162 protein-coding genes, 1 tRNA gene and 1 CRISPR repeat array are annotated in these 180,142 nt (G+C 56.1%); of the genes, 82 read left to right on the top strand and 81 right to left on the bottom strand.

The window, feature by feature from the left end; genetic code table 11:
- Positions 1–332 precede the first annotated feature (332 nt).
- Positions 333–1,736, top strand: a complete 1,404-nt coding sequence (locus HKD32_RS11515) for a diguanylate cyclase (RefSeq protein WP_194258011.1) — start codon at positions 333–335, stop codon at positions 1,734–1,736.
- A gap of 37 nt (positions 1,737–1,773) precedes the next feature.
- Here the strand turns inward: HKD32_RS11515 and HKD32_RS11510 are convergent, their stop codons facing one another.
- Positions 1,774–2,676 (bottom strand): S1/P1 nuclease, encoded by a 903-nt coding sequence (locus tag HKD32_RS11510; RefSeq protein ID WP_061929418.1) that lies wholly within the window; start codon positions 2,674–2,676, stop codon positions 1,774–1,776.
- A gap of 210 nt (positions 2,677–2,886) precedes the next feature.
- On the opposite strand from HKD32_RS11510, the gene HKD32_RS11505 reads away from it, so the two are divergent.
- From HKD32_RS11505 to HKD32_RS11490, 4 genes are read left to right on the top strand one after another with little or no spacing between them, the layout of a single operon-like run.
- Positions 2,887–4,038, top strand: a complete 1,152-nt coding sequence (locus HKD32_RS11505) for an MlaE family ABC transporter permease (protein WP_061929413.1) — start codon at positions 2,887–2,889, stop codon at positions 4,036–4,038.
- A 3-nt stretch (positions 4,039–4,041) separates the two neighbouring features.
- Positions 4,042–4,815: an ABC transporter ATP-binding protein gene (locus HKD32_RS11500; RefSeq protein ID WP_061929410.1), complete on the top strand. Its 774-nt coding sequence runs from the start codon at positions 4,042–4,044 to the stop codon at positions 4,813–4,815.
- Entirely contained in the window at positions 4,815–5,777 is a 963-nt protein-coding gene (locus HKD32_RS11495; protein WP_061929407.1) for an MlaD family protein, read from the top strand. Before HKD32_RS11500 ends, HKD32_RS11495 begins: the two co-directional genes overlap by 1 nt.
- The gene (locus HKD32_RS11490) at positions 5,774–6,346 is read left to right on the top strand and encodes a PqiC family protein (protein WP_194258010.1); all 573 of its coding nucleotides are present in this window, start codon (positions 5,774–5,776) and stop codon (positions 6,344–6,346) included. The genes HKD32_RS11495 and HKD32_RS11490 overlap by 4 nt, the downstream gene beginning before the upstream one ends.
- Positions 6,347–6,391: 45 nt before the next feature.
- Here HKD32_RS11490 and HKD32_RS11485 read toward each other — a convergent pair whose 3' ends face one another.
- Positions 6,392–7,348: a ribokinase gene (locus HKD32_RS11485; RefSeq protein ID WP_061929401.1), complete on the bottom strand. Its 957-nt coding sequence runs from the start codon at positions 7,346–7,348 to the stop codon at positions 6,392–6,394.
- 388 nt (positions 7,349–7,736) lie between these two features.
- Between HKD32_RS11485 and HKD32_RS11480 the strand changes: the two genes are divergently transcribed.
- From HKD32_RS11480 to HKD32_RS11460, 5 genes are all read left to right on the top strand, one after another.
- Positions 7,737–8,150 carry a hypothetical protein gene (locus tag HKD32_RS11480; RefSeq protein ID WP_010502614.1) on the top strand — a complete coding sequence of 138 codons (414 nt, stop codon included), beginning with the start codon at positions 7,737–7,739 and terminating at the stop codon, positions 8,148–8,150.
- A gap of 120 nt (positions 8,151–8,270) precedes the next feature.
- Positions 8,271–8,831, top strand: coding sequence for a 5' nucleotidase, NT5C type (locus HKD32_RS11475; protein ID WP_061929398.1), 561 nt, complete (start codon positions 8,271–8,273; stop codon positions 8,829–8,831).
- Between the two features lie 149 nt (positions 8,832–8,980).
- Positions 8,981–10,879, top strand: a complete 1,899-nt coding sequence (gene acs, locus HKD32_RS11470; RefSeq protein ID WP_061929395.1) for an acetate--CoA ligase — start codon at positions 8,981–8,983, stop codon at positions 10,877–10,879.
- 62 nt (positions 10,880–10,941) lie between these two features.
- Complete coding sequence (locus HKD32_RS11465) at positions 10,942–12,621, top strand: SulP family inorganic anion transporter (RefSeq protein ID WP_194258009.1); 1,680 nt, start codon at positions 10,942–10,944, stop codon at positions 12,619–12,621.
- On the top strand, positions 12,618–13,256 hold the full coding sequence (locus HKD32_RS11460) for a TetR family transcriptional regulator (protein ID WP_061929389.1): 639 nt from the start codon (positions 12,618–12,620) through the stop codon (positions 13,254–13,256). The genes HKD32_RS11465 and HKD32_RS11460 overlap by 4 nt, the downstream gene beginning before the upstream one ends.
- A gap of 15 nt (positions 13,257–13,271) precedes the next feature.
- On the opposite strand, the gene HKD32_RS11455 is transcribed toward HKD32_RS11460, so the two are convergent.
- The gene (locus tag HKD32_RS11455) at positions 13,272–15,464 is read right to left on the bottom strand and encodes a TonB-dependent receptor (RefSeq protein WP_194258008.1); all 2,193 of its coding nucleotides are present in this window, start codon (positions 15,462–15,464) and stop codon (positions 13,272–13,274) included.
- Positions 15,465–15,742: 278 nt separating this feature from the next.
- Between HKD32_RS11455 and HKD32_RS11450 the strand changes: the two genes are divergently transcribed.
- The gene (locus HKD32_RS11450; RefSeq protein WP_082905293.1) at positions 15,743–16,156 is read left to right on the top strand and encodes an RcnB family protein; all 414 of its coding nucleotides are present in this window, start codon (positions 15,743–15,745) and stop codon (positions 16,154–16,156) included.
- A gap of 134 nt (positions 16,157–16,290) precedes the next feature.
- Positions 16,291–16,620 (top strand): hypothetical protein, encoded by a 330-nt coding sequence (locus HKD32_RS11445; RefSeq protein ID WP_061929382.1) that lies wholly within the window; start codon positions 16,291–16,293, stop codon positions 16,618–16,620.
- Between the two features lie 75 nt (positions 16,621–16,695).
- Here HKD32_RS11445 and HKD32_RS11440 read toward each other — a convergent pair whose 3' ends face one another.
- From HKD32_RS11440 to HKD32_RS11430, 3 genes are all read right to left on the bottom strand, one after another.
- Positions 16,696–17,301, bottom strand: coding sequence for a glutathione binding-like protein (locus HKD32_RS11440; protein ID WP_061929377.1), 606 nt, complete (start codon positions 17,299–17,301; stop codon positions 16,696–16,698).
- Positions 17,302–17,399: 98 nt separating this feature from the next.
- Positions 17,400–18,002, bottom strand: coding sequence for a YceI family protein (locus tag HKD32_RS11435; protein WP_061929375.1), 603 nt, complete (start codon positions 18,000–18,002; stop codon positions 17,400–17,402).
- 37 nt (positions 18,003–18,039) lie between these two features.
- On the bottom strand, positions 18,040–18,864 hold the full coding sequence (locus HKD32_RS11430; protein ID WP_061929372.1) for a DODA-type extradiol aromatic ring-opening family dioxygenase: 825 nt from the start codon (positions 18,862–18,864) through the stop codon (positions 18,040–18,042).
- 101 nt (positions 18,865–18,965) lie between these two features.
- Between HKD32_RS11430 and HKD32_RS11425 the strand changes: the two genes are divergently transcribed.
- Positions 18,966–19,892 (top strand): LysR family transcriptional regulator, encoded by a 927-nt coding sequence (locus HKD32_RS11425; protein ID WP_061929369.1) that lies wholly within the window; start codon positions 18,966–18,968, stop codon positions 19,890–19,892.
- On the opposite strand, the gene HKD32_RS11420 is transcribed toward HKD32_RS11425, so the two are convergent.
- Both HKD32_RS11420 and HKD32_RS11415 read right to left on the bottom strand, forming a co-directional pair.
- Positions 19,883–20,224 carry a hypothetical protein gene (locus HKD32_RS11420; protein WP_061929367.1) on the bottom strand — a complete coding sequence of 114 codons (342 nt, stop codon included), beginning with the start codon at positions 20,222–20,224 and terminating at the stop codon, positions 19,883–19,885. The genes HKD32_RS11425 and HKD32_RS11420 overlap by 10 nt on opposite strands.
- 3 nt (positions 20,225–20,227) lie before the next feature.
- Positions 20,228–21,133: a DMT family transporter gene (locus HKD32_RS11415; protein WP_061929364.1), complete on the bottom strand. Its 906-nt coding sequence runs from the start codon at positions 21,131–21,133 to the stop codon at positions 20,228–20,230.
- Between the two features lie 190 nt (positions 21,134–21,323).
- Here HKD32_RS11415 and metH point away from each other — a divergent pair, with 190 nt between their 5' ends.
- The 4 genes from metH (at position 21,324) to mqo (ending at position 28,193) form a co-directional block, all read left to right on the top strand.
- Positions 21,324–24,830 carry a methionine synthase gene (gene metH, locus HKD32_RS11410; protein WP_061929361.1) on the top strand — a complete coding sequence of 1,169 codons (3,507 nt, stop codon included), beginning with the start codon at positions 21,324–21,326 and terminating at the stop codon, positions 24,828–24,830.
- Positions 24,831–24,850: 20 nt separating this feature from the next.
- A complete protein-coding gene (locus HKD32_RS11405) occupies positions 24,851–25,099 on the top strand; it encodes a hypothetical protein (protein WP_010502590.1) in 249 nt (82 codons plus the stop codon).
- 139 nt (positions 25,100–25,238) lie between these two features.
- On the top strand, positions 25,239–26,657 hold the full coding sequence (locus HKD32_RS11400) for an FAD-binding oxidoreductase (protein WP_194258007.1): 1,419 nt from the start codon (positions 25,239–25,241) through the stop codon (positions 26,655–26,657).
- Between the two features lie 39 nt (positions 26,658–26,696).
- Positions 26,697–28,193, top strand: coding sequence for a malate dehydrogenase (quinone) (mqo, locus tag HKD32_RS11395; protein WP_061929355.1), 1,497 nt, complete (start codon positions 26,697–26,699; stop codon positions 28,191–28,193).
- Between the two features lie 86 nt (positions 28,194–28,279).
- Here the strand turns inward: mqo and glpK are convergent, their stop codons facing one another.
- The 11 genes from glpK to HKD32_RS11340 all read right to left on the bottom strand — a co-directional run bounded on the left by glpK (position 28,280) and on the right by HKD32_RS11340 (position 40,867).
- A complete protein-coding gene (glpK, locus tag HKD32_RS11390) occupies positions 28,280–29,830 on the bottom strand; it encodes a glycerol kinase GlpK (protein WP_061929353.1) in 1,551 nt (516 codons plus the stop codon).
- A 25-nt stretch (positions 29,831–29,855) separates the two neighbouring features.
- On the bottom strand, positions 29,856–30,758 hold the full coding sequence (locus HKD32_RS11385) for an MIP/aquaporin family protein (RefSeq protein ID WP_194258006.1): 903 nt from the start codon (positions 30,756–30,758) through the stop codon (positions 29,856–29,858).
- A gap of 37 nt (positions 30,759–30,795) precedes the next feature.
- Complete coding sequence (gene glpD / locus HKD32_RS11380) at positions 30,796–32,376, bottom strand: glycerol-3-phosphate dehydrogenase (RefSeq protein ID WP_061929350.1); 1,581 nt, start codon at positions 32,374–32,376, stop codon at positions 30,796–30,798.
- 120 nt (positions 32,377–32,496) lie between these two features.
- Positions 32,497–33,282 (bottom strand): DeoR/GlpR family DNA-binding transcription regulator, encoded by a 786-nt coding sequence (locus HKD32_RS11375; RefSeq protein WP_061929347.1) that lies wholly within the window; start codon positions 33,280–33,282, stop codon positions 32,497–32,499.
- 87 nt (positions 33,283–33,369) lie between these two features.
- Complete coding sequence (locus HKD32_RS11370; RefSeq protein WP_061929344.1) at positions 33,370–33,684, bottom strand: antibiotic biosynthesis monooxygenase family protein; 315 nt, start codon at positions 33,682–33,684, stop codon at positions 33,370–33,372.
- Between the two features lie 58 nt (positions 33,685–33,742).
- Positions 33,743–34,684 (bottom strand): beta-propeller fold lactonase family protein, encoded by a 942-nt coding sequence (locus HKD32_RS11365; RefSeq protein WP_061929341.1) that lies wholly within the window; start codon positions 34,682–34,684, stop codon positions 33,743–33,745.
- 111 nt (positions 34,685–34,795) lie between these two features.
- Positions 34,796–35,620: a DeoR/GlpR family DNA-binding transcription regulator gene (locus HKD32_RS11360; protein WP_061929339.1), complete on the bottom strand. Its 825-nt coding sequence runs from the start codon at positions 35,618–35,620 to the stop codon at positions 34,796–34,798.
- Entirely contained in the window at positions 35,617–36,399 is a 783-nt protein-coding gene (locus tag HKD32_RS11355) for a triose-phosphate isomerase (RefSeq protein ID WP_061929336.1), read from the bottom strand. The genes HKD32_RS11360 and HKD32_RS11355 overlap by 4 nt, the downstream gene beginning before the upstream one ends.
- A gap of 182 nt (positions 36,400–36,581) precedes the next feature.
- Positions 36,582–37,565 (bottom strand): beta/alpha barrel domain-containing protein, encoded by a 984-nt coding sequence (locus tag HKD32_RS11350; RefSeq protein ID WP_061929331.1) that lies wholly within the window; start codon positions 37,563–37,565, stop codon positions 36,582–36,584.
- A 3-nt stretch (positions 37,566–37,568) separates the two neighbouring features.
- Positions 37,569–39,278, bottom strand: coding sequence for a glycerol-3-phosphate dehydrogenase/oxidase (locus HKD32_RS11345; protein WP_061929328.1), 1,710 nt, complete (start codon positions 39,276–39,278; stop codon positions 37,569–37,571).
- Positions 39,275–40,867, bottom strand: a complete 1,593-nt coding sequence (locus tag HKD32_RS11340; RefSeq protein WP_061929325.1) for an FGGY-family carbohydrate kinase — start codon at positions 40,865–40,867, stop codon at positions 39,275–39,277. Before HKD32_RS11340 ends, HKD32_RS11345 begins: the two co-directional genes overlap by 4 nt.
- A gap of 273 nt (positions 40,868–41,140) precedes the next feature.
- On the opposite strand from HKD32_RS11340, the gene HKD32_RS11335 reads away from it, so the two are divergent.
- Both HKD32_RS11335 and HKD32_RS11330 read left to right on the top strand, forming a co-directional pair.
- A complete protein-coding gene (locus HKD32_RS11335) occupies positions 41,141–41,959 on the top strand; it encodes a DeoR/GlpR family DNA-binding transcription regulator (protein ID WP_010502567.1) in 819 nt (272 codons plus the stop codon).
- 469 nt (positions 41,960–42,428) lie between these two features.
- The gene (locus HKD32_RS11330) at positions 42,429–42,737 is read left to right on the top strand and encodes a hypothetical protein (protein WP_010502566.1); all 309 of its coding nucleotides are present in this window, start codon (positions 42,429–42,431) and stop codon (positions 42,735–42,737) included.
- Positions 42,738–42,749: 12 nt separating this feature from the next.
- Here HKD32_RS11330 and mntR read toward each other — a convergent pair whose 3' ends face one another.
- Positions 42,750–43,244 carry a manganese-binding transcriptional regulator MntR gene (mntR, locus tag HKD32_RS11325; RefSeq protein ID WP_172794457.1) on the bottom strand — a complete coding sequence of 165 codons (495 nt, stop codon included), beginning with the start codon at positions 43,242–43,244 and terminating at the stop codon, positions 42,750–42,752.
- Between the two features lie 123 nt (positions 43,245–43,367).
- Here mntR and HKD32_RS11320 point away from each other — a divergent pair, with 123 nt between their 5' ends.
- Positions 43,368–44,753 (top strand): Nramp family divalent metal transporter, encoded by a 1,386-nt coding sequence (locus HKD32_RS11320; protein ID WP_194258005.1) that lies wholly within the window; start codon positions 43,368–43,370, stop codon positions 44,751–44,753.
- Between the two features lie 32 nt (positions 44,754–44,785).
- Positions 44,786–47,041: a TonB-dependent receptor gene (locus HKD32_RS11315; protein ID WP_061929322.1), complete on the top strand. Its 2,256-nt coding sequence runs from the start codon at positions 44,786–44,788 to the stop codon at positions 47,039–47,041.
- A 5-nt stretch (positions 47,042–47,046) separates the two neighbouring features.
- Here HKD32_RS11315 and HKD32_RS11310 read toward each other — a convergent pair whose 3' ends face one another.
- From HKD32_RS11310 to HKD32_RS11285, 6 genes are all read right to left on the bottom strand, one after another.
- Positions 47,047–48,642 carry a PepSY-associated TM helix domain-containing protein gene (locus HKD32_RS11310; protein WP_061929319.1) on the bottom strand — a complete coding sequence of 532 codons (1,596 nt, stop codon included), beginning with the start codon at positions 48,640–48,642 and terminating at the stop codon, positions 47,047–47,049.
- A complete protein-coding gene (locus tag HKD32_RS11305) occupies positions 48,639–48,935 on the bottom strand; it encodes a hypothetical protein (RefSeq protein WP_023945537.1) in 297 nt (98 codons plus the stop codon). The genes HKD32_RS11310 and HKD32_RS11305 overlap by 4 nt, the downstream gene beginning before the upstream one ends.
- Before the next feature lie 285 nt (positions 48,936–49,220).
- Complete coding sequence (locus HKD32_RS11300; protein WP_228118979.1) at positions 49,221–51,371, bottom strand: TonB-dependent siderophore receptor; 2,151 nt, start codon at positions 51,369–51,371, stop codon at positions 49,221–49,223.
- A gap of 324 nt (positions 51,372–51,695) precedes the next feature.
- The gene (locus HKD32_RS11295) at positions 51,696–52,634 is read right to left on the bottom strand and encodes a glutaminase (RefSeq protein WP_061929311.1); all 939 of its coding nucleotides are present in this window, start codon (positions 52,632–52,634) and stop codon (positions 51,696–51,698) included.
- 58 nt (positions 52,635–52,692) lie between these two features.
- Positions 52,693–54,090 carry a siroheme synthase CysG gene (gene cysG, locus HKD32_RS11290; RefSeq protein WP_382385233.1) on the bottom strand — a complete coding sequence of 466 codons (1,398 nt, stop codon included), beginning with the start codon at positions 54,088–54,090 and terminating at the stop codon, positions 52,693–52,695.
- Positions 54,091–54,233: 143 nt separating this feature from the next.
- Positions 54,234–54,383, bottom strand: coding sequence for a hypothetical protein (locus tag HKD32_RS11285; RefSeq protein WP_164473946.1), 150 nt, complete (start codon positions 54,381–54,383; stop codon positions 54,234–54,236).
- Positions 54,384–54,577: 194 nt separating this feature from the next.
- Here HKD32_RS11285 and HKD32_RS15445 point away from each other — a divergent pair, with 194 nt between their 5' ends.
- The 3 genes from HKD32_RS15445 to HKD32_RS11275 all read left to right on the top strand — a co-directional run bounded on the left by HKD32_RS15445 (position 54,578) and on the right by HKD32_RS11275 (position 58,147).
- Positions 54,578–54,703, top strand: a complete 126-nt coding sequence (locus HKD32_RS15445; RefSeq protein WP_023945527.1) for a hypothetical protein — start codon at positions 54,578–54,580, stop codon at positions 54,701–54,703.
- A 77-nt stretch (positions 54,704–54,780) separates the two neighbouring features.
- Complete coding sequence (locus HKD32_RS11280) at positions 54,781–55,356, top strand: HD domain-containing protein (protein ID WP_010502547.1); 576 nt, start codon at positions 54,781–54,783, stop codon at positions 55,354–55,356.
- A gap of 148 nt (positions 55,357–55,504) precedes the next feature.
- The gene (locus HKD32_RS11275; RefSeq protein WP_061929307.1) at positions 55,505–58,147 is read left to right on the top strand and encodes a TonB-dependent receptor; all 2,643 of its coding nucleotides are present in this window, start codon (positions 55,505–55,507) and stop codon (positions 58,145–58,147) included.
- A gap of 21 nt (positions 58,148–58,168) precedes the next feature.
- Here HKD32_RS11275 and HKD32_RS11270 read toward each other — a convergent pair whose 3' ends face one another.
- The gene (locus HKD32_RS11270) at positions 58,169–59,581 is read right to left on the bottom strand and encodes a glycosyltransferase (protein WP_194258004.1); all 1,413 of its coding nucleotides are present in this window, start codon (positions 59,579–59,581) and stop codon (positions 58,169–58,171) included.
- Entirely contained in the window at positions 59,581–61,068 is a 1,488-nt protein-coding gene (locus HKD32_RS11265; RefSeq protein ID WP_194258003.1) for a glycosyltransferase family 4 protein, read from the bottom strand. The genes HKD32_RS11270 and HKD32_RS11265 overlap by 1 nt, the downstream gene beginning before the upstream one ends.
- A gap of 539 nt (positions 61,069–61,607) precedes the next feature.
- Here HKD32_RS11265 and HKD32_RS11260 point away from each other — a divergent pair.
- From HKD32_RS11260 to spt, 5 genes are all read left to right on the top strand, one after another.
- Positions 61,608–62,909, top strand: coding sequence for a lipopolysaccharide biosynthesis protein (locus HKD32_RS11260; RefSeq protein WP_337905546.1), 1,302 nt, complete (start codon positions 61,608–61,610; stop codon positions 62,907–62,909).
- Positions 62,906–64,036: a sensor domain-containing protein gene (locus HKD32_RS11255; RefSeq protein WP_194258001.1), complete on the top strand. Its 1,131-nt coding sequence runs from the start codon at positions 62,906–62,908 to the stop codon at positions 64,034–64,036. Before HKD32_RS11260 ends, HKD32_RS11255 begins: the two co-directional genes overlap by 4 nt.
- Entirely contained in the window at positions 64,036–65,844 is a 1,809-nt protein-coding gene (locus HKD32_RS11250) for a fatty acyl-AMP ligase (protein ID WP_228118978.1), read from the top strand. The genes HKD32_RS11255 and HKD32_RS11250 overlap by 1 nt, the downstream gene beginning before the upstream one ends.
- Positions 65,845–65,949: 105 nt before the next feature.
- Positions 65,950–66,204, top strand: coding sequence for an acyl carrier protein (locus HKD32_RS11245; protein ID WP_007282203.1), 255 nt, complete (start codon positions 65,950–65,952; stop codon positions 66,202–66,204).
- Positions 66,201–67,394 carry a serine palmitoyltransferase gene (gene spt / locus HKD32_RS11240; RefSeq protein ID WP_082905291.1) on the top strand — a complete coding sequence of 398 codons (1,194 nt, stop codon included), beginning with the start codon at positions 66,201–66,203 and terminating at the stop codon, positions 67,392–67,394. The genes HKD32_RS11245 and spt overlap by 4 nt, the downstream gene beginning before the upstream one ends.
- A 60-nt stretch (positions 67,395–67,454) precedes the next feature.
- Here the strand turns inward: spt and HKD32_RS11235 are convergent, their stop codons facing one another.
- Positions 67,455–68,393: a hypothetical protein gene (locus tag HKD32_RS11235; protein WP_061929298.1), complete on the bottom strand. Its 939-nt coding sequence runs from the start codon at positions 68,391–68,393 to the stop codon at positions 67,455–67,457.
- The gene (locus tag HKD32_RS11230; protein WP_061929296.1) at positions 68,386–69,336 is read right to left on the bottom strand and encodes a diacylglycerol/lipid kinase family protein; all 951 of its coding nucleotides are present in this window, start codon (positions 69,334–69,336) and stop codon (positions 68,386–68,388) included. Before HKD32_RS11230 ends, HKD32_RS11235 begins: the two co-directional genes overlap by 8 nt.
- A gap of 124 nt (positions 69,337–69,460) precedes the next feature.
- On the opposite strand from HKD32_RS11230, the gene HKD32_RS11225 reads away from it, so the two are divergent.
- From HKD32_RS11225 to HKD32_RS11200, 6 genes are read left to right on the top strand one after another with little or no spacing between them, the layout of a single operon-like run.
- The gene (locus HKD32_RS11225; RefSeq protein ID WP_061929294.1) at positions 69,461–70,369 is read left to right on the top strand and encodes a metallophosphoesterase family protein; all 909 of its coding nucleotides are present in this window, start codon (positions 69,461–69,463) and stop codon (positions 70,367–70,369) included.
- Positions 70,366–71,517, top strand: a complete 1,152-nt coding sequence (locus HKD32_RS11220; RefSeq protein ID WP_061929292.1) for an LptF/LptG family permease — start codon at positions 70,366–70,368, stop codon at positions 71,515–71,517. Before HKD32_RS11225 ends, HKD32_RS11220 begins: the two co-directional genes overlap by 4 nt.
- Positions 71,514–72,614, top strand: coding sequence for an LptF/LptG family permease (locus HKD32_RS11215; protein ID WP_061929288.1), 1,101 nt, complete (start codon positions 71,514–71,516; stop codon positions 72,612–72,614). Before HKD32_RS11220 ends, HKD32_RS11215 begins: the two co-directional genes overlap by 4 nt.
- Complete coding sequence (locus HKD32_RS11210; protein WP_010502528.1) at positions 72,611–73,408, top strand: sterol desaturase family protein; 798 nt, start codon at positions 72,611–72,613, stop codon at positions 73,406–73,408. The genes HKD32_RS11215 and HKD32_RS11210 overlap by 4 nt, the downstream gene beginning before the upstream one ends.
- Positions 73,405–74,160 (top strand): NTP transferase domain-containing protein, encoded by a 756-nt coding sequence (locus HKD32_RS11205; protein ID WP_194257999.1) that lies wholly within the window; start codon positions 73,405–73,407, stop codon positions 74,158–74,160. The genes HKD32_RS11210 and HKD32_RS11205 overlap by 4 nt, the downstream gene beginning before the upstream one ends.
- The gene (locus HKD32_RS11200; protein WP_194257998.1) at positions 74,157–75,257 is read left to right on the top strand and encodes a glycosyltransferase; all 1,101 of its coding nucleotides are present in this window, start codon (positions 74,157–74,159) and stop codon (positions 75,255–75,257) included. Before HKD32_RS11205 ends, HKD32_RS11200 begins: the two co-directional genes overlap by 4 nt.
- On the opposite strand, the gene HKD32_RS11195 is transcribed toward HKD32_RS11200, so the two are convergent.
- A complete protein-coding gene (locus tag HKD32_RS11195; protein WP_061929283.1) occupies positions 75,223–76,113 on the bottom strand; it encodes a glucosamine inositolphosphorylceramide transferase family protein in 891 nt (296 codons plus the stop codon). The genes HKD32_RS11200 and HKD32_RS11195 overlap by 35 nt on opposite strands.
- Positions 76,114–76,194: 81 nt before the next feature.
- Here HKD32_RS11195 and HKD32_RS11190 point away from each other — a divergent pair, with 81 nt between their 5' ends.
- The 3 genes from HKD32_RS11190 (at position 76,195) to HKD32_RS11180 (ending at position 78,488) form a co-directional block, all read left to right on the top strand.
- Entirely contained in the window at positions 76,195–76,722 is a 528-nt protein-coding gene (locus HKD32_RS11190; RefSeq protein ID WP_026017481.1) for an MmcB family DNA repair protein, read from the top strand.
- Between the two features lie 11 nt (positions 76,723–76,733).
- Positions 76,734–77,522, top strand: coding sequence for an inositol monophosphatase family protein (locus HKD32_RS11185; RefSeq protein ID WP_010502519.1), 789 nt, complete (start codon positions 76,734–76,736; stop codon positions 77,520–77,522).
- A gap of 90 nt (positions 77,523–77,612) precedes the next feature.
- A complete protein-coding gene (locus HKD32_RS11180; protein WP_061929281.1) occupies positions 77,613–78,488 on the top strand; it encodes a lipid-binding SYLF domain-containing protein in 876 nt (291 codons plus the stop codon).
- Between the two features lie 43 nt (positions 78,489–78,531).
- Here HKD32_RS11180 and mltG read toward each other — a convergent pair whose 3' ends face one another.
- From mltG to HKD32_RS11140, 8 genes are all read right to left on the bottom strand, one after another.
- Positions 78,532–79,569: an endolytic transglycosylase MltG gene (mltG, locus tag HKD32_RS11175; protein WP_061929279.1), complete on the bottom strand. Its 1,038-nt coding sequence runs from the start codon at positions 79,567–79,569 to the stop codon at positions 78,532–78,534.
- Positions 79,570–79,587: 18 nt separating this feature from the next.
- On the bottom strand, positions 79,588–80,871 hold the full coding sequence (gene fabF / locus HKD32_RS11170; RefSeq protein WP_061929277.1) for a beta-ketoacyl-ACP synthase II: 1,284 nt from the start codon (positions 80,869–80,871) through the stop codon (positions 79,588–79,590).
- 122 nt (positions 80,872–80,993) lie between these two features.
- Positions 80,994–81,233 carry an acyl carrier protein gene (locus tag HKD32_RS11165; protein WP_010502512.1) on the bottom strand — a complete coding sequence of 80 codons (240 nt, stop codon included), beginning with the start codon at positions 81,231–81,233 and terminating at the stop codon, positions 80,994–80,996.
- A 205-nt stretch (positions 81,234–81,438) separates the two neighbouring features.
- Entirely contained in the window at positions 81,439–82,179 is a 741-nt protein-coding gene (gene fabG, locus HKD32_RS11160; RefSeq protein WP_061929275.1) for a 3-oxoacyl-[acyl-carrier-protein] reductase, read from the bottom strand.
- Positions 82,180–82,191: 12 nt separating this feature from the next.
- Positions 82,192–83,136: an ACP S-malonyltransferase gene (fabD, locus tag HKD32_RS11155; RefSeq protein ID WP_061929429.1), complete on the bottom strand. Its 945-nt coding sequence runs from the start codon at positions 83,134–83,136 to the stop codon at positions 82,192–82,194.
- A 71-nt stretch (positions 83,137–83,207) separates the two neighbouring features.
- Positions 83,208–83,954, bottom strand: coding sequence for a DUF2987 domain-containing protein (locus HKD32_RS11150; protein ID WP_228118977.1), 747 nt, complete (start codon positions 83,952–83,954; stop codon positions 83,208–83,210).
- A 23-nt stretch (positions 83,955–83,977) separates the two neighbouring features.
- Positions 83,978–84,856 carry a class I SAM-dependent methyltransferase gene (locus tag HKD32_RS11145; RefSeq protein WP_194257997.1) on the bottom strand — a complete coding sequence of 293 codons (879 nt, stop codon included), beginning with the start codon at positions 84,854–84,856 and terminating at the stop codon, positions 83,978–83,980.
- 118 nt (positions 84,857–84,974) lie between these two features.
- Positions 84,975–86,441 carry a carbohydrate porin gene (locus HKD32_RS11140; RefSeq protein WP_228118976.1) on the bottom strand — a complete coding sequence of 489 codons (1,467 nt, stop codon included), beginning with the start codon at positions 86,439–86,441 and terminating at the stop codon, positions 84,975–84,977.
- Between the two features lie 429 nt (positions 86,442–86,870).
- On the opposite strand from HKD32_RS11140, the gene HKD32_RS11135 reads away from it, so the two are divergent.
- Complete coding sequence (locus HKD32_RS11135) at positions 86,871–87,650, top strand: acetoin reductase (protein WP_034881654.1); 780 nt, start codon at positions 86,871–86,873, stop codon at positions 87,648–87,650.
- A 48-nt stretch (positions 87,651–87,698) separates the two neighbouring features.
- Here the strand turns inward: HKD32_RS11135 and HKD32_RS11130 are convergent, their stop codons facing one another.
- The 4 genes from HKD32_RS11130 to HKD32_RS11115 all read right to left on the bottom strand — a co-directional run bounded on the left by HKD32_RS11130 (position 87,699) and on the right by HKD32_RS11115 (position 92,228).
- Positions 87,699–88,430: a glycine betaine ABC transporter substrate-binding protein gene (locus tag HKD32_RS11130; RefSeq protein ID WP_062502383.1), complete on the bottom strand. Its 732-nt coding sequence runs from the start codon at positions 88,428–88,430 to the stop codon at positions 87,699–87,701.
- 75 nt (positions 88,431–88,505) lie between these two features.
- Positions 88,506–90,665 carry a M13-type metalloendopeptidase gene (locus tag HKD32_RS11125; protein ID WP_194258015.1) on the bottom strand — a complete coding sequence of 720 codons (2,160 nt, stop codon included), beginning with the start codon at positions 90,663–90,665 and terminating at the stop codon, positions 88,506–88,508.
- A 14-nt stretch (positions 90,666–90,679) separates the two neighbouring features.
- Positions 90,680–91,312 carry a Dabb family protein gene (locus HKD32_RS11120; RefSeq protein ID WP_194257996.1) on the bottom strand — a complete coding sequence of 211 codons (633 nt, stop codon included), beginning with the start codon at positions 91,310–91,312 and terminating at the stop codon, positions 90,680–90,682.
- A 94-nt stretch (positions 91,313–91,406) separates the two neighbouring features.
- Complete coding sequence (locus tag HKD32_RS11115) at positions 91,407–92,228, bottom strand: acyl-ACP desaturase (protein ID WP_062015936.1); 822 nt, start codon at positions 92,226–92,228, stop codon at positions 91,407–91,409.
- A gap of 116 nt (positions 92,229–92,344) precedes the next feature.
- Between HKD32_RS11115 and bioB the strand changes: the two genes are divergently transcribed.
- Positions 92,345–93,370, top strand: coding sequence for a biotin synthase BioB (gene bioB / locus HKD32_RS11110; protein WP_061929423.1), 1,026 nt, complete (start codon positions 92,345–92,347; stop codon positions 93,368–93,370).
- A 114-nt stretch (positions 93,371–93,484) separates the two neighbouring features.
- Positions 93,485–94,789: an Hsp70 family protein gene (locus HKD32_RS11105; RefSeq protein ID WP_010502495.1), complete on the top strand. Its 1,305-nt coding sequence runs from the start codon at positions 93,485–93,487 to the stop codon at positions 94,787–94,789.
- Between the two features lie 29 nt (positions 94,790–94,818).
- Here the strand turns inward: HKD32_RS11105 and HKD32_RS11100 are convergent, their stop codons facing one another.
- From HKD32_RS11100 to HKD32_RS11080, 5 genes are read right to left on the bottom strand one after another with little or no spacing between them, the layout of a single operon-like run.
- On the bottom strand, positions 94,819–95,643 hold the full coding sequence (locus HKD32_RS11100; protein WP_194257995.1) for a hypothetical protein: 825 nt from the start codon (positions 95,641–95,643) through the stop codon (positions 94,819–94,821).
- Positions 95,640–96,593 (bottom strand): MlaD family protein, encoded by a 954-nt coding sequence (locus HKD32_RS11095; protein ID WP_062025002.1) that lies wholly within the window; start codon positions 96,591–96,593, stop codon positions 95,640–95,642. Before HKD32_RS11095 ends, HKD32_RS11100 begins: the two co-directional genes overlap by 4 nt.
- Positions 96,593–97,321, bottom strand: coding sequence for a P-loop NTPase family protein (locus HKD32_RS11090; protein ID WP_061931791.1), 729 nt, complete (start codon positions 97,319–97,321; stop codon positions 96,593–96,595). Before HKD32_RS11090 ends, HKD32_RS11095 begins: the two co-directional genes overlap by 1 nt.
- Position 97,322: 1 nt before the next feature.
- Complete coding sequence (locus tag HKD32_RS11085; RefSeq protein WP_061931789.1) at positions 97,323–98,138, bottom strand: MlaE family ABC transporter permease; 816 nt, start codon at positions 98,136–98,138, stop codon at positions 97,323–97,325.
- A complete protein-coding gene (locus tag HKD32_RS11080) occupies positions 98,135–100,453 on the bottom strand; it encodes a cache domain-containing protein (RefSeq protein WP_061931787.1) in 2,319 nt (772 codons plus the stop codon). Before HKD32_RS11080 ends, HKD32_RS11085 begins: the two co-directional genes overlap by 4 nt.
- A gap of 278 nt (positions 100,454–100,731) precedes the next feature.
- Here HKD32_RS11080 and ygfZ point away from each other — a divergent pair, with 278 nt between their 5' ends.
- Together ygfZ and hisI are read left to right on the top strand one after the other, a co-directional pair.
- Positions 100,732–101,541, top strand: coding sequence for a CAF17-like 4Fe-4S cluster assembly/insertion protein YgfZ (gene ygfZ, locus HKD32_RS11075; protein WP_061931785.1), 810 nt, complete (start codon positions 100,732–100,734; stop codon positions 101,539–101,541).
- Positions 101,538–101,948 carry a phosphoribosyl-AMP cyclohydrolase gene (hisI, locus tag HKD32_RS11070; RefSeq protein WP_023945453.1) on the top strand — a complete coding sequence of 137 codons (411 nt, stop codon included), beginning with the start codon at positions 101,538–101,540 and terminating at the stop codon, positions 101,946–101,948. Before ygfZ ends, hisI begins: the two co-directional genes overlap by 4 nt.
- Here the strand turns inward: hisI and HKD32_RS11065 are convergent.
- From HKD32_RS11065 to HKD32_RS11055, 3 genes are read right to left on the bottom strand one after another with little or no spacing between them, the layout of a single operon-like run.
- Positions 101,936–102,715, bottom strand: a complete 780-nt coding sequence (locus tag HKD32_RS11065) for a ribonuclease T2 family protein (RefSeq protein ID WP_061931783.1) — start codon at positions 102,713–102,715, stop codon at positions 101,936–101,938. The genes hisI and HKD32_RS11065 overlap by 13 nt on opposite strands.
- Positions 102,712–103,572 (bottom strand): S-formylglutathione hydrolase, encoded by an 861-nt coding sequence (gene fghA / locus HKD32_RS11060; RefSeq protein WP_061931782.1) that lies wholly within the window; start codon positions 103,570–103,572, stop codon positions 102,712–102,714. Before fghA ends, HKD32_RS11065 begins: the two co-directional genes overlap by 4 nt.
- A gap of 2 nt (positions 103,573–103,574) precedes the next feature.
- The gene (locus HKD32_RS11055) at positions 103,575–104,690 is read right to left on the bottom strand and encodes an S-(hydroxymethyl)glutathione dehydrogenase/class III alcohol dehydrogenase (protein WP_194257994.1); all 1,116 of its coding nucleotides are present in this window, start codon (positions 104,688–104,690) and stop codon (positions 103,575–103,577) included.
- A 235-nt stretch (positions 104,691–104,925) separates the two neighbouring features.
- On the opposite strand from HKD32_RS11055, the gene HKD32_RS11050 reads away from it, so the two are divergent.
- From HKD32_RS11050 to HKD32_RS11030, 5 genes are all read left to right on the top strand, one after another.
- On the top strand, positions 104,926–105,801 hold the full coding sequence (locus tag HKD32_RS11050; protein WP_194257993.1) for a bestrophin family protein: 876 nt from the start codon (positions 104,926–104,928) through the stop codon (positions 105,799–105,801).
- A gap of 54 nt (positions 105,802–105,855) precedes the next feature.
- Positions 105,856–106,443, top strand: coding sequence for a CarD family transcriptional regulator (locus HKD32_RS11045; protein ID WP_010502469.1), 588 nt, complete (start codon positions 105,856–105,858; stop codon positions 106,441–106,443).
- A 159-nt stretch (positions 106,444–106,602) separates the two neighbouring features.
- A complete protein-coding gene (locus HKD32_RS11040; RefSeq protein ID WP_194257992.1) occupies positions 106,603–107,403 on the top strand; it encodes an SDR family NAD(P)-dependent oxidoreductase in 801 nt (266 codons plus the stop codon).
- Between the two features lie 3 nt (positions 107,404–107,406).
- A complete protein-coding gene (locus HKD32_RS11035) occupies positions 107,407–107,787 on the top strand; it encodes a response regulator (RefSeq protein ID WP_061931775.1) in 381 nt (126 codons plus the stop codon).
- Positions 107,788–107,797: 10 nt separating this feature from the next.
- The gene (locus tag HKD32_RS11030) at positions 107,798–109,381 is read left to right on the top strand and encodes a tetratricopeptide repeat protein (RefSeq protein ID WP_194257991.1); all 1,584 of its coding nucleotides are present in this window, start codon (positions 107,798–107,800) and stop codon (positions 109,379–109,381) included.
- On the opposite strand, the gene HKD32_RS11025 is transcribed toward HKD32_RS11030, so the two are convergent.
- Positions 109,375–113,511 (bottom strand): translocation/assembly module TamB domain-containing protein, encoded by a 4,137-nt coding sequence (locus HKD32_RS11025; RefSeq protein ID WP_194257990.1) that lies wholly within the window; start codon positions 113,509–113,511, stop codon positions 109,375–109,377. The genes HKD32_RS11030 and HKD32_RS11025 overlap by 7 nt on opposite strands.
- On the bottom strand, positions 113,511–115,610 hold the full coding sequence (locus HKD32_RS11020; protein ID WP_194257989.1) for a BamA/TamA family outer membrane protein: 2,100 nt from the start codon (positions 115,608–115,610) through the stop codon (positions 113,511–113,513). Before HKD32_RS11020 ends, HKD32_RS11025 begins: the two co-directional genes overlap by 1 nt.
- Positions 115,611–115,824: 214 nt before the next feature.
- Here HKD32_RS11020 and HKD32_RS11015 point away from each other — a divergent pair, with 214 nt between their 5' ends.
- The 12 genes from HKD32_RS11015 to HKD32_RS10960 all read left to right on the top strand — a co-directional run bounded on the left by HKD32_RS11015 (position 115,825) and on the right by HKD32_RS10960 (position 129,955).
- On the top strand, positions 115,825–116,781 hold the full coding sequence (locus HKD32_RS11015; protein WP_194257988.1) for a lysophospholipid acyltransferase family protein: 957 nt from the start codon (positions 115,825–115,827) through the stop codon (positions 116,779–116,781).
- Positions 116,782–117,081: 300 nt separating this feature from the next.
- Positions 117,082–118,446: a tRNA (N6-isopentenyl adenosine(37)-C2)-methylthiotransferase MiaB gene (gene miaB / locus HKD32_RS11010; RefSeq protein WP_194258014.1), complete on the top strand. Its 1,365-nt coding sequence runs from the start codon at positions 117,082–117,084 to the stop codon at positions 118,444–118,446.
- Positions 118,440–119,633 (top strand): PhoH family protein, encoded by a 1,194-nt coding sequence (locus tag HKD32_RS11005; protein ID WP_194257987.1) that lies wholly within the window; start codon positions 118,440–118,442, stop codon positions 119,631–119,633. The genes miaB and HKD32_RS11005 overlap by 7 nt, the downstream gene beginning before the upstream one ends.
- Positions 119,602–120,090, top strand: a complete 489-nt coding sequence (gene ybeY / locus HKD32_RS11000; protein ID WP_194257986.1) for an rRNA maturation RNase YbeY — start codon at positions 119,602–119,604, stop codon at positions 120,088–120,090. The genes HKD32_RS11005 and ybeY overlap by 32 nt, the downstream gene beginning before the upstream one ends.
- On the top strand, positions 120,087–121,025 hold the full coding sequence (locus tag HKD32_RS10995; RefSeq protein ID WP_194257985.1) for a hemolysin family protein: 939 nt from the start codon (positions 120,087–120,089) through the stop codon (positions 121,023–121,025). The genes ybeY and HKD32_RS10995 overlap by 4 nt, the downstream gene beginning before the upstream one ends.
- 58 nt (positions 121,026–121,083) lie before the next feature.
- Positions 121,084–121,713 carry a thioredoxin domain-containing protein gene (locus HKD32_RS10990; protein ID WP_194257984.1) on the top strand — a complete coding sequence of 210 codons (630 nt, stop codon included), beginning with the start codon at positions 121,084–121,086 and terminating at the stop codon, positions 121,711–121,713.
- Entirely contained in the window at positions 121,714–122,352 is a 639-nt protein-coding gene (locus HKD32_RS10985) for a thioredoxin domain-containing protein (protein ID WP_061931762.1), read from the top strand.
- A gap of 28 nt (positions 122,353–122,380) precedes the next feature.
- Positions 122,381–126,904 (top strand): AAA family ATPase, encoded by a 4,524-nt coding sequence (locus tag HKD32_RS10980; protein ID WP_061931760.1) that lies wholly within the window; start codon positions 122,381–122,383, stop codon positions 126,902–126,904.
- A gap of 113 nt (positions 126,905–127,017) precedes the next feature.
- Positions 127,018–127,704, top strand: a complete 687-nt coding sequence (locus tag HKD32_RS10975) for a metallophosphoesterase (RefSeq protein ID WP_023945424.1) — start codon at positions 127,018–127,020, stop codon at positions 127,702–127,704.
- Positions 127,694–128,011 carry a chorismate mutase gene (locus HKD32_RS10970; RefSeq protein ID WP_010502446.1) on the top strand — a complete coding sequence of 106 codons (318 nt, stop codon included), beginning with the start codon at positions 127,694–127,696 and terminating at the stop codon, positions 128,009–128,011. The genes HKD32_RS10975 and HKD32_RS10970 overlap by 11 nt, the downstream gene beginning before the upstream one ends.
- Positions 128,008–128,523: a SixA phosphatase family protein gene (locus HKD32_RS10965; RefSeq protein ID WP_061931758.1), complete on the top strand. Its 516-nt coding sequence runs from the start codon at positions 128,008–128,010 to the stop codon at positions 128,521–128,523. The genes HKD32_RS10970 and HKD32_RS10965 overlap by 4 nt, the downstream gene beginning before the upstream one ends.
- Positions 128,524–128,653: 130 nt before the next feature.
- A complete protein-coding gene (locus tag HKD32_RS10960) occupies positions 128,654–129,955 on the top strand; it encodes a citrate synthase (RefSeq protein ID WP_061931756.1) in 1,302 nt (433 codons plus the stop codon).
- Positions 129,956–129,983: 28 nt separating this feature from the next.
- Here HKD32_RS10960 and HKD32_RS10955 read toward each other — a convergent pair whose 3' ends face one another.
- Positions 129,984–130,220, bottom strand: a complete 237-nt coding sequence (locus HKD32_RS10955) for a hypothetical protein (RefSeq protein WP_010502440.1) — start codon at positions 130,218–130,220, stop codon at positions 129,984–129,986.
- Positions 130,221–130,394: 174 nt separating this feature from the next.
- On the opposite strand from HKD32_RS10955, the gene HKD32_RS10950 reads away from it, so the two are divergent.
- Both HKD32_RS10950 and murI read left to right on the top strand, forming a co-directional pair.
- Positions 130,395–131,141, top strand: a complete 747-nt coding sequence (locus HKD32_RS10950; protein ID WP_010502438.1) for an orotate phosphoribosyltransferase — start codon at positions 130,395–130,397, stop codon at positions 131,139–131,141.
- Between the two features lie 5 nt (positions 131,142–131,146).
- On the top strand, positions 131,147–131,983 hold the full coding sequence (gene murI, locus HKD32_RS10945; protein WP_082905337.1) for a glutamate racemase: 837 nt from the start codon (positions 131,147–131,149) through the stop codon (positions 131,981–131,983).
- A gap of 59 nt (positions 131,984–132,042) precedes the next feature.
- Here the strand turns inward: murI and HKD32_RS10940 are convergent, their stop codons facing one another.
- Positions 132,043–133,098 (bottom strand): polyprenyl synthetase family protein, encoded by a 1,056-nt coding sequence (locus HKD32_RS10940; RefSeq protein ID WP_061931751.1) that lies wholly within the window; start codon positions 133,096–133,098, stop codon positions 132,043–132,045.
- 148 nt (positions 133,099–133,246) lie between these two features.
- Here HKD32_RS10940 and HKD32_RS10935 point away from each other — a divergent pair, with 148 nt between their 5' ends.
- The gene (locus HKD32_RS10935) at positions 133,247–134,080 is read left to right on the top strand and encodes a tRNA1(Val) (adenine(37)-N6)-methyltransferase (RefSeq protein WP_061931749.1); all 834 of its coding nucleotides are present in this window, start codon (positions 133,247–133,249) and stop codon (positions 134,078–134,080) included.
- Between the two features lie 21 nt (positions 134,081–134,101).
- Here HKD32_RS10935 and HKD32_RS10930 read toward each other — a convergent pair whose 3' ends face one another.
- A complete protein-coding gene (locus HKD32_RS10930; RefSeq protein ID WP_023945411.1) occupies positions 134,102–135,124 on the bottom strand; it encodes a ribonucleotide-diphosphate reductase subunit beta in 1,023 nt (340 codons plus the stop codon).
- A gap of 265 nt (positions 135,125–135,389) precedes the next feature.
- Here HKD32_RS10930 and HKD32_RS15235 point away from each other — a divergent pair, with 265 nt between their 5' ends.
- Positions 135,390–137,951, top strand: a complete 2,562-nt coding sequence (locus HKD32_RS15235; RefSeq protein ID WP_228118975.1) for a glycosyltransferase family protein — start codon at positions 135,390–135,392, stop codon at positions 137,949–137,951.
- Positions 137,952–138,024: 73 nt separating this feature from the next.
- Here HKD32_RS15235 and HKD32_RS10920 read toward each other — a convergent pair whose 3' ends face one another.
- Positions 138,025–139,878, bottom strand: a complete 1,854-nt coding sequence (locus HKD32_RS10920) for a ribonucleoside-diphosphate reductase subunit alpha (RefSeq protein ID WP_226993245.1) — start codon at positions 139,876–139,878, stop codon at positions 138,025–138,027.
- A gap of 439 nt (positions 139,879–140,317) precedes the next feature.
- Between HKD32_RS10920 and HKD32_RS10915 the strand changes: the two genes are divergently transcribed.
- Positions 140,318–140,749: an OsmC family protein gene (locus tag HKD32_RS10915; protein ID WP_061931748.1), complete on the top strand. Its 432-nt coding sequence runs from the start codon at positions 140,318–140,320 to the stop codon at positions 140,747–140,749.
- A 16-nt stretch (positions 140,750–140,765) separates the two neighbouring features.
- Here the strand turns inward: HKD32_RS10915 and aroC are convergent, their stop codons facing one another.
- The gene (gene aroC, locus HKD32_RS10910; RefSeq protein WP_063902980.1) at positions 140,766–141,848 is read right to left on the bottom strand and encodes a chorismate synthase; all 1,083 of its coding nucleotides are present in this window, start codon (positions 141,846–141,848) and stop codon (positions 140,766–140,768) included.
- A gap of 1 nt (position 141,849) precedes the next feature.
- A complete protein-coding gene (gene fabI, locus HKD32_RS10905) occupies positions 141,850–142,701 on the bottom strand; it encodes an enoyl-ACP reductase FabI (protein ID WP_034881234.1) in 852 nt (283 codons plus the stop codon).
- Positions 142,702–142,992: 291 nt separating this feature from the next.
- Between fabI and pdxH the strand changes: the two genes are divergently transcribed.
- The 7 genes from pdxH to HKD32_RS10870 all read left to right on the top strand — a co-directional run bounded on the left by pdxH (position 142,993) and on the right by HKD32_RS10870 (position 149,677).
- Positions 142,993–143,595: a pyridoxamine 5'-phosphate oxidase gene (pdxH, locus tag HKD32_RS10900; RefSeq protein WP_194257982.1), complete on the top strand. Its 603-nt coding sequence runs from the start codon at positions 142,993–142,995 to the stop codon at positions 143,593–143,595.
- A gap of 42 nt (positions 143,596–143,637) precedes the next feature.
- Positions 143,638–144,522, top strand: coding sequence for a universal stress protein (locus HKD32_RS10895; RefSeq protein ID WP_010502415.1), 885 nt, complete (start codon positions 143,638–143,640; stop codon positions 144,520–144,522).
- A gap of 83 nt (positions 144,523–144,605) precedes the next feature.
- Complete coding sequence (locus HKD32_RS10890) at positions 144,606–145,316, top strand: polysaccharide lyase family 7 protein (RefSeq protein WP_194257981.1); 711 nt, start codon at positions 144,606–144,608, stop codon at positions 145,314–145,316.
- A 71-nt stretch (positions 145,317–145,387) separates the two neighbouring features.
- On the top strand, positions 145,388–147,238 hold the full coding sequence (locus HKD32_RS10885) for a glycosyltransferase N-terminal domain-containing protein (RefSeq protein ID WP_228118974.1): 1,851 nt from the start codon (positions 145,388–145,390) through the stop codon (positions 147,236–147,238).
- Positions 147,235–148,218: a tetraacyldisaccharide 4'-kinase gene (gene lpxK / locus HKD32_RS10880; RefSeq protein WP_061931736.1), complete on the top strand. Its 984-nt coding sequence runs from the start codon at positions 147,235–147,237 to the stop codon at positions 148,216–148,218. Before HKD32_RS10885 ends, lpxK begins: the two co-directional genes overlap by 4 nt.
- Positions 148,215–149,129 carry a lysophospholipid acyltransferase family protein gene (locus HKD32_RS10875; protein ID WP_061931734.1) on the top strand — a complete coding sequence of 305 codons (915 nt, stop codon included), beginning with the start codon at positions 148,215–148,217 and terminating at the stop codon, positions 149,127–149,129. The genes lpxK and HKD32_RS10875 overlap by 4 nt, the downstream gene beginning before the upstream one ends.
- A 164-nt stretch (positions 149,130–149,293) precedes the next feature.
- Entirely contained in the window at positions 149,294–149,677 is a 384-nt protein-coding gene (locus HKD32_RS10870) for a hypothetical protein (RefSeq protein WP_010502410.1), read from the top strand.
- Positions 149,678–149,804: 127 nt separating this feature from the next.
- Here the strand turns inward: HKD32_RS10870 and HKD32_RS10865 are convergent, their stop codons facing one another.
- A complete protein-coding gene (locus HKD32_RS10865) occupies positions 149,805–151,097 on the bottom strand; it encodes a penicillin-binding protein activator (RefSeq protein ID WP_061931732.1) in 1,293 nt (430 codons plus the stop codon).
- 149 nt (positions 151,098–151,246) lie between these two features.
- Here HKD32_RS10865 and rsmI point away from each other — a divergent pair, with 149 nt between their 5' ends.
- The gene (gene rsmI / locus HKD32_RS10860) at positions 151,247–152,080 is read left to right on the top strand and encodes a 16S rRNA (cytidine(1402)-2'-O)-methyltransferase (protein ID WP_034881643.1); all 834 of its coding nucleotides are present in this window, start codon (positions 151,247–151,249) and stop codon (positions 152,078–152,080) included.
- A gap of 4 nt (positions 152,081–152,084) precedes the next feature.
- Here the strand turns inward: rsmI and HKD32_RS10855 are convergent, their stop codons facing one another.
- From HKD32_RS10855 to HKD32_RS10845, 3 genes are all read right to left on the bottom strand, one after another.
- A complete protein-coding gene (locus tag HKD32_RS10855; protein ID WP_061931818.1) occupies positions 152,085–152,717 on the bottom strand; it encodes a LolA family protein in 633 nt (210 codons plus the stop codon).
- Positions 152,718–152,809: 92 nt separating this feature from the next.
- Entirely contained in the window at positions 152,810–154,186 is a 1,377-nt protein-coding gene (locus HKD32_RS10850) for a glutamate--cysteine ligase (protein WP_061931730.1), read from the bottom strand.
- Between the two features lie 75 nt (positions 154,187–154,261).
- Positions 154,262–155,002 (bottom strand): 16S rRNA (uracil(1498)-N(3))-methyltransferase, encoded by a 741-nt coding sequence (locus HKD32_RS10845; protein WP_194257979.1) that lies wholly within the window; start codon positions 155,000–155,002, stop codon positions 154,262–154,264.
- Positions 155,003–155,038: 36 nt separating this feature from the next.
- On the opposite strand from HKD32_RS10845, the gene ubiA reads away from it, so the two are divergent.
- Together ubiA and HKD32_RS10835 are read left to right on the top strand one after the other, a co-directional pair.
- Positions 155,039–155,950 carry a 4-hydroxybenzoate octaprenyltransferase gene (gene ubiA / locus HKD32_RS10840; protein WP_194257978.1) on the top strand — a complete coding sequence of 304 codons (912 nt, stop codon included), beginning with the start codon at positions 155,039–155,041 and terminating at the stop codon, positions 155,948–155,950.
- Between the two features lie 5 nt (positions 155,951–155,955).
- Positions 155,956–156,624 carry a class I SAM-dependent methyltransferase gene (locus tag HKD32_RS10835; protein ID WP_061931724.1) on the top strand — a complete coding sequence of 223 codons (669 nt, stop codon included), beginning with the start codon at positions 155,956–155,958 and terminating at the stop codon, positions 156,622–156,624.
- Here HKD32_RS10835 and HKD32_RS10830 read toward each other — a convergent pair.
- The 5 genes from HKD32_RS10830 to HKD32_RS10810 all read right to left on the bottom strand — a co-directional run bounded on the left by HKD32_RS10830 (position 156,593) and on the right by HKD32_RS10810 (position 163,051).
- On the bottom strand, positions 156,593–157,981 hold the full coding sequence (locus tag HKD32_RS10830) for an MFS transporter (RefSeq protein ID WP_194258012.1): 1,389 nt from the start codon (positions 157,979–157,981) through the stop codon (positions 156,593–156,595). The genes HKD32_RS10835 and HKD32_RS10830 overlap by 32 nt on opposite strands.
- A gap of 5 nt (positions 157,982–157,986) precedes the next feature.
- Entirely contained in the window at positions 157,987–159,399 is a 1,413-nt protein-coding gene (locus HKD32_RS10825) for a sugar porter family MFS transporter (protein WP_061931720.1), read from the bottom strand.
- Positions 159,400–159,580: 181 nt separating this feature from the next.
- A complete protein-coding gene (gene der / locus HKD32_RS10820; protein WP_034881641.1) occupies positions 159,581–160,972 on the bottom strand; it encodes a ribosome biogenesis GTPase Der in 1,392 nt (463 codons plus the stop codon).
- A gap of 4 nt (positions 160,973–160,976) precedes the next feature.
- Positions 160,977–162,371: a PQQ-binding-like beta-propeller repeat protein gene (locus HKD32_RS10815; protein WP_061931718.1), complete on the bottom strand. Its 1,395-nt coding sequence runs from the start codon at positions 162,369–162,371 to the stop codon at positions 160,977–160,979.
- Entirely contained in the window at positions 162,371–163,051 is a 681-nt protein-coding gene (locus HKD32_RS10810; RefSeq protein ID WP_234781770.1) for a tetratricopeptide repeat protein, read from the bottom strand. The genes HKD32_RS10815 and HKD32_RS10810 overlap by 1 nt, the downstream gene beginning before the upstream one ends.
- A gap of 154 nt (positions 163,052–163,205) precedes the next feature.
- Between HKD32_RS10810 and HKD32_RS10805 the strand changes: the two genes are divergently transcribed.
- Positions 163,206–163,508 carry a hypothetical protein gene (locus tag HKD32_RS10805; RefSeq protein ID WP_010502387.1) on the top strand — a complete coding sequence of 101 codons (303 nt, stop codon included), beginning with the start codon at positions 163,206–163,208 and terminating at the stop codon, positions 163,506–163,508.
- Between the two features lie 6 nt (positions 163,509–163,514).
- Here HKD32_RS10805 and HKD32_RS10800 read toward each other — a convergent pair whose 3' ends face one another.
- Genes HKD32_RS10800 through HKD32_RS10750 form a run of 11 tightly spaced genes read right to left on the bottom strand, consistent with a single transcriptional unit; the run spans position 163,515 to position 173,217 of the window.
- Positions 163,515–163,895, bottom strand: coding sequence for a hypothetical protein (locus HKD32_RS10800; protein ID WP_061931713.1), 381 nt, complete (start codon positions 163,893–163,895; stop codon positions 163,515–163,517).
- Positions 163,896–163,940: 45 nt separating this feature from the next.
- On the bottom strand, positions 163,941–165,260 hold the full coding sequence (locus HKD32_RS10795) for a dihydroorotase (protein ID WP_194257977.1): 1,320 nt from the start codon (positions 165,258–165,260) through the stop codon (positions 163,941–163,943).
- A 34-nt stretch (positions 165,261–165,294) separates the two neighbouring features.
- Positions 165,295–167,055 (bottom strand): asparagine synthase (glutamine-hydrolyzing), encoded by a 1,761-nt coding sequence (gene asnB / locus HKD32_RS10790; RefSeq protein ID WP_061931709.1) that lies wholly within the window; start codon positions 167,053–167,055, stop codon positions 165,295–165,297.
- Positions 167,055–168,131: a glycosyltransferase gene (locus HKD32_RS10785; protein WP_061931817.1), complete on the bottom strand. Its 1,077-nt coding sequence runs from the start codon at positions 168,129–168,131 to the stop codon at positions 167,055–167,057. Before HKD32_RS10785 ends, asnB begins: the two co-directional genes overlap by 1 nt.
- A gap of 37 nt (positions 168,132–168,168) precedes the next feature.
- The gene (locus HKD32_RS10780) at positions 168,169–169,077 is read right to left on the bottom strand and encodes a glycosyltransferase family 9 protein (protein WP_061931707.1); all 909 of its coding nucleotides are present in this window, start codon (positions 169,075–169,077) and stop codon (positions 168,169–168,171) included.
- Complete coding sequence (gene dnaQ, locus HKD32_RS10775; protein WP_061931705.1) at positions 169,077–169,763, bottom strand: DNA polymerase III subunit epsilon; 687 nt, start codon at positions 169,761–169,763, stop codon at positions 169,077–169,079. Before dnaQ ends, HKD32_RS10780 begins: the two co-directional genes overlap by 1 nt.
- Positions 169,760–170,365, bottom strand: a complete 606-nt coding sequence (gene coaE, locus HKD32_RS10770; RefSeq protein ID WP_194257976.1) for a dephospho-CoA kinase — start codon at positions 170,363–170,365, stop codon at positions 169,760–169,762. Before coaE ends, dnaQ begins: the two co-directional genes overlap by 4 nt.
- A gap of 3 nt (positions 170,366–170,368) precedes the next feature.
- Entirely contained in the window at positions 170,369–171,199 is an 831-nt protein-coding gene (locus HKD32_RS10765; RefSeq protein ID WP_194257975.1) for a shikimate dehydrogenase, read from the bottom strand.
- Positions 171,196–171,960, bottom strand: a complete 765-nt coding sequence (locus tag HKD32_RS10760; RefSeq protein ID WP_194257974.1) for an N-formylglutamate amidohydrolase — start codon at positions 171,958–171,960, stop codon at positions 171,196–171,198. Before HKD32_RS10760 ends, HKD32_RS10765 begins: the two co-directional genes overlap by 4 nt.
- 16 nt (positions 171,961–171,976) lie before the next feature.
- Complete coding sequence (locus HKD32_RS10755) at positions 171,977–172,612, bottom strand: TlpA disulfide reductase family protein (RefSeq protein WP_194257973.1); 636 nt, start codon at positions 172,610–172,612, stop codon at positions 171,977–171,979.
- A gap of 35 nt (positions 172,613–172,647) precedes the next feature.
- On the bottom strand, positions 172,648–173,217 hold the full coding sequence (locus tag HKD32_RS10750; protein WP_194257972.1) for a TlpA family protein disulfide reductase: 570 nt from the start codon (positions 173,215–173,217) through the stop codon (positions 172,648–172,650).
- Between the two features lie 426 nt (positions 173,218–173,643).
- Here HKD32_RS10750 and argH point away from each other — a divergent pair, with 426 nt between their 5' ends.
- Together argH and HKD32_RS10740 are read left to right on the top strand one after the other, a co-directional pair.
- Complete coding sequence (gene argH, locus HKD32_RS10745; protein ID WP_194257971.1) at positions 173,644–175,089, top strand: argininosuccinate lyase; 1,446 nt, start codon at positions 173,644–173,646, stop codon at positions 175,087–175,089.
- Positions 175,086–175,223, top strand: a complete 138-nt coding sequence (locus HKD32_RS10740) for a hypothetical protein (protein WP_023945348.1) — start codon at positions 175,086–175,088, stop codon at positions 175,221–175,223. The genes argH and HKD32_RS10740 overlap by 4 nt, the downstream gene beginning before the upstream one ends.
- A gap of 105 nt (positions 175,224–175,328) precedes the next feature.
- A CRISPR array of direct repeats spans positions 175,329–175,662; the repeat unit is 29 nt; unit sequence GTGTTCCCCGCGTAAGCGGGGATGAACCG.
- Between the two features lie 135 nt (positions 175,663–175,797).
- On the opposite strand, the gene gluQRS is transcribed toward HKD32_RS10740, so the two are convergent.
- The gene (gene gluQRS / locus HKD32_RS10735) at positions 175,798–176,631 is read right to left on the bottom strand and encodes a tRNA glutamyl-Q(34) synthetase GluQRS (protein WP_194257970.1); all 834 of its coding nucleotides are present in this window, start codon (positions 176,629–176,631) and stop codon (positions 175,798–175,800) included.
- A 144-nt stretch (positions 176,632–176,775) separates the two neighbouring features.
- Here gluQRS and HKD32_RS10730 point away from each other — a divergent pair, with 144 nt between their 5' ends.
- Together HKD32_RS10730 and HKD32_RS10725 are read left to right on the top strand one after the other, a co-directional pair.
- Positions 176,776–177,348: an HNH endonuclease gene (locus HKD32_RS10730; protein WP_010502360.1), complete on the top strand. Its 573-nt coding sequence runs from the start codon at positions 176,776–176,778 to the stop codon at positions 177,346–177,348.
- Between the two features lie 40 nt (positions 177,349–177,388).
- Positions 177,389–177,838, top strand: a complete 450-nt coding sequence (locus tag HKD32_RS10725) for a CHRD domain-containing protein (protein ID WP_034881215.1) — start codon at positions 177,389–177,391, stop codon at positions 177,836–177,838.
- A gap of 58 nt (positions 177,839–177,896) precedes the next feature.
- Here the strand turns inward: HKD32_RS10725 and guaA are convergent, their stop codons facing one another.
- Positions 177,897–179,519 carry a glutamine-hydrolyzing GMP synthase gene (gene guaA / locus HKD32_RS10720; RefSeq protein ID WP_175266200.1) on the bottom strand — a complete coding sequence of 541 codons (1,623 nt, stop codon included), beginning with the start codon at positions 179,517–179,519 and terminating at the stop codon, positions 177,897–177,899.
- Positions 179,520–179,594: 75 nt separating this feature from the next.
- On the opposite strand from guaA, the gene HKD32_RS10715 reads away from it, so the two are divergent.
- Complete coding sequence (locus HKD32_RS10715) at positions 179,595–179,969, top strand: hypothetical protein (RefSeq protein WP_010502357.1); 375 nt, start codon at positions 179,595–179,597, stop codon at positions 179,967–179,969.
- Positions 179,970–180,031: 62 nt separating this feature from the next.
- A tRNA-Arg gene (locus HKD32_RS10710) sits at positions 180,032–180,108 on the top strand.
- Positions 180,109–180,142: the final 34 nt, after the last annotated feature.

Here is a 180,142-nt window from a genome sequence, read left to right as displayed (position 1 = left end):
AAACGCCGCCAACATATCCCTTCCAATTCCATATTCAATTTTCAAAGACCAGTTCCACCCCGCTTCAGAGCCCCTCAGGTGAGCCCCGCCGCGTCGGTGAACGGGCTTATAAGACCACCACACATACCCGTCAACCAAAAAATATAAGAAAAATGAAATAAAGTCATTTTCCCTTTTGCCGCCCACTTCATTGATCGGATAAAGGACACTCTGTTAACGCTATGAAAAGCTTTCTACGGTATCCCCAGACGAGATTGAGAGCGCACCCTTACAAAGCGTGTATCGTACGCATCCCTTTTCTCGTAAGCCGTTTTTCGCTCCAGGAGTCTCCGATGACGGTCGATACACTACCCTCCATTACGTCTTCTCTCTCACCTGATGAGAGGGAATGGCAGCTCATTATAGACGCCGTGGACCCTAGAATTCGTCTGATTGTTGCGAAAACCGTCGAAGAACGTGCTCCAGAAGGTGTGGAGTTTTTCTACACCACGCTTTTAAATCACCCAGAAGCCTCTCCTTTTCTGTCTAACCAGATCGTCAACGATCATTTGCACTCTGCTCTTCTAAAATGGTGTCTGTCACTTTTTTCAGCTCTCGCTCCTGACCTTTCGTCGCTTATTGCGACGCAACGCAGGATTGGTCTCGTCCATGCACGGATCCGGGTTCCACTCCATGTCGTCATGCATGGAGCGCGCCTTCTTAAAAGCACTTTGAGGCAGTCTCTTTTTGACAGTGCGCTCTCCTCGAAAGACTTGTCGACAGCAATTAACTACGTCGAGAACATGATGGATCTCGCCATAGAGACGATGAGTCGGGAGTTTGTTCGAGATCTTCAAAAAGAAATCGAGACAGATGAAGCCTATCGATTGATAACTTTAGGACAGGATGTCACCCTCGAAAGGGAGGTGCAACGTGCCGCCCTACTGGACTGGGGCCACAAAATTCTTCTGTCCATTTGCTGTAACGCTCCCCCTCCCCTCCCCCTCCTAGAATCTTCCGGCTTCGGGTTATGGCTTAATCACAAGGGTAGTCTTCTTTTCCCCAACACTAGCGGTATCGAACATATCAGGACTGCTATCCGCAGGATTGATCATGTTCTGGTTCCTTCACTCGCTCTGGAAATACCGCCAGCAGCGACACGCATTCATGAACTGCAAGCACAAATCGAAGAAATTCGTTTTCTGATGGATGATCTCTTCAAAGAAAGCGAAGCTCTTGAAAGTGGCCGCGATCCCCTCACCTGCACTTTGAACAGACGCTTCTTACCAACCATCATGGCAAGAGAAGTTGCCCAATCTATCCGGAGGCAAGTTCCTTTCAGTATTCTGATGATCGATATCGACCACTTCAAAGCAATTAATGATCGTTACGGTCACACCGGTGGCGATGCGGTTTTGCGTCAAGTGGCGGAAAAACTGGTTGCATCCTGTCGAACGAGCGATTTCATTTTCCGTTATGGCGGCGAAGAATTTCTTGTTGCTTTGGTAGAAACTGATGCACAGCGTGCGTTCCAGGTTGCTGAGAATATTCGCGAAAACATTACTCAAATCTCCACACAGCCAACCGGGAGCACGTCCTCTGTCACTGCTTCAATCGGAGTTGCCCACTTTGAAGGGCACCCCGATTATACGCATCTCATCGAGGATGCGGATCGCGCCCTGTATTATGCGAAGGCACGTGGCAGGAACTGCACAGTCATTGCAACGCCCAACTTGGACAGCCTGCCACGTTATTAACATCCAGAATGAAGGATATTGAAAGCCGCGCTTGGATTTATTCCTTACCAAGCGCTGTATTCAGAACCGCAGCCAGCCTCACACCAGCTTGTTGTAGTCGCAACTGAATGACGGGCCATGCGATCGACGTGTACGCATCGCGTATATCTGCAGCCTTGGTCTCGGGAAGAGCTCCGTAAGCAATAGAACGGGCGAGAGAATGGCTTTCGTCGGTCCAATCAACTACCGCGTGATACAGATCACCTCCAGAAAGATCAGCAACCCAATATGTCGTTTCGTCTGCTGTAATGGTGGAAGCCAATTGATTGGCCTCTGCGCGGGCTTTGGTAAAATCAATCGTGTAATGTGGCCCCACAACCAGCGAAGCCTGACGATCCAGCACGCCCTCATCCCAAAGAGCATGAAGATTCATATGCCCGTTCTCTGTTTCTCCATAATAGGAAAGACGAATGGCATTTCCGCCTTTGTCATGATCGCGTTCAGCCGCGTGCAAGGGTTGATGCAAATCACCTACAAGATGCACAACCCATTTGAGAGCATCCAGCCTCTGCTGCGGTGTGGCTGAACGATCTGCCAGTTGCTTTTCAAGCTCTGGAAGTTTTTCAACAACGCAATTGCCGTCCGCACAATCACGATCACGTTCGTAGGCTGGGTTGGCAACATCTGTGTCGACATAATGCCACACCAAGGTTTCTGGGAGACCGCCCTTCTTTTTGGGAACATGCCCGATCGTATCGGGCCAGGATGCAACCTGATCTAATGTTTGATGCCCCTCCAAAGCAAGGAGAGCCTGAACGGCCTTTGCAGCTTCCGGTGTCAGACGGTCCTGAGCAATGTCAGCAACAATCGCATGACCATATGGTCCCCATGCGTGAGCCTGCGGAATACTGAAAAGTCCGGAAACGCAAGCTAAAGCAGCAGGAAATATCCATGAGCGCATAGAGAAAATCTCAAATCAAAGATGAAAGCTAATTTCGTTCTCTCATTCTTGCGGAATGCTCACAAGAAAAACCGGCAAGGTTGCCGGTGCTAACGGGGCTGTTTTTTATTCACCCCAAAAATGACCGAACGGTTCAGTAACCTCTTTTCAGCAAACGCGTCTGCCCTTACACAGGAACAAGAACAAGCTGACCCAAACATCGAGGTACACTTGCAACAGTCGGACCCACAAACAAAAGGTGCCTCTGCTCCAAGCTGGAAGCTGTCAAGGGGAGAGAACGGTCCGGTTCTGTCTCTGCAAGGTTCCTGGACAGCCCGCAGCGGCAGCATTCCCTCTTTTCCGAAGAATGGTCTTGACGATGCTCCGGCCGGAAGTGTGCTTGCATTCGATACACGGGAAACGGCGCGCTGGGACACAGGGCTTATTGCTTTCCTGTGGGACGTCAAACGCATAGGTCATGACAGGCACATCACTCTGGAGACACAGAGTCTTCCGGCACCGATGCGGCAATTACTTGATCTTCTGCCAGATGTTCCGGCGACCAAACCTGCTCCCCGTCCGAAACGTCTTCCCTTCCTGGAAGCTGTCGGCGGACGTACCCTGAGCGGTCTGACCGAAATCGGAACCGTTGCCAGCCTTGGCGCCATGACGGTGAAGGGCGGCTTTCTGGCGTTAAGCGGTCGCAGCCGAATGCGCTTTGTCGATCTTCTGACCGATACGACGAATGCTGGCCCCTACGCTTTGCTGATTGTTGGCATCGTCAATTTTCTCGTTGGGGCCATTCTCGCTTTCGTTGGTGCTGTGGAACTCCAGAAATTTGCAGCCGGGATCTATGTTGCGAGCCTGGTTGGGATTGCGATGGTGCGTGAAATGGCGGCTGTCATGACGGCCATCATTATGGCTGGCAGAACAGGCGGGTCTTACGCTGCCCGCATCTCAACCATGCAGGGCAATGAAGAAATCGACGCGCTGAATGTTTTCGGTATCCCGACATCTACTTACCTGATTTTGCCTGCCGTTCTGTCGCTCATCATCACCATGCCGTTTCTGTATCTCTATGGTTGCCTGGTCGGGATGCTCGGCGGCTTCGTCGTGGCTATTTCAATGCTCGATATTACGGCTGCCGGATATTTCCATCAGACCGTGACGTCCTTTGGGATTGGCCAGTTCATCTTCGCATTCGTGAAAAGCATTGTCTTTGGGGCATTCATCGGCCTAACCAGTTGCCGCATTGGACTAAAGGCAGGACGATCAGCCGCAGACGTCGGTATTGCCGCAACACGCGCCGTGGTTGTTGGAATTGTGGGCGTCATCGCCATCGACGCCATCTTTGCCGTTATCGCCGACGTGGTAGGGATCTGATCCATGAGCGACACCAGACCACCCGTTCTTTCCATGAAAGACGTCACACTCGCTTTCGGCCCCAAGGTCATTCAGAAGAACATTACTCTAGACGTCAAAAAGGGCAGTATTTTTGCAGTCATGGGCGGATCAGGATGCGGTAAAAGCACGCTTCTGAAAAGCATGATTGGCCTGCTGCGCCCGACTACCGGGGAATATCTTGTCGATGGTGTTCCATATTGGGATGGGTCTGAAGCAGAGAGAACCGAGCTTAACCATCGGTTCGGTGTTCTGTTTCAGAGTGGTGCGCTCTGGAGCTCCATGACAATCGGGGAAAATGTCGCCCTTCCCCTTCAGATGTTTACGGATCTGAAGCCCGATGTCATCCGAAGACTGGTTGAACTGAAGCTTGGTTTTGTTGGGATGTTACAAGCCATAGACCTTCAGCCTTCTGAAATCAGTGGCGGAATGCGCAAGCGTGCCGGTCTGGCGCGCGCCATCGCGCTTGATCCGGACGTTCTGTTTTTCGACGAGCCGTCTGCCGGTCTGGACCCTATTACATCAGCCCGCCTAGATGATCTGATCCTTAATCTCCGGGATGGGCTGGGGGCGACGATTGTGATCGTCAGCCATGAGCTCTCAAGCCTTTTCCATATCGCTGACGATGGCATCTTCCTGGATGCCAAAACCAAAATACCCATCGCTCATGGCTCTCCACGAGACCTGCGCGATCACTGTGATGAACCTCAGGTCCATGCTTTCATGCATCGGGAACGTGACGAAGAAGGACGCAATTGATGAACAGGCAAGCTCTTGTCGGTGCCTTTGTCGTAGGCGGTATCGGGCTGGCCGTTGGGGCGTTTGTGCTTTTCGGTAACTTTCATCCCTTCACCCGCATGGAAAAGGCTGTCCTGATTTTCCACGGTGCGTCCTCCGGGCTTTCCGTCGGCGCTCCCGTCACGTTTCGTGGCGTACAGGTGGGCGCGGTGGATAAGGTTGTCATCGAATACAACCCGGAGACAAAAGACGCTTACATTCCCGTGTATGTGACCATGCGTCCCGATAATATTACCCTGACCAGCAATTCAGCGCACCACCTTCCAACGATCAGGGATCTGGTCTCCCAAGGTCTACGGGGGGAAATGAACCTTAAAAGCTTCGTTACAGGTTCGTCCGAGATTGATCTGGATTTCGCTCCGGAAGTTCCCGCTGTTTTGCACCCTGCAATTGCAACAATAACGGAAATTCCTACCAAGCAGTCTTCCATTCAGGCCATGTCCCAAACCCTGCAGAATCTTCCCCTCAAAGAGCTGGGGGATAATGCCAATGCGTCCCTTGCGGCAGTGCGGGAACTTTCTGACAGGCTGGACCGCGATCTTCCTGTATTGATCGAAAGTATTCGTTCCACGTCCGATCATAGTCGGGACATGGTTGATGCCAGTCGAGATCTGATCACGCACCTTCAGCCGCAACTTGAACAGACACTTAGAAGCCTGAACAGGCTGGCCGATGCCGGGTCAGAGCAACTCAACGCGCGCGGCAAGGATCTCCATCAACTTCTGGAAACCAGCAATGTCATGATCCAGAGAGCGGATCAAAGCCTGAGCAATATTCAGAGCATGACCTCCCCCCGCTCTTCTGAGAGAGCCAATCTGGAGGCAAGTCTGCGGGACCTGGCTTCTGCTGCTTCTGCACTTCGCGGCTTTGCCAATGATGTCGAACGCAATCCGCAACTTCTGCTGACGGGACGCCGCCCATGAAACTCTCTTTTGCTTCTTTAGCCGTTACAGGATTACTACTGAGCGGATGCGCCTCCGCACCTATCCAGTTCTACACTCTGGGCGCCCCTGCCATTGCGAGCACAACTACCGCGCTTGGCCCTACCACGCCGGTTGTTACTGTCGATCCGGTGCAAGTGCCTGATTATCTGGATAGTCAGGATATGCTTGTCAGACACGGAGACGTTCTGGACCGTAGCCCACATGGCCGATGGGCAAGCCGCCTGTCACGCGGGGTGACGGATCTCGTCACCGCCAGGCTCTCGCAGATCTGGCCATCCGTTTTCGTAACGTCGCAGACTTCAGCATCAACGCCTGGGACGCGACTGAACATCACGGTCACACGACTGGATATTGCAGCAGACGGTCAGGGCACACTGGAAGCGGACTGGTCTTTTATTCCCTCAAACGAGAAGAAACCTGTCATGCATCATCGGGCAAGTTTCACAGCCCGCGGCTCGATTGTCACAGATGCAGGGAACGTTGCTTTGACACGCGATTTGGTTGAGCAACTTTCTGCTGCAATCGGAGCCTCAACTCCACAGCTCTAAAAATATATCGCAGGGATCACGAACTGCCCTGCGATATGCCCCTGCTCACTCCGCGGGTTGAGCGGCCATTAAAGTCACGACATCGCTCCATTCTGGCGCCGCGTCCGCCGCGCCATGCCGGGTTGTCGCAAGAGCTCCGCATGCTGACGCGATACGTACCGCGTGTTCGAGGGTATGTCCCTGCGCCAAGGCAAACGCCAACCCGGCATTAAAGCAGTCTCCTGCCGCAACCGTATCGACAGGTTGAATCCGAAACGGCGCGCTATATCCGCTCTGCGTACCATCATGCCAGAACACGCCGCGACTCCCCATTTTCACAAGAGCTGCTTTTACTCCTTTGGTGAGCAGAGCCTCGGCTGCGCGTGCCGCATCCTCAACAGTGTCAGGGCGGATACCCGTCAATTGAAATGTTTCACTCTCATTGGGCGTCAGAATATCGATTTCCTGCCAAAGATCTTCCAGAAGTCCGTGTTCCGGTGCGGGAGCTGGATCAAGTACTACAATAGCTCCAGCACTCCGCGCACGTCGCGCCGCGGCAAGAACCGCAAGCTGCGGAATTTCCAGTTGCAGCAGAAGAACTTTAGCGCGCCCCAACCACTCGTCGGCGGAAGAGACATCGCTTTCATCAACAGCCATATTTGCGCCACCAACAACAGTGATGCAGTTTTCGCTGCTTCCATCAATTCCAATCAAGGCAATACCGGTTGGATTGGCCGCATCCTCACGCAGAGGAGAAAGGTCCACACCAAAGCGCTCCAGTTCCTGACGCGCCTGTATACCAAAGCCGTCCTGACCAATCCGACCTGCGAGAGCAACCTGCACTCCGGATCCGGCCGCAAGCCGTCCCGCCGCCGCAGCCTGATTGCTGCCTTTGCCACCGAGCATGACGGCGTAGCTTTCCCCATGAACTGTCTCTCCTGGCCGCGGCAGACGGGCGGCCCGAGCCGTAACGTCAATATTAATGCTTCCAAAAGACAGGATCAGAGGTGTGTTGTCGGACATGGCTTCATCTCAATAAAAAGAAGCCCCTCTTTAACACTTCACATGACTTTCCGTCAGCATGACGTGCATCATTCGGGGGTAATGTGATCAGGAAACGCCTGCATCACACCTTTGATCTGCAAACAGCCATTATAAAAAACATCCGAAAACAAGTGCTGCTCATGCCATTTCCACGGGTGACGCATTTCATCTCAGCCGCCCCTCAAAAACTTCTAAATTTCCCCATTTCTCTTCGAATATTATTTTCTATCAGAAGAGTATTATTTTCATTTTAATGCCCTCATTGTTAAGCTATCCTTCACACATTCACTTGTTTTGCACTGAGGTCTGGACGGACCTGCTGTGCGTCCTGCTCGAAACAGATATAGCTCAAAAGGTTCTGTCCGTTATGTCTTCTACCAGCCGCCAGACCACCTCCCGTTCCACGACAAAAAAAACCGCAACCTCCGCCCGTACAAAAAAAGCCGAGCCGGTTGTTGAAGCTGCGCAGGAGCCGGAAGCAAAAGTTGAAGTAATAGAGACGGAAGTCGTTTCAGTACCCGTCGTAAACCCTTTCCTTACCGACATGGTCTGTGCTTTTGACAGCGCTTGGTATGTCCGCGAATACCCTGATGTTGCAGCCGCTGGATTTGATGCCGCAACACATTATAGAGAATCTGGATATCGCGAGGGTCGGCAGCCAAACCGTTTTTTCAGCCCGCACGATTATCGCGCAGCCAATCCCGATCTTGCAGAATATGAAGGGGACCTTTTCCTGCACTTCATTTTCTATGGCATCAAGGAAGGCAGACGTCTGCGCTAGTTCTGGAGCAAAGCCTTGGCCTGACAGCCTTTTGTCCTGCAAACAGAGCAAAGCCACATTGATCTGAGACCCTGAACGGGAGAAACTTCTTTTATGAAGCCCGTTCAGGAGTCTGGAACCATGGGAAACCGCCGCTTACGTATTGCCATCGACATGGACGAAGTGATCGCGGATGCTTTTGCTGCGCAACGTCTCTGGTATCAGGTTACCCATGGATACACCTGGACTGATGACGAATTAAAAGGTCGACATCTGGGAGATCTGGCCACTCCGGAACATGCTGAGGACATGCAGAAACTCCTCCACGCCGGAGAGTTCTTCGCTGATCTGACGGTCATGCCCGGTGCCAAAGAAGCACTGAAACATCTTAGTCAGGATTTCGATATTTTCATTACGACTGCTGCGATGGAGTATCCTGCTTCCTGTGCGCCCAAATTTCAGTGGCTTCAGAAGAATTTTCCTTTTATTTCCCCGCTCAATATCGTTTTTTGCGGCCATAAAAACATTCTCGCCGCAGACTATCTGATCGACGACAATGTGCGTCATTTCCGCAATTTTCAGGGTCAGGGCGTTCTTTTCTCCGCCCTTCATAACCAGAATGTAGCGTGGTCTCCCCGCGTCAATAACTGGCACGAGGCTGTTTCTTATCTGAGTGACCAACTGCACTCTCAAAAAGAGTGAGTTCTCAGGCTGACCATGCGGCGAAACGCGGATAATAATATTACAATATTGTAAGCTGTTTTGGTTTTTTTGCTTTTGGCTTTGTGCCTCAGTTTACGATACAGCTTTGCTCCCGTTTTCAGCTTCTGGTCTGTGAGCACGCTTCTTTTATGTCCACCCCGTTCCGCTCTGGCGCATTCCGCCTTTCCCCTTCCGATTACAGTGCTCTTACAGACGCAGCACAGCAGAACCCGGAAGCTTACTGGCAGAACCAGAGCACACGACTGGACTGGATCAGATCTCCCTCCTCCGCGCAGGATACCGGAAATGGCTGGTTTGCAGACGGAACGCTGAATGCCAGTGTGAATTGTCTGGATCGTCATCTTGAGAGCAGAGGGGAGCAGACTGTCCTGATCTGGCAGGCGGAAGAAGCCGATCATGTTGTTCGCCTGACTTACCGTGATCTGCATGCGCGTGTTTGCCAGATGGCGAATGTCCTGCGCGACCACGGAATCTCTCGTGGCGACAGGGTTGCGGTTCACCTTCCGACCGTTATCGAAGGTGTGGTTGGAATGTTGGCCTGCGCCCGGCTGGGGGCCATTCATGTAGTGCTTTTTGGCGGTTTTTCGCCGGAAGCCATTGCGGATCGACTGGTCGATAGCGGTGCAACACTGGTTATCACGGCAAATGTCGGGCGACGTGGAGCAAAACGCATCCCTTTCAAGACAACCATGGACTCTGCCCTGAGCCTGCGGCCTGAGACGCTGTCCGTTCGGAGTGTTCTGGTTGTCAGCGTGACGGATGAGCCCGTTCCGATGCAGGCCGGTCGCGATGAACTTCTGACCCCGCTTCTGGCAAAGGCTGACACCTCCTGCCCTGCTGAGACCATGGCCTCTACGGACCCACTGTTCCTGCTTTATACGTCAGGCAGTACCGGGAAGCCCAAAGGCATTGTTCATGGAACAGGAGGTTACCTGACATGGGCTTCCTACACGCATGAACTGGTCTTTGATCATCAGAAGGGCGATGTTTTCTGGTGCACGGCAGATATTGGCTGGATTACAGGCCACAGCTACGTCGTTTACGGCCCCCTTTCGAACGGTGGAACCATTCTTCTGTTTGAAGGGATGCCATCTCACCCGGCTCCCGGCCGTTGGTGGGAGGTCATTCAGTCCCACAAGGTCACAACATTCTACACCTCCCCAACGGCCATTCGTGCCCTGATGCGGGAAGGCAACGATCTGCCACGTCAATATGACCTGACCTCCCTGCGCGTTCTGGGAACTGTTGGAGAGCCGATCAGTCAGGAAGCGTGGTCCTGGTTTGATGACGTAATCGGTGGTGGTCGATGCGCATTCGTCGATACATGGTGGCAGACAGAGAGTGGCGGCATCATGATTTCGCCTGTGCCAGGTGCAGTCAAAGAAAAGCCGGCTTCTGCCACTCTCCCTCTTCCGGGCGTTCATCCTGTACTGCTGGATGACAAAGGACAGGTTCTGGACGGTGCGACCGAAGGGGTTTTGTGTCTGGATGGGTCCTGGCCGGGTCGAGCCTTGACCATCTGGAACGACGACGCACTCTTTCAGACAACCTATCTACGCCCCTATCCCGGCCATTACTTCACAGGTGATGGTGCGCGCCGTGATGAAGACGGATATTACTGGATCACGGGGCGGGTTGATGACGTCATCAACGTCTCTGGTCATCGGATCGGGTCTGCCGAAATTGAAGACGCACTGGCTGCCGAGCATGCTATTGTCGAAAGTGCGGCCATTGGCATTCCGCATGACCTGAAGGGTCAAGGGATCATCGTCTATGCTGTTGCACGCGATCCGTCTCATCCGGAACTGGAAATGCTTGCGGTTCGCGCCATTACGGCCAAGGTCGGGCGCTATGCGGTGCCGGAGAAAGTCTACATCGTCCCAGATCTACCGAAAACGCGTTCTGGAAAGAACGTACGACGCCTGATGCGCAAGATCGCCTGTGGGGAAACAGACGGGTTGGGCGATCTTTCGACACTCGCCGATCCGGAAATCGTGGACGTTCTGATCCGTATTGTGCAGGGCTGACTGATGCCTCTGGTCGGATCCTTACTGAGTATCCGATCAGACAATACGAAAGGCAGAACATTATGGGGCTATTTCGGCGCATCGTAATCCCCGCCACGTGGCGGAGCGACATTCTCGCCGGAATGTCCCTTGCTTTCACCAATATTCCGCAAGTTCTGGGGTATGCCCGGATAGCGGCTATGCCTGCCGTTACCGGGCTTTATACCGTCCTGCTTCCTTTGGCAGGGTTTGCGCTCTTCGGGTCCTCCCGGCACCTCGTCGTGGCTGCAGATTCCGCTACGGCGGCCATTCTTTCCGGCTCCCTGAGCGCTTTAGCGCCGATCGGAAGTGCCCACTACATCACACTTGTGAGTGCGACAGCCCTTACTGTAGCGGGACTGCTTCTTGTCGCACGCCTGTTTCGGCTTGGTTTTCTGGCTGATTTTCTTTCCCGCACCGTCCTGGTGGGCTTCATGACGGGCGTTGGAGCGCAAATCATGATCGCCATGCTGCATGAACTGATGGGTGTTCAGAGCGATGCGCGCACGCCCCTTCGTCAACTTGTCCAAATCTTTGGCAATCTGCATCAGGCCAATGGTCTTTCAATCTGTTTGGCTGCTGCGACAATTGGCGTCATTCTCCTTCTCAACCGTTTTTCACCGCGCTTTCCAGCTGCATTATGTGTGGTCGTCGGAAGCATAGCGCTTAGCAAATATGCCAGGCTTTCAGATCTTGGCGTTTCGACGCTCGGGCCCGTCAGTGGCGGCCTTCCTCATTTTGGAGTGCCGCTTATTGCCTGGAGCGAGTTTGTATCTCTTCTTCCGATCGCAGCGTCCTGCGTCTTCGTAATCATCACACAGAGTGCCGCAACCTCCCGGTCTTTTGCGACCCGGTTCAACGAACCCCTTGATGAGAACAAGGATCTGGAAGGGTTATGGATTGCCAATACGGCCGCAGCATTATGCGGTACATTCACCGTTAATGGCAGTCCAACACAAACGGCTATGGCCGTACGGTCCGGTGCACATAGCCAGATAGCCCAACTCACCTTTTCGGCTCTTACCCTGCTTGTTCTCCTGTTCTTTACGGGCCCCTTGCAGTATCTCCCTCAATGCGTTCTGGCCGCTATTGTGTTCACGGTAGCAATCGGGATGATCGAAATCCGCGCGCTGCTCGCCATCCGTCGTGAAAGCCCCGGTGAATTCTGGCTCGCTTTGACAACTGCAATCGTTGTTCTGGTTTCAGGCGTTGAGCAGGGTATTCTTCTGGCGATTGCCCTGTCGCTTTTTCGGCACGTCCGGCACAGCTATGCGCCTCATACGGCCGTGCTTCAGCCCTTTGGAACGAACGGTACGCTTGAGTCCGTTCCTGCCAAAGGCGGCCTTGAAACTCAGCCTGGCCTGATCGTCTTCCGCTTCTGTGCAGACCTGTTCTATGCGAACTCGGCCCGGTTCAGCCGAGACATTCTAACCCTTGTGAACGATGCCCCTCATCCTGTGCGATGTATTGTGGTAGAGTGTAGCCCGGTTACGGATATTGATTATTCGGCTGCGGAGGATTTGCGATCTCTCCTTCAAAATCTGAACCTACGGGGAGTGAGGATGTTTTTCGGACGCGTCAGTCCTGAACTAAAAGCAGACATGAGCCGCCATCGTCTCATTGGTGTGATTGGCGTTGAGAACCTGTTTGAGGAACTTCACACCGCCCTGACCTCTGCCCGGCAATGGCTCTCCCAATCAGAGCAAAGTGCTCCAACGCCATGATGGACGGTCAGCAGGACGATAAAAAAGACCTTACGCGCCGACAAAGCAAAAAGGACCGCACGGCCACAGCTTTGGCATGGGAAGCCCTGCGGCTGTTTTCGAAACAGGGTTACGAGGAAACATCGGTCGAGCAGATTGCAGAAGCAGCCAATGTCTCGCGTCGAACCCTGTTCCGTTATTTCTCGGGCAAAGGGGACATCATCCTCGCCTGGACCAGCGAGATGACAGAGGCGCTCAAGAATGCAATCGCATCCGCCAGCCCGGATGCTTCTTTGCAGGATATGGTTCTGTTGGCACTTCTGCCTGTTGTCCATCGCATTACGGCAAACAGGGAATATGCTTATGCTCTGGTTCAGCTTCTGGAGCATGAACCAGCGTTGCGTAGCGTCAGTTTGCAGAAATACGAAGAGTGGGAAGAAGCACTGGCTAAGGCCCTGATGGCCCGCCTTCCCCCTACCGATATGCCCTCTCTCGCCGCACGATTGATTGCTCGCACAGCCATTGCGACCTATCGAACTGCTGTTGATGAATGGATGAAGACGGAAGGCGAAGCTGATCTTGAAGATCTGCTTCGCCGCGCTTTTACTTTTCATCCACTTCTGTGGATGGAGGACAGTCCTCTCAGTGTAGGCTGAGAGGACTTTTACGTCTTAAAGATCCAGTTCGATGGAGAAGTGGTAAGTTCTTGGTAGGCCTGCAACGGCAGAATTAGTGGCCGTTCCACCCCCATTGATGCTGGAAGGATAAACGGACGCCCAGTAAGTCTGGTTCGTCACGTTATTTACCCCGAAGCGGAAAACCAGCGGTTGCTGATAAACATGTGTTGCGTAGCGGGCACCAAGATCAAGCGTCACGTAAGACGGTGCAAAGGTTGTATTGTAAACATTTGCAGCACGACGGCCCATGTAATGAACATTTGCATTCACCGCACCGCCCTTCAGGAACGGCAGGCGATAATCCAGCAGAACATTCGCCATGAGAGGCGGCACACCAACAACCTGCTTGTAAGACGTCTTGGCAACGCCCGTATTGAGAAGCTGTGCATCAAGCCACGTCATGCCACCAAGAACGCTCAGGTTTTCGGTGATATTTCCGGATGCCTGAAACTCGACACCATAGTTCCGCTGGATACCGTAATTGGAATACACATACGTCACAGGGTCTGTGTAGCCAAACGGCCGTGACATCCGGAACCCGGCAACATTCAACTGAAGCCGTTTGGCGACAAGGATTTTGTATCCGACCTCATATTCCTCAGAACGCAGAGGTGCCGTCACTTCGTTGACGTTTACCGCACCGATCGGAGCCGTCGTCCCTGCCTGTAAAGAACGACCCCATGTGAAATAAACGGTTTGATTGGATACCGGCTTGTAAATCAGGCTTGTCATCGGACTGAAAGCGGCAGATTTGCTGTATGTTGAAGTTTTTACAGCCGCTTTCGAATAGTTGTTCGTACTCAGCCAACTCCAGGCAAGCGTCCCCATGATAGACCAGTGCTTACCAAGGGAAATTGTATCCCCTGCCAGCAAAGACTGCGTCATGGTATCGGCAGACTTGTAACGACCGGAATAATAAGGCTGCACACTGGAAATAGTCCGCGGGTTGCCAATGGTCGCCTGCCCCAGCGTAATATTTCCTGTGGAAGACGTTGGATTATAATTCCCCATGACGTAGCCGTTTGTTCCGACTTCGATCTGGTGCTTTAACGGCCCCGTGTGGAACAGGCCGTTCAGGTAGGCCATGTTGCTGCCTGCGACGAAATCATTGGCTGTTGTTGCTGCGGAAATCGTCTGGTTGTAGCGACCGGATGAATTGAGCAGCTGATTGCCAACGCTGAAGACGTTTCGACCAGCATTTTCCCACATGCCGCCCAGTTTCAGGCTCCAGTTATCATTGAAGTGATGAATAATCTTCATCAGGGCGGTGTCGGTTTCCATATTATAACCCGCCTGCTTCTGGCCGTAGCCCTTCTGGCTCAGATCAGGTGCAGTTGGAAGCTGAATGGCTGTGCTATAGGAAAAACCACCCGGATAGCCACGTTGCGCATAAGTGTACTGGCTGGCGTCAATCTGAATAACGGTTTGAGGGGAGATATGAATATCAAAGTCCCCGCTCACCAGATTTCGGCGCATATGGGAGTCCGCGACGTATCCTTCCCCGTTTTGATTCAGCAGGTTAAGGCGATATCCAAACCACTTATTATGCCCCACACGTCCTGAGAGATCGACGCTCTCCATCGGAGCGCCGTTTGAATCCACCCCGACAACGAAACGCTCGGTTTTCCGGTCAGTTGGCCGTTTCAGGGTAAAATCAAAAGTCCCGGCAGGATTTTGTGGACCATAGACGGCCCCGGCAAGGCCATTCAGAACCTGCAAGCTTTCAAACTGTTCAGCCGCATAAGGTGTCGTGATGACCATATTGAGGCCATCCATCCGGGAGTTGGAAATCACATCTCCCTCAAACCCGCGGGACTGCGGACGGCTGGTGTTCGGATCGCCACGCATCTCAAGCTGCGCGGAAGGTACGAACGCAATGAGGTCATTGATATTTCTGGACTGCTGATTCACAAGAACATCATGTGGAACCACCATCACAGACAATGGAGTGTCCAGAATAGAGCGGGTCCCCAGTGGACCGAGGGACGCTTCCTTCGTACGATAATCTGCGACCGTTCCAGTGCCGCTCCGACGATGGACGGTAATCTGTTCAGATTTGGATGAGTCCACGGCTTTTTTAGCAGACGAATTTTCCGGTGCGTTCGTCTGGGTCTCCGCAGCGCGAGCCGAAACGCTGCTCATGACCGAACCTGCGAGAAGACACATCGCAAATCGCGAGATTTTCATGCCATTATCCTGTACGCTGTCTCTTAGAGTCTCTGGACCTTCTACATTTTGGCACTGAGTGCCACAATTTATATAAATCCCAATTTTTACGAGATGGCCGTTTTTTGTGCCGGGTGTTTCAAATCTGGCACAGTCTGACACGAGCCTTGGTTACAATCGGAAATCATTGATAAAGGCATACGCCATATTACTGCCACGCTACCCACGCGATATCTTCTTCATAGGCATGTTCGGAAAACGGCTCTGTCGCCCCGAACCATGTTGAGAAAGGCAGTTCTATGCGTAAAAAGATTATCGCTGGCGTTCTCATGAGTGGGATGCTGGCCATTTCGATTAATGCGGCGTCGGCTGACCCGTACCGTGGTGGCGGAGATCCGGGCAGATCGGGTAGCTTTCGCAATGACGGAGGCCGTTACGACAGGCAGGACTCATTTGATCGAAACCACGTATGGCGCAAAGGAGAACGCTATACAGGTCCGAGAAATAATGGAGGGATCATTAACGACTGGCGCGGTCGCCAAGGCTTATGGCAGCCTCCACGTGGTTATTACTGGATGCAGTACGGAAACCAGTACCTTTTGACCGCCATTGCAACTGGCCTGATTGCCGGTGTGGTGGGAGGTGCAGTCGCTAATCCGCCACCGCCACCTCCAGGATATCAACCACCGCCCCCACCTCCTGGACCTTACTGACAGACAGAAAGGCTCGGGGAAAATCTCCCGGGCCTTTGCACGGATCGAACCATTGCCCTGATAAAAGAATATTTTAGATGCACCTGAAGAGTGATCTGGATATGTGCATCTGATATTTTCAGGAAGGTTCTTCTATGCCTCTTTCCCCTAACGCCAAGGACTGGCTCGGCCTCTGCTCGGCCCTCACCCTTGTCGTGGCTTTAAGCGTATTTGGTTTTCTGGGTTGGGGAAAAGTCTCAGGTGATGATTCGATCACGCATGTCGCTATTGCAAAAGTCATCAGCGTAGAAAAAATTACCGGGGACAGTGATGATCCAGTCTCTTACAAAGTGACCTATGACCTCCACGGCCACCCCTTAAGCAATTATTTTTCCGAAGAATGGTATGAGAGCCATAAGACCAGAAAGCACTTTCTGATTACTTATCGTATGGCCAATGGCTATCACGTCGATAGCGTTCGATAGAAAAAGGCTGCTTCATCCAGAAAGCCAGGGATTTTGCACCCCAGCTTTCTGTGACCTGACTTATAGCGTTTTCGCTCAGGCTAGGCCTTCTTCCTGAAACGCACGTTTGGCGGATGGACGTGCCATCACTTTCTCTCTCAGGGCCCAGGCTTTACGATGATGGGAAATATCAAGTTTCTTGAAAACCGCCCATGTCATGATCACAGCCGCATAGGCATCAGCCTGCGTGAAATCATCACCCAGCCAATACGCTTTCCCATCTGACAGCATGTCTTCAAACTGTGTCATCCGGCGATGAATCTGTTCGTGGACCGATTTTTCAGCATCCTGTGTCAGGCCCGGCGCAAACAACCCACCAAAAGCAGTGTGCAGGTCTCCACAGAAGCCCAATGCTTCCTGAAGTCTGGCACGCTCCAGAGACCCGGACACAGGCTTGAATGCCGCGATATCGGAGTGGTCTCCAATATACTGAAGAATGGCTGAGTTCTGTGTCAGCACAACGCCAAGTTCGATCTCGATTGCGGGAACTGCACCACGAGGATTGATCAGCAGGTAATCAGCACCGGTTTCCGTCTTTTTGGTGGCTGTATCCACTTTTTCAAGACTGTAAGGCTTTCCGATTTCATTCAGAATGATATGGGCAGCCAGTGAACAGGCTCCTGGCTTGTAATAAAGCTTCATGGTGTTCTCCTCATACACGAGCCATGCGATGGATCGTGCCCATTAAAAAAAGCCAAAGACGGGAGGCCGTAGCCTCACGCCATTTCTTCCTCCAACGCTTACGGTTGCTTTTCGAATGCACCGGCGATTGTCAGGTTCACGTCATCGCTGACATAGGGGACGTACTTCTTCACCCCAAAATCACTCCGGTGGATTGTGCCTGTCGCCTGGAAGCCAACTGTATAGGCCTTATCCATCGGGTTCACGCCAGAACCGACAAAATGAACATGCAGCACGACAGGCTTGGTGATGCCGTGAAGTGTAAGGTTTCCGCTGACAACAGCGTCTTCGACGCCTACTGGCGAGACCTGCGTCGAAACAAACGTCGCATCAGGATACTTCGCGGCATCGAACCATTCTGGATTTTTCAGTTCATCCGTCAGAACGCTGCTGGATGTTGCAATACTGGCAACAGGAATAGTCACGGAGAGTTTGGAGGATGAAGGGTGAGCGGCGTCAAGTTTCAGGGTGCCGCTCACGTTTGAAAACTGCCCCGAATAATAGGTAAAGCCAAAGTGCAGCACAGAAAAATTAACCTGTGTGTGGCCAGTTTCAACCTTGTATGTGCCGGATTTGATATCCGCCGGCGGAGCCGCAAGAGCGCTGCTGGCAGCAAGAGTGATCGAAAGTGCGGCGATTACGCCGGAGAATACTGTCTTCATGACAGGGTCCTTTCTGAGAGTATGAAGAAGAAAAATGTCAGCCGAAACGGAAGCCGGACAATGCCTTTCCCATAACGGTATCATTGTAATCGCGATGAGCGGGCTCCGTTCGGGCGGCACCTGCGACAAACATTAACGGCAAGAGATGCTCTGCTTCAGGGTGGCATTCTTTCGCAAACGGGGCATCTTTCCACGAAGCCAGCGCAGAAGCTCTCTGTGATGGGAAAGATGTCACAGCCTGATGCAGCCAGGTGTTAAACTGTCTGGAGTGTTCATCCGCTTCCTTATCAGGACGGAGAAAACGACGCAGATTGTGATACGACATACCTGTTCCAACCAGCAGGATATTCTCATCCCGCAGAGGTGCAAGCGCCTCGCCGATTGCCATGACATCAACGGCTGATGCGTGACGTGGCAGAGACAGTTCCACAACTGGAATTTCGGCTTCAGGAAAGGCAAGCAGAAAGGGGATGAATACCCCGTGGTCAAAGCCACGTTGATCGTTCTCATCGCTCGCAATTCCGGCGTCTTCCAGAAGACGCCTCATACGATGCGCCACTTCTGGTGATCCAGGAGCAGGATATTGCAGGGCGTAAGTATGCTCCGGGAAGCCGTAGTAATCATAGATCAAGGGTGGCGCTTTGCCTGTTGTGACGGTCGGACGGTCAGTCTCCCAATGTCCGGACACGACAACGATTGCTGAGGGACGTCGCGGGAGTGTCTTACCGATGTCGCGAAGGTGCGCGCCCATACGGTCCCAGACATGAGGCCAATCCATAAAAAAGCATGGTCCGCCGCCATGAGGTATGAAAAGCACAGGTTGGCGCTTCACCGCGACTGTCTGCTCTGAAATGCCGACCATGAAACGCCCCTCCTTCTCGTAAGCTGATGGGGAGGTTGTCATCAAACTTACAGGACGATAATCCTGACTTCAGGAAAGTTATCTAACACCCGGAGTATGAGATGCTGGATCGACTTACCAGTATGCAGGTTTTCGTTCGGGTGGTCGGACAAGGCAGTTTTGCGGCGGCGGCCCGCTCTCTGAATCTGTCACAGACAATGGTCACCAAACATGTCTCTGCGTTGGAAAACCATCTTGGCATTGCGCTGTTTCATCGTAGTACCCGACGTCTGTCCCTGACGGAACCAGGGCGCCTATATCTGGATCGATGCCAGATACTGCTCTCAAACCTCGAAGACATGGAGCAGGAAGTATCAGCCGAAGCGCTGGAGCCGCGAGGTCTACTACGGCTGAATACACCGGTTTCCTTTGCAATCCGTCATGTGGCGCCACTTTTGCCGGAGTTCAGCCGGAGATACCCGCTCGTAACGGTTGAGCTTGGTGTGGATGACCGTCGGGTTGATCCCATTACGGAGGGCTGGGATCTGACCTTACGCATTGGTCATCTCCCTCCCAGCAGCCTCAAGGCCCGGCGTCTGGCCCACATCAGTTTCACACTCTGCGCGGCCCCATCTTATCTGGAACAGCATGGTACCCCGAAAACCGTCCGTGAGCTTCAGCAGCACAATTGTCTGGGCTATACATTAAGTGACGCCGTAGGCTCGACACGATGGAGTTTCGGCCTGAATGGAGAGCGCACCATTCCCATTCACAGTACTCTACGAGCTAATAACGGGGACGTCCTGAGAACGGCGGCACTTGCAGGTCAAGGTATACTCTATCAGCCCACATTTATCGTGGCGGATGAGCTCCGTTCCGGCCTTCTACGCCCCATTACCCTCGATATGCCTGTCTTGCATGGACCTGACCTGCATGCCGTTTATGTTCCTACCACCCATGTTCCCCCAAAAGTCAGGGCCATGATTGACTTTCTGGCAGAACACTATGCGCCAGTTCCACCTTGGGAGCAGACTTTTACTCAGCCCTGAAGGCAATAACGAGCGCGCACGAGGACGTCCTGTTCCAGCATCGAAAGAACCTCTGGACGCTCGTCAGTCTTTACGAGAACAACAACCTGACTGAACGACTGACCAATACCCAGAACATGGTCCTGAAACAGTTGAGCCATGATGACGGAAAGCTCGTCACGGGAACAGCAGGAACACCCTGCCCCATGAGTTTTGCGAAACGGGGATGGAGGGGGGAGCGAAATCTGCCTTGCCCAGCCCTCCTCTTCCTGATCTGAAATCAGCACAGCCTCAGACCTTCGGACCACCGGCCAATCCACAAGATCTGTCACAACACAAACAGAAAGCTGCATTTGTTACCCTGCAGTCCGTCCGGCTTTGGCAATGACAGGGCGCCTGCCCCATGTGTTGGTCAGAACCACGCCCGCCATGACGATGGCTCCTCCCAGAAGGGTTCGGGCCGTTGGAATTTCATTGGTCAGAATATAAGCCAGAAGCATTGTCACGGGTGGCAGGAGATAAAGCAGGGCAGCTCCGCGTGTTGCCCCCAGATGACCGATGACGAAGGCCCATGCCGCGTATCCGATCGCCGCAGGAAAGATGCCAAGCTCAAGAACAGAAACCTGGCTGGCAAAAGATCCGTGGACGAAGCTACTGATACCAGCAGGCAGCCACGGGCTAAGGAACAGAGCGCCACTGATCAGAACATAAGCAATGGTTGTCAGGGCCCCGTAACGATGAATGAGGCCCTTTTGCAAATTCGTGTAAAGCGCCCCGCAAACGGCCGCTCCAAAAACAAGCGTTGCCCCTGAGCCGAAGGACAGGCCACCGGATTGCCCTTCGGCAATCAGAACAACGCCTGTAAAACTCAGGATGGACCCTGCCCAGCCCCAAAGAGACATCCGCTCTCCGAGAAAGGCCATGGCCATCAGACCTGCCATCAGGGGAGCCGCACTGATGAGAAGGCTTGCGGCCCCGGCAGAAACCGTCATTTCTCCACAGTTGAAGAAGATATTGTACAGCGTGATACCAACCACCCCACAGGCCAGAACCTGAGGAACGTCAGAGAGACGCAGAAGAGCGGGTCGTTTCCAGAGAAGCCATCCTGCCGCCATGACCGCCGCAATCGCGTAGCGCAACGCAGCCAGAGGGATAGGGGCGAAATCATGCAGCGCGATACGCACAACCGGGTAGGCACTGGCCCACGACAGAATGGCGACAGCTACAAACAGGAAAAGGAAGCGACCAACTGAATTTGTCATTACCATGCCGTAGCAAATATGAACCCCATCGGGGAAGTCACCCTCATTATGACAGGACGCCCGAAAGAAGGACAAGAGAGATCCGGTTTGCCAGCGGCTTCCGGGAACCGTTATACAGGCGAACCTCCGACGCAGACTATGCCCGCGTCATGGTCTGTCCTGTTCCGTTTCCTTCCTGAAGAGCGCCTCAATGTCCTCACGTCCCCATCTTCTTGATGCCCTGTCAGACCAGGTTCTGCTCTGTGATGGTGGTATGGGATCGCGTGTGCAGATGCTCGATCTGGAAGTTGAAAAAGACTACTGGGGACAGGAAAACTGTACGGAAATCCTGAACCTTTCCCGTCCGGAACTGGTCCGTGAAATTCATCGCGGCTATTTCGAAGCTGGCGCCGATATGGTGGAGACCAACACTTTCGGCGGGTCCATCGTCACTCTGGCCGAGTTCGGTCTTCAGGATCGCGCGCGTGAGATCAATCGCGTCGCCGCCACTTTGGCGAGGGAAGCCGCAGACACATTTTCGGATGATCGCCATCGTTACGTCATGGGGTCCATCGGACCGGGCACGAAGCTCCCAACGCTTGGCAACATCGACTACGACACGCTTGAAGCAGGTCTGCTTGAACAGTGCCGCGGCCTGATTGACGGCGGGGTCGATGGCTTCCTGATCGAAACCTGTCAGGACACGCTCCAGATCAAGGCTGCGGTTAACGCCGCAAAAATCGCCCGGATCGAGCTTGGGTCAGACGCACCAATCTTTGTGCAGGTGACAGTTGAGACGACTGGCACACTTCTCGTGGGTCCGGATATTGCTGCCGCTGCGACGACCGTGAACGCGCTTGATGTTCCGTCCCTCGGTCTGAACTGTGCAACCGGTCCGCAGGAGATGGCCGAGCATGTACGCTGGCTGTCCGAGAACTGGCCAGGCCTGATCTCCATGCAGCCCAATGCCGGTCTGCCGGAACTGGTTGATGGCAAGACGGTCTATCCGCTCAGTCCGGCGGAAATGGCTGTCTGGATGGAACGTTTCGTCCGCGAAGACGGGCTGAACCTGATCGGCGGCTGCTGTGGCACATCCACACCGCATATTCAGGCCCTCGATGGCATGCTCCGTCGTGTGGGTGGTGAGAAATATCGTCCCGCCCCGGTCAAGCGCAGCACGATCTGGATGCCTTCCGTTTCCAGCCTCTATACCCAGACCCCGCTGCGGCAGGAAAACAGCTATTTCTCGATTGGCGAGCGCTGCAATGCCAATGGTTCGAAGAAGTGGCGCGAACTTCAGGAAAGCGGTGACTGGGATGGCTGCGTTGCGGTAGGCCGTGAACAGGCCGCCGAAGGTTCCAACGCGCTCGATATCTGCACGGCCTTCGTAGGCCGTAACGAAACCGCGGAAATGAGCGAAATCATCACGCGCTTCACGTCCTCCGTGAATGCACCGCTGGTGATCGATTCAACGGAAACGCCTGTTATCGAAGCCGCCCTGAAGCTGCATGGTGGCAAGCCGATCATCAACTCCATCAACTTCGAAGATGGTGAAGAACATGCTCATGACCGCATGAAGCTGGCCCGCAAGTTTGGCGCCGCCATGATCGGTCTGACCATTGATGAAGTTGGCATGGCGAAGGAGCCGCAGGACAAGCTGCGCATCGCCGAACGCCTCGTCGATTTCGCCTGCAATCAGTATGGGCTGCCGCAGTCTGACCTGATGATCGACCCCCTCACCTTCACGATCGCCACCGGCGTGGAAGACGATCGGAAGCTGGGTCAGTGGACGCTTGAGGGTATCCGTATGATCCGGGACAAATTCCCGGACATTCAGATCATCCTTGGTCTTTCCAACATTTCCTTCGGTCTGAACCCGGCCGCGCGTGCTGTCCTGAACTCTGTTTTCCTTGACCATGCCGTCAAGGCAGGCATGACAGGCGCCATTGTCCATGTCTCCAAGATCCGTCCGCTGCATCTCATTGCGCCGGAAGAGGTCAAGGTTGCGGAAGACCTGATCTTTGATCGTCGAACCGAGGATTATGATCCGCTCCAGAAGCTCCTTGAACTGTTCGCAGGGCGCAAGGCTGCCGATGCCGTCAAAAAGCGTCGTGCCGAAACGCCTGCCGAGCGCCTTAAGGACCGGATCGTCGACGGTGACCGCAAGGGCATTGAGGAAGACCTCGAAGCCGCCATGCAGGAAATGCCCGCGCTGGATATCATCAACAACGTGCTTCTGGACGGCATGAAGGTTGTTGGTGAGTTGTTCGGTTCGGGCAAGATGCAGCTTCCGTTCGTACTGCAATCCGCCGAGACCATGAAGACCGCTGTTGCATGGCTGGAGCCGCATATGGAGCGTGTCGAGGGCCAGCATCGTGGCACGATGGTTCTGGCGACCGTGAAGGGCGACGTCCACGACATCGGCAAGAACCTCGTGGATATTATCCTGACCAATAACGGGTACCAGGTCATTAATCTGGGCATCAAGGTTCCGCTGGCAGACATGATCGCAGCGGCTAAAGAGCATAAGGCGGATGCCATTGGCATGTCCGGGCTACTGGTCAAATCCACGGTCATTATGCGCGAAAACCTGGAAGAAATGAGACGTCAGGGCTTTGATGTTCCCGTCATTCTGGGGGGAGCGGCCCTGACACGCAATTATGTCGAGGAAGAATGCGCGCTGTCCTATGGTGGCGAAGAGCCTGGCCGCGTAGCCTACGCCCGTGATGCGTTCGACGGCCTTTCTCTCATGGACAAGATTTCTCAGAGGGAATTTGACGGCTACCTGAGTGCCATCCAGACACGCCGTGCAGGCAAAGCCAGCCGTAAGAACGTCCGAGCACCGGAAGCTGCAGAAACACGCGGCTTCACGGCCGTAGACCCTGCTGCAGCCCGCGAGCGCCGAAACCGTGTTGCTGGCGAGCTTCCCCCGCTTGAGCCACCGTTCTGGGGAGCCCGTTTGGTGGAAGCTACGCCCAATGCTGTCCTGCCGTTCCTGAATGAGCGCTCGCTCTATCAGTTCCAGTGGGGCTTCCGGAAACAGGGACGTACCCTTGAAGAATTCATGGACTACGCCAAGACGGAACTGCGTCCGGTCCTAAAGCGGATGCTGGCTTTGAATGCGGAACAGAACATTCTCCGCCCACAGGCCATTTATGGCTACTGGAAAGCTGCCGGTGACGGGAACGATCTGATCCTTTTCGAAGAAGACGGTAAGACAGAAGCTGCCCGCTTCACGCTGCCTCGCCAACCCAAAGATGACGGCGAGTGCATTGCGGACTTCGTGCGAGATATCAGTGATGAACAGCGCGATGTCGTTGGCCTTCAGGTCGTGACAGTCGGGCAGAAAGCATCCGATCTGGCTCGTGAATGGTTCGAGGCCAACCGTTATCAGGACTATCTGTACCTGCATGGCCTGTCAGTCGAAATGGCGGAAGCCATGGCCGAGTACACGCACAAGCGCATCCGTGCCGAACTCGGCTTTGCTGCAGAAGATGACCGCGACATGGAGAAAATGCTCTCCCAGTCCTATCGTGGATCACGATACTCCTTCGGTTATCCCGCCTGCCCTCGCCTTGAAGATCAGGAACCAATTCTGCGCCTTCTGGATGCAGAACGGATCGGCATTTCCCTGTCTGACGGCTTCCAGCTTCACCCGGAGCAGTCAACATCCGCTCTGGTCATTCTAAACCCGCGCGCCAAATACTTCACAGTCTGATCCAACGGAGACCCACTCTCATGGCATCCCAACAAATCGACGGGCTTTTGACCCAGCTTCGGCAAATCAATGGTGAGCGTGGTTTCTTCGCAAACTTCTTTGGGCTCTTCTGCGTGACGTGTCTTCTCGGGCTCGCCAACATGTTCAGTCGTTCCGTTCTTCACGCCGATATGGGGTGGCTTCTCAAGCCACTAATGGTCGTGATGATCCTTTATTTCTTTCTACCCTATCTGCTGCTCCTGTTTCTGGACCGCCGCAGGAACGGGTAGTTCCAGACTTTCTAAAAAACGCCCCACAATGGGGCGTTTTTTTTGATCTGACATAGAGCCAACAAGGAGAGATTGTCTTTCCAAGCTTTGAATTTATAATAATTTTACAAAATCACTCATTTTTCATTCTGGATATTCCATGACGGTTCTCTCCCCCTCTGCCGAAGAACGCCTCCAGACTGTTCTGTCCCGCCTTCGCACCCGGCTGGAAAACCAGATCAGCACGGCAGCTTCCGTTCTGGAGGAGCACAGTCACGGCGAGGCCATGGATGCCGCTCGCCTTCCGGCGGCTGTCATTTTTGCCGAGAGCACCGAGGACGTCTCGGCCGTGTTGAAAGAATGTCATATCGCCCGCGTTCCCGTCGTTGCATTTGGTGCAGGAACCTCCGTTGAAGGGCATGTTACACCGCCGGAGCACGCCATCAGCCTCGACCTGTCCCGCATGACGGCCATTGTGGAATTGAATGCCGAGGATCTGGATTGCCGCGTTCAGGCTGGCCTGACGCGCCAGTCTCTCAATACCCAGATCCGGGATACCGGCCTGTTCTTCCCGGTTGATCCCGGCGGAGAAGCCACGCTTGGCGGCATGTGCGCCACACGGGCCTCCGGTACAGCGGCTGTCCGCTACGGAACGATGAAGGAGAATGTGCTGGGACTGACAGTCGTACTGGCAACGGGCGAGATCATCCGCACAGGTGGGCGCGTCCGCAAATCCTCAACCGGCTATGACCTGACATCCCTTTTCATCGGCTCGGAAGGCACGCTGGGCATCATTACCGAAGTTCAGCTTCGCCTGCATGGCCGCCCCGATACTCTGTGTGCTGCGATCTGCCAGTTTGAAAATCTGCATGACGCCATCCAGACGGCCATGGAAATCATTCAGTGCGGTATCCCCATCAATCGTGTTGAACTGATGGACAGTGTCCAGATGGAAGCTTCCATCCGTTTTTCAAAGCTCGAAGGGCTCCGCCCTCTTACAACTTTGTTCTTTGAGTTTGCAGGGGCACCTGCTGCCGTACAGGAACAGATCACCGCTACGGAAGAACTGGCGCTTGCCAACAATGGGCTGGGATTTGCCTGGGCTGAAAGTGCTGAAGACCGCGCGCGGCTCTGGAAAGCACGCCATGACGCCTTCTGGGCTGCCAAAGCGATTGAGCCAACTGCCCGCGTTATTTCAACGGACTGTATTGTTCCAATTTCGCGCCTCGGTGAACTGATCGAAGGGGTATCGCAGGATATTGCGGCGTCCGGCCTGAAGGCTCCGCTTCTTGGCCATGTCGGAGACGGGAATTTTCACACGCTCATCATCACGGAACACTCTCCGGAAGGCTATGAAAGAGCACTCGAGTTGGACCGGAAAATCGTTGGACGTGCTCTTGCTCTTGATGGCTCATGCAGCGGTGAACATGGTGTCGGCATGGGAAAACTGGAGTTTTTGGCGACCGAACACGGCGAAGGTGCCCTCAGCGTGATGCGGGCTCTCAAGAGCACAATGGACCCTCATCATATTCTCAATCCAGGCAAATTGCTTCCCAACGGACCCGTTTATAGAGGATAAGACCCCTCTTCTGTTCTGCTTTTACGGACCCTGCCTGCAATGCCTTCAGCTTCCGCCACGTTTCCTGATGTCGTCCTGATCGGGGGCGGTGTCATGAGTGCGACGTTTGCCGCACTGCTGAAAGACCTGTCTCCAGAACTGTCCATCACGATGTTCGAAACACTGGAACATTGTGGGCAGGAAAGCTCCAGAGCCTGGAACAATGCCGGGACAGGCCATGCAGGCAACTGCGAGTTGAATTACACGCCCCAGCGTCCGGATGGCAGCGTAGATATTTCCAAGGCTCTGGCGGTCAATACGGAATTTGATATTTCCCGGCAGCTCTGGTCACACTGGGTCCATAACGGGCGTCTCGCAGAGGCTGGTTCCTTTATCCATGCCTGTCCGCATGTCAGTCTGGTGTGGGGCAAGAAAGATGTCGCGTTCCTGAAGGCTCGATATGACGCGATGGCCAGTCATCATTGCTTTTACGGAATGGAATACAGCGAAGATCCGGCTGTGATTGCGGACTGGGCTCCTTTGGCGATGGAAGGGCGCGATCCATCCGTTCCGGTCGCTGCCACGCGCATCCGAAGCGGAACGGATGTTGATTTCGGCGCGCTGACACGCAACCTGTTTTCCAGCCTTGAAAAGGAAACAGGCTTTCACAGTTTTTATCGCCACCGTGTCACAGATCTCGTCAAAACGACGGATGGTCGCTGGCGTGTGACAGCGGTCAACACGCAAACGGGTGCAAGGCGCTCCGTTTTGACGCGCTTTGTTTTTGTTGGTGCCGGCGGAGCGGCACTCCCTCTGATTCAAAAATCCGGTATTCCGGAAGCGCGCCGATACGCAGGCTTCCCAGTCAGTGGACTATGGCTCCAGTGTACCGACCCGGCCATCACCCAACGCCATTATGCCAAGGTTTACGGAAAAGCACCGGTCGGATCGCCACCCATGTCCGTCCCTCACCTGGATACAAGGGTGATTGATGGAAAATCCTGCCTGCTCTTTGGGCCCTATGCCGGATTTTCCACGAAATTCCTTAAGAGCGGTTCATGGATGGATTATTTCCGATCCTTAAATGGTGGGAACATCATTCCCGCCGTTACGGCTGCAAAAGATAATCTGTCTCTGATGAATTACCTTGTCCGGGAAGTGACGCAGAGTGATCACAAACGTTTTCGTTCCCTGCTGAACTTCTATCCTCTCGCCAGCGAGAACCAGTGGACAAAAGTGGTGGCAGGTCAGCGCGTTCAGATCATCAAGCCCGATAACGGAGGGCTACAGGGTGTCCTGCGCTTCGGAACAGAGTTGGTCCGCAGTTCTGATCAATCTCTTGCTGCCGTTCTTGGCGCCTCGCCGGGCGCGTCCATCGCTGCATCAGTAGCGTTGCAGGTCGTGGAGAAATGCTTTCCACAGAACGTGACCGCAGCAGGGTGGCTGCCGCGCCTTCGAGAAATCTTCCCGGGTTATGGCGTGGATCTGAAGACCAATCCGGAACTCTGCCGTGAGCTTCGCCGGGAGACAGCTCGGACCTTGCAGATCGAAAACTGATTTCTTCGAGACAACTTTAATAAAAAAAGGCCGGTTATCGTCCCCCGACGAACTAACCGGCCATATCAGACAGACCTGGAGAGCGATCAGGCTGCCTGAACTGTACTAACCTTCGGTGCTGACGCACGTGCTGCTACAGCGCTTGCCGCATGTGGTGTCAATGTACGCTGAACCGCATTGTGCCAACCGTCGATCATGATGCGGCGCTGTGCCGGGTCCATCTTCGGAGAGAACAGACGCTCCTGCGCCCAGGTCGCAGCGACTTCATCAAGATCTTTCCACAACCCCACATGTAGTCCCGCCAGGAAAGCCGCACCAATCGCCGTGGTTTCAACATTGACCGGGCGCTCGACATCAGCCTTGAGCATGCTGGCCAGGAACTGAGCAAACCAGTCATTGGCAGCCATACCGCCGTCGATCCGCAGCGTCTTGGCCCGCATGGCCCCATCCTGACGCATGGCATGAACAAGGTCATATGTCTGGTAAGCCACGGATTCTAGCATCGCACGGGCAATATGAGCCTGCGTTGAGCCCAGAGTCAGGCCGCAGATCATGCCTCGCGCTTCCGGGTCCCAGTGAGGCGCCCCAAGGCCGACGAAGGCGGGAACCATGTACACGCCGTGACTGTCAGGAATACGCGTTGCCATGTCATCGGTCTGGGAGGCATGGGTGATGAGTTGCAGACCATCGCGCAGCCATTTGATGCCGGCGCCAGCCACGAAAATGGAGCCTTCAAGGGCATAAGTCGTCTTATCGCCAATCCGATAACCAATCGTCGTCAGAAGACGGTTGTTGGACTGGATCGGCTTTTCTCCGGTGTTGAGCAGCATGAAGCAGCCCGTTCCGTAGGTTGCCTTGGCCATACCCTCATCAAAACAGGCCTGTCCAATCAGTGCTGCATGCTGGTCGCCAGCCATACCGCCGATGACAACGGATTCACCGAACAGCTCCGGATCGGTCCGACCGAATTCACAACTGTTATCCTGCACATCCGGGAGAAGCGCACGCGGCACGTTAAACAGGCTCAGCAGTTCATCGTCCCACTGAAGGGTATGAATATTGAACAAGGACGTACGACAGGCATTTGTGATGTCAGTTGCATGCTTCTTGCCACCCGTCAGGCGCCACAGAAGGAAGCTGTCGATTGTACCAGCAGCCAGTTCACCAGCTTCGGCACGCTGACGTGCTCCCGGAACATGATCCAGCGTCCAGGCAATCTTACTGGCAGAAAAATACGGGTCCAGCAGAAGACCGGTCTTCTCCCGCACCAGTTCTTCGGCCCCCTGGTCCCGCAGGCGGTTACATTCACTGGCCGTGCGGCGATCCTGCCAGACAAGCGCGTTATGAATGGGCTTGCCCGTCTTGCGGTCCCAGATCACCACCGTCTCGCGTTGGTTCGTAATCCCAATCGCTGCAATCCGGCCAACGCCGCCTGCTGTGGAAATGGCTTCACGCGCCGTTTCAAGAACATCTTCCCAGATATCCTCTACATCGTGTTCCACCCAGCCCAGTTCAGGGTAGTGCTGAGGAAACTCGCTGCGGGAGATCGACAGAGCCTTGGCATTGCGATCAAAAACAATGCTGCGGGTTGAGGTTGTGCCCTGATCGATTGCCAGGATGCAGTCTTTCTGTGTCATAGTACTTACTCCGGAAACGGACAGATCAGGAGACCTTGTCGATGACGGGGTCTGTGGAAGCAGGCGCGGAAGGGTTCGAGACAACAAGAACAGGTTCGGACGTGTTTAGCGCTTCAGATACGGACGCAGTTGTTACGAGAGACACCCGTGGCATGAAGGGACGCAGACCGTACTGATAAATCGCAGCACCGATCGGACCACCCACCATAGGCGCAGCAATCGGAACCCACCAGTAATTGGACGGAGCCGGAATAGCGGCTTGCCCCCAACCTGCGAAGAAGCAGAACAGACGCGGGCCAAAGTCACGAGCCGGGTTGATGGCCCATGCCTCCAGATAACCGGCAGAAGCACCGATAATAGCGACCAGAAGACCAATAATCAGCGCACCGGAATTCGCCTGTGGAGCCTGCGTATTATATTGACATGTTACGGCAAAGATACCGAATACAAGAATACCTGTCAGAACGGCTTCATCCCAGAATGCATGCGATACACTGATGAAGTCACCTGGATGGGTGAAGAACACACCAGCAGAGCCACCATCAAGCGCACGTGTCAGGCCATGAGCAGCATTGTAGTGATCAATGACGGGTACATACATTGAATACACCAGCGCTGCGCCAGCCAGTCCACCCAGCACCTGCGCGCCGATATAGGGCACGACCTTCTTCCAGGAGAACCCCCGGAAGAGCGCGAGTGACAACGTCACGGCCGGATTGGCGTGTGTTCCGCTGACCGCACCGGTCGCGTAGATCGCAACCGTGACAGCCAGCCCCCAGACGATACAAACGCCCCAGTATGCCGTCTTGTACGGGCTGGGATCGTAGAGCGAATACATGGCAGCAACGCCATCTCCGAAGAGGATGATGATGGCGACGGCAAAGAACTCAGCGAGGAGTTCACCAAGGTAGCGTTTATTCTCTGACATGACCGGATATCCGACATGAAAAGTGAAGAGAAGAAGATCAGGCGACGTCCTGCCGCCATGTCTGGGATGCTTCGGAACCTGTCGGACGATCCGTCCCGGCACGTTCTTCCATATAAGTCTGAAGGGCCGCTTTCTCAGCATCGGTCATGAACAGACCAAGCTTGGATCGACGCCACAGAATGTCCTCAGCCGAGCGCGCCCATTCGTTGTCGATCAGATAATCGACTTCACGAGCACTCAGCGTCGCACCGAACCACTGCCCCATCTCGGTTTCGGCAGCTGTTGCGATATCGAACGCCCGCAGACCGTAGTTACGCACCAGACGCCATGCCGTTTTCGGTGTCAGGTGAGGTGCGTAAGCCTGAAGCTTCGCGACCTGACGATCAAACTCCGCAGAAGCGAAATCACCACCCGGAAGCGGAGTGTCTGCTGTCCAGGACGGACCACCCAGTACGGGAAGATACGTTACCAGCTTTTCAAGCGCATGCTCTGCCAGCTTACGGAACGTTGTGATCTTTCCACCAAAGACGGACAGGATGGGTGCACCAGATGCGTCGACATCCAGCACATAGTCGCGGGTCACGGCAGACGCATTGCCGGAATTGTCGTCATACAAAGGACGAACGCCAGCATAGGTCCAGACCACATCATCCGGGCTAACGGATTTCTGAAAATAGCGGTTCACGCTCTCGCAGAGATACTGGATCTCGTCCTTCGAAATCTCGACCTTGCCCGGATCCTGCTCCCAAGGAACATCCGTCGTGCCGATCAGCGTAAAGTCCTGCTCATACGGGATTGCAAACACGATGCGCTTGTCTGGATTCTGAAGGATGTAAGCCTGCTTGCTTTCGAACAGGCGCGGCACAACGATGTGGCTGCCTTTGACCAAGCGCACCTTGTTCTTGCTGACAACGCCAACGCGATCCTGAAGCAGCTCCGCAACCCATGGGCCAGCAGCATTGATGATTGTCTTCGCCTGAACTGTCCGCGTCTCGCCGCTTACACGATCAAGAAGAGTAGCTGTCCAGAGTTGCGATCCACGTTCTGCGTTGATCAACTGCGTGCGTGTATTGATCGAAGCACCAAGACGCGCTGCGTCCATCGCATTCAGTACAACCAGACGGCTATCCTGCACCCAGCCATCGGAATACTCGAAGCCACGGACATAGTCGCTCTTGAGCGGACGACCTGTCACATCAGTCCGCAGATCGACCGCGCGTGTCTTGGGAAGCGTCATGGTCGTGCAGAGATGATCGTACAGGAACAGGCCCGTACGCAGCAGCCATGCTGGCCGCAACATTTTGGAGTGCGGCAGAACAAAGCGCATGGGCCAGATGATGTGCGGTGCGATCTTCAGTAATCGCTCACGCTCAATCAGAGCCTCACGAACAAGTCGGAACTCATAATATTCCAGGTACCGAAGCCCACCATGGATCAGCTTCGTGCTGGCAGAAGAGGTATGACTCGCCAGATCGTCCTGCTCCACGAGCAGAACACTAGCGCCACGGCCTGCGGCATCACGCGCGATGCCGCAGCCGTTGATGCCTCCACCGACGACAAGCACGTCATAAGGCGCGCTCTCACGGTTCAAAGGCGAAACTTCACGAATCGATGACATAACACTCTCCTGTCACCACGCTCCAAAACGAGCATCTGATGTTCGTTTTCGCGCATATTGAACGATAAAGTAAAGACCCTTATTCGTTTTATAACAGATTAGTGTTCTTTTTTTCGCGCTCTACTGTGATGTTTGGGCGATATGAAGTGTGACGTTCGCCGCATCCAGAAGAGCTTTAAATTCACCAGAAACCGGGCGATCCGTAATCAGATCATCAATATCCGCAAGGCCGCCCACACGCCCCATGGGCAGGCGACTGAACTTCGTATGGTCCGCCAGCAGCAGAACGCGCTGGGAATTTCGAAGAATCGTGCGGGCGCACTGGATTTCAGACAGGTCGAAATCCAGGAGTGTTCCGTCTTCCGCAATGCCGCTGATTCCAATCACGCCATATTCGGTTCGGAAAGAATCCAGCGTTTCGATGGCCGCAGCCCCAAGGATTGCTCCATCCTTCGGGCGCAGCTCTCCTGCGCAGATCACAGTCCGGAAATCGGGCCGCCCTGAGATCAAAGAGGCGACATGCAAGTTATTGGTCACGACCCTGAGGTCACGATGCCCCCCAAGCGAGCGGGCGAAAGCCTCCGTTGTTGTGCCAATATTGATAAAGAGAGACGAGCGATCCGGGATAAGGGTAGCCGCACATCGCCCAATGGCGTCCTTGGCTTTGAGATTCAGGATCTGCCGCTCGTTATAGGCAATATTCTCAATTGTGGAGTTCGGCGTGGCGCCCCCATGATGTCGGGTCAGAAGTCCCTGTTCGGCCAGAAAGCCAATATCGCGCCGAATAGTCTGAACAGCGACATCAAACTGCTGCGCCAGATCTTCATTGGAGACATACCCCTGGCTCCGGACGAGGCGAATAATCTGATCCTGGCGAGGATTGATCCGAACGGGAAGAGTGCTCATACGAACTGACCTGACATGATTTTCAGTTCAGTGTGACAACCCGAACAAAAACGCGCAATCACGAACTTTCCTTTCTGCCCTGCCCCCTTACCCTTCAATGTTCTGGAGCACCAGAAACCCCTCGAACACCGGCGGCCCGACAGTCAAAACCTTACCCTGCCCTGCACCAGCATGAGCTGCACGAAACTGTTCTGACTGCGTCCAGCTGATAAAGGCTTCGTAAGACTCCCACACAGTATGAGACGCATAAAGGATATGATCTTCCCGCTTTGGCCCTTGCAGAAACTGGAAGCTGATGAACCCTGGCACCGTCCTGAGCAGAACCTCACGTTCCAGCCAGCGAGCACGAAAAGCCTCTTCCCTATCAGGGCGGACTTTGAAACGGTTCATTGCGATATACATGATCTCTTCCTGTGATGGTGGCCTGCTTCAAAGGGGAGAAATGAAATTGTGAACATCTTCAGAAAAACCCGAGTGTCTCACAACCTGATCCGGCCTGAACTGTCCTGAGAGGTTTTCGACCCACAAGATCGATCTCGGTCAATGTGCCATCTTCCTCGTTCGCGACAATCACTGTCGTTCCGTCTGGTCGAAAGGCTGCATCCATCGGTTTTTGACCCACAGCGACAGGATACTGGTCCCATTGGGGCAGGCTGATCAACGTGACGACAGGTTCGAAATCACCCACAACAAGGAGCCACTGCCCGTCAGGGCTAAGGCGCACGATCTGAGCTGGCTTGCGATGATGCTTGAGCGGTATCTCCTGTCGCAACTCCCCTGCCTCCACATCCATCAGGAACAAGGAAGGTCGAAGAGCATTTGTCACGACAACAAATTTCTCATTCGGCAAATGTTCAATTCCTGCAACCGGCGCAGGAAGACTGATCATTCGGTAGGCTTCATCCTCTCCGATGCGAATTACAGAAAGCGTCGCATCTTCTTCATTTTCGGTCAGGATCAACTGACGCCGGGGAAGAATAGTCAATCTATGGCACTTGTTAGAGTGCGTAGAGAGAACACTCCTTACACTTCTGGTTTCCGGATCAATAACCGCCACCGCAGAACTGTTCTCGCAGCAGACATATAATAACCCGTCTGGCCCAAAACGCAGAGTATGAGGAGCCTGCAACGGCGTCAGATCAATATCAGCAATGCGCGCCCTGCTCTCAAGATCAATGACCGAAACAAAATGATTGGGATTAGGATTATGACCGTGCACACCGTCCCCGAAAGCAGGGATAAATGCCAGTCCACGCTTATGATCAATTGCCAGTTCATGAGGAAGAACTGGCATATCGCCAATATAAGAAAGCGTTTCCAGCGTATCGGGATCAAGGAAAAGAACCTGAGCAGCTTTCTTATCGACAGCAATAAGCCCGTCACTGCGGCGGATACTTGTCATGGTCGCTATCCTCAAGCTCGTTTTTCAAAAACCTTCTTCTTGAAAAACGAGCCATGGAAGCAGCAGTTTTCAGCTTTACGCAGGCGAGAAATCACGAAAAAGCCAAGAGAATTACGCCATTGCCAATTCTGGTAATGCAGTACCGCGCATATCCGCCACACGAAGGTTAATCCCAGCCCTGACCATACGATCAGCCACATCATCAGACAGCCCGGAGTCAGTTATTACGGTATCAAAATCTGACAGATTGGCGAGATGGTTCAGTGCACTGATGCCGAATTTACGACTATCGACCATCAAGACACGCCGATCAGCCATATTCATCAATGCACTCTTGGCTTTAATCAGGTCTTCATCCTGATGATACGCTGAAAGTCCATGAATGGCGGAAGTCGACATAAAGAGCGTGTTAATCCGCAAGGACGTTACACTTCTCTCACACAGCACACCGAGAAATGCATCGAAAGTCGGATTATAATGGCCCCCCAAGGCTATGAGGTTGATATCTTTCGCTCGGCCTATTCTGGTACTGATCCCAAGGCTATTCGTCACAACGGTCAGTTGCCCGATCGCACTCAGCCGTTCAGACAGAAAACGGGACGTGGTGGAATCATCAAGCGCGATCGTATCGCCTTCTTCAATCAAATCCGCAGCGATGGCCGTTATACCAAGCTTTTCCTGAACGGCCTGTCGCGTCCTGTGCATGATACTACTGGCAGCAACGGCATTGGACAGAGTCGTCACACTCTCACCAACCTTACGGATCAGGCCCTGCGCAGCCAGTGCATGCAGGTCGCGGTTCATGGCTGCTCGCGTCATGGTGAAATGGGAGAGCATATCCTGAATGAGGACACAGCCCTGCTCCGTCACATAGTCCAGCACAGCCTGCCTACGTGCGGAAATTCCACGACTTCCGGGAAGACAATCAGGGATCATGCCGGTGCCCTTTCTTCGATGACACGGTCGATCAGTTTTTCAAAATCAGGAACATTCCATCCTGCACGTCCGACAAACACACCATCGACATTTGGCTGTTCGACATAACTGCGTGCGTTATCCTGAGTAACGCTACCCCCATAAAGCAGCGGTACGCGCCCCCCGATTTCCACGCCCGCAATCTCATTCAGAACCTGCCGCAGACTGGTATGAACACGCGCCACACAGTCCGTATCGGCGGCACGCCCCCCTGCCCCAATGGCCCAGACAGGTTCATAGGCAATCAGGATATTCGGAAGATCCTCAACCGCAACATTATGCAGAGCGATCTTGAGTTGCCGCGCCAGCGTCTCATCCGTGACGCCATAATCATATTCATCAAGGCTTTCGCCAATACAAAGAAGCGGCTTCAGACCATGACGCAAAGCAGCAGCCATTTTGCGACTCACCGTCCAATCCGTCTCAGCAAAATGCTGGCGGCGCTCGGAATGACCGACGAGCACGATCTCGGCTCCACATTCCTTGACCATGCCAGGTGAGATTTCCCCGGTCCATGAACCGCTTTCTTCCCAGTGCATGTTCTGTGCACCTACCAGAACATTTGAATCCTTCAGTGTCTCTGCAACCACCTGAAGAGACGTGAAAGGTGTGATGATGAAAGGCTTTACACCCTCTGGAGGGTGATAGCTCTTCAGAGCTTCTGCGGCCGCAAGCGCCTCTGACGGCCCTTTGTTCATTTTCCAGTTCGTGCCGATCCAGACCGTCTTGCGTGCCACCATTCATCTCCACAGAAAAAGAGCGATCACCGATTCTTTATCGCTCAACATAAGATAGCTTTAGCGATAAACTCTAACACTCCAAACAAAGGAATGTGCAAAACGAATGATATTTTCCATTCAACTCTCCGCGCCTGACACTCACGGACAGACACGAAGAGCATGAAATAAAGGCTTCGTCAGAGTCAGGCAGCCTGTTCCAGCAACACGCTTTCCGTCACCAAACTGTCAGTTTCCATCGGACGAAGTGTCGGGATGCCCTTTCTGCTCAGCCCGTCGTGATAAAAATGTGTTGCTTCATTCGGAGAAAGATCCCCGTCAGTCACACGACGCATTGCTTCGATAAGAAGCAGCGGATCATCAGCATCCACGATCTTGCGCCCAAAAAGTGCAGCGCGTGCACCACTGTTTTGCGCCTGATGCACCAACTCCAGGCAATCGCGCGTTGTGCCACTACCGCCTCCCATGATGCCGACAATGACAGCCGGATCATAATGGCACAGCTCGCTCAGCGCCTCTCCGCCATTAAAGGGAACCTTAAGGAAAACAGGTTTTTCTTCTTTTCGTAGTCCGGCGAGGGAGCGAGTAATCATGTCATTGAGGAAAACCCCGTAATCCTTGGATGCAATCCGGCTTTCGTTGGGATTGAACACCTCCAGGAAATACGAGAACCGGTGAACCTGGGCTTCCTCACGAAAGCGCGCAAACTCTTCCAGCGCCAGTGTATCCTGTTCGACGTCTCCGTTGAACGTCATGGAATACAGTCCAAGCCCCGTCTGGGCGCGCTCAAGAGATGCGGAACGAAAAGGGACGGATTTCTGGGAGCGATAATCGCTTCCTCGTCCCCGCCACAGATCAGTCGTATCGTTTGCACGAATGGCCGTCTGCACTTTCGTGCCATTGAACGCGTCCTTTTCCAGAAGGTCTTCCAGAATGGAGGCAGACGTCAACATGATATCCACAATATCCTGACGGATAATGGACTGGATTTCAGACAGATATTCTGGCCGGCTCCGAAAAACAGACTGCCCCGAACGCGGATTGCGACGACGTCCCATGGCGCTGATACCCGCCGCCATATCTGAGTCCTTGGCGTCTGCCAGGATGAAATCGTAGCGCGTGTCCTTACCGGCCACCATGCGTGCAATTTTTTCTTCGTAACGGTTCATGGCTCAAGCCTTCAGAATTTTCTGGGGTTCAGACGAAACAGGAAAATCACCCTGAAGGTTGTGGCGCTCACACCCTTCCTTCCAGGCAGCCTGGGCTTCCCGAGCAATATCCCGCTCGCTCCAGCCCAGCTCTTCTCCAACAACGCGAGCCACCTCCTGCACCACGTCGGGTGTCATTCGGCCACTCAAGGCGATAGGTGTGCGACGATACAAGACATCTGACACCCGCCGCACAAGTTCATTTCTAGCAATAAACGCCAATTCACGACGCGTGTACGACGGGAGTGTCCGCAACGGCGCATCTGCGTCCTCCTGGCAAAAGACCGCAATTTTGCGAGCAAGCGTTCCGTATCGGTCCAGAAGGTCTGCTGCCCTCGGACGAGGAATTCCGCAGGAAATCGCCAGTCTGTCGAGATAAGCCGTATGCTGCTCAACGGAAGGGAAACTGCGACCACCACCAATCGCCAGCTCCTTCGTGGACGTGCTTCTGGGATGACCGAGTAACGCCAGAATGTGATCGGCCACTTCTTCGCTCAAACCACGGAACGTCGTCCACTTCCCCCCCACGAGAGACAGAAGAGGTACCTCCGCAACATTGTCCTCATGGGTAATGTGGTCTCGACTGATGGCACCAGGGTCTGCCGCATTTGTGGCAGGTAATGGCCGCACGCCGCTATAACGGTAGATGACCTGCTCCTTGGCGATATGGAAGCCGGGGAACAGATCCGCCAGCATGCGAAGCATGTAGTCCTGCTCTTCATCGGTGCAGACGGCCTTGTCCGGATCGTCAATCCGCAGATCCGTAGACCCGACAAGCACATGGCCGAAAAACGGATAAGCCAAACAGATCCGTCCATCCGGTGTCCCGAAATAGACCATCCGCCCTTTCAACTCCCGAAGCAGGTCATCATGCTTCAGAAGCAGATGAGACCCCTTGGTGCCGCCGATATACTTTGTGGGCAGGCCAAGAATTGCATTGATCTGATCAATCCACGCTCCACCCGCATTGACGATAACGCGCGCCTTCACGGTCCGTACTTCATCGGTCTGCACATCGCGCAGAACAAGTTGTCCGTCCTGAAAGGAAACAGGCACCGTATATGTCAGGGCTTCACAACTCGGTGCGGTTTCGAGCCCGTCTTGCACACATTCATAGCCAAGCCGTTCCGGCTGGGTGATGGCAGCGTCATAGTATTGAGCCGTCGCGACAACATCCTTGGCCATATGTGGCCATTCACGACGCGTCCGCCCTCCCAGAAACAGGGAGTGTCTCGGCATAACGCGAGCACGCCGCCCCAGAAAATCATAGATCTGAAGTCCGGCTTCCAGCACCAGTGCCCCTCGATCCGTCATCTTACCGCCCAGATTCAGAAAGCGACGGAAAGATGGAACGATTCCCCCAAACCATGTGCGGATTGGCAGGACAGTCGGCAATGGGCGCACCACATGCGGGGCATTTCTAAGCAGAAGGTTCCGCTCAAGGGTGGATTGCGCCACCAGCTTGAACTCTCCTGTCTCCAGATACTTGATGCCACCATGGATGAGGCGAGATGGCGCACATGACGCACCCGTACAGATATCGCTCCGATCAAGAATGAGCGTCTTTACGCCCTGCAGCGCCAACTCACGAAACAGACCTGCTCCGTTAATTCCCGCTCCAATGATGACGACATCAAATTCAGTATTATCCGACACAACGGAAACGGATTTCATAACCTGACCTCCTGCGTCATTTCAGTCGCAACAAGAAAAGTCGATACAGGGGCCTGTTCTGTCTCATCCTGAGAAAGGGACTCTGCTGTTCCTTCGTACAGACCTGACCAGAATGGCTTCATGGCCTGTGTCAGCGCCACATAGCGCTGGTAAATGCCTTCATAAATTCGGACCCGGGCCGGCTCAGGCTGATAAACCGTCATCGGAATATCCTGAGCCACGACCGCGTCTTCGAGACTGTCATACAACCCGACTGCCACACTGGCCGTCAGAGCGGCCCCAAGCGCACCAGCTTCTCGAACACTGGAAATTTCTACTGGGACATTCAGAATGTCTGCGAACATCTGAGCAATGGAAGCCTGACCGCTGCCCCCTCCCGAGACGCCAAGACGACGGACAGCACCCGTCAGTCGAAGAGTTTCAACATGCTCCCGATGATTGAAAATCGTTCCTTCAATCATCGCCTGAAACAGATCTGCCCGATCATGCCAGGATTGCACGCCAAACAAAGACGCGCTCGCCGGAGCTTCGTAAGGGGAGCCGAACAAGAAAGGGTGATAGAGAGGAACTGGCCGCTCTGCCCTGGAGCGACCAAGCCTGGCTTCGACTTCACCTGTCAAAATCTGGGCTGCTTCCTTTTCTTCAGGCAGCAGCATGCGTGCCAGCCATTCGAGATTGCTCGATGATGCTGGCGAAATCGCCATGCAGTTCCACAACCCCTTACGGTAGCCCGCACGACAGGACCAACCCTCTCCGATGACCGGACGGCTCCGGAAGATTTCGTTGATAGAAAACGTGCCTGCCGTGATGGAGAGATCACCCGGCTGCGTATAGCCCAGCCCGACGGCGGCAGCTGTTACATCATGCAGCCCCGCAGAAACAGGCGTTCCTTCCAGAAGCCCCGTCGCCATGGCTGCGTCACGCGTAATCACTCCACCTCGATCACAGGACAACAGCATCCGCGGGAGCGCACCCCGGATCTCCGAAATCTCCAGCACATCAAGAATACTGTCGCTATAATCCTGCGTATACAGATCCGTAAACGACGTACTGGCTTCAGTCAGATCCGTGGCAATCTCACCCGTCAGACAGAGCCTTATCCAGTCTTTGGCAAAGAAAACCGTACCAATTTCAGCATATCGGTCCGGCTGATGACGCTTCATCCAAGCAAGAAGCGTGGTGGCAGAATAAGGATAAGGTCGTTGCCCGGCAATCGGAACAACCTTCTCAAGGCGCCCCTCCCGTTTCCACTCTTCGTGTAGCTCCGTCGCACGGCTGTCGAGCGACATAATTCCACGGCCCAGAGGGCTTCTTGAGCGATCAAGAACAAAAAGCCCATCCCCGTGAGCTGTTACACCCACACCCGCTATCGCTTGCGGCGGAACGCCGGAACTTTCAAGCGCATCTCTGACAGCTTCGACCACGGCACGCCATGCTTCATGCATGTCGCGCTCAACGTGCCTCGGTTCATCCATATGCTGTGGAACACGTCGGCGTCCCAACCCTACGATTTCACCCGTCCTCGAAAAGACAACAGCCTTTGTCGTCGTGGAACCGCAGTCGATCCCGATTGTGAAATCCTGGCGCATCACTGGCCCTCCAGACGCCTTCTTGTTATCGGCCTCTACGAAAAATGCGACTAATAACACAGAAAATGTTATTATCATGTGATATACATGTTAATATACCAGCGTCAATGTGATAAATATCACTTTTGAACTCAGAGAGCTGCGTGTGTGATATTTCCGTGCAAAACCTCACCAAACTGCACATCCGAACATTACAAATCTCGTCAGCGCTGGTATGTAGAAGTCCCTTTGCCGCAAAACGGCCTTACCGAGAGACAAGGATCTTTTTGACAGATGACTGACGGTTCGGGCGTGACAACTGCCTCTCCTGGTGTCCTTCTCAGCAAGCGTCGGGACAACAGTGCCAGACAACAGCAGATCCTTGACGTGCTTCTGGAAACCGGCAGCGCTACGATCGAGACCCTTTCAGAGCGTTTCGGCGTGAGTCGCATGACCATTCACCGGGACGCACACGCTCTTGCGGCTCAGGGTCTGATCGACAAGCTTCATGGTAGTATTGTTCTCAAAAACCGGGTTGTGACGCAGAAAACAGTCAATTTTCGAAAATCCCGCGCACCAGACCTCAAAGAATCTATTATTCATCGTGCGATCTCGATGATCACACCAGAGCAGATTCTGGTTCTGGACGATTCAACAACGGTCGCAGCAATGCTGCCCCTTCTTCCCGCTCTCGCCCCTCTGACAATCATTACCAATGCGGTCGGTGTGATTCAGGCGCTGGCTCCTTATCCGAACCTCAAGATCATTTGTCTGGGGGGAGATTACAATCAGCCACGCAATGCATTTTTCGGCCTCGTATGCGAACAGGCTGCAAAGTCACTGCGCGCTAATACGATGTTTCTTTCAACATCAATCATTCACAATGAAACTGCATTTCAAAATGATCAGGACGTCGTAAAGGTCAAGCAGGCATTGATGCAAATCTCGGATCAAACAGTTCTGCTCGTAGACAGTACAAAATTCCGTAAGGGCGGCCTACATCGATTGGCGTCATTGAACGAGTTCGATCTTGTTCTGACAGACTCTCAAATCAAACCATCACTGCGGAAAAGCCTTATCCAAGATGGAATTAATATAGAAGTTTGCGGATAAATCCCGCTCAGGGAAATTCCCTACACGGAATTTCCCAAAATATTTTTCAGGAAACATACTTCTAAAAATCCACGACCCTGCCTCGTATCGAGCAATACACCTGACAACCAAAAATTGTCACTTAGACGAACTCTTTCTTCCATTCTTTCATAGGAAAGAACTTTTGTGTCGCACCCAGCCCACTACACAAAAAATTTATTTATATAACTATTATATATAGTTTTATTGAACTATTTCTTTCTTCCCTTTTGCACTATCCACCAGTTTTCCTTGGAAAACTCACACACTGATACGGGTAGCGGGTATCTACACGAAATTACTGATTTTCGTTGAAATATGGCCAAATTTTGCACTTAAGTTTCAATTGGTATCATTTACGTCCACAATGAAATTAACGATATATTGACGATTGTTCAGCAAAAAGCGTAACCCTGTATTTCCGCTTCCCTGAGACACTGGAGATGCTGAAATGTCTGGCATAACGTTAAACGATTTCCTAAGTGTCACACGCTGGACACCAGCTGAGCTCGCGGCCCAGATTGACCGCCATCAGGAGGATATCGAATGGTGGCTACGCCATCAGGAACATGTCCCTGAACGTCTGACCGCGTGGATGAGTCACATTGTCGACGCCTTTCGAAACAATCCAGCCCCGAAAGGTTATGCCATGGAGCGTTCAGAGGACTGCATTTTCAATGATGATCCGTCCATCACCGTTGTATGTTCTGTCTGCCGCTTTGCCGCGACATGCAGAGCATCTCGAAAACTCAAAAATTAGCAGCCCCTGGCTTCATGTTTCTGGCAAAGTCTTCATAAAATTTGCGAGCCCTTTGTTTAGGGCTTTTTCAAATACTGTAAGCGTTTCCTCTCCCACGTAATGTTCGATGCCTTCAGCATCGATACGAGCGTTTTCCTCGCTAATTCCCAACGCAAGAAGAAACGCTTCGACAATCCCATGCCGATGGCGTGCTTTGTTCGCCATCGCCTGCCCGGCATCCGTCAGAAACACGCCTCTATAAGGCTTCTGCGTGACAAGCCCTTCGGCTGAAAGTCTGGCCAGCATCTTCGCAACCGTTGGCTGAGACACGCCCAACCTTCCGGCAATATCGACCTGACGCGCTTCCTGACCTTCAGACAGGAGATCAGAGATCAATTCGACGTAATCCTCAACCAGCACCTTTTGCCGCGCAGCACGATTGGCACGAAACCCTTCCGAATGGGTCGCCATATCCAGAAGGGCTTTTTGCCTGCTCTTTTTCCGTTCCACGCCTCGAACCTGTTCCATCCTCAATTATTCAGAGGGGAATAAAATATTCCACAAATTATTTCCAGCTTTTGAGAATAGAGATTCATCTTATGAATATAGCATATTGCATAATTCTGAGATTCACGTTTGAATGGCATTCTGATGCCAGAAAATCCTTCCACGCCTGAAATTGCCCTCACTGATCTTCCTCGCAAGGCTTCAGCCTGGCGCTTTGCGCGCGATGAGGACAGAACGCGACCCTCTCTTCCGGAAGTGTTTTCTACCGTTCATGTTCCCGGTGGGCAGACTTCGTGGCTCAAGCGCTTTCTGGCATTCGTGGGACCAGGCTACATGGTCTCCGTAGGGTATATGGACCCCGGAAACTGGGCCACAGACCTTCAGGGAGGTGCTCAGTACGGATACACCCTGTTATGCGTCATCATGCTCTCCAATCTGATGGCGATTTTGCTTCAGGCGCTCTCAGCCCGATTAGGAATTGCGACAGGCAGGGATCTGGCTCAAGCATGCCGTGACCAATACCACCCAGCTATCAATATTATCCTTTGGCTTGCCTGCGAACTGGCCATCATTGCCTGCGATCTTGCTGAAGTGATTGGCACTGCTGTTGCATTGCAGTTGCTCTTTAGCCTCCCCCTTCTCGGAGGAGCACTCCTCTCAATCTTTGATGCGTTCATCGTACTGCTGCTGATGGGGCGAGGATTTCGATATCTGGAAGCCTTTGTCATTGGGCTTCTCACTATTATCGCCCTCTGCTTTGCCGTTCAGCTTGTGGCTGCGGCTCCTCCTGTTGCGAGCATACTAAAAGGTCTGCTTCCCACGTCGCAGGTTATTACCACACCCGGAATGCTCTACATTGCTATTGGCATCATCGGCGCAACCGTAATGCCTCATAATCTGTATCTGCATTCGTCCATTGTACAGACTCGTGCCTATGAACGCACACCTGCCGGACGACGCGAGGCCATCCGATGGTCAACCTGGGACAGTACAATCGCCCTGATGCTGGCATTATTCATCAACGCTGCCATCCTGATCGTGGCGGCCGCGGCATTTCATGACACTGGCCATCAAAGCGTTGCCGAAATCGAAGACGCCTACCGACTTCTTTCCCCCATCCTTGGCTTGGGAATTGCCTCCACACTCTTCGCCCTTGCCTTACTTGCTGCAGGAACAAATTCAACTGTCACAGGCACCCTTGCCGGACAGATCATCATGGAAGGCTTCCTGCGCCTGCGTATTCCACACTGGGCCCGACGCCTCCTGACGCGAGGCCTGGCCATTATTCCCGTTGCCGTGGTGACGGTTCTTTATGGCGGGCACGGTGTGGGTACACTTTTGCTGGCCAGCCAGGTCATCCTTTCGCTGCAACTGCCCTTTGCCGTCATTCCTCTGGTGATGTTTGTCTCTAATCGCCGCAAAATGGGAGAGTTCACGATTTCTCCCTTTATGACTGTCTTGTCCTGGGGCGTCGCCGGACTGATCCTCATTCTCAATTTCAAGCTTCTCTACGACACACTGGCTGGATAAATCCCGCCGCATCGCACGGATTTCTTACATTCATGACCAATAGATCTCTGCCCTCAAGACGCGCTTTTTTATATAGCAATTGCTATATTTATCAGCATATACATTCTGAAAATTCTCCCCTCAGATCATTCAAGAAGTTTGCACTCTGCACAGCCCTCCTTGCAGGTTTCTTGTCCACTGCACAGGCGTCAGAAACGATACCCGCTACGGATCGCGATGACGCAGCCTCAAAGAAAAAACAAGCACACGCAGAGAAAGCCGCCAAGCAAGAGCAGATTACCGTTACAGGCCATCTGGATCAGGCGCGTGGTCGCATTTTTCCACGACTGGGGGCGGTATCCTACGGCATTGATCAGCGCCAGATCCAAGCCACACCTCAGGGCCAAAATGCATCCTTCAGTCAGATTATGCTGCGAATGCCTGGTGTGGTGCAGGACAGTTATGGCGAAGTGCATGTGCGAGGCGAACATGGTGGCCTGACCTACCGCGTCAATGGTGTCCTTCTCCCAGAAGGCTTGAATGGCTTCGGTCAGGAACTCGATACGCGGATTATCCAATCCGTTGACCTTCTTACCGGCACCCTCCCTGCACAGTTCGGCTTTCGAACCGCCGGCATTGTGGATGTTCACACAAAGACCGGATCAACGCTCAAGAGCAATCAATTGTCCCTTTATGGAGGGAGTTACAATACATTCGCTCCCTCCCTGCAACTTGGTGGATCAAAAGGACGATTTGAATATTTCACCACGTTCTCCTTTAACAGAAACACCATTGGAATTGAGAACCCAACAGCATCCTTCCGAGCCACACACGACCTGACACAACAAGGTAAAGGCTTTGGTTATTTTTCATGGCGATTGGACGACAACAACCGAATTTCGCTTCTGACCAGCGCGTCCTATGCTGATTTTGAACTACCAAACACCACGGGTTTACAGCCGGTTTATCAACTGGAAGGCACAAGCTGGAACGATCCATCCGTCCAATCCCGCTTTTTGAACGATAGTCAAACAGAACAGAATTATTATGCTGTTGTATCCTACCAGCACAGTGCAGAAAAACTGAACCTCCAGCTTTCTCCTTATTTCCGTTACGGTCGGATTGACTATACGCCTGATCCTGTGCGCGACCTTGTGTTTCAGGGTGTGGCAGAACACGAGGTCAACGACTTCACGACAGGAGGGGCACAGTTTGACCTATCCTACGATGTAGCCCCAGATCACACGATCCGTGCTGGCTTGCTCGGGCAATACACATCGGAACGTCTGGATACGAATTCCCTCGTGTTTCCAGTAGATTCAGAAGGAAATCAGACAGCCACTACTCCGCTACGCCTGATTGACAACACAGGAAACTGGTCTGCGGAAGCCGGCGCCTATATTCAGGACGAGTATCGCATCAACCGAAAACTAACGTTCAATTACGGTTTGCGTTATGATCGCTTTGCATCCTCGTTTGGTAATGAAGGACAACTGAGTCCGCGCGCAAACATGGTGTGGAAGCCGTTCCGAAGCACCACTCTGCATATCGGATATTCACGATACTTCGCACCGCCTTCCCCGCAATATGTCTATCCGTCCACGCTCGCTCATTTTGCGGGAACCACAAATGCCGCAGCCAACCTGACCGATACGGCAACAAAAGTCGAAACTTCGAATTATGTGGATGCAGGTATTCTGCAACACATCACCCCTGACCTTCAGATCACAGTGGATGCCTATAGCAAATGGGCTCATAACCTGACGGATCTGGGACAGTTCGGACGCGCCGTTATTCTGGCGCCTTTCAGCTACAGACGAGGCCATGTTTATGGCGCAGAGTTCGGCAGTGCGTGGCGTCATGGCCCATGGTCTGTTTTTGGAAATTTCTCTTATGTGAAAACTGCAGCTCGGGATATCAATTCCGCCGAGTATCAGTTTGCCCCTGAAGAACTGGCGTATATTCGATTACATGCCATCCAGTTGGATCATCAAGGGGAATACACGGCCAGCGCCGGAACGTCCTACAGCAGCAAGCATCATCTTGCTTATGTCGATTTCCTGTACGGCTACGGCCTTCGTAGTGGTTTTGCCAATCTGGACAAGCAGCCCCAGTACGCAATTTTCAATATTGGTTACCAGTACACCCTCACCCACGTTCCGCTTGGACGGGATCTGAAAATCCGTGCTGACGTCGTGAACCTTTTCGACAAACGTTATCAGCTTCGTGATGGCAGCGGCGTCGGGATTTACCAGGCACAGTACGGCCAACGCCGGGGCACATATTTTTCACTCGTCTCGGATTTCTGAAGCTTTCAGGCTCGATTCAAGCCTGAAACACTCTCCTTTCGAAAGAGCGGCTGTCCCACTTGAGGTCGGACAGCCCAGATCATCAGAAAAGCGCCATAAAGCAGGGCAACCCCGTCAACAATGAGATTTGATGCCGTCGCATGAGAGAGAGGCGTTACAAAAGCGGCGGAGACCGGCATCAGAAATGTCAGGACTGCCGACACGACCAGCAGCAGTCGAATTGCCAGCCGTTCCCGAAAACAGAAACAAACAACCACACAGGAAAGAAAAGTTGCAAAGTAAACAATTTGAACTGGCAACATTTTTCCTACAACAGATTGTAATGGCGCCACAACCAGAACAGCAGAAACACCTGCGAGACACCCGAGAGAGCAACCAATTGTCAGCGAACAAAGAATACGGGTTGCACGCGTATCTTCCACCCGTCCACTCCCTCGTTCCCTTCGTCTACGAGAGACAATCCAGAGCTGGTTTCCGGCATAAAACATAAATGCGCCAGCCAATCCCAGAACAGCATATCCCCAACGCACGCCTTCTCCTCCAAAACTGCCAAAATGCAGAACGAAGAAAGACGTCAGAACAGCCATCGGAAAGGTTTGATGCCCTGGCAGATAATCCGTTGACAGCAATTTACCGCTGTAGGGATCGACCCCGGCAAAACCTCCACTCGTTCCTCGGGCACCATATCGCGGATCAGAGCCCGTCACACGCAACGCAAGATGCCCGCCATGAGAACGATCGTAGATCAAGGTTTCCGGCGAAAAACCGGGAGCCTGCTTGGCAATAGCGACTACAATTTGAGCAGGCTCCAGAGGAACACGAAGATCACCGGAAATTCGTTGTTGTTGATGCCCTTCAGTTTGATCAATCGGGGAATGCCCATGCATTTGCTGATGCATGGCCGATCGGCCCAGAAGAGCGTGTTCAGCAACATAAATTTCATCATGAAATGCAAATACAACGGACGTCAGGGCCATGATGATATGAAATGGCAACGAGAACAGCCCTAACATGCTATGCAAATCAAGCCACATGCGTTTGGCATTCTGCCCAAGTCGAATTGCAAACAGATTCTTAATCAGGCCCGGCAAAACAACAAGCGTGCCTGAAATCAGTGCTACTGCATATAAGAGCGCCACTATCCCCATGAATAACCGCCCAGCTTCATGAGGCATCCACAAGCCCACCTGCTGATGCAGCATATTGATGAAGTGCGCGGCTTCGGAAGGAGATTGCTTTACGGTTACCAGAGATCCGTCTTCTGCCAGGGCGGAATAATTTGCTACTGAAGGCCCGTGCATTCTCTGTGGCACGCCCCATACAAGAGTAGCCGGCTGAGACGGCGTTGGATGAAGAACAACTGTATAGGAATTTCTGGCTTCAGGATGCTCTGCAAAGGTTTTTCCCAACAGTTCTGGCACACGCTCCAATGCAACAGGAGGCGGCAAAGAGACTGGTGGAGAGGCCCAGTCCTGCAAGGGGCGTTCAAACATCGTTATGGCACCTGCATAAAATGCCACAAACAGGAACAGACCGCAGACAATCCCGACCCAACTATGAATTTCACGATACATCCGGACGATGTCGGCACGGATTTTCATGACATTACACTCCGAAGACCCATATAAGCGCCCCAGAGCAGAATGTTGATGGCCCCCAACACCCCCCAGGCCCTCCATCCTGTTCGAAACATGAAACACACCCCCAAAACAGCCGTCCAGACTGGAGCAACAAGCCACATCAGATACTGGGATGCCGGGGAACGTGGATCCCCATTCGTGTGGCAGAGCAATCCGACGATACCCACGAGTGCGAGCGACAGCCCCAGTCCAAGTACCAAACCGGCACTGGCTTTAGGAAACCAGTTCTTGCTGGAAAGCGGTGTGGACGTCATTGCGTTTTAGGTCTCTGCTTCAAAAGAGCCACCCCAATTGGCAACAGGCTCCAGACACTCATTAAGAGTGTCAGCAGAACGAAAAATGCTGTTCCACTCCCGTAAATCATGAGGTGAAAAAGGAAGGACAGGCAGAGTAGTCCGCTCCCTGCAAGGATACATATCCGCTTTGAGAAAGGGCATTTCCATAGCTGTTGCGCTGGCGCTGCGAGATACAGAAAAACTGCCCCAGCCAAACCGATCAGTACTGCAAGCAACGTCATCATCATGCTGATGCCGATCATATTACCAGCGATACTCTAAACGCGCCGTCAGGTTGCGACCCTGCCCATAATAGCAGGCGGAAACAGCCGTACAGGTCGCTACGAACCGCTTGTTGGCAATGTTCCGTGCGTTAAACGAAAATGACAGTCCTTTGTATCGAGGGTGAGCAAGAGCAAAATCATACCGCAGGAACAGATCGAACAACGTGTAATCCGGGATACGAAGCTTATTGGCCGTATCACCAAAGCTCGTACCTGTATAACGAACGCCGCCACCCAATCCGAGACCTGCCAGAGTTCCATGCTGGATACGCTGATCCAGAAACAGGGATGCCATCCATTTTGGTGCCTGACCAAGATAATTACCAACCTGGGAAGCCGTATTGGATCGGGTAATTTTGGCGTCACTTCGAGTGCCGGTAAAGATGACCGACATATCCCAGGGCAGATTGGCCTTCCCCTCCAGTTCCAGTCCACGGACGCGCCCCTGTCCTGTCTGTACAAGGCATGTGGCTGTGCCACACAGACGACCAGCGGGATCGGAAGTGGTCATGTTATTCTGGGTAATCTGGTAGCCCCCAAACGTGACGTAGATGCTTTTCCCGTACTGATAGCGAATACCGCCTTCGTACTGATCGCCAGTCGTTGGCTTGAATGGTTTGCCATCCACAGATGTTGACGGATCAGAGACCTGGGGCTGGAAAGACTGCGCATAGCTGAAATAAGGAGCAAGGCCATTATCAAACAGATAAACGGCCCCTGCACGCCATGTGAACGCGTTTGAATTGGTGATGTAGCGAGACTTCGTCAGGACATTCAGTGTGTCATCACGCGCCCAATCCTGACGGCCACCGATCGTTACGCGCAGACGATCGAACTTGAGCTGGTCCTGAAAATAAATGCCGTTCTGTTCACTCACTGTTGCTGAATAAACCTGAGGATTCAGCCCAGAAGAATACCCCGCGCTGCCTCTGGCCTGGGGATTAAAAATATTCAGAACCGGGAGAACAAGCGACGAATTTACAAGATCGCGACTATGCCGCCAATTCGTATAAAAATAATCTGTCCCAACCAACAGAAGATGACGCACAGGACCTGTCTGAAGGTGCCCCTCAAGCTGTGTATCGGTCGTTACGCCCTGAGACTGACCACGTCCTTCTACAGCACGCCGGCTAACCGTTTCACCCGCAACACATCCGGCAATCGCCGCCGTACATTTCGATATCGTATCGCCCGATAGAACAGTGGCGCGATAAAGTGTATTGAGATAGGTATAACGCGTATTGTTTCGTACCGTCAGGTAACGGTTGAATTTATGTTCAAAGAACGACCCTGCCAGCGCCTGGTTACGATCAAACGTATCCCAGCTTGGCTCTCCGATATTGGCGTCATTCGCAATATATCGGCCTTTGGATGAGTAAAGTGTGCCCGTCGCAGGAAGAAACTGGAACGTCGACCCTCCCTGATCTCTCTGATACTGGGCGAGCAGGGTCCAAGTTGTGCGCGGTGTAATTTTCCAGGTTAAACTGGGAGAAATATAATAACGACCTGTCCGGACCTCATTGACCTGCGTATTTCCATAGCGAGCCAGTCCAACAATACGTCCTGTAACGGTACCACTCTTGTTTAGGCGGCCAGAAACGTCACCAGAAGCCTGTCCTTGCCAGTTCGACAGGTTGGTAAAACCACTGCTTTGAAGGAAAAACTCCCCTTCACTTTTGTCAGTCGGGCGTTTGGTTACAAGATTGACCACGCCTCCTGGTGCCGTCTGCCCATAAAGAGCACCGGACGGCCCTTTCAAGACTTCAATCTGCTGAAGAGCAAAGGGGTCAAACGATGTCCGTGTCCATTGGCCGCCAGATGGCAAACGAAGACCATCCACGAAGTTATTGTTTGATGAGAACCCGCCCGCACCAAACCCACGGACTGACACTTCATCCACACGGCTATCGATTCCTGACGGCTCAGCCTGAACGCCTGCTGTGTAAGCCAATGCATCCGCAATCGTCGGCGAGGCTCGCAGTTCGATTTCCTCGCGACTGACGATCGAAATTGATTGAGGGGACTCAATAATGGGCGTTCGTGTCTTTGTCGCAGAGGATGCGTGTGACATGCCTGTCGCAGTCACAACGATGACCTCTTCTTTGGATTTCGATGCCGGGTGTGATGCCATTTTCTGTTGAGTCTTCTGAGGCGTTTTCTGCTTTTCGCCATCCACATCCCTTGCAACGACTGGCCTCTCCGCAGCTATGGCAACTGAGGTCAGCCCTGCAAAAACAAGAGCAGGAATCAAAGTACGTTTAGCGAAAGGAAAAGACATGTGCAGCCCACCGAAGTGCGATCGGAAATGCCGCCTCATATTTGCAATTGATAATAAGTGTCAATTGCAGGATGGGTTTTGAATTGCGTCAAATCGCTTCTACATTTTCTCAGGCATCTTTACCCAATAAGATACCCATAAAAATCAATACGTTATGGTTAAGAAATCAAAACAAACTCAGGGACTAGCACGGAAAACATTCCACCCCGTATGCTGAACAAGACGTTCCAGCGCACGCGTTCCAAGCAGAGAATTTCCTTGCGTGTTCAGGCCTGGAGACCAGACGGCAACAGAGGCAACACCTGGTGTAACCGCAAGAATACCGCCGCCCACACCCGATTTTCCAGGAAGACCGACACGAATGGCGAAAGAACCAGATCCATCATAATGGCCGCACATCATCATGAGGGCCAAAACAGTCTGGGCATTACGGGTTGAAATGACGCGCTCTCCCGTGCGGGGATTAAGCCCGCCGGTCATTAGGTAAGTTCCTATTTCAGCAAGCTGCCGGCAACTCATGGTGAGGGCACACTGATGAAAGTAAAATGCCAGAGTTTCATCAACTGAATTGTGAATATTTCCAAATGTTCGCATGTAATTGGCGAGAGCTTTGTTACGAAACCCGGTTTCTTCTTCCTGACTGGCCACATCACGGTCGATAAAAATGGTATCAGGATCTACACTCAACGGACGAAGAAGGTTCAGAAGCTCACTCTGGGCACCTTCCAGCCCATAATGTGAAACCAGGATATCAGAAACAACGATCGCTCCGGCATTGATGAATGGATTTCTTGGAATGCCGTTTTCGTTCTCCAACTGAACAATCGAGTTAAATGCACTACCGGAGGGTTCCTGACGCACGCGGCTCCACAAGCCTGCGTCTACCGCATTCAAAGCCAGCGTCAGACCGAAAACCTTGGACACACTCTGAATGGAAAAAGCCTCTTCGGCATCGCCCACAGTATGACTGGCACCTTCTGCATCAACAATGGCCATACCAAACCGCCCCAGATCGACCGACGCCAAAGGGGGAATATAGTTCGCCACCTGCCCCCGATCTGTCTCAGCACGCATTTCATCTGCGATTTCCGCAATCGTATCGGTCAGTGACGTCATGGAATATTTCTCCAGAGCAGATTGGGCGCTGTCGTCACGCCTCAGGAACGTTTATTGCTTACGGTGAAATCACACGATGCCGGACGACCTCACCAACAATGACCAATGCTGGGGAAGATACCGATGCAGTCGCTGCCTGATCGGCAATTGTCGAAAGCGTTCCTGTCAGAACGCGCTGGGAAGGCTGAGTGCCACGTTCAACAATGGCGACTGGCCAGTCTGAGGGAAGACCATTTTGGATCAGACCCGTCATCAGGGCTGGCAACGTAGATATTCCCATATAGATCACCACAGTCTGACGCCGATCTGCCATGTCATCCCATGGTAGATCCAGAACGCCATCAGCACGCGCATGTCCCGTGACAAAAAGACAGGCCTGCGCGCAATCCCGGTGGGTTAATGGAATACCGGCATAGGAGGCACAGCCGCTGGCGGCAGTAATACCCGGCACGACCCGGAATGAAACACCAGCCTCTATAAGAGACTCAATTTCCTCTCCCCCTCGCCCGAAAATAAACGGGTCCCCCCCTTTGAGACGCAGCACGCGTTGCCCTGCCCTCGCATAACGAACCATCTCTGCATTGATCGCCGATTGGGGCATGGCATGACGGTCACGCTGTTTGCCCACAAAAATCAGTTCAGCATCCCGGCGCACACGCTCCAGAAGGACTTTGGGGAGAAGATTGTCATAAAGGACGACATCAGCATTCTGCATGAGATGCAGCGCTTTAAGCGTAAGAAGGTCCGGATCGCCCGGGCCACCACCGACGAGCCAGACCTCTCCGGCCTTTTTCTGCTCTGTCAGAAGCTGATCCAGCACACGATCAGCGCGAGCATCCTCAGCGGAAAGTGCAGCTTCAGCGCCCGGGCCATCCAGAAAGTCTTCCCAGATCCGTTTGCGATCCTGAACAGCCGGATAATGAGCAGAAACACGGCTTCTGCGAGACTGCATGTAAGCGGCAAGCTGGCCAATCCCTTCCGGCATCCAGCTTTCAATCTGCTCCCTCAACCGACGAGCCAGAACCGGTGCGCCACCTGCCGTAGAAATAGCAACCCGCACCGCCCCTCTACGGACCTGTGCGGGCGTAATGAACGTCGAAGGCTCCGGATCATCCACTGCGCAGACAGGAATATTCAGGCTCTCGGCAAGCGCTGCTACACTCTGATTAACCGCTCTGTCATCTGTTGCGGCATAAACAAGACGGCATCCTGCCATAACCTGTCTGAGCATCTCATCGTCAACTCGTCCCCCCACATGACGGGCCAAGCCTTCGTCTACCCAGTTCTGAACAATCGGGTTCAGTGTCTCCGCAACGATCTCGATCCCTGCTCCATGATCGAGCAGAAGCCTCCCTTTGTTGACAGCGACTTCGCCTCCCCCAACAAGCAGAACACGTGCGCCCTCAAGGCGAAGGGAAATGGGAAACCAGCCTGTCTCAACCCCGGATGCGGGCATCTCTGTATCCATACGCTTTCAGAAAACGGTTCCAGGAAAGGAACACCTGTCTCTTCACTACACGCCCGCTCCTGAGAGGCAAAGCTAGTCAGAGCACTGATGGATGCAAAGGTACCTCCCCTTACATGGGCAGAAAGTGTTTTTTAGCGGTACCCATATCCACCTCCGCCACCCATGTATGGACCACCATGATGATGGTGGTGGTGATGCCAGTCATGATCGCGGGGTCCATAACAGGCCATCAAAGGGAGCATCAAACCAAAGCCCAGAAACAATGTCGCAAGACGCTTCATCAATCATGTCCTCCTTCAGAACTGACGGAAAACTATTTCGGCAATATGGCCTGATTCAGGCGAAATCTGGAGGATGAATAACCGGGACAGAAAGTCTTTTCTGAAAGGAGCGTTATCTTTTCCAATGATTTGGCTTATAGTCTCAATACGTGCCGGGAGATCTCTTTCGTGCACCGCCCAGCCCGGAGTGCGCCATGGCCCAATTCCTCGTCAAAGCCTTTAAGTCCCTTCAGGACGGAGTAGGTTTCCCGGTTCTTTTGGGTATTCTGGCGGCCCTGGTACTCATCGGATACCTAGTGCTGTCTCTGCTGCTCACATGAGCTCGCAACGACAGTCTGAATTTTATTGATCGCCTGCTCTTCAGGGGCGCACGATACTCACTGACCGGAACTGATGAATGACCACAACCGAGATCGAAAGACGTCTCGAGTTCCTGCGTGAAGCTTCAAAACTGAAAGACGTCCTCCGTCGTTCTTTTACACAGGATGGCCAGCCAGAGAGCACAGCAGAGCATACATGGGGCCTGTGCCTTCTGGTCATGACCTTCGCAGATTATCTTGAAGGTATCGACCTGCTAAAGCTGTTGAAGATCTGTATTTTGCACGATCTTGGGGAGGCCATTCATGGAGACGTTCCGGCAATCTCCATCGAAGCCTCTCTTAACAAATCCAAACAGGAGCGCGAAGATCTCCTGACCATCATGGCGCCGCTACCTGACACACTCCAGGCCGAGTTTCTTCAACTCTGGGATGAGTATGAAAACGCGTCCAGCCCTGAAGCCCGCATGGCCAAAGCGTTCGACAAGATCGAGACCATCTGGCAGCACAATAACGGTGTTAATCCCCCAGATTTCGATCATGGCTTCAATCTGACCTATGGTCGACGTTACACAGATCATTCCTCTCTGACCCGGGCGATAAGAGACGTTCTTGATCGGGAAACGCGACGGAAGTCAGAAAAAGCATTCCTCTGATACCTCGTCACTATCGTTCTGTTGCTCGACAAAACGGACTGTATCCGTCACAACAAAGCTCTCTTCCAGTTGGTACGACAAAGGCTTCCGTCCGATAACCGTACCAAAAGATTTAAGGTCCTATTCCACGGAGATCAGCAGAGCGACAATGACTAGCCGCTTTCATGGCCGACCTGCTGCCGCTGCATCTCGTTTCCCTTTACGGAAGCTTTCCTGTTATGGCCTTGGAGCCGCTCTGTCCTGCGGAACCACCCTGGCACAGACAGACACGTCTCTTTCACAGAGTGCGCCTACAAGATCCACGCAAACAGAGACTCCCTCCACCACAGAGCGAATTGTCGTCACAGGGCACAAGCCTGAGGGGGCAGTCATTGGCGCTCCCAAACCACTTATGCAGATCAGCGCGGATGAGATCCGCTCCTATGGCGTCGACACTGTTACTGATCTGCTCACGACCATTTCTCCAGAAACACGGTCTGGCCGTGGCGCTACCGGAAATGCGCCCGTTATCCTGTTAAATGGTAAACGGATCTCGGGCCTTCAGGAAGTCAACGATCTCCCGTTCGAGGCCATATCGCGCGTCGAAATCTTTACGGAAGAAGAAGCCCTGCGTTACGGCTATGCCGCAGATCAGCGCGTCGTGAATATCATCACCGTCAAGCAGTTCCGTGCCGTGAGAGCCCGCGCCTACGGAGAGACCTCAACTGATGGTGGGGGCGAAAACGGAGCCCTCTCACTTAGTTTCACCAGACTGCATGATGATCGACGCATCAACCTCAGCGCCCGTTACACTGCCAGTGCATGGCTGCGGGACAGCCAGCGTGGCGTGGTGCCGCCCGCAGCCAATTCCCTGTACTCCACACAGGGAAACCTGACTTCACCCGATGGTCAAAGCCTTGACCCGGCACTCGACAACCTTGCCGGGGAAAGCGTTACGACAGCAGGCAGTCCTTCCCTACCTTACGGACAGACCGCGACACTGAATGACATTCTACAGTCCGCAAATTCACTGACCAGCAGCACGAATGCGTCTGCCTATACCCTGCAACCGCGCAAGCATGAGCTTTCCCTGAATGGTGTTTATGCTGGTCACCTAACGAAAGACATCACCACCTCCCTCAATCTGAGCTTCGACCATCAGGATCAGATCAGTCTTCAAGGCCCGGCGCGGGGGATCGTCACGATACCGTCGGGGAATGCCTATTCGCCCTTTTCGCAAGATGTTTTGCTGTATCGAAGTTTCAGCAGCGTCCGGCCTCTTCAGCAAACCGGGCACACTGAGACAGGCCATGCAGGCCTGAATTTCAACGGTGATCTCGGGGGCTGGAAATGGAATGGGAAAGGAAGCTACGACTACGCACGCACAGTCACAGAAAGCCAGACCGGCCTCTCCCTCATGGCAGCGCAGACGGCGTTGAACAGTGGTGATCTGTCTTTCGACCCGTGGTCCACCATTGCTCCCTCATGGCTGAACAGTCGGGTTGTCAATCATGGCCAGACAACCAGCAATCAGGGGCAGATCAGCGGCCTGCTATCAGGACCGGTCTTTTCTCTCCCCGCAGGGGATGCTTCAACAAGCATTGCTGCGACCGGAACCCTCAGTCAACAGAACGCAACATCCTCTGCAAATGGAATAACGTCTCGTTCATCAATCAGCCGGGATGTCGGTACTCTGAGACTTAACGGTGATCTGCCAATCGCCAATAAAAAGCAGCATGTTCTGTCATTTCTTGGCAAGCTTGATGCTAATGTGAACGGAGCGGTCAGTCAGGTGTCCCATTTCGGAACACTCGGCACACTTGGCGGCGGTGTCACATGGTCTCCCACAGGATGGATCCAGCTTCCTTTCTCGGTCCTGCAACAGACAGAAGCTCCAGCCGCCTCTTCTCTCGTTGCACCAACGATCGAGACCCCCAACGTCACAACCTATGACTATGTGCGCGGTGAGTCCGTACAGGTCACAACCATTTCCGGCGGCAACCGAAACCTGCGCTCTGCAGACCGCCATGAACTCAGTCTGGGCGCCATTATTTCTCCGCCGTTTCTGGAAGGATCACGTCTGCATCTCAATTATGTGCATGACAACACACACCATCCCGTTCTTTCGCTCCCAAGCCCGACAGCAGCCATTCAGGATGCCTTCCCCGGGAATTACCAGCGCGACGCTAACGGCGTTCTGGAAACAGTCGATCTACGTCCTGTGAATGTCGAAAGTGAGAAGCGTACCGAATGGAATGCCACCTTCTCCTTGTCACGTCCTTTTGGAGACGATCATGAAGCATCCGGCCATAAAAGACATAATGATGGTGGCACTAAAGGACGGTACTATATCGTCCTGACACAGGTCTGGCGCCTGAATGATACCGTCAGACTAAGGGCTGGACTGCCCGCTATTGACCTGCTGAATGGTGGGGCGGTTGGCGGACTGGGTGGAAAACCCAAACATGAAGTCGAACTTCAGGCCGGGGCTTACAAAAATGGCCTCGGTGTCAGACTGGATGGGAAATGGCAGTCAGGGAGTTCAACGCTCGGAAGCACGTCGGCAGGAAGCCTGTATTTTGGTAGCCTCGCAACACTCGATCTCTCCGTTTTCGTAACACTGGGAGATCTTCCCCATTGGCAAAACCGGAACTGGGCCAAAAATTTTCGCATCATGCTGTCACTGGATAACGTCTCGAACACACGGATCCATGTGCATAACGGTCTGGGCGTTACACCTGCAGGCTACCAGCCCGCATTCATGGATCCAATGGGTCGAACGATTGGTCTTTCCCTGCGCAAGACACTCTGACACAGAAAAGAATTCTGAGACTCAGAGTGTATGTTGCAGGATCGTTTGAGCAGAGTGTTGCCAGGACACAGGTTTGAAGCGACATTCGATCTCATCAGCCCAGCATTTCAGCTCATCGCGATCTTCTATGGCCTTCCCGATAACGCGTGACGCATCATGCAGATTCAACGGATCGAAATATCGTACCAGTCCTTGGTCATTCGTCCTTTCGACTGGCGGTTTCGAAGCCAGACAGGGCTTGCCATACTGAAGGCTCTCAAGAGCCGGGAGACTGAGATCGCCTGCCAGCGAAGGATCCACAGTAAACAGACAATTCCGATAGAGAGCGTCACGTTGCGCATCGGATGGCGCACTGACAAGCAATACCTGCCCATTCAGCCAGTCGGAATTTTCAAGCTGCTGCATGAGGTCACTCACCAGCCATCCAACCTGCCCGACAAAAACAAGTTTCGGGAGAGAGTCCTCAGCCATTCCCTTCCGGAGATGACGCCACACCCGCAGCAGAAGCTCATGATTCCTGCGCGGCTCCAGTGTTCCCACACAGAGAACATAATTCTCTTTGAGAGGTATTTTCCTGGCGGCCTGTCGGGACAGACTTCCTCCTGTCGGAGCAGACCTACTTCCCACGGGAACCGTTACAATCGGCCGTAAAAGCGGACGCTTGATATGCGCCAGATAGCCCGTCACCTCTTCGGCGACAGCATCACTTCTGACGAATACCTGGTCAACCAAAGGCAGAACAGTGCGATGCCAGGCTTCGTAATGAGTGTTCGTCGCCTTCGTAAACCATTCAGGATATCGAACAGGCTGAAGATCATGCACGAAAAGACCGAATTGCACGCGCATGACATCCCGAAGCCAACGTATGGTCTGAGAATAATCCGGTCGATTCCAGCTTGGTCCCAGCGCCAGGAAAAAGTCACCCGGACGTGCCAGATCCTTAAGAGGGGCTCCGTTCAGAAACGCTGAATGACAGCTTTTTCCAGTTGCTCCATCGTTTTTAGACAAGATAGAGCGATGGGCCAGATTTTCCTGCCATTGCTGAGCACCGTATCTTGCGGCTGCTCCAAACCAGCCCAATGCAGCTCTCAGAACCTGAAACTGTGTTCTGAGAACATCTGCAATACCCGCGACGTGTGGAGGGGCAGCCCCATTCCGAGCTGTAGAACGTTTCTTTGCTTCACTCTGCCGTCCGATCACATGCAGAGCTCCTGCCCGATATTGTGTGACGACAGGCAGATCCTTCACATCTGTCCAGTTCACAGAAATCCAGTCCTGCGGGCCACCTTTTCGATGCACGAACCCAATCCGATCTGGCGCACAGGCTTGTAATGCCTGACAGACCTCAACGAGAAAGCGTCGAACATCCTCCGAACAGACTTCTAAAGAAGGCGAAGTAAACAGAACATCCACATCAATCCAAACCCTGTTCATCAGCCGGCCCTCATCTCAGGCTGTTGAGACGAACGGTGAGCGATCTCACAGGATTTCAGAATAGCCCTGGCCGTATCAGACCACGGTGTCGGCTGAAAATCCCTACGGATATGCTCTTCCCAAGCTTTCAAGCCTTCACGATCCTCAATGGTCTGGCGAATGGTGCGATAGACATCCTCGAAATCATACGGATCGAAATACCGTGCAAATTTGCCTCCAGCTTCGGGAATGGATGTCACGTTGGACGCAACGCAGGGGCGCCCAAAAAGCAGACTTTCCGTTACCGGTAGCCCCCATCCCTCGTATAGCGACGGGAATACTGTAAAGAGGCAGTTCCTATAGAGGCCTCGCAGTTCTTCATCACTTGGTTCGCGGATCAAACGAACCTTGCCGTCCAGATACTGCGTGTTCTCCATCTGCTGCATCACATCTTCCACCATGGACGCAGGCCGCCCCGCAAAAACCAGCGTGGGAATATCTTCGTACGCCTTTTCACGCAGTAACCGCGCCCAGACCTGAAACATCAGAATATGATTCTTGCGTGCCTCAAGGGTGGAAACAAAGAGAACATAGCTCCCGGCAGGAGGTAGCCCCGGAGCCTCTGCCTCTCTGGTCGCAACCGTCATATCCCCAAACCCCCCACCCATGGGCACGACCCATGGCGCCTGATTCAGATAAAGCCTGCGTTGGGCCAGGAAATCCTGAACATCCTTTCTCGTGGCCTCACTGATCACCATGATATCACTACATTGCGGCACCACATTCTCCAGCCACGCAGAGAATGTTGAGACCACCTGCGGGGGAAACCATTCCGGACATGTCAATGGAATGAGATCGTAAATCAGCAATACCGGCTTGAGGCCATATGTCTTGCGGATTGCGTGAAGCCGCTCACCAAAAGCAGCATCCGCCCATGCAGCGCCCATAACAAGAAAGATATCTCCAGGCTTCATACCGACTTCGCAAGAAACGGGCTCCGCTATCCGAACGGGTGCCCTTTGCGAAGACGTCGAGTATCGGACAACGGACCGGCTTCTTAAATCCCTTGCCATCCGCAGAACGCGCATCTGCAGGGTGCCAGCTCGCAACAATGGCCGCCCCAACGGCTCTGGCATCTGCTCGAAGTTTCGAATCAACGCGTGCCGTATTCTATTGAACTGTCTGAACACCATTGCTTTCGCAGATGGTAACTTCAGATTTTTCGGAACAGACGGCGCTTTCCGAACAGACTTAGTGATAGCGCTCGCTTCGTCATCCGCCAGTGAGGCAAAGAGATTTTCGATATCCTGAGCGGACACGATACAGGCAGGGTTTCCATCAACACCCTTGCGCACATACCCGATATGCACTTCCTCCGACTGAGGAATGCATCCGAGCAAAACCTGAAGAATTTCATAGACCTGACGCTGTATACCACTTGGTCTGCGATTATGCTCCGCGTACTGGAAGATATCCTGCATATCAATCCAGATGGTATATGCCGCCATGCTTCTCCCTGCTCTCAGGCAGTCGCCCGATCACCTGCTCTTTAATGGTTTTTTAACTCTATTGGCCGGTGGTATGGAGCACGCTCCTCAAGAATACAATATGGCATCGGCGGTTGAGACGTGACGCCGACTGAAGTTATGAAATTCTTTGAAATATTCTATAGATTTATAAGTTACAGAGATCGGCAACAGTTAGCCCAATTCCTGAAAACTCTCTGTCGCTTAACATCGCATCGCCTGCCGAAATTTCACTAAGCTTAAGAGTTTTCTCCCCCTTGCCTCCAGCTTTGGGCACTCTTGTTACTCGGAATTTTTTTTTCGTTCTAATCCATGATCTCACAACGAAATCTCGGCGCATTCTTGAAAATGCAACGTTCGGTCATAAAATGTGAGTTTTGATTTTCGCATAAAAGCCTATCTCTGAGGCCGATATGTGACAACGATCTGACAGTGATGAAAGTTTCCATACCCTGATGTCGGACGAACAATCGTCTTTACAGCCTCTGAAAGCGGTCGGCGGCCGACGTGTCATAAAAAATGTGAGCCTGCTTTTGGGAGGGCGTGCGATCAACGCTCCACTCAGCCTTGTTCACATCTGGCTGGCGACCCACCTTCTCGGCAGTCACGGGTTTGGTTTGGTGGCCATGATGTATGCATTTGCCCGGACAATGAGTGACCTTGTGGATTTCCAATCCTGGCAGACTGTTCTGAAATATGGACTGCATCCTTTGACCGACGGGGATTTTTCCGGCTTTCAGCGCGTTGTTGCGTTTAGCTTTCTTCTAGACGGTATCGGCGGCCTGATAGGTTGCGCAGGAGGGATCGCCATCAGCCTGTCCGGCATGACACTTCTGGGCTGGCCTCCGGAAATCCATGTCATTGGCGTCGTTTTCTGTGTTTCGATCCTTTTCATGGCCTCAGCGACCCCAACAGGCCTGCTCAGCGTCTTCAACCGGTATGATCTGATTTCCATTCAGGGGGTGATCGCTACGATTGTCCGCGTAATCGGTACGGCCGCCCTGACCGTCACTGGTGCCTCTGTCATGGCGCTCGCTGTGGTTTGGATTTTGGCAGAAGTTGCCGCATGGACGACTTTGAGCATCATGGCTTTGCGCGAACTGATGCGTCGTAACCTGATCAAAGGTCTCCCTACGGAACTTTGGAAGCTTCTCCCTGACCTTTCCAACGGAATTTTTTTTCAAACTCATCCAGGCATCCGCCGGTTCGCGCTGGCCACGAACCTCAATTCCGCTCTGGCTCTGACCTTCAACCATATCGGAACACTGGTTGTTGGAGCTTATGCTGGACCCGCCAGTGCCGGTTATTGTCGCATTGCCAGCCAGATTGCCTCTGGTATCGCCAAACCGGCCTCTATCATCCAGACAACCGTCTATCCGGAAATGGCCCGCCTATGGCGTGAACATGCCATGACACGCCTGTACCGACTGGCTCTTCAAGTCACTCTGGCAGCCGGCGGCATTGGCACATGCCTGCTGATTGCAACGCTACTGGCTGGAAAACCACTTCTCCAACTCTATATTGGTGATAGCGGAGCGGTTCAGACACTCCCCGTGATCCTGTGGCTCCTTGCTGCAGAAGTCGTCGCTGTCTGGGGCCTTCCGCTGGAGCCTCTGCTTTTCACAACCAATCGCTCAGGAGCGGCCACGTCTGTCCGCCTTTTGGATTGCCTCGTGTTTTTCCCTGGGCTTGTGCTGGTTGTTCGCCGCTATGGACTGGACGGCGTTGGCCCCATGACTCTTCTGGGCGTCACACTCCTGATCGGTCTGCAGCTTTTCCTTGTTCTTCGAACCCCCACATTGCGGACGGCAAACGGACTATGAAAGTCGTCTTTCCCTTGATTGCACAGCGTCATCAGACGCTGCATGCCCTGCCAATCGCGCTCGAAATGTCGGCGCGGCACCCTGAAATATCCGTGCATGTTGCCTGCCTGACCAGCAGCCATCTTGAACTGGCCCGCTCACTGGCAGCCCTCTACCCGGAATCGCGGGTTCAATTCGATCTTCTCCCCATTTCGGAAAATCTGCGTCATCGCATTGAAGCTCAAGGCCTCCGTGTGCTGGACAGATTGCTGGGCCTTTTCTTTTCACGTCGGTATTTCCGCGGCTTCGAAGCAATCATCGTCCCTGAAGCAACCTCCCTGCAGCTTCGCAACATGGGTGTGCGCACACCTCGCATGATCTGGACGGGCCATGGCGCAGGTGACCGAGCCATCGGCTTTGCACAGCACCTACGGAAATTTGATTACCTGCTTGTACCGGGGAGAAAAGTTGAAGACCGCATGCTGAAGAACGGTATTATCCGTCCGGGATTTTATCATCGTGGAACATACGCGAAGTTTGATCTGGTTCGGCGAATGCATGCCCGCAGACAGCCGCTGTTCAGCAATAATCGTCCAACCGTTCTATATAACCCGCATTTCGTACAGCGTTTCTCATCCTGGAAAGCCATGGGGCGCGACCTTCTGGACTTCTTCGCCAGACAGGACCAGTACAATGTGATCTTCGCGCCGCACTTCCGTCTCTTTGACAATAATCGTGATGAGGGAGAAGCTCTCAAACGGGATTATGAAAGTGTTCCGCACCTTATCGTTGATCCTGGCAGTCAACGCAGTATCGATATGACCTACACCATGGGTGCAGATCTCTATCTCGGGGATGTCAGCAGTCAGGTTGCAGAATTCATGATAAAACCCCGTCCCTGTCTGTTTCTGAACGCTCATGAGGCAGACTGGCAGGATAATCCGAATTATCAGTCATGGACGCTCGGGCCTGTTACGGATAATATCACCCATCCTGCTGATGAAATTGTTAAGGCGTTTGAGACGCACTCACGTTTCCTTGAGATTCAGCGTCAATATGTACTAGAGACATTCGAAACTCTAGGCGAACAGCCTACGGCGCCCGCTGCTGCGGATGCCATTGTCGATTTTTTACAGAAAGCCGCCTGATGTCCGGCGACCCCAATGGAGCTAGTCTAGGTTTGACCGAGGACAACCAGAACCCCATCGCCCATCCCGCTCCAACGCCAAGCCGTTCAGGTCTGGTCAGACGGTACGGAGATTTCCCAAGCTTCGCCGCAGCGCTTGATTATGCAGCCCAGGGCGAGAGTGGATTCAACATCTACTCCGGACGTGGACAGCTTCTGGAAGCCCTGCCTTACCGCGTCCTGCGCGAACAGGCGATCTCGATGGCTCGGCGCCTTCTGGGCCTCGGACTGGCTCCTGGAGACCGTGTCGCGATTGTCGCGGAAAGCGACGGCGATTTCGCACGCATTTTCTTTGGCTGTCAGTATGCGGGACTGGTTCCTGCTCCCCTACCTCTTCCGGTCGCCTTTGGCGGCAAGGAAGGCTATGTCTCCACGCTTCGTGGAATGATCCAGGTTGCCGCTGCCCGTGCAGTGGTCGTGCCGGATGTAATCGGAAGCTGGACGTCCGATATCGTGGACGGTCTGGACCTGATCTTTGGCGGCTCTCCCGCCGATCTGCATCGCCATGCCGAGGCCAGTGTCGATCTGCCGGAAATCAGCTCCGAAGACCTGTCCTATCTCCAGTTTTCGTCGGGCAGCACACGCTTCCCGATGGGTGTTTCCGTCACGCAGGCCGCCGGTATGGCCAATGCTCGCGCTATTGCCCGGGATGGCCTGAAGGTCCAGCCGGCAGAAGATCCCCGCGATGACCGCTGTGTGTCCTGGTTGCCGCTTTATCACGACATGGGGCTGGTCGGGTTCTTCCTGACGCCACTGACATGCCAGTTGACGGTCGATCTTCTTCCGACACGCGAATTTGCACGCCGCCCGCATGTCTGGCTGGATCTGATTTCGCGCAACCGTGGCACAATCGCCTACAGCCCCTCTTTTGGGTATGAACTGTGCTCGCGCCGTAGCGGTCAGGCCGATCTGGATCTGTCCTGCTGGCGTATTGCAGGCATTGGTGGCGACATGATCCGCCATCATATCCTTGAAGGATTTGCCGAGCGTTTTGCCTCAAATGGCTTTGATGCACGCGCTTTCGTTGCCAGCTATGGCATGGCCGAAGCCACGCTCGCCATCAGTTTTGCTCCGCTGGACACAGGCATCCAGACCGATACGATCGACCTGCGAACTCTGGAAAAGGACGGGCTTGCCCAGCCTTCCAACGATCCGTCTCATGCTCTCCGAACATTCGTCCTCTGCGGCGAGCCTCTGCCTGAGCATGAGATCGAAGTTCGTGACCCGTCAGGGAAAGTGTTGCCTGACCGCCATGTTGGCTGCGTCTTTGTGCGTGGCCCCAGCCTGATGTGTGGCTATTTCCGCCGCCCTGAAGAAACAGAAGCCGTTCTGGACGCTGATGGCTGGCTGAATACGGGTGACCTTGGCTATCACCTGAACGGACAGATTGTTGTCACAGGCCGCGCCAAGGATCTCATTATCATTAACGGCCGCAATATTTGGCCTCAGGATCTTGAATGGTCCGCTGAAAGCGAAATCAGCACCCTGCGCTCTCGTGACGTTGCTGTTTTTTCAGTTGAAACCGAAACTGGCGAGAACATCGTGGCTCTGGTGCAATGCCGCGCCACCGAAGAAGAAAACCGCAACAGTCTGCGTGATGAGGTGACAACTCTTTTCCGTCGTCTTCACGGCGTTGATGTGAAAGTTGTTCTGGTTCCCCCGCGCACACTGCCACAAACATCTTCCGGAAAGCTGACGCGTGCCCGCGCCAAGGCGATGCTTCTCTCGGGTCAGTTCGATCTGGAACAAGAGACAAGTTCAGCAGCCTGAAAAAACGTCAGCCCGCTCCCCCTTGCACAGATGGGGGTAGCGGACTGACGTGCTTTGACGCATAAAGCGTCCCCAAACTGCACAGAAGACCGAGAGTTCAATTTCATGACTGACAGCGTCGCCGGCATCTCCGGCATGATCATCGAAAAACTGCTCGCCAACCCGAAAGTTCCGCGGGACATCAATGGCAACAGCAAGATCGTCGAAGATCTGGCTTTCGATAGCCTCGCTGTCATGAACTTCGTCATGGAAATTGAAGACGAGCTGGACGTCTCTGTTCCGCTCGACAAACTGGCCGATATCCGGACCATCAACGATCTGGCAGCATGTCTGCACACTCTCAAGGCCAGCCAAGCGTGATCGATATCTTTGCCAAACATGCCGCACTTCGCGCTGCTTACGAAGGATTGACTGCGGCCTCTCCCCGCAATCCTTTTGAAGTCGTGATTGAACGGCCGCTTTCGGCAACCGTGGGGTTGATCGAAGGACGGGAGACACTCCTGTTCGGCACGAACAACTATCTTGGTCTGAGCCAGTCTTCGCGCGCGGCTGAGGCTGCCATTGAAACTGCCCGCACCATGGGTGTTGGCACGACAGGGTCCCGAATTGCCAATGGCACGTTCGGCCTGCATCAGCGGCTTGAACAACGCCTTGCGTCTTTCTTTGGCCGCAAGCATTGCATGGTGTTCTCGACCGGATATCAGGCCAATCTGGGAACGATCTCCGCGCTTGTGAACAAGGACGACGTCCTGCTTCTCGATGCCGACAGCCATGCCAGCATTTATGATGGTGCAAAGCTGTCCGGCGCGCAGGTCATCCGGTTCCGTCACAATGATCCGGTTGATCTGGAAAAGCGTCTTGCACGTCTGAAAGATCATCCGGGCGCGAAATTGATCATTGCTGAAGGCATCTATTCCATGACGGGGAATGTTGCCCCGCTGGACAAGTTCGTGGACATCAAGACGCGTTACGGCGCTTACCTGATGGCAGATGAGGCGCACTCTTTCGGCGTCCTCGGCGAGCATGGCCGGGGCGTTGCAGAAATGCAGGGATGTGAAGACGGGATCGACTTCATTGTCGGCACGTTCTCCAAGTCACTCGGCACGGTTGGCGGCTACTGCATCACAGACCATGACGGTGTGGATCTGATGCGCCTGTGCTCACGCCCCTACATGTTTACGGCGTCCCTCCCCCCGGAAATCATTGCAGCCACTCTTGCAGCCCTGGATGATATGGAAGCTCATCCGGAACTGCGCCTGAAGCTTCAGGAGAATGCTGCCCGACTGCACGCAGGCCTTAAAGCGGCCGGCCTTCAAACGGGAGAGCATGTTTCTCCGGTTGTGGCTGTGACGCTTGAGAACATTCCGCAGGCCGTTGGCTTCTGGAATGCTCTGTTGGAAAACGGCGTGTATGTAAATCTGTCTCTACCGCCTGCAACGCCTGATAACCGCCCTCTTCTGCGGTGCTCCGTCATGGCAGCACACAGCGCTGAGGAAATTGACAAAGCCGCGGCTGTTTTCAAGGCTGTAGCAGAACACTTCCAAGCCTGAAATTACTCATCCAGGCATAAAAAAGGACCTCTTCGGAGGTCCTTTTTTTGTGTCTCAGTTTTACGTCTGAGACTGCTTCCTCAAACGCTGCATCCGTTTCAGAAGAATGGGCAGAAATAAGAGTGGATGCCTTCTTTCCGCTTCGGAGAGGTTGAGATCCAACCCTGTATGGCGCTGGATTTTCCACGCAAGATACGATGCGCCATTTTCAAAAGTAAAAGCCGCCTTTATCAGGCGTGCCACATTCCGAGGCTTCCCTGTCTGCCCGACCAGGCCCCATCGCCGAACTGCACGCTTACGGGCGGAGAAAGACAAAACGGGTTCCAGCCTGTTACCAGTAGCCGAGTAACGCAAATGAGCCCGCGCCCATCCCAGCGGAAGCATCGCAGTAAACCGCTCTTCCTGACCAGCGATCAGACTGTGCCCTCGCCCCTTCTTTTCAACCCGTAGTTCAGAGGCATATGTCCGCGCGAAAAGAGATTGCCAGTATTCAACGGCTGTCATGCTCGGCTGCCCCAGAAGAGCCGCCCAGCAAGACGCTGTCGTCACGCATCGGGCAATCAGATCAAGCAGCGTATCAGCTGCCTTTGCATCCCGCACCCAGATGAGCCTGACAGGCTGACAAAACCTGGCCCATAGAGTCGTATCCAGTGTGCCGAGCGTTGTCCGCTCTTTAAACTGCTGTTGTGACAGAACGGCGATCTTGGCCCGTAAAATGCGCTGCCCGACCTTAAACTCCGCATAACGCACATTGGGCGGTAACAGAAGGTTGCCCGTTCGCGAGATTAGTCCGCCTGTAAAGCCGGAGGCATCTTCCGTAACAATATAGAAATCGAGAATACCTTCGAAGTCTTCCGTCCTCAGGACAGAGCCGTAAAATAGAACGCCAAGAGGCACCTGCGGGCAAGCCAATGCCAAAGCGTCCGCAAAAGCCACGACATCCGGGTGAACCGGGGTCGTCAGTTCCCCGATCAGGAAATTTTCAAGTGCGTCAGGCATGGAGGAAACGGAATGCCGGTCCGCGCTCAAGGCGGATCTGCTCATGCTCGGACGGAGTAAAAACCTCTCCATCCAGAACGAAATCGCTTTTCGTCGTCAACATCATATCGTCTGTCCGACCACTGACATAGTCCGGATGGCGACGCAGCCAGCGGGGTGCACGACCACACAGAAGTGCAGCAGTTGCGCGTGAGAGATTCTCTGGATGAGCTCCGACATCAAGATAGCGAAGCCCCTCGACATTTGGCTCTGCATCCCAGAAGGGCCAGATTCCGCGTGAAAGTTTGGACAGGCCAGTCGTCAGGAACATGAAGCTGTTTCCGTCATAGGCATGACCGGAGGTTTCAACCCTGAGAGGCTCACCCGCGAGCCAGCTTTCCCGACTTTTACGAAACATGAGGCTGACAACAGTACTCAGCAGCGTAAAACCGACCGCCAGATCATGCGGAGCGAAACGCACCACTGTTGGGGAATGCGCCACCCGGACGGCCCGTGCATACCCTGTACAGCCCCCGAAAAGTCCCAGAACCGGAACACGATCCGTCTCCGGCCATGACAACCGGATCGGTGTGCGGATGCTGGAGCGCATAGCGGCTCCTTGCTGAAGGCGCTGGATCGCCTCCATTCCGCGCAGCCCGAACCCGACATCATTGGCAATCAGATTGGTGTTTCCGGAAGCCAGAACGGCGATATCCGGTAACCGCTCAGCGGGATAAGCACGCGCGATTGCCGTCAGGGCCGTGCTGACCGTTCCATCTCCGCCATCAATCACGATTGTCCGCACATTCCTTGCGCAGAGATGACGCACATGCTCCGTCATGCCTTCCCGACTGTCAGACGGAACAAAGTTTTCGCCCAGCAAAGCCTTGGCTTCCGCAGCAAACACAGAGCCGCCGCGCCTGTTCTTGCGACTACGGGCATTATGGATAAGAGCAAATCGCACTATGGGGGAATTCTTCGCGTTATGTTCGGAGCTATGCGGGCGGGTCTAGCACGGCTATGATGGTTCCACCAGAATACGGGCATCCCCTTCCGCTGGAAAGACTGACTAAGGCCGCATTTCTCCAATGTCTCACGAATTCCCCGCAGAAACACGCACTCCGCGGGAGACGCGTGCCATCACCTTGGCCCATCTGTCAGACCCCCATCTTCCGCCGCCTTCCGTGCGATGGCAGGACGCCCTCAACAAACGTGCTCTCAGCCTCCTGTCCTGGAAGAAACATCGACGTCATGTCCATCTGGCAGCAACCTGTGCGGCCATCGTGGATGACATTGCCAAAAATGACGTGGATGCCATTCTGGTCAGTGGCGATCTGACGAATTTTGGAACTCCCGATGAATTTGCTCTGGCTGCGGACTGGCTGAAACAGCTTCCCGCCCCTGCCATGGTTATTCCTGGCAATCATGATTGCATGATCCGGCAGCCCGCAGAGCAAGGCATCCTCCAGTGGAAGACATGGTCTGCGGCATCCTATCCTTATGCGCGCATCCATGATGGCGTGGCAGTTGTCGGCGTAAACTCTGGTGTGCCCACACCGCCTTTCATGGCGTATGGCCGCGTCGGGCGCAGGCAGCTTGCAAGACTTGAAACTCTCCTGACCCGGCTTGGGGAAGCTGGATTATGCCGCGTGGTCATGATCCACCACCCGCCCAGACGTGGTTTGGTCACGTGGCGGAAAGCACTCCATGATTACAGGGCCTTTGCGCGCGTCCTGAGGCAGGCAGGGGCTGAAATCGTTCTGCATGGCCATTCTCATGATGCCACGCTGACCCATATCCCCGGAACAGATATTCCCCTGCTCGGCGTTGCCTCCGCGTCCCTGACAGACAAGCGGGAACATCGGCAAGCCTGCTGGAACCATCTTTCCATTCATCCGCAGGATAACGGATGGGCGATTAACATGGCACGTCATAGACCCGATGGCCGCATTACGGAAAAGGCGTCCTGGGTACGCCCACGGAACAGCCGGACATGAAGCAGCGCGCAACCATTCTGGACCGATATCTTCTGACACAGATGATACCGCCGTTCATCATTGCCCTCGTTGCGATGCTGGTCGCTCTTCTTCTTGAGCGACTGCTGGTTCTGTTCGACTATCTGGCTTCCGCAGGCAGCTCTCTGGCAACCTGCATCAAGCTTCTGACAGACCTTCTCCCACATTATTTTGGAATTGCCCTTCCTGCGGCCCTGTGTATTTCCGTTTTTCTCACTATTCGCGGCATGAGTGACAACAACGAGATTGATGCCTTGGAAGCCGGGCGGGTTTCACTTCTCAGAATTAGTCGACCGTTTATGTTCGTCGGCCTTCTGCTAGGCGCCGTAAGTGTTCTGCTGTACGGATATATTCAGCCCGTTGCGCGCTATGATTACCGTGCAGGTTTCTATTTTGCTGCTCACACGGGCTGGGCTCCGCATCTTCAGGCCGGCATGTTTGCCTCGACCTCAAGTACGGCCGTCATGACGGCTGACAATGTCAGTCATGCCGGGACGCGGATGAAGCGCATCTTCATTCGGGAAGTCAACAAAAACGGCATTGCTCACATCATTACGGCTCGAACAGGCCAACTCACCATTTCCAACACCCTGCGCAGCACGCAGCTTGATCTATGGAATGGTGAGATTGTTGACGACCCTTTTCCCAATCGCGCCAATTACAAGCCAACCGTCACGCATTTCTCTCATGTCGTTCGGGTCATTGACCATCCTACTCAGGAAAACTCTTTCCGTTCCCGCGGAGCAGACGAACGTGAATTGACGCTTTTCGAACTGGCCCATGATCTACGTTATGGCGTTCCGGGCATCGAATATCGAACATTGCGTGCGGAAATGGATTTTCGCGTGGCACACGCTCTGGCCATTCCCTTTATTCCTCCGCTGGCTGTAGCACTTGCCATTGGCTCCAGACGACGCAGATCGGTCTGGGGACTAATCGCCGTTGCCGCCATTCTGGTAGGGTTCGATCAAACCCTGATGTTCGGCCATAGTCTGGCTGCCACAGGTCGTCTCCCCATCTGGCTGGCCATCTGGGTTCCATTGGCCCTTTTCTGTATTGCCTGCCCGGCCACGCTGCTTCGTCGGTCGCGCGGTTCCTGGAGACGCCGCAAGCTGGTCCGCCCGTCATGACTGCACACGCACCACAACACGTTCTGTACCGCTACCTTAACCGCGCCCTTCTGGGGCGCTTCCTGCTGTGCGGCGCGGTTCTTGTTTCCTTGCTCGAAATTCTCGCCCTGCTTGAGAAAACAACGCCGATCCTGAACCGGAATCTGGGCTTTCGCGGCATCCTGACGTTTGCCCTGTTGCATCTGCCTGCCCTGAGCGTCGAGATCATGCCCTTGGCGTTCATGATTGGTGCGCTCTTTCTGCTGATGCAAATGGCGCTCTCGTCAGAAATGGCTGCACTCCGGGCATCGGGGCTTTCAACTGTAGGACTTTATCAACGGTTTTTACCCGCCGTTCTGATTGTCGGCCTCACTGCGACAGCCATGCAATACTGGGTTATCCCGCCCTGTGAAAATGCGCTTGCTACCTGGTGGAACAAAACCGACCCGGATGCAGCCAAACCCGACACACCGGCAAAACGCATCCTCTGGTTCCGTGCCGGACCGACACTTGTGCGCATCGGCCAGTATGCCCACGGCGGAACGTTCCTGCGAGATGTGACCATTTATCACCGGGACGCCAGTGGCCTTCTAAGCGGCACGGAACATGCTGCAACATTGTCTTATGAGGGAGGGATTTGGCACCCGACGGATGCGCAGGATCTTACTCTCACAGATAATGGCGCATTTGTGAAAGTGACGAACGGCGACAGTGACTTCAATATCCCTGCCACTCCAAAGATGATCATGACCCTCTCCGAGGACAATGCTGCTGTTACCCCAGCGCAGATCGGAGCTATCCTTCATAAGGGAGCGCCTGCCAGTCTGCCCCGTGCGACCTATCGTATGGCCCTGTTCAGCGGGATTATTCTTCCTCTTCAGATTGCAGTAATGCTTCTATTGGCGCTGCCAGTGATCTATATCCCTCCACGGGCAGGGCTTCGAAATCCACTTCCGGTCTACGTACTGGCGGCCGGGATGGGTTTTGTAATCCTGCAAGGAATGATTTCCGCACTCGGAAACGCCGGGACGCTTGCCGCGCCGCTGGCGGCCAGTGCGGGACCGCTGCTGGGCGCCCTCCTCGGGTTGACCTGGATTCTGCGGCTGGAGGGAAAATGAGCACATCCAAACCCTGGCATAACATGTCGTCCCTGCGCACAGGTCGCAGTTTTGATCTTGGCAAAATGTCGCTACCCCAGTTGTGGATTGCCTATCTCACCTACCCTACGATCCTGTTGTACTTCGCGCTGATCCTTGCCGCCGCTTTCGGCGCCCTGCATTTCTCGCACAGTCTCTGGAAGACGCTGATCCCTGTACCAGTCGTCATCGCCGTGTATCCTCTGGCCTGGTATATGATCCATCGCTACATCCTCCATGGACGCTGGCTCTATCGGAACCACTGGACCGCGGCACTGTGGAAGCGCATCCATTTCGATCATCATCAGGACCCGCATCTTCTGGATGTGCTGTTCGGCTCACCGCTCAACACGGTTCCGACAATGGCGATCATCACCATGCCGATCGGGTATCTCATCAGCGGCTGGAGCGGTGCGTTCTGCGCCCTTTCTACTGCGCTGGTCATGACGTGCATTTATGAGTTCTTCCACTGCATCCAGCACCTGGCCTACAAGCCACGCTGGAAGTGGGTGGCGCATATCAAGCAGCTTCATGTCCTGCATCACTTTCACGATGAAGACGGCAATTACGGCATTACGAACTATGTGCCGGATCGCCTGTTTGGAAGTTTCTATCGCGAAGCCCGTGATCGCGCCCGCAGCCAGCACGTCTTCAACCTCGGCTATGATATTGAAGAAGCCAAGCGCTACCCTTGGGTGATGGATCTCACAGGATCTCCCCCGAAGGACCGCCCAGACGGCGCTCGCCCTGCCTCTGATCGCAGTCGCACGGCGTGACTCTTCCGGTTCTGGTTCTTGCTGGCTCCCGTGATGGTGAACGGGACGTTCTCGCCCAGCTCGGAAAAGTGTCTCACAAAGCGCTTCTTCCCGTTGCTGGAGAGCCCATGCTTGGGCGTGTTCTCAGAGCGCTTGCACTCACGCCCGGTCTCGGCCCTGTTACCATCAGCATTGAAGCACCCGATTGTATCCGTGACATTGCGGGTACGGCTGAGATCCTGAAAGCCGCCGCTTCCCCCAGTGAGAGTGTTGCCGAGGCGTTAGACCACATCGGTACCCCCTGCCTTGTCACCACAGCAGACCATGCGCTACTGCGATCCGAATGGATCACTGAGTTTCTTGGAAAAACCCAGGACTGTGATCTGGCCGTCGGCGTTGCCCTCAGAGAGACAGTCGAGCGTGATGTTCCCAATACGAAGCGTACCTATATCCGACTATCGGATATGAGCTTTTCGGGATGCAATCTTTTCTGGATGGGAACACCACCCGCCGAAGCCGTTGTAGAACTCTGGAAGCGCTTGCAGAAAGACCGCAAGCGCCCTCTAAAAATGGCGCGGACGCTTGGTTTTGGAACCCTTCTTCGCGCCCTTTTGGGACGTCTGGATTCCAAAGCGCTCTGTCAGCGTATCGAAACCCTGACAGGCGCGCGCGTCCGTCTTGTACCCTTGTCGGACGGTCAGGCCGCCGTGGATGTCGACAAGCCAGCCGATCTTACTCTGGCCGAAGAGCTTCTGGCACAGCGATCACCATGAAAATTGCCTACGTTATCAATTCTCTGGAATGTGGGGGTGCGCAGCTTCCCATCCCTGACATCATCTCCGTTCTTCAAAGTCGGGGCGGCGAAGTCACGGTGTTCAGCCTCGAGAAGCGTGACGGTCTTGCTATCCCCGTTCTGGAGAAGCAGGGTATCAAGGTTCATGTCCGCTCCGGCGGCAAGAAAGACCATCTGACTGCATGGCGTTGGCTGCGCGATGAAATGGATGCTTTCCAGCCCGATCTGATCTGGACGTCCCTGACGCGCGCAACCCTTCTGGGCCAGCGGGCAGCTAACAGGCTGAGCGTCCCTGCCGTTCACTGGCAGCACTCCGCCCGCCTGAAGAAGGCCAACAGCATCCTGCTGCGCCTGCTATGCCGGAAAGCCGCACTCTGGGTTGCGGATTCACCGACGGTTGAGAGCTTTTCACGCAAAAGCCTGGGTCTACGAGGCAAAATCATGACCTGGCCCATTTTCCGGGCAAATCCAGCCAGCCCGAAGGCAACGGCTTGGAAAAAGGGAAAAATTGTCCGGATCGGAAGTCTCGGGCGCCTCCACGCGGTTAAAGGATACGACCTGCTGTTCGAAGCACTGGACCTTCTACGCGATCACCCGGACCTGCCGCCCTATCGAGTGGCATTAGCTGGTGATGGCCCGGAACGGGAGGCGCTTGAAAAAATTGTGCAGGACAAGAAATTACCTGTCGATTTCCTCGGCCACTGTGAAGACCCTTTCAGCTTTCTGCCGACCCTGCACCTGTATGTTCAGCCTTCTCATTGGGAAGGCATGTGCGTCGCTGCTCACGAAGCGATGGCTTGCGGATTACCTGTGATCGCGACCCCGGCTGGTGAGATCCCGCATACCATGGATGACGGGCATTCCGGCCTGGTTGTGCCGTTTAACAATGCCCCTGCTCTGGCCAGCGCCATTGCAGAACTCATCATGCACCCGAAAAAGCTGCACACCATGGGGGTTCTATCCCGCAAACGCGTGCTGGACCGCTTTGGCCCCGACGCGTTTCTGCGGCAGGGCAATGCGGTTCTGGACCGGCTGCCGGGCTTCAGCCCAGCCCGAGACGACGCTTCACGTTCATAAGGTCCCGCTTTGGACCGAACCCCACGCGCTTCACGTCGACAAGGGTCACCTGCCCTGCCGCAGAGAGCGTGTGGAAACCGTCCGGGAAGCGGCGACGGAGCACGGCAGGCGCATCCAGAACTGCGTCGGGCGTAACCTTTGGTAATCCGCGTTCCAGTCCTTCGATCTTTAACAGACGGATACCCCGACCGTATGTGCCGCGGCAGTCTTGGGTCGGAAGGAAGATTTCGCCATCGACCACGATAGGAGTACCACCCGGACGCGCACCTGCTCTATCATTCAGGAAAAGACCCAATGAGGTCCACGGCCCTACAAGGTCATCAGCCACTGAAAGATACAGCGTTGACTGACGCTCTTCCCGCGTACCGGGAGGCGTCCAAAACATCCACCAGCGTCCGGCATGGTAAAAGGGCGTCGCGTCGATGGCAGCGTCGGGAAAATCGAATGCCTCGACCTTTTCCCACCCCAGGGGAAATTGTGTCGCTCGGTAGAGTGTCAATCGTCCGGACGCACTGGCTTCCGGCAGTAGATACGTCTCTCCCTCATGCTCGAACACATAGGGATAAGAAAGATGCCAATCTTCGCGCAGGACTTCCTCGCGCTCGATCAGCCGTCCGGTGCTGTCATAGACCAACACCTCGATAACGCCTTTCGGGCTGCGATAATCATAGGCTTCCGCAAAAACATGCAGCCTTCCGCCACGCCATAATCCAAACGGATCTGCGAGAAACCGGTGATCCCCAATGTCTGGAAGCGTTGTAACCTCAAATCCGTTCAGGCTTCCCGCCCGGATCAGATCGGCCAGAGGAGCGTGGATGATGGCACAACGCCAGTGGTCCGTGCGCAGAAACGGCATGCCGACTCTCCTTGAAAATACAAACAGGGAAAAACGAGAACAGGGGCAGACGTAAAGCGCAGATCGGGGCAATATGGAACCATGAGTTCGGTTCTTTCCGAGATGACACCCGGTTTTCCAGAAAGGCAACTCGCCATAAGGCGGGCTGTTCTGGGACTTTGCCGTACCATGGGCTGGGCCGCGATCAATGAATTTTCCCTTCCGTCCGCAGGGCGTCGGGCGGACGTCATGGCGCTTCTGCCAGATCACAGCCTGACCTGTATCGAGATCAAATCCGGCATCCGTGATTTTCAGACGGACCAGAAATGGTCCGACTATCGAAGCTGGTCGGACAGACTGTTCTTTGCCGTGGATGACGGCTTTCCGCTGCACGTCCTGCCCGAAGACGTTGGCATTATCACGGTCAGCCTCAGCATGGTTCCAGACAGCCTGTTCCACAGCATCGTAGCGGAATGCGCCGTCATCCGGGAACCTGCGGAACACAAGCTTGCTGCGGCCCGCCGAAGGACCATCCTGCACCTGTTTGCGACAACGGCGGCCAGCCGCCTGATGTCTCTTGAAGACCCCGCCCTTACCGCCTCCCTGCGCGCCGCGCGCCGCACAGAATAGGACATGCCCCAATGAGTTTCGATCCTGTCGCCGTACGTCTTGAAGCTGCTCGCAGCGTTGTTCGCGATGCCGCCCAACTTGCCCTCTCGATGCGCCCGGCCCCCGGTGGACCAACGGGTACTCTAAAAGGACGGCAGGACTACCTGACGGAGGCTGATGGGGCCGTTGAGGCTCTGGTCAGCAAACGTATTCAGGACCTTTTCCCGGAAGATGGTTTTCAGGGCGAGGAAGGCGGCGTTACGCGTCAAGGCCAGTTCCGCTGGGTTGTGGACCCGATTGACGGAACGTCCAACTTCGCGCGCGGCCGTGACCGGTGGTGCGTTTCACTGGGGCTTCTCAAGGGAGACGAACCCGTTGCAGGCATTATCGAAGCGCCTGCGCTCGGTGAAGTTTTCACAGCACAGAAAGGCAAGGGCGCCTTCCTGAACGGTAAGCCTATCAAGGCCTCCCCAATCAGTAACCCTCAGGAAGCAATGATTGAAATGGGATGGTCCTGCCGCGTCTCAACCGAACTGTTCGGCGAAAAGATCGGCGCGATCATGGCCCTTGGCGCCATGCCTCGCTCAGGGGGTTCCGGCGCTCTGGCCCTGACAGACGTCGCCTGTGGCCGCAGTGACGGGTATCTGGAAATTGTGATCCAGCTCTGGGATGTCGCGGCGGCTCTCATTATTCTGGAAGAAGCAGGCGCGGCTGTTTCCCCCTTCCTCCAGACTGGCGGCCTGACAGGCGGGGCTACTATTCTTGCGGCCGCTCCCGGAATTGCCAAAGTGCTTTCAGATGCGGTTCAGGTGGAAATCTGACCCCTCCTCCGTTCCCTATTCGTGATTTGGCCGTATTTCCCGCATAGTGCGGGAAGACTTCAATTTTGCCGTTAGCAGAAGGTAAGCTTTATGACCCTGTCCGGTCTCCTGCGTTCGACCGTTCTTGCCGCCACAGGGTGTGCAACGCTCGCGGCGTGCTCTGGTACATCTACCACCACAGCCAGCGAACAGCAGATCGTTGTCGACAAGGCGACAATCGCCCTTCAGGACCTGTTTGCAAAAACCACGTCAACCTCCCGGTCCCAGCAATTACTCGCTCAGGCCAAGGCTGTGATGGTATGCCCTTCTGTGCTGAATATGTCTTTCGGGCTCGGCGGTTCGGGTGGTCGTTGCGTTCTCATGAGCCGGGATGCGCGTGGTTCGTGGTCTGATCCGGCATTCTATCGTCTGAGCTCAGGCTCTCTCGGCATCCAGGCGGGCGTGCAGAGTTCCGAGATGATCTTCTTCATCATGTCGCAACGTGGGATCCAGGCCCTTCTGGACAGCCAGTTCAAGTTTGATGCAACGGCTTCCGCTTCGTTCGCAACCATCGGAACCGGTGCTGAAAGCAGCACGGCAGGCGCCAAAAATACGGATATCTACGCCGCGCAGAAAGCACAGGGCCTTTATGCAGGGCTTTCTCTTGGCGGCTCGAAGCTGACAGTGGATAGTGGTGCAAACCGGGCGTATTACAATCAGACCGTTGGGCCCGAAGACATTATCATCACCATGCGTGTAAACAATCCATGGGCAGATCCGCTCCGCCGTATGCTGATGAATGTCGCCAAGCTGCCAACCGCTTCGACTGCTCACGCTACAGCCGCCACGGCCCCGGCTTCACAGAGCGCCACAACAGACGTTGATCCCGTAAGCAGCAGCCCATATCCGAGCAACTACGACACGTCGCGCCCTTACAGCACACAGACGCGCGGCGTACAGAGCTCGTCTCTCGCGCCAGTGCACTAAAAACGGAAAACCCCGCCTTCCTTGGAAAGCGGGGTTTCTCGCCTCATTCAGGTGAAGCGGTTTTTGCTCGATAAGCCCTTATATTCTGATCCTGCTCTTGCAGGGTCTCCGCAAAATTGTGCCCGCCCTCACCTGTGGCGACAAAATAAAGAGCCTTGCTTTCCGCGGGATGCGCAGCAGCTTCCAGAGATGTGATCCCAGGGGAGCAGATTGGCCCCGGCGGCAGGCCAGCTTCAAGATAGGTATTATACGGACCCGGCGTTTGCAGATCTTCATGCAAAAGCGGACGATCCAGCGTTCCAAGCCCGTCACTCAGGCCATAAATCACACTTGGGTCCGTCTGAAGACGCATTCCGAGTTTGAGGCGGTTTAAAAAAACCCGCGCCACCATCGGTCGCTCTGAGGGCACGCCCGTCTCCCGCTCGATCAGGGAGGCCAGCGTCAGAAGCTCCTGTGGGCTCTGGATCAGGCCATCCAGCGCTTCCACATCCCGCTTTTCCCAGCTTGCCTGAAGCTGCTTTTCCATCATGCGGCGCAGACGATCCACGATGGCCTGCCGGGGTGTGCCCCACACATAGGCGATGGTCTGGGGCAAAACTGTTCCTTCGGGGATCTCAGGAACATCACCCGTCAGCACGGGGGCCTTACGGATGATGTCCTCAATCTTTTTGGCCGTCAGACCTTCAGGAACCGTCAAGGGATGAGAGACAGGTTTGCCATGACGCAGAATTTCAAGAACATGCGCGACAGAAACACGGGAGGGAAACTGAAACTCAGATGCATGAATCTGACCGTCACGGTGGGTCAGAAAGGCCGAAATACGGAAGAATGCGCCAGAAGCCCATGTTGGTGACAGGATACCGTCTGCCTGAAGTGCCTTCGTAACCGTGGCGTTATTGCCATGAGGAATCACGAACGCTTTGGCTTCAGGCAGAGGACCGGGATCGGTGTAATGCCCATATCCGGCGACCGCTGCCGCAATACAGAGCAGCGGCGCCATGAAGATTGCCAGCTTGCGGCCAGCCTTGGGGGGAAGAAGCGGTGTTTTGTTTTCTTCGCCGTCCGGCTGGCTGTCAGGCATAGACCAATGAAACTCCGCTCAGCCCTCGCAGCGCTTCAGAATGATGCTGGCATTTGTGCCACCAAACCCGAAGCTGTTGGACAGAGCCACGTCGACCTTACGCTTCTGAGCCTTGAGAGCCACGCGATCAATAACGCTCTCGCGTGCCGGGTTCTCAAGGTTCAGCGTGGGAGGCACGATGCCGTCACGGATGGCCTGCAGGCAGAAGATCGCTTCCACGGCACCTGCGGCACCCAGAAGATGACCAATGGCAGACTTCGTGGAGGACATGGCGATGTTCTTGGCGTGATCGCCGAAGAAACGCTCAACTGCATCCAGTTCCAGATCGTCAGCCATGGTGGATGTGCCGTGGGCGTTGACGTAGTCGATATCCGACACCTGCAGGCCACTGTTCTTCAGCGCAGCCTTCATGGCACGGAACGCGCCTTCATGGCCTTCAGCCGGGGCTGTGATGTGATGGGCATCACCGGACAGGCCATAGCCGCCGATTTCACCATAAATCTTGGCACCACGAGCCTTGGCATGCTCGTACTCTTCCAGAACGACCACACCGGCACCCTCACCCATGATGAAGCCGTCACGGTCCTTGTCCCACGGGCGGGAAGCCTTGCTCGGATCGTCATTAGAACCGGTGGAGAGCGCACGGGCCGAGCAGAAGCCAGCAATGCCCAGAGCACAGATGGCTGCCTCAGCACCGCCAGCGATCATAACGTCTGCATCACCATGCTGGATCAGACGGGACGCATCACCGATGGCATGTACGCCCGTTGCGCAGGCTGTCACGACAGCGTGGTTCGGTCCCTTGAACCCGTAACGGATCGAAAGATGACCGGAAATGAGATTGATAAGGGCAGATGGAATGAAGAACGGTGACAGACGACGGGCCTTGCCGCTCGAAACTGTCAGAGAACCTTCATAAATTGTTTGCAGACCGCCGATGCCGGAGCCGATCATCACGCCAGTAGCGCAGCGATCATCTTCCGTCTCAGGCTTCCAGCCCGAGTCTTCAACGGCCTGGATGGCAGCGGCCAGACCAAGATGGATGAAGCGATCCATTTTCTTCTGGTCTTTGACCGGCACCCAGTCAGACAGCGTGAGACCGCCTTCTTCGGTCGGGCCCTCAGGAACCTGACCAGCGACCTGCGCAGGCAGTTCGGAAGGATCAAAATGGGTGATACGCCCGATACCGGACTGCCCTTCGATCAGACGCTTCCACGTCAGTTCCGCACCCACCGCAAGTGGGCTGACAACACCGATACCGGTAACGACGACGCGTCTTCCGTTGTTTGCATTCCCGCTCATCGATGCCTCATGTCTCACGTTGTAAACGACCAGTACGTCGCAGCCTCAAGGCTACTTCGTTTATCCGCCCCTACCTGTGGAGGGCGGGATGGGACCAGCCTGAAGCCAGTCCCGAAAGCGCCTCAGGCAGCCTTCTGCTTTTCGATGTAGTCAATCGCATCCTTGACGGTGGCGATCTTCTCGGCTGCATCTTCCGGGATTTCGACGGAGAAAGCTTCTTCGAAAGCCATGACCAGCTCGACCGTGTCGAGGCTGTCTGCGCCCAGATCGTCAATGAAAGACGCATCCGGCGTGACCTTGCTTTCTTCAACGCCGAGGTGCTCGACAACGATCTTCTTTACCTTGTCAGCAATATCGCTCATCTGTTCGTTCCTTTTGCCCGTGCCGGGCGTTACAAAAAAACTCGTTTTGCCGTCTGCCAGTCCGGCAAGCCCTTTCGAGCCTTCCAGCGCAGGCCACCTCCCCTTCCGGAAAGGCGTTGCCACCGGCCGAACCGGACATCGGCCTTCGTCAGACCGGGCAAAGCAGCGCGCGATTAGCACGCTTTGACCTGAAACGCCAAGCGTCTCAGACCATGGCCATGCCACCGTTGACGTGCAGGGTCGTCCCGGTGACCCATGCAGCCTCGTCAGAAGCCAGATACACCACTGCCGCAGCGACGTCATCCGGGTTTCCCATCCGACCGAGCGGAATGGAACCAACCAGCTTCTCGCGAATACCTTCGGACAGCACATCCGTCATCGGCGTTTCAATGAAACCAGGCGCCACGACATTGACCGTCACACCGCGCGGACCAGCTTCCTGCGCCAGAGACTTGCTCATGCCGACGATACCAGCCTTTGCAGCCGCATAGTTGGCCTGACCGGCATTCCCCGTCGTTCCAACAACGGATGCGATGGAAATAATGCGACCAGAGCGACGGCGCAGCATACCCTTGAGGGCAGCGCGAGCGAGGCGGAACGGGCTTTCCAGATCCACCGTCATGACCTGCGACCAGTCGCTATCCTTCATACGGATAGCAAGCGTATCGCGCGTCAGACCCGCATTGTTCACCAGAATGTCCAGCGGTGCCCCGGCCACTTCCTCAGCCTTGGCAACGAGGCCATCGGCTTCGGAGGCCTCTGACAGGTTGGCAACCGCAATATGCGTGCGCTCACCAAGGCTGTCTGCCAGTTCCTTCAGAGCCGCTTCACGCGTGCCACTGAGAACAACCGTTGCACCAAGAGCGTGAAGCTGACGGGCGATAGCTGCACCGATACCGCCAGATGCGCCGGTGACGAGAGCAGTCTTGCCAGAAAGAGAAAACATGGGTCGTTGTCCTTACAGAGCCTTGAGCAGAGCTTCGATTTCAGCAGGGGTACCAGCATTGTCTGTTGCAAGCTCCGGCGCAATGCGGCGGGTCAGCCCGCAGAGAACCTTGCCTGAACCCAGCTCGTGCATCGTCGTCACGCCCATGGCGGCAATGGCCTGCACGCTCTCGCGCCAGCGAACAGTCCCTGTCACCTGCTTGACGAGAAGATCACGGATTGCTTCAGGATCAGTTACCTTGGCCGCGGTAACGTTGGCAATCACCGGAACTCTGGGCGCATTCAGCGTTGCCTTGGCCAGAGCCTCTTCCATCTCCCGAGCAGCCGGAGCCATCAGGGAGGAGTGGAACGGCGCGGAGACCGGCAGCTTTACAGCGCGCTTGATTCCGCACTCCTTTGCCAGGGAAATCGCGCGATCGACTGCGTCCATATGCCCGGAGACTACGATCTGGCCACCACCATTGTCATTGGCGATCTCAAGGATCTGCCCCTGAGCGGCATCATCGCAGATTGACTGGGCCTGCTCGGCTTCGACACCCAGCAGAGCAGCCATGCCGCCCTCACCAGCTGGAACTGCACGCTGCATGGCCTGACCGCGCAAACGCAGAAGACGTGCACCTTCCGCAATCCCCAACGTTCCGGCAGCCGCAAGTGCGGAATATTCACCAAGTGAGTGACCCGCTACCAGCGCCGCCTTGTCCGTCAGGGCAAAACCCCCTTCGGATTCCAGAGCACGAACAGTCGCCAAAGAAACGGCAAACAGAGCTGGCTGCGTATTCTCCGTTCGGGTCAGTTCGTCAGCATCGCCGGCGAACATGAGCTTGGAAAGGTTCTGGCCCAGAGCGTCATCGACTTCCTGAAAGACGGCGCGAGACGAGGCAAAGGCATCATGCAGGGCCTGCCCCATTCCAACTGACTGGCTGCCCTGACCGGGAAAGACAAAAGCGTGAACGGACATGAAGCCCCCTGCTGGCATGAAAAACAGGCTCAGGGTGATGCTGTTTCATGCGCGTTCTGTCAAATCCTGCGTTATCTGTCCGGCGTGAACGTCAGATACGCGTCTCCCGGAATTCTGACACGAACCTGAGGAAAAGACTTGCTGGAGCGGAAAATCGTGTCTTCCGAATAATCCTGCGGACGCAACAGGACTGTCATGGGTTCTTTCCCCTCGTTGTTGGCAAGCATGGTCACATGACCGCTGATCACGGCCTCAAAACGCTCGCCGGGAGCGAGGTCAATCTTGAGTCGATGCGCATCGGGCATGAACCAGGACAGGATCATGCCTGTCAGATCCCGAATGCAGGCATTGATTTGCGTCAGCCAGTGGCGTGCCTGAACGCCTGTAAACCTATCCCCCTGCGGCACTTCCACGCGAAGAGACAGTTCTGTCCGAACATTATGACCAATCGACTCTGTCTGAAGAATTGGCGGATTTTCTGCCGCGAGTTGGGCGGTACGCGGGAGGTACATCTCCCGGTCTGCTCCGAAAAATAGTGGAATATCACCCTGCCTGCTGTGGATGACGAGCCGCGCTTTTGACGGAAGCTCGTGATCCGGCAGCAAATCACCCGTGAAATGAAGCGATATTCCCTCACGTGCCGCAGCCGGAAATTTCTCGAAGCGTTCATAAAAATGCGCGACATCTTTGTAGGTCGCCACGCGAACAACAGGTTTTCCCGAGACGATCACATGCTCATCAGCAGCGTAAACAGCATACACCGGGAGACAGAAGAAAGCAGTTACCAGACTGACTGTCCGAAAGATGCTGGTCATCATACCCATTCATGACAAATGATGTCTTATCCAATCTTCTGCAAGACAATCAGAACCTGCGGCAATCGTACAGGATTATCCAGATACTCGATCATGCGAAAAAGACCGCCCCATGCCTTCAGAACATAGTTCCGGGGAATGATGGCTTCGCCATAATGCGCCTGAAAATGTGGAGGCTTTGCGGAAGAGGCATGCAAAAACCGACCGGCCTCGAAATCCGAATTGGCACGGGCCTCGTCGACGAAACTTTCCGCACAGGCTTCGTGCCAGGGATGTTCCAGCCGCATCCCAGACGCCCGACGCAGGCGCTGCTCTGCGCAGAACGCCAGAAATCGCCGACTTTGCGTTGTCATGACAACCAGTCCACCCGGCTTCAGGAGACGGTGAAACTCCTGTATCCACTGGCCAGACAAAAACTCATCCAGATGGGAAAAGGTGGACCAGGATGTTACCAGATCCAGACTTTCAGATACCATCGGAAGTGGAGGCACTGGCCCAGCCTGAAAGAAGCCCAAAGCTGGATTGGCCCTACGGGCAGCCATGAGAAAACGATCCGTATTTTCCACACTCACAAGAGACTGTGGGCGAACATCCTTCATGAACAGACGCGCCGTGCGCCCCCAGCCGCACCCGAAATCCAGCAGAGCTGTCTCAGGCCGAACAGGTCGACCGGCATAGGCACAGTAAGCCTTGATTTCCCGGTAGAAAACATGGGCTTCATGGATGGAGACTTCTCCATGATGACCATGAATTTCACGTTGAATATCGTCTGGGGGAAAGTCGGGCATCCGAACACCACACACCTCCCGTGTTGAAACGGAAGCCGTCAGAACATGCAGCCATTCTTCGTCGCTGAGACTGTGAAATGCCTCAAAAACCGCATCCGTCCTGTCGGAATGAGTCATTCTTCTACCGTTACGCCATGTCAGTAACGATTAATTAACGTATCTTCTCCAACAAGAGAACCGGCCGAGGACGCTTTCCGGAGCAACTCGCTTCCCTCAATCCGTCCAGAAATCCTTTTCACATGAACTGGATATGGCTTTTGAACCCCAGCAAAGCCGCATCCCGAAGGTTATATTGGGCATTCGGATGAATGTAATATTCGAAGAGCGGCGTGAAAATAACACCTCTCACAACATGAATTGCATAGTTGAATTCCATCACGACCGTGTCCCTCTGTACCCCGGTTGCATGATTGGGAAGCGTCCCTCCCTTCCGAATGAGAGCTGCTTCGGTCCGGCTGACACCGGACGCAATCTTCGTATAAGTCAGGGAAAAGCCCAGCGTATCGTAAGGACGGGACGCAAAGAAACCGCGATTGATAAGCGCCCCGTAAACCAGATAGCGCCGTAGCGACGTATGGGGATCATTGTAAATGAGACCGGCCATTCCAGTCAGGCCAGACCCTTTGGCCTTATAGTGAAGGAACTGCTGATCCAGCATGACCCATGTCGACCAGGAAGCACTCCGCTTCTTCTGCGCCAGCCCCGTAACCGCATAAGATCCACCATACAGATCGTAATAATTATCGACCTGTGGCGTACTGAAAAGCTGAGCACCAAATTTGTAATGCCCAGGCAGTTTCCCCTGTCCGAATACAGGTTCCCAAGCAGTTTCGAGCGGGGCCGCATAACCAATGATATTGGCGCCGTTGAATTTAAAGCCGGTCCGATGCTGATAAACCTGATAAATGCCGTTCTCGATCGGATACACGCCCGTCTGCACATACACAGAACGCACAGGTCTCCCGCGCACCCGAAAGCCCCATGTCGCTGCTGGATAACCGGCATCGAAATTGGTATCGGTAATGCCCTTGGGGCGGCCGCAGAAACTTCCGTTCTGAAAATTACAGAACAGCGGACTGGCCGCGAAATCCGAGATTTCCGACATCCGCCCGGCCGCTATGGCAAGCCGGCCGCCATAAAGCGTCTCTTCGCCATACATATAAACAAGATGCACAACGACATTGCCGCCTCCTCCGTAATCTTCGGAAGCATGATTGAGCCAGTCACCGAACATACGGTTCGCGGTGGTGCCGTAACGCCCAACCGTAATCATATGCGTGGCAAATCCACGAAGACCCGCAAGCTTTTCCCAATTGATGTCGAGTTGCATCGCATACTGCCCTGCATTGCTCGCACCCTGCTTGTAATTCTCAAAACCACGAGTGCTGCCTTGCGTCGGTCTGGTAATGGCTCCCGCAAATTCATTGGTATTGTCGACGAGGAAATTGACCCCTCTCTTGCGCAGCCAATCTGATAGCGGATTGGAAACAATAGTTTCCGGATGGGAAAACTCTGGCACACTGGTTTTGCGGGAGGCATTTTTCGGTAAAGGCGTCGATAGAAGAAGGCTCGGAGCAGAACCCACATCCCGATCCATCACTTGCCCCGACGCCACACCTGAGACGACAAGGCTTCCAAAAAAAGAAAAACCGACAATACGGAGAAAATTTTCAACGAGCACACCAAAGCGCAAGCTTTTCATCCCCCAGCCCAATACAACACAATCATTGCATCACAAATTCTTGCAACCAATACTACAGGAAATCACCCCATAGCCGCAGAAGTACCATGGCAAATTTTCAAGATAAGAGAATTTTATTTTTGACAGCTATCGCGGAATTGACTTTTAGGATGATAATTCACGAAGAATATAAAATTAATTTTAATAATCATTACACAAACAAAGCAAAGTATATATTTTCCATATTAAATAATCACTGCATTCAAAATCGTTATCGATAAAATTTTAATTATGGACGGAATGTAATATCAGCGTCATGTGAAACACATTTTTGTGGTTATTTCCGAAAACGTGTCTTTTTTTGTGGAAAATCAAAGACAGGGGGCAGAAGAAGTTTATCGTTCATGTGAACCACATGTTGTGGCACGTGAAGAGAGAGGAAATTTCTGCATGTCTCTTTCTGGTAAAATTGCCGCTGTAACCGGGGCGGCTCAGGGTATTGGCAAAGCTATTGCGCTCCGTCTGGCCCGTGAAGGCGCAGACATCATTCTGCTTGACGTCAAGCAGGAAACCGTTGAGCAGGCTGCAAAAGAAGTGGAAGCTCTTGGCCGCCGCGCCATTGCTTTGACTGCGGACATCAGTAACCGCGATGCATTTCAGGCCACCCTGAAAGATGCCGCCGATCAGCTTGGCGGCCTCGACATCATGGTGAACAACGCCGGCATCTGTCAGGTGAAGCCTATTCTGGACGTGACGCCGGAAGAAGTCGAGAAGATCTACCGCATCAACGTTCAGGGCGTTATCTGGGGTATTCAGGCCTCAGCCAAAATCTTCCAGGCCAGCGGCAAGAAGGGCAAAATCATTAATGCCTGCTCCATTGCAGGGCATGAAGGCTTCCCTCTCCTCGGTATCTACTCTTCCACCAAATTTGCCGTTCGCGCTCTGACCCAGTCAGCAGCCAAGGAACTGGCATCTTCCGGCATTACCGTGAACTCCTATTGCCCGGGTATCGTCGGAACGGACATGTGGGTCGAGATCGACAAGCGCATGTCCGAAATAACGGGTGCCGATATTGGCGCAACCTACAAGAAATATGTCGAAGGGATTGCTCTCGGCCGCGTTGAGACTGCCGATGACGTCGCAGGCTTCGTCGCATTCCTGTCCGGCAAGGACTCGGATTACATCACCGGTCAGTCCATTCTGATTGATGGCGGCCTCGTTTACCGCTGATCCAGGACCATAAAAAAAGGGCCGGATATTCTCCGGCCCTTTTTTATTTCAGGCGTCCCGCGGGATCAACCGACCACGCTGCCAGGCTTCGGCGGCTTCATCAGGGTCCTGCCCTTCTACGCCAATCATGTAATCCAACGCGCTCATGACCTTGTTGCCGAGCATCATTTCGGAAAGCTCGTCTAGCAGGTCCGTGTCCGCTTTGCGGGCTACGTCTTCACGCAGGATCATGCGGGCGGACATCTCCCCGCCCAGCAACTGACCCGGATCTTCAACCAGTGTCAGCAAAGACGCATGAAACACGGCATGAGGCTGCGTGGCCACGACAAGCGGCGCTTCCCCTTCAGACTGTGCTTTTTCCAATCGGGCGATCAGAGCCGCTTCCCCGACCACTTCCATCGGAAGAGCGGACAGCGCAGGAAGCTGCTTCAGGGCTTTTTCCAGAGCCTCGCGACTGTCATCGGCAACGATCACCCGATCAACGTCAGCAGAGGTCAGGGTATTGACCGGACCAAGAGCCTTCAGTGCAGCAAAGGAAATCTGTGGCTGGTACAAGTCTCCGATAACGCGGGAACCAGGCCCGGAGAATTTTTCGTCTCGCGGGAACCAGGCAGAGACCAGAAGATCAACTTCTCCCTGTTCCAGCGCGTCTTCAATATCTTCCGGATCAAGATCGACAAATTCGACCTCCACCTCATGCGCTTCGAGAACACGCGCGACCGCACTGGCGCACCCGGCATGAAGCGAGGTGTACAGATGGCCGATCGTCATTTGCGTCATGAGGCAGGTCCGTCAGTCAAAAAGTTGAAACGTGAGACCGTGAAATAGGCCTCACGCTTCGTTTTGTCACGACCCTTACCAGATCTTTACGCGCTGATCCGGAGCCAGATAGAGCTTGTCGCCCTCTTTCACGCCGAATGCATCATACCAGGCGTCGATGTTATGCGCTGGCATGTTCACGCGCGTTACCGCTGGAGCATGCTCGTTGGACAGCATCTGCTGACGCAGCGCATCCGGACGATCCTTCTCACGCCAGACCTGCGCCCAGCCCAGGAAGACGCGCTGATCGCCCGTCAGACCGTGGACCTTGGTTTCCGGCTTGCCATGCAGGGAGTCATGATACGCCTGCAGACCAAGATTCAGACCACCAGAATCCGCGATATTCTCGCCCATCGTCATCTTGCCGTTCACATGCGTGCCTGGCAGAGGCTCCTGTGCGTCATACTGTGCACCCAGACGATCTGCGAGCTTCTGGAACGCATCCGAAGACGCCTTGCTCCACCAGTCGTTCAAACGACCATGCTCATCGTAATGACGACCCTGATCGTCAAAGCCATGGCTCATCTCGTGACCAATCACGCCGCCGATGGCACCGTAGTTCACAGCCATATCGCCCTTCGGATCGAAGAACGGCGGCTGAAGAATGGCTGCCGGGAAGACGATTTCGTTCATCGTCGGGTCGTTGTAGGCGTTCACCGTCTGCGGCGTCATGCCCCATTCGTCACGATCTACCGGCTTGTCGAGCTTGTTCAGCTCATGCTGCCAGTTAAACGCCGCACCACGCACGGCATTGCCGTACACATCGCCCTTGCGCACGACGAGGTTGCTATAGTCCCACCACTTCTTCGGATAACCGACCTGAATGGCGAAATGATCCAGCTTGTTAAGAGCAGCCTTGCGGGTCGGCTCGTCCATCCATGTGTTGTGCTCAAGGCGATCATGGAAGGAAGATTTCACTTCCTGCACCAGAGACGTGATCTGGGCCTGCGCGGACGGCGGGAAGTACCGAGCCACATAGATCTTACCGATCGCCCAGCCCATGGCACCATTCGTCACACGGGTTGCACGCTTCCAGCGAGGGGACTGCTGCGCAACACCCGAGAGCGTCTTACTGTTGAAATCAAATGAGGCGTCCGAGAAGTCGTGCGACAGGTAAGTCGCCGCGTTGTCCGCCAGATGGAAGGCAAGCCAGGCCTGAAGAGTGCCGTAATCTGTGGCCTTCAGAACGCGGGCCATGGCCGCAATGCCTTCTGGCTCGCGCACGTCAACCTTGCGATCCGCCAGCCCTTCAGCCGGCAGACCCGCTGTGGTCAGGAACGCCGTCCAGTCGAAGTCCGGTGCAATCTTCTGAAGCTGGGACACTGGCATCGGGTTGTAGATCTTCAGCGGATCACGGGTCTGATCACGAGGGACTTCGACCTTCGCAAGAGCCGTCTCCAGATCCACCACAGCCTGCGCATTCTTCGCAGCGTTAGGCCAGCCTTCAAGCGTCAGCATCTTGGCGATATACGCCTGATAGGCCTTCTTCTTATCGGCCAGTTTGGGGTCTGTGTAGTAGCTGATATCCGGCAGACCAAGACCGCCACTGACACCAATGCTCATGCCCTGATCGAGCATCAGCATGTAGTGTTCGGGATCTTTCTGGTCCTGCTCAACGCCAATCTGGAACGTCGAGAACGCCATGGACTTCAGGGACGATCCAAAGGCTTCTGCAAGACTCTTGGCGTCACTGACCTTACGGATCTTTTCCAGATCGGCCGCCAGCGGCTTGGCACCAAGCGCGTCTACAGCCTTCTGATCCAGGAAGCTGGCATAGAACGTACCAATCTTGCCCATATCGTCAGACGGTTCTGCCGAGACGTGCTTCTGGGCTTCGCTCAGGATCGCCTTCTGACGCTCCATAGACAGCTCATAGAGAATACGGAACGGGCCGTAGCTGCTCATATCCCCTGGGATTTTCAGGTTCTTGAGATAGGTGCCGTTGGCATATTCGAAGAAGTTGTCGCCTGGCTTCACGCTTCGGTTCATGCCGGCTTCATCGAAGCCCCAGCCTGAATTGTAACCGGCAGCCTGCGCGCTGACAGATGTCAGACCCATGGCCAGCGCAAGTAAGCTCGCGCCCTGCGTCAGGCGACGTTTAACAGAAACTGTAGTCTTCACATTATGCCTCATGTTCTGGCGATTGCCGTAGCATGAGGCATAAAAGATCACGTCGTCAAAAAGCCGTCCATACAGATCGAGACTTTTTGTTACTTTCCGCTTTTGCGGGAGGCCTTCCGGGCCTTTTCTGCCGGTGTCGACACAGCCAGCACATCATAGTCAAAAACCATAACCTTATCGAGATACGGGCCTGCAAACTCCTTGAACGCTTCATGTGCTGGATCAAAAAAGGCCGGGTCCGTCACAACAGGCTTGCCCACATAGTAATTGCGATCTCCTTCAGAACGAAACGTCACAAGGAAAGCCTGCTGTAGACCGCCTTCAACGCCTTCGCCGCTGTTCTGAAACCCTGTCTCCAGGCTCACGACAACAGGACGTCCATCCGGGCGGCGGCTGTCCTGCGCCAGATGCAGGAAGCGGGCTGCTACTTCGGCGCGCTGGGCGGGTGTCGCGTCCTTCTTGTACTTGAACATGACCATGTGACGCACCGTGCCAACATGCCAGTCCGCAGCTGTAAACTGGGCGTATCCGACCTGACGTGCCAGTTGCTGGCTCGCCACTGTTGCCCCTGCAGGCGCGTCAGTCTTGATCGGGCCGGACGTTGCAATCGGGAGGGAGTATGGGTCCGCTTTTGCGGCGAACCCCTGAGACAGTCCGACCACGGACATCAGGGCTGCGGCCCCCCAGATGAAGCGGCGGGACAGAAGTAAACGGACGTCCATTCTCAAGCTCCAGTATTCAAGACAGAAAATGCGCTTCTTCATGCCATGAAAACGCATTTGCCGTCTTGTGAATTTCAGTAAGGCACTCTGTCTGTCAGGCCGCGATCTGCTTTTGGAATGCCCGCTTGCGCCACTGGATCAGGCGATAAACGCCATTGGCCGCAAGTTTCTGAAGCTTTGAGTGGGGCGTAAAGCCGATCGTCTTGAAGATCATGGCCGTCACACGATCGATATGCTTCTGCTGATAAAACCCCATTGCCTTGGACATATAGGCTGCGATGCAGCGTTTGTGATCGTAGGGAACGTCCTCCCCTTCATTGGTCGTATGGTAAGCAGAGGCGAGTTCATCATCCTCGCTCTCCGTCACACGGCCAAGCGCAATACGGGTTCGCGCCCAGACGCTCAGCTTTTCGCGCTTCAGGTAACGATGCATATGATCGTAAAATAGCTTGAAGTGCCGGTATTCGTCGGCGGCGATCTGTTTGCAGATGGCTTTCAGAAGTGGTTCGTCCGTCGCATCCGCCAGAGCCGTATAGAACGAGGACGTCCCCGTCTCGACCATGCAGCGCGCGATCAGTTCGCCCGTGCGGGACCCACGGATGGACGCATCAACGTCTGCATCAATCTTGTAACTTGCCCTGTAGCGGTCAAAGGCTTCTTCATAGTCCCAGCTTGGGTCCGCCAGCATCGCCCAGCGACCCAGCGCATCACCATGCTGCACTTCTTCCACCGCCCAGTTGGCCGCGGCAGCACTGAAATCAGGATCGCCTACAAAGACCCGACGCAGATATTCCGCGTAGTCCAGACCGTTCTTTTCCACGACTGAAGCAGACTTCACCAGAGGAATGATATCCGGGTCCACGCGGGATGGATCAAAGGAATCCCAGTCCATCTGCTCGATACGCCAGTGTTTCATTGCTTTGCCTCGTCCGTTTTCCGGCTCATAATCATGACGATGAGATGACACGCCGGGGCCATTTTGGGTAGGTGTGACGCAACAACGTTGGAGAAAGCCCCGTGACGGCTCAGAAAATGACACAGCCAGACGTCCGCCACGACTGGACGCGCGCTGAGGTTGAAGCACTGATTAACCTCCCCTTCCCGGACCTGATGTTCCGCGCCCAGGAACTGCACCGTCGTTATTTCGACCCCACAAAAGTGCAGATTTCCACGCTTCTTTCGATCAAGACGGGTGGCTGCCCGGAAGACTGTGCCTACTGTCCGCAGAGCGCACGCCACGAAAAAAGCGTGAAGGCCGAACGCCTGATGGCGCTCGACAAGGTCATGAAAGAAGCTCGTGCCGCCAAGGCAGCGGGTGCCGGCCGATTCTGCATGGGCGCAGCATGGCGCTCCCCGAAGGACCATGATCTCGATTCTGTTTGCGAGATGATCGAAGGCGTCAAATCCCTCGGCCTCGAAACCTGCGTCACGCTCGGGATGCTGGATTCCACGCAATCCCAGCGCCTCAAGGATGCCGGGCTGGATTATTACAACCACAATCTCGATACGTCCGAAGAGTTCTACGGCTCCATTATCTCGACCCGTACCTACCAGGAGCGTCTCGATACGCTGTCCAATGTGCGAGATGCGGGCATCAATGTCTGCTGTGGCGGTATTGTCGGTATGGGCGAAGACCTGTCTGACCGCGCTGGCCTGTTGATGACACTGGCCAATCTGCCGAAGCATCCGGAAAGCGTGCCGATCAATCTGCTGGTGCGCGTCGAAGGTACACCTCTAGGGGACGCCGAAGCCGTCGATCCGATCACCTTCGTGCGTATGATTGCCACGGCCAGAATCATGATGCCGCAAAGCCATGTCCGTCTTGCTGCTGGCCGTGAGAATATGACGGATGAAGCCCATGCCCTGTGCTTCCTGGCTGGTGCGAACTCCATCTTCTGCGGTGAAAAGCTTCTGACGACGCCGAACCCCGCAGAACACCGGGACCGTCAGCTTCTGTCGGCTCTGGGCATGACGCCAATGGTGCAATCCGAAGCGGAAATGGGCACGCTGCGCCCTGCCGTTCCAGAGGTTGCTGCCTGCGAAGCCGCACTGTCCTGACAGATGAGCCTGAAGCACCTCAATCTGAGGCACTTCAGGCTTTTTTCTCTTGGCGCGGCTGCCGTTCTTTTCTAAACCCTCGCCCTTCGCGAATTTGGGACGGGACCAGCCAGCATGACGACGCATTCTTCCACAGCGCCAAAAATTCGCGTCGGCATCGACTTCGGCACGACAAACAGCGTTGTGGTCATTGCAGATGAGCACGGCACGACGCAGCCTGCCGTCTTCAACTTCATCGACAGCCCGTCTTCCGAAACCTGTCGGACCCTGCTCTGCCTCTGGCTCGATCAGGATGGAAAAAAACGCGTTCTTCAGGACGCCATCGGGCTCGATGCGATCGAAGCCTATCTGGACGATCCGGCGGAAAGCCGCCTCATCATGTCCATGAAGACCTATCTCGCTCAGGGCTCCTTCCGCGAAACCCGCGTCTTTTCCACCACCATGACGCTTCAGAACCTGATTGCCCGGTTTCTTCGCTCCCTTCTGGACAAGGCAGGAATCAGCCCGGATCAGGTCAGCGCCACGATTGGTCGCCCCGTGCGTTTTGCCGGTGAACTTGCAGACGACGAACTGGGCGTAAAACGTCTCAAGGAAAGCTTTGTCGAAGCCGGCTTTGCCGAACCCAATGTTGTCCTTGAACCGGAAGGTGCGGGATGGCGCTTCATGCAGCGTCTCGATGCCCCCGCGACTGTTCTGGTGGGAGACTTTGGTGGCGGGACCAGTGACTTCTCCGTCATGCGCTTCGACCCACACGGTTCTCCCCGCACAGTCACGCTTGGGCATTCAGGCGTTGGCATTGCGGGAGACCAGTTCGACTTCCGCATCATAGACAATGTCATCGCCCCGGCTCTTGGACGGGACACGACCTACCGCGTCATGGGTGGGCAGCCCCTTCCCGTTCCGATCGAATGGTATGCGAGCCTGGGCCGCTGGCACCGCCTGTCCCTGATGCGCACGCCACAGACCCTCCGCAGCATTGAAGATGTCGCAAAGACAGCATCCGACCCGCAGAAGCTCCGTAATCTGCTGCGTCTGATCGAGGATCAGGAAGGGCAGAACCTCTATCGAGCCATCGGTCAGGCCAAGACCGAACTTTCCCGGCAGGACAGCACCGTTCTGCGCTTTGCACACAAAGATCTTAAAATCGAGCAGACAATCACACGTGCCGATTTCGAAAGCTGGATCAGCCCGGATCTGGATAAGCTGGCCGCCGCTATCGATGACGCACTTGAGCGAACTGGATTGGGAACAGCCGGCATCGACCGCGTCTTCTTAACGGGTGGAACGTCGTTCGTGCCTGCCGTGCGTCAACTGTTCATCGACCGCTTCGGGGCACACCGCGTCGACGGAGGCTCGGAGTTCGTGTCCGTTGCCGAAGGTCTTGCGCTCATTGAAGTAGAAGCAAGCGCCACAGCCTAAAGGCTACAAAACTGCTGCCTCAGCCACGATCAGCGAGCAGTGGCAGCGCGGACACTTGTGGTGGAGACTGTGATGGACGCTTTCTCCACATGCCCGGTTTCCTGCACACTGCGGCTAGATAGCTCCTGCTGGCGCAAGGCTGCGGCAGTGCTCATGTCTCCCTGTGCCTCGGCGGCCTGAGCGGCCACGAGAAGGGCGCGCCGCATCCCCTCATAATCCTGCGCATCCCGTCTTTTCTGCGTGAGGGACATGGCCTGATCCAATGCGAGTGCAGGCTCATGATTGAGGAGGGCCAGACGCGCCGCCAGATCCTGATGATCCAACATCGCGGCAGTCTCTTTCGAAGGCGCCAACAATGCTTCCATCCGGGCCAACTGTATTGCGTCTTTCTGATCGGCCGCGCCCAGACCAGCCAGATAAGCCGCCCGGTTGCGGACCTGCACATCCGGTGATTGAAGCGCGACCAGAGCAGAGGCCTCCGATCCCGTCAGATCATGTTGCCGGTACAGGGCTGCACTTCTGACAAGCTCCAGGTCACTGGCCTGGCTATACTGACGGAGTTTCAAGGCTTTTTCCGTCCGATCCAAAGCCGTCAAAGCGTCCGCGGGCCTGTTTTCCTCCAGTAACGCAGTGGCGAGATTGAACCCCGCATCATGAATCTGAGCAGCATCATCCCGGATCAGGGCACGATCCATGGCGGTCCGATACTGAATTTCGGACTGGTCTGGATGACCAAGCTCGAAAGCGCTCCGACCGGTTTCCATCGCATTTTCATAACCCTGATCCGGATCAGGGCCTTTGCTGACTGAGGAACATCCGGCCATCAACAAACACAGAACCATCATGCGCTTCATGGTCGAACGGCCTCTGCTGGCAGACGATGAGACGGTGTTTTCTGTGCACTTCCTCCGAGGAGCCACAGGCTCCGCAACTGATCTGTCAGCTTGCGCAGACTGTTTGCACTCGCTTCCGCCTGTGAAATCAACGCCGGGATCTGGGCCGTAGCTGCATTAGTATGGGCGATCGTTTCCTGAACCTGCGGCATGCTCTTTTTCAGTGTTGCAGACGCAGACCGGGCGTTTTCCATCGTGCCATCAGCCTTGGTCATGACCCCCCCAAGCTGCTTCTCGATCGGCTGAAGACGCGCAATGACCTCGTTCAGATTTTCCAACGCCTGATTGGCGCGCTGAAGCGTGTCATCCTTAGACAAAAGACCGCCGACAGTGCCCTTACCTGCCCGCATATCCGTCAGCATGTCGTTGACCTGTTTGGTGATGGCCTGAACGCTGTCCATGGCAGGGACCAGCTTGTTCCGAACGTCTGTGACAGTCTGGGTGATGACGTCCGCCGGATTGGCTTCTACCGTCGCGTTCAGAACGGCATAGCCCCAGTCCATGTCTTCCCCTCTCCCTCGCCCCAACTCGATATAGCTTGCACCAGCGACAACAAAACGGTGCCGGATGACGGCGGAACTGTCCTGCTTGATGAAGGGTACAAACTGCGGTTCGATATAGCCTTCTGCGTACATGCGCCCTGTGCTGTTCAGGTCCAGATGACGGATTTCACCGGCATGAACGCCCATAATTTCGATATCATCGCCAATCGCGAGGCCAGCAACGCCTGTTTCTGGCAAAACGAAATGGATCTTTTTTTCCGGCGTCAGCCACTGCTTGAGGAAACCAGCTTCCGCAACGGCAACAGCAAAAAGAATGATGGTCGCAAGAACAAGCAGCCCAACCCACTCATCCGCATAGCGGTTCTGGAAAAGCGGGCGGGCAGTGTCGGGGCGGCGTACGCGAAACATCAAGACCCTCGCATCGAAAACAGTCCATCATCGTAAAGACGCAGGCGTATGCTCGCATCCGTTTCATAGGCCCGCCAACTGGTGTCATCCGGTGCGAGCCAGACAACCGCACAGCCACGATCCCGCGCATCGGTCAGAGCCGACAGAAAAGCGTTCAGAAGGGGGGGATTGGCGTCCCCCATCGGGTTCTCAAGCAACAGCAGGGACGGCTCCCCCAGGAAGGCCCGCACACAATCCGCACGGCAGCGATCCAGTGGAGATAACTTCCCCGGCGAGACAACAGGCAGTCCGGGCAGACCAAACTGCATACCGAGCTGAACCGCCCGCTGCATCAGGTGCTCTTCGGGCACACGGGTATGATACAACTGCGGCCAGAGAATGTTCATGTGCGTGCCATACAGGTCGATCCAGCCACCATTGGCTACCATCCGGCCGATACGTCCACGAAGGGCAGCGGCCCGGCGTTCATCCAGATCAGACCATTCCAGACCCATGCACCGGGCCAGTCCGTCCTCCAGATCCACCAGGCCAACGCACATATCTGCGAACAGACTGGCCTGCTGCATATCGCGGCATTCGATCAGGGCGCAGTCTCCGGGATTCAGGCGCAGATTGTAGCGCACGGAAGCCAGTCCACTCCCGTCGAAGCGAGGACGCGCGTCCACCAGTTCGAGAACCGGATCAAGAATGGTCAGTTCAGTGACGGGTGCTTTGCTTTCGTCTGCCATCTCAATCCAGCCAGACGCTTAGAACGACGTTGATCGTCATGATGGACAGAATGCCGCGTGCAAAACCGCGCGGCAAAAGAGAGGCAAGATCATCTTCCGTTGTAGCGTCCATGCCGGACAGGCAGGAACACACACCGACAGTAAACCCACTGAAAATGAACTTTGCCGGAATAGCAAAATAGTCCACCGGGTGCATACTGCTCACGACCTGATCCAGAAAAGCCCAAACCGGCATGGTAATAACGTCTTCCACCCGGCAGACAGCATATCCCACCAACAGGGCTGTCAGACTGAAGATAATCCCCAGCGTAAAGCCACTGATGGTCATGGCAAGACTTCGGGGCAGCAGAAAGGCCACGAACGGGTCAATACCCATCCCTGTCAGTACCCGCATCTGACCACCCGTTGTGAGTGTTCCCAGTTCCGTCAGCATCAGCATCCCGGACCGACCCAGCAGGATGACACCCACAAGAACCGGCGCAATTTCACGGACCATGACGGTTGAGAGAATGGAGCCGGTCATCTGCGCCATACCAGCAAAGCCCAGCCAGTAAACCGCCTGAGCCACAATCCCGAACCCGGTCAGGGCCGCAGTGACCAGAACACTCAGCAATCCGCCGCCGGTCGCCTGCTGGAGCGAATGCCAGAACTCTATTCGCACGGTTCTACGCCAGGATGTCGGCGACAGCCCAAGCCGCAACACTCCCCACGCAGCCCCGATGACCATAAGCGTAAAGCGCATCTGGGCACGCGTAACCCGTCCCAGAGAAGCAAGTGCATTCTGAATTCGGGAAATACGCTCGAAGCGACTTCTCATCGCCGCCCCGCCAGAATGAAGCTACGCGTTACGCCGCTATTGGGCAGATAAAACATCCCGCGTGCGCGAAAAAGAAAATGCTCCCGAAGCTGGAGATAAGCCTGCTCGGAAACCTGAATTGTTCCCGCATCCGGTGCACTCGCAGCCAGCAACTCGGCAACATTGATGGCTTCACCCCACAGATTGAAAACGGCAGGATCACGGCCCAGCATGGCCGCCATTACAGGCCCGACGTCAATGCCCACGCGGAAGACCGGATCAATATCCACCGACGCCAGAAGCGACAGACACGCCTCACGGATAGAGACTGCCGCATCTGCAAGACGCAATACGGCGTTCAGGTCCGGCTCTTGTGAGCAACCGCCCACCAGCACGAGACGGTTGCTGACAACCTGTACGGAAAAAAGCCCCGTCTCCCGTGAGATGCGCTGGATATCCTCACTGAGCGACGACACCACTTTCATCGCTCGCTCGGCGCTATGACGATCCATGGCATAAGGGTCTGCAAATGAAATGACCATGACAGGCACCTGCGGATAAATCCCGCTGGGCACGGCTTCATCCTGAACACCGGATGCTGGCGGCAGAAGAAATCCTTCGTCGTAACGCGTGTCTTTCAGTTGATGGGTTACGCCTGGGCGGGCATCGGTCTGATGATCGCTCTGATCCAGAGCCTGCGAAAAGCGCAAAGCCACAACCGACGAAACAATCGCTACGATATGTTCCATCGCATCCGCTCTGGAGGGATTTTCCAGCACGATGGCACCCACAGCCTGATGACCACGCATGACGGGATGAAACACCAGCGATGTGGCTTCAACGGACCTCATGATGATGCGCTGGAAATTCTGGCTGCGCTCATCCTGTCGCGCGTCGTCAATGGACAGGGAATGTCCTTCAAACAAGGCTTCAAACAGCAGGGCATTTTCACGCTTCGTAATCTCGATGCCCGTACTGTGAACATCCCTGACAGGATCAAAAGCATCCTCACAGAGCAGCCGCTCTCCATCGGGGAGCAGTCGCCACAGGCTGGCACGACGCGAATTTGTGCGGGCCGCCAGGGCTTCCGTCAGGATCGGGACATCGTGAGACGCTTCGAACAGATCCGGCGTACTGGCAATCTCGTAAAGCGAAGCATTTTCCGCGCGCATCTGCTCACGACCGATTTCAATGCGCTTGCGAAGGCGTTCGATGCGCCGCCCCTGAATGATCAGCCCCAAAGCCAGCAATGATGCAAGCCCGACGACCAGCGCTGAAAACCACATATTCTGCCGACGCGCTGTAATCGCAAAGTCTGAGAAATCGTTTTCGGGAGCATTCAGCAACAATACCCATCGGCGATGCACGAACGGCAAAGCTGTCGCAATGGTGACGTAATTTTTTCCTCGCGCCGCCACGAGGCCCGGACCGGGGCCTTTCACTTTGAAGGTATTCAGGGCGCGGATGAAAACTGGCTGCGTCTTGGGGTCCAGATGCATGTTGGCCGGGTCAAAAGCCGGCTGCGTACCGTCATCACCCGCTGTCTGACCGGCGATGATCTGACCATGCATATCGACGATGACAGCCTTGCCGCTTCGCCCGACCTGAAGGTTACTCAGAAAAGAGGTCAGTCGATTGAGGGCAATGTTGGTTGCAAAAACAGCCTGATGACCGTCGCTCGTCTGAAAAGCCATGGAGGCAGTAATGGTAAACTCCCGAGCAGCCAGATAGGCGTAGGGATCCGTCCAGTAGAGGGCCCCTTCTCCACGCCCGATCCGCTTGATGGCTCCCCGGAACCATGGCCGGACCGTAACATCATATCCTTCCGCCGGATCAAATCCCGTCCCGATTGGTTTGCCGCTCTGGTCAACGTAAGTGTGACGATAGACACCATGGCCATTCTCGATCTGAAAATGAGTCTGCTCGTAATCCTTGCCGTGCCGGGTAACCATCCAGAACTGCTTCTGATCACTGGCCAGATAGAAACTGTCGACCTGCGGCATGTGCGCCAGCATGGAACGTCCATAGAGCATGAAGGCATCTGGAGAAGCGTCCGTAAGTGGCTCACGGAACATATCCTGCGCGATGGCAGCACTGTCTGAAGCAGGAGAAAGATAATTCCTGACTTCTTCCGTCACATATTTCTGCTGGCTTCGCAGCAGATCGCTGGACAGGGAAATCGCTCCCTGACGGGTTGTCCGGTAATTATGAAGGCTGATGGTAATAATTGCCGCAATAACAAGCAGAACGCCAATAATTGGACCGAGAAACTGCAGGACCTTCTGCCGGCTACTGGCAGGACTCCGCGTAGGGTCAACAATCTCAGCGGCTGACAAGGGCTTTTACTCCGGGATGATGGATACTCTGATGTTATTCCCAACATTCAGTAACATGCCAATATCTCTTGCTCCATGATGGATCGCAACCCGCCTAACGGGTGACAAACGCATGAGACCATAAAATTTTTACTTTTCGGCAATAAAATTTCGTCAATTCCTGACCCTGTACAGAAAGACTATAATCCGTATCATACAGGTCCAGTTTCACTGCGTCCCATGTGCCACTCAAGGCCTTCCCCGAGCGTGTCACCCTTCAAGAACTCCGGTGCTTCTCCATGCTTGATCTGCTGTCCTACCGTTCCGTTCTGGCCTTCACAGGGGCTGATCGCCTTTCCTTCCTGCAAGGATTGATCACGAATGACGTCCAGCTTCTGACATCTGACACGGCTCTTTGGAGTGCACTTTTGACGCCGCAGGGGCGGTGGCTGAGCGAGTTTTTCCTGTTCAGCACGCCAGACAGCATTCTGATGGATTGCCCGGCGGATCACGCCGACATGCTGGTTAAAAAGCTGTCCCGCTTCCGCCTGCGCGCTGACGTTAAAATCGAAGCAACGGATTTTCAGGTCATCGTCGGACAGAACAGTCCGGCTCCGGTAGATGCCATTTGTGCAGCGAACGATCCACGCTGTGACGGTGCAGGGTGGCGGGCCGTGGTACAGCAAACCCCGACAGAGGCAGGACATGGAGGCATCTGGTTAAAAAAACGGCTTGAAAAAGGCCTCTCGGAAGCTGTCGACTTTGAGAGCGAAAAGACGCTGGCTCTTGAGGCCAATATGGATCTTCTGCACGGTGTATCGTGGAAAAAGGGTTGCTACATGGGTCAGGAATTGACGGCCCGGACGCATTATCGTGGGCTTTTACGCCGTCGCCTCCTGCCCGTTCAGATCCAGGATGGGGCTTTTCCTGAAGCAGGCGGGACGCTCGTTATGGGCGATAAGGAGGTCGGAGAACTACGCTCCCGTCAGGGCTCGCGCGCCTTGGCCATGCTGCGCCGTGAAGCATGGTCGTCTCCGGAACTTGCTTTTGAAGGCAAACCGGTCTCCGTTGTGTGGCCTGACTGGTTCCCTCTGGAGATGCGTTCGTGACCTACACCCCGCCTGCCCCCGCCGTCGTTGATGATATTATCAGCCAGACAAAGTTCGATGCGAATGGCCTGATTTCCGCCATCGCGCAGGACACGAAGGGCGTTATCTTGATGCTTGCATGGATGAACGCAGATGCCCTGCGGGAAACGCTGCTGACCGGCCGCGTCTGCTATTGGTCTCGCAGCCGCAAATCCCTGTGGCGGAAGGGTGAGACGTCAGGCCAGCAGCAGCATCTTCTGGAAGCCCGACTGGATTGTGACATGGATGCGGTTCTGATGATCGTGGATCAGACGGGCGTGGCCTGCCATACAGGCCGTCGAAGCTGCTTCTATCATGGGGTCACCCCGGACGGGCTGCGTGATACCTCGCAGCCCGAAATCAGCGCCGAAGAACTTTACGGACGCTGATCCGTTACGGCCGCCTGTGCTCCAGGGAGCGGCCAGCCCGGCATCATGAACGTTGCCGGGCAGTTATCCTGCACCTGCGGAGATGACCGATAAGACCCATTGGTCGGAAAAATCGAGAGTTTCTGCGGATCAAGTGTAAACCAGAGCTGCGTCAGAACGATTTTCCCATCATGATCGGGTTCGCACTGAAACTGGAGCGCCCGCTCTTCCCGCACACCGGTCAGTTGTACGAACATCGCCAGCAGGTCGTCTTTCTTCACCTGAAAACCGCTATGCTGCGCTAGCCACTGCCCATAAGCGGATGACGCAAAACGATCCCGCAACTGCATGGATGTAATGAAGAACTGATCTGCATCGTAGCCAAAGCAGCGGGCATGCTTAGTGTATTCATGCACATGCAACGGATGCTTCAGATGAGGAACGACACTGGCCAGTGCGTTTTCCGTGGCAGGCTGAAGCTTTGGCGGCGTGTCATCGTGATCGTAGATGTCACAACCCTTCATCCACCACTGCTGAACTGGGACGTTCTGCGCCTCAAGCGCATGCGGCTCGGACGCCCAGAGGCCATGCAAACCAATCAGATGACTATGCGGCTGACTAGCCATACACCCCCCGCCACCTGCGCAGAATCCTGGCTGCCAGGTCAGGGCCAGCGTGTCGTGACTAAAATCCGTATGCGTGACGGGTGTCAGGGATGGGCCTACAGGCGCCTGTGAAGAAACGCATCCTCCAAGAGCAAGGAGGGCAGCGACAACAAGCCGCTTCATGCCTTCAGTCCTTTGGCGTGATGGATCAGATGATCGGCGATGAAGGTCTGGATGAACCAGTAGGAGTGATCGTAAACGTCGTGATGGCGCATTTCGAGCGCCTGCCCGCTTTCCTTGGCCGCTTCAACGAGAGCATCAGCCCGCAGGTCGGAGAGGTACTGGTCCTGCAATCCCTGATCCACGAGAATCGTGGACGGGTGCTTGTGACCGTTCCTGAGCAACAGGGTTGGATCACATTGACGCCATTTCGACGGATCCCCGCCAAAATAGGCATCAAACGCCTTCTGGCCCCATGGAATGATGCTCGGATGACAGATGGGCGCAAAGGCTGAGACGGTTTTCCAAAACTCTGGATATTGCAGCGCCTGATTGAGCGCGCCCATCCCGCCCATGGAATGACCCATAATCCCTCTGCGTTGCCCATCCAGCGAAAACAGCGTTTCCGTCAGGGCTGGCAGTTCATGCCGGATATAGCTCTCCATGCGATAATGCCGGCTCCAGGGTTCAGCCGTCGCATCCACATAGAATCCTGCTCCTGACCCAAGATCATACGCGTCGTCTTCGCCTGAGGTACCCGTGTCACGTGGGGACGTATCCGGCGCCACCAGAGCAATGCCATGATCTGCGGCAAAACGAATGGCGTTGGATTTGATGAGGAAAGTTTCATGATTGGCTGTCAGACCAGCCAGAACGTGAAGAACCGGCACCTTTTGGCCGGCCAAAGCCTCCTTGGGTAGGAAGATCGAGAACGTAGCCGGAACGTCCAGAACTTCTGACTGATGTTTCAGAACACGCAGGGAGCCGCCACAACAGGCATGCTGCCCTACCGTTTCTACTGCTGGGTTTTGAGACGACATACTCAGTACTCCACAACGCTGCGGATGCTCTCACCACGCGTCATCAGGTCAAAGCCGTGATTGATCTCGGAGAGCTTGAGCTTGTGGGTAATGAGGGAATCAATGTCGATCCGCCCCTCCATGTACCAGTCGACGATTTTTGGAACATCTGTTCGACCGCGCGCGCCGCCAAACGCTGAACCAATCCAGCGACGACCCGTCACAAGCTGGAACGGGCGCGTGCTGATTTCCTGACCGGCCCCGGCAACACCAATGACGCAGGACACACCCCAGCCACGATGCGCGCTTTCCAGAGCCTGCCGCATGAGCGTGACATTGCCCACACATTCGAACGTGTAGTCCGCGCCACCCCCCGTGATTTCGATCAGATGCCCGACCAGATCGCCGTTGGGGCCAAGATCTTTCGGATTGACGAAATCCGTCATACCAAACTGGCGCGCCATGGCTTCACGGGCAGGATTAACGTCAATGCCGATGATGCGCGTTGCACCCACCATCTTTGCGCCCTGAATTACATTCAGACCAATCCCGCCGAGGCCAAAAACAGCCACAGTGGACCCAGGCTCGACCTGAGCCGTGAACATCACTGCACCAAGGCCCGTGGTCACGCCGCAGCCGATGTAGCAGACCTTGTCGAACGGAGCGTCCGGACGGATTTTTGCCAGCGAGATTTCTGGCAGAACCGTGAAGTTCGCGAAGGTTGAGCAGCCCATGTAGTGATGGATCGGCTGCCCTTTGTAGGAAAAGCGCGACGTTCCATCAGGCATCACGCCCTTACCCTGCGTAGACCGGATCGACGTACAGAGGTTTGTTTTGCGAGACAGGCAGGACGGACATTCCCGACATTCCGGCGTATAAAGCGGGATCACATGGTCTCCCGGTTTCAGATGCTTTACGCCCAGGCCGACCTCGCGAACAATCCCGGCACCCTCGTGCCCCAGAATGGCAGGAAACAGTCCTTCCGGGTCCTGACCGGACAGCGTGTACTTGTCAGTATGACAGAGGCCGGTCGCCTTGATCTCGACCAGAACCTCGCCTTCCTTCGGCCCTTCGAGCTGAACGGTATCGATTTCAAGCGGCTTGCCCGCTTCAAACGCGATTGCTGCAATGACGTCCATGTGCACTGACTCCCTGATGCGTTGCGACAAGGTGTCGCATTCGGGAAACCGGACGCAAGAGGCGCGTTATGCTTTCCTGCGGCCTCGTGAAACAAAGCTGTTGTGCTGGAAAGTTTCTTTCCCGTTTTGACTGGCAAAACTGCGCAAAACATCAGAAATCTTTTGGTGTTGGCCGGTCATACTTTTCACGGTTAGTTTCAGAGGTCATATCGCATTCAGGCAAGGAGCCTTCTGCTTGATCGTCAATCGCCAACACGGCCTGGCCATTCTCTTCAGAGAATCCCTGCCACCTATCCTTCTGCTGGCCCTCTGGGATCTTGTAGTCGTTATCCTTTTCCAGATTTACCATCAGGAATGGATGGACCAGCCTGCCCTCCCCATTTCCCTGATGGGGTCTGCGCTGGCCATCTTTCTTGGCATGCGTAACAACGCTGCCTATGCACGCTGGTGGGAAGGGCGAACCCTCTGGGGCTCGATCACCAACAACTGCCGGTCCTTTGGCCGTGAAGCGGCGTCCCTGCTGGGCGGTCGCCCCGATCTTGCACGGTATATGGCTGCCTACCCGCACGTCCTGCGTGCGGCACTCCGCGGAGATTCAACCGGTGAGGAAGTCGAAAGACTGCTTCCGGCTGACGTGCGCAGCAAGGTCTTTGCCTGTTCCAACACAGCAAATGCCCTGCTTTACGAAATTGGCCTTGGAGTGCAGCAGGAAGTAGAACTCAAGGGCATTGACGGTGCCGTTCATGGCACGGTGGATCGTATTCTTTCGGATATTGCCAACGCACAGGGCGGTCTCGAGCGTATCCGTAACACACCGCTTCCAGTGCAGTATTCCGTCATTCCTGAACTGGCTACGCATCTGTTCTGCATCATTCTGCCCCTGTCAGCAGTTCAGACACTGGGCTGGATCACGCCGCTTGGCTCCAGTGTGATCGGTCTGCTGTTCCAGATGCTGGATCGCAGTGGCCGTGACCTTCAGGAACCGTTCATCGCCAGCGTCCATGCCCTGCCAATGCACACCATGGCCCGAACCATTGAGCGCGATCTTCTGCAACCCATTGGAGAGCCTGCGCCGGCTCCCATCCAGCCCAGGCACGGGGTGCAGGCATGATTCAGATCGGATAATGCAGGACAGGAGGGGGTTTTTCTGGTATTGTCCAGAGCTATGAACACCTTCAAGACCCCCCCGAAGGGCGGCATGACCGACGAAATGGCTCGTGCCGCAGCCAAGAATACCGCCCGTCAGACCGATCCCGAGCACGGTTCAGATCCGTTCAGCGAGGGTGACTCCATCGTTTACGCAGCGCATGGCGTAGGCCGGGTGGACAAGATCGGTATGGTCGAAGTGGCCGATACCATGATCGAGATGATCCAGATCTCGTTCCCTGGCAACCAGATGACCCTGCGCATCCCGCTGGCCAAGGCGCGTAAAGCGGGTCTGCGTAAAATCGTAACGCGTGACATCGTCGACAAGGCGATGACGGTCATCAAGGGTAAGCCACATGTCAGCAAAGGCATGTGGGCCCGTCGTGCTGTCGCTTATCAGGAAAAGATCAACTCCGGTGATCTGATCCAGATTGCAGAAGTTCTGCGTGATCTGCGCCGCAACGTGGACAGCCTTGATGGCAGCTTCTCCGAACGCAAGCTGTTTGAGGCTGCACAGGAGCGCTTTGTGGCTGAAGTGGCTGTTCTTGAAAACACGGACCCTGCAACGGTTCTCGAGAACCTGACCAAGACCATGAAGGCCGCCTGAGCCTTCCCCAATTCTGCGATGTTTTCATTTAATTATGAAAACATCGCAGTTTGAAAAGCATCCTTCACCTTTCTTCCGCGTTGGCGACACGGAAAGCTCTTTCAGGATGCTTTACCCCATCATTTGAAATCCCTGACGTTCAAGGAGAGGTGAGGACCTATGCCCGCCCCTTACAGCAATCGTTTCGCCGGCAAGAAAGTACTCGTTACGGGTGCGTCCCAAGGTATCGGTGAGGCCACAGCCCTTCGCTTTGCAGAAGAAGGCGCTCAGGTCGCACTGAATGGCCGCAAGGAAGACAAGCTGATTGCTGTCCGCGACAAGCTTCCAAAGGTTTCTGGCGGCGAACACCCGATCGCCACGGGTGACATCTCTAAGGAAGAAGACGTCCGCCGCCTGATGCGCGAGAGCATCGAAGCCATGGGTGGACTGGATGTTCTGGTCTGCAACGCAGGTTACCAGATTCCGTCTCCGTCCGAAGACATCAAGCTGGAAGACTTTGAAGGCGTGATGGCCGTCAATGTGACGGGTGTAATGCTGCCCTGCCGCGAAGCCATCAAATACTGGCTCGAAAACGGCATTCAGGGCGCAATCATTGTGAACTCCTCTGTTCACCAGATCATCCCGAAGCCTCATTATCTCGGCTATTCCGCCTCAAAGGGCGCTGTGGGCAATATCGTCCGCACACTGGCGCTGGAATATGCGAGCCGTGGCATCCGAGTAAACGCGGTTGCGCCGGGGGCCATCGTAACGCCAATCAACATGTCGTGGATCAATGATCCGGAGCAGTATAAAGCCGTTTCCGATCACATCCCGATGAAGCGTCCGGGTGAAAGTCGCGAAATTGCCGATGCCATCACGTTTCTTGCCGCCGAAGACAGCACCTATATTACGGGTCAGACCCTCTATGTGGATGGTGGCCTGACGTTGTATGGTGACTTCGAAAAGAACTGGTCCTCGTAATCCATGACACCTTCCCTCACTGTTCTCATCATCGAAGATGATTTTCTGATCCGAACTTGCCTTGTGGAATTCCTGCAGGACAGTGGACTGGATGTGAGGGAAGCAGGAACCTGTGCCGAAGCGACTGCCTGCATCACTTCGGAGCCTCGTCTTGATGCGTTGGTAGCAGATATGGCTCTTCCTGATGGTGATGGCATGAGCCTGAGCCATCAGGCCCGCGAGCGCTGGCCGGATCTTCCGGTCATTTACATCAGTGGTCATGGTGATCTTCGCCGGAACGAAACATCCGGTGACCCGGCGCGAGACCGCTTTATTTCCAAACCCTACTCGCTTGCTGCCGTTCTGAAAGCTCTTCACGAGATGGCAGAGCCGGTTTCCGGTTAGGGCCTCTATAATGAATAGTGCCAGTGATCCCAGCACTCCTTCACCGGTCGAGCATCGCCTGAACGAAGCCGATCAAAGCCTCCGGGCGGGAGATGCTCACAAGGCACTGACTTTGCTTGCCCCTCTTCCAAACAGTCCTGCCGTCCATCTGAACAGAGGGCGCGCCTTTTTCCGCCTTGGCCAGTATCAGGCGGCCGCGACAGAGCTTGAAAAAGCGACCCTTCCCTTTGGGGGCCACGCTGTCGCAGCCGTTATTGACGAAGCAGTTGGCCTGCGTCGTAGAGCCGACCTTCTGCATCTGTTTTCAGAAAGCCGAAAAATCGCCCCGCATGACCCGCGCCTCCTAGATGCGCAGGGCAATATCTTCATGCATCTGGGACGCTTTGATGAGGCGGAAGTGTGCCTAAGGGAGAGCCTTAAGCGGCGCCCCAATGACAAGGGCACCCTCAATCTTCTGGCCATGAATCTCACGGAACAGGGACGTTTCGACGAAGCCTTGTTCATTCTCGATGGTCTGCGTCAGCGCGCGCCTGAAGAATGGGGGCCTGGCTGCAACATGGCTGCTATTCTCAATAATATCGGACGCCTTGAAGACGCGGCAAACATCTATCGAGAGACCATTCCCCTCGCCCCCAACGAAGCTGCACTTAGGCTGAATCATTCCATTGCCATGCTTAAAAGCGGTCGTATGGCTCAGGGGTGGGCCGAGCACGAATGGCGTTTCGGTATGCCTGGACATACCAACCTGCCGCAGAACCGACTTCTGCCCAATATTACGCCTTTCCTGGACCTTGAGGGAAAACGTGTCCTCGTGACGCAGGAGGAAGGTCTGGGCGATACGCTAATGTATCTCCGATATATCCCGGCTCTCGCCCGAACAGGCGCTATTGTTCATATCTGGGGCACGTCCACGCTGGCTGGCCTCTGCCGCCGCGTCGAAGGCACAACCATCGTGCAACATGGCGGAGAGACGCCAGACTATGACTACCACTGCCCCTTCATCAGCCTTCCCCGTGCGTTTTCCGCGACGCCTGACGCCATGGGCGCACCCGTTCCCTATCTGAAGGCCGATCCAGTCAAAGTCCTCCAGTGGAAGAAAATCTTGCATTCCGACCGCAAATTGCGTGTCGGCCTGGTTTGGGCGGGCGGCGCTCGTCCTGAAAATACAGGTGCACAGATGGTGGATCGCCAACGGTCCATGCCGCTCTCCGCGCTTGCGCCTCTGGCCGATCTGGAGGGGATCAGCTTTTACTCTCTTCAGAAGGACGAGCCCGCCCTGCAACGGCTCGACTTTCCCGGACATCTGATCGACTTCATGCCGCAATGTCTGGATATGGATGATACGGCGGCCCTCGTCTCATGCCTCGACCTTGTCGTATCTGTAGATACGTCCATGGTGCATCTGGCAGGAGGGCTTGGGAAACCTGTCATCATGATGGACAGGTTCAACAACTGCTGGCGCTGGCTTCATGGCCGGGACGACAGTCCGTGGTATCCGAAAATGAAAATCGTCCGCCAGACCCGTTTCCGGGACTGGTCGGACGTTGTAACCCGGGTCAGGTCTTTGCTTGAAGACGCAGTCAGCGCTCAGTAATCGAACCCGTAAGACAGACCAACGCTTGAGCCCGGATCGTTTTCCGGAGTCGTAAAGCCAGTCACCTGCCCGCCTGTTCCGACAGTCGTGTTAAGCTTGAGGCGCTTCGTCAGATCAATCTGAACCTGCGCCTGCGTACCGGACCCGGATGTAGCCTGTTTCGCGCCAACATAGACGCCCTTCATGACGTATTTTCCGGCTTCCACACTGGTCCCCCCGTTATCGACGCCACTACCGCCACCTACGGCGAGACGATCAAGCCCAAGCGCATTTCGCACTTTCCCGAGTGGGTCAAAAGACGAGCCCCCTGCAAGCTGAGCCACGGCAGCAGCAAGTTCAGCAAGCTGCGTGGTCGAGAGGGAATGTGCGTCTGTTCCGAAGAGCAGAATGGCCAGAACTTCATCCCGAGGCTGTGTCGGCACTGATGCGAAGTCGATCCTTGGTGCGCTGGCATAGCCAGTCACCAGAAGGCTCGCCAGCGTTCCCTTGGCATTACGGTCTGCGCGGAAATCCAGTGTCGGATCAAGCTTGTGGTTCACGCCCGTGCCATTGAACGCGACGCGTCCATGCGTGAAATTCAGGTTGATCCCAGCAAGGTTGAAGTTACCGCGCTTAAGGTCGAACCCGCCCGTCACGGACGGCGCGCTGCTGGTCCCACCCACATGCAGTTTGCCCTGCATTTCTGCATCCAGACCATGTCCCTGCACCACAAACTGGCCCGGCGAAATCACATCAATCGCCAGACCAATAATCAATGCACTGGTCGTGTCGGGTGCCTTCTGGCCAGGACGAACCACATCAAGCTGCGCCACAGAAGCCGGCATGGAGTTGGGGATGTTGACCGCCACGCTCGGCAGAACGATCTTCCCGTCCACATCGACACGGGTGGTGGCCTGTCCATGAATATGCAGGTCCGTGTTGATCGTGGCTGTTACCAGATCACTGGAGATCGGTCGCGCCTTGTTGGAAATAGCCTTGATATCCACCGGCAGACCCGGTCGGAACACACCGACTGTTCCCGTCAGACCAATCGTTCCCGGACCTGCATGAGCCAGAACGTTCTGAAGCGTCAGAGTGTCACCTGAGGCCACAATCGCACCGTTGATGTCCGTCAGACGGACACCCTGTGCGTAATGATCGAAAGAGACATTGTGCAGGTCAACCTGCCCGGTTGCCCGAGGCTGGGTTGCGTTTCCAGCGACATTCAGATTGATCCCGATCTGACCCTTCGTCGCCATGCCGCTCGCACCCAGCACACCGTTGGCAACGGACAGATCCACATGGCCAGTCGTGTTCAGGGCGATCGCGCCATCCTTGGACGTAGGCGCCGTTCCACGAACCGCGAGAGCCACTTTCGGGCCAGCCGAAAGCGTTGCATCCACCTTTGCCGTTTTTCCGGCGAGACCGATATTTGCCAGAATTTCCGCAGCTGGAAGCGACGCTGCGGGACCGGTCTGCATTTTCAGACCATGCGCACTCAGAGACACGGTTCCGGTCGGGGCATCCAGTGTTCCGCCCAGATTGGCCTTGGCGGAAATGGTGCCGCTTGCTGCCAGATCCGGGGCGAAAGGCTTGGCAATCGCAGGCGTCAGACGGTCCACCGTTGCCGTCAACGCAAGGCGAGGCTTGATCGAGCCTGCAACATCAATCGTTGCCGGCGCCACACCCTTTGGGGCCAGCGTCGCACGCAGATGATCCACGCCCATGACATCTCCGAAGGACACATTGGCTGGCCCACCCAGACGGATATATTCGTCTTTCGCCATCGCCGTCAGACGATCAATGCGGACGGTCTTCTTTGGCAGGTTGAGCAGAACAGCCGTATCGACATTGGCCGGTGCGCCCATGACATTCTGGAAAGCCCCATTTAGCGTCAGCGCCATGGCGGACTGCGGTCCTTTGACCGTCGCCCGGGCCTTACCCGTAATGTCCTGCGAACGAACGCCTGCCAGATCGAGCGTCAGATCCGGGGTTGGATCATCAATCGGATTGGAAATCAGGCCCTTCAATGTCAGGGACTGCACGCTCGCCTGAGCCATGGCCAACGCACCGTCAAGCCCAAGTTTGACCTGCGGCGGTGCGCCTTGTGGCTCGGTCGTATGAATGGCAAGAGCCAGATGCCCCTTGATGGCCTGGCCAATCAGACGCTGGAAATCCGCAAGGTTCCTGATGCTGAGATCCAGATCTCCCAACGGGACCTTTGCGCCGTTTGGAAGACGAAGTTTGCCCTGCCCGGTGAGGCTGTTCCAGCTCAGCTTGTTCAGATCGACATGGAATGCGCCATCATCCGTTTTCTGCACGGCGCTATCAAGCACCAAGGGTGCATGATCCAGCGTTCCATGCGCCGTCAGGGTACCCTGAGGATGCGAGGGCAGATGCTGGAAATCCGCATCCAACGCCACTGGCCCCTTCGCTACATCCTTTGTTCCAAACTCGCCTTCCAGCCCGGCTTTGACCGCCAGATCATCGGTCGGCCCGTCCGCCGTGGCCGTCAGGGTCGTATTCCCGAGAAGTGTCGGGCTGACCTGTTTCAGATCGGGCAACGTAACCGTTGCCTTGGTCTGCATCCGGTTGCCATGCGCCATATCCACGATGGCCGACACCAGAACATGGAGCGCCTGACCATCCAGCCCGAAATTCTTCACCGTCAGAACATTGGCCGGGGACTTGCTGAGCTCCAGGGCCAGATGACCGTCCTTGCCGATCAGGTGCAGAGCCTGCGGCTGACCACCCGTGATGGAAATCGTACCTGTGCTTTGGACCGTCAGGTCATCATGATCCGTCACAGGCATTGCGAAATCTGCCGCCAGTGCAGCGTTTCCGCTCAGATCCGTGCTGCCCATGGCAGCAAGCGGGTGCAAATCCGGCAATGTCAGCGTGATGTGACCGGACGCTGCTGGCTTGAGCGTCGTGTTCGCGGCCATCTGGATCAGCGGGTGACTGATGGTCGCCACAACCGGCATAGTCGTCGCGAGCGGATGCGCGGTCACATCCAGCGTCAACGGGGAAGATGCCAACAATGTGGGCTGAGGTCCGGGCACACGCAGACCCGTCAGGGCGGCCTGAAGATGCGCGACTGTATCTTCAGGCTTGGGCGTTTCGGTCCCGTCAAATGTCGCGTGCAAATGCCCGATGGAAGCGCCCCCCGCGGTCAAAGCGTCAATGTCCAGAAGACCCTGCCCTGCGGGGGCCTTCAGCGGCCCATGCAGATCGGTATTCAGGGCAATCGCATTCCAGCCAATTCCCGGCTTCAGGGTCATGGCAGGCGCATTGGCCTTGACGTGCAGCGTTGCCACATTGGTGTAGAGATTGATCTGACCGGTTGAGGAGGCCGTAATCGGCCCGGCGCTCAGCCCGAAATCAAGAGCAGCAGCGGTGCGCGGTCCGGACAGATTCAGATGCGTATCTACTGGATCAAGCTGCGGCAGTTGCCCAAGCGTGGTCGCAAACCCGTTGACGCCTTCCTTATAGGTAAGCGCCAGCACAATACGGTCTTTGGGGGTTTGAGCCGCCAGCGTCATGCCACCCGGCGCATCCAGACGGTTCAGTTGCAGCGCGATATCCATTTTCGGAAGCGACTGCATTGTCACGCCATTCAGGAATGGCGCGATTGACGCGATATGCGAGTGACCGTTCAGCGTGAAGACCGTGGGCTTACCCGTGAAGTCAGGCCCGATTTCGATACGGCCGACATTCAGCGCATCCAGATCTACCCGGATATTGAGCTTCGACGGGCCGGACTTCGTCTGCGCCTCGGTCGTCTGAGCCGTATCTGACACAGGGCTGCGCAGCAGTGCCAGACGGCTGGCACTCAGAACCTTGACGTGCGCATCCATGTGCAGAAGGGAGAGCGGAGACCAGCGGAGCTCAAAATGATCCAGCTCCAGCCAGACACCCTTGCTGTCCTTCACTCGGAGTTCCGCCAGCGTCAGATGCTGCGGAAGCGCGCCGGACAGCCCGGCGATCTGCACCATGCCCCCCGTCAGTGGGCCGACCTTGCTTTCGATCAGCCGCTGCCCTGGCCCGATATTGATGCCGATTAGCACGATCACGAGCGCCAGAACAACCAGTCCAAGCGGAACGCCGACAACGAGACCAACGATCCAGAGAATGATCCTGCGGGCGCGCATCAGAAAGTCTCCCCAAGACCGATATAGAGTTCCCATTTGTCGCCATAAGCCGGGCGGTTCATGGGAAGGGCAACGTCAACACGAATAGGTCCGATCGGCGTGAAGTAACGAACACCCGCGCCATAGCCAACACGAAGCGTGCCCTGCCCCGGACGGGAGCCAGTCCCGACCTGACCGGCATCGACGAAAGCCGCCATACCCAGATTCATTGGCAGCCGCTGGCGAAACTCGACCGTTCCCGCATCCAGAGACGTACCGCCAATGGCATATTTCGTTCTGCCATACTGCGGCCCCACGCCCTGATACCGGAAGCCACGAACCGTCGCAGGTCCACCCGCGTAGAGCCGCTGATCCGGCGGGATCTGGTAGGTGGATGCCCCCTGAACCGACCCAACCGTGCCACGCACCGCAATGATGCTCTTACCGGGTTTGGTCAGCCCGATCCGGGCAAGGTCAAAGTATGTTGAGACCTGCGCAGACAGGAGGGTGAAGAAGGACGTTCCATTTTCCAAAGATACGGACGGCGTAGCGGACAGGGCGGCCCGAATACCATGTGTTGCCGGGTCGATCGGATTGGAAAGCTGGGTGCTGTCATAGGTCGCGCTCAATGGCGCGGACACGATGAAATAGTTTCGTGTGTCGCCAAATTGCTGGATCTGCTCCTGCATCCCCATGAGGCCGCCCGACACGTACCAGAACTTGCCAAGACGTCGGCCGATGCCTCCGCGAAGAATGAAGGCCGTCTGATGATAGGAATACAGAAGCTGCCGCACCGCTTCCACACGCAGGCTCAGGTTCTGGTTTTTATGCAGGAAGTCCGGCTTGCTGAAATCTGCATAAACATCGTAGCCCAGACCCTGCTGGGCTGAGCCGCCGAGGCCTGTCAGCAGAGCTGTCAGCTTGAGCTGCTCGGCATTCCCCAGAAGATTATGATGCGTCCAGGTGACACCGGCACGTCCACCCAGATCGGTCGAGTACCCGGCCTGAACCGCAACGGTGCGCCGCTTGGCTTCCTTGAAATCGAAGTCGATCGGCATGGCCTGAAAAACTCCAGGCACCAGCGTCTTACCCGGTCCAAGCGTGACGATCGGCGGCGCATTATGAACCTGAACCGACGAAAATACGCCCACAGCCGCGAGATCCTGACGAGCCGCCTCAATCTTGGACGGCTGATACAGCTCGCCTTCCTTGATCGTCAGACGGCGGCGAAGGAACGACTGGTGCACACGTTGCAAGCCATCCATCCCGACGGGACCAATGACAACCTTCGGACCTCTCCCAACGCGGAAGACAATATCCAGCGTATTGTCATGCGGCTGAAGATAGGCAAGCGGCGTGGACACATCCGCGACCGCATACCCCTCTTCCTGCAACTGGGTGAGAAGATTTCCCTGTGCGGCAAGCACATCGGAAGCCACTGCTGGCTGTCCGGATTTCAGCTTGAACGCTTTCAGTTCTTCCGCAGTCAGTTCCACGGGTTCACCCTGAGCCGTAGCGTCTCCCGCTGTCTCTGGCGCGCCCATTTTCTCTGCTGTCTGAGCCTTACTGTTCGCTGGAGCCGCACTTCCTTTTGGAGACGGTGATTTCGCAGCTGCATCAGATGGCTGAACTGCTTTGGGCGGCGGTGTTGTCAGGCTAATCTTGCCGAGATGGAATTGTGGCCCCATGGTAGCGGAAAGGGTAATGCTGACCTTTCCGCCTTTGGGAAGCGCATTCAGAGCATCCGGCAGTGCAGGATCACGTCCATCCAGTTCCCGATCACCGACCTTGATACGAATTGTAACCGTCCCCGCATAATAGCCCTGGGACTGCAATGCCGTGTCCACACGGTCGTAATCCGCACGGATACGTCCCGCTAACGCATAAGGTCCAACAGCATGGGTCGTCTTCAGTGTTTGAAGCTGGGACGAGGCCTGGATGGCGGCATCGACCTCCGCATTTTTAGTCGGCTGAAGGGTAACAGAATACGGAACGGTTTTCTCGGCCTCCTCCCCGCTGGAGGGCGCATCTGCCCATGCTTTCTCAACATGACAGCAGGATGCCATGACGCCGAAAGCAAGGGAAAAGGAAACAACTGACGAGCGATGGCCTGGCTTCACCGGAGGTCCTGAAAATCCGTTTTGAGGAGGGATCGAACCGGGAAGGATCGACCCTTTGGAGCGGATCCGCAAAAGACGGCCGCATACTCTTCTGGCTCTATCCTGAACACGCACGCCAAGTCCACCGAAGACCCTCCCTGTTATAGCCGATAGATACGCCTGAAAGACAAACAAGATTGTCTAGGTCTTCTGAAAACCGTATCACTCAGCACCCATGTCCCATCGTGATGCTCCTTCACCGTCCGGCCGCCGACGCCACAACCGACCGATCATTGATGAAAGTGTCAATTTTCCGGTCAATCAGGCAACAACGCAGTCCTCGCTCTTCAGCCGGCTGAGCTGTATCGGGCGACTGATAGCCGTTTTGATATGGGCTTTCTGGGCAGGCTGCCTGCAGGCGCTCTTCATACGTCTGCCTGGTCCAGCAAAGATCCGGCTTCCTCGCGTTTTCTGGTACACGATTGGGCGTATTCTAGGGCTTCAGTTTCGTGTCATCGGGACACCTGCCGGTGGCATCAGAACCGCCAGGGATGTCCAAAATGGTGAACGCCCGATCGTTTATGTCGCCAATCATTGCTCCTGGCTGGATATCATCGCTGTTGGCGGTGTTCTCCATACGGTGTTCGTCGCTAAAGGCGAAGTCGGTACCTGGCCGCTGATTGGCACCATCTCACGTCTCGGACGTACGATCTTCGTCAGCCGCAACCGCCAGAACACGGGGAAGGAACTGCATGACATGGCGGATCGCCTCTGGGACGGAGACGATATCGTACTTTTCCCGGAAGGCACGTCTTCAGATGGCAGCCGCGTCCTGCCCTTCCTGTCGTCTTTCTTTGCCGTGGCCAAGCCGGGCCGCCTTGAGCAGGCAGGGATGCCAAAGCCCCCTCCGGTCCTCATCCAGCCCGTTTCCATCGTTTATGACCGACTGGAAGGCCTGCCAGTCGGGCGCAGTCGGCGGTCCGTTTTCTCATGGTATGGGGACATGGACCTGACGCCACATATCTGGTCGTTCGGCCAGTGGCGCTCAATGCGGGCAACCGTTCTGTTGCATCCACCGTTGAACCCGGAGGATTTCAAATCCCGCAAGGAACTGGCCAACGCAACGTTCAAGGCCGTGCTGGATGGTGCCGCCCAGCTTCGGCAGGGACTTGTGCCAGACGGACAGAACTAAGCGCCTTATTCTTCTGCAATTCACAAGGTTTGTCTTGACTTGCCCGCCGTCAGCGCGTCACTTTCATAGCCATTGATGGGAGCAATCCAGCGTCCGTCCGGAGATGGTGATGCCACTTCAGGCCAGTCTGACATGCCGATACCGCCCCATGTTTGACTTCTCCCCTGTCTGGACAGGCTTGACCGCGCGGTCTCCTGCCCCGATGTGTGTGCCTGCTTTTGCCAATCCCGGATCGAGACTGTGACCACCGAGACTTCCGCCTCCGCGCCTGCCCCTGCTGATCGTGCCCCGACTGACCGTATGCGTCATGGGCTGCATGTCATTACATGGGGCTGCCAGATGAACGTCTATGACAGCGCCCGCATGGCTGATGTCCTGCGTCCGCTTGGCTATGGGCCGGTTGAAACGCCTGAAGAGGCGGACATGGTGATCCTCAACACCTGCCATATCCGGGAACGCGCCACGGAAAAGGTCTTTTCCGAGCTGGGTCGCCTTCGCAAAATCCGTGACGAGCGGATGGAAAACGGACGCGAACGCAGTATCATTGCCGTTGCCGGGTGTGTGGCGCAGGCAGAAGGCGAAGAAATCCTCCGTCGTGCGCCCTATGTTGATCTGGTGCTTGGCCCGCAGACCTATCATCGCCTGCCAGAAATGGTCGCCCGTGCAGCGCGCGCTGGCGGTGCGGTCATCGAGACGGATTTCCCGGCTGAACAGAAATTCGATTTCCTTCCCAATGAGGCTGCCCCTCAGTCCGCTGGGAACCTCACGGCGTTTCTGACCATTCAGGAAGGCTGCGACAAGTTCTGCTCCTTCTGTGTCGTACCGTACACACGCGGCGCAGAAAGCAGCCGTTCGGTCGCTTCCGTCATGGCGGAAGCACGCCGCATGGTGGACGCTGGCGTCCGTGAAATCACGCTGCTGGGCCAGAACGTCAACGCCTATCATGGCGATAATGGCCAGGGTCGCAGTGCTACACTGGCGGAACTGGCCGAAGAACTGACACGCCTGCCGGGTCTGGATCGTATCCGCTACATGACGTCTCACCCGCGTGACGTGGATCAGACCCTGATCGACGCTCACCGCGATAACCGCGCCCTGATGCCCTTCCTGCATCTGCCGGTTCAGAGCGGTTCAGACCGTATCCTGAAAGCCATGAACCGTGGGCATACCGCAGACGAGTACCGCGAAAGCGTTCGTCGCCTGCGGGAAGCGCGGCCGGATCTGGCTCTCTCGTCAGACTTCATCGTCGGTCATCCGGGTGAAACGGATGAAGACTTCGAAGCCACGATGCAGCTTGTGCGCGATATCGGCTTCGCCATGGCTTACAGCTTCAAATATTCCCCCCGTCCCGGCACACCCGCCGCAGGCCAGCCTTTTCAGGTGGCTGAGGACGTGAAGGACCGTCGCCTCGCCGAGCTTCAGGCGCTCCTGCGTGAACAGCAGGACGCATTCAATGCGGATATGGTCGGGACAGTTCAGGATATTCTCATTACGGGGAAAGGCCGCAAGCCGGGTCAGCTTTCCGGCCGGTCTCCGTATCTCCAGCCTGTTCATTTCGAAGGGCCGGAACACCTGATTGGCACCATCGCCAAGGTTGCCATCACAACTCGCATGACCAACTCACTTGGTGGAACCCTCATCCGGGAGACAGCCTCCGCTTGCTGACAACACCCCCGACGCGCTCCGTCGCCACCACTGGTGGCACCGAAGGCAATCGCACCGTCGCATTGCGCTTCAACGACAACATTCTTCTCCAGAGACTTCTGGGAGACCACGACCGACATCTCGCCCGACTTGAGGAAGGGTTTGATGTCCGGCTCTCATGCCGTGGCAACAAGATTGCCATCTCGGGAGAGACGGACGCCGTTGGCCGGGCGCAGGCCGCCATCGTCGCGCTTTACAATCAGCTCGAACAGGGCGGCACCATCGACAGTTCGCAGGTTGATGGGGTGATCCGCCTCACGGCACTCCCGACACGCCATCATGAGCGGCAACGGGCTGCCGTTCCGCCACCATCTCCACCACAACATTCTCAGAAGCAGCACCCACGCCGGGACAATCAACATCGGACGGATACCCGCTCTCCACAGCAGGTCTCTCCGTCTTCCGCTCCTTTTACGGACCTGCCCGCCATTCGCACCAAACGGGGCGTGATTGCCCCTCGGTCTCATGGTCAGGCGGCCTATATGGAAATGCTGGCTCGCACCGATCTGGTCTTCGGGATCGGACCAGCGGGAACAGGCAAGACCTATCTGGCTGTCGCGCAGGGCGTCGCCATGCTGCTGGCCGGACAGGTTGATCGTATCATTCTCTCCCGTCCGGCAGTGGAAGCCGGCGAGCGGCTGGGCTTTCTGCCCGGTGACATGCGGGAAAAAATCGACCCCTATCTCCGCCCGCTCTATGATGCCCTGAATGACATGATGCCGGGCGACCAGGTCGTGCGCCGGATGGGTACGGGCGAGATTGAAGTTGCGCCGCTGGCCTTCATGCGCGGCAGAACCCTTGCCCACTCTTTCGTCATTCTGGATGAAGCCCAGAATACGACACCAGCCCAGATGAAGATGTTCCTGACCCGCATGGGTGAAGGCACACGCATGGCTGTTACAGGCGACCTGAGCCAGATTGATCTGCCCAACGGGGTATCATCTGGGCTAAGGGAAGCCGTCGAGACCCTCGAAGGCATCAAGGGAATCGGCATTACACGGTTTACGTCCGTCGATGTGGTGCGCCATCCGCTGGTTGCCCGTATCGTCGATGCCTATGAACAGAAAGCGCCTGCCCCTCTGGATAATTTCAGGGATCGGCCGCGCCGGGAAAACAATGGAACCTCCAAGTCGTCACGCCGGTACTGACATCATTATCGAGGACGCCAGATGGCGTTTCTCGGTTCCTGATACAGAGCGCGCGATCCGTCGTGCGCTCACCGCCGTCGCCCGTCAGGGCGGCCCGGATTTCAGCCGGTCTCCTGCGCCGTCGATTCTTCTTTCGACGGACCGGATCGTAAAGCGGCTCAATGCCCGCTTCCGCAACAAGAACAAGCCCACGAATGTTCTGACATTCGAGCCGATGTCCCCCCTCCATGGCGGAGACATCATCCTGGGGTACGAGACAGTCCGGAAGGAAGCGGATGCTGCTCATCGCAGCATGCGTGCCCATCTGTCCCATCTTGTGGTTCATGGTGCCCTGCATCTGGCAGGATACGATCATTATCAGCCCGGCGAAGCCCGGGACATGGAAGGCGTGGAAACCCGCACGATGCGTCAGCTTGGCTTTGGCGATCCGTGGCGACAGGCAGGAAGACGGGCATGAGCGAAGACATCACTGACCGTTCAGACGACGGCAGGAAGAATTCCCGCGGCCTGTTCGGACTGTTCGGACGCCGTGGTCGCGATCAGGGTTTGCGCGAATCCATCGCCACGCTTGTTCAGGAAGCTGCCCAGCCTGTCGAGGAAACAGGTGACGAGCCTGAACTTGACCGGCAGGAGCGCGCCCTCATCATGAACGTGCTGCGCCTGCGGGACATCACGGCAGATGACGTCATGATCCCGCGTGCAGACATCATTGCCATGCCGGAGAGTATTTCTTTCAACGACGCGCTGGACCACATGCGTCGGGAAAATCACTCCCGTATGCCGGTGTATCGCGGACAGCTCGACGATATCGCGGGCATGATTCATGTGAAGGATCTGGTGGCTTATGTGGACGATCCCGAGGCGTTCGACATTCGCCCGCTCCTGCGTCAGCCTTTGATGATTGCACCGACCATCCCGGTTCTGGATCTGCTTCTGCAGATGCGTCAGCGCCGGATGCACATGGCGCTCGTTATTGATGAATACGGCAGCATTGATGGCCTCGTGACGATCGAAGATCTGATCGAAACCATCGTGGGCGATATTTCAGACGAGCATGATGATCCGGTCACAACGCCGTGGGTCGAACGCCCTGATGGATCGTTCGATATCGATGCCCGCTTGCCCGTCCGGCAGCTTGAGGAACGGCTGGGCGCTGTTCTGACGGATGCAGAACGGGAAGCGGAAATTGAAACGGTTGGTGGGCTGGTGTTCCGCATGGCGGAGCATGTTCCAGCCCGCGATGAAGTTCTGACCCATGAAAGTGGTCTGGAATTCCGCGTTCTGGACGCTGATGCGCGTCATATCCGTGCCTTGCGGATGCGGGTTCCGGAAGGGTGGGAAAAGAAGCCTCTCCCCGATACCGGGCAGCAGGATGATGAGCGCGGGTCTTGACGCCCGCGTCAGTTCATCGTTCTGAGTAAGTCAGATTGTCCGTAATGGAGACCCGTCCATGACCCTTGGCCGCCGCGCGTTCCTTATCGCTGGCCCTGCCCTTGCGGCAGTGACCTCCCTGCCTTCTGCTCTCGCAGAAGACACCGGCCTCCCGGCGGGAGATACCCGCATGGGACCACGGGTTCTTGGATCTCCGGACGCCAAGGTACAGGTTGACGAATGGTTTTCCCTCACCTGTTCTCATTGCGCACATTTCGCGCAGACGATCTTCCCGCAGGTGAAGGCGAACCTGATTGATACGGGCAAGATCCGCTATCGCTATCACGATTTCCCCCTCGATCAGGTGGCGCTTCTGGCCGCCATGCTCGCCCGGTCTCTGCCAGCAGACCGTTATGCCCCCTTCGTGGATGATCTGCTCCGCACGCAAGATCAGTGGGCATTCGCGCAGAACATCGACCCCGTACAGGAATTGAAAAAGCGCGCCGCCATGGCGGGTATTTCAGCGGCTGAGTTCGATAAGATCAACGCTGATAATGCCCTGCGCGAGGCCATCGTGAACCGTCAGGACCGCGATGGTGCTTTCCTTCAGATCCAGGGGACCCCTTATTTCCGCATCAATGACGCTCCGGCCCCGGATGTCGTTTCCAGCTATGATGCGTTCGCCAAAGCAGTTGCAAAGGCTTCCTGAATGACCCGTCCCATGATTTCCCGCCGTTTTATTCTTTCCGCAGCCCCGGCTCTTGCCGTGGCCGGTACGGCAGCCCGCGCTGCTGATGCGCCACCGGCCTTGCCTGCCAATGACCCGCGCATGGGACCGCGCATCATTGGCAATCCGAACGCCAAAGTGCTGGTGCAGGAATGGTTTTCCCTGACCTGTACGCATTGCGCCCATTTCGGCACGGAAGAATTCCCGAAGATCAAGGAACAGCTCATTGATACCGGGAAGATTCGCTATCAGTTCCATGATTTCTGCGGAGACCGCGTCGGCCTGACCGCCGCCATGGTGGCCCGTTCCCTGCCGGAAGACCGTTACGTACCTTTCATTGGTGCGCTGCTCTCCAGCCAGATGCAGTGGGCTTTTGCTTCCGGCGGAGACCCGATGCAGCGTCTGCAGCAGATGTCAGCTCTGGCCGGCGTCTCCGCTGCCCAGTTTAAGAGCATCAGCGAAGACACGGCGTTCATGCAGGCCATGTTTAACCAGGTGCAGAAGGATGCGGACACCTATAGCATCCAGGGCACGCCTTATTTCCGCTTCAATAACACGCACTACGATCAGGACCCGGAAACCTACGAAAAGTTTGCCGATCTGGTCGCCAAGGCCTCCTGATCTTTTTCAGGGCGTTTCATAAACACCGATGTCAACGCACACCACGACGATCAGCCGCCTGACGATCGGCGGCTTCAAAAGCTTCGCCGATGAGGTGCGCGTTGACATTCTTCCGGGCCTGACGGGCATTATCGGTCCAAATGGCTGCGGCAAATCCAATGTCGTCGAAGGCCTGCGCTGGGCCATGGGTGAGACCTCCGCCCGCGCCCTCCGGGGTGGCGAGCTGGACGACCTGATCTTTGCTGGAACAGGCGCACGTTCGGCCCGGAACATCGCTCAGGTCACGCTTCATCTGACCGGCGCCAAGGGTCTTGCCCCCGCTCCATTTCAGGACGCTGAAGATCTTGAAATCACGCGTCGTGCCGAGCGTGGCTCCGGCAGCGAATACCGTATCAATGGCCGCGTCATGCGTGCGCGTGACGTGCAGACGCTTTTTGCCGATCTGGCGTCCGGTGCACGAAGCTCTGCCATCGTCAGCCAGAACCGTGTCGGCCAGCTTATCGCGGCCAAGCCCGAAGAGCGCCGCCTTCTGCTGGAAGAGGCCGCTGGCATCACGGGCCTTCATGCCCGCCGCCATGATGCGGAACTGAAACTTCGCCAGACCGAAACCAACCTTTCCCGCGCCGAAGACCTGCGCCTTCAGATTGAAGAGCGGCTCGGCAGCCTCGAAGAACAGACCGTTCAGGCGCGGAAATATCGTGAGATCTCTGAAAAGCTGCGTGAAGCCGAGGTTCAGCTTCATGCCCTCCTGCACGCCCGCGCTAATCTCGCCGTACAACGCAGCAAAGATGATCTGGCCAAAGCCCGAGAGGCCCTCCGCAAAGCCGAGCAGGAAGCCGAACACGCAACCATTGCCGAGTTCGAAGCCCGCAAAGCCACACCACAGGCCCGAGAAGAAACAGACCGCCTCCGCAGTGCTCTGGAGCGCCTGAAAGTCCAGTCCGAAACCGCACGCGTGGACGTCACGCGTGCACGGGAAGCAGAAGCCGAAGCACTGGCACGCTTCCAGCAGGCCGAAGCAGATTTCACCCGAAGCACGGAACGGCTCGCACAGGATCGAGCCGCCCAGACGGCCGCTCTGGCTGATCTGGAAGCGCAGGAAAAGGAACACGCCCAGCTTCCTGAACAGCGCGCTCAAGCTACCGAAGAACAGAACCGCCTCGCAGCACTTGAGCGAACTCAGGCGGCATCTCTGGAAGAAGCGGTGCGTCTGCGGGATGCAGAAGCAATCCGTCGTGATGGTCTGAAAAGCACTCTGGATGCTCTGACAACGCGGCTTGACGCTGAAACAGGCGCTCTTCAGGCCCTTGAAGCAGAACTGACTGTGCTGGAGAAAGACCGACCTGACGATGACGCCCTGGAAAGCCTGCGCCAGCAGGTGGATGTCGCCATCAGTGAGGCTGAGGACGCTAGACAACTCGAAGCTGCGGCTCTCGCCACGCTTCAGGATGCGCGTCTGGCAATGGAATTACAGGGCCGCACCCTCGAAGACGGACGGCAACGGCTGACGGTTCTGGAGAAGACCGAGGCGGATCTGAAGCGCCGACTTCAGGCCGCAACGGAACGCCTGTCCCAAGACCGCACCGCTCATGCCCAGACGGCCACTGCTCTCCTGACGGATGCACAGCGCGCCGAACTTCAGGCTCAGCGGGAAAAGACACTGCAGGCATTGGAAGATATTTCCGCTCGGGAACGCGCAGCGCGGCAGGCTTTGGACGAGGCCAATACGGCGTGGCTTGAAGCGCGCGCGAAGGCTGAGGAGGGCGTCCAGCGTCATAAGGGCTTGCTCCGTGCGAAAGACAATGCCCAGCACGCCGCCAATCAGGCAGCCCAGCGTGCAGAAACGGCTCTTCAAGAGCGGGATACCGCCGCGAAAGCTCTCGTACCGGACACTGACGTAGCCGTCCTTCGAGCAGCCGTTACGAGTCTGGAAGCGAGACTGGACGCCCTTCAGAGCGCCCTTTCCGAAGCCGAAAAAACTCTTTCTTCCGCGTCCGAAGCGGAGAGCTCTACCCGTGAGGCTCTGACTCACACAGAAAGCATGATCCTGCGCCTTCGTTCGGAATGTGAAGGGCTGGAACAGACACTCGCAGCCGTCGCCGCGCAACCGGACCCTCTGGAAGACAGGCTGGATATTCCTGCGGATCTGGCACGGGCCGTTGCTGCGGCACTGGCTGATGGACTGGACGCTTCGCTCGCACCCACGACCGTTGCTGCCGACCGTCGGTGGCTTGCGCTCACAACACTAGCCACCCCACAGATTGCTTCGTGCCCGCCCCTCTCGTCTCTGGTTGCGGTGCCAGAAGCGGTTAAACGCTGTCTGGACGCTGTCTTCCTGCTGGATGATCCCGGCAAAGGAGCCGCTCTTCAAGCGCACCTCCAACCCGGTCAAGCGCTTGTCTGCCGGAATGGCGCTCTATGGCGATGGGACGGTTTCATTCGCTCTGGAGACGCACCTGATGCCGGAGCCGCCCGTCTGGAGCAAAGACAGCGCCTGACACAGGCCCGCGCCCTTTTTACGGAGCAGGAAAAAGATCTTCCGGCCGCACAAAATGCTTTTCAGGAGGCCCAGCGCAGACGGATTGAGGCGGAACAGACCTTGCAGCGTCTTCGATCGGAGCGTGCGGGACTGGAACCTGAACTAAGCAAAGCCCGCTCCCAGTTTTCAGGACGTGAACAGCAGGCCGCGCTGGCAAAAAGTCGTTGGGAAGAAGCAGAACGTCGTTTGTCAGACGCAGAAGCCGCTGCGAAAAGCGCACGCTCGGACGCGGACAAAGCATCTGCCGATTATGACGCCCACCCTTCCCCGGCAGCCTTGACCGACAGAGCCGAGCAGGCGGCTCAGGTCGTGGAGGGCGCTCGAACGGCTCTCACGGCGCTGACGAGGGATCTCCAGACAGCCCGGACAGAGGCCGAACAGGCTGATCGCACTTTGAATCAGGCCGTTCTGCGCCATGAGACAGCACAGACACGCCTTCAGGAACTGGAAGACGCCTTAACGCGACTGGAGCGGGATATTGATGCTCTTCAAACTGAACTTGAAGCCACAACAACCGCCACAGACCGGCCGGATCTTCCAGATCTGGAGCGCCGTGAAGCCGTAGCCCGTCAGCAGCATCAAGATGCCCGGCAGAAACTTGAAGCAGCGAGCAAGACCACGAGCGACCTTCGCCAGAAGGCAGATCGCCTCTCTGCCGAATTGCAAACCCTGGACCAGTCCGCCACAGCAGCCCTCGCCCGACGCACAGCGCTTGCTCCACGCGCGGCAGAACTCAAAGCGCTCGTCGAGAAGCTCACAAAGGACCATCAGGCGCAAGACGCTGCCATTGCAGAGCGTCCAGACCCAGCACGGCTGGAACGAAACGTGCTGGACGGCACTGCGGAACTGGAAGAAACCCGAACGACGCTTCAAACAGTTCGGGAAACCCTGTCTCACCTCGCGCTGGAAGATATGCGCCTGAACGGGAGTATCGCGGCGCTCAGAGGACGACTGTCTGACCTTGGTGGACAGATTTCTCTGACCGTTCAATCGCACACCGAGCTGGAAGAGCGCCGGAACACGCTGGAAAACGCGTGGAATAAAGCAGCCCATAGTCCGATACGCCTCGAAGCCGCGCTAAAGCAGCAGGATCTGGATCTCGAAAAGGCTCAGGCGGCCTATGATGAAGCCCGCGCGAGAGACAAGGCCACTGACCAAGCTGGTCAGGCCGCGCAGGAACGTCGTCGGGAGGCTGATCTGGCCCTGTCTTCCGCACGCGAAGCCATTGCCCGCCATACGGAACGCGCTGAACAGGCAGTGGCAGCACGTGAGCGGCTGTTGACGGAAAGCGACCCGCCAGAAGGAGGTGTTTATCCTTCTGATCTGTCCGAGCAGGCCGAAACATCCACCCGTCGCAGGCTCTCACGTCTCACCCGGGAACGAGATGATCTCGGGGCCGTCAATTTACGCGCCGAAACAGAGTATCAAGAAGCCAAGCAGACCGCCGAAACCATCGCCCGCGAGCATGAAGAACTGACGGCTGCCATCAACCGGCTGCGCGGCGGTATTGGAACCATCAACCGTGAAGGGCGCGAGAGGCTCCTAGCCGTTTTCACTGAGGTGGACCGACATTTCCAATCGCTGTTCTCCCGGATGTTCGGAGGTGGTCGTGCGCATCTGGGTATGGTCGGCAGTGATGATCCGCTGGAAGCCGGGCTGGAAATCTTTGCCCAACCACCGGGGAAAAAGCTTTCCACCCTGTCCCTGCTGTCCGGCGGTGAGCAGGCCCTGACGGCACTGTCCCTCATCTTTGCGACATTCCGCTGTAACCCGGCGCCAATCTGCGTATTGGATGAAGTGGATGCGCCGCTAGACGACGCCAATGTCGAGCGCTTCTGCTCTCTTCTGGCGGATATGACCAAGGAAGCGGGCACGCGCTTCCTTGTCGTGACCCATCATCAGCTCACCATGGCCCATATGGACAGGCTCTATGGTGTCACAATGCAAGAGCGTGGTGTAAGCCGGGTTCTGTCGGTTGATCTGGGGCGCGCAGCGGCTCTTGTCGAAGGCTGACGTCTTTTTTCTTCAATCGAAAATTGACGTTAAGGCGTTGAAGCCTTTTGATAGACAAAACGCCTTGAAAGACCGAGCCCATTTTCGTCGAACCACCTCTCCCCGCCCCGATTATGACGCGAATCCGTGAACACGGTGTTCGTGTGGTGGGAGACGTGCATGGCGACCTGAATGCTTTCCGGCATGCGACCGCCACTGATCGCTTCGTCATACAACTTGGGGACCTCGTAGATCACGGGCCAGACAGTGCCGGCGTGATGGAACTGATGCTCGATCTTCTGGAAACACATCGCGGACTTTTCATTCTTGGTAATCATGATCGCAAACTGGGACGTGCTTTCGAAGGACGTCGCTTGAGGCGTGATCCCCCCCTTGAAGAAACACTTCGGCAGTTCTCCCTGCCGGAATATGAGGGACTTCAGCAGCGTGCCCATGAAGCGATTGCTGCTGCCCCGACATGGCTCAGACTGGGACGGGCTCTGTTCGTTCATGGCGGCTTTCATACCGCCATGCTTTCCGAGCCTCCTGTTCCGGGCCTGGGTGAAATGTCCGCCCCCCTCTCCCGCGCCCTTTTTGGCGAAACCACCGGCCGCATGCAGCCGGATGGGTATCCTGAACGCCGCCTGACCTGGATCAACCGTATTCCCGAGGGAATGACGGTTTATGTCGGCCATGACCGCCGCTCAACTGACGGACGCCCCTGGCGCCGGATGGGAAGACTTGGCGGCACGGCTGTCTTTACGGATCTGGGTGCTGGAAAAGGCGGCCATCTTGCATGGATTGACATTAATGACTTCTGATAGCCCTTCCGCCCTCGCAGAACTTGAACGCCTGCGTGCCAGTATCGACAATATTGACGCTGCTTTGATTCATATGCTGGCAGAACGGTTCCGGTGCACCAAGGCGGTTGGCGAACTGAAAGCACGGTCCAGCCTTCCCGCCGCGGATCCCAATCGGGAGGCTCGTCAGATCGAACGTCTGCGCCAGCTTGCGCGGGATGCGCATCTGGATCCGGATTTTGCCGAAAAATTTCTGGCCTTCGTCATCCGTGAAGTTATTCGGCATCATGAGGCTATTGCCGCTCAGGCGAATGGTTCTCACGAATGACGACCCGTTTGCTTCTTGTGCTTCGTCACGCTGAAGCAGGCCCACATCTCTATTCTGGAGCGGGCGATATTGAACGCCCGTTAACCGAAACCGGCCGCCAACAGGCCGAAAAAATCGGTCAGAAACTTGCCCAACTGGCTCTGCCGGAGCCCTTGCAGGTTCTCTGCAGCCCCGCACGCCGGACACAGGAAACGGCTGCAGGTGCTCTTTCCGCGCTCCCGGAAACCGTAATTCCAGAACTTGAAAACGGCCTCTATGGCGCAGACCTCAATACGCTTTACGGCTTTATCCACGGCACTCCAGAGCATGTTCAAACGCTGCTTCTGATCGGGCACAATCCGGCCATTGGTGGGCTGGCTTACAATCTGTCCGGCACAGCCGTGCAGAATGACGCCTTTGCAGCCCTGAGACATGGGTATCAACCCGCAACGCTCACGGTCTTCCAGACACAGGAAGACTGGATCAACATCCGCCCCTCTACCGTACAGGCTCTTCGCGTTCTGACACCCTGACGGGGCAACACCGTCTCCAGACATCGGATCATTCAGGAGCGCTCTCCCGATCGGTGTCTCTGGACAGGGAAAACTCCTACACCCTAAACTTGGCGCCTTCCCGTAACCCTGTCAGGCAGGCTCTCCTTTCATGCACGATCCCAAGCCCGAAACCGCTACCCTTCAAGCCGGTGAAGCCTCCACGCAGGCTCCTCTTCTGAAGGGGACTATGGGTCCGGACGTCGTGGATCTGCGTGGCGCCGCCCAAAAGCTTGGGGTCTTTTCCTTTGATCCGGGTCTGGTAGGGACAGCAACCTGCACCAGCGAAATTACCTTCATCGACGGGGATGAAGGAACGCTGCTGCATCGTGGTTATCCGATTGAAGACCTTGCCCTGAATGCCAGCTTCACCGAGACGGCCTATCTGCTGCTTTACGGACAGCTTCCCACAACGCCGCAATATCAGGCTTTTCAGGCCGATATGAATACACATCGGCTGCTGAACGAACAGATCCGCAATTTCTTTAACGGGTTTCGTCGTGATGCTCATCCCATGGCCATTCTCTGCGGCACGGTGGGGGCACTCTCCGCATTTTATCACGATGGTCTGGACATCTCTCAGGCCAAAGACCGCGATCTTTCAGCACGCCGCCTGATTGCGAAGGTGCCAACCATCGCAGCCTGGGCCTATAAATATTCCATCGGAGAACCGTTCATTTATCCAGATGAGGAAATGTCCTTCTCCGAGAACTTCCTGCACATGCTGTTCGCAAGACCCGGTAATCATTATCGCGTCAATCCGGTTCTGGCGCGCGCAATGGATCGTATTCTGCTTCTCCATGCAGATCATGAACAGAACGCCTCAACCACAACGGTCCGTCTTGTCGGCTCAACGGGTGCCAATCCCTATGCCTGTATTTCAGCAGGCATTGCGGCCCTATGGGGGCCCGCTCATGGCGGTGCGAATGAAGCAGCCCTGAATATGCTGGAATCCATCGGTACCCGCGATGGTATTCCGGCGTTCCTTGAGAAGGTTAAGGACCGCAATTCCGGTGTACGCCTGATGGGCTTCGGTCATCGCGTGTACAAAAACTTTGATCCCCGGGCGAAAATTCTTCAGGCCACCTGCCATGAAGTGATTTCCGAGCTGGGCCTGGAGCATGATCCGCTGCTGGATCTGGCCAAGGAGCTTGAGCGTGTCGCGACGGAAGATGATTATTTTGTCAGCCGCAAGCTCTATCCAAACGTGGATTTCTATTCCGGCCTGATCCTCAAAGCCCTCGGTATCCCGACGAGCATGTTCACCGTACTGTTCGCTGTTGCGCGTACAGTTGGCTGGGTCAGCCAGTGGAAAGAAATGATTGAGGATCCTGCTGGACGGATCACACGTCCACGGCAGCTTTACGTTGGGGAAGCGAAGCGGGACTTTGTCCCCATGAGCGAGCGGGGCTGAAAAGCCCCCACCCTTTCAGATCGTCTGATCAGCAATCACAGCCGGGGGTCTGGCCCTCGGCCTTGCGAACGACGTGATGGTCAATCCATTCCGCAACAAGGCGGCGCGCTTCCGTGATGGACGACTCAGGGTGATGGATGCGGTAAAGCGTGGTGCATGCGGCAAAAGCCTGCATATCCGGCTGACCGACCTCACGCAGCTCCTGATAGGCTGTTACGACGGCACGTTCGCATTTCCGGCCAATCCGGCTGGTTTCGATGCTCACTTTTGATCCTGCTTCAGAAGAGGAAAAACGGTCTTACTCCTTAGGGGGAGAGACCTGACTCCGCAAGCATAGATTGGCTCCCCCTATGACAGCAACAAGTGCGGGCGAATTTGGCACTACCCTTCACGCCTTGTGGCCGGTAAACCACAGAAAACGACGTCAGTGGAGAGCAGCATGACACAGCACGGAGACAGCCCGATCGCAGGCCGCACACAGTGGGATCGGGACGCAGCCCTGACCACGGCCCGCATCCTTCTTGAGATCAAAGCCGTCAACTTCCGCCCGGAAGAGCCTTACACCCTGACGTCAGGCTGGAAGTCTCCGGTCTATATCGATTGCCGCAAGATCATCTTCTTCCCGCGTGCCCGCACCAAGATCATGGAACTGGCCGTCGAGAAAATCGGCCGCCACATCGGCTATGAAAGCATCGATGCGGTCGTCGGTGGCGAAACAGCCGGTATTCCGTTCGCCGCATGGATTGCGGATCGCATGATGACGCCGATGGCTTACGTCCGCAAAAAGCCGAAGGGCTTTGGCCGTAATGCGCAGATCGAAGGTGATGTGCCCGATGGCATGCGCACCCTGCTGGTCGAGGACCTGACCACAGACGGCGCCTCCAAGATCCGATTCGCCAATGCCCTGCGCGATGCAGGCGCCATCGTGAACCATACCTTCGTTGTGTTCTTCTACGGCGTATTCCCCGGCGCGCACAAAACGCTGGCAGACATGGACATCTCCCTGCACGCCCTGTGCACCTGGTGGGACGTTCTCGAAGCCTGTGCAGGCGGCGATTACTTCTCCGAAAAGGACAGCGCCGAGGTTCGCCGTTTCCTTGAAGATCCCTGTGGCTGGTCCCGCAAGCATGGCGGTGTTGGCAGCGCCGAAGAAGCGCTGGCACTCAAGGCCAAAGCGGAAGGCTAACGCCAGTGGGCTCACCTGCCCCTTCGTATCGATGCCTTGCCTTTGATTCGGGGATTGGAGGAATGGGTGTCGTGCAGGCTCTGCGCGATACCCTCCCAAATCTCACGATCGACTATCTGGCTGATACCGCGCTTTTCCCATACGGCGAGCAGCCTGACGATCTGCTGACCCATCGGATTGTCACTCTGCTTGACGCCGCCTGCCACGAACTCAGGCCCGATGTGCTCGTCATTGCGTGCAATACAGCAAGCACAATTGCACTGCCCGCCCTTCGGGAACGCCTTTCCATTCCTGTTGTGGGCTGTGTCCCTCCCATTCGCTGGGCTGGGCGTGTCTCCACCACCCGCACCGTCGGACTACTCTCCACAGCAGCCACAGCACGGCGCCCCTATGTTCTGGATCTGCACAGGCAATTCGCTTCGGACTGCCGCCTGATTACGCATGGCGCCCGGGGGCTGGCCGATCTGGCAGAGCGTGCTTTTTTAGGCGATGACATCCCGGATGCGGATGTCGAACAGGAACTGGCTGCGCTTTTCAGTCAGCCAAATGGTGACGAAATTGACACCGTAGGTCTGGGCTGCACCCACTATACTTTCCTGTTGCCTGCCTTCGAGCGGCTTGCCAGACGCCCTCTGAACTGGCTGGACCCGGCTCCCGCCGTTGCCCGGCAGGTCCGCACAGTTCTGGAAACCGCAGTTTCACCACGCGGCCCTGAGATGCCCTCTCCACAACGCCTTCTCATGACCAGCGCACCGTTCAATGCACAGCGCCTGGAACAGGCTGTCAGTCGACTGGGATTCTCGGGATGGTCTCTTTTCAGGCCCGTTTCCGTTACGGCCTGAAACAGTCAAGTTCTACGTCATCCCGGCATGAAGCACAGGTCGACGTAGAACAAACCCGCTCAGCGCGCCCGGTTTACCGTGAACTGAACCGTCTCGGTCAGGAGGCGACGCAGTTCGCTATCCGGGAAAATGGAAAGAGCCTCGACTGCCGCATCCGCATAGACCTGCGCCCGGGCGATTGTCGTGTTGATCGCACCCGTCTTTGCAATCAGTTCCAGAGCGTGAGGCAGATCAGCTTCCGTCTGCTCACCTTCTCCAATGACGCGCTCCCAGAAAAGTCTGTCTTCCGGTGAGCCAGCCTCGTAGGCGGCTAGGACCGGCAGAGTAATCTTGCCTTCCCGCATGTCATCGCCAACGGTCTTGCCCAGAACCTGCTGGTCTGCGGCATAATCAAGAGCGTCATCAACAAGCTGGAACGCCATGCCCAGATTGGTCCCAAACTGCTCCAGAGCTTCCTCTTCGGCATCCGGACGCTCGGCCACAACGGCACCGACGCGGCAGGCTGCTGCAAACAGCGCAGCCGTCTTGCCGTGAATGACTTCAAGATACCGCTCAACAGGCGTCGTGAGATCATTCTGCACAACCATCTGAAGGACTTCACCCTCAGCAATCGTTGCAGACGCATCTGACAGGATCGCCATGACCTTGAGGGAGCCGTCTGCCGTCATAAGCTGGAACGAGCGGGCGAACAGAAAATCCCCAACCAGCACGGAGGCCTTGTTGCCGAACACGGCATTGGCGGAGGCCAGTCCGCGACGCAACGTGCTTTCATCCACGACGTCATCATGCAGCAGGGTCGCGGTGTGAATAAACTCGACGCAGGCAGCGAGACCGACGTGACGCTGATGATCCGGTCCCGGCTGATAACCGCAGAGACGTGCAGAGGCCAGCGTCAGCAACGGACGAAGGCGCTTGCCTCCAGCGGCGACAAGATGGGCGCCAAGCTGCGGGATCAGGGGAACCGGGCTCTCCATCCGGGCGATGATCGCACGGTTACAGGCCAGCATATCCTCTTCAAGGTAGGCAGAAAGCGCCGACAGCGCACTCTCGCCCCCCGCACCCTGAACCACAGCTTTATCAACGGTCACGGCGGCATCCGGTGCGGCAGAATCCAAGGGTCTTTACTCCAGTTCCTGCATAACGCCCCGGGACTGCCCAGGACCATGCAGGCACGATATGATATGGCGCAGTCCCGTTCGTTCTTCCTGCATGGAAAAAGCGACCGGGCCATGTTCACGCCGGACGACAGGTTGGAATGACCATATGAGCGGCAGCAGGAAGGCGGTCAACCCATTGCAGCCCCTTAAGACCTCCCTGACCAGCAGTTCTTCCCCTTCTGAAAAAGAAAGGACCGGAACATTACTGGACGGACGACTCCGCTACACACAGTTCCGGCAGGGATATCGCACGGGGCTGGAACCTGTCCTGATGGCTGCGGCCATTCCTGCAAGAGGGGGTGAGACCGTCCTTGAAGCGGGCTGCGGCGCTGGAGCCGGATTACTCTGCCTTGCAGCTCGTGTCGCGGGTGTCAGCGGAATTGGCCTTGAGGCAGATGGTGACACGGTGGAACTCGCTGCTCACAATTTCCTGAACAATCCCTTTCCAGACTCGCGAACACACCTGTCTGTCGTTCAGGCCGTTCTGCCAGACATTCCACCCTCCCTGCGGACAAAAGCTCCCACAGCCAATGGCCGCTTCCATCATGTGATGGCCAATCCTCCCTGGCACAGTGCCCACGGCACCCCGTCCCCGGACGAACGACGACGCCTTGCCCTCAGCACAGCAAACAGCGACCCACAGGCCTGGATTTCAGCCCTGAGCCGCTGGGTTCTCCCCGGCGGGACACTGACGTTCATCATATCCACGGCAATCGCAGACAGAGCCTGCCAGACACTTCTGGAAAATGGGTGTGGCTCAATCCAGCTCTACCCCTTCTGGCCCAAGCAGGGACGGGAGGCGAAGCTGGTGCTGGTTCAGGCCATCCATGGTGGAAAAAGTATTTTCCGCCTGAAGCCAGGACTGACCCTGCATGATGAGGATGGCCGCTTTACCGCTGCGGCCGAACGGGTCTTGAGACTGGGGGAAGCTCTACCCTGAAGCTGGCCTCCCCCAGGTGAATTACTCGAAGACGCTTCCTTCGAAAGCTTCTTCCCATGTGCCAGATGTAGAGGCCCGGGAATATTCGGTGGAGCGGTTCTCGAAGAAGTTGGCATGCTCAACAGCGTTCAGCATGTCGTCGATCCATGGCAGCGGGTTTTCTTCCACGCCATAAACCGGGTCCAGACCAAGCTGTGTCAGACGGCGGTCTGCAATGAACCGGATATACGTTTTCACGTCCGCCGGCGTCATGCCTTCGACTGGCCCCATTTCGAAGCACAGATCAATGAACGCATCTTCGTGCTCAACGGTCGTCTTGCAGATCTGGGTCAGTTCTTCGCGGAAATCTTCCGTCCACAGTTCCGGGTTTTCACGAATGAACGTACGGAACAGGCGGATCATGGACAGACAGTGCAGCGTTTCATCACGCACCGACCAGGACACGATCTGCCCCATGCCCTTCAGCTTGTTGAAGCGCGGGAAGTTCAGCAGAATCGCAAAGGAAGCGAAAAGCTGAAGCCCTTCCATGAACGCACCGAAAGCCGCCATGGTTTTGGCGATTTCGCGCTTGTTCGCGATGTTGAAGGACTGCATGAAATCATACTTGTCCTTCATCTCCTTGTACTTCAGGAACGCGGAATACTCTGTTTCCGGCATCCCGATCGTATCGAGAAGATGCGAGTAGGCCGCGATGTGAACCGTTTCGATGTTCGAAAAGGACGACAGCATCATCAGCACTTCGGTCGGTTTGAAGACCTGGCTGTAGTACTTCATGTACGCTGAGTTCACTTCCACGTCCGACTGCGTGAAGAAGCGGAAAATCTGCGTCACGAGATGGCGTTCGGCTTCCGTTAGCGTGCGGTGCCAGTCCTTCACGTCATCAGCCAGCGGCACTTCTTCCGGCAGCCAGTGAACGCGCTGTTGGGTCAGCCATGCGTCATAGGCCCAAGGATAGCGAAACGGTTTGTAAACCGGGTTCGCGGTCATCAGGTCATAGTGCTCGGGTGCTGGCGTTTCACCAGCAGTCGGGGTCGGGTTGCTCATGACCTTACTTTCCTCAAAGACACGTTCCCCCTGTGACCAATCGCCCTTTCCAGAAGGAAGGCGGACACATGAAAATCCGTGTTTTTCAATACCTTAGACAGTCTGGAGACCATGATCCGGGCGCAGCTCTGCTCAACCCCGGTCATCCAGAATCATTCTAGGAGGGATCATAACGTCCGACGGGGCATCAGTCGACATTCCATTCTCTTGTGGGACGAAAACACGAAGGTTATGCAAGAAGTGCAACCCTCCAGGCGGAGCCTCCATGCCCCAGAAACCGCGCTGCTTCTGGCCGCGCTCCCATCTTCTCGTACTCGTCCTTCTGCCCATCTGCGTCTATCTGCCCGAATGGCTCGGATTTTTTTCTACCGATCCGATGATGACAACGTCCGTGATGGTCACGAACAGCGCGGCAGCGTCCAAGGCGCTCATTCCGGGCAATCCCGGCTGGATTGACGGGTGCGCCGGGGTTTTTGTGGAAGCCCTTGGGCGACTGGTCGCACGGGATTGGGCGCATGGCATTATCCCCTGGTGGAATCCCTATAGCGGGGTTGGCATGCCGCTGGCTGGCGAATACCAACCCGCCGCGTTTTTTCTTCCTTTCGTGCTATTTCTGGGCCTCCCAAACGGCTTACTGATGATGAAGTGCACGCTTCAGATCATCGCCGGACTTTCAACATATGCCCTCCTGAGACAACTTCGCCTTGATGCACGCGCTGCCCTGATCGGCGCACTTCTCTATGCCTTCAATGGAACGTACGCCTGGGCTTCAGACGGCCCATCCGAGCCAATCGCCTTTCTGCCACTCGCGCTTTATGGGGTAGAACGCGCCCGCACGGGAAACTGGGGCTGGCTGGCCCTGGGGCTGGCCTATCTTCTTCTGGCAGGGTTTCCGGAAACGGCTTTTCTTCTTGGGCTGATCGCTCTGGGACTGGCGGTTCTCCGCTTTTTCCAAGCGGGCTCAGGCAAATTAGGCTTTGCCCTGCATATTACCCTTGGTGGCATCACGGCAGGTTTGATTGCCGCCCCACAGCTTCTGGCCTTCCTGACTTTTCTGCCTCATGCGGATGTGGGGTTCCATGCCGGGATCAATGATGATGCGCTCCCTCATCAGGCATGGGCCATGCTGCTCTTCCCCTACATCAACGGTCCCATATTCTATGGGTCGGAACTTGATGCATGGTATGCCTTGGGGGGGTATTTCGGCCTTGTTGTTCCATTTCTGGCCCTGTGTGCAACAGGAGGGAAGAAAGAACGTGCACTGCGCTTCCTGCTGCTTGGCATCATCATCGCTGTCGTTGGCAAACAGGCTGGCCTTCCCGTTCTGACCCAGCTTGTGGATCTGATTCCAGGAGTGGGACACACAGTTTTCTACCGCCTGTGCGAACCCATGGTGGAAAGCTGTTTGATTCTGCTGGCGGCGTTTACGCTGGATGACATGTTTCGGGGCGTATGGCGGCGCAATGCACTTGTATTCTCCGCTTTTACACTCAGTGCCCTGGCTATAGTGGCTTATCTGCTGGACCGCCCGGAACTGGAGCGACTTCGTTCTTTTTCCGCTCCCCCCTTATCCTCCCACACTTATGCAACAGGCTCGCTGATTTTTGGACTGCTTTGCCTCATTGCCGTTCTGGCACTCTCCTGGTGCAGAAAATCTCCCATAGCCTTGGGACTTGTGGCTCTTTGCGAAGGCCTTGTCCTGTTCGGTTTTCCTCTTCTCAGTGCCTACCCGGAAGCCCCTCGCCCCGATCAGTCCCTCATCACCGCCCTTCGAGCAGAAACCGGGCTTCAACGCTTCGTCACCATAGGTCCGGTCGCACCCAATTATGGTGCGTATCTTGGTATCGCTTCCATCAATCATAATGCCATTCCGACGCCGAAAGCATGGATCCAGCGGCTGAGACAGGATTTTGGGTCCAAAGTGGACTCCGTTACTTTCAACGGGTCCTACCCATTGACCGATACTGGCGATGCCTTTCTGGAAACATTTCTGGCGCAGCGCCCGGATATTTTTGCCAAACTAGGTGTGTCTGCCCTTCTGGTCATGCCGGGACGTGGCTTGCCCAGTCTTACGCCCTATCCTCTGAAAGATCGTCAGTCCGGCGGCTTTCCTCTGTCTCCAGCGTCCCCAGAGGTCAGAATTGACATTTCTTCCTGGGACAAACCTTCCAGCAAACAGGCCCTCATCCAACTGGGAACGTACAACGGCCATTCAGATGGTTTTCTTATCCTGTCCATCTGTTCCGATCACGACTGCGCTACGGGTCAAGCTGCGTTGAAACAGGCAAAGGATAACGGCCTGACAGCCATTGAACTGGACAGAATGATCCCGCCCGATGCCCGGACCCTGACATTAAGCCTCAAGAACGCAACCTCATACGTGATGATCTGGTCCACTGTGAAAGATCAGATCGCCTGGCCACGCATCCGTTTCAAAACAGAAGCAGTGCGCGAAACCATGACACCCGTTTTACAGACAGCCGCTGGAGACCTGATCCGACTAAAAAATCCGGCGCCCTATTTCGAGACCGAGGCTCCTTGCACTCTAATCCCGCTGGACCGGGAGACCCTCTCTGCACAATGTGAGAAGCCAACCCATCTGATCCGTCGGGAAATCATGCTGCCAGGCTGGGAAGCAGACATAAACGGGACTTCCATCATTCCAGGAACATGGGATGGGTTGTTTGAGCGTATCCCTCTCCCTGCTGGTAACAGCCAGATCCACTTCCATTTTGCCCCTCCCGGAGCAACTTTGGCATGGATCGCCACAGCGCTGGGGATGATCCTGCTGGTCATGGGGTTCCGCCGCCGCACTCACCGGACCTGAAACGCCCTGCACAAAAAAATCCCAGCCCTCGAATGAGGAACTGGGATTTTTAAGCAGATCGTGTCGCCTGACCTTACTGACAGGCGAGGCATTCTTCGTAATCACCACTGCTCATCTTGCCGCGTGGAGCAGCCTGCGCCGTGGCTTCGTACTTCTCGTCTTCCAGAATATCGCTCTTCACGGCCAGCGTGGAGACCGCATCAGCGCGCTGCACCGACAGGGAGCGGCAGTAATACAGAGACTTTAGACCCTTCTTCCAGGCCTGGAAGTGGATCTGGTGCAGATCGCGCTTATGCACATCCGCAGGCAGGAAGAGATTGACCGATTGTGCCTGACAGATGAACGGCGCACGGTCTGCGGCATGTTCGACAACCCAGCGCTGATCCAGCTCAAACGCCGTCTTGAAGACGTCCTTCTCATCCTGTGTCAGGAAGTCCAGATGCTGGACAGAGCCTTTGCTCAGAGTGATGTCAGACCAGACCTTGTCCGTGTTCTGGCCACGCTCTTCAAGGATCGTGGTCAGATGACGGTTACGGACCGAGAACGAGCCGGACAGGGTCTTCTGAAGGAAGACGTTGGCGCTGATCGGCTCAATGCCCGGGCTTGCATTGCCCGTAATAATGGAAATGGAGGCCGTCGGAGCAATCGCCAGCTTGTGCGAGAAACGCTCCATAAAGCCATATTCCTCGGCATCCGGGCACGGACCACGCAGTTCCGCCAGCTTCTTTGACGCCGCATCGGCCTGGGCGCGGATATGCTGGAAGATCTTCTTGTTCCAGACCTTCGCCATCACGCTCTCGAACGGGATCATCCGGGCCTGAAGGAAAGAATGGAAGCCCATCACACCGAGACCAACAGACCGCTCACGGGCAGCGGCATACTTGGCGCGCGCCATATCGTCCGGTGCACGGTCAATGAAGTCCTGCAGAACGTTGTCGAGGAACAGCATGACGTCCTCGATGAACTGCGGATCGTCTTTCCACTCGTCCCAGGTTTCCAGGTTCAGGGAAGACAGGCAGCAGACAGCCGTGCGGTTCTTGCCGTGATGGTCAATCCCGGTCGGCAGCGTGATTTCTGCGCAGAGATTGGAGGTCTTGACCTCAAGTCCGGCCAGTTTGTGATGCTCCGGACGGGCGCGGTTCACATGGTCCGAATAAATGACGTACGGCTCGCCCTGCTCCATGCGGGCCGTCAGGATACGGATCCAGAGCGCGCGTGCCGAGACCTTGCGGATAATGCTATGATCCTTCGGGGAGAGCAGAGCCCATTCCTCGTCAGCCTCGACGGCCCGCATGAAGGCATCGGTAACCAGCACACCATGATGCAGGTTCAGGGCTTTACGGTTCGGATCACCACCCGTCGGGCGGCGCATTTCCGTGAATTCTTCGATTTCAGGATGCCAGACCGGCAGATATACGGCCGCAGACCCACGACGCAGGGACCCCTGCGAGATGGCCAGTGTCAGGCTGTCCATTACGCGGATAAACGGAATGACACCCGACGTCTTGCCGTTACGACCGATGTTTTCACCGATTGAACGCAGATTGCCCCAATAGGACCCGATGCCCCCGCCTTTGGAGGCGAGCCAGACGTTCTCGTTCCAGAGACCGACAATGCCTTCAAGACTGTCTTCCGCTTCGTTCAGGAAGCAGGAAATCGGCAGACCGCGTGATGTGCCGCCATTGGACAGGATCGGCGTGGCTGGCATGAACCAGTGACGGGAAATATAGTCATAGATGCGCTGGGCATGCCCCTGATCGGCACCGTAATAGGACGCAACGCGCGCAAACAGATCCTGATAATGCTCACCGGGCAGCAGATAGCGATTGTCCAGCGTCGCCTTGCCAAAATCCGTCAACAGGGCGTCACGTGAACGATCCACCCGCACGGCATGATGACCGGGAAGCTGGACGACATCGTCGAACATATCCGGCGTTTCGTCCCCATCCCCAACAGCTGGCTCACCAACAGGATGGTCAACAGGCGGTAGCACGTCATGCGGTCGGTCGGCCGTGTGTGGCGTGTCCATCGTCACGTCATGAAGTGTCATTGCGCTCTGCTCCGGCGGTCTGTTTTTTTCGATTTGATGACCCTCCAATTCCACACTCGCCGTGCCCACTGCAAGCGAACTCTTCGCTTGCAAAATGGAGAGACCTGTGAATTTGGAGTCATCCATATTTAGGGGCAAAAATGATCCACACCCCTATATATTGGGGCAATCGCAGAAAACTGCCATGAGTTCCCATTCATCCCCAAGCAGTTTTCGGACCGTGACATCACAACCACAGAGGGAAACGATTTTAACGGCAACCGAAGACCGGCTCCTCACGTTGGAGACCCCGACCCCAACACGCGGAGAGCATCTCATGACCATCAACAAGAAAGCTTCGGCTCACTGGAGCGGCACCATCAAGGAAGGCAAAGGCACCATCTCGACGCAGAGCGGCGCCCTTCAGGATCAGCCTTATGGTTTCAACACGCGATTCGAAGACAAGCCCGGCACGAACCCGGAAGAACTGCTCGGCGCGGCCCATGCGAGCTGCTTCACAATGGCGCTATCTCTGATTCTCGGTGAGGCAGGCTTTACGGCCGACTCTCTCGATACGGAGTCGACAATTTCCCTGGATAAGGTTGGTGATGGCTTCGCCGTTACGAAGGCCCATCTGACGCTTCGCGGCGTGGTTCCAAACGCGACGGAATCTGACTTCCTTGATGCCGCCAACAAGGCCAAGATCGGCTGCCCGATGTCCAAGGTTCTCAATACAGAGATCACCCTGGACGCCAAGCTCGCCAGCTAAAACGGAGAGGCTGGGATCAGTTATCCCAGCCGCACTGCGCATGATTGCGCAGCAGATGGTCTGCCAGAACACAGGCCATCATGGCTTCCGCCACAGGCACGGCACGAATACCGATACACGGATCGTGCCGTCCCTTGGTGCGAACCTCCACCGAATCCCCTGCACTATTAATGCTGGGCACGGGCGTCAGGATCGAACTGGTTGGCTTGATGGCAAAACGGGCCACGATCGGTTGCCCTGTGGAGATGCCTCCAAGGATGCCGCCCGCATGGTTTGACGCGAACTGCGGCCCCGGCGCGATCGGGTCTGCGTTCTGCTCACCACGAAGAGCGGCGACGGCAAAACCATCACCGATCTCAACGCCTTTCACACCGTTGATGCCCATCAGAGCACCGGCAAGGTCTGCATCCAGTTTGCCGTAGACTGGCGCACCGAGACCCGGCGGGAGGCCTTCAGCAACAACCTCAACAGTCGCCCCGATGGAGGAGCCGTCCTTGCGAATGGAGTCGAGCAGCTCTTCCCAAGGACCGACGCTTGCAGCGTCCGGGCACCAGAGGGGATTGCGCTCCACTTCGTCCCAGTCCCACCGGGTCGGATCAATCGTCTGACCGCCGATCCCTGTCAGGGCCGCGCGAATCTTTACGCCCTCCCCGACCAGAGTTTTCAAAAGCACACGGGCCACGGCACCGGCCGCGACACGCATGGCCGTTTCACGAGCGGACGAGCGCCCACCACCACGGTAATCACGGATGCCATATTTCAGATCATAAGCAATATCGGCATGGCCCGGACGATAACTCTGGGCAATCTCACCATAATCTTTCGACCGTTGATCGGTATTCTCGATCATGAGCGAGATGGGCGTGCCAGTCGTCTGGCCTTCAAAGACCCCCGACAGGATCCGGACCTGATCCGGCTCCCGCCGCTGGGTCGTAAAGCGGGACTGCCCCGGCCGACGACGGTCAAGCCAAGGCTGGATGTCCGCTTCGGACAGCTTCAGGCGGGGCGGGCAGCCATCCACGACACAGCCAATGGCTGGCCCGTGGCTCTCACCCCAGGTGGTAACACGAAAAAGTTGCCCGAAGCTGTTGTCTGACATGTCAGTCCCCGGAACTGACAGCTGCGATATCCGGAGCGGCCGGGTTCTTCATGCCAACCGTGTGATAGCCGCAATCCACATGATGGATTTCGCCCGTCACGCCGCTGGAAAGATCGGAGAGCAGGTACATGCCCGAACCGCCAACATCCTTCAGGGTCACGTTACGCTCCATCGGGGCGTTGAGCTGGTTCCAGCGCAGGATATAGCGGAAGTCACTGATACCATTGGCCGCCAGCGTCATGATCGGGCCTGCGGAGATACCGTTCACACGGATATCGTCACGACCAAGGTCAGCCGCCATGTAACGCACGGAGGCTTCAAGAGCGGCCTTGGCAACACCCATAACGTTGTAATGCGGCATGACGCGCTCGGCACCGAGATAGGTCATGCTCAGGAACGAACCGCCGGCATTCATCATGGCAGACGCACGACGGGCGACGGACACGAAAGAATAGCAGGAGATATCCATGGCCTGCAGGAAGGCATCACGCGGCGTATCGATGTAACGGCCACGAAGGTACTGCTTGTCAGCAAAGGCAATGGCGTGAAGCACGAAGTCGATCTTGCCCCACTTCTTTTCGATCTCGTCGAAGGTGGCATCGATCGCGGCATCATCGCTGACGTCACAGGGCAGAACCAGATCAGAGCCAACGCTCTCTGCCAGCGGACGAACGCGCTTGCCAAGAGCCTCACCCTGGTAGGTAAAAGCCAGTTCGGCCCCCTGTGCAGCACAGGCGCTGGCAATCGCCCAGGCGATGGAGTGCTTATTAGCGACGCCCATGATGACACCGCGCTTACCCTTCATGAGGGTGCCGGTCACGGGAGCCGGGATGTTGTCTTCTGTTTCAGACATTGGAGGTTTCCTGAATCGCATTGGCGTATTAGCGCCGTGGTCGCACAAGAGATGCCAGCAAACAAGAGTAACACGACACTCAATGCCTCTTCGATGGCAGTTTTCAGCCGCAGTGTGGATTTCCAGCCCATGAGACAGGTCAAGGCATCTCTTCTTTCGTCCTCTATATAATGTAGGCGACACTATATTCGGGACCGTCGATTGATCGGCTCTGTTCCGGGAACCGGACGGAACCGCTATGGTTCTTGTCCTGCCCTTTCGGGGCCGTCCCCGCTGCTTCAGGAGACTTCCATGCCCTCTCAGCCCCTTATCGATCTGACTGCCGATCCATTCGCACTGTTCGCGACATGGATGTCAGACGCGGAAGCGTCCGAGCCTAATGATCCCAACGCCATGGCTGTTGCAACCTCGACACCCGACGGTCGTCCCTCTGTGCGTATGCTTTTGCTTAAGGGCATGGATGAACAAGGTTTTGTTTTTTACACAAATGTAGAGAGCCACAAGGGTCGCGATCTGCTGACCAACCCTCATGTCGCCCTGCTGTTCCACTGGAAATCCCTGCGTCGGCAGATCCGGATCGAAGGACCGGTTACGCAGGTCAGTGAAGAAGAGGCGGATGCGTATTTCGCCAGCCGCTCGCCCATGTCCCGCCTTGGGGCCATTGCCTCTGACCAGTCCCGCCCCTTGGATGACCGCAGCACTTTTGAAGAGCGCCTGAAGGCCGCAGAAGAAAAATATGGCGATGGTCCGATTCCGCGCCCGAACAACTGGACCGGTTTCCGCGTCAGTCCAGACGCCATCGAGTTCTGGCAGGACCGCCCTTTCCGCCTCCATGACCGTGCATTATGGACTCGTGAGGGATCCGGATGGAACGTCACGCGTCTTTATCCGTAAAGAGACAGAACATCCTTTTCCATAGGTGGGGAGCCTTACGTTATGCTTATCGAAATCAAGAATATCCTTCTCCCCCTCACCGGGGCCGACGACCTTGACTCCGTCATGTCGGTCGCTCTGGACTTTGCACATCGTTTCAACGCGCATCTTTCTGCTGTCGTTGTCGGATCAGATCCGACCGAAGTGGCGACACTGGCCGGCGAAGGCATTTCTGCCGGCATGGTCACGGAAATGATCGATGCGGCAGCTACAGAAGCCCATCGTCGTGCCATCAAGATTCGCCACAGCTTCGATACTTTCGTGCATCAGAACGGCATCCGCCGCGTCGAAGCCTCCAAAATCGGCATGACCCTTGGGGAGGGTGTCAGTGCCAGCCTCGAAGTCCTGGACGGGACGGAGCATGACGCGCTGACATGGCGTTCACGCCTGGCGGACATGACGCTCGTGCCGAATCTCATTTCCGCTACAGACCCTCGGGCATCCGAGACGCTGCACGCCATTCTCTTTGATAGTGGTCGCCCGCTTGTCATTGCGCCGCCGATCGTTCCCAAGACCGTTGGCCGCCGTATTGCCATTGCCTGGAATGGCACGCCTGAGGCGTCCCTCGCCCTGCGTTGCATCCTGCCATGGGCGCACACAGCAGAAGCCGTGCAGGTTCTGACCTGTCAGGAATATCAGCGCCGCGGTCCGACGGGCGACGATGTGGTTCGTTATCTGCGGATGCACGGCATTTCCGCTACAACACAGGCCTGCGACCCTATCAACAAGGACGTCGGTGCGGGTCTGCTCAAAGGCGCTGAAAATTTTGGCGCTGACATGCTCAGTATGGGCGCTTACTCCCACTCACGCCTGCGCCAGATGATCCTTGGCGGCGTCACGCGTCATATTCTTGAGAACATGAAGCTGACTGTTCTCATGAGTCGCTGACATCAGATCATGCGTCCTTTCCGGGTGTTCCGCGTTGAAGTTGTCATCCGACGTTTCACACAGCCTTCCGGAAAGGACGTTCCATGCTTTCCCGCCTAGCCGCTCCGCTTTTCTGTCTTGCCGCTGTTACAGGCGCATCTGCTCAGGCCATGGATAACCGCCTTTCAGCGGATATCTCCTCATTCACTCTTCAGGAACCGTCGGGCCAACTAAGCCTGCATCTTGTTCCTTCCACCACGCTGATCTCGGGCTACAGCAGCCCGTTTTATAGCCGCAACCCGCAAACGGGCGGCATAACACTTCATACTGATGGTCTTCAGCCGCCAGTCCGGGGCACAATTGCTCCCGAGACCCTTCTGCGCGAAAATTCAGCTTGGTACTTCCAGCAGACTTCTTCCGATCTGGAAGCCGCCCTGCATATTGACCGCATCCCAAAGAACGGCCGTATCACCATTGGTCGTCTGACGTCCCAGCAGGGTGTCATTGCCGAACTCAGAGTCGAAGGCGACAGGGTCCTGGCCATTGTGAACAACGGAACATCCACCCAGAAAGTAGTCGCTGGCACCGTATATCCGCAACAGACCGTCCGATACGCCATACACACAACACCTAATGGTTTACTGCTGATCTCCGTTAACGGAACGACAAACCACTTCTCGCTTCCCTCTGCCGCGACAACACAGGCCCTGTGGTTTGAAGCCATCGCAGGCGAGCAGGGTTTTCATAGGCCCAGCCATTCGGACGCAGCCCGCGTAACGTTCACGGGACTTCAGGTTCACCATCAGGCAGCCTGACAACCTGTCACAGAGTTTTGCGAGCCAGCCCGGACCATGCTACCCGACTGCCCATGATATCGCCTGCGCGCATGATCCGTATCTGGCTGGGTGCCAGCCTGCGTTCCACACGCTGGCAGGTCAGCGGCTCACAGGACTCCAGGGATCTTCTGCTACAGCCAGATCAGGGATTGGTGGTCGCTTTCTGGCACCGTTCCCTGACCCTGGCTCCGGCGCTCTGGTTCTGGGCAACCGCTCATGAACCTCGCCTGCGACTCAGGGTGCTCATTTCCCGAAATGCGGATGGCCTACTGATTGCCGACGCCGTCCGTCCATGGGGAATTATTGGCATCCACGGATCGTCTTCCAGAAAAGGCAAAGACAAAGGCGGCGCCGCTGTCATGCGCACCGCGCTCCGGGAACTGAAGGATGGTGCTTTCGTCGCCATTACGCCTGATGGTCCCCGCGGCCCTGCCGAAGATGTCCAGCCCGGCGCAGTGGCGCTCTCCCGTCTGGCAAAATGCGCCGTTATCCCCATGGGTCTCGCCTGTAACGGCATCCATCTGCCCTCATGGGACAGAATGCTATTCCCCCTGCCTTTTGGCAGAGGATCACTGGTTGCGGGGGCACCACTTTTCCAACCCGATGCAGAAACCTTGAAGAAAGCGCTGGAAACGGTTTCTCAGCAGGCAGAAAGCACCGTACGGCGACAGAATTTTTCCATCATGGATCGTCTATGGGCCATCATCGGAACACTTCTGGCCCCGTCCCTCACCATCATGTTTCGTCTTCGCGTCCACCGGGGGCGTGAACTACCAGACAGATTGCGGGAACGCATGGGTCTGGGTGGTGGTGTTCGACCAAATGGGAAACTTCTCTGGATCCATGCCGCCAGCGTTGGAGAGACACTTTGTGCCCGCCCGCTAATGGACGATCTGCTTGCACGACAGCCTGACCTGAAAATTCTGTTCACAACGGCCACAGTCACGGGAGCGGAAATCGTCGCTACACATCCGGAGTTTGGCAAACGTGTTCTCCATCGTTTCATCCCTCATGATGTGCCGCGCTGGTTCGGTCGCTTCCTCAAACGCTGGAAGCCCAATGGCGCCGTTTTTGTAGAAAGCGAACTCTGGCCCGGGATCATTACAGCCTGTTGCCGCCAGAACATTCCCACAATGGTCGTCAATGGCCGATTGTCGGATCGTTCCGCACATCGCTGGGCCAAGGCAGGACCTCTGGCGCGCCGGATGTTTTCACGCCTGAGTTGGGTCGCGGCTCGCGGGGCTGAAGACGCCACACATTTTCGCAGTCTTGATGCCAGTCCGGTTTATGAAGACGGGGATCTCAAACAGGATGCCGCCCCTCTGTCCTGCGATGAGCAGGAACTGAAGCGCCTGAAAGCCCTCATCGGTGATCGTCCGGTGTTCGTGGCGGCCTCCACGCATCCAGGCGAAGAAGACCTGGTTCTGGAAGCCGCAGCAATCGCGCGGCAGAGGACACCTGATCTGCTGACCATCCTCATCCCCCGTCATCCTTCCCGAGGCGCAGAACTGGCACAACAGTTCGGGCTAAATCGTCGTCGGTCTCAGGGTCAGGACCCAGACGCCACAACCTCCGTCTGGATTGCAGATACACTCGGGGAACTGGGGCTGTTCTACCGACTGGCAGACAGTTGTTTCATCGGCAATTCCCTGGCTGGCAAAGGCGGCGGACATAATCCGTTTGAGCCTTTGCGGCTGGGGATCCCAACCGCGACTGGCCCGTTGATGACCAACTGGCGTGAAGCCATGATCCTGCTTCAGGATTATCTTCACATCGTCAGGGATGTCGCTACTCTGGCAGAGTGGATGACCACAGCGCATGCCACAGCTTCGACGGGGGAACTTCAGCGCTCCGTAGTGTCGAAGCTGAGCCCTCGTATTCTGGAGACACTTGAACGATGAAGCTGCAGGCTCCGCGATTCTGGTCCGTTCCCCGGATAGGGCCTGCCGCGTTTCTGCTGCGTCCGTTCGGAACCATTGCGACTCGCCTGACACGCCGCCGTCTCAAAAAATCCGGGTTTCAGGCCCCTGTTCCTGTCCTGTGCTGCGGCAACATAACAGTCGGCGGAACAGGAAAGACTCCCCTGACCCTCGATCTGGTCCAGCGCCTTATTGAGCGTGGACATCATCCTCATATTCTCAGCCGTGGTCATGGCGGACGCGAACGTGGGCCACTGGAAGTCAATCCCGGCCGGGCCAGCGCCAGGGATGTGGGCGATGAGCCCCTCCTGCTCGCCCGTGCCGCACCGACATGGATCGGGCCCGATCGGGGCCAGACTGCACGCCTGGCCATTGGTCAGGGGGCCGACTGCATCGTGATGGACGATGGCTTCCAGAATGCGAGTCTGCAGAAGGATGTTTCAATTCTGGTTGTGGACGGCACAGTCGGCTTTGGAAACGCACAGGTGATGCCGGCTGGCCCATTGCGTGAACCGGTCATGGACGGGCTGAAGCGGGCACAGGTCGTGGTCATCATTGGCGACGACCGTCACAACCTTCTGCTGACCCTTCCCCCATTCCTGTTCAAAACGCAGGCCCGACTTGTTCCCGGACCAGAAATCCGGGGTCTTCAAGGGCGGCGCGTTGTAGCTTTTGCGGGCATTGGCCGGCCGGAAAAGTTCTTTTCCATGTTGCAGGATGCCGGCGTAACCCCCGTGCGCTCCCTGCCCTTCCCGGACCATCACACCTATTCCAACAATGATATTCAGCGCCTTGAAACGCTGCGCCGGGAATCCGGCACCACTCTGGTGACCACAGCCAAGGATGCGGTCAAACTTCCTCCTGCCTTTCGGGCGCAGGTCACGGTCGTCAATGTCGAGCTGCTCTGGGCAGACCCCAAGGCACCCGACCATATTCTGGATCTGCTTTTTCCCCTGTCATGACCTCTCTTTCATACCGGGCAGAAGCCCTGATCGTGCGCATCCTGCTGGACGGGCTCCGCATTCTGCCACCTTCCGTGGCCTCTACCCTCGGTGGATCGGTAGCGCGAACAATCGGTCCACTTTTGCCAGTTTCCAAAGTAGCAGACCAGAATCTGCAGCTGGCCATGCCACAGATGACCCGCGACGAACGCCGCAAAACCGTTCGGGACTGCTGGGAAAATCTGGGGAGGACCGTTTCAGAGTTTCCCCATGTTGGACACCTGAAGCAGAACACGCCCTCTGGTCCGGGATGGCAGGTTGAAGGGGCGGAACATCTCGAAGCTGCCAAAGCCACGGGACGACCGATCATTTTCTTTTCCGGCCATATTGGGAACTGGGAACTGATGCCGCCGGTCGTGGCCCGTTTCGGCATGCCATTCGCGTCTTTCTACCGCGCGGCAAGCAATCCCACAGTGGATTCCATCATCCATGCCCTTCGACGGGAAGCGATGGGAGCAGACGTTCCCATGTTTCCAAAAGGCTCCAAAGGCGCACGTGCAGCCCTCAGGCATCTCTCAAAAGGTGGCCATCTCGGCGTCCTGGGCGACCAGAAAATGAACGATGGCATCGAGGCTCAGCTCTTTGGCCGCGCCGCAATGACAGCCTCGGCTACGGCAGTGTTTGCGCTGCGTCATAACGCCCTGATCGTAACGGGTCATGTCCGCCGAGATGGTCCAGCGAGACTCGTGCTTGTTGTAGACGAACCCATTGATTTCCAACCGACACAGAATCGACAGGCTGACATTCTGGCTCTGACCCAGCGACTCAACGACCGGCTTCAGGAATGGATTGAGGAACGCCCTGGGTCCTGGCTCTGGCTTCACCGGCGCTGGAGCAAAGACCTGTATCGGAATATGACAACAACATGTTGAGCTATGCGTTTTTCGCATGGCAGATTTGCCACAGTGAGGAAAGTTTATGTCGCCAGACGGGGTTTTCGCGTCATTTAAGATTGTGAAAGGCCCCGTTTGGATTTTAGCCTGACCTCATCGCAATCACCGGGCTCTTCCGCCCCGCTTTGATGAGGACTTACCTGATGGCGCAGGCAACTCCCCTTCTTGACCTTTCCCCCGTTTCCATGGGGGGTAATGTCATTACCCTGAGACAGGGTGTGCTTCCTCGCCACCGTGAATATCTGTCCCGGTGGCTCGAAGCTGGCATGCGGATGGGTCTGTTCGATGCAGAGATCACTCCGGTCGACTCTGGCGTTACCAATTTTGATGGAACGACCCCGATCGAGCATGTTCTTGTCTGGGTCCGTGAGAATCCCGACCCTGCCTACATGCTGCGTCCACAAGGCATGCGCTGGGTTCTGATCGACCATCTGCGAAATCACGAACTCGGCAGCTACGCCAGCTTCGAACTGGCTCTGCACACCATTCGCCCAGTCCTGCCGCTGGCAGAAACATACGCCGCCTGACAGCGCTTTGAGGCATCAAACGGCCTCTTTCTGCTGTTCCCGGCGTTTTGGCCAAAAGCAGGCATAAAAAAACACGCGCTGGTCGCCGCAGACGCGTGTTTCTTCCTTTAAGAAATAAGACGCTTTCTTAGCTCGGTCGGGCCGCGATATCCCGCGATGCCGGAACAATAATCCGGGCGCCCCCGCCACGCTGAATCTGGTAGATCGCCAGCGCGCGCGTCACATGCCCATCCGGACGCAACCGGAACAGACCATCCACCCCCATATAACCATCCGGCCGTGTCAAGGCTGCCGTCGTAGGGCCACCCTGCTTCATCAGACTTCCAGCCAGAGCGGCCGCATCATAGGCAAAGTCCGTGACCGGGGACGGTGCCTGCTTGTAGACGGCCTTATATTGCCCGACATATCCGTTGCGATCCTTGGCGTCCGGCGCAGCGTACCAGGCACCATGCAGCGCACTCAGCTTGCCATCAAACGCCTTCCAGAGCGCCGGCCCCATGATCTGAACCTGACTGGCATCAATGTGATCATCGCGCAGAGCCGTAATGATATGCCCCAGTTCCATACCGGTGTCGGCCAGAACCAGCGCGTCAAACGGCGGCGGCGGAACAGGAGGGGCTGCAACAGGCTGCGAAGGTGTTGCCTGAGCCGGAGTGGCAGCAGTAGCCGAATCGGGAGCAGCTTCTGCGGTCGGGTCAACAGCAGACGGACCGGATGGCACTGTCGGCGCAGGAGCAGGAGGCTGACGGTTCGCAATATCCGACAAGCTCTTCAGGCCATCATCAATGCTCTGGGCATCCATTGCGTGGAAAACGATCTTCGGCTCGTTCAGACCGTCATCGCGACAGGCACGCTGAAGACCCTCTGCCATGGCGTGACCAAGCGCATTGTCAGGCAGGAATGCAGCAAATGTTTTGCGACCCGTCGCCCGTGCGGCGTCCACCATGCGACGAACCTGCTGCTCCGGTGTCAGACCCATGACCCAGACGCCCGGACGCGCCTGTGTCGAATCGCTCGTAAACGCCAGGACAGGTTTGTCTGCTTCCACAGCCAGTGGCGCAACAGCGGCCGTTTCCGTAGCGGTCAACGGCCCCAAAATCATCGCATCACCACGGGAAAGCGCATCATGCGCTGCCTGTGCGGCACCTCCTGCGGCGTTGCTGTCATGAATATCCAGCGCTGGAGACCCTTGGGCAGAAAGAGCGAGCTTGGCGGCGTCTCGCATACGACCACCAATGGCTCCGTAGCGCCCGGTCAGCGGCAGAATCAGGCCAACATCATGCGCGCCCGGCGCCTGACTAGAGCCAGGAATACCGCCCACACCCGGGATCAGCGAAGAGCCTCCGCCCGAGCAGGCGGTCAGCGTCAGGAAGGTTCCAGCGGCGAGGCCAGTGCTTACACCCTTGCGCAGACGGCTCATCGGTCCAGAATAGGGCCTTGAGTTCGTCACCGAGGATGCAGATGTCCGAAAAGTCATGTTCCGCTGAAACTCCCTTGAGCGATACGGCTGAAATATTAACGGCCGCCCCGCCATCGGAGCATGGCCCGAAAGTGGGGGGACAACTGATATTGGTTGCGACGCCAATCGGCAACCTGGCCGATATCAGCGAACGCGCGATAGAGACCTTACAGAGCGTTGAGGCGATTTTATGTGAAGATACGCGGGTTACGGCAAAATTGCTGATGTCCCGCAACATCTCCACGCCCACCAGAACGCTGCACGATCACAACGAACAGGATCGCACCCCGTTTCTCATTGAAAAACTTTCTGCAGGTGCACGATACGCCGTCGTGTCAGACGCGGGCACCCCACTGGTCTCAGACCCCGGCTACCGTCTGGTGCGAGCAGCCATTGCCGCTGGTATTCCCGTTACGGCCATTCCTGGCCCGAACGCGGTCATCACTGCTCTGACCCTGTCCGGCCTCCCCCCCCTACCTTTCATGTTTCTGGGCTTTCCGGCACCGCGTAGCGAAGCCCGCAAGACCGGCTTTGCAACGCTCCGCGCAGCCGAACAGGCTGGCGTACGCTCTACGCTGATCTGGTATGAAGCACCGCATCGTCTGGTTGAAACACTGGAAGATCTGATTGAGGTGTTCGGGCCCGATCGCGAGGCCGCCGTTGGTCGCGAACTGACGAAGCGTTTTGAAGAAATGGTGCGCGGAACGCTCACAGAAGTGCTGGCTCATTTTCAAACAACAGCACCGCGCGGAGAAATCACGCTTCTGATTGGCCCATCAGCAGAAGATGACAGTGGCGCGGATGATCTGGATACGCATCTGCGACAGGCTTTGGAAAGCCATTCGGTCAAGGACGCTGCAACGCTTGTCGCCGGGATCGTGAAACTTCCGAAGCGCACGGTTTATGCCCGTGCGCTGGAACTCTCAAAAGAGATGAAGAGCTAAGTCCTCAGTCTTCGGATTTTGGAAGCGTGAACAAAGACTGGGACACGCTTCCACCCGTCTTTACATCCGACAGAGCAATTCGGGTCGTTCGCCCCTGCGCATCTACGACTTCCCATCCCAGAAGAGCCAAAGGCGCCTCCGAAAATACGAGGGTCAAGTTCCCCTCACCCGGGTTATCGGTTTTCTCAACCTGAAGGTGGATCTGACCGCTTTTGCGCTCGAATCCCGTAACAGTCACGTCCCCAGACAGTTTCAGGTCAGGGCGAAGCAGAAGGCCCAGCGGGGTGCGGTCCAGCGGAATGACCGTGACCTGTCCGACGCTGCGATCCTGAAACACGACCTTCCCGTCATTCGCGACCAGCAAAAGCGGGCTTGGGCTGTCATAATCGAAACGCATCCGCCCCGGACGATCCAGCGTCGCCGTTCCATCAACGGTTTTACCGTCGGGAGCAATCTGCTGAAAGCGGGCCTGAAGGACCGTAATCTGACCCAGCGTATCCTGAATACGGGCAATCCATCCCTGATCCACAGGACGAAGCTGCGCCGGAACAGCCTGCGCCAGAGCAGGAAACGGGAGAGCAGCAACGGACATGAAAGCGCTGGCTACAGCCGCGCGAAAGAAAAGATGGTTCATCATCCCTCTGGAACTACCGATCGGGGAGCGGGTTGCAAAAAGCGCCCGCTTCCCCAATTCATAGCGCCTCCCGATAAAAACCGGAATGTTCAGCTTCAGATCGAAGCTTCGCGGAACAGTGGCTTCACGCTGCCGCCCCATGCGCCCTCATAAAGGGCCAGCCAGTATTCGGCTTGATTCGGGCCACCTTCTGCAATCAGATGCAGCGGGTCGAGGAAGTGAGCCTCATTACGAACACGCGCCCGAAGTCCCTGCTCTGCCAGTGTCAGAACCCGCTTGGCCAGAGCTTTCAGACCACCTGGGAATTCAGCCTGCATTCCCTTTGCGGGCACATCGGCACGAAGCTGCTGATAAACCTCCCAAGGCTGTTCCAGAACCAGCTTTTCAGCCGCTTCCAGCGTGGCCGGATCATACAGAAGACCAACCCAGAGTGCGGACTGCGCAACCATCATCTCCGGCTTACCAGCATCCGCGCCACGCATTTCCAGGAACTGCTTGAGGCGTACATCCGGGAACGCAGTCGTCAGATGGTCTTCGAAATCGCCGATGGTCGGGGTCAGACCTTCCAGACCGGGCTGCGCCTCGCCATTCAGCCAACGACGGAAGGAACAACCACTCACGTCAATATTCTTTCCATCGCGGGCGACGAAATACATCGGAACGTCCAGCGCCCAGTCGACATACTTTTCGAAGCTGAAATCTTCTGCGAAGAACAGAGAAGGCTGACCTGCACGCTGGTTATCAGTATCTGTCCAGATGCGGGCACGGTTGGACATGAACCCGTTGGCCTTGCCTTCCACGAAAGGCGAATTGGCAAACAGCGCCGTTGCCAGAGGCTGAAGAGCCAGAGACACACGCATTTTGCGGGCCATATCCGCTTCGCTGCCAAAATCCAGATTAACCTGCACGGTGCAGGTCCGTGTCATCATGTCCAGACCGAGGCTCCCGACCTTCGGCATGTAATTCCGCATGATGGCGTAGCGGCTTTTGGGCATCCACGGCATGGCATCCCGGCCCCAGAGCGGCTGGAACCCAAACGGAAGGAAGCCAATTCCAAGCTCGGAAGCCGGACCACGAATCAGGTCAAAATGCTCCTGCATTTCAGCCTGCGTTTCCTGAAGCGAGACAACTGGCGCACCTGAGAGTTCAAACTGCCCCGCAGGCTCCAGGGAAATCGAGCGACCTTTCTGGCTGTTCTGACCAGCCAGACCAATCAGCGCCTCTCCATCATGAATCGGCGCCCAGTCCGGCCCCTCCAGCTTCTGAAGAAGAGCGCCAATACCCTTAGGCTCGTAGGGAGGAGCCGACAGCGGCTCACGCCCGTCATCCTGTCCCGGCAGCACAAACCCGAACTTTTCATGCTCGGTGCCAATCTTCCACTCAGACTGCGGCTTGGAGCCACGCTCCAGAACCTCGACGAGCTGCGCCCGATTCTCGATCGTTGCGCTATTGGACGTGCCGGGATTGGACATGGCGGTTTTGCCTCGGTTTAAAATCGTTGTTCGATATTGATTGAACTTGTAGCAGGTCAGACGATCCTGTCACCCTCACGCGCCACGTCTGAGCGCCAGACGGGCCAGGCCAGCACAAACAGCAGTCTCGGCCCTCAGCACAAGCGGCCCCAGCGTCAGAGCATGGACAGCGGGATGTCGCTGAAGCAACAAAACCTCGGCGTCAGAAAATCCGCCTTCCGGTCCAATCAGCAGCGCCGCCGCTTTCAACGGACCATCTTCGCCAGGCCGACGCTCCAGCGCCGCAAAAAGCGGCTTGTCGTCTGGCCAGGTAGAGAGAACGGTTTTCAACGGTTCAGGCGGATGAATCATCGGAATATCCAGCCGCTCACATTGTTCAGCAGCCTCGGACGCAATCAGGGCAAGACGGTCCAGATTCAGACGATGGGTATTGGTTCGTTCCGTAATGACGGGTCGAAAGGCGGTCACGCCCAGTTCCGTACCCATGCGGATCACAAGCTCTGTCGCGTCCCGCTTCAACGGCGCGAACAGAAGCTCCACACCGTCCGTTGGCTGCGGAGGACGCTCCATTGCCCCAAGGACAATTGTCCCACGGTCTTTGCGAAGGGTCTGGATCGTCGCAGCCCACTCCCCGTCCGTCGCATTGAAAACACGAACAGCGTCTCCAACAGCCTGTCGCATGACATTGCCCAGGTAATGGGCCTGACCAGCAGGAAGCGGAAGTTCCAGCCCTTCCGTGAAGGTGACATCCGGAACTTCAAGATAAAGACGGGGATCAGATCGGCTCATCCTTTTCCGATAGCGCGCTCCAGCCATTGACGGAAGCGCCTCCGCCACGCATCAGGGGCTTTGATGAACAAAACCAGCCCCCATACCGATATCAGCCTGACAGGCTGGACCGGCCGCCTGCCTGAGCCATGGCGGTCCTACGCGCTTCTGGCCCGGCTGGATCGGCCGGTCGGAACATGGTTGCTGTTCCTTCCCGGCGTGTGGGGGCTTTTCCTTGCGCCAGACGCACCGCTTGAGCTTCGCGTCCTCTACACGGCACTCTTCGCGTTCGGCTCCCTTGTCATGCGGTCTGCCGGATGTGTCGTGAACGACATCTGGGATCGCGATATTGATGCCAAGGTTGCCCGAACCGCTGGTCGCCCATTGGCCAGTGGCGCACTTTCTCTGAAACAGGGACTCAAGCTGCTCGCTGCCCTGCTCTTCTGCGGCCTGTGTGTTTTGCTGTGCCTACCCGTGGCCTGCTGGATTCTGGCCCCTTTTGCACTGATTCTTGTGGCCCTGTATCCCGCCGCGAAGCGTGTTACCTGGTGGCCTCAGCTTGTCATGGGCTTCACGTTCGGTTTCGGGGCCCCCATGGGCTATGCTGCGGCAGGTGGGCGCCTGGATGGGAACGGCGCCCTGCTCTATGGTGCCGTCATTCTCTGGCAACTTGGCTTTGATACCATCTATGGCTTTCAGGACATGGATGATGATGCACGCATCGGCGTGCGCTCCACGTCCCGCCTTATGGAAAAGCGTGCCAAACCCTTTATCGCCACCTGCTATAGCCTGATGCTGCTGGCTCTGGGGCTGGTCGCCATTCACGCCCATCTGCACTTTGGCTTCTGGGTGTTCTTTGCAGTGGCAGGCCTGCTTCTTCTTCAGCAGGCCCGTACGCTTAACCCCTACGACGCACCGAACTGCCTGCGCCAGTTCAAACAAAACGTCCCGATCGGTTTCCTTCTGGCTCTTGCCTTCATCTGCGGAAGACTTTGAACACCATGCCCGTCAGACTGCAGGACCCAGCGGCATTCATCCGCGACCACACGGCAGTCGAAAGGGCCGGACTTGTGCCGGAAATCGCCCTGCATCTGGCAACAGATATCACTCCTATCTGGCAGGCCAGCGAGGCGTTTCTTGAAGCGCATGGCATTGAGCCGCCCTTCTGGGCCTTTACGTGGCCGGGCAGCCAGCTTATCGCACGCTATATTCTGGACAACCCTGAGCGGGTGCACGGCAAGCGTGTTCTGGACGTCGCATGCGGATGCGGTCTAGCCGCCATTGCTGCAGTAATGGCCGGGGCATCTGCTGTAGACGCCAACGATATCGATCAAATGGCGCTGGAAGCCACTGCCCTGAACGCCACACTGAATAGTGTCACGGTGACTCTTCTTGCTGGAGATCTGGTAGGCTCAAAGCCTGACTGCGATCTCTTGGTCATCGGAGACGTCTGTTACAACGAGGCCATGGCCGCACGCATCATGCCATGGCTGCTGGACTGTGCCCAGCACTGCGAAGTCTGGCTCTGCGATCCCGGACGGCATTACGCTCCCAAACTGGATCTGGACATTCTGGCTCAACAGAACGTCCAGACCACTCAGGAGCTGGAAAGTACCGACCAGCGCACAACAACACTCTTCAGTCTGCGAGGTACTTCCGCCCAAGACTAAGAGCGGATCCTGTCAACGCGGCGATCATCGCGCCGCCGAGGCAGATAAAGGCTGGGTGAGAGAAGATTGTGAAAAGGGCAGCCACGAGCAAGGCGCCCGTCGTCTGCCCTCCAAGACGTGCGACTGAGAGCATGCCACTGGCCCCACCTTCCCGACCGGCAGGGGCCGACACCATGATGGCCCGGTTATTGGGAGGTTGGAACAGACCAAAACCACACCCAGCCAGCAGGGTGCGCCACGCAATCGCAGCATTACTCGCATCTAGCGGCAACAGCCAGAGCAGCAGAAAGCCAAAAGCTGTCAGCAGCAATCCCAAGGAAGACAGCACAGAGGCAGGAAAGCGGTCAGCCATTTTCCCGACCACAAATGACATTACAGCCACGCCAACCGCCCACGGCGCAATCAGAAGCCCGATCGTGGAATCGCCACGATGAAAGGCTGACGCCAAGGTGAAAGGCATGGCGACAATATAGAGGTTTGAGGCCACAAAGCCGAGAAATCCAACCAGGCAGGCCAGCAGAAATGGCCGCCGCGCCAGAAGATCCACAGGAACAATCGGCTCCCGACGCCCCTTCTGATACCGGAGCAGAAGCCACCAGCAGATCAGACCAGCGCCAGTCAGCAGCGATCCCGGCAGGAAGTCGCCGTGCATCAATCCATCGAGACCGATGCCAAGCAACGCAAAAGAAGCCACGGTCAGGATGGAGCCGGGAATATCAGCCTGCGTTTCGCTTCGGGGCGTTTGTGGCAGAGCAAAATGCGCCATGGCAAGAGCCGCCAAGGCCAGAGGCAAATTGATCCAGAAAATCCATGGCCAGCTCGCGACCGAAAGAACAATCGAACCAATCGTTGGCCCCAGAGCCACACCAATACCCACAAAAAGGCCATTCAGGGCAATGCCCTTACCAAGCTCTGCATGGGGATAAATGAATCGCACGAGCGCGATATTCACGCTCATGATGCACGCCCCCCCAACCCCCTGAAGGGCCCGGGCCAGCGTCAGTTCCAGCAGGTTCTGGGACAGGGCGCAGCCGACAGACGTGATGAGAAACAGGAAAATGCCAATCTGGCTCATACGGGCAAAGCCTACCCGCGACCCGAAAGACGCCAGAGGCAAGAGGCAGGACAGGTTGGCCAACTGATAGGCATTCACCACCCAGATCGCCCGTGAAGACGGGGCATTCAGATCATGGGCGATGGACGGAAGCGCCACGTTCGCAATGGCGTAATCCAGAACGGAAAGCAGCAGTCCAAGCAGAACGGCTGACATGGCTTTGACACGCTGGGCTCCGTAAAGCCCAGCGTGTCGTTGGTGGTCGCAGTCGAGATCTTTCTCGCCAGCGGCAGCGACTTTCATCACGATTAACGCCCCAGATCCCTCAATTTTTTACCGGCAAAAAGATTGGTCTCAATCATCTCAAGAGAGACACCTTTCGTTTCCGGAACCATCATGAGCGTGACAAGCATGAAAAGTCCATTGAAAGCGGCAAACATAATAAATGTTGATGCAGCGCCCATAGCGACCATGATCATCGGGAAAGTCTTGGAAATCGCCCAGTTTGCCCCCCAGTTTGTGACAGTAGAGCAGCCAATTCCGAAATCACGTCCGCGCGTGGGCTGAACTTCGGAGCACAGGGTCCAGACAAGCGGCCCCTCACCGATTGCGAATCCAGCCACGAACAATAGAACAAACCCGCACAGAGCAATCTGAGCCTCAAAGCTCGAAGCGCCGACCGCCAACAGGATGCCCACACCCAGCAACGCCAATCCCGCAATGACGCAGCTCAGGATGAGAAGCGGACGACGGCCCCATTTGTCCACGCAGGCAATCGCCACACCCGTTAGGATCATGTTCGTCAGACCGACAAGTGTCGTAGCCCAGATGGACGCGTTGACACCAAAATGGGCCGCCTGAAAAACGCGCGGCGCATAATACAGCAGGGCATTGATCCCGGTCAGCTGCTGCATGACCTGAAGAAGCATACCGAGATAGACAGAGCGACGGAAATTGGGATTGCTACGAAACAGGCCGAACCCGGCATCGCTGCTTTTGTGCAAACGCGCCTGAATGTCGGCCAGTTCAGCTTCTGCCACTTCCTCGTCGGAACGCAGGCTGTTGAGAACACGGCGTGCATGGTCCTTGCGCCCTTGCATCATCAACCAGCGCGGGCTGTGCGGGAGGATCAACACAATGCCCAGAAACAGCGTTGCAGGAACCGCCATGATTCCGAGCATCCAACGCCAGTGCTGACCGCTCGCCAGAAGACTGTCAGACACGAAGGCGAGGAAAATGCCGAGCGTGACCATCAACTGGTAAAAGGAAATCATGGACCCGCGAGCGGATTCGACAGTGATTTCAGAAATATAGAGCGGCGCAGCAAACGCTGCGAGACCTACGGCCAGTCCCAGAAAGACGCGCCCGATAATCAGGATCAAAGCAGACGGTGCCAGGGCGCACAGCAGCGTCCCGAGAAGAAATAAAATTGCGGCGCCAAGCATGGCCCCGGTACGCCCGTATCGCGTGGAGATACGCCCAGCAACCAGAGAACCAAATGCGGCTCCTGCCATCATGGACGATACAATCCACCCTTGCAGGGCGTCACTGGCCTGAAAATCTGTAGCGATAAAGGGCAGAGCGCCCGCAACCACACCAGTATCGAGACCGAACATCAGGCCAGCAAGCGCCGCCATGATCCCCAGTGCCGTAGCGCGTGCCGTGCTGCGTTGAGGCTCCCCTGAAACGTCCTCACTGCGGACCGCAGCAATCCCGACCATAATTCCTGTTCCTCATCCTTAACTCAGGTCTGGCTCATACCTGACGATCTTTCTAGGACCGAACACAAACCAACACCAACGTTTGGAGAGGGATAGATATACGAAAAGAGGGAGTTTTATAGTCCAGTTTAGATTTTCTGTTCCGGTATGCGTACGATGCATACCGGAACAGAAAAGAGCATCACTTATCTGCGTAAGGGTTTTTCGTGCCACGCAACTGGATACGGATTGGCACACCCGGCATATGGAACGTCTCGCGAAGGCCATTGACCAGATAGCGCTTGTACGCATCTGGCAGCATTTCAGCGCGGGTCCCAAACAGCAGGAAGGTTGGCGGACGTGCCTTGACCTGCGTCATGTAGCGCAACTTAAGACGACGACCATCCACCAGTGGCGGCTGATGCCGGTCCAACATTTCCTCGAACCAGCGATTGAGTTCGCCCGTCGTGACACGCGAGTTCCAGACTTCGTAAGCCTTACGGACCGCGGGAAGCAGACGATGAACACCCGCCCCTGTCAGTGCAGAGAACGTCACCACAGGGATACCACGAACCTGCGCCAGGGATGTCTCGATCCGGTCAGAAATAGCCTTGCGGGTCGCAACACGATCTTCAACAGCGTCCCACTTGTTCAGGGCAAGAACGCAGGCACGACCCTCTTTCTCGATCAGACGCGCGATCTGGAGATCCTGCTCATGAACACCGAGCGTGGCATCCAGAGTCAGAACAACCACTTCTGCCATTTTCAGCGCTTCAATGGACGCAGAGACAGACATGCGCTCCAGAGGCTGCTCGACGCGTGCGCGTTTCCGCATGCCGGCCGTATCAACAAGACGGATCGGTCCAACCTCATCGAACAGTTCCACCGAAATGGAGTCACGGGTCAGGCCGGCTTCCGGGCCAGTAATCATGCGCTCTTCGCCCAGAAGGCAATTCAGAAGCGTTGATTTACCTGCATTCGGGCGGCCGACAATCGCAAGATGCAGCGGTCCAGCCGGACGTTCTTCCTGCTCTTCGCCCTCTTCAGGCTCTTCGTCACGACGACGATGGCGAACCTGACGAGGCGCATGTGGCAGACGATCCACAATCTCACCCATGAGATCGCTGATGCCTTCGCCATGCTCGGCCGAAAGAGCCAGTGGCGTCCCCAGACCCAGCGAATAGGCTTCCAGTGCCGCATCAGTTCCAGCTTTGCCTTCTGCCTTGTTGGCAATCAGCATGACCGGGCGGTTCTGACGACGCAGCCAGTTGGCGAAATGGGCATCCGTTGGCGTGATGCCTGCACGGGCATCAATGCAGAACAGAACCAGATCCGCCATGGAAACAGCGGATTCGGAAGAGGCCCGCATACGCCCGAACAGCGTATCCGGCGCCGCTTCTTCAAGACCGGCCGTATCGATGATGCGGATACGACGACCGCGCATGAGGGCCTCGCCCTCCTTGCGGTCGCGCGTTACACCGGGCTCGTCCGAAACAAGCGCCTGACGGCGTCCGACGAGCCGGTTGAAAAGAGTGGATTTCCCGACATTCGGGCGCCCGGCGATAACAACGATGGGCAGGTTCTCAGAGGTCATTCGTTCAGCCATAGGCCCGCAGAACAGCATCCTGGGACAGTGTCAGCACCAGACCGTCACAGACGATTGGCTGAACCTGGCATGGCGCCGTGGTTTTACGGGTCGATTCAATTTTGCCTGTTACGGCATCAACAACCACCATGCCTTCCTGTGGCAGGGTGGAGAAACAGATCAGCTTGCCGTTTACCAGAAGAGGACCGACCCACTGGACGGCATCCTTCTGAACTTCCTGACGGCGGAAGCGACGAAGCTGTGTAATCCAGCGCACATGACCAGACAAGCGGTCCAGACAGGCGAGCTGCTGATCCGTGGACAGGACAAACATCCAGTCGCCACAGATTGTCAGGGGTGTCTGGCCGCTGACTTCACGCTCCCAGAGGCGGCGACCAGACCGCATGTCCACAGCCACGAGAACGCGGGACATGGAGATGGCGTAGGCCGTTCCCTTAACGATGACTGGTGCACCACGGATACAGGAGAAATCCAGCATGGCGCCCATACCATTGGCACCGCCAAGACTGTCACTCCAGACCATTTCGCCGGATGTCGCACGCAGGGCAACGAGATCACCGCTGCCAAAGCCTGCAAGCACCACCCCATCTACGATGGCGGGAGCAGCCTGACCAAAGACAACCGTATCCGCACCAGTGGCCTGATACGTCCAGACCTGACGACCTGTCGCAGCTTCCAGCGCAAACAGACGCTCATCAATCGTCCCGAAAACGACCAGACCGTCCGCGATGGTTGGCGCAGAGCGGCCCGGCGTTCCGAGATCGACAGTCCATTTTACCTTGCCGGTTGCAGCATCGACTGCCAGCGCCTGCGCCACACCGTCGACGATGTAAAGCGTGTCGCCTTCCAGTGCGACGCCACCACCAATATTGGTGGAGCGGGACTTGGCTGGTGCTGGCTGATGTGACCAGAGTTGCTTCATACCCGGCCAGGTCCATGCTTTCACGACACCCTGTGCGTCCGTCGTGAAGATACGACCATTTCCAATCACTGGCGGCGACTGAATCGCGCCACGACTGTTCGGCAAGATGGCCACCATGGCCAGGAAGCTCGTCGGGTTGACCTCGGCGCCGATCGAACGGCTCCATTTGAGATCAAGGCCACTACCAATCGCATTAACCGAAACATGATCCGGCGTGCGATCCGGCTGGAGCCATTCCGTTACAGCCTGCGGGGCTGAAAGGCTGATCGGCGTATGATCTTCGGGATCAACGGTCAGGCCAGCCCCGGTGGACAGAACGTCAACACGATGGCCAGCCAGCATTGGCTTTTCATCATCATTAAACAGGCTGCATCCACCCAGTGCGGTCAGGGCAGCACCGGAACAGGCGACCTGTAACAAGGAACGACGGTTCACGGTCGGGGAAGATCGGTCAGGGCGGCGCATCAACCAGCGTCTCCAAAGGTTTCAAGCAGAGCCTGTGCACGGGCACGAACCCCTTCAGACGCATCAGCATTCCCGCTGATCTGCGTCAGCAAACGCTGGGCTTCTTTCTGCTGTTCGGCAGTTGCGCCAGAACGCAGATCCAACCCAACAAGACCTTCCTGCGCCAACGCCCCCCAGGCCCCACCATTCTGGGCAAGACCTTCATAGCCGGGACGCAGCGTCTTCGGATCTGCCGTGTTGGTCTGGGCATTCAGGACCATGTACCGCGCCAGATCCTTCAGTGCAGGTTCGGCAGCAGAATCGGACGCAACACTGTTCCAGGCTTTCAGCGCAGAGGCCGTATCGTGATCCTGCATCTTCAGATCAGCCAGACGCAGCGCGGCATAGGAGCGAACTCCCGCCGGGCCATGATCGGCCAGATCCTGAAAAGTTGCTTCAGCCTGCTGCGTGACAGACTTGTCATGCTTGGGATCAGCCAGCGTTTCGAGTGCCGTGAAATATCGGGCGGAAGCCGCACCCTGCGCCGCTTTGCGGGCATGAGTCTGCCATTCCCAGACGCCACCGCCGATCGCGCCTACGACGACGACACCTGCCACGACAGCACCCCATCGACGTGCAGCTGCCCGTAAGCGCTGAAGCCGAATTTCCTCGTTCACCTCTGTGATGAAATCGTCCGCCACCTGGTCCCCTGTTGGATCGGTTTTGTAAAGTTCTGGCGGAACCATACAGGTGCCGCACGTTTGCGGCAAACGCTTCGCTTGAGAAGCTGTTACCGAAAGAAACTCATCGCCGTTTTAGGGCTTCCTTAACTCCTGCCAGATGATCTTCTCCGGCATGAAGAAACCAGCCCTGCTGCTGCCATCAGCCCTGATGCTTTGCGCTCTCGGCGGATGTGCCCCGGACCGCATTGCCTCTGCCCTCACCGGCAAGGACTGCAACACAGCCTATCTCTATGACGACGAGAGTTTCTGCTCCCGTCCAGTTGGGCCGCCCCCGCCCCAGCCTTACTGCACGACCAGCTTTGAAGGGACGGATTGCTGGGCCAGGCCGGACCTGATGCCCAATGTGGCCCGCCAGACCTATGAAGGCCCGACGAGCCTTACCCCTCTGCAAAATCAGACACGTATGGGGCAGTAATGTTTTTTAGTGGTGCCCGAGCTTACGGCCAGCAGCCGTCAGTTCCGTGGACAGCTTCTGGAATGACCCTGCAATGCGGGACTGCACCGCCGCACTCGCTGTATGGATATGCGAAATCCTGGCGCTGGCGTCCTGACTGATGGCAGTTTCTTCGCGATTGGCTTGCCCTGAGACGCAAGCGTTATAGGCCCGGGCCTCTTTTTCGTAAGCCGTTACGCGGTCCACGCTCTCGTTGTACTGGGCGACCGTCCCGGCTTTGACCGTGGGTGCCGTCGGCTCGGCACCACATTTGGGCGCACTCCAGCCGGAGTCGGCAGCCGTAGCTGTTCCAGCAGCAAGCACGGACAGAAGAGACAGGCCGCACAGCGCGGCAACGGGACGAATCATAAAGCTCCCTTTCCTGGTCGAAGCGTCGCGCGCCCTACGCCCCGATCAAGGCGCAAATTTGGCAAAACGTCCCGTTGCGTTTCCAATCACTTCATCGTCCTGCATGACGACTGTTCCGCGCACGATGGTTGCCATCGGCCAACCCGTCACCTGCGTGCCGTCAAAAGGCGTCCAGCCGGCCGGAGACGCGATCCAGTCATTCGTGATTTCGCGCTCCGCCTTCATATCTACCAGCGTGAAATCCGCGTCGAAACCGACAGCCATCCGCCCCTTTGTCTGAAGCCCGTAAACGCGCGCCGGACCAGCAGCCATCAGATCGACAAGGCGGGACAGGCTCAGGCGACCCGCATTCACATGATCGAGCATAACCGGCACGATCGTCTGAACGCCCGTCAGACCGGCGGGGCAGTTCGGCCACGGACGTTTCTTGGCCTCAAGCGGATGCGGCGCATGGTCGGATGAGACGACATCCACACGACCATCCTGAATGGCTTTCCAGCTTGCTTCGTAATGATACTGATCGCGCAGAGGCGGATTCATGACGGCGAGACCGCCCAGCTTTTCGTAGCAGTTCGGGCCGACCTGCGTGAGATGATTGACCAGAACTTCAACCGTTGAAACATCCCGGAAGCCTGCCAGATACTCCAGTTCTTCCGCCGTGGACGTATGAAGAATATGGGCCGGACGACCCGTCTTGCGGGCAATCGCCATAATACGACGGGTACCGAGAAATGCACATTCCACATCCCGCCAGATGCTATGTGTGGCATAGGGCTGCCCTTCATGGAACATGGGCTTGCGCTCCTGAAGACGGTATTCATCTTCAGAATGGAAGCAAACGCGACGATGACCGGAGCGCATGACGGCTTCGATACCGGCATCATCTTCAATCATCAGATTACCGGTTGAAGACCCCGCAAAGACCTTGATCGCGCAGACACCCGGCTGCTGCTCCAGCATCGCAAGGTCCGGCGTGTTCTCACGGGTTGCGCCGATATACATGCCAACGTCCACATGCGCGACCTTGCTGATGTGCTCACGCTTCCAGTCCAGCATCGCCTTATCCGTGACGCTGGGAGACGTGTTGGGCATGTCAAATACGGTCGTCACACCACCAAGAGCCGCGGCGCGTGTTCCGGTTTCCAGTGTTTCGACAGCTGCATTTCCCGGATCGCGCAGATGCACATGACTGTCGATCAGACCGGGCAGGACATGCAGCCCGGTCGCATCAATCACACGGTCGGCATCATCGTCTTTCGAAACGGACAGGGAAGCAATGCGACCATCCCGAACACCCAGATCAGCCTCGGCCTCACCCCATGGAAATACACAGCGGCCATTCCGGATAATCAGATCGTAATGCATGGTCTGTCCTCATTGAGTCTGGTGAAAGCCGCGTTCAGTTAACGCGGGAGAGCGTTTCGAAAACATCCCCATCCACCGGGACGTTTTCGATATGATGACGGTGCCACAGCGCATAGAACAGCAGCGTCCAGGCTTGTCGGGCGTGTCCGCGCTGCGTTGCTGTGGAGAAAAGACGTTCGACCCGATGCGCAGGCATAATGGCCTGAATGCAGGCCTGCTGCGCCACGAGAGGAGCCAGTCGTTTTGACTGCCCTTCAATCCAGGGCCCGACAGGAACGGTGAAGCCCTGTTTGGGTGCAAACGGCCGAGCCTGGGGCAACGCCTCCTGCAGCCAGCGCCGCAGAAGCCACTTGCCATACCCATCACGGACCTTGAACCGATCAGGCAAGGACCAGACAGCCTCAGCAACGACGGGGTCCAGCAGAGGTGTGCGGCCTTCAGCAGAATGCGCCATCAGGCAACGATCCAGCTTAAGCAGAAGATCGTTCGGCAACCATTCGGCAATATCGAGGGCCTGCACAGCAGGAAGTCCCGTCAAGCTCTGCGAAAATTCCATAGCTGCCAGTCCTGACCGCCATTGCCGTCCACGCCCCGGAAAGCAACGGCCGAACGTCCCTGAACGCCAGGGAGCTCTTCCGCCCCGCCACCAGGGTTTCAGTGCACGGCGATAACGGCCATATCCGGCGAACAGCTCATCCCCGCCTTCCCCGCTCAGGATCACCGTGACCTCTTTACGAGCCTCCTGCGCGAGGAACCACGTTGGAATGATGGCGTAATCCGCAGCCGGGTCGTCCATGCACGCCACGATGGCAGGAAGATGCTGCCAGACCATGGCTTCCGTCACGGTCAGGACATGATGATCGGCCCCGACCGAGGCTGCCAGAGCCGCTGCATCACTGGCTTCATCCGCCTTTCCACTATCAAAACGGGCGGTCCAGGTTTTGGGGTGCGGCAGGCCCAGCTTATGGGCAGCCGCAAGAATCGTGGAACTGTCTATCCCGCCTGACAGAAACAACCCGAGGGGTACGTCAGCCCGTAAATGGGCGTGAACGCTATCCAGCAGGGCTGTATCCAATCGACGAAGAGCCTGATCGTCCGTCAGATCGGCTGGAACTGGCGTTGCGGCTTCCTTGAGAACATGCCTGCGGCGGGACTCCACGATGCGACCGTCCACGATGCGCAGGGTCTCACCTGGAAGCAGACGTCGAATACCCGGAAAGATCGTTTTCTGGCCCGTCGTAAACTGGAGTTGCAGCAGTTCATCCCGTGCTTTCCCGCGTGCGCGACGAATACCGAAACCTCCGGCCAGAAGCGCCTGTGCCTCAGAGGCAAACGCTATACCGCCTTCATACTCCGCGATGTAGAGCGGTTTGATTCCGAATGGATCGCGAGACAGCACCATTTCATGCTGCCCCTGCTCATTCTCCACCGCTGCAATCGCATACATGCCACGAAGATCATGCGTATAGCCCGTGCCGTCCCTCAGCCAGAGAGAGAGCGGCGGCTCGCAATCACTACCAGTCTTGAAATAATTAGCTGGAAAGCCCGCACGAATATCGGGATCATTATAGATCTCGCCATTGGCGATCAAAGCTGCATGTCCTACGCGAAAAGGCTGCGTCCCCCCTGCAATATCGACGATAGACAGCCGCCGGTGTCTGAGCGCGGCCCCTGCGAAATCGAGACGTCCCTCACCGTCTGGCCCGCGATGGAAAATAGCCGCGGACATGCGCTCCAGCGCAGCTTGATCCGGCGTATGACCCGGAAGGCAGGACAGTCCCGCAATCCCGCACATCAGGACAGTCCCCCATCCAGAAACTCGGACCATTTGGCCATGACAACGCTCTCGGCAAATTCGCGCTCGAACCGGGCACGACCGTTCTGCCGCAAACGTCCTGCCAGCGCTGCATCCTCAAGAATGGCTCCAATCTGACTGGCAAAAGCTTCGGCGTCTTCAACAGGAGCAAGAAGACCATCTTCTGTTCCCGCAAGAATTTCCTGCGGCCCCTGAATGGCACTTCCGACGACCGGGGCACCAGCAGACAGACCTTCGATCACCACATTTCCAAGCGGCTCGATCCGGGACGGACAGACCATGACGTCACAAGCTTTAAGCCAAGGGCCACTATCGGCCACCCAGCCCGGCAGGTGCACACGATCCGAAAGCCCTTCCTTCCGGATCAGTTCTTCAAGCGCGACGCGTTCCGGCCCTTCCCCACCGATCACGAGATGCACGCCCGGAAGACGCGTCATGGCCCGGATCAGAACGTCAAAAGCCTTGTTCTCATGCAATCGCCCAAGTGCCAGCACGAAAGGCGCGTCTGAAGGCAGAAACTCCGGACGGGCCGGCTGAACCGAAGCAAAATCAGTCGCAAAATTCGGGACGTAATGCACACGGTCTGCGGGCCAGCCCTGCATTTTCATCCAGTCTGCCAGACCGCGCGTATTGCCGATCAGATGCTCGCAACGCCGGTAGTTAGACAGATCGTAATAGCCACCAAGACGCCCCGCCGTCCGCCACGGCCCTGACGGCAGTTTCCGGGCCGCACGGCTCATCCAGGCGACGACCACATCCGGCTGAAACTCGCGTAAACTTTTCTGAAGACGCGGCTTTGTGCCCACATCCAGCATGCCGCCAAAACGGAACGTCTGTGTCTCCACATTCGCGGCCCGCAGGCGTGCTTCACGCCCGGCATCGTGCCGGATCAAGGCCCGAACGGGGCGCTGATCCGCCGTCTGGGCCATAGAGAGACGCTCGAAGAACAGTTCCGCCCCCCCTCGCGCAGACCCGGCCATAACATGCGCCACTCTGGCTTTTCGTCCCGAAGAAGAAGACGGTGCCACAGGCGACGGCTGGGAAGAAATGCTCATGACTTCTCTATCGGCCATGCAGCGCGGCGCTTCAAGGTCAGGTTCGGAAGGCTTCAGCTTTTCCGTCCAGAATCGTTCGCGCAACTTCAAGGACTTTCGAAGCGGGAAGGCCCATCAGAGGCGCCTCTCCCTCTGGTCCGGGAGCCGCAATAGCGAAGGCATTTTCTCCAGATGGCGCATATTCTGACATGCGGGATGGCCCGAACAGACCAAGCGTGGGTGTTCCCGCTGCCGCAGCGAGATGCATGAGCCCAGAATCATTTCCAACAAAGAGCGCACACCGCCGCAGCAGGGCTGCAACTTCGCCAAGCTCCCGATTTCCACCGAGATCGAGCGCATCCGGCAGAGCCTCCAGAACCGGCCGTGCACGTTCTTTTTCCGCCTCTCCCGGCCCATAAAAGACTACCGGCCGTAGTCCCTGCGCACGCAGACCTTCAGCCAGAGCAACAAACCGTTCCGGCGGCCAGATCTTGCCATCCCAGTTTGCAGTTGGCCCCAGAGCGAGCCATTGTCCGCTCGGGAGAAACGTACGCGCCATTGCCTCCTGATGGTCGGACACACAGACACGCGGCATAGGCGTCTGTCGGCGTCCCAGTGCCTGACCAAGCTGCTCGACCTTGCGCCCGTCCCGACGCCCACCCCGAACAATCAGGCGACGGCGCGTTCGCAACGTAAGACTCAGCAGCGAGCCACGAAGATCTACCACCATGAACCATCGGGTTCTCACGCATTGCTGCCAGAGATCCAGCCAGTGGCGATCATGCCGACGCTTTTCCAGTGTGATGACGCGCTCACACCGGGGATCAGGCTCGAACAACCCCGCCGCAACCGGGCCGCAGACAACTGTGAAAAGCGCGGCAGGATAACGGGCCTGCAATGCTCCCAGAACCCCTGTCGAAATAACAGCATCGCCCAGCCGGTTGGACGTAATGAACAGAATTTTCATTAGTCGCGACGCCACACCGGCTCCTTGAGGCCGTCTACGAAAGCCGCATGAGCGGCCAGTTCTTCCGCAGTGGGGGGGGGCATTTTCCGGGGTGTACGATTGGCCAGAAAGTCTTCTGCCCCTGCGAGATTTTTGTTCCGCGATGGACCCGCCAGCCCAAGCCCGCGCTGACGCCCCCCCATCAGTTCGACATACACTTCGGCCAGAAGTTTACAGTCCAGCAGCGCGTTATGGGTGCCACGCTGGGACAGGTCGATGTTGAAACGACGGCACAGCGCATCAAGGCTGGCGGGCATCCCCGGATACTTCTTACGCGCCATTTCTACGGTATCGACCGCCCGACTGGCATAATCCAACGGGGCGCGGCCACACTTCTCAAGTTCAGCATTTACGAATTTGAAGTCGAAGCGCGCGTTATGGGCAATCATCGGAGAATCCGCGATGAACTCCAGAAATCCATCAGCGATTTCGGCAAATTTCGGCGCGCCCTCCAGATCCTCGATCCGAAAACCATGCACCTTTGTCGCTTCAGCCGGAATGTCGCGCTCCGGATGCACCATGACGTGGTAATGATTGGTGGTCGGCAGATCATCGATCAGTTCGATAGCCGCAATTTCGATGATGCGATCGCCCTGCTCCGGGTCAAAGCCTGTGGTTTCCGTATCGAAAAGGATCGAGCGTTTCATGGAGCCTCGCGCAGACGGTGCAGAAGAGCGCGAACCTGCCGGGCAGCAGATCCGCGGGAAAGGCCGGTTCGTATCACGATGTGCGCCCGGCGTCTGCGTTCATGGTCTGGCATCTGCCGGGCCAGCAGGGACCGCGCCTGCTCCTCAGTCATTCGTGTTTGTCCGCGTCCGCGCTGTCGGATGCGGCTCAGACGCGTCGTCATCGGGGCCTGCACCACCACCACGACATCGCAGTTTTGGTCCTCCCCAATTTCCATCAAAAGCGGAATATCCAGCATGCAGAACGGCTCTTTGCGCGCCCGGCATTGCCGCAGGAAACGTGCTCGTTCAGCGCGAACCAGCGGGTGCATAACGGATTCCAGCCGTTTCAGCGCCAGTTTATCGCCAACAACCGCCTGACGCAGGGCATGGCGATCAAGCTGCCCATCCGTGACGGTACCGGGAAAAAGGCGTGTAATTTCGGGGAGAGCCTTTCCTCCTGGCGCCTGTAGCCCGCGCACGGTCGCATCGGCGTCAAAAACCGGCACACCAGCCCGGCGGAACAGGGTAACAACCGTACTCTTCCCCGCTGCCATCCCGCCCGTGAGGCCAATGATTTTCATGATTCAGCGCAGGTTGGCAGCCAAAAGATTGAACGTCGCCTCATCCGCTTCCGGGTCAACACCGAACCAGGAACGGAAACCAGCCCGTGCCTGATGGATGAGCATTCCCAACCCATCAACCGTGCGCAGACCTTCCTTCTGGGCGGCTATCAACAGTGGGGTATCGCGTGGGGTATAAACAATATCCGTCACGCACAGATTGGCCCCGGCCTGACGCAGTAGCGGTTTCCAGTCGATATCCGCTTTGCCGTTCATGCCAAGAGACGTTGCGTTGACCAAAAGGGAACAGCCCGACAGCAGATTGGGCCAGTCATACCATTCCACCGCTTCCCCGCCCTTCAGGGCTGCAACCATGGCTTCGGCCCGTTCCATCGTGCGGTTTGCCACGATAACCTCGCATCCACGATCCAGAAGCGCCGCAGCAACTGCGCGGGCGGCTCCCCCTGCACCAAGGATCAGTCCACGGCCTGACAATGTGACGTCATGGGCCGTAAGATTGTCGCAGAAGCCCGTTCCGTCCGTGCAATCCCCGATGATCTGGCCATTTTCAAAGCGAACGGTGTTCACCGCGCCAGCCCGCCTGGCCGTATCCGTCAGGCGGTCACAGGCGCGCATGGCCGCTTCCTTGTGCGGAATCGTGACATTGACGCCCTGGAATCCGGCAGCAGCCAGACCTTTCAGGGCAACATTAAAATGCTCGGGACGCGTTGGCAGCGGGACATATGCGCCATTGACGCCATGCACACGACACCAGTGATTGTGAAGCAGCGGGGAGCGTGAATGCTCGACTGGCCAGCCCATGACGCCAGCAAGTTTGGTATGTCCGTCAATCATGCAGCCAGTTTCTCCCAGACCTGAGGCAGAAGCCGCGCAAGACGCGCTGCCCATTCCCGTTGTCCCGCCTCATCAGCGATAAGATCCTGCCGGAGTTCAATTTCCAGATACGGCAGGCCGTTCGCTTCTGCGTGACGGGGAACGGTGTATTCGTTGCTGTCCGTCAGGACATAGGGTTCATTGTCGCCCACACAGAGGTCTCCCTCCGCACGAAGCATTTCGATCATCGCCTGCGCCAGACGACTATCTTTATGATGCAGGATTCCGATCTGCCATGGCCGTTTTACGCCAGCCATTTCCGGCGTGAAGCTGTGGAGGGCGATGAGCGCCGTCGGGCGCCCTGCCCGCTCCAGCAGTGCTTCAGCGATTGCATCATGATAGGGGTGCAGGATTTCGCGTTCGCATCGGGCACGACACTGAAGCGGAGCGGCACTGTTGCCCGGAACAGGCGTTCCGTCACTGACATGCGGCATGGACGTCGGATGGCCCGGCGCGCGGTTACAATCGATGACGAGACGGGAATAGACCTGCTCGATCAGAGTTGAGCCCAGCCTCTCATGCAAAGCGCGTCCGACCCCGAGAATGCCAATATCCCAGGCGATATGCCTCTGCCATTCCGCCTCTTGCACCCCCAGAAATCCAAGCGTTCGGGGAACGGCTTTGCCTGCATGGTCACTGACCAGAACGAATGGCGAGGGCCGCGTTTCGGGAAACAGGAGGAATGGTGCCGGATCATCGGCGCCCAGCAGAGGAAGGGACATTGGCTCTTTAGTGTTGTTAACCTGCGAGAGCGGACAGAGTATGGCGGACTGCATCCGCAGACCAGTCCATATTCCCGATTGCTTCGGCCACGACTTCTCCCCTGGCGTTCAGCAGCAGGGAGCGTGGCACACCATGCAGAGACATGACGCTTGGTGTCAGATCCTTGAGATCCGCTGGACGAACCTGTTTGACAGACGCCACCAGAGCATCCTGATCCGCCGTTTCCATCATGACGGAAGACGTTGGATCCACCAGCAGAGGCAGCGCACCAATCTGATGGGCGTCATAGAAAGCACGGACCTTGGGGATGGTGCTTCCACGCACAGCCACTGTCACGATCTGCGGCCCGTCTGCACCCAGCGCCTTGGCTGCCGCATTCACGGACGGCAGTTCACGGATGCAGGGCGGGCACCATGTTGCCCAGAAATGCAGCACGAAGGGTTTGCCGAACCAATGTGACAGAGGAACGTCCTGATCCTGCTCGTTCTTGACAGACAAGGCTGGCAGAATACGCGGTTTGGTGAGAACACCAAAAGAATTCGGGACAAAAGGTATACCTTTGCCTTCCGCAGGCGCACTGAACGCGCGGGACGTCGCGAGAAGTCCTGCAGCCCCGGTGAGAGCCGCACGACGGGTCAATGAAAAAGCCATCCGTTAGATCCTGATATCGTCAGTGGAATAAAATTTCAGAGTTCGGCAAGAATATCGTGAAGCTGCTGGGCAGCATTTGGTGCAGACCAGTTGACCCCGCCCTCGGCCGAGGCACGCAGACGGCCTGATCCATCGATCAGATACGTCACAGGAATGGCAACATCGGATGTCTTGAGCCATGCCTTGTAGGCTACTTTGTCCACAGTCCACGCGGGAATATGCTTCAGACCCGCCGCATCCAGAAAGGCTGCAACCTTTTCAGGTGTCGCGCTGGCAACAGCGACAGGGATGATCGGACAGTCCGTTCCAAGGGACGCCATGAAAGCGTCCAGCTTTGGAAGCTCCTGCTTGCAAGGGCCACACCAGGTTGCCCACACATGCAGAAGAAATGGCTTACCGCGCTGAGCTTCGAGGCTTGTATTTGCGCCAGACGGACCGGATAACTGCAGAGTGACTGGATCAAGCTGCGCCTTGCCAGCTTTCAGGCTCTTCACAGACCGAAGATTTTCCTGCTGTTCCGCCCACGCTGCGCCTGACAGGGCCGCAGCAGTGCTGACACAGCCAACACCCGCGATAAATCCACGCCGTCCAATCGGGATTGTCATTAAAACACTCTCTTTTCTGTTCCCATTCCCACAACACCATCACTCTTTCAGAGCCGCAATCATTTTTCTGAACTGCGTGATCGCGTCCGGGGCTCCCCAGTCCATTTCCTCTTCAATAAACGCTCGCAGACAGCCCTTAAAATCAATCAGATAGGTGCTGGCGAAATTGAATTCACTTACGCCCAGCCACGCTCGGAAGTCGTGCCGATCTACGATCCATGGATCTATATGGGTCAGATTGGGGTTTTGGGAACAACAGCCACTGCGTCTGCGACTATGCTAGGACACGGCACCAGAAACAATCGGTTTTGGACGATCTTCGGCATGTGCGGAATTGCACAGGCTGGCCACGACAGGTAGGCTTGGGCCTCCTGAAAGAAGGGTTCGCCGGTCGACCTGCTTCTGTTTCACCCTGTTACGGTCATCATGAAAAACGTTCCTGTCGAAAAAGAAACCGATGCTGCCTCGAGCTTTGAAGGCACGGCTGCCAACCCGCAATGGGGTGGTCGTTTTGCCTCCGGACCGGCCGCCATCATGAGCGAAATCAATGCCTCCATTGGCTTTGACAAAGTTCTCTGGCGCCAGGATATCCGCGGCTCTCTCGCCCATGCCGCCATGCTCCAGAAGGTTGGCCTGCTGACGGAAACCGAGCTGGCAGAAATTCGGCAGGGTCTGGGTGACATCGCGCAGGAAATCGGCGAAGGACGTTTCGAATTTTCACCGGCTCTCGAAGACATTCACATGAACATCGAGGCCCGCCTGTCCGAGCGGATCGGTGAAGCTGGCAAGCGCCTGCACACAGCACGCTCACGCAACGATCAGGTGGCGACAGATTTCCGCCTGTGGGTTCGTGATGCGATTGACGGGCTTCAGGAGCAGACCGCGTCCCTCATGCGGGCACTTGCAAAACGCGCCCTTGAATATCACGCCACGCCGATGCCTGGTTTCACGCATCTTCAGGTCGCTCAGCCTGTGACGTTCGGTCATCATCTTCTGGCTTACGTCGAAATGCTGTCCCGTGACCGGGGCCGTCTGCGCGATGCCCGCGCACGCCTGAATGAGTGCCCGCTGGGGTCTGCTGCTCTGGCTGGAACGTCCTTCCCGATCGACCGCGCCATGACGGCAGCGGCACTGGATTTTGACCGCCCAACAGCAAACTCCCTTGATGCTGTGTCTGACCGGGACTTCGCACTGGAGTTCCTGTCCGCGCTCTCCTTACAGGCCATGCATCTCTCCCGTCTGGCAGAAGAAATCGTCATGTGGGCGTCAGCTCCGTTCGGCTTCGTCACGCTGTCCGATGCGTTCACAACCGGCTCGTCCATCATGCCGCAGAAGCGCAACCCGGATGCTGCTGAGTTGGTCCGTGCGAAGATCGGCCGCATCATGGGCAACTTTACCGGCCTGCTGACGGTCATGAAGGGCCTGCCACTGGCCTATGCCAAGGACACGCAGGAAGACAAGGAACCTGTCTTTGATGCGACGGAAGCCATGACGCTGTCCCTCGCCGCCATGGACGGGATGATTCGCGACCTGAAGCCGAATGAAACGCGGATGCGCGAAGTTGCCGGTATGGGCTTCTCGACTGCGACCGATCTGGCGGACTGGCTGGTTCGGGAACTGCGCGTTCCATTCCGGACGGCCCATCACGTCACTGGGCGCCTCGTCGGTCTGGCGGAGCAGCGTGGCTGTGATCTGGCGGATCTGTCTCTTGAAGATATGCAAGCCGTAGAACCGGGCATCAACGCCGGCATTTTTGATGTTCTAACGGTTGAATCTTCTCTGGCGTCCCGCACCAGTCTGGGCGGAACCGCGCCATCCAACGTGCATCAGCAGGCTCAGGCCTGGCTGGAAAAACTTGGAGACGCTGCATGAAACGTTTTCTGCTTGTTGGCCTGACCCTCGTAGCACTTGGCACCGGCCTGAGCGCGTGCGGAAAGAAAGGGGCTCCTCACGCCCCCGGCCCGGCTTCAGACATCACCTATCCGCGCAGCTATCCGCCTGAATAATGGACGTTTGCAGGGATTTGTGAAGGCGTGAAAAACAGCCTGTAAAAATCGGTAGATTTTCAGGAATGGAAATTCTCTTTTTGTATCAGTATGTTGTCAGGAAGAGTGTTCCCCGCGTAAGCGGGGATGAACCGGAGGCAGGCCGTCCGATCCCGGATGACACTATGTGTTCCCCGCGTAAGCGGGGATGAACCGACGCCGCCCAGCATTGTACCGATCGGGCCAATGTGTTCCCCGCGTAAGCGGGGATGAACCGTTTGCGGTTGCATCAATCAGGCCAACCGCTGTGTGTTCCCCGCGTAAGCGGGGATGAACCGACGCAGCAGATCAGGAGCTTCTCTTCCATCTGGTGTTCCCCGCGTAAGCGGGGATGAACCGGTCCACTTGGACCACTACAGGAAAAAATCATCGTGTTCCCCGCGTGAGCGGGGATGAACCGACGACAGGGGGCGTGTCGCCGTTCCGGGACAAGTGTTCCCTGCGTGAGCAGGGATACTCTCCGCTTGAAACGCTACGCCGCTTTTTCAATCTCAGACATAACAGGGTTATGGCCGCTCCCGGCGAGCGGTCACGATCAGCTATCCCCCAGCGCTTTGACCACTAGTGGGTGCTGCAGCACATTTTGTGCAGACCAACCCAGCGCGCGGAGGACACGTACCCCTGCTGCGCCGTCACGTTTGGAGAGCTTTTTTCCCTCCCCATCCAGAATGAGGGCATGGTGCCTGTAATCAGGTTCAGGCCATTTCATCAGAGCCTGAAGCACACGATGAACGGATGTGGCAGCGTAAAGGTCCTGCCCTCTTGTGACACAGGTTACGCCTTGTAGGGCATCATCATGGGTCACGCACAGATGGTAAGACACACCCGTGTCTCTGCGCCCCAGAACGATATCGCCAAATTCATCAGCGCGACCCGCAATCCGTCCCTGCCCGACTTCATGCCAAGACGGCACACCGTGAATTTCATTCAGGGCCCGTTCCATATCGAGCCGCCAAACCGGACTCCGCCCGTTTTCTGACGCGCCCGCCCTGCACGTCCCCGGATAGACAGCGCTCCCATCGGGGGCATGGTGTCCTGAGAACGCAGCGGCGATTTCGGATCGGGTGCAAACGCAGGGATAAAGTAGCTTGCGCTGCCGGAGATGATCCAGAACAGCCTTATAGGCATCGATGTGCTGCGACTGCTGACGGACCGGTTCAGTTGGCCACAAACCAAGCCACTGAAGATCCTGCCGAAGAGCCTCTGTCAGATCAGGTGTGCAGCGTGTTGTATCAATGTCCTCAATCCGTACCAGAAAGCGTCCCGACGGCCCCGCCGTTTGCCGCGCATGGAGCGCGGACACGACGTGCCCGAGATGCAGGTATCCGGTCGGGCTTGGAGCAAAGCGGGTTACAGGCGGAAGCGTCATCAAGCTGTCATCAGGGTTTTCTTGCAGTCTGGGGAGTTTACTGAAATAGTCGTTTCAAAGAAGCCGACGACGCATGTTTATCGGCGTTTGTCTTACTGTTTTCTACGCCGAAGTTTCCCGCATGTGCCGTCCTCTCGAAAAGGGATGCGCGTGGTGCCTGTCAGTAGTCAGCATTTTCCGGCTCTTGTTCTGAATGCGGATTTCCGTCCGCTGTCGTATTTTCCGCTCTCGCTATGGTCATGGCAGGAAGCCGTGAAGGCTGTCTTTCTCGATCGGGTTTCCGTTCTGTCTGAATATGAAGACGGCGTCGTTCATTCTCCAAGCATGACAATGCGTCTCCCCAGTGTGATTGCCCTGAAGGACTATATCCCCTCAGCCCGCAAACCTGCTTTCACGCGCTTTAATGTGTTCCTGCGGGACAATTTTTCGTGTCAGTACTGCCATGACCGATTGCCAACGCATGAACTGACATTCGATCACGTCATTCCCCGCGCCAAGGGTGGCAAGACAACCTGGCAGAACGTGGTGACAGCGTGCAGCCCCTGCAATCTCCTCAAGGGTTCCCGGCTTCCTAGCGAAATCGGCATGTACCCTCACCGGAAACCGGATCAACCAAGCAGCCGCCTCCTTCAGGAAAACGGGAGGACCTTCCCGCCCCACTATCTCCACGAAAGCTGGCGTGATTATCTGTACTGGAACACTGAACTGGAGACCTAAGCCAGCGTTCAGTGTCTCCACTCAGCAAGGATCACGTTCCATGCGTAAAAGTTTTCTGACTGCTGCTCTCGCCCTTGGCCTGTCTGTCACGGCCCTTCCGGCCTCGGCTGAAACGATCCATCTTTTCGGACCATTCAAGGGCGAACACGGTGCAACGGCTCCGATCAAGGGTTCAGCATCTGCGATGCTGGACACAACCAAGAACACTCTCACCTATCGCTTTGAAGACAATGGTCTGACAGGCCCCGTTACCGCAATCCATCTGCATGGGCCTGCCGCAGAAGGCGAAGATGCAGGCGTCATCGCACCGATCAATGGTCCCTACCAGACGCGCATGACTGGCACGCTGAACCTGACGGCCGATCAGGTGAAAGACGTTCTGGCAGGCAAGAGCTACATCAACCTGCACACCGAAAAATTCCCGGATGGCGAAGCCCGCGCCCAGCTCACAACAGAGCTGACCGGCCACAAACATCACGGCAATCACTAAGCCATAAAAAAGGCCTGCCCTTTTCAAGGCAGGCCTTTTCCTGTTCAGGGCTAAGCCCTTACTCCCACTCGATCGTTCCCGGCGGCTTGGACGTGATGTCGTAAGTCACGCGGTTGATACCACGAACTTCGTTGACGATACGGCCAGCGACACGGTTCAGGAACGCGAAGTCGAACGGATAGACTTCGGCCGTCATGCCGTCCGTGCTGGTCACGGCGCGCAGGGCACAAGCCTGATCGTAGGTCCGACCATCGCCCATAACGCCAACAGTACGCACCGGAAGCAGGACAGCAAAGGCCTGCCAAATGGCGTCATACAGGCCAGCATTACGGATTTCTTCCAGGTAGATTGCATCGACCTTCCGCAGGAGATCAAGCTTCTCACGATCAATGTCGCCCGGAATACGAATCGCAAGCCCGGGTCCCGGGAATGGATGACGGCCAACAATGTTTTCAGGAATACCGAGTTCACGGCCCAGTTCACGGACTTCATCCTTGAACAGTTCCCGCAGGGGCTCAACAAGCTGCATGTTCATGCGTTCGGGAAGGCCACCGACGTTGTGATGGGATTTGATGGTGACGGACGGCCCCCCCGTGAAGCTGACGCTTTCAATCACGTCCGGATAGAGCGTGCCCTGTGCAAGGAACTGCGCGCCACCAAGCTTTGCAGCTTCTTCTTCGAAAACTTCGATGAACAGACGACCAATCGTCTTGCGCTTGATTTCCGGGTCCTTGACGCCAGCCAGTTCCCCAAGGAACAGGTCAGAGGCGTCACGATGAACCAAACGAATGTTAAAGCGACCACGGAACGTCTTGACGACTTCGTCGGCTTCGCCGGCGCGCAGGATGCCCGGATCGACGAAAATACAGGTCAGTTGGTCGCCGATCGCATCGTGTATCAGCTTTGCAGCCACGGAGCTGTCCACACCGCCGGACAGACCGCAAATGACGCGACCATCACCAACCTGCTTGCGGATACGGGCGATTTCCAGCTCACGGAAGCCAGCCATCGTCCATGTTCCGCTGCAACCCGCAACATTGTGCGTGAAGTTACGGATTAGCGCGGCACCATGCGGCGTATGCACGACTTCCGGATGGAACTGCACGCCATACAGGCGACGACCTTCATCAGCGATAATCGCGAAGGGGGCACCTTCCGAATAGGCAACAGCACGGAAGCCCGGCGGAAGCTGCGTGACGCGATCGCCATGGCTCATCCAGACCTGTTCGCGCTTGCCGCGCGCCCACACGCCCCGGAACAGGGCGCAGTCTTCTGCGATGTCGATATAAGCGCGACCGAATTCACGGTGCTCGTGCGTTTCGACCTTTCCGCCCAGCTTCTGACACATGGCCTGCTGACCGTAGCAGATCCCGAGAACCGGACGGTTCAGGGAGAACACGATTTCCGGAATCGCAGGAGCGTTCTCATCGTGGACGCTGGCAGGACTGCCCGACAGGATGATACCGCGCGGATTGAACTCGCGGATTTTTTCATCTGTCGCCGTGAAAGGCCAGATTTCGCAGTAAACACCGCTCTCGCGCACGCGGCGGGCGATAAGCTGCGTTACCTGGCTGCCGAAATCCAGAATGAGGATGCGGTCTTCGTGGAGCGTTTCGTCGAGTTTCGCGACGGTGCTGGCGTCCTGCTGGGTCAATGTGATGGCCTCGCGTTCCGTGTTCATGGTGCCTTTTGATGCTCTCCTATAAGGTGTTGTGTCGTCTGCGTCATCCATTCTGCATCACAGGACAGGCACAACATGCGCCCAATTGCTCTTTTTTCTTTCTCAACACTGGCATTTCTCGCCGCCTGTGCTGCCCCTGACCCGGGGAAAGACCCCACAGGACGTTGGGTTGGTGCTCTCGTGACCGATCAGGGCACCTGCCCAACCGAACGGACATCCACGTTTGAAATCCGCGGCAAGACAATTGTTTTCACACCGGGGGATGGATCGCAGGTTCTGACCGGAACGTACCAGCCCGGTACCCATCATTATCATGCAGAACTCGCCAGCAAAGATACGAGCGGCCACCCGAGCCCGCTTGTTTTCAACGGATATCCGGTTGGACAGGCGATTGGCGGCACTTTCGGTTCAGCCGCATGCCGTGCTCACATCACCATGACAAGAAAGTAGAAATTATTTTCAGAGGGGGGTTGTCAGGTTCAGAAACCGCCTGTAAAACCCCGCCTCAAGACGCACCCGTAGCTCAACTGGATAGAGCACCAGACTACGAATCTGGGGGTTAGAGGTTCAAGTCCTTTCGGGTGCACCACACAGCTTTTCCTGAAAATCAGTGCGTCAATTCT

Origin of the sequence: Gluconobacter japonicus (genome assembly GCF_015244665.1) — a bacterium.
Classification (GTDB): Bacteria; Pseudomonadota; Alphaproteobacteria; order Acetobacterales; family Acetobacteraceae; genus Gluconobacter; species Gluconobacter japonicus.
This window is presented reverse-complemented; position numbering and strand designations above follow the sequence as displayed.

What these genes read in the sequence shown, in the direction of transcription:
- HKD32_RS11515 (WP_194258011.1), top strand. Translation starts at nt 333, where the DNA reads ATGACGGTCGATACACTACCCTCCATTACGTCTTCTCTCTCACCTGAT.
- HKD32_RS11510 (WP_061929418.1), bottom strand. Translation starts at nt 2,676, where the DNA reads ATGCGCTCATGGATATTTCCTGCTGCTTTAGCTTGCGTTTCCGGACTT.
- HKD32_RS11500 (WP_061929410.1), top strand. Translation starts at nt 4,042, where the DNA reads ATGAGCGACACCAGACCACCCGTTCTTTCCATGAAAGACGTCACACTC.
- HKD32_RS11495 (WP_061929407.1), top strand. Translation starts at nt 4,815, where the DNA reads ATGAACAGGCAAGCTCTTGTCGGTGCCTTTGTCGTAGGCGGTATCGGG.
- HKD32_RS11490 (WP_194258010.1), top strand. Translation starts at nt 5,774, where the DNA reads ATGAAACTCTCTTTTGCTTCTTTAGCCGTTACAGGATTACTACTGAGC.
- HKD32_RS11485 (WP_061929401.1), bottom strand. Translation starts at nt 7,348, where the DNA reads ATGTCCGACAACACACCTCTGATCCTGTCTTTTGGAAGCATTAATATT.
- HKD32_RS11480 (WP_010502614.1), top strand. Translation starts at nt 7,737, where the DNA reads ATGTCTTCTACCAGCCGCCAGACCACCTCCCGTTCCACGACAAAAAAA.
- HKD32_RS11475 (WP_061929398.1), top strand. Translation starts at nt 8,271, where the DNA reads ATGGGAAACCGCCGCTTACGTATTGCCATCGACATGGACGAAGTGATC.
- acs (WP_061929395.1), top strand. Translation starts at nt 8,981, where the DNA reads ATGTCCACCCCGTTCCGCTCTGGCGCATTCCGCCTTTCCCCTTCCGAT.
- HKD32_RS11465 (WP_194258009.1), top strand. Translation starts at nt 10,942, where the DNA reads ATGGGGCTATTTCGGCGCATCGTAATCCCCGCCACGTGGCGGAGCGAC.
- HKD32_RS11460 (WP_061929389.1), top strand. Translation starts at nt 12,618, where the DNA reads ATGATGGACGGTCAGCAGGACGATAAAAAAGACCTTACGCGCCGACAA.
- HKD32_RS11455 (WP_194258008.1), bottom strand. Translation starts at nt 15,464, where the DNA reads ATGAAAATCTCGCGATTTGCGATGTGTCTTCTCGCAGGTTCGGTCATG.
- HKD32_RS11450 (WP_082905293.1), top strand. Translation starts at nt 15,743, where the DNA reads ATGCGTAAAAAGATTATCGCTGGCGTTCTCATGAGTGGGATGCTGGCC.
- HKD32_RS11445 (WP_061929382.1), top strand. Translation starts at nt 16,291, where the DNA reads ATGCCTCTTTCCCCTAACGCCAAGGACTGGCTCGGCCTCTGCTCGGCC.
- HKD32_RS11440 (WP_061929377.1), bottom strand. Translation starts at nt 17,301, where the DNA reads ATGAAGCTTTATTACAAGCCAGGAGCCTGTTCACTGGCTGCCCATATC.
- HKD32_RS11435 (WP_061929375.1), bottom strand. Translation starts at nt 18,002, where the DNA reads ATGAAGACAGTATTCTCCGGCGTAATCGCCGCACTTTCGATCACTCTT.
- HKD32_RS11430 (WP_061929372.1), bottom strand. Translation starts at nt 18,864, where the DNA reads ATGGTCGGCATTTCAGAGCAGACAGTCGCGGTGAAGCGCCAACCTGTG.
- HKD32_RS11425 (WP_061929369.1), top strand. Translation starts at nt 18,966, where the DNA reads ATGCTGGATCGACTTACCAGTATGCAGGTTTTCGTTCGGGTGGTCGGA.
- HKD32_RS11420 (WP_061929367.1), bottom strand. Translation starts at nt 20,224, where the DNA reads ATGCAGCTTTCTGTTTGTGTTGTGACAGATCTTGTGGATTGGCCGGTG.
- HKD32_RS11415 (WP_061929364.1), bottom strand. Translation starts at nt 21,133, where the DNA reads ATGACAAATTCAGTTGGTCGCTTCCTTTTCCTGTTTGTAGCTGTCGCC.
- metH (WP_061929361.1), top strand. Translation starts at nt 21,324, where the DNA reads ATGTCCTCACGTCCCCATCTTCTTGATGCCCTGTCAGACCAGGTTCTG.
- HKD32_RS11405 (WP_010502590.1), top strand. Translation starts at nt 24,851, where the DNA reads ATGGCATCCCAACAAATCGACGGGCTTTTGACCCAGCTTCGGCAAATC.
- HKD32_RS11400 (WP_194258007.1), top strand. Translation starts at nt 25,239, where the DNA reads ATGACGGTTCTCTCCCCCTCTGCCGAAGAACGCCTCCAGACTGTTCTG.
- mqo (WP_061929355.1), top strand. Translation starts at nt 26,697, where the DNA reads ATGCCTTCAGCTTCCGCCACGTTTCCTGATGTCGTCCTGATCGGGGGC.
- glpK (WP_061929353.1), bottom strand. Translation starts at nt 29,830, where the DNA reads ATGACACAGAAAGACTGCATCCTGGCAATCGATCAGGGCACAACCTCA.
- HKD32_RS11385 (WP_194258006.1), bottom strand. Translation starts at nt 30,758, where the DNA reads ATGTCAGAGAATAAACGCTACCTTGGTGAACTCCTCGCTGAGTTCTTT.
- glpD (WP_061929350.1), bottom strand. Translation starts at nt 32,376, where the DNA reads ATGTCATCGATTCGTGAAGTTTCGCCTTTGAACCGTGAGAGCGCGCCT.
- HKD32_RS11375 (WP_061929347.1), bottom strand. Translation starts at nt 33,282, where the DNA reads ATGAGCACTCTTCCCGTTCGGATCAATCCTCGCCAGGATCAGATTATT.
- HKD32_RS11370 (WP_061929344.1), bottom strand. Translation starts at nt 33,684, where the DNA reads ATGTATATCGCAATGAACCGTTTCAAAGTCCGCCCTGATAGGGAAGAG.
- HKD32_RS11365 (WP_061929341.1), bottom strand. Translation starts at nt 34,684, where the DNA reads ATGACAAGTATCCGCCGCAGTGACGGGCTTATTGCTGTCGATAAGAAA.
- HKD32_RS11360 (WP_061929339.1), bottom strand. Translation starts at nt 35,620, where the DNA reads ATGATCCCTGATTGTCTTCCCGGAAGTCGTGGAATTTCCGCACGTAGG.
- HKD32_RS11355 (WP_061929336.1), bottom strand. Translation starts at nt 36,399, where the DNA reads ATGGTGGCACGCAAGACGGTCTGGATCGGCACGAACTGGAAAATGAAC.
- HKD32_RS11350 (WP_061929331.1), bottom strand. Translation starts at nt 37,565, where the DNA reads ATGAACCGTTACGAAGAAAAAATTGCACGCATGGTGGCCGGTAAGGAC.
- HKD32_RS11345 (WP_061929328.1), bottom strand. Translation starts at nt 39,278, where the DNA reads ATGAAATCCGTTTCCGTTGTGTCGGATAATACTGAATTTGATGTCGTC.
- HKD32_RS11340 (WP_061929325.1), bottom strand. Translation starts at nt 40,867, where the DNA reads ATGCGCCAGGATTTCACAATCGGGATCGACTGCGGTTCCACGACGACA.
- HKD32_RS11335 (WP_010502567.1), top strand. Translation starts at nt 41,141, where the DNA reads ATGACTGACGGTTCGGGCGTGACAACTGCCTCTCCTGGTGTCCTTCTC.
- HKD32_RS11330 (WP_010502566.1), top strand. Translation starts at nt 42,429, where the DNA reads ATGTCTGGCATAACGTTAAACGATTTCCTAAGTGTCACACGCTGGACA.
- mntR (WP_172794457.1), bottom strand. Translation starts at nt 43,244, where the DNA reads ATGGAACAGGTTCGAGGCGTGGAACGGAAAAAGAGCAGGCAAAAAGCC.
- HKD32_RS11320 (WP_194258005.1), top strand. Translation starts at nt 43,368, where the DNA reads ATGCCAGAAAATCCTTCCACGCCTGAAATTGCCCTCACTGATCTTCCT.
- HKD32_RS11315 (WP_061929322.1), top strand. Translation starts at nt 44,786, where the DNA reads ATGACCAATAGATCTCTGCCCTCAAGACGCGCTTTTTTATATAGCAAT.
- HKD32_RS11310 (WP_061929319.1), bottom strand. Translation starts at nt 48,642, where the DNA reads ATGAAAATCCGTGCCGACATCGTCCGGATGTATCGTGAAATTCATAGT.
- HKD32_RS11305 (WP_023945537.1), bottom strand. Translation starts at nt 48,935, where the DNA reads ATGACGTCCACACCGCTTTCCAGCAAGAACTGGTTTCCTAAAGCCAGT.
- HKD32_RS11300 (WP_228118979.1), bottom strand. Translation starts at nt 51,371, where the DNA reads ATGGCATCACACCCGGCATCGAAATCCAAAGAAGAGGTCATCGTTGTG.
- HKD32_RS11295 (WP_061929311.1), bottom strand. Translation starts at nt 52,634, where the DNA reads ATGACGTCACTGACCGATACGATTGCGGAAATCGCAGATGAAATGCGT.
- cysG (WP_382385233.1), bottom strand. Translation starts at nt 54,090, where the DNA reads ATGCCCGCATCCGGGGTTGAGACAGGCTGGTTTCCCATTTCCCTTCGC.
- HKD32_RS11285 (WP_164473946.1), bottom strand. Translation starts at nt 54,383, where the DNA reads ATGAAGCGTCTTGCGACATTGTTTCTGGGCTTTGGTTTGATGCTCCCT.
- HKD32_RS15445 (WP_023945527.1), top strand. Translation starts at nt 54,578, where the DNA reads ATGGCCCAATTCCTCGTCAAAGCCTTTAAGTCCCTTCAGGACGGAGTA.
- HKD32_RS11280 (WP_010502547.1), top strand. Translation starts at nt 54,781, where the DNA reads ATGACCACAACCGAGATCGAAAGACGTCTCGAGTTCCTGCGTGAAGCT.
- HKD32_RS11275 (WP_061929307.1), top strand. Translation starts at nt 55,505, where the DNA reads ATGACTAGCCGCTTTCATGGCCGACCTGCTGCCGCTGCATCTCGTTTC.
- HKD32_RS11270 (WP_194258004.1), bottom strand. Translation starts at nt 59,581, where the DNA reads ATGAACAGGGTTTGGATTGATGTGGATGTTCTGTTTACTTCGCCTTCT.
- HKD32_RS11265 (WP_194258003.1), bottom strand. Translation starts at nt 61,068, where the DNA reads ATGGCGGCATATACCATCTGGATTGATATGCAGGATATCTTCCAGTAC.
- HKD32_RS11255 (WP_194258001.1), top strand. Translation starts at nt 62,906, where the DNA reads ATGAAAGTCGTCTTTCCCTTGATTGCACAGCGTCATCAGACGCTGCAT.
- HKD32_RS11250 (WP_228118978.1), top strand. Translation starts at nt 64,036, where the DNA reads ATGTCCGGCGACCCCAATGGAGCTAGTCTAGGTTTGACCGAGGACAAC.
- HKD32_RS11245 (WP_007282203.1), top strand. Translation starts at nt 65,950, where the DNA reads ATGACTGACAGCGTCGCCGGCATCTCCGGCATGATCATCGAAAAACTG.
- HKD32_RS11235 (WP_061929298.1), bottom strand. Translation starts at nt 68,393, where the DNA reads ATGCCTGACGCACTTGAAAATTTCCTGATCGGGGAACTGACGACCCCG.
- HKD32_RS11225 (WP_061929294.1), top strand. Translation starts at nt 69,461, where the DNA reads ATGTCTCACGAATTCCCCGCAGAAACACGCACTCCGCGGGAGACGCGT.
- HKD32_RS11220 (WP_061929292.1), top strand. Translation starts at nt 70,366, where the DNA reads ATGAAGCAGCGCGCAACCATTCTGGACCGATATCTTCTGACACAGATG.
- HKD32_RS11215 (WP_061929288.1), top strand. Translation starts at nt 71,514, where the DNA reads ATGACTGCACACGCACCACAACACGTTCTGTACCGCTACCTTAACCGC.
- HKD32_RS11210 (WP_010502528.1), top strand. Translation starts at nt 72,611, where the DNA reads ATGAGCACATCCAAACCCTGGCATAACATGTCGTCCCTGCGCACAGGT.
- HKD32_RS11200 (WP_194257998.1), top strand. Translation starts at nt 74,157, where the DNA reads ATGAAAATTGCCTACGTTATCAATTCTCTGGAATGTGGGGGTGCGCAG.
- HKD32_RS11195 (WP_061929283.1), bottom strand. Translation starts at nt 76,113, where the DNA reads ATGCCGTTTCTGCGCACGGACCACTGGCGTTGTGCCATCATCCACGCT.
- HKD32_RS11190 (WP_026017481.1), top strand. Translation starts at nt 76,195, where the DNA reads ATGAGTTCGGTTCTTTCCGAGATGACACCCGGTTTTCCAGAAAGGCAA.
- HKD32_RS11185 (WP_010502519.1), top strand. Translation starts at nt 76,734, where the DNA reads ATGAGTTTCGATCCTGTCGCCGTACGTCTTGAAGCTGCTCGCAGCGTT.
- HKD32_RS11180 (WP_061929281.1), top strand. Translation starts at nt 77,613, where the DNA reads ATGACCCTGTCCGGTCTCCTGCGTTCGACCGTTCTTGCCGCCACAGGG.
- mltG (WP_061929279.1), bottom strand. Translation starts at nt 79,569, where the DNA reads ATGCCTGACAGCCAGCCGGACGGCGAAGAAAACAAAACACCGCTTCTT.
- fabF (WP_061929277.1), bottom strand. Translation starts at nt 80,871, where the DNA reads ATGAGCGGGAATGCAAACAACGGAAGACGCGTCGTCGTTACCGGTATC.
- HKD32_RS11165 (WP_010502512.1), bottom strand. Translation starts at nt 81,233, where the DNA reads ATGAGCGATATTGCTGACAAGGTAAAGAAGATCGTTGTCGAGCACCTC.
- fabG (WP_061929275.1), bottom strand. Translation starts at nt 82,179, where the DNA reads ATGTTTTCTCTTTCTGGCAAGACTGCTCTCGTCACCGGCGCATCTGGC.
- fabD (WP_061929429.1), bottom strand. Translation starts at nt 83,136, where the DNA reads ATGTCCGTTCACGCTTTTGTCTTTCCCGGTCAGGGCAGCCAGTCAGTT.
- HKD32_RS11150 (WP_228118977.1), bottom strand. Translation starts at nt 83,954, where the DNA reads ATGATGACCAGCATCTTTCGGACAGTCAGTCTGGTAACTGCTTTCTTC.
- HKD32_RS11145 (WP_194257997.1), bottom strand. Translation starts at nt 84,856, where the DNA reads ATGACTCATTCCGACAGGACGGATGCGGTTTTTGAGGCATTTCACAGT.
- HKD32_RS11140 (WP_228118976.1), bottom strand. Translation starts at nt 86,441, where the DNA reads ATGAAAAGCTTGCGCTTTGGTGTGCTCGTTGAAAATTTTCTCCGTATT.
- HKD32_RS11135 (WP_034881654.1), top strand. Translation starts at nt 86,871, where the DNA reads ATGTCTCTTTCTGGTAAAATTGCCGCTGTAACCGGGGCGGCTCAGGGT.
- HKD32_RS11130 (WP_062502383.1), bottom strand. Translation starts at nt 88,430, where the DNA reads ATGACGCAAATGACGATCGGCCATCTGTACACCTCGCTTCATGCCGGG.
- HKD32_RS11120 (WP_194257996.1), bottom strand. Translation starts at nt 91,312, where the DNA reads ATGGACGTCCGTTTACTTCTGTCCCGCCGCTTCATCTGGGGGGCCGCA.
- HKD32_RS11115 (WP_062015936.1), bottom strand. Translation starts at nt 92,228, where the DNA reads ATGAAACACTGGCGTATCGAGCAGATGGACTGGGATTCCTTTGATCCA.
- bioB (WP_061929423.1), top strand. Translation starts at nt 92,345, where the DNA reads ATGACACAGCCAGACGTCCGCCACGACTGGACGCGCGCTGAGGTTGAA.
- HKD32_RS11105 (WP_010502495.1), top strand. Translation starts at nt 93,485, where the DNA reads ATGACGACGCATTCTTCCACAGCGCCAAAAATTCGCGTCGGCATCGAC.
- HKD32_RS11100 (WP_194257995.1), bottom strand. Translation starts at nt 95,643, where the DNA reads ATGAAGCGCATGATGGTTCTGTGTTTGTTGATGGCCGGATGTTCCTCA.
- HKD32_RS11095 (WP_062025002.1), bottom strand. Translation starts at nt 96,593, where the DNA reads ATGTTTCGCGTACGCCGCCCCGACACTGCCCGCCCGCTTTTCCAGAAC.
- HKD32_RS11090 (WP_061931791.1), bottom strand. Translation starts at nt 97,321, where the DNA reads ATGGCAGACGAAAGCAAAGCACCCGTCACTGAACTGACCATTCTTGAT.
- HKD32_RS11085 (WP_061931789.1), bottom strand. Translation starts at nt 98,138, where the DNA reads ATGAGAAGTCGCTTCGAGCGTATTTCCCGAATTCAGAATGCACTTGCT.
- ygfZ (WP_061931785.1), top strand. Translation starts at nt 100,732, where the DNA reads ATGCTTGATCTGCTGTCCTACCGTTCCGTTCTGGCCTTCACAGGGGCT.
- HKD32_RS11065 (WP_061931783.1), bottom strand. Translation starts at nt 102,715, where the DNA reads ATGAAGCGGCTTGTTGTCGCTGCCCTCCTTGCTCTTGGAGGATGCGTT.
- fghA (WP_061931782.1), bottom strand. Translation starts at nt 103,572, where the DNA reads ATGTCGTCTCAAAACCCAGCAGTAGAAACGGTAGGGCAGCATGCCTGT.
- HKD32_RS11055 (WP_194257994.1), bottom strand. Translation starts at nt 104,690, where the DNA reads ATGGACGTCATTGCAGCAATCGCGTTTGAAGCGGGCAAGCCGCTTGAA.
- HKD32_RS11045 (WP_010502469.1), top strand. Translation starts at nt 105,856, where the DNA reads ATGAACACCTTCAAGACCCCCCCGAAGGGCGGCATGACCGACGAAATG.
- HKD32_RS11040 (WP_194257992.1), top strand. Translation starts at nt 106,603, where the DNA reads ATGCCCGCCCCTTACAGCAATCGTTTCGCCGGCAAGAAAGTACTCGTT.
- HKD32_RS11035 (WP_061931775.1), top strand. Translation starts at nt 107,407, where the DNA reads ATGACACCTTCCCTCACTGTTCTCATCATCGAAGATGATTTTCTGATC.
- HKD32_RS11030 (WP_194257991.1), top strand. Translation starts at nt 107,798, where the DNA reads ATGAATAGTGCCAGTGATCCCAGCACTCCTTCACCGGTCGAGCATCGC.
- HKD32_RS11025 (WP_194257990.1), bottom strand. Translation starts at nt 113,511, where the DNA reads ATGCGCGCCCGCAGGATCATTCTCTGGATCGTTGGTCTCGTTGTCGGC.
- HKD32_RS11015 (WP_194257988.1), top strand. Translation starts at nt 115,825, where the DNA reads ATGTCCCATCGTGATGCTCCTTCACCGTCCGGCCGCCGACGCCACAAC.
- miaB (WP_194258014.1), top strand. Translation starts at nt 117,082, where the DNA reads ATGCGTCATGGGCTGCATGTCATTACATGGGGCTGCCAGATGAACGTC.
- ybeY (WP_194257986.1), top strand. Translation starts at nt 119,602, where the DNA reads ATGGAACCTCCAAGTCGTCACGCCGGTACTGACATCATTATCGAGGAC.
- HKD32_RS10995 (WP_194257985.1), top strand. Translation starts at nt 120,087, where the DNA reads ATGAGCGAAGACATCACTGACCGTTCAGACGACGGCAGGAAGAATTCC.
- HKD32_RS10990 (WP_194257984.1), top strand. Translation starts at nt 121,084, where the DNA reads ATGACCCTTGGCCGCCGCGCGTTCCTTATCGCTGGCCCTGCCCTTGCG.
- HKD32_RS10985 (WP_061931762.1), top strand. Translation starts at nt 121,714, where the DNA reads ATGACCCGTCCCATGATTTCCCGCCGTTTTATTCTTTCCGCAGCCCCG.
- HKD32_RS10980 (WP_061931760.1), top strand. Translation starts at nt 122,381, where the DNA reads ATGTCAACGCACACCACGACGATCAGCCGCCTGACGATCGGCGGCTTC.
- HKD32_RS10975 (WP_023945424.1), top strand. Translation starts at nt 127,018, where the DNA reads ATGACGCGAATCCGTGAACACGGTGTTCGTGTGGTGGGAGACGTGCAT.
- HKD32_RS10970 (WP_010502446.1), top strand. Translation starts at nt 127,694, where the DNA reads ATGACTTCTGATAGCCCTTCCGCCCTCGCAGAACTTGAACGCCTGCGT.
- HKD32_RS10965 (WP_061931758.1), top strand. Translation starts at nt 128,008, where the DNA reads ATGACGACCCGTTTGCTTCTTGTGCTTCGTCACGCTGAAGCAGGCCCA.
- HKD32_RS10960 (WP_061931756.1), top strand. Translation starts at nt 128,654, where the DNA reads ATGCACGATCCCAAGCCCGAAACCGCTACCCTTCAAGCCGGTGAAGCC.
- HKD32_RS10950 (WP_010502438.1), top strand. Translation starts at nt 130,395, where the DNA reads ATGACACAGCACGGAGACAGCCCGATCGCAGGCCGCACACAGTGGGAT.
- HKD32_RS10935 (WP_061931749.1), top strand. Translation starts at nt 133,247, where the DNA reads ATGAGCGGCAGCAGGAAGGCGGTCAACCCATTGCAGCCCCTTAAGACC.
- HKD32_RS10930 (WP_023945411.1), bottom strand. Translation starts at nt 135,124, where the DNA reads ATGAGCAACCCGACCCCGACTGCTGGTGAAACGCCAGCACCCGAGCAC.
- HKD32_RS15235 (WP_228118975.1), top strand. Translation starts at nt 135,390, where the DNA reads ATGCCCCAGAAACCGCGCTGCTTCTGGCCGCGCTCCCATCTTCTCGTA.
- HKD32_RS10920 (WP_226993245.1), bottom strand. Translation starts at nt 139,878, where the DNA reads ATGTTCGACGATGTCGTCCAGCTTCCCGGTCATCATGCCGTGCGGGTG.
- HKD32_RS10915 (WP_061931748.1), top strand. Translation starts at nt 140,318, where the DNA reads ATGACCATCAACAAGAAAGCTTCGGCTCACTGGAGCGGCACCATCAAG.
- aroC (WP_063902980.1), bottom strand. Translation starts at nt 141,848, where the DNA reads ATGTCAGACAACAGCTTCGGGCAACTTTTTCGTGTTACCACCTGGGGT.
- fabI (WP_034881234.1), bottom strand. Translation starts at nt 142,701, where the DNA reads ATGTCTGAAACAGAAGACAACATCCCGGCTCCCGTGACCGGCACCCTC.
- pdxH (WP_194257982.1), top strand. Translation starts at nt 142,993, where the DNA reads ATGCCCTCTCAGCCCCTTATCGATCTGACTGCCGATCCATTCGCACTG.
- HKD32_RS10895 (WP_010502415.1), top strand. Translation starts at nt 143,638, where the DNA reads ATGCTTATCGAAATCAAGAATATCCTTCTCCCCCTCACCGGGGCCGAC.
- HKD32_RS10890 (WP_194257981.1), top strand. Translation starts at nt 144,606, where the DNA reads ATGCTTTCCCGCCTAGCCGCTCCGCTTTTCTGTCTTGCCGCTGTTACA.
- HKD32_RS10885 (WP_228118974.1), top strand. Translation starts at nt 145,388, where the DNA reads ATGATCCGTATCTGGCTGGGTGCCAGCCTGCGTTCCACACGCTGGCAG.
- lpxK (WP_061931736.1), top strand. Translation starts at nt 147,235, where the DNA reads ATGAAGCTGCAGGCTCCGCGATTCTGGTCCGTTCCCCGGATAGGGCCT.
- HKD32_RS10875 (WP_061931734.1), top strand. Translation starts at nt 148,215, where the DNA reads ATGACCTCTCTTTCATACCGGGCAGAAGCCCTGATCGTGCGCATCCTG.
- HKD32_RS10870 (WP_010502410.1), top strand. Translation starts at nt 149,294, where the DNA reads ATGGCGCAGGCAACTCCCCTTCTTGACCTTTCCCCCGTTTCCATGGGG.
- HKD32_RS10865 (WP_061931732.1), bottom strand. Translation starts at nt 151,097, where the DNA reads ATGAGCCGTCTGCGCAAGGGTGTAAGCACTGGCCTCGCCGCTGGAACC.
- HKD32_RS10855 (WP_061931818.1), bottom strand. Translation starts at nt 152,717, where the DNA reads ATGATGAACCATCTTTTCTTTCGCGCGGCTGTAGCCAGCGCTTTCATG.
- HKD32_RS10850 (WP_061931730.1), bottom strand. Translation starts at nt 154,186, where the DNA reads ATGTCCAATCCCGGCACGTCCAATAGCGCAACGATCGAGAATCGGGCG.
- HKD32_RS10845 (WP_194257979.1), bottom strand. Translation starts at nt 155,002, where the DNA reads ATGGCTGGAGCGCGCTATCGGAAAAGGATGAGCCGATCTGATCCCCGT.
- ubiA (WP_194257978.1), top strand. Translation starts at nt 155,039, where the DNA reads ATGAACAAAACCAGCCCCCATACCGATATCAGCCTGACAGGCTGGACC.
- HKD32_RS10835 (WP_061931724.1), top strand. Translation starts at nt 155,956, where the DNA reads ATGCCCGTCAGACTGCAGGACCCAGCGGCATTCATCCGCGACCACACG.
- HKD32_RS10830 (WP_194258012.1), bottom strand. Translation starts at nt 157,981, where the DNA reads ATGAAAGTCGCTGCCGCTGGCGAGAAAGATCTCGACTGCGACCACCAA.
- HKD32_RS10825 (WP_061931720.1), bottom strand. Translation starts at nt 159,399, where the DNA reads ATGGTCGGGATTGCTGCGGTCCGCAGTGAGGACGTTTCAGGGGAGCCT.
- der (WP_034881641.1), bottom strand. Translation starts at nt 160,972, where the DNA reads ATGACCTCTGAGAACCTGCCCATCGTTGTTATCGCCGGGCGCCCGAAT.
- HKD32_RS10815 (WP_061931718.1), bottom strand. Translation starts at nt 162,371, where the DNA reads ATGCGCCGCCCTGACCGATCTTCCCCGACCGTGAACCGTCGTTCCTTG.
- HKD32_RS10805 (WP_010502387.1), top strand. Translation starts at nt 163,206, where the DNA reads ATGAAGAAACCAGCCCTGCTGCTGCCATCAGCCCTGATGCTTTGCGCT.
- HKD32_RS10800 (WP_061931713.1), bottom strand. Translation starts at nt 163,895, where the DNA reads ATGATTCGTCCCGTTGCCGCGCTGTGCGGCCTGTCTCTTCTGTCCGTG.
- HKD32_RS10795 (WP_194257977.1), bottom strand. Translation starts at nt 165,260, where the DNA reads ATGCATTACGATCTGATTATCCGGAATGGCCGCTGTGTATTTCCATGG.
- asnB (WP_061931709.1), bottom strand. Translation starts at nt 167,055, where the DNA reads ATGTGCGGGATTGCGGGACTGTCCTGCCTTCCGGGTCATACGCCGGAT.
- HKD32_RS10785 (WP_061931817.1), bottom strand. Translation starts at nt 168,131, where the DNA reads ATGAGCATTTCTTCCCAGCCGTCGCCTGTGGCACCGTCTTCTTCTTCG.
- HKD32_RS10780 (WP_061931707.1), bottom strand. Translation starts at nt 169,077, where the DNA reads ATGAAAATTCTGTTCATTACGTCCAACCGGCTGGGCGATGCTGTTATT.
- dnaQ (WP_061931705.1), bottom strand. Translation starts at nt 169,763, where the DNA reads ATGAAACGCTCGATCCTTTTCGATACGGAAACCACAGGCTTTGACCCG.
- coaE (WP_194257976.1), bottom strand. Translation starts at nt 170,365, where the DNA reads ATGAAAATCATTGGCCTCACGGGCGGGATGGCAGCGGGGAAGAGTACG.
- HKD32_RS10765 (WP_194257975.1), bottom strand. Translation starts at nt 171,199, where the DNA reads ATGATTGACGGACATACCAAACTTGCTGGCGTCATGGGCTGGCCAGTC.
- HKD32_RS10760 (WP_194257974.1), bottom strand. Translation starts at nt 171,960, where the DNA reads ATGTCCCTTCCTCTGCTGGGCGCCGATGATCCGGCACCATTCCTCCTG.
- HKD32_RS10755 (WP_194257973.1), bottom strand. Translation starts at nt 172,612, where the DNA reads ATGGCTTTTTCATTGACCCGTCGTGCGGCTCTCACCGGGGCTGCAGGA.
- HKD32_RS10750 (WP_194257972.1), bottom strand. Translation starts at nt 173,217, where the DNA reads ATGACAATCCCGATTGGACGGCGTGGATTTATCGCGGGTGTTGGCTGT.
- argH (WP_194257971.1), top strand. Translation starts at nt 173,644, where the DNA reads ATGAAAAACGTTCCTGTCGAAAAAGAAACCGATGCTGCCTCGAGCTTT.
- HKD32_RS10740 (WP_023945348.1), top strand. Translation starts at nt 175,086, where the DNA reads ATGAAACGTTTTCTGCTTGTTGGCCTGACCCTCGTAGCACTTGGCACC.
- gluQRS (WP_194257970.1), bottom strand. Translation starts at nt 176,631, where the DNA reads ATGACGCTTCCGCCTGTAACCCGCTTTGCTCCAAGCCCGACCGGATAC.
- HKD32_RS10730 (WP_010502360.1), top strand. Translation starts at nt 176,776, where the DNA reads ATGCGCGTGGTGCCTGTCAGTAGTCAGCATTTTCCGGCTCTTGTTCTG.
- HKD32_RS10725 (WP_034881215.1), top strand. Translation starts at nt 177,389, where the DNA reads ATGCGTAAAAGTTTTCTGACTGCTGCTCTCGCCCTTGGCCTGTCTGTC.
- guaA (WP_175266200.1), bottom strand. Translation starts at nt 179,519, where the DNA reads ATGAACACGGAACGCGAGGCCATCACATTGACCCAGCAGGACGCCAGC.
- HKD32_RS10715 (WP_010502357.1), top strand. Translation starts at nt 179,595, where the DNA reads ATGCGCCCAATTGCTCTTTTTTCTTTCTCAACACTGGCATTTCTCGCC.